This window comes from Pseudomonadales bacterium (assembly GCA_041395945.1).
Taxonomy (GTDB): Bacteria; Pseudomonadota; Gammaproteobacteria; order Pseudomonadales; family Azotimanducaceae; genus SZUA-309.
In genome coordinates this window covers 1-230,686 of sequence record JAWKZN010000003.1, presented here as the reverse complement: position 1 = coordinate 230,686, position 230,686 = coordinate 1, and the positions used below count along the sequence as shown (strand labels likewise).

Sequence of the window (230,686 nt, the reverse complement as noted above, 5' to 3'; positions counted from 1 at the left end):
CGACGCTGCCCACCGCCTTCGGCGAGAAGATGGTGATGCGGATTTTCGATCCGGATGTACTGCTGCGCAGTTTTTCCGAGCTGGGACTGGCCGGTGAGGACTACAAGCGCTGGCATGGCATGATCAATCAGCCCAACGGCATCGTTCTGGTGACCGGACCCACCGGCTCGGGCAAGACCACCACCCTCTATTCCACCCTGAAGCAGCTGGCCACAGACGAGGTGAACGTCTGCACCATCGAAGATCCGATTGAAATGGTGGAGCCCGCCTTCAACCAGATGCAGGTGCAGCAGAACATCGGTGTGACTTTCGCGAAGGGTGTCCGCGCCCTGCTGCGACAGGATCCGGACATCATCATGGTCGGTGAGATCCGTGATCTGGAAACCGCGGAGATGGCGATTCAGGCGGCGCTGACCGGTCACCTGGTGATCTCCACCCTGCACACTAACGATGCGCCCACGGCGATCACCCGACTGCTCGACCTCGGCCTGCCTGCCTATATGATCAAAGCCACCGTGCTCGGTGTCATGGCGCAACGTCTGGTGCGAACCCTGTGCCCGCACTGCAAGGTCGAAGAGAACGTCGACCTCGAAGCCTGGCAGCTGCTCACCCACCCCTTCCGGGCGAAGCCGCCGGCCCGGGTGTATGCACCCCGGGGTTGCCTCGAGTGTCGGGACACCGGCTACCTGGGTCGCATGGGGGTCTATGAACTGCTGCCTTTGAGCACGAAGGTACAGGGGCTGGTGCAGACCGAGACCGATATCGAAGGGCTGCGCAAGGTGGCGATGAAAGAAGGCATGCGCACCCTGCGGCTGTCCGGGGCACAGAAAGTCGGTGCAGGATTGACGACGATCTCCGAAGTGCTGCGCGTCGCTCCTGCGTCACAGAGTTGATTCCGCTCCCTGATTCGCTCCGCGCGGCCGGCCTGCGGGCCGCGGGATACCTGACAGAAATTCAATCCGCCGGTCTGACCGGAGATACCCGGGAAGCCCTGGTGCGGGTTTTTTCTCTGAGTGAATTCGCAGCCAGCACCGCGCAGCGCCACGAAGACTGGCTGGTGGATGCGCTGCGGCGCGGGCGATTCGATAAACCTGCCAGCGCCGCAGATCTGGCAGCCGCACTCACGGAGCAGCTCGATGCGGTCACCGACATGGCCGGTCTGCAGTGCGCGCTGCGATCGGTGCGCCAGCGCCACCAGTTGTGGCTGGTGTGGCGCCACGTGCTGGGCCTGGCACCGCTGGAGGAGACCACCCACGTCTGCTCCAGCATGGCCGATCTGCTCATCGATGCGGCCTTGGAGCGGGTATACGCATGGAACTGCGAGCGGCGCGGTGTGCCCCTGGGTGCCGACAGCGGCAGGCCTCAGCAGCTGGTGGTCCTTGCTCTGGGGAAACTCGGCGCGGAAGAACTCAACCTGTCTTCGGACGTGGATCTGGTGTTCACCTACCCGGAAGCGGGCAGCACCGAATCCGGAGAAACCAATCAGCAGTTCTTCGTACGGGTAGGCCAGCAGCTGATCCAGGCGCTGGATGCGCTGACGGTGGATGGCTTCGTGTTCCGGGTGGATATGCGGCTGCGACCCTATGGCGCCAGCGGCCCCCTCGCGGTGGACTTTGCCAACCTCGAAAACTATTACGCCACCCAGGGTCGGGACTGGGAGCGCTACGCACTCATGAAGGCACGGGCCTGTGCCGGGGATATCGCCGAGGGCACCGGGCTGCTCGCAGATCTGCGCCCCTTCGTGTTTCGCCGTTATCTCGACTTCGGTGCCATCGATGCGCTGCGCGATATGAAGGCGCGTCTGATCGCCGAACGGCACCAGTCCGAGGATGTAAAGCTCGGGCCGGGGGGGATCCGGGATGTGGAATTCTGTGTGCAGATGCATCAGATGATCTGGGGTGGCCGGGAGCATGTCCTGCAATCGCCGCGGTTACTGGAAGTGCTGCCGGCACTCGGCAGCCTTGGATTGCTCGAAGCGCCGAAGGTCGACGCCCTGCTTGCCGGTTACCGGATGCTGCGCGATACCGAACACAGCCTCCAGGCCGAGGCCGACCGTCAGACCCAGCAGCTGCCGGCAGCGCCGGAAAGCCGGCTGCGTCTCGCCGTGTCCCGGGGCTTCGCCGACTACGCAGGCTTTCTCGCGGCGCTCGATCGCCATCGCGTGGAAATCCAGAAGGTGTTCGAAGATCTGCTCGGTGAACAGCCTGAAGGAGAAGATGAAGCAACCGCGCTGTGGCGTGCGCCCACAGACGCGGCGCGTCTGCAGCGCTTCGGCTTCAAGGAAATCGAGGCCAGCAGCGCGCTGCTGCTCGGGCTGGTCAGTGCCCGGGATCGACCCGCGGTCAGTGAAAATGCGCGGACCCGGTTGAATCGGCTCATGCCTCTGCTGCTCCAGCATCTGCGCGAATCCGCCGGAGAGGGTCCGTCGTCCGACCTGATTCTGGAGCGGGTGACACCCATCCTCAGGGCGGTGCTGCGGCGCTCGGCTTATCTGTCGCTGCTCGCCGAAAACCCCAACACACTCCGACATCTGCTGAATCTGGTGGGCACCAGTCTGTGGCTGGCTCAGCAGCTCGCCGAACACCCGATATTCTTCGATGCCCTCCTCGATGGCCGTCAGCTCAGTGTGGTGCCTGATCGTGCCACGCTTTCCGCATCCCTCGCAGAGGACCTCAAGGCGGCAGGCGAAGACGAAGAGCGGGCACTGAATGTGCTGCGCGAATTCAAGAGTCACCATGTGTTCAGTGTTGCCCTGGCGGAAGTACGCGGCACCCTGCCGCTGATGAAGGTGAGCGATGCCCTCAGTTTCCTCGCGGAGGCGGTCCTCGACGCGGCCCTGCGGATGGCCTGGGATGCCAATCTCGAACGTTTTCCGGAATACGCCCAGCCACGGCCCTTCATCATCGTGGGTTACGGCAAACTGGGCGGCATAGAGCTCGGCCCCGGATCGGATCTGGATCTGGTCTTTGTGCACGACCTTCCGGAGGGCGCCGGCCCCTTTCTGCAGCGGCTCGTACGTCGCCTGCTGCATGTGCTCACCGCGCCCACCTACAGCGGCGCGCTCTACGAAATCGATACCCGCCTGCGACCATCAGGTGGCGCGGGCACCATGGTGAGTTCCCTGTCCGCCTTCGCTGACTATCAGGACAAGCGCGCCTGGACCTGGGAGCAGCAGGCGCTGGTGCGGGCCCGGCCGGTGGCGGGAGATGCGGCGCTGGCAAAACGCTTTGCAGCGTTACGGCGTGAAATTCTCGGCCTGGAAAGGGATCGCGACACCCTCCGTGATGAAATTCTGAAGATGCGGGAACGCATCAGCGAGCATCTGCTGGAAGACGAGGACGCGGATCTCAAGCGCGGTGCAGGCGGTATCGTCGATATAGAGTTTATGGTGCAATACCTGGTCCTGGCCTGGGCCCACCAGCATCCGTCACTCACCGAATTTACGGACAATGTCCGCATTCTCGATGCGGTGGAGCGACTCGAGCTGCTGCCGTCGGGTGCCGCTGGAAGGCTCCGGAAGGCCTACATCGCGCTGCGGGCGGAGTGGCATCGCAGCGTGCTGGACATTCCGGACCGGGAACGGGCATCGCTGACCCTGGCGACCTACCGGGATGAGGTACGCACCATCTGGACGCTGGTCTTCGGGGAGCAGACAACGGCCTGAAAAGGAATCGAGGATCCTTATGACGTCGGAAAACTTAGCAGATCGGGACGGCTGGATCTGGCAGAACGGTCAGATGATTCCCTGGCGCGAAGCAAAAGTGCACGTACTCACACACACGCTGCACTATGGCGTGGGGGTGTTTGAAGGGGTACGCGCGTATCTGACCCCGAAAGGGCCCTGCATCTTCAGACTGCATGAACACACACGGCGTCTGTTCAATTCAGCCCACATCCTCGAGCTTGAGATTCCCTTCACGCCCGAGCAGGTGAGTCGCGCCCAGTGTGAAGTATTCGCGGCCAACGAGCTGGAAGAAGGCTATCTGCGCCCCATGGTGTATCTCGGATCCGAAGCCATGGGACTGCGGGCAAAAGGTCTGTCGGTCAATCTGGTGATCGCCGCCTGGCCCTGGCCCAACTACATGGATGCGGAAAGCCGGGACAAAGGTATCCGGGTGCGGACATCGTCTTATACGCGACATCATGTGAACATCACCATGTGCAAGGCGAAGGCCAACGGCAACTACATCAATTCGATTCTGGCGCTGCACGAAGCCATCGACGCAGGTTGCGACGAGGCGCTGATGCTGGACAACGAAGGCTATGTCGCGGAAGGCACCGGCGAGAACGTCTTCATCGTTCGCGACGGAGTGATCCACACCCCGGAACTCACCTCCTGTCTGGATGGCATCACCCGCAATACGGTCATGCACCTGGCCCGGGAGCTCGGTCTCTGCCTTGTGGAACGGCGTATCACACGGGATGAGGTCTACATCTGTGATGAAGCGTTCTTCACCGGGACCGCCGCGGAAGTGCTGCCCATCCGGGAGCTGGATGGCCGGCGTATCGGCAGTGGCGCACGGGGCCCGATCACCGAGCGGCTGCAGAGTCTCTATTTCGAGCAGGTGCGGGGCAAGCGCCAGGCCTTCCCCGAGTGGCTGACACCCGTGCGCACGTGAATGTCCTCATCGTGGCGCCTGCCTGGGTGGGCGACATGGTCATGGCCCATGCGCTGATCCGGCAGCTCTGCGCCCGTTATCAGACCCTGTCCATCGATCTGCTCGCACCGCCGGCGACCGCTGCCCTGGGTGCGCGGATGCCGGGTGTGCGCCAGACCCATCGCCTGGATGTCGGACATGGAGAGCTGGGCTGGTCGGCGCGCCGGGTAATGGCGCGCCGGTTGGCGGGCGAACACTACGATCAGGCCATCGTGCTGCCCAACAGTTTCAAATCCGCGCTGATTCCCTGGTGGGCGGGTATCCCCAGGCGTACCGGCTGGTCGGGTGAGTCCCGCCTGCTGATTCTCAACGACCGGCGCACGCTGGATGAGAGCGCCTGTCCGCTCATGATCCAGCAGTTCGTCGCCCTCGGTCTCGAACCCGGGCAGGGACTGCCGGACCCCCTGCCGTTGCCGAGGCTGGCTGCAGATGCGGACAACGCTGCCCGGTTGTGTACCGATCTCGGCATCCACACCAGCGGGATCACGGCGCTGTGTCCGGGTGCCGAATTTGGTGCGGCCAAGCGCTGGCCGGCCGAGCACTTCGCCGCGGTGGCCCGGGCATCGGTGGCCAGGGGTCGCCAGGTCTGGCTGCTCGGCTCCCCGAATGACGTCCCGGTGTGCCGGGAGATCGAAACCCTGGTACCTACGGGCCTGGTCAATCTTGCCGGGCGGACCAGCCTGACCGATGCGGTGGACCTGCTGTCGATGGCAGACGACGTGGTCTGCAACGACTCGGGCCTGATGCATGTGGCTTGTGCGCTGGAGCGACGGGTCATTGCCCTGTTCGGCTCCACCTCGCCGGATTTCACACCACCCCTGTCCGCTGCTGCCAGGGTGCTGCGACTGGATCTCGAGTGCAGCCCCTGCTTTCAGCGTGAATGTCCCCTGGGCCACCTGCGCTGTCTGAAAGACTTGAGCCCGGAGCGGGTGATCGAAGTGCTTTAATAGCGTCGATGCGATCGATGGCTCCAAGTCTGTAATGCACGTGCTGCTGATCAAGATGTCCTCGCTGGGTGACGTGGTGCACGCGCTGCCGGCTGTCTCTGATGCCGCCGCCCATGGAGTAACCTTCGACTGGGTGGTGGAGGAAGCTTTTGCGGGCATACCCGCGCGACACCCGGCGGTGCGGCGCGTCCTGCCGATCGCCTGGCGGCGCTGGCGGCGCGGCCTCTATGCCAACAGAGCCGACCTTGCGCAGTTCCGGCGGGAGCTGCGGGAGCGCGACTACTCGCTGATCCTCGACGCCCAGGGACTGCTGAAAAGCGCGGCAGTCACCCTGCTTGCCCGGGGCCGCCGTAAATCGGGCTTTGACTGGGCATCGGCCAGGGAGGGTGCGGCCAGCCTCTTCTACGGCAGCCGTCACCCGGTGCGGCGGCAACAGCACGCCGTGGACCGGCTCCGGCAACTTTTTGCGGCGGCGATCGGCTACCGGATGACGGACGCCGAACCGCGCTTCGCTATCGGGGATTCCCGGAATGGGAAAGGCGACCGCGCGCAGCGGGAGTGCGTGCTGCTGCATGGCACCACCTGGACCAGCAAGCACTGGCCTGAGCCGATGTGGACCGAACTCGCACGTCGCCTGAGTGAGCGCGGTTTTGCAGTGCGGCTGCCCTGGGGTAACGGCGAGGAACAGGCGCGTGCCGGACGGATTGCCGCTGGACTCCCGGGTGTCGAGGTGCTCGACGCGATGACCATCGATACGCTGATTGATCGGCTCTCCGCTGCGGCGCTCGCGGTGGGGGTCGATTCCGGCTTGAGCCATCTGGCCGCCGCGCTGGGGGTGCCTACCCTGACCCTCTATGGCAGCACGGATGCAACGCTCACCGGGGCCCGGGGTGCGAGGGCCAGTAATCTGCAGGCTTCTTTCCCCTGCGCACCCTGTCTGCGCCGCGACTGCGGTTATCGGGGCGCTGCCCAGCACTGGCAGGGCCGGACGGTCGTACCCGCCTGCTATGCGCGACTCGCACCCGAAGAGATCTGGCCTGCCATAGAGCGGCTGGTGGACTGAGTCGCCCCATGCAGATCGCCTTCACCCTGTTCAAGTACTTTCCCCACGGCGGCATTCAGCGCGATCTCATGAAGATCGCCAGGGAGTGCCTGCGCCGCGGTCACCGGGTTCGTCTCTATGTCATACGCTGGAACGCACCGCCACCGGAAGAAGATATCGAACTGCATGTCGTGAAAGTGGAGGCGCTGTCGAATCACCGGCTCTATGAACGATTTGCCGCCGAGGTTCACACCCATCTGCAGGATCACCCCGTTGATCTGCTTGTCGGGATGAATAAGATGCCCGGGCTCGACGCCTACTACGCCGGAGATTCCTGCTACGAAGAGAAGGCCCGCAGTCAGCGCGGCGCGCTGTACAGGGCACTGTCGAGATACCGGCATTTCTCCCGCTTCGAACGGGCCGTGTTCGATCCTCATGTGTCGACGGAGATAATGACCATTTCAGAAAGGCAGGCGCCGACCTTCCGGCGTTTCTACGACACTCCGCCCGAGCGCTTTCACAGCCTGCCCCCGGGCATCGAGACAGACCGCATCGCGCCACCGGATACCAGGCCCATCCGCACCGCACTGCGCACGGAATTTCAGCTTACGGAAGACAATCTGCTGCTGCTCTTCATCGGCTCGGGCTTCATCAAGAAGGGCCTCGATCGTGCGCTGCTGGCGATCCACGCGCTGCCTGATTCCCTGTCCGGACGCGTGCGTCTGTTTGTGATCGGGCATGACAACGCGGAACCCTTCCGGCGCATGGCGGTGCGACTGGGCATCATCGAACAGGTCACCTTCTTTGCCGAAGGCCGGGACGACGTGCCCAGGTTTCTGTTCGCAGCGGACGGTCTGCTGCTCCCCGCTTACGACGAGAATGCGGGCATGGTGATTCTCGAAGCGATGTTTGCCGGACTGCCCGCGCTGGTGACAGCCAATTGCGGATATGCCGGATATCTGCGCGATGCGGATGCAGGACTACTGGCGCCGCTGCCCTTCGATCAGCAGCATTTCAACAGGCAGCTGGTTGAACTCATGACTTCCGAGCGTCGCGCGGAGTGGATCAGCAACGGCAAAGCGGCATCGAAGCGATCCGAACTGTTCGAACTTCCGCAGCGCGCCGTCGACTATCTCGAAATCTTTGCCCGGCAGAAACGCAGGCTGATCGCGTTCGCGCTGTACAAGTTCTTTCCCTACGGCGGGCTGCAGAGGGATTTTCTGCGTATCGCAGAAGCCTGTCTCGCCAGGGGATACCGGGTGCGCGTCTATACCCTGTCCTGGGAGGGTCCACTTCCGGAAGGTTTCGATCTGATCAGAGTACCCGTGGATGCCGTGACCAATCCCTCGCGCTATGAACTGTTTGCCAAGTGGGTCCATGCGGATCTTGCCTGGCGCCCTGCGGCCTGCCTTGTCGGCTTCAACAAGATGCCGGGTCTGGACGTCTACTTTGCCGCAGATTCCTGCTATGAGGCGAAAGCACGGCAGCTGCGAACGCCCCTGTATCGGCAGACGCGCCGCTATCGCCATTTCTCCCGTTTCGAACATGCGGTCTTCGATCCGGAAGTGGACACCGATGTGCTTTTGATCACCGCACAGCAGCGCGAACAGTTCCATGAGTACTACGGTACGCCGGATACCCGTATGCACCTCCTGCCCCCGGGGGTGAGTCCGGACCGCCGGCGTGGCGCAGACGCTGCACAACTGCGCTGCGAGTTCCGCCGCGAATTCGAAATCGCCGATGACGAGACACTTCTGCTGCTGATCGGATCCGGCTTCGTCACCAAGGGACTGGATCGAGCGCTGGCCGCGGTCGCCGCATTGCCGGACCGGCTCAGAGCATCTGTTCGGCTGTTTGTTATCGGTCAGGACAATCCCCGCTCTTTTCAGAATCTGGCGGCAGGTCTCGGCGTGGCGGATCGGCTGCGCATCTTCGAAGGGCGCGATGACATTCCCCGCTTTCTCCAGGGTGCGGATCTGATGCTGCATCCCGCGTACATGGAAAGTGGCGGCATCGTACTGATCGAAGCCATCATCGCCGGCCTGCCGGTGATCGCGACCGACGTGTGCGGCTATGCACCCTTAGTCGAACAGGCCGATGCCGGTGTGCTGGTGGAAAGCCCGTTCTCCCAGGAGAATTTGAACTCGATTCTCGCCCGCGCGATCGAAGATCGGACCACACGGGCGCGCTGGTCGGCCAACGGCGTTCGCTTCGGCCAGACCGCCGACCTTTATGGCCAGACAGACCAGGCCGTGGCCGTGATCGAGCGTCGCATGGGCGCAGGTACTGCAGCGGTGTGCGATGCCCACTGACTGTTTTCTGAGAGAAGACCTGCGCGGCCTGCTCCCGGAAGAGGACCTGCTCGATGCCGCCGCAGCACTTGAGGGCACCGTCTATCGGGAAGTGGCAGGACGCAGCACGCGTCGAGTCGAACTCGGCGGACGCTGGTTCTTTCTGAAGTTTCATGAAGGGGTAGGCGTCGCCGAAATGCTCAAGAGCTGGCTGTCGCTGAAGCAGCCCATCGTCGGTGCGCGCAACGAGTACGAGGCCTGCCGGTATCTGGAACGCGTCGGCATCGTCGCACCCCGGGTGGCCGCCTTCGCAGAGTCCACCGGCCCCGCCCATCGGCGTCGTTCCTTTGTATTGTGCGATGAACTTGAAGGTTACGACGATCTCGAGACCCTGACCCTGCCCTGGCTGCAGGTTACACCGGGTGGACTCGAACGGCGCGCACTGGTGCTCCAGGTCGCCCGCTTCGCACGGCGTTTTCACGACGCGGGCCTCGTGCACCGGGATTTTTATCTGTGTCATCTGCTCAGAAATCGGCACCAGCCGGATGGGCCGCTCGGCGTTCTCGATCTGCATCGTGCGCTGCGTTTCGAGCAACTGCCCTGGCGCTGGCGTAAGCGCGATCTGGCGGCGCTGCTGTATTCCGCCCTGGACCTGCCGCTGGGAAAGTGTGCCTGGCTGCGCTTTGTCCGGGTTTACAGCGGGCGCCCGCTGGCCGAGGAGTTCCGGGAAAACGGTCGGCGCTGGGCGGCCGTGTACCGGCGTGCACTGGCCCTTTACCGCAAAGGTGAGCGCAAGGGACTCACCGCCGGAAAATTTCAGCCATGAAGGCGCAACTCGAACCTCCCTTTGCAGCGTCGAGTCTGGTTGATATCGAAGTCCCCTTCGACCTGGAGGTCCGGGAGGAGGGACTGCCGCCCGGGTTGGCGGAGGCACAACAGGTCCTGCACTGTGAACAGATTCTGCGCCACCTGCCGGGTCGTCGGCTGGTCGTTCGCACCCGGTGGGCGGGCCGTCCTGCGGTGTTGAAGCTGTTCATCGGTGCAGGTGCTGTCAGCTACCGGGATCGTGAGAGCGTGGGTCTGGAGGCGCTGCGGGTGGCCGGAGCCCGGGTGCCGGAGCGGCTGGCACTGGTACAGCAGGCAACCGGAGTGGGCATCGTCACCGCGTATCTGGCCGATGCGCAGAACCTGGACGTGGCGAACACCACACAGGTCGATGCGCTGGTACGCCTCTTCGCGCATCTGCATGCCCGGGGTATCTCCCATACGGATCCCCACCTGGGTAATTTCCTGACTGCCGCGGGTGAGCTCCATGTGGTGGATGGTGATGGCATCCGCACCGGCAGCCGCGCGCTGTCGCCCCAGGACAGCCTGGGCAATCTCGGTGAACTGCTCGCCCAGTTCCCGCCGGTGGCGGACGGGTGGATGACGGCCCTCATCCGCACCTATCTCGACGCGCGCGCCTGGTCGGCGACGGAGTACACAGCTCCGGCACAGGTGGCTCTGGCCGCAGCGCGCCGGGACCGTTATCGCCGCTATCTGAAGAAAACCCGGCGTACCTGCTCCGAGTTCGAGGTAGAAAAAGCCCCGGCCTCACTGCGTATCCGGGTTCGCGCCGAGGATGTGCAGATCCCCGGAACCTTTTTCACCGCCCCTGATGATCTGCTGAACCGGGGAGGGCTGCTCAAGGCGGGCAACAGTGCAACGGTCGCCCGCTGTGCGGTGGCGCCGGGGGCGGCGACCGGCCTGGTGATCAAGCGCTACAACGTCAAAAGCTGGGGGCAGGCGCTGCGGCGTTCGCTCAGTCCGCTGCCGCGTTTCCGGCGCGCCTGGAGTTATGGCGCCCTGCTGCGACTGCTGGAAATTCCCACTGCCCGACCGCTGGCACTGCTCGAACAAGGCATGGGTCCCTGGCGCCCCCGGGCCTGGCTGCTGCTCGAGGATCTGGGTGACCGTGACCTGGGTGTGGAACTGCAGGAGGCACTCGGGAGCGGGGCTGAGGATCGCATTGCGGCGCGCGTTGGCGAGGTGGTCGGACTGTTCGCCGCCCTGCGCGCGGCACGCCTGGTGCATGGCGATACCAAGGCCAGCAACTTCCTCATCCATCGGGACCGGGTGCATCTCATCGATCTGGATGCAATGACTCTGGCTGCGGGCGCAATCCGGGGGACGGATCAGGATGCGCACATTGCCGGATCCGCCCGGGACATCGCCCGCTTTCTCGAGAACTGGGAGCCTGGGCTGCGGGCCCGTTTCGAGGCGGCCTTTCGCGCAGCCGGACTGCTATAGTGCGCGCACCTCAACGCCAGTCGGACTGCTAAGTGATCATCCTGGGTCTGTCGGGGGCGCTCAATCACGATGCCTCCGCCGCACTGCTGGTGGACGGCGAAATCGTAGCCGCCGCCGAAGAAGAACGCTTCATCCGCGACAAACATGCGAAGAACCGGATGCCCCTGGAGGCGGCCCGCTACTGTCTGCGGGCGGCCGGTATCAGCCCCCGCAAGGTGGATGTGGTGGCCTTTCCCTATGCACCGATACCGCTGACTACACCGGCGCGCTGGCACTACGCGAAACGCTACTGGTATGCGCCCGATCGCGCGCTGGATGCGATTTTCAATGGCAACCGGCGCTACCGCCGCAACCGCCAGCGGGTCCTCGATGTGGGTGCGGAGCTCGGCATCGACTGGCACGACACCGAGTTCGTGCCGGTGGAGCACCATCTGGCCCACGCCTCGAGCGCCTATCATCTCAGCGGCTTTACCGGGAAGACGGCGATCATGGGGGTGGATGGCAAGGGCGAATACGCCACCACCTTCTTCGGCTATGGTGAAGGCGGTCGCATTCATCGCATCAAGGAATACTACGACCCGGATTCCCTCTCCGGTGTCTACGGCGCGATGACCGAGTACCTGGGCTTCGAGATGCTCGATGGCGAGTACAAGGTGATGGGCATGGCGCCCTACGGCGATCCGAACCGCTTCGATTTCAGCCGACTGATCCGCCCCAGCGGCCGGGGTTTCGAGGTGGATACCACCCTGGTGAACACCGTCGGCCTGCGCCGCCATAAAGAGGACGGTGTGGGTTTTTACTTCAGCGACAAGCTCATCGAATGGCTGGGACCCCGACGTCGCGGCGACATGGCGGATGAGCCCTACATCGACTATGCCGCCGCCATGCAGGCGCTGTTCGAACACTGGTGTCTCAAACTGCTCGAAACCCACCTGGGCGGCATCCTGCGGGAAACCGGGCAGCTGGCCTTCGCCGGCGGCGGTGCGCTCAATGTGAAACTGAACCAGCGCATCGTCGCCCTCGACCATGTGCAGGAGCTGTTTGTGCAGCCGGCTTCCGGCGACTCGGGCACTGCGCTGGGTGCGGCCACCTTCGTTGCTGCCGGGCGTGGCGAGCACTTGAGCCGCATGACCCACGCCTACCTCGGTCCCTGCTTCAGTAACGATGACTGTCTCGACGCCCTCGAAGCCTGCCGGGAAGGTGTGGCCTGGGAAAAGCTGGAAGATGTGCCGGCACAGACGGCACAGCTGCTGGCGGACGGTAATCCGGTCGCCTGGTTTCAGGGCCGCATGGAGTTCGGACCAAGGGCGCTGGGTGCGCGCAGCATTCTCGGCTGTCCCAATGCCCCCGGCATCGCCGATCGCATCAATGAGCAGATTAAATTCCGCGAGCGCTGGCGACCGTTCTGCCCCAGCGTGCTGGACCGGGTCGCCGCGGACATCATCCAGACCGATCATCCGGCGCCTTTCATGACCATCACCTTCGATGTCAACGAAGCCTGGAAGCGGCGCATACCCGAAGTTGTGCACGAAGACGGTACCGCCAGGGTGCAGATTGTCGAGCGCGAACAGAATCCCCGGTATTACGAACTGATCGAAGCCCTTGAGGGACTGACCGGGAATGCGGTAGTGCTCAACACCTCCCTCAACCGCCGGGGTGAACCGGTGGTGTGCACGCCACAGGATGCGCTGAACATGTTCTTCGGCTCGGATCTGGAGTATCTGGTGCTGGAGGACTATCTGGTGACCAAGACTGTGGACGATGACGTCGCCACCTGACCCGGCACCGGCCGTGGCGGCGGGCTCGGCGACAGATGCTATCCGATTCCCGCGCATCCTCCAGGTCTGTCCGAACGATCACCCGCCCTTTCGCGACATCTGCGACGTCTATGCCGCGGCGGGTGCGAGTCTCGGCTGTGCGGTGGACACGGTGTACCTGACGGATCTTGCGGCGCAAGGACGGTCCGCTTCGATTGCCGCCGGTCTGCGCAGCCATATTGCCGCCGGCCCGGAACCGCTGCTGGCCATCTGTCACCGCTATCGCGCCTACCGCACCCTGCGGGCGACGGGCCTGAAGCTGCCCCGGGTGGTGACCATCGCCCATGAATTCGGCTTCTTCGAACGCCTGCAGCGACGACTCGAGCGGCGACTGTTCGCCCGCAACATACTCTTTGCCGGAGTGTCCCCCGCGGTGCAGGCGGAGCTGGCTGCCACGGTGCCGGGTGCGCTCTGTCTGCCGAACGGCATCGATATCGACAGCCTCAACGCCACACTGTTGTCCCGGGAAGCGGCACAGGCCGAGCTGGGGATTGTGCAGGGAAGTTTCACCATCGGCCTGCTCGGCCGGCTGGTCGAGAAGAAACGACCGCTGCTGGCGATCGATGCGCTGGCGGCGTTGCAGACTGACCTGCCCGGGGCACGCCTGCTGGTGATCGGTGACGGGGAACTACGCGCTGTGATGGAGGCGCGGGCGGCCGGTCTGCCCGTGGATTTCTGCGGATTCGTGCCGGATGCGCGACGTCTGCTCAAAGGACTGGATGCGCTGCTGCTGGTCTCCAAAGACATCGAAGCCTTCGGCATGGTCGCCCTGGAGGCCATGGTCGCCGGTGTGCCGGTGGTGGCGGGACCCTCGCCCGGTCCGCGCTCGGTGCTGGGTGAGATCGGCTTCTACTTCGATCGTGCCGAACCGGCGGCGATCGCCCAGGCTCTGCAGGCGGTGCACCAGGCCGCGGGCAGCGCGGACGCAGGCCTCGATGCGCAGCTGCAACAGGGCATCGAACGGGCGCGCCGGGAATTCTCCGTCGCCGCGGTGGCCCGGCGTCTGGACGATCTCTTTTTTCAGGGGGTCCCCCCGGGGCGATAACGGAGTTAACCGGCGGGACTGAACGTCAGCGGGCGGTTCGACAACGGCCGTCGACCGGAAATCAGTAAAGGCCGGGCTCCCCCTCGGGCCGGGTTTTGAAGCGCCGGTGCATCCACAGGTACTGCTCCGGGTGCTGGCGGATGGCGTCTTCGAGAATGCCGTTGATGCGGGTGGCGTCACCGACGTCGTCGCCAGTTGGGAAATTCTCCAGGCGCGGATGAAAGTGCACCGACCAGGTACGCGTCTCCAGGTTCCGGAAATGGCTCATGAACACCACCGGCGACTGGTTGAACCGCGCCAGTCGCGCCGTTGCGTTGATGGTTGCCGCCTGCACACCGAAGAAGGGTGCGAACACCGAGTGTTTGCGGCCGTAGTCCTGATCCGCCGCATACCAGATCGCCCGACCGCTCTTCAGCCTGCGCAGGATCTCCCGGGTGTTCTCGCGCTCGATGACACCGTCGAAGAATCGTCGTCGGCCGCTCACCTGCAACCATTCCCACAGCGGATTCTTGTTCTCCCGGTAGATGACATCGATGTCCAGCGGCTTCAGTGCGGAAGCGATGATGTCCATGGCGGTGAAATGACCACCCAGCAGGACCACCCCCCGGCCCTGAGCCACCGCCTCGCGCAGGTGTTCGACACCGTGGAGGGTCGTCGCCGCGCAGACGTCCCGGCGGGGATTGAGCCACACCATCATGGTCTCCAGGGCGCCGAGTGCGGTGTGATGAAAGGAGGCGCGGCTCAGTGCATCCCGCGTCGCCGTGTCCTGGTCCGGAAAACACAGTGAAAGATTCACATCGGTGATGTGGCGGCGCGAACGGCCGAAACGGTAGACGATGGCTCCGAGCAGGTGACCGAGCCGATAGAGAACGGACAGCGGCAGGCGCACCAGCAGCCAGACCAGACCCAGCAGCAGCCAGGTGGGCCACACTCTCGGATCAAAGATCCGCTTGCGCTTTTTGATGCGTGGCATCGGCTCGTGGCTCCGGGGGTGGTTTCGGCCGGGGAGCGCGGAGTTTAGCAGCCCGACCCTGTGATACCATCCGGCCCCCATGAGATTACCGTCGCTGCAGTCTGTACACGTGCTGGTGGTTGGCGACGTCATGCTCGACCGCTACTGGATTGGTGCTGCCCGTCGCATTTCTCAGGAAGCACCCGTGCCGGTGGTGGACGTGGATGCCATCGAAGACCGACCCGGGGGTGCTGCGAATGTGGCCCTCAATGTCGCCAGTCTCGGCGCCCGCTGCACGCTGATCGGAATCGTTGGCGCGGATGAAGCGGGCGCCACACTGCGCGACCGACTGGCTGCTGCCGGAGTTGAGTGCGATTTCATCGAGCGTACGGACTGGCCGACCATTCTGAAACTGCGGGTGTTGAGTCAGAAGCAGCAGCTGCTGCGTACGGACTTCGAAAAAGCACTGCCCGATGGCGCATCTGCCACCATCGCGCAGCGTGTTGCGCGACACCTGTCCGGGGCTTCGGCGCTGGTGCTGCAGGACTACGACAAGGGCACCCTGGCGGAACCCGCCGCACTCATTGAGCTGGCTCGGGCGCGGAATGTGCCCGTGATCGTGGACCCCAAACACAAACCGCTGCGCGCCTATGCCGGAGCGAGTCTGGTCAAACCGAATGCTGCCGAGTTCGAAGCCGCCGTCGGCCCCTGGAAGAGTGACGACGAAATGCTCGAGAAAGCCCGTCTGCTGGCCACGGAGCATGGCTTCGAGGCGCTGGTCATCACCCGTGGCGCGCGCGGCATGTCGGTGGTGGAGGCGGATGGGGCACACCAGCACATCCCCGCCAGACCGGTGGACGTTTTCGATGTCACCGGTGCTGGGGATACCGCCGCGGCCGCGCTGGCCGTCGCCCGCTCCCTCAACTGGAAACCGGCCGCCTGTGCTCAGCTGGCCAATGTGGCAAGCGGCATCGTCGTCGGCAAGGCGGGCACGGCGACGGTCACCGGCCCGGAACTCGCCCGGGCCCTGGCCGGTGATCCGCGTGCCGATCGCGGTCTGCTCAGCCGCGCGCAGCTTGCCGACTCAGTGCACCAGGCGCGGATCAATGGCGAACGGGTAGTCTTCACCAACGGCTGCTTCGACATCCTGCATGCCGGCCATGTGGCCTATCTCGAGGAAGCCAGAGCACTCGGTGATCGGCTGATCGTGGCGGTCAACGACGATGCGTCCGTGCGCCGGCTGAAGGGCAGTGGCCGCCCGGTCAATCCGCTCGAGCAGCGCCTGCGCGTGCTGGCCGGCCTCGCCGCGGTCGACTGGGTCGTCGGCTTTGCCGAGGACACACCGGAGCCGCTGCTCGAACTGCTCAAGCCCGATGTGCTGGTCAAGGGCGGCGATTATGGAGTCGACCAGGTTGTCGGTGTCGACATCGTGCGCGGCTATGGCGGGGAGGTATCCGTGTTGTCGCTTGTCGAAGACTGTTCCACGACCGCCATCGTAGACAGAATCAAGCAGAAGAACTGACACGCCAGACCGCAGGAGCCGCCGATGGGGCCCGGGGTCGCAGGTCCTCGACCATCCCTGCTCAACCTCCCTCCGAACTCGCTGGCCGAACAACTGGACCTGATGACGGATACTGGCTAGACGGTCAGTCCGTCCAGCTCTGTGACGTTCTCCCGCAGATGCCCGGCACTGAGTGTCCCCACGATCACGGCACTCACTCCGGCCGTTGCCGCCGCAAAGCGCAGGCTGTCGCCGCCGGCATGGCCACTGGCGAGCGCCTTCTTCACCAGTACCCCGCACCCGGCAGTGGCAGCGCGGGCGATGACGGGCAGCTGCCCGGTTTCCAGCAGATTCAGGGTCGCCATGATGACGTCGCAGCCGGCCTTGATTGCGCAGTCACCACCCTCCACCGATTTATGAGAAATACCCACCGCGCGAATCAGTCCTTCGCCTTTGAGTGCGCGAAGGGCATCCAGTGTGCCCAGGGATTCGAGAATCTCGCAATCCGAGCCGTCGGAGTGGATCAGCACAATATCCAGATATTCGGTTCTCAGACGCTGCAGCGAAGCCGTGACGCTGGCGCGGGTCGCCTCAGGGGTAAAGTCCCATCGTGAGCTGCCCTGTTCGAAGTACTCGCCGACCTTGGTACAGAGGATCCAGGACTGGCGGTGCGGGCCGAGCAGTTCGCCGAGCCGGCGTTCGCTTTCCCCGTAAGCAGGTGCGGTGTCCAGCAGATTGATGCCCAGTTCCCGCGCGGTATCGAGCAGGCGCGCGGCCTGCCGATCGTCCGGCAGGTCGAAACCGGCGGGATATTTCACACCCTGGTTGCGGCCGAGCTTCACCGTGCCGAGGCCGAGCACGGACACCTGCAGGCCGGTGCGGCCCAGAGTTCGGTAGATCATCCGGACGGACACCAGGGCGGCTGTCCGAGCCGTGCTGCGGGAAGATGGAGTTCCGTCGGAGGTAATGCCGGGGCAGCCGGAGGATCCAGCAGTGACAGCACCCGCTCGCCCAGATCCGGCGCCAGACTCAGCTTGGTCGGCCAGCAGACGATGCTGGCCCCGCTCGACCAGGCGAAGGCTTCGTCGGGTCGGGTGCCCTGTGTCTGGTAGGGTTCCGCCCGGTCGATTCTGAGCGTATCGAAGGTCGCCTTGCTCCAGTCGAGCCAGGGTACGCAGGTGCGCAGTTCCGCGCGCGCGTGGTCGATGAGGGCATTCTCACCGAGTGAGACACCTTCCGTGGCCAGGCTGCCCCCCAGGTACCACAGCCAGGCATCGCCGTGTGGTTCCCGGTGGCTGGTAATGGTGAGCCGCGGCTCAGGTCTTCTGATGCCCGTAAGGCAGTGGGCGTAGAGGGGTTGCAGGGCCCGGTGTCGCACCAGAACCTGATGCAGAGGGCGCGTCTGCAGGCGTGGTGGCTCCGTGTCGAGTGCACCGAGCAGCGGCCCGCTGCCGGTACCCGCACAGAGAATGAGGCGCCGGGCCCGCACCATTCCCGCTGGGGTGACGATTCCCCAGCCGCTGCCATCCGGCCGCAGGTGCTCAGGTTTGACTTCGTGCTGATAGGTAAGATGTTTTACTGGTGCGAGCAGGCGCCCGAGCAGGGCGGTGGTATCCAGCACGAAATCGTTGAGCCGGTACACCACCCCGTCGAGGGGCTTGAGCGCTGCGGGATAGTCGGCGCGGTCGACTTTCTCGATGCGCCCGCGCAGGGTTTTGCTGGCAAAAAAACCGGTGAGGCGGCCAAGGGTGCTGTCGGCGGCGAACATGAAATAGTCTTCGGACAGTGGCTGCAGCCCGGCCAGGTTCACACTGCCGGTCCCGGCGAGACACTCGCGCCACTGCGCGGGCATGCGTCCGATGGCTTCCGAGGCCCCGGTCAGCTTCCCGCCCAGTGCGTACTTCAGGCCACCATGGATCATGCCCTGGCTGGCGAGGGTCTGACTGCCGCCCAGAGTCCGGCCTTCGAACAGCACGGCGCGGTACCCTTTCGCCTGCAGCAGGTTGAGCAGCCAGATGCCGGCAATTCCGCCGCCGACGATTGCGGCATCGACTTCGACGGGTTGTGCGGGAGCGAGGGGGGTAGTCATGCGCCGCCAGCCTATGGTGATGCGCTTCCAGCCGCAAGCGGGAGCCGCCGATTGGCACGCATGGTGCGTCGCGCGGGCCTGGGCCGTGCGTGTCAGGCAGGGAGGCGCGGTACACTGGCGCCATGAAGTCCACTTTTCCCGCGGCCGCGCGCCGTCCCCCCAGGCTCTGGCTCGCCGTATATCGACTGGCCCTGCTGCTCGCCCGCCCGCTGGTCCTGCTGCGTCTGCGTTTGCGGGCACGCAGGGAACCGGAGTACGGCCGGCGCGTGGCGGAGAGATTCGGCGAGGTACCGGAAGGCATCCCGCGCGGCGTCATCTGGTTTCATACTGTCTCCGCCGGAGAAACCATTGCGGCCGCCCCGCTGATCTCGGCACTCGTGGAGCTGTTTCCCGATCTCCCGTTCCTGGTTACCACCATGACGCCCACCGGCTCGGCGCAGGTGACGGCCCGGCTCGGCGGTCGCGTGCATCACTGTTATGCACCTTATGACTTCCCGGATGCGGTGCGGCGCTTCTATGACCGGGTGGAGCCCCGCATGCTGGTGCTGATGGAGACCGAATTGTGGCCGACCCTGCTCGGTGTGGCGAACGACCGCGGAATACCGGCGATGCTGGTGAATGCCCGGCTGTCAGAGCGCTCGGCACGCGGCTATGCGAGGGTGGGTGGGCTGATCCGGTCGATGGTCGAACAGCTGTCACTCATCGCCTGCCAGTACCCTGCCCATGCGTCACGCTTCATTGCTCTGGGCGCGGCCCCGGAGCGGGTGCAGGTGCTGGGCAGTGTGAAATTCGATGTGGAACTCCCGGCGGATCACCAGGCACGGTGCAGCAGGCTGAATGATCGCTTCGGGCTGGCCGGTCGTGCCGTCTGGATTGCCGGCAGCACCCATGAAGGTGAGGAGGCCATCGTGCTGCGCGCGCACGCGCACCTGCTCGAGCGTTTCCCGGACGCGGTCCTGATTCTCGTGCCCCGGCACCCGGCGCGTGCTGACGCCGTCGCGGAGCTGATCGCTCAGGCAGGCAGGACGTTGCTGCGCACGGGTGAAAGCGCGACGACTCTGCCTGCAGCTATCCCGGGTGACGCAGCAGCGAATCGTGCACCCGTCGAAGTGGTACTCGGTGACCGGATGGGTGAGCTGCTGTATCTGTACGGCCTCGCAGACGTTGCTTTCATCGGTGGCAGTCTGGTACCGGTGGGTGGTCACAACCCCATCGAGGCGGCAGTCTGGGGTCGGCCACTGCTCATGGGACCACATCGTTTCAACTTCACAGATGTGGCAGACGCATTTGCACAGGAGAACTGTCTGAGCACCGTGACAGATGCGCAGACACTCGGCGACGCCGTCGCCCGCTACTTCACAGATCCCCAGAGCTGTCGCTCGGATGGACTGCGGGCGCTCGGCGTGGTGCAGCGCAATCGGGGCACCACGGATCGTCTGCTGACCCTGCTGCGCAACTGGATCCGTCAGGTCTGTATCAGTTGACGCCCCGATCGCGCAGCGATGCCAGCTGCTTCACCCGTTCGTTGGGGTCCATGTAGGTCGCCAGCTCGGCCACGTCTTCGTCGCTGAGTACCCCTGCCCGCTGCTTGAGCAATACCAGACTCAGAACATAGTTGTAGCGCGAATCCGCGTAGTCGAACTGGGAGGCGTAGAGGGCTTCCTGGGCGCGCAGTACATCGACGATGTTGCGGGTACCCACTTCGTACCCGGTGGTTGTGGCTTCCAGCGCGGACTCCGCGGAGGCGATGGCTTTCAGCCGGGCACGCACGCGCACCACGTCGGTCTGCACGCGACGGAACAGGTTGCGGGTATCCCGGCTCACGGTCAGACGGCTGTCCTGGAGCTGCTCACGGGAGCGCTCCGCAAGCGCCTGGGCTTCGGAAACCCGTGAGCTGGTGTAGCCGCCCTGATAGATGGGCAGCCGGGCGGTCACACCGTAGACGGTGGTGTCGATCTTACCGGCGAGAAAATTGGCTCCGTCGGTCACGTAATGGTTGAAGGACACGGTACCGTCGATGGTCGGCAGATGTGCCGAACGCCTGGCCCGCACGGTGCGCTCTGCCGAGGTAAGCTGTGACTCTGCAGCCTTGATCTGGAAGTTGGTCGCGAGAGCAGAGGAGACCCATTCCTCTTCGTTGCTCGGCTCCGGATCCACAATCGGCAGTGTTTCCGACAGACGCAGAATTTCTGTGTAGGGCTGCACGGTCAGAGTACGCAGCACCTCGAAGAAGATGTCGTGGTCACCGGCGGCCTGCACGCGTGCGACCACCACGTTGTCATAGCTGGCCTGTGCTTCGAGCACATCGGTGATTGCGACCAGACCCACGTCGAAGCGCTGCTGCACCTGCTCGAGCTGGCGCTGCACGGCCGCTTCTGCAGCACGTGAGGACTCGAGCCTTGCGTCTGCGCGTAACACGTCCAGATAAGCCTGCACGGTTCGCACAATCACCTGCTGTTCGGTGCCGGCGTAATTGTGTTCGGCAGCGTTCACTGCGGCCCGTGCGCTCGAGTAGGTGTACCAGCGTTCCAGATTGAACAGGGGCTGGCTGAGCTGTGCACCCCAGCCATGATCGTTGAAGTCCTGTTCCACGCCCGTCTGTAGAAAATCCCGCTCATTCCAGCTCGAGGTGCCCTGCATGCCGATACTGGGCAGCAGCTGTGAGCGGGCCTGAGGGCCGATTTCCCGGGAAGCGTCGAGCTGAGCGGCTGCAGCACCGAGCACCGGATCATTGGCTTTCGCAGACTGATAGACCTCCTGGAGGCCGGCTGCCTGGGTGATCGAGGTAATGCTGCACAGGAGCAGCATCGACAACCAGTTTCGGAACCGCAGGAACGGGGTACTGCCGTACACACGAGCTGCACGGTTGAGAGAGGACGTAGGCTGAAGCGGGTATGTCATTTTGGGTCGGCGCTCGAGGGAGGAAACGGCGCAGTTTAACAGGCTGCTGTTGAATTAGGCTCCCTAGGAACGGCGGCGCCTGCCCGGGGCCAATTAGCGGTGGCACTCGCAGGTGTGGCGGGTATATTAGGCCGATGAATCCCATGATCAGCCGACTGGGAACAAGCGCACGGCGGGAAGCCGCCGTTGCAGGGCAGACTCTGTTGTCCCGTGCTCCGGTGTGCAGGCCCGCCCGGACAGTTCATTTCGAAGAGGCCAGAGAAGTAAGGCGGAACAGTGACGAAGCGGCAGAAGTACAGCATCGATCTCCCAGGGCACATGGCCGAGTGCGATGCCAACTATCTGCGTCTGCTGAAACTGTTTCCGCTCCTGCCCTCCCGGGATTCGAATCAGTTCAGCCTGGACATCAACGGCCAGGTCCTCGACATCCGACTTGACGTGCAGGAGCGGTCTCCTTACACGACCCTGCTGAAACTCTCCCAGGCACCGGAAATGCCCTGGAGTCGCACCCCGAGCCTGACGATCCGCATGTACCATGACGCGCGCAGCGCTGAGGTGGTCGAGTATCAGGGCGAACGTCACTTCCTGGCTGTATATCACTACCCCAATGAGACCATGAGGCACCCGGACGAAAAGGCGCAGATCAATCGCTTTCTCGGCGAATTTCTGTCTCTGTGCCTGGCTCGTGGTATCGCGCTCAGCGCTCCCCTGCTGACTCACTGATGCGCTGCTTGCAGCGGGAACTGGTGCATACGGCCTCAGCATGCGGGCTGTCATGCGGCTGAGCGTACTGCAGATCACCGATACGCATCTGCGCGCAACCGCAGGTCAGCGACTGCTCGGTGTGGACACCCAGGCCAGTCTGGAGGCCGTACTCACCGCCGCATTCGCGGTCCGGATACCGGACGCCGTGCTGGTCACCGGTGACATCGCCCATGATCCGGAGCCGGCGACCTATGAGCGATTCGTTGCGCTGTTCGAATCCTACTATAAGGGTCCGCGTCTGCTGCTGGCCGGCAACCATGATCTCTGGGCACCCCTGCTGCCGCATCAGCAGCAGGCCGGCTCCCGCGCACCCACCGCCGAGGTGCTGTCGATCGGCGCCTGGGACCTCATCGGTCTGGACAGCCACCTGGATGACGAACCCGGGGCCTGTCCGCCAGAACGGCTGCTGGAGCGCCTGCAGAGCGCGTGTGCGGATGCGCGGCGCGCGGCGCGACATGTGCTGATTGCGCTGCATCATCCGCTGATTCCGGTGGGCAGTCCCTGGCTTGATAAAGATCGGGTCCACAACAGCGACCTGCTGCTAGAATGGCTGTCCGAGCACTCCACGGCAAAAGCTGTCGTGTTCGGCCATGCCCATCAGATCGTTGAAAGCATATTTCGCGACATCCAGCTGCTCGGCGCGCCTTCTACCTGTTTTCAGTTCGCGCCTCACACTGAGAAGTTCACGATCGATGACCGCATGCCGGGCTGCCGCTGGCTTTTTCTGGAGACGGATGGACGTGTCAGCACCCAGGTACAGCGGCTGGACGACTTCCCGCTCACCCTAGATCTGACCCAGCGCCACTAACGAGCAGACAGTAACCAGATATGGCGGAATCGAAATATTCTGCGGAATCCCTGCAGGTCCTCTCCGGCCTGGAGCCGGTTCGCAGGCGTCCCGGAATGTATACGGACACCACCCGGCCCAACCACCTGGTCCAGGAGGTGGTGGATAACAGCGTGGACGAAGCGCTCGCGGGCTATGCCCGGGAGATATCAGTCACGATTTGCAAAGATGGTTCGGTGGAAGTGATCGACGACGGACGCGGTATGCCGGTCGACATCCATCCGAAATACAAGATCTCCGGTGTGGAACTGATACTGACCCGACTCCACGCGGGGGGTAAGTTCGATAACGAAAACTACAGTTACTCCGGTGGTCTCCATGGTGTCGGGGTTTCTGTGGTGAACGCGCTGTCCGAACATCTGGAGATCGAGGTCAAACGTGATGGTCAGGTCTACCGGCAGACCTACAGGAAGGGGGAGCCCCAGGGCAAACTGAAGGTTGTGGATGCGGTCGGCAAACGCAACACGGGCACCCGGCTGAAGTTTCTTCCGGAAGCTGCTTTTTTCGACTCGCCGAAGATCTCGGTATCCCGTCTCAGGCACCTGCTGCGTGCAAAGGCCGTGCTCTGTTCGGGGTTGCGGCTTTCGCTCACCGTGGAGGGCAGCGAAGAGGATTCGGAAACCTGGTATTTCGAAGAAGGGCTGAAGGGCTACCTGGAGGAGGCGCTGGGCGGTGCCCAGAGTGTGCCCGCCGAACCCTTCATGCACAGCGCGCAGGGTAATCTCGAGGCGGTCGAGTGGGCGGTGAAATGGGTCGTGGATGGCGCAGAACTGGTCACCGAATCCTATGTGAATCTGATTCCCACGACCGCTGGCGGCACCCATGTGAACGGTTTCCGCAGCGGCCTGACGGATGCGCTGAAGGAATTCTGTGAGTTCCGGGATCTCATGCCCCGGGGTGTGAAGCTAACCGGCGATGATTTGTGGTCCCAGTGTGCCTATGTCCTCTCCGCCAGGCTGTCTGATCCCCAGTTTGCCGGCCAGACCAAGGAAAAACTGTCGTCCCGGGATTCGGCGGTGTTCATCAGCGGCGTCGCCAAGGATGCTTTCAGCCTGTGGCTCAACGAGCATCCCCAGGAAGGGGAGCAGCTTGCCGAGCTCGCCATCAGCAATGCCCAGAAACGGGTGCAGGCTGCGAAGAAGGTCGCGCGTAAGAAAGTCACCGCCGGACCGGCCCTGCCCGGCAAGCTGGCGGACTGCTCCGGTCAGGATGCCGATCGCGCCGAGCTGTTTCTGGTGGAAGGCGACTCCGCTGGCGGTTCAGCCAAGCAGGCGCGGGATCGGGAATTCCAGGCGGTCATGCCGCTGCGCGGCAAGATTCTCAACACCTGGGAGGTGGATCAGAGCCAGGTGCTCGGCTCCCAGGAAATACACGACATCACAGTCGCCATCGGCGTCGACCCCGGCTCGAAGGATCTCTCCTCACTGCGCTATGCGAAGGTCTGCATCCTCGCCGATGCGGACTCGGACGGTCTGCACATCGCCACCCTGCTGTGCGCCCTGTTTGTGCGTCACTTCCGTCCGCTGGTCGAGGCAGGCCACGTCTATGTGGCCATGCCGCCCCTTTACCGCATCGATGTCGGCAAGGAAGTTTTCTATGCACTGGATGAAGCGGAAAAGCAGGGTGTACTCGATCGCATCGCCGCGGAAAAGAGGAGCGGCAGGATCATGGTGCAGCGCTTTAAAGGTCTCGGCGAAATGAACCCGCTGCAGCTGCGCGAAACCACCATGGATCCGGACACCCGGCGTCTGGTGCGGCTGACACTGGACTCGGACAGCAAGACCGATGAGATGCTGGATATGCTGCTCGCCAAGAAGCGCTCGCCGGATCGACGCGAGTGGCTGGAGGCGAAGGGTGATCAGGCGCTGATCGATTGACTGCTCGACGCTCGCTCAATAATTTTTGGAAGGTTGCTGGAGGCAGCGGATGTTGCAGACCGGTGTACGGGACACGCCGCGAGTACGTCCCTGTAGGCTCGGCTCCGGCCGTCCCTGGCCGGAGACGGTCCCGTACACCGGTCTGCAACATCCGCTGCTGCATTATCCTCCAAAGTTCATGAGTAAGCGTCGTCGAAAGAATGTTCGCGATCACCGATGCGCTCTGATGGATGGGCATCTGGCCCACAATCTTGGAAACGCATTGAGGGGAGGAGTGCGATAGGGCTTTCGCGAATGCTGTCGGCCATGGACGGCCGACCGCAAGCGCGCAGGGATGCGCCTGTAGCGGTTCGCGAAAGCCCTATCGCACTCCTCCCATCGACACACTTTTACAAATTTGATTTGCCAGATACGCAATGACACAAATGGCTGACTGAATGACCACCGAACAAACCGACACCGAATCCCTCCCCTTAAGAACCTACGCCGAGCGCGCGTACCTCGATTATTCGATGTACGTCATCAACGATCGGGCGCTGCCCCACGTGGCCGACGGCATGAAGCCCGTGCAGCGTCGCATCATCTACGCGATGAGCGAGCTGGGTCTGAACAACCAGGCCAAGTTCATGAAGTCCGCGCGCACGGTCGGCGATGTGCTGGGCAAGTTCCATCCCCATGGCGACAGTGCCTGTTACGAAGCCATGGTGCTCATGGCGCAGCCCTTTTCCTTCCGTTATCCGCTGGTGGAAGGCCAGGGCAACTGGGGAGCACCGGACGATCCGAAATCCTTCGCCGCCATGCGCTATACCGAGTCGAAGCTGTCCCGCTACGCGGAGCTGCTGCTCGCGGAGATCCGCCAGGGCACGGTGGATTTCATGCCGAACTTCGACGGCACGATGGACGAACCGAAGCTGCTGCCGGCGCGGGTACCTTTCGTACTGCTGAACGGTTCCACCGGCATCGCCGTGGGCATGGCGACTGACATTCCGCCGCACAACATCCGGGAAGTGATCAGCGCCTGTATTCACCTGCTTGAGGCGCCGAAGGCGAGTGTCGCTGATCTCATGACCCACATCCGTGGACCGGATTTCCCATCGGAGGCGACCATCATTACCCCGGCGGCGGACATCCGGGAGATGTATGAGACCGGTCGGGGCAGCATCAAAGCGCGTGCCGTTTATCATTCCGAGCAGGGTGAGATTGTGATCACCGCACTGCCACACCAGGCTTCGCCTGCCAAGGTCCTGGAGCAGATTGCGGCTCAGATGCAGGCCAAGAAGCTGCCGATGCTGGCCGACCTGCGGGATGAATCCGATCATGAGAATCCCACTCGACTGGTGCTGGTGCTGCGGTCAAACCGGGTAGACGCGCACCGGCTGATGAGCCACCTGTTTGCGACAACCGATCTGGAGCGCAGCTACCGGATCAATCTGAACGTCATCGGTCTCGATCAGAAACCCCAGGTCAAGAACCTCACGGTGCTGCTCCGGGAATGGCTCGAGTATCGTCGCGAGGTGGTGCGCCGGCGCCTGAATTTCCGCCTCGACAAGATCAACGACCGTCTGCACATTCTCGACGGGCTGCTCATTGCCTACCTGAACCTGGACGAAGTGATCCGCATCATCCGCGAAGAAGATGCGCCCAGGCAGTCCCTCATGGCCACCTTTAGTCTGTCTGAGGTTCAGGCCAATGCCATTCTCGATCTGCGTCTGCGTCAGCTGGCCAGGCTTGAAGAGTTCAAGCTCAAGAGTGAGAAGGACGAACTGGAGATCGAGAAATCAGATATCGAAAAAGTGCTCAAGTCGAAGGCACGGATGACCACACTGATCAGGAATGAACTGCTCGAAGATGCGGAGAAATTCGGCGATCCACGGCGTTCGCCACTCGAGCAGGTGGTCACCGCCGAGGCCTACAGCGAAGAGGATCTGGTCAGCAACGAACCTATCACCGTCGTACTGTCGGAAAAAGGCTGGGTCAAGTCTGCCAAGGGACACGAAGTGAATCCTCTCGAACTCAGCTACCGGAGCGGCGATCGTCATGGCGGGTCGGCGCGCGGACGCAGTAACGACACGCTGATCTTCCTGGATTCCACTGGCCGTTCGTACTCGGTGGCTCCGCACACACTGCCTTCCGCCCGGGGCCAGGGTGAGCCGCTTACCGGACGCCTGAAGCCGCCTGCCGGTTCCCGCTTTGTCGGAGTTGCCATGGGGCCGGGGGCAACACGGGTGCTGCTGGCCAGCGATGCCGGCTATGGTTTTGTCGGCAGACTGGAGGACATGGTCACCAAGAACAAAGCGGGTAAGGCCTGCCTCAGTGTCCCGAAAGGCGGCATCGCCCTGCCGCCTGTAATGGTCCAGGCGGATGGGGTGCAGCAGGTGGTCGCGCTGACCAATCAGGGCCGTATGCTGGTCTTCGGCCTGGACGAGGTACCTGAACTTGTCCGGGGCAAGGGAAACAAGCTGATCAACATTCCCTCTGCAGCGTTCAAGTCCCGGGAGGAGTACATGATCTCCATCATCGTGCTGGGTCCGGGTGATGAGCTGCTCGTGCAGGCAGGACAGCGGCATCTGCGCATGAAAGGAAAGGATCTGGAGCATTACATCGGTGAGCGCGCCCGTCGCGGGCGCAAACTGCCGCGGGGATTTCAGAAAGTGGATTCGCTCGAGCTCGCATCCCGTGAGTGAGTGATTTCCCTGACCTGCTGATCAACGATCGCTCTGGTGGATCCCTGCAGGCTGCGGATCAGCCAGGCCAGAGCCTCGGTGGTCTCCAGTTCATGGAGCAGCGGGTTGGCGAGCGGCTCGAGATCGAATCGTTCAGGTCGCGGAATCCGCGCCTTGAGCGCGGTACTGATCACCAGGGTGGTTTCCTTCGCCAGGGCAGAGAGCATGGCGGTGTCCCTGATCTCCGGCGCCTGCAGGGACAGTTCCGCATCTGCCTCGATCTGCAGCACATGGGCGCCGAGACGGTAGTGTCCCCAGGATTCTCCGTCGCTGAGCAGCTGGGACAGCACGAAAGCAGCATAGATGACGTGCAATGCCCTGTCCGGATCTCCCTGCTCATCAAATGTCAGCAGCAGGCCGGTGCCGGGCAGGGGTTGTATCCCGGCCTGATAGATGTCAGCGATCCGCTCCGCAAGGCGCATTGCGTGGGCGACTTCGAGGTCACGCTGGCGGGGCGAGAGGGTGAGCTGATTGAAGAGGTTGAGCACCAGCAGATAACAGGGCTCGAGGTCTGGTTCCGGAGGAGGCTCTGCGGCCGGGACTGCAGCGGGTTGTGCGGGTTCTTCAACAAACTGGCGGACGGCCCGCTGCCACAGCGCCACCGCGCCCAGGGGCACGATGAGTATGAGCAGCAGACTGAAGGCGAACAGTCCGGGCCCGGTGTTGTGGGTGAAAGCGGACTCATCGAGATGCAGCCTGACGTAGCCGATGATGCTGTGGTCCTGGAGCACGGGATGCGTGAAGACCAGTCCGCGCTGGGTGGCGCCGGACAGCGCGAGCATTTCATTGTCCACCGTGTACACGGCGACACCGGAAACAGGTTCGATCTCCAGCAGCCGGTTAACGAGGACGCCCAGGTGGATGCGATCTTTCTGAGCCAGAGGCTCGCTGCTCAGGCTCGCCAGAGCGGTGGCCAGGCCATTGCCGAACTGGGCGGCCTGGGTCTCCGCATCTTCGTCGGACGCCCACAGGGCGATGAGACTCAGGCCGAGCACAACGCTGACAATGAAAGCGATGGCATGGAAAGCGGAAACCTGTTTAACCTGCACTGGGTGAGAAATCAGCTTCAATTGAGTGGATGCAGAGGTGAGTGGCTGTGAGGGTGTTACTGTGGCTGGCGAGATAGTACTCCTAAATGTCTCCGGACGGGATGAATCCGGACTCATGGCCAGGCTGACGTCGGCGCTGGCGCAGCATCAGGTCCGTGTTCTCGATCTGGGCCAGGCGGTCATACACGACGAGCTCAACCTCGGCATGCTGGTCGAAATTCTCGAGCCGGATCGGACTGAGTCGGTGCTGGAGGATCTGCGTGGGTGTCTGGCCGAACGCGGTGTGGTGCTGCGGGTGGAATTTGTCAGCCCTGCGGACTACCAGGACTGGGTGGGCAGTCAGGGCAAATCGCGTTACATCGTCACCCTCCTCGCCGATGGATTCAGCGGCCGTCAGCTCGCCGCAGTCACCGGCATCATTCACCGCTATGGTCTGAATATCGACAGTATCCGGCGGTTGTCCGGGAGGATTCCACTGAATCGCCCCGAGGGTCAGGTGCGCACCAGCATTGAAATGAGTCTGCGCGGAGATCCCTCCGATCCTGTGGCCTTGAAGGCCGATCTGCTGGCTGCGGCCGATGAGCTGGTCTTCGACTTCAGTGTGCAGCGCGACACCGTATATCGCCGCAACAGGCGTCTGGTGGCATTCGATATGGATTCGACTCTCATCAATGCCGAGGTGATCGATGAGCTCGCCGCCCTCCACGGTGTGCGGGATGCCGTCGCCGCCATCACCGACCAGGCCATGCACGGCAAACTCAACTTCAGGGAAAGTTTCCGGGCCCGGGCCGCGCTGCTGCGTGGACTGCCAGAAAGTGCGCTTGCCGAAGTGGCCGGCAGTGTCAGGCTCAACGACGGTGCCCATCGCCTGATCCGCTCACTGAAGCATTTCGGCTACAAGACGGCCATTCTCTCCGGCGGATTTCAGTATGTCGGTGAACGTCTCAAGGCTGAGCTGGGAATCGACTATGTTTTCGCGAATGAACTGGAGATCGCGGACGGTGTGATCACCGGGCAGGTACGGGGTGACATCGTCGATGCGGACCGGAAAGCGGCGCTGCTGGCCGAGATCGCCCGACGCGAAGGCATTTCCCTGCAGCAGACCATCGCCATCGGCGACGGGGCGAACGATCTGCCGATGCTGAGTTCTGCGGGTCTGGGCGTGGCCTATCACGCCAAGCCCCTCGTCAAGGAGAGTGCCAGTCATTCCATATCGAATTTCGGACTGGACAGTGTGCTTTACCTGATGGGCTTCAGAGACCGGGACATCGAGGAGGCGCTGTCGGAGTGAGGGACTGCTTGTCGGTCCGCGGCGACACGGCAGAGTACCTATGTTCCCAGAGGAGGTTTTGGAGGAGGGGTGATGCTCATGCGGGGGTGGATCGGGGGTTGGCGGACCTCGCTCCGGCGCTCCGCGCTGCCCGCCTCAGCCGACCAGCCCCGAGGCGGGTCTGTTCGGCATCGTTGGCGTCGCTACACGGTCCGCCAACCCCCGATCCACCCCCGCATCCTCAGCGCGCTTCCAGGTCCGCCTCAGGAAGCGTGTTCTTACGAATCGAGCGGTCCGCAGCCAGTCAGTGGTCAGTGAGCTAGGAACATGCAGCATGCGCGCGTTCCTGCGACGGGAGATTTCAGCAGCGCAGTGGCACCCTGGAAGGGCTGCGCGAGGTCTCAGCCATACCCTGCCTCACGACTGCGTTCGACAACCTTTGGGTGTGCGAGTCCCCGTTCCGGGCCCTGAATCGATGACGAGCCCGGCCTAGTCGTCCGAACTGAAATCGTAGTCCATTGAGGTGGTGGGTTCCTGGAGGTAGTGCCCCTGGATGTAGTTGGCGCCCGCCTGCCAGAGTGCGGAGAGCACGTTGGCGCTTTCCACCATGGGCACGATGGTCAGTTTTCCGGCGCTCTGCAGATCCCGGATCATCCTGGAGATGCCTTCCTTGAGATCCGGATTGCGGTTCAGGTCTTCGATGAGGGTGCCGTCGAGTTTCACGAAATCCACCGGAATGTGCTTGAGCAGTTCGAAAGGCTCAGCCTGCACACCGAATCGGGACAGCGAGGCACGGCAGTGCAGTTTCTTCAGACCTTCCACAAACTCCCGGGTCTGGCGCACGTAGGTTGCGGTGTCACGCTCGGTGATCTGGAAGATCACTGCATCGCTGGGCAGCCGGGCGGCTTTGATCGCAACACCCAGCCACTGAATGAATTCCGGATCCGCCACGCTGTTGCTGGTGACATTGATTGTCAGCCGGGTGTTGTGGCCTTTCGCGCGATGCGAAGACAGCATCTTGATGGATTGCAGAATCACCCACCGGTCGATCTTCCCGGCCACGCCGTTGTCGATGGCGGTGCGCAGGAACTCTCCGGGTGTCATCTGTTCGCCGCTGCGGTCGAGCATGCGCAGGAAGACCTCGTAGTGCTCGTCCGAATCGCCCCGCAGGCTGATGATCGGCTGGAACAGCAGCATGAATTTGTGCTGCTCTATAGCCTCGTTGATCAGACACAGGACCCGATTTGCCTCGTCGTCGATGGCGGCTTCGGCGTTGTGAAACTCGGGCAGTTCGACGAAGTTGACATCGCCGGAACTGGAGGCTTTCTGCATTGAGCTGAAAGCGCCATTGAGTGTTTCTTCCAGGGCAGTGGAAAGCGAATCGCAGCCTTCTTCATCGAGGATGGCGCCGCCCAGCGTGATCGTCGGGCGCACCGTCTTTTCCCGGACTTCGAGAATCATCGCCTCGACAACCTTACGGTAGGCGTTCACCTGCTCGAGCGCTGCATCTCGTGTCGGCTCTGCAACCAGCACTGCCCACTGGTAGGGGGACAGCTGCATGAACGGGCTGGTGATTGCCCGGGCCAGTCCTGCTTCGACCTGACCGCAGGCGGCTTCCGCACCGGCCAGACCGTAGTCGGCCTGGAGTTGGGCGTAGTCATCCAGCTGTGCAACGAAAACGCTGATGAATGTGTCGTCGTGCTCTGCGAGATGAGCTTCGCAGGCGTCCAGAAACTGGGAGAGATTGCGCAGGCCGCCACGCAGCTGATTTGCACCATTCACGGCAGCTGGTGTGTTGTCTGCCACTGCGGGTGCATCGTTTTGCGCTGCAGGCGCTGGTTCTTCCTCCGCGGTCTCGTCATTTATCGCCGCGGGCGCTGCCAGCTCAGAGGTTGCGTTGGTGCTTGTCGGGGTTTCCTCGGGTGCGTCCGCAGATGGGTCGGAAGCGGGTTCGGTGTGTGCATCGAGTTTGGTGGCAGGTTCTGCGTCTTCCAGGCTCGCACCGTTACTGTACTCGGGCGTACCGGCAATACCGTTGGTCAGCATGGGCACATCATCGTCTGACTTGTCCGTCGACACGAGTGCCAGCCTGGGAGTTTCAACAGATCGGGCAGGTGTTTCGTCCGGCATTTCGGCCAGCGGGCGCTCAACGAATGCTGCTCCCTCGAACGTGCCCTCCCCCATGAGTGCACCAGTGCGCACGGTGACCTGCAGGCAGTGCTCGCCTTCGTAGTCTGCACCAGCCAGAGTCATGTTGCCGCTGACGGTCTCGCCCGTCGTGCTGGCACCACAGAAATCGAAGTCGACTTCCTGTTCGTTCTGACGGAATGCCTTGAGTTTTGCCTTCAGTTCTTTTGCGCTGTCAGCCGACATGAGGTCGATCAGCGGCAATCCCAGCAGAGAGTCTGCGTCTTTGAAACCGAAGAGCCTCAGATAACCTTCGTTGGCGTAGATGTGCATACCTTCATGCACGTAGGCGATGGCGGCTCGCGAACTCTGCAGCAGCAGAGCGCAGCGCTGTTCGGTTTCTTCCAGTGCGCGACGCATCTGCCTGAAACGCACCTGCTGACACACATGCTCGAGTTCACGCTGCACCACCAGGACCAGGTGCGACTCTGCGGTCTCTTCGACCACATCCGCAGCACCGATGTGCAGTCCTTCGACCGCTGTCAGTGGTGCGTCTTCATTACTGACCAGGATGATCGGGACGTGTGCGGCTTTGGCACGCAACTGTTGCACCAGTGCGGCCAGATTCGGCAGCGCGCTGTTGCACAGCATCATGTCGGTTTCATGGATGCGATCGAGCGCCATCGGCAGATCGACTATTTCCAGTCGAGTGCTGATCCCGGCATCGCGCAGCAGTGAGTCGTACCGGTGTGCGGCGTTCTCAGAACGCTCCGCCACCAGCAGTCTGACTGGTGCGTGTTGGGGTTGTTGTGCTGTCATGTCCTTCTGGAGCCAACCTTCCCTTTAATTCAGGCCAGATGGTTGGTCATCTGGCGGCATTCTCAGGGAATTCATGGTGAGGTCGATCTCGGTGTTTTCCAAGTAACCATCCAGCATTCGAAATGTGAACTGGTTAAAGCTTTCGGTTTTAAGCAGGCACTCACCCAGTTGTGCGGTGGTCTGGATTCCCTGACGGGAAACGTGGACTTTCTGGTTGCTCTGAAATGGTACAGGGGGTGCAAGCAGGGAGGCCGGCTGGTCGATGAGCGCCAGTTCGGGCAACACGAAGGCCCGTGCGTAATCGGATGGGCCGCCGCGCTTGTGAATCACACGCACCGCGACAGGTATGGCCCGGGGCGAGAGCAGTTCGAGGCCCATGGACGCACCATTGGCATCCTGGCGTATCCAGCGGATCACGGCCACACACCAGCGGGGGTCGCTTTCGTCACGCATTGCGACGAGTTCGCCCGTCTGCACACTGGCGGGCAGAGGTTCGTTCCAGCGCACCCGATAACCGCCGGGGCTGGTATCCATGGTGGTGGTGTCGTAGTAGTGATAGCCCCCCCGGTTGTCTTTCCGGGTGTCCTCACCCTGCCTGGCGGCCATCTTGCGCAGCAGAGCCTCCGGATTCCCGATGTTCGGGTTCTGGGGGATTCTTACCCGCAGGTCAAAGGCATCATCCCAGACATCCTTGATTTCCGAGACATTCGGCACAAAGGCCACCTCGTCTGCGCCCTGAAATGGGTTGACCTCGCGGCGCACGGACGCATCTTCCTCGTCGAGCTGATCGAAAAAGTCCACGCCACCGCTTAAGAAGTAATGTGCTGAACGCATGCCGATGCAGACTTTCATGCTGCTCGTGCTCGCCGCCCGGCGATGGGTGCGCTTGCGCATCACACTCCAGGCGTTGGCCAGATGAGCGATGAGTCCGGCCTCGAGACGCTCGGGGACGGGCAGCGAGCCGTCCATGTCCTTGCGATAGGCTTCCAGTTCGTAGACCAGCAGCTCAGTACGCACACAGCGGGGTGCTTCTGCTGCCTCGAGCAGTTTTGTGTAGCTGGGACCCTGTTCGGCGGCGAGATCCACGCAGAACAGCTCGCCTCCCTCGGAAGCCTCGATCGTCACGCTGGGCACCCACAGCTCCAGCGCATTGAAGACGTCGGTAAGCTGGCGATGTCGCAGCTGATTGGGTTTTGCCAGAGCGAGCAGCACGGGCCGCAGATACGCATCGCGGATCGAAATCTGCGGGCGGGTGTGGTTTTCACTGTCGTGAATCTCGGTCAGCGTCAGTCCGAAGTGTTCGGCAAGATGGTAGAGCTGGTTGAGCTCGAGCCAGAGGCGGTCGGCGGGTGCCACATAAAACTGCAGCGTGCGCAACAGGGTGCGGGAGAGATCGGAGAGTACCCGGTGGATGGCGGTTGCCACTGTCTCCTTGTCGGTCCGGGAACCGCTGCCGATGGCTTCGAGGATGACGGCCTTGTATCCCGAGCAGAGGTTGGTCTGCAGGCGCTGGGCGAGACGGGCGATGGCGTCTCCATGATTCTGTGTGCTCATAGCGGCACGATCGAGCCGGGCGCAGAGGTAATGCAGGGGCGGCCGGATGACTTCCAGCAGGGCCATTCGCAGGGCGTAGGGAATCTTCAGCCGCGCGATTTCGAAAGTCGCCTGGCGGATCTGCTCCGAGGTGGTGGAGGTATTCGCCATCGGCAGCCGGCCGATCCAGTCTTCCAGGGCGGCCGCGCTGGATTCGCAGAATGACAGCTGATCGAGTTCCGCGGCGGGTGCGGTCAGTCTCTCAGCCAGTCGAGCGGGAATCGCTTCATCCATAAAGCCGGGTCCGTTTGAACTGCGCTGGCCGATGCTCAGAGTCTCTGCTGTCACAGCGGAAGGTCACAGCGGAAAGCGCGGAATGGCCGCAGTATAGGGAAATGAAAAATCCCGAACAGTGAATTCGCGCAGAACATATCAATCCGGTTACAACTGCCTGATCGAAGCGGTTATGATGCGGCCGCGTCACTCGTCTGAGGGAATTCTGATGGTTCCCGGCTGCAGATGCGTGACCCGGATCACAGTCTTGCAGGACCCGACATCATGGCGTTTTATTCCACCAGCGAATTCAAGTCCGGATTGAAAGTGCTCTTCGAGGGTGACCCCTGTACGATCCTGGAGAACGAGTTCGTGAAGCCCGGCAAGGGCCAGGCCTTCAACCGGGTGCGTTTCCGCAACCTGAAGTCGGGGCGGGTCTGGGAGCGGACATTCAAATCGGGGGAGTCTCTGGAAGGCGCCGACGTGATGGATACAGATATGGAGTATCTGTATAGCGATGGCGAGTTCTGGCACTTCATGAAAACCGACGGCAGTTTCGAGCAGATCGGCGCCAGCCAGGAGGCGGTGCGTGATGTGGTTGACTGGCTGAAGGAGCAGTGCGTGTATCAGGTCACCCTGTGGAATGACGCACCCATTGCGGTAACCGCACCGAACTTCGTTGAGCTCGAAGTGGTGGAGACCGATCCAGGCATCAAGGGCGACACGGCCCAGGGTGGCACGAAGCCGGCGAAGCTCAGCACCGGTGCGGTGATCAAAGTGCCGCTGTTCATCAATATCGGCGACGTGCTGAAAATCGACACGCGCTCGAGTACCTACGTCTCCCGGGCCTGATTCCTTGAATATCGACTGGCGACCGGCCTGCCCGCTGGCCGCACTGGAGGCCCGGGCCCGGCTCATGGCCGAGCTTCGCGCGTTTTTCGCCGAGCGCGACGTGCTCGAAGTGCAGACCTCGATTCTGGCCGCCCACACGGTCACCGAAGTGGCCATCGAGTCCATGGCAGTCGGCGCCCTGGGCTATCTGCAGACGTCCCCTGAATATCAGATGAAACGCCTGCTGGCGGCGGGCGCCCCCTCCATTTATCAGATCACCCCGGTGTTCCGGGCGGGTGAGGCCGGCCGGCTGCACAACCCGGAGTTCACCCTGCTGGAGTGGTATCGCCTGGGCTTCGATGACCGGGCGCTGATGAAAGAGGTGACAGCGCTGGTGGAGCGTGTGCTCGGGCCCGGTAGAACCGAAATTCTGGCTTATGGCGATCTGGTCGGTGATCTCGAGCAGCCCCGGGACGATCTGGACCTGGCAATCAGCGAGGCGATCGACGCCCTGGGAGAAGGTCGCTTCTTCATCACCCGCTATCCGGCGGAACAGGCGGCACTGGCCCGGCTGCATGCAGACGATCCCAGTGTGGCTGCGCGATTCGAGCTGGTAATCGACGGTGTCGAGGTGGCCAACGGCTACTGGGAACTCACGGATGCGGAAGAGCAGCGCCGACGCTTTGCCGCTGATGTGGAGCAGCGCCGCAGGCGTGGTCTGGTGGAGCCGGCGCCGGATGAGCGGCTGCTGGCGAGCCTGGATGCCGGGCTGCCGGACTGCGCCGGCGTGGCGCTGGGCGTGGACCGACTGCTGATGCTGCAGCAGGGTGCCAGCAGTCTTGCCGAGGTGATGCCCTTCCCGATCGACCGGGCCTGATCGCGGTCTGTTAGCGCCGCCGCGGACTTTTTTTCGCCCCGGGCTTTTTTTTTTCGCCGCGGGCTTTTTTTCGCCGCGGGCGCTTCAGCCGCCCGAGCGGAGACTCAGCAGCGGCTGGCCCATTTTCACGCTTACGCCGCTGCGGATACCGAACGCCAGCTTCGCCCGCCCGGGCTGCATGCAGACGATGGCGGTGGAGCCGACGAGAAAGCGGCCGATTTCCGCCCCGCGCGGTAGCGCAGGACCCTCGTGAATCGTCGCCTCTTCACGAGCATAAGGCGACAGCGGCGATCCCCAGACCGTTTCTATGCTGGCGACCACCATCGCACCCACCAGCACCACCAGCAGATCGCCGTGAGCCGTGGCGAACTCGCAGACCAGCCGTTCATTGCGGGCAAACAGACTGGGGATTTCCGCCTCGGTCGCGGCATTCACCGAGAAAAGTGCACCGGGAATGGCCCGGGTTTTCCGCAGCCGGCCGGCAACCGGCAGATGCACCCGGTGATAGTCCTTCGGAGCCAGATAGATGGTGGCGAAGGTGCCCCCATTGAAGCGGTCGGCGGATTCGCCGATCAGGGTGCGCAGTTCGTAGGCGCTGCCTTTGGCCTGGAGCAGTCGACCGGTTTCGATGCGTCCTGCCTGGCTGATCGTGCCGTCTGCGGGACTCACGGCGATCATCTGATCTCCCGGCAGGGGCCTCGCGCCGGGCTTCAGCGCCCGGGTGAAGAAATCGTTGAAGCTCGTGTAATCGTCGAGTTTCTCCCGGACCGCTTCGCTCATGTTGACAGCGTAGAGGCTGGTGAAGGTGCGGATCAGCGCGCGTTTCAGCCAGGGTGTGCGGGACCGGGACAGGGCACCGGCCAGCCGGGACAGACCATGTTGCGGCGCTATGCGCTGGAGGGCCACGGCGATGCGGCTCATGGCGTCACCGACACCGGCGTGTCGTCCCGGTTCCCCCATTCCGACCAGGAGCCGTGATAGGCGCGGATATCGGGAAAGTCGAGCAGGCGGCCGATCATGTAGGAGAGCCCCGAGCGATGGTGGGTGTGGCAGTGGGTGATGATCCGCTTTGCCGGATCGATGCCGTGGGCGTCGAGCAGGGCGCTGACATTCTCGGTCAGCCGCAGCGCGCGCTGCGGATCTTTCAGCAGCACCCAGTCCAGATGCACAGCCCCGGGAACGTGTCCGGCCCGGGCGGCTGTTTTTCGTTGTCCCAGAAACTCCTCCCGGGAACGCACGTCCCAGACGATCTGCTGTGGATCGTCGATGGTGGCCAGTACATCCTCGATCTCCGCGACGGGTGTGCGGTCGAGGTGCAGACTGACTTCGGTTGCGTTCGGATAGTGGCAGGGTCCGGAGGTCAACTCACCCCCTGCTTCGGCCCAGGCGTGAATGCCGCCGTCGAGATACTGCCAGCGTCGCTCGCCGATCACATCGAGGGTCCAGGCGAAACGGCCCGCCCAGCCACCGCCCTCGTCGTCGTAAAGCACATAGTCGAGGTTCGCCTCATGCCCCAGCCGGGAGAACAGCGCCTCCAGTCGCTCGAGGGATGGCAGGCGACCGCTGGCTGGTGGCGTGCCGTCCACGAGTTCCCGTGGCTCCACCAGCAGGGCGCCGGGCAGATGATGCTGCTGATAGGCGGCCGCATCCGTAATATGGATGAGCCTCATGCGGTCGTCGGGTCGCACGATCCGCGACTGCAGTATCGGCAGATCGATCAGCGTTGCATCGGAAATGGGTCTGCTCCTTCACCTGTGGCGGCCGGTATGGTATCTGAGATGTCCTTTACTGACATGAGCGGACCGGCATGAGCGCGCATCTCGTCTGGATGGATCTGGAGATGACCGGACTCGACCCGGAGCGGGATGTGATCATTGAGATCGCCACACTGATCACCGATGGGGATCTGAATCTGATTGCGGAAGGTCCGGCGCTCGCCGTGCATCAGCCTGAGTCGATCCTCGCCGGCATGGATGACTGGAATCAGACCCATCACGCCGCATCCGGTCTGCTCGAGCGGGTGCGCAAATCGCCGGTGTCCACGGTGGAAGCCGAAGCACAGACACTGGCCTTCCTCGAACGCCACGTCGAGAAAAATGCATCCCCCCTGTGCGGCAATACGATCTGGCAGGATCGACGCTTCCTCGTGCGCTACATGCCGGTGCTGGAAGCGCACCTGCACTATCGCAACATCGATGTGAGCACTTTGAAGGAACTCGCGCGGCGCTGGCGGCCCGATCTCATGGGCGGTTTCACCAAGCAGAACGCCCACACTGCGCTTGCCGACATCCGCGAGTCCATTGAGGAGCTGCGCTACTATCGGACCCATTTTCTGAAGACCGAAACGGCGAGCACGAACTGATTTCAGTCATTGCCGCCTTGCGACCCCGCCGATACAACCCGTATTGCCTTCGGATCGCGCCCTGCAGCGACGGCTGCGAGAAGTTCTGAGGCATTGCTGCTTAATCAGGCGCCACACCTAGGACACCCGACTGGGGTCACTCTGGTGGTTGGCTGTGCCGCTGCCTCCGCTCAACCGGGCGATTGCCCAGTCGATGTGCTCCGCCAGCAGCGCGCTGGCATCCACGCGTCGTGCGTGCAGCAGGGCGATGGCCGCTTCGCTGACGGGCCCGTTGCCCAGTGCGATGGCCAGATTGCGCGACCACTGCTCGTAGCTGATGCGGCGGATGGCCGAACCTTCCGTGTGCTGCAGAAATTCACTCTCACTCCAGCGGAACAGGCTCAGCAGATCCGCCCCTGCGAGTGCGCCTGCGCCGACACGCGGGCGGAAATCGGTTTCGGTGGTGTCAGCAGCGAACCGATTCCAGGGGCAGTAAAGCTGGCAGTCGTCGCAGCCGAAGATGCGATTGCCCATCGCAGCGCGCAGCGCTTCGGGAATCACACCACGGTGTTCGATGGTGAGATAGGAAATGCAGCGTCGTGCGTCGAGCTGCCGCGGGGCGATGATGGCGTCGGTCGGACACACGGTCATGCAGGCTTTACAGGCGCCACAGTGATCCTCCGGTTCACCGCCATCACCAGCCGGGGTGTCCACCGGCAACGGCAGATTGGTATAGAGCTCGCCGAGGAAAAACCAGGATCCGGCGCTGCGGTTGAGCAGCAGGGTGTGTTTGCCGATCCAGCCGAGTCCGGCCCGGGCGGCAAGGGCCTTTTCCAGTACCGGGGCGGAATCGGTGAATGCGCGATAGCGGTGATCGATATCCTGTGCCGCGGCGTCGATCCGGCGTCCGAGTTGTGCGAGTCGACGCCGCACCACCTTGTGATAGTCGCGGCCGAGCGTGTAGCGGGACACATAGGCGAGCGAGGCGTCCTCAAGGATGCGCAGTGGCTGACTGTCGCTGTCGAAGTAGTCCATACGGGCGCTGATCACCCGGCAGGTACCGGGTACCAGGGATTCGGGTTGCAGGCGCTTGTCCAGGTTGCGTTCGAGGTAACCCATGTCGCCCTGGAAGCCCCGGGCCAGCCACGCACGCAGACGCGGCGCTTCGGCAGACACATCCATATCGGTGATGCCGAGCTGCTGAAAGCCGAGTTCCTTGCCCCAGCCGAGGATGTCCTGCCTGAGTTGCTGATAATCCATGGCTTCGACTGGAAGAGTGTAGCGGACAGCGCCGCCGTGAAGGCTCAGTATAATCGTCGGTGTCCGGAGTTATTGCAGGAGTTGAGAAAGTGCACAGCAGGCGCGGCGCAAACCGGATGATCCAGCTCTACAGCGCCGAGCAGTGCCGGACGCTCGATCGGCTGGCGCTCGATTCATTGGAGATCTCCGGCTTCGAACTCATGCAGCGGGCGGGTCGTGCCGCATTCAACGAGCTGATCCACCGCTGGCCACAGGCACGCACGCTGACCGTTTACTGTGGTAAAGGCAACAATGCCGGGGACGGCTACATCATCGCCGGCCTCGCCAGAGCCCTGGGGCTCGAGGTAGACGTGCTCGAGACCGGCGCCGGGGCGCTCAAAGGAGATGCGCTGCTCGCCAGAAACTGGGTGCTGGAGCGGGACGTGCACCCCCGGGATGTGTCGCTGATCGGCGAGCTTCCACCCGCAGACGTGGTGGTGGATGCGCTGCTGGGTACCGGTCTGACTGGTGCGCTGCGCCCGCCCTTCGCTGCGCTCGTGGCGCGCATCAATACCAGCGGACGGCCCGTACTGGCGGTGGACATTCCCAGCGGCGTGAATGCGGATACCGGCGCCGTGGTCGATGCGGCAGTCCGGGCGGATGTGACCGTCACCTTCATCGGCCGGAAAATTGGCCTGACCACGGGTGCCGGACTGGAACATGCCGGTGAAGTGGTGTTTGCAGATCTCGGTGTCGATGCGGCATCGCGTCGTCAGCTGCAGGGCGTGAACTGGCTGACCCTGTCTGCGCTGCTCGAATGGCGGCCGCTGCCGGTACGCACCGCGGCCGCCTATAAACAGGCGCTCGGGCATGTGGTTGTGGTCGGCGGGGATCGCTCGATGGGTGGCGCGCCGCTGATGGCGGCGGAGGCGGCACTGCGCAGTGGGGCGGGAATGGTGACGGTGGTGACCCGCGGCGCGCACCGCAACGCCATACTCTCGCGGCGCCCGGAACTCATGGTGGTGGATGCGGACTCGGAAACTGAGCGGGCGGAGGCCTTCTCCCGGGCCAGTCTCTTTGTGCTGGGGCCGGGACTGGGGCGGGATGACTGGGGACATCGACTGCTCCAGGCAGTACTCGATACGGGCAAGCGGGTGGTGATCGATGCGGATGGCCTCAATGGTCTGGTCGAGCTGGGCGCCACACCCGCGGCACCCTGCGTGATCACCCCTCATGTGGGGGAGGCCGCACGGCTGCTGGGTGAGTCGAGCGCCGGGATACAGGCCGATCGACCCGGGGCTGCGTGCAGACTGGCGCGGCGGGTTGGCGGTATCGCCGTGTTGAAAGGCGCGGGCACCGTGGTGGCCGGGTGCCCGGATGCGTCGCCGGAGCAGGCGGGATCGGCGGCTGTGCTCGGGATCTGCGCACACGGTAATCCGGGCATGGCGACGGCCGGCATGGGCGACGTGCTCGCCGGGATTATCGGCGGTCTCTGGGCCCAGGGAGCGGACGAGCAGACGGCTGCACTGACCGGTGTATGCCTGCACAGTCGTGCCGCTGACCTTGCCGTGAAACAGGTGGGCGAACGCAGTCTGCTGGCGACAGATCTGCTGCCACACCTCATGACGCTGCTGCGCTGATATGTCACGCCCACCCTCAACCGCGACTTATCTTGCCGATGAAGCAGCGACACTCGCTTTCGGTGAAGCGCTCGGCGCAACGCTCGGAAAGAGTGCGCTGGTCTGCCTCCGCGGGCAGCTCGGTGCTGGCAAGACCACCCTCGTGCGGGGCATACTTCGAGGGTTCGGTCACAGCGGTGCGGTGAAGAGCCCGACCTACACACTGCTCGAGCCCTATGACCTGGACGGCAGGAGTGTCTATCACTTCGATTTCTATCGCATCGTTGACAGTGAGGAACTGGATTTCATCGGTATCGACGAGTTGCTGGATGCGGATGCGATCAAACTCATCGAGTGGCCGGAGCGCGCGGAAGACAGACTGCCGGCGGCCGATGTCGATGTGTTTCTTCAGGTTGATGGCAATGGACGGCGTATTGAAGTCAGCATTCACACTTAGCATCGCATTGATCGCTCTGGCCGCCCTGCCGGCGCATACACAGACGCGCGAGCTCGAAAGCGTGCGCATGCACGAAGCCCCTGACTACACCCGGGTGGTGTTCGACATTTCAGCGGCAGTTCAGTATGAAATGTTCACCCTGGACAATCCCCGGCGTGTCGTCATCGATCTCAGCGATACGCGCGCGGCCCCGGGCTTTGATGGAAATCTGGCAGGTGAAAGTCAGGACCGGGTGAAACAGCTGCGCGGTTCACCCCGCGGCACCGGTTACCGGGTGGTACTCGATCTGAACATGGCGCTGCAGCCGAAGAGTTTCACCCTGGATCCGGTCGCCCCTTACGGACATCGTCTGGTGCTGGATCTGTACCAGAGCGGTGTTGCCCGGGAAGAGCAGAAAGTGGTGCCGAAGCCGGACGGTCGCCGCGATGTGGTGATCGCCATCGATGCCGGTCACGGCGGTGAGGACCCGGGCGCCATCGGTCCCGATGGTATCCGCGAAAAAGACGTGGTGATGAAGATTGCCGACCGCCTCAAGCGCAAGGTGGATGCCGCAGAAGGTTTTCAGGCAGTGCTGGTGCGCCGCGGCGACTACTACCTGGCACACCGGGAGCGCATGGCCGTCGCACGACGGGCGCGGGCGGATCTGTTCATCTCCATTCATGCGGATGCATTCAAAAGTCGGGACGTCTCGGGCGCTTCGGTGTTCGTGCTGTCGGATCATGGCGCTACCAGTGAATCAGCGCGCTGGCTGGCAGAAAAGGAAAACGCTTCGGATCTGATCGGCGGCGTCGGCAATGTCAGCCTCGACGACAAAGACGACCTGGTTCGCAAGGTCATCATGGATCTCTCCATGGACGCGAACCGGGCATCGAGCATCGAAGTGGGTGAGGCGATCGTAGGCCAGCTCGGCGAAATCGGCCGGCTGCACAAGAAGCGGGTGGAGCAGGCGGGCTTCCTGGTGCTGAAATCACCGGATATCCCGTCGGTTCTGGTGGAGACCGGCTTCATATCGAATCCCCCCGAAGCCCGCAGGCTCAACTCTTCCGCCTACCAGGAGAAAGTCGCACACGCGCTCTTTGTCGGACTGCGCGATTATCTCGCCCTGCGCGCGCCCGAGGGCACCCTCGTAGCCTGGCGCCGGGAGCAGGGTGACCAGCGCCATACCGTGGGCCGCGGAGACACCCTGTCCGGGATTGCCGTGCGCTACGGCACCAGCGCCCGTCGTATCAAGGAAGTGAACGGCATGCACAGCGATGTGATCCGGCTGGGACAGGTCATTACCATTCCGGCCGGCTGAGAGTACGCGCATCCGTGCGCACCTACGCGCATCCGTGCGCACCTACGCGCATCCGTGCGCGCAGTCTGCGAGAATGCCCCGATGTCCAGTCGTATCCATCAGCTCAGTGATCTCGTATCCAATCAGATCGCCGCCGGCGAAGTCGTCGAGCGACCGGCCTCACTCGTCAAGGAGCTGCTCGAAAACAGCCTGGATGCCGGTGCCACCCGGCTTGAGATCAGCGCCGAGCAGGGTGGTGTGAAGCGGGTTTCGGTGCGCGACGATGGCGGCGGCATTCACCCGGATGACCTGCGTCTGGCGGTGAGCCGGCACGCCACCAGCAAGATCTCGAGCGCTGAAGACCTGCAGGGTGTGGCGAGCCTGGGATTCCGCGGCGAAGCGCTGGCCAGCATGGCGTCGGTGGCGCGACTGCGCATTGTCAGTCGCACCGACACTTCCCCGGAAGGCTTCGCCATCGAGATCGAAGGCGGTCGGGAAGTTGCTTTTGAACCCCGCGCCCACCCCCGGGGCACCACGGTGGAAGTGGCGGATCTGTTTTTCAACACGCCTGCCCGGCGCAAATTTCTCAAGGCGGAGCGCACCGAGCAGGCCCACATCGAGCGGGTGGTGCGGACCATGAGTCTGGCCCGGTTCGATGTTGCCTTCGAGCTGCAGCAGGGCGGCGGCCGCGGTACCTTGAGCCTGCCCGCAGGCAACCCGCAGCAGCGGCTGGCCCGGGTCCTGGGGCCGGACTTTCCGGAGCGTTCGGTGCCGATCGAGGAATCGGTTGCCGGCCTGCGGCTGCATGGCTGGGTGGGTCTGCCCACCCTGTCCCGAGGGCAGGCGGATCAGCAGTTTTTCTTCGTGAATGGACGTGCCGTAAAGGACAGGCTGGTTGGGCACGCCATCCGGCAGGCATACCGGGACGTGCTCTTCCACGGCCGCCATCCCCTCTTTGTTCTTTATCTGGAGTTGCCGGCAGCGGATGTGGATGTGAACGTGCATCCGACCAAAGACGAGGTCCGCTTCCGGGACACCCGGGGCGTGCACGATTTCGTGTTCGGAAAATTGAACCGGGCGCTGCGGGATCTGCGTCCCGCTGCCGCACCTGCCCCTGCAGTCGCCTCTGCCGCCCGCCACTCGGCACCGCAGACTTTCTCCCAGCCTGCCCTGGCGCTGCACGCCGCCCGGCAGGGAACGGACAGGTTCGACGCGCACGGTCATCGGGCCCTGCACGGCGCGCCTTCAATCTCGCAGGGCGCGCCGTCGGTTGCGGAACCGCTGCCGCGCTCCAGCGATGAGGTCCCACCGCTGGGCTTCGCCATCGCCCAGCTGCACGGTATCTATATTCTCGCCCAGAACAGCGCCGGTCTGGTGGTGGTGGACATGCACGCCGCCCACGAGCGGATCACCTATGAGCGTTTGAAGGCCCAGCAGCAGGCAGGGGCCATTGCCCGGCAACGACTGCTGGTACCCGACGTGCTCAATGTCAGCGAAGCAGACGCCGACCTGCTCGAGGAGGTCGCCGAGCTGTTGCCGGACATGGGTCTGGTGGTGGAACGCAGTGGTCAGCAGGCTGTCACGGTGCGGGAAGTGCCGGCGCTGCTCAATGGCGCCGACTATCAGGCGCTGATCCGGGATCTGCTGGCGGATTTTGCCGAGCTCGGCACGAGTCCGCGCATCGAGACAGCCCGGGAGAGACTGCTGGCAGGTATGGCCTGTCACGGTTCGGTGCGCGCGAATCGTCAGCTCAGCCTGCCGGAAATGAACGCCCTGCTGCGGGACATGGAGCAGACCGAAAACGCCGGCCAGTGTAATCACGGCCGGCCCACCTATCTGCTGCAGTCACTCGCGGAACTGGACGGGTTGTTCCTGCGCGGGCAGTGAGTCGATGACTGCCCCCCTGCCCCCGGTGATCGCCATCACCGGCGCTACCGCCACGGGCAAGACCGAGGTCGCGATAGCGCTCGCCGACCAGCTGCCCGTCTCGCTGATCAGCATCGATTCGGCGATGGTGTACCGGGGCATGGACATAGGCACCGCCAAGCCTGAACCCAACCTGCTGACCCGTTACCCCCATGCCCTGGTGGACATCCGGGATCCGGCCGACACCTACAGCGCGGCAGAATTTCTCCAGGATGCGGACGCCGCTGTAGAGACTGCCCTGGCCGCAGGCCGGGTGCCGGTGCTGGTGGGCGGTACCATGCTCTACCTGCGCAGCTTCCGGGAGGGCCTGGGTGCCATGCCGGCTGCGGATGCGGGTATCCGCGGTCGGCTCCAGAGGGAGGCGCAGTCCGGGGGATGGGGCCCACTCTATCAGAGGCTCGAGCGCGTCGATCCGCCAGCCGCGGCCCGCATCCACCCCAACAACGGTAACCGTATCCAGCGGGCGCTGGAGGTTTTCGAGCTGACCGGACGGCCCCTGTCGAGCTTCTGGGCGGAAGATACCGGCGCTACCCGGCGGCTGGGGGTGCGCCTGCTGGAGTTCGCCATTCAGCCGGACACACGCTCAGCCCTGCATACCCGGATCGAGCAGCGTCTGGTGCGGATGTTCGAAGCAGGTTTTGTGGAAGAGGTGGCCGCCCTGTACCGGCGCGGCGATCTCAGCGGTGACCTTCCGGCGCTGCGATCTGTGGGGTACCGACAGGTCTGGGAGTATCTCGACGGCCGCTTCGAAGAAGCCGAGATGCAGCGTCGTTGCCTTGCCGCCACCCGTCAGCTCGCCAAGCGTCAGCTCACCTGGTTACGAAGCTGGCCTGAGGTTCAGCCACTGGTCTGGGGAGACAGCCGGCATCTTGCAGGGCAGATCGCGGCGGCGGCCCAGCTTGCCTTTTCCTGATCCGGTCGCCATAGTGATTTGGCAATAAAAAGGACGGCAGTCTCCGGACAGGAAGTCTGAAGCACGGCAAATCCGCAGAACGTTAAATCTGCAGATACAGACAGTCCAAAGAAGCGTCTAATTCAGGGAGATCTAAGGCGACTCAAGCCGACTGAAGGAGAGAACCATGTCAAAAGGGCATTCGCTACAAGACCCTTTTCTCAATACTTTGCGCAAGGAGCGGATTCCAGTCTCGATATACCTGGTAAACGGCATCAAGCTGCAGGGTCAGATCGAATCCTTTGATCAGTTTGTGGTGCTGCTGCGTAATTCAGTCAGTCAGATGGTCTATAAACACGCCATTTCAACGGTGGTGCCGTCCCGCAACGTGCGGATTTCCAACACGGACGACACAGAGGAAAGCACGGAGTCGGAAGAAGCCGCCGAAACAAAGCCCAGGACGTCGAGCCGGGCCGCACGGGAGCCTCAGACGCCCTGAGCGCACGGGAGCCAGAACTCCCTAGGAGCATGATTGTTTTTTGATCGTCCGGAAGCCGGCCGCCTCGCGGCCGTTCTCCAGGTCACCATAAAGTCCGGCAGCAGGCGCACCGTCCAGCGCGGATTGGGTGCGGCTGAAGCGCTCAGCGATGCGGACTCCCTCGCGGAATGTGTCGAACTCGCCCGCACCGCGGGACTGGTGGTTGCGGACCGGATTACCGCCGTGCGCGATACCCCGGATCCCCGCTGGTTCATCGGCAGCGGCAAACTGGGGGAGGTCCGGGAGCGCCTGGCGGCCAGCGAGGCGGACCTGTTGATCGTCAACCACGACCTGTCACCGGGTCAGCAGCGCAATCTCGAGAAGGACCTCGGTTGCCGGGTGATGACCCGCACAGAGCTCATTCTGAACATCTTCGCCGGTCGGGCCCGTACCTATGAAGGCCAGTTGCAGGTCGAACTCGCTCAGCTCAAACACGCCCAGACCCGCCTGATCCGGGGCTGGACGCACCTGGACAGACAGAAGGGCGGCATCGGTCTGCGCGGCGCCGGCGAAACCCAGCTGGAAATGGACCAGCGCATGCTCACCGAGCGGATCCAGGCCGCCGCAAAGAAACTCGCCGAAGTCGCCCAGCGACGCCAGCTCGGCCGGAAGCGCCGGCAGCGGACCAACACCCTCACGGTGTCGATGGTGGGCTACACCAACGCCGGAAAATCGACGCTATTCAATGCCCTGACCACCTCCGACGTCCTTGCGGAGGACAAACTGTTCGCCACCCTTGATCCCACCATGCGGCAACTTCAGGTCGACGGAGTCGGGGAAGTGGTGCTCGCCGACACCGTGGGATTCATCAGTCATCTGCCCCATTCCCTGATCGAAGCCTTCAAGGCGACCCTGGAAGAGGTGGCGGGTGCCGACCTGCTGCTTCAGGTGATCGACGCGGCCGCCGATGATCCGGGCGCTCATATTGCAGAAGTCGAGGCGGTGCTGAAGGAAATCGGGGCGCAGGACATCCCCAGACTGCTGGTGTTCAACAAGATCGACGCCCTGGATGCGGCCCATGCGGCCGAGCTGGTCGGCAGGATGCAGGCGGGTGGCAATGCGCTTGCAGTGAGCGCAATCCAGGGCACAGGGCTGGAAGAACTGCGCGCGGCGATCGCCGGGCAGCTGGGTGTCGGGGCCCCGACAGAGGTGCTGATTCCCGCTGAAGATGGTCGGACCAGAGCCCTGCTCTACCGACTCGGAGCTGTAATGGCCGAGCGGCTGCAGGAAGATGGTACACTCGCCTTGACGCTGCGCGCGGACTCGGCGCTGCTGGAGCGGCTTCGCGCCACGCCGAAGGTTCTGTTGCAGCAGGCGCACCCCGTCCCTACACTTTCTCCCTGATCGAACCACGACCGATCGGTTGTCAGACAGACGGCGACCGCAGGTGATGTATTTTCGTCGAGCGGTAATTGAAGAAGCGCGAACACGAAATCCGACTATGAACTCAACTGGAGCAGCAGATGGCCTGGAATGAACCGGGTGGTGGTAACAAAGACCCCTGGGGTGGCCGCGGGGATCAGGGTCCACCGGACCTGGATGAAGCGTTTAAGAAACTGCAGGCACAACTCGCCGGTATTTTCGGCGGTGGCCGTGGTGGCAGTGGCAGCCCTGGTGGTGCCGCATTCAACAGCGGCATGTTTGGACTGATTCTGGCTGTGGCGGCCATCGGCTATGGCGCCTTCGGTCTCTATCAGATCGATGAACAGGAACGCGGTGTCGTGTTCCGCTTCGGCAAAGTGCTGGATGACATCGTCATGCCCGGGTTGCACTGGAACCCGCCTGTTGTCGACCGGGTCGAGAAGGTCAATGTCACCCGGATCGAATCCCTGCGGCATCAGTCGCTGATGCTCACTGAAGATGAAAACATCGTGGATGTCAGCGTGACGGTGCAGTCGGTGGTGAACGACCCCGTGGACTACCTTGTGAAAGTACGCAATCCGCGCAGCAGCCTTGAGAACGCTACTGAGAGTGCCCTGCGCCATGTGGTCGGCAGCTCGATCATGGACCGGGTCATCACCGATGGCCGGGCGGCGGTGGCGGCCGAGGTACAGGAACGTCTGCAGACCTACCTGGACAACTACGGCACCGGCATTCTGGTGAGTAAGGTCACCATTGACGAAAGCGCGCCGCCCAGTCAGGTACGCGATGCGTTCAATGATGTGCAGAAAGCCAAGGAAGACGAACAGCGCACCATCAACGAAGCCACCGCCTATGCAGAAAGCATCATCCCGGAAGCGCGCGGTGAAGCACAGAAAGCCATCGAACAGGCAAACGCGTACAGGGATCGTGTGATTGCCCAGGCCGAAGGTGAAGCGATACGGTTCAACAAGCTGCTGCAGGAGTATCGGCTTGCCGAAAAAGTGACCAGAGACCGACTCTATATCGATGCGATGGAGTCGATCCTGTCGCGAAGCAGCAAGGTGATGGTGGATGTGCAGGGTGGCAACAACATCATGTATCTGCCGCTTGACCGGATGGCCCAGGGCAGCGCGAACGTGAACGTCAATCCGGAATCGGCACGTTCGATCGCAGATGCGCTGCTGAATGAAGTCAACACACGGACCGCACCAACGCGGCCGCGCGAAAGCCGGTAGGTTAAATTATGAGCTTGCGCAATCTGATACTCATTTTCATAGCGGTGGCGGCCATCTTCCTGGCCATGGACAGTGTGTATACCGTTCACCAGGCGGAGCGGGCGATTCTGCTGCGTTTTGGTGCAGTGGTGGAAGCTGATGTACCACCCGGCCTGCACTTCAAACTGCCGATCGCAGAAGAAGTGAAGAAGGCCGATGGTCGGGTACTGACTCTGGATGCCACCCCCCAGACATATCTCACCCTGGAGAAAAAACCGCTCATCGTGGATTCCTTCGCGAAGTTCCGGATCGCCAGCGTGAGCACCTTCTACACGGCCACGAACTTCGACGAACAGCGCGGTGAGCGGATTCTCATGGAGCGGGTCACGGAAGGTCTGCGCAACCAGATCAGCCGGCGCAACATGCATGAAGTGGTATCCGGTGAGCGCGATCAGCTCATGATGGAACTCACAGCGGAACTCAATGAAGTGATGCAGACCACGGCAGGAATGGAAGTCATCGACGTGCGGGTGAAGCGCATTGATCTGCCACCGGACGTGTCGTCTTCCGTTTACGAACGGATGAACTCAGAGCGTCACATCGAAGCCCGTCAGTACCGGGCTCAGGGGCGCGAACTGGCGCTGGGTATCCGCGCCGACGCGGAGCGTCAGACGGTGGTTATCGAGGCTAACGCTTACAAACGTGCCGAAGAACTGCGCGGTGATGGTGACGCGAAATCCGCCGCTGAGTATGCGGCCGCTTTCGGTCAGGATCCGGAGTTCTACTCCTTCTACCGGAGCATCAACGCCTACATGAACATCTTCCAGGATAAGAGTGACCTGCTGGTGCTCGATCCGAGCGGCCAGTTCTTCAAGCATCTGAAGTCCGACAACCAGCGCTGACCACAGGCACGCTGCTGCTCTTTCCGATCCGGCTGGATTGATCATGAATCGAAACTGGCGTCTGCCTGCGGGCATGGACGAACTGCTTCCGCCTGCCGCCTGGTCGCTCGAGCTGCTGCGGCGCCAGGTGCTGGACGTTTTCCAGACCTGGGGTTACGAATACATCGAGCCCCCCATGGTCGACTATCTCGATGCGCTGCTGGTCGGCGCGGATGCGGACATGGATCTGCAGACTCTGAAGGTGGTCGATCAGCGCAGTGGCCGCCTGCTCGGCGTGCGCGCAGATCTGACCGCTCAGGCGGTTCGGGTGGATGCGCACAGCCTGCCGGTCGACGGCGTGCAGCGGCTCTGCTATGCAGGGAACGTGATTCTGGCCAACCCTCTGTCCCCGCTGGAAAGCCGTGTACCGGTGAAGGCGGGTGCAGAACTGTTCGGAGCGCCGACGCTGAATGCAGATGCGGAAGTCATCGCGCTGATGCTGGAAGTGCTGTCCAGGGTCGGGGTGTCAGATCCGATACTGGTGGTGGGGCACATGGGCATTTATCACGCTCTCATCGCCAGGCTGGCGCTGGCACCCGGGCCCGAAGCAGAACTTTTCACCGCTGTGCAGGGTAAGGCTGAAACGGATATTGCAGCGCTGGTCGAGGATCCCGAAGCCCGTCGCATGCTCTGCGAGCTCCCGGATCTGATGGGCGAGGGCGAGGTGCTCGAGAGAGCGAGAGTCAGCCTGGCTGCGGTGCCGGCCGCGCTGACCGCGATCGATGAGCTCAGCCGGCTGGCTGATCTGCTGAAGACGCAGACTCCCGGACTGCGCCTGCGCTTCGATCTGGCGGAACTGGTGGGCTACGGCTATCACAACGGCCCCGTGTTCTCGGCCTATCAGGCGGACCAGGGCAGGGCGCTCGCCAGGGGTGGCAGGTATGACGGAATCGGTGCAGGCTTTGGTCGCTCCCGTCCGGCCACCGGTTTCGATATCGGCCTGAAAGAACTGGTGATCAATGGGCAGGGGTCCCCTGCCATCTGGGTGCCCTGGTCGGAAGGGCTGACTGCGGAGGCCGCCACCCGGCGATCGGCTGCTGTAGCCGCATTGCGCGAGGCCGGTGAGGTTGTGGTGATGGCGCTCAGCGGAGATGATGCTCCGCCGCCGCGCTGTGACAGGTCGCTGGTGGCGCAGAAAGCAGACTGGGTCGTTGAGAATCTGCGCGCAATGAAGTCCTGAGAGACAGACCCGTCTGAAAGACTGACCTGTCTGAAAGACTGACCTGTCTGAAAGACAGACGTGTACCGAAGAATCAGTGCCTGGTCCGTGAGAGGACCGGCAGCAACGGACGGAATGAATGGGACGGAATGTAGTAGTCATCGGCACCCAGTGGGGCGACGAAGGCAAAGGTAAAATCGTCGATCTGCTGACGGATCGGGTGGATGCGGTTGTGCGCTTTCAGGGCGGCCACAATGCGGGCCACACCCTGGTGATCGAGGGCAGAAAAACGGTCCTGCACCTGATTCCGTCCGGCATTCTGCGCCCCAACGTGCAGTGTTTCATCGGTAACGGCGTGGTGCTCGAGCCCAATGCCCTGATGCAGGAGGTGGAGCGCCTTGAAGCCGGCGGCGTGCCCGTGCGGGAGCGGCTGTTCATCTCCCCCGCCTGTCCGCTGATTCTGCCCTATCACGTGGAACTGGATCTGGCCCGGGAAAAAGCCCGGGGTGCGCTGAAGATCGGCACCACCGGTCGCGGCATCGGCCCGGCCTACGAAGACAAGGCTGCCCGCCGCGGTGTGCGGCTGGGCGACCTCTATTACTGGCAGGGTTTCGCGGCAAAGCTCGCCGAGGTGATGGAGTACCACAACTTCATGCTGGTGAATTACTACCGCACCAGCCCCGTGGATTTTGCCGAGACACTGGAAAGCTGCGCTCAGGTGGCAGAACAGATCAAGCCCATGGTGGCGGACGTGGTGCCGATGCTGCACGCGCTGCGGGAACGCAACGCCTCACTGCTTTTCGAAGGCGCCCAGGGAGCGCTGCTCGATGTCGATCTGGGCACCTATCCCTACGTGACCTCTTCAAACACCACCGCCGGTGGCACAGCCATTGGCAGCGGCTTCGGACCCACCTACCTGGATTACGTGCTGGGTATCACCAAGGCCTATTCCACCCGGGTGGGCTCCGGCCCCTTTCCCACCGAGCTTTTCGACGACACGGGGAAACGACTGGCCGAGCGTGGTCACGAATTCGGTTCCACTACCGGCCGTCCGCGCCGCTGCGGCTGGTTCGATGCGGTCGCTCTGCGCCATGCGGTGCAGATCAACAGCATTTCCGGACTGTGCCTGACCAAGCTCGATGTGCTGGACGGGCTGGAGCAGATCCGCATCTGCACCGGCTACGAACTGCCGGACGGGGTCGTCGGCAGCGCCCGGTTTGCCAGCGAGTACTACGCGGACATCAAACCCGTCTACGAAACCGTGGAAGGCTGGCAGGACAGCACCCTGGGCATCCGGCGCTACGACGATCTGCCAAGGAACGCGAAAGCCTATCTGACCCGGATTTCGGAAACCGTCGGAGCGCCCATCGACATCATCTCCACCGGCCCCGATCGGGAAGAGACCATCGTGCTGAAAGACCCCTTCGTGGAGGCCTGATCATGGCACTGGATTCAAAACTGCTCGAACTGCTGGTCTGTCCGGTCAGCAAGACGTCGCTGGTCTACAAACGGGAACTTGAAGAGCTCTGGTGCCGGGGCAGCGGGCTTGCCTATCCTATCCGGGATGGCATTCCGGTCATGCTCGAAGAAGAAGCCCGGCAGCTCACCGCCGAGGAGCGGGAAAGCCTGCGGGACTGACACCCGCTGCACGCCGGCTCCCCCCTGTGACAGCCCCGAAACCGCAAACCCCGGGTGCTGGTGTTCCCTTCCGGACGATTGGTTACAATGCCAGGCCCGATGCTGTGCGAACGTGGTCATCCCGTGCACGGAATCGACAGACATGAAGTACCGTCAGATATGAACAAGGCCGAACTGATTACTCTCAACAGCATGCCCGATGTGGCGCGCGACCAGCTCCAGGCCCCCCAGGGCACGCTGGACTGGGTGGGTATGGCGGACATCCGCCAGCCACTGCTGATAAGAGATGGAGGCGCAACACGCCAGGTGCAGGCCCGGGTGCAGATTTATGTGGATCTGGGTGACGAACTCGCCAAGGGCATCCACATGTCGCGCCTTTACCTGATTCTCGATGAACACGCCGAGACCCGGCCACTGTCCACTGCGGGGCTGAAGCTCCTGCTGCGCAGCCTTATCGAATCCCATCGGGATCTTTCCACCCGCGCCTTTGTGCAGTTCGAATTCGACTACTACCTGCGTCGTCCCGCACTGGTCAGCGACAATTCCGGCTGGAATTCCTACCCGGTGATCCTCAAAGGCACCCTCGATGCAGACGGCATCGTGCTGGAGCTGGAGCTCGGTGTGCAGTATTCGTCCACCTGCCCGTGCTCGGCGGCATTGGCGCGGCAGCTTATTCAACATCAGTTCGAAACGGACTTCGGCACCATGGGGCAGGTTTCGATCAGCGACGTGACCGCCTGGCTGGGCTCTGAGCAGGGCGTGGTGGCCACGCCCCACAGTCAGCGCAGCGATGCGAAGCTGAAGGTGCGGCTCGCAGAAGGACTGGAGGAATTCCCAATCACCGATCTGGTGGATGCGGTGGAAGATGCGCTGAAGACACCGGTGCAGACAGCGGTGAAGCGGGAAGACGAGCAGGAGTTCGCCCTGCTCAATGGCCAGAACCTGATGTTTGTGGAAGACGCCGGTCGCAAACTGAAAGCGCGACTGGGTGCCGATACCCGACTGGCGGACTTCTGGGTGCGAGTCGAACACCATGAATCTCTGCATGCCCATGATGCGGTCGGTGTGTTCAGCAAAGGCATCGAAGCGGGCTATCGCCCGGTGCCCGAATAACCTCAGCCTTCATGGTATGCGCTGAGACTCACTTCCGATCCTGACCACAGTAGACGAGGCGCGCCATGCATCAGGTTGTCATCAGTGGAGCCGCCGTCTGGCGCCCCGAACACACGATCACCAATGAAGAGCTGGTGAACAGTTACAACGCCTATGCCAGCGCCTTCAACGCCAGCCACCAGGGAGAGATCGAAAGAGGCGCAGTTGCTTCGATGCCGCTGTCCAGTGTGGAGTTCATCGAGAAAGCATCCGGTATCCGCCAGCGTTACGCCTATGTGAAAGACGGTGTGCTCGATATTGATCGCATGCGTCCGCGCATCGAACGCCGCGCCGAGAACGAACTTTCCCATCAGGCCGAAATGGCTCTCAATGCCGCGCGACCCGCCCTCGCAGCTGCGAAGAAAACGGGTGCCGATATCGACATGGTGATCGTCTCCTGTGCCTACACGGAGCGCTCCTATCCGGCGCTGGCCATCGAAGTACAGCATGAGCTCGGGATCAGCGGTTCTGGATTCGACATGCTGGTCGCCTGTTCAGCGGCAACTTTTGCGCTGCAGCGCGCGCACGATGCGATTGCCGCGGGATCTGCATGTGCTGTGCTGGTGATTAATCCTGAACTCACCTCTCCCCAGGTGAACTATCGGGACCGGGACAGTCATTTCATTTTCGGCGATGTGGCGACTGCCATGGTTCTGGAACGTGCGGAGACCTGTCGGTCCACGCACAGCTACGAGATTCTCGGAACGAAGGCCCAGACGGTCTTCTCCAACAACATCCGCTCGAATTTCGGTTACCTGGCCAATGCGGAAGACGTGGATCCCTTCGGTGCAGACAACCTCTTTCACCAGAACGGCCGCAGTGTTTTCAAGGATGTCTGCCCGATGGCGGCCGAACACCTGAAGTCGCAGATAGAAGCGGTGGATCTGGAGGTCGGGCAGATCAACCGCTGGTGGCTGCATCAGGCCAACATCAACATGAATACGCTGATCACCCGGAAACTGATCGGGCGGGACACCACCCAGGCCGAAGCGCCCATTGTGCTCGACGAATTTGCCAACACCGCTTCTGCCGGCTCGATCATCGCCTTCTGTCTGCACCATGAAGATCTCAGCGCCGGTGACTGCGGGGTCATCTGTTCCTTTGGCGCCGGTTACTCTATCGGGTCTCTGGTGTTGCGGAAGCGCTGAACAGGATGCTGAGACTGCCCAGACTCTGACGCTCACACTTCTTCCGGGAGAGCCCACGTCCGTGACCACCAGAACCGAAGCGCTGCGCCAGCTCACCGCACCCGGTGAACCTCACGAGCTTATTCAGACAGACGTTCATGGTCACAGGTACCGTGTTTTCAGGAATGCACCGGCGACATTGCGGGCGCTTTACGAAGAGGCCCGCAGTGATCTGACCTTTCTCGTCTATGCGGATGAGCGGCTGAGTTTCGACGAGACCTGGCAGAAGGCCGCCCGCATCGCCACGCTGCTGGTAAACGAATACGGCATCGTCGAAGGCGACCGGGTCGCCATTTCCATGCGCAACTTTCCCGAGTGGGTGCTCGCCTTCTGTGCGGTGACTTCCGTCGGCGGTGTGGCGGTGGCCATGAACGCTCTGTGGCAGCCGGATGAAATGGCTTACGGTCTGCAGGACAGCGGTGCGAAGGTGCTGTTCGCGGATCAGGAGCGTCTCGATCGTCTGTCTCAGTGCGAGCATCTGCCTGAGGGTCTCGCCGTGCTGGCGGTGCGCACAACGAAGCCGCTCGCGCAGGGTGCGATCGCGCTGGAAGACGCCCTGGCGAAGATCGGCGCTGTGGACATGCCGGCTGCGGCGATCGGGCCGGATTCGGATGCCACCATCATTTACACCTCGGGCTCCACCGGGCACCCGAAGGGCGCGCTGTCGAGTCACCGCAACATCCTCACCGCTCTGCTGTCCTGGGAACTGGATGCTAAAGCTGGCGCGCTGGAGCTTGGTCTGGAAGTGCCGGTACCGGACAGTCAGCCCGGAACGCTGCTCGCCGTGCCCCTGTTCCATGCCACCGGTTCCCACGCCGTGTTTCTCGCCTCCTTTCGCGCTCAGCGACGGCTGGTGTGCATGTACAAATGGGACGTCGAGCGCGCGGCCGAACTGATCGAGCAGGAGCGCATCACCAGCTTTGTCGCACCCGCCGCGATGACGGGCGATCTGGTGCAGGCTGCCATGCGCACCAACCGCGATCTAAGTTCGCTTGCCACCGTCGGCGGTGGTGGTGCGCCGCGGGCGCCGGAACAGGTGCGCCGGATTGGTGCGACCTTCGCGAAGGCCATGCCCAATACCGGCTGGGGCATGACGGAAACCAATGCCATCGGCACGGGCATCGGTGGTCAGGACTACCTCGAACACCCGGCCAGCGCCGGGCGTGCCTCGGCGGTGGTTGACCTGCGCATCGTCGATGAAAGCGGTCGCGAGCTGCCAGCCGGCGAACGCGGTGAGCTGCAGATCCGCGGCGCTTCGGTGATCCGCGGTTACTGGCAGCGACCGGACGGCAACGCGGAAACCTTCGTTGATGGCTGGTTGCGCACGGGTGATGTGGCCTACATCGATGCCGAGGGCTATCTGTACATCGTCGACCGGATCAAGGATCTGGTGATTCGCGGCGGTGAGAACATCGGCTGCGGCGCGGTGGAATCCGCGCTGCTCGAGCATCCGGATGTGCTCGAAGCGAGCGTTTACGGTGTACCCGATGAGCGTCTCGGCGAAGAAGTGGGTGCAACCGTGCATGTACGGGGTGATCTGGATGAGGCGGCGCTGCGGGACTTTCTGGTGCCGCGTCTGGCCCGCTTCGAGATTCCGCGCTATTTCCATTTTGCACCGGAGCCGCTGCCGCGGACCGCATCGGGGAAGATTCTCAAGCGCCGGTTGCGGGACGAAGCGGCGGCGCGGCTGGGGTGAGTCGTACGGCCATCAAACTTCCGGAAAGAGGTTGATCAGGGCGTGGGCGAGGACGGGTACTCCCGGACCTCGCTCGGCAGCTCCGCTGTGCCCTCGTTTGGCGTTTTGCCTCGCGTGAGGAACACGCGAGTCAACCCACCGAGTGGGCGCAGTTGTGTCCCGGGTCTCGCAAAATCCAGGGGAACTGGTCAATACTGATAGAAATCGGAGACCGGCAGCAGACCGTGAGACGGAAGACCGACAGCAGATCACCGGCACCCTGGGCGCGTCATGCGCTCACGCTGCTGGCTGTGGTGTGGCTGAACGTCGCCGTGCAGCCCTGTGTCATGGCGCTGACACCCGATGTCGGTGCCCCCGCGACGAAGCTGCTCGGCACAGCGCCGGATTCCGGTGCCCCGGACAGGCACCATTGCCCCCATTGTCCACCAGCCCAGGCGCGCACCGTTTCGGAGCACAGCGCCGGCCCGGCTCAGCCCGAGCCGGGCGGCCATCAGGGTCATGGTGGCGGGGCGACCGGGATCAGTGACGCCGCTGACGCTCAGGCGACCCCGGGCAGTTGTGTCGATACCGGGTCTGACTGCGGGGCTTTCGACGCTACCCCACCAGAACGCCAGGGTGTTGACCTCAAGGTCAAGCCCGGCGCCGGGCTTGCATACCTGGCGCCGGCCTGGCCGGCGGTCGTGATCCGCCGGTACAGCGGGCTGCCCCCCCGCTGACGAACCCTCTCCTATCTGCCGGGACCCCCACCCGCCCTCAACTGCCTGCACTGTGTTTATCTGAAATAGCCACTCTCCAGCGTTCTGCCCGTTTACGGTCATCGACGATGGAGAAAGGTCATGTGGAGTTTTTTTCGCGGCGGGGTTGAGTCCCGCCATTCGGCTGCATCAGCCAGATCAGCCAGATCAGATCAATCTCGGGACTGGCTGCGGTGGGGCCTGTCCGCCCTGCTGGTGCTGGGCGCTCCCGCCCCTGCTGCCGAACCGGAGTCCTTACGAGCGTCTGCTTCGACGCAACTGCGGACCCTTACCCTGGCAGAGGCGGAGAATCTCGCCTTGCAGTCCGAACCCGGCCAGTTGGCCTGGCTGGCCCGGGCGGCTGCCTTTGAGTCCCGGTCGGTGGCGGCGGGCGAACTGCCTGATCCGTCGCTGCGGATCGGGCTTGCCAATCTGCCTGTCGATTCCGGCAGTTTCAGCGCAGAGCCCATGACCCAGGCCCAGATCGGTCTGCGCCAGGCCTTCCCGCCGGGCCGGTCCAGATCTCTGAGCACCCGGGAGATGCACTATCAGGCGCTGGAGATGTCCCGCAGTGCTGAGGCGCGTGCCCGGGATGTGCTGAGTTCGCTGCGACTGAGCTGGATCGACGCCGTCTACCAGTATCGGGCGCACAACCTCATCGCCTCTTCCCGGCCACTGTTTGCAGACCTGGTGCAGATCACCCGATCCCTGTACGGGGTCGGGCGGCGGGATCAGCAGGATGTGCTGCAGGCGGAGCTCGAGCTGTCCCGGCTCGAAGACCGTTTACTGGAAATCGACCGGCAGCGGGCCCGCGCCCGGGCAGATCTCGGTCAGTGGGTGGGGGCCGCAGCCGGGCGGCCTCTGCCGGAGTCCCTCCCGGAATGGGCCGACCCGCCGCCGATCGCGACGCTGCGTGAACGGCTCGTCGGCCATCCCATACTGGATGCGACCAATGCCCGCATCGCGGCCCGGGAGACCGCTGTGGATCTGGCACGCCAGAGCTACCGCCCGGGCTGGGCGGTGGAGGTGGGTTACGGCTACCGCGACGGCCGGGATGCAGACGGTGACCCCCGGTCGGACTTTTTCAGCGTGGCAGTCAGCGTTGATCTGCCCCTGTTCACCGGTAACCGCCAGGATCAGCGGGTATCCGCCGCGATCAGTGAGTCCGCCGCGGCACAGGCCGGTCGGGATGAGCAGCTGCGGCGTCTCGATCGCGCGCTGGCGGTGGAGTATGCCCGCTGGCAGGACACCTCGCGGCGCATCGCCCTCTACGAGACCCGCATCCTCGAGCAGGCCGAAGACCAGTCCCGGGCTGCGTTACTGGCTTATCAGAGTGATGCGGGAGATTTTGCAGACGTGATGCGCAGCGCCATCGCGCTGCTCGATCTGCGCATCGATCATCTGCGCCTCCTCACCGAGCGCGCCTACAGCCACGTGCAGCTGGCCAATCTTGGGGGATTGTCGATATGAACGTTGAGAAAACCGGAACCGGGCTGCGTGGCGGTCGCATCGCCACCTTTGCAGTGGTGCTGATCATGGGTGTCGTCATCGGGTATCTGGCCGGGCCGGGTGAGGTATCGGATCCGGCCACGGGGCCGGACACCGGCGTGCAACCTGCTCCAGCCGCGCAGGCGCAAAGGGAGATTCTCTACTGGAAAGCGCCGATGGATCCGAATTATCGGCGGGACAGACCGGGCAAGTCCCCGATGGGCATGGATCTGGTCCCGGTCTATGCAGACGAAGCCAACAAAGCAGGCGGTGCGGACAACCTGGTGCGGATCGATCCGGCGGTAACCGCCAGTCTTGGTATCCGCACCGGGGTGGCACAGTTCGGCCCGCTGCAGCGCCAGCTGCACAGTGTCGGCTATATCGGCTTTGATGAGGATACCCTGCACCACATTCACGTCCGGGTTGAGGGCTGGATCGAAGCCCTCACCGTGCATTCGATCGGTGACGCCGTGCGCCGCGGGCAGACCCTGTTCGAAATCTATTCGCCGACCCTGGTCAACGCTCAGGAAGAATTCCTCGCCGCACAGCGCAGCAGCAATGCGGCGCTGCGCGAAGCCTCGGGTGCACGGCTGCGCGCCTTCGGTGTCAGCGAAGCGGAGATTGCGCGCCTGGGCCGCGATCGTAATGTTAGACAGCGGGTGCCCGTGATTGCCCCCGCGGATGGGGTGGTCACCGCGCTTGGCGCCCGCCACGGCATGTACATCACACCCATGACCGAGGTGATATCGATCGCCGGTATCGACCAGGTGTGGCTGCTTGCGGAGATCTTCGAGCGCCAGTCGAGCTGGGTGCAGGCAGGCGCGCCGGTGGTTGTCGAAATCGAATCGATTCCGGATCGGCAATGGCGCGGCCGGGTCGACTACGTGTATCCGGAACTCGATGCGAAAACCCGCACGCTGCGGGCGCGAGTGGGACTGGACAATTCCGACGGTGTGCTGCGACCGAACCTGTTTGCCCGTGTGGCGATCGACACACCGGCTACCGCGCCGGTGGTGCATGTGCCGGCCGAGGCCGTCATCCGCGGAGAGCGTGTCAGCCGGGTGGTGGTGGATCTCGGTGGCGGCCGTTATCAGGTCCGCAGCGTGGAACTCGGCATCGAATCCGCAGATCGGGTCGCCATTCTCAAGGGCATCAGCGCCGATGAGTCGGTCGTAGTGTCCGGGCAGTTTCTTATCGATTCGGAATCGAACGCGGGCTCTGCGTTGGGCCGCATGTCAGATCACGCTCATCAGGGCTCCAGCATCAGTGATCACTCGAGGCATCAGCCATGATCGCCGAACTCATCCACTGGTCCATCAGGAACCGTTTCCTGGTCCTGATCGCCACCGGTTTTCTGCTGGCAGGCGGACTCTACTCGCTTCGGCAGACGCCGGTAGACGCACTGCCGGATCTCTCCGATGTGCAGGTGATCATCAAGACTTCTTATCCGGGGCAGGCACCCCAGGTGGTGGAAGATCAGATCACCTACCCGTTGACCACGGCTATGCTGGCCGTGCCCAAGGCGGTCACGGTGCGGGGTTATTCGTTTTTCGGCGACTCATATGTCTACGTGCTCTTCGAAGACGATACCGACCTCTACTGGGCGCGCTCCCGGGTGCTCGAATACCTCAGTCAGGTAGCGCCGCGGCTGCCCGAAGGCGCGCGGCCGGCGCTGGGACCGGATGCCACCGGTGTCGGCTGGATCTACGAGTACGCACTCGTTGACCGCAGCGGCCAGCACGATCTCGCGCAGCTGCGCAGTCTCCAGGACTGGTTCCTGAAATTCGAACTGCAGACGGTGCCGGGTGTGGCCGAAGTCGCCACGATCGGCGGTATGGTCAGGCAGTACCAGGTGGTGGTGGATCCATACCGGTTGCGCGCCTATGGCCTGCCGCTGGGCAGGGTGATCGATGCGGTGCGTGCTGCCAACGGCGAAGCCGGGGGTTCGGTGATCGAAATGGCGGAAGCGGAGTACATGGTGCGCAGCACCGGCTACCTCAAGGGTCTCGAAGATCTGGCACTGGTTCCGGTGAGTGTTGATGACAAGGGTGTGCCCGTGCTGCTGAAGGATGTGGCCCAGTTGCGCATCGGTCCGCAGATGCGGCGCGGTATTGCGGAACTCGATGGCGAAGGTGAAGTGGTGGGTGGTGTGATCGTGATGCGCATGCAGGGCAATGCATCGAGCACGATCGAAGCGGTGCGCAAACGTCTGGAAATGCTGCAGGCGAGCCTCCCCGACGGGGTGGAAATCGTCACCACTTACGATCGTGCCGCGCTGATCGAGCGGGCTGTAGACAATCTGCAGGAGAAGCTCGTCGAGGAACTGCTCACCGTCGGGCTGGTCTGTGCACTGTTTCTGTTTCACCTGCGTTCGGCTGCGGTGGTGATCGTGAGTCTGCCGATCGGCATACTGGCTGCCTTCGTAGTCATGCATCTGCAGGGCATCAACGCCAACATCATGTCCCTTGGCGGCATCGCCATCGCGATCGGCACCATGGTGGATGGGGCAATCGTGATGATCGAAAACCTGCACAAGCACATCGAGCGGGAACCGCTGACGCCGGAAAACCGCTGGCGCATCGTTGCTGAAGCCGCCGTCGAGGTGGGGCCGCCGCTGTTCTTTTCCCTGCTGGTGATCACCCTGAGCTTCCTGCCGGTTTTCACCCTGGAAGCACAGGAAGGGAGACTGTTCTCTCCGCTGGCCTATACAAAGACCTATGCGATGGCCGCTGCCGCCGCACTGTCGGTCACGCTTGTGCCGGTGCTGATGGGTTACTTCATTCGCGGACGCATCCGTTCCGAACACAGCAATCCGCTCAATCGGCTGATGATGACCGCCTACCGGCCGGTCATCAGTGCTGTCATCCGACACCCACGGACGACGCTCGCTGTTGCGTTGCTGATTCTGCTGGTGGGTGTGTGGCCTCTGCCGAGACTCGGTTCGGAATTCATGCCCTCCCTCGATGAAGGTGATCTGATGTACATGCCTACAACGCGGCCAGGCATTTCCATCGACAAGGCGCGGGAGATCCTCCAGCAGACCGACAGGCTCATCCGTCAGGTGCCGGAGGTGAAAACCGTGTTCGGCAAGATCGGTCGTGCGGAGACGGCCACCGATCCGGCACCCCTGACCATGATTGAAACCCTCATTCAGTTCAAACCAAGGGAGCAGTGGCGGGAGGGCATGACGCCGGAGCGCCTGCGTGCCGAGCTCGATCGGAGTGTGCAGATTCCAGGTCTGACCAATGCCTGGGTCATGCCGATCAAGACCCGCATCGACATGCTGGCCACCGGCATCAAGACTCCGCTGGGTATCAAGGTTGCCGGCCCGGATCTCGCCGTGATCGAAGAAATCGGTCGTGCCCTGGAGAAGGCGCTGGCGGATGTGCCGGGTCTGGCATCGGTTTATTCGGAGCGGGTCACCGGTGGTCGCTATGTGGAGGTCGACATAGATCGTGCACGCGCCGCCCGCTACGGAATGAACATCGCGGACGTGCAGATGATCGTGCGCTCCGCCGTCGGTGGTATGAATGTCACGGAAACCGTGGAAGGGCTGGAGCGTTATCCGGTGAACGTCCGCTATCCCCAGGGAGAGCGGGATTCGCTGGAGCGGCTCGAGCTGCTGCCCATCGTCACACCGGGCGGCGCGCACATCACGCTCGCGGATGTCGCCGACATCCGCATCACCGATGGGGCTCCCATGTTGAAAAGCGAGAACGCGCGTCTCAACGGCTGGACCTATGTGGATGTGATCGACCGGGATCTCGGCTCCTTCGTGGCGGAAGCGCAGCGTGTGGTGGCCGAGCGGGTTGATCTGCCGACCGGTTACTCGCTGGGCTGGTCGGGACAGTACGAATACATGGTCCGCGCCCAGGAGCGTCTTTCCGTGGTGGGGCCTGTTACGCTCGCGATCATCGTGTTTCTTCTGTATCTGAATTTCCGTCGGGTGCCCGAAGTGGTGATGATTCTCGGTACCCTGCCACTGGCCCTGGTCGGCGGTATCTGGCTGCTCTATCTGCTCGACTACAATCTCTCTGTCGCTGTGGGAGTGGGCTTCATTGCCCTGGCCGGTGTCGCGGTCGAAACCGGCGTGGTTATGCTGGTGTATCTGAATCAGGCACTGCATCGGCAGGAGACCGAGGCGCAGCTGCAACGGCGCGGACTGAGTCTGCAGGATGTGCGCAAAGCGGTGCTGGACGGCTCGGTGTTGCGCGTGCGCCCGGTGCTGATGACTGTAGCGGCCACAATTGCCGGCCTCGTACCCGTGATGCTGGGCAGCGGCACAGGCTCGGAGGTCATGCGGCGCATCGCCGCCCCCATGGTGGGCGGTATGATCAGCGCAACCCTGCTGACCCTGATTGTGATCCCTGCGCTGTTTCTGATCTGGAAGGGACGTGGTAAAAACCGTGTGGTTGCTGATGCGGAAGTCTGACGCCCGCATCGCTGCAGGCAGCATTTGCTGAGGAGAAACAGATGGCCACCAACCGCTCGATGGAAAAGCAAGCCTGGGTAGAACTGCTGGACGAGGCCGAGTATCGGGCTGCAGTGCCGCCCGGAGGGCCCTACGATTTCGGCTTCCTGCCCGCCATGGGTCGACTCATCGCCGCCCATCCGCGGATCGGACCTGCGTTCAGCGCCCTGTTCGGCCAGATCATGTTCGCACCCGGCGCGCTGTCGCGCAGCGAGCGGGAGATGGTGGCGGCGGTCGCGGCATCCACCCAGGACTGCTTCTACTGAACCCAGTCTCACGCAGAGTTTCTGCGTGTCGAAGGGGGCTCGGCGGCGCTGGTAGAGGCGGTGAAGACCGGCGACTGGCGTGAAGTCGAGGGACTGAGCGAGCGTGAGCGGGCGCTCTGCGCGCTGGCGGAGAAACTCAGCGGCGCCGCGACCCGCATGGTCGAGTCGGACTGGCAGCCTCTGCGGGATCTGGGATTCGACGATGCGGCCTGCCTGGAGGTCGCGCACATCGTCGGCATATTCAACCACCTGGTGCGGCTGGCAGACGGGCTGGGATTGCAGCTCGATCCAGCAACCCTGGCAGCGTCCGAGTCCGGCGTTGGGCTGAAGCGGGCGTAGCCTGGGGCGGCACTAAAGGCGTAGGATGCGCGGTTGCACCAGCGTACCGGGCGGCAAGGTCGCGCCGGTAAGGGGGCTCAGGCAGGTTGATCAGTAACTCTGATCAGGATTGCGAGCGTAAGCCGGGATAGTGGTGCCGAGGAAAGGACTTGAACCTTCACGGGGTTTCCCCCACTAGCACCTGAAGCTAGCGTGTCTACCAATTTCACCACCTCGGCATGAAGCGGTCTGGCCACGGTCGAGCGCGCAAGAATGCCGCATGCGCCGAACACAGGGCGCGCAATGTAATAGAAGAACTCCGAGGCTGTCAAACCGCCTCCATCATGAAATCACCCGAGGCGGTGAAGCTGCCTCCACCAGGAAAATTATTTGAAACCCATCAACGCGAAAGCGCTGACACAACACCTTGAAGCGCTTGGCGGACCAGCCGCCTGGCGCGACCTTGTGGTTGCCTTCGATGTCACGAATTCCGCCGAACGGCGCGACCTGCGCCAGCTGCTGGCGGGCATGGTCCGCAGTGGCGAACTGGGGCGCGATCACGCGGGCGCCTATCACCTGATTGCCGCTGGCAGCTCCCAGTCCGGACTGATCGAGCGGGCCGGCAAGGGCCTGACTTTTGCGGGACTGCCGCTGGAGCGCGACCGTCGCACCTGGCTGCGACCCGGAGACGAGGTCGAAGCCCGCATCCTCGACGGCGAAGTCCATGTCCTCAAAGTGCTCAACCGCTCGACCGCGCTGCTGGTCGGCGTGGTCCGTGGCCGGGGCCGGTATGCCTATGTCGAGTCCTTAAGCGCCGATTATCGGGGTCGGATCGACCTGGTAGACGCCGAGTCCGCACCGGCGGAAGGCACGACGGTGCGGGTGGAGGTCCTCGGTGAAGAACAGCGCAGCCTGCGCGGCCGGGTGATCGACACCCTCGGTGCCGGTGGCGGGGTAGAGCAGGCGGTGGAAACCTGGCTGTCCAGCGAAGGGGTGCCCACACTGTGGCCCGGGGGTGTGGATGCCCAGGTGGCGAAGCTGCCCCACAAGGTCGACGCCGGGCGCTTCCCCCAGCGCCGCTCCCTGATGGATCTGCCGCTGGTGACGATCGATGGCGCGACCGCGCGGGACTTCGATGACGCGGTCTATACCGAACCGCGGCGGGGCGGGTGGCGGCTGATCGTGGCGATTGCCGATGTCGCGCATTATGTGAAGGCCGGCAGTGCACTGGACCTCAGCGCGCTGGAGCGGGGCAACAGCGTCTACCTGCCTGATCGGGTCGTGCCGATGCTGCCGGAAGCACTGTCGAACGAGCTCTGCTCACTCAAGCCCCAGGTGCCCCGGCTGTCCATGGTCTGCGAGATGCAGATCAGCAATCGCGGCAGGATCACCAGGTTCGAGTTTTATGAGGCCGTCATCCGCAGCTGGCAGCGCCTCACCTACGAGCGGGTCCAGGAATTTCTGGACGAAGGCGTGCTCGATGTCGAGCCGGAGGTGACTCGCTCGCTGACGGCGCTGAAGGACGTCTACCACGCCCTGCGCGCCGCCCGGGAAGAGCGGGGCGCGCTGGACTTCGAGACCCACGAATGCCGTCTGGAACTGCGCGAAGGGCGGGTGGTGGCCGTGCATCCCGTGCACCGCCTCGAAGCCCATCTGCTGATCGAAGAGGCCATGATCTCGGCCAACATTTCCGCGGCTTCGTTCCTCGAGCAGGCTGGCAGGCACGGACTCTATCGGGTCCACGAACGGCCCGATGCGGAACGCATGGAGCGTATGCGCCAGACCCTGGCCTCCGCCGGGCTGCGTCAGGCGAGTGGCAACCTGACTCCGCTGATGGTGCAGCAGGCCCTCACCCAGCTGAACGCCCGCAGCGACGGCTGGGTGTTCGAGATGATCGTCCTGCGCTGTCTGACCCAGGCGGTGTATTCGCCGGAAAACGCCGGCCATTTCGGTCTGGCCCTGGAACGCTACATGCACTTCACCTCGCCCATCCGCCGCTATGCCGATCTGGTGGTGCACCGGGCGATCAAGGCCGTGCTCCATGGTGAAGCGCCGCCCCTGGCAATGGATCAGCTGGTGACGGTTGGCGAGCACATCTCCCTGACCGAGCGCCGCGCCGAGGCCGTCGGCTGGGGTGTGGATGCCTGGCTCAAGTGCGAGTACGTCGCCGGCCGCATCGGCGAGACCTTCGATGGCATGATCATGGGTGTCACCGAATTCGGGCTGTTTGTGGAGCTGAAAGGCTATTTCGTGCAGGGACTGGTGCACATTTCCGAGCTGGGCTCTGATTATTTTCAGTTTCACTCGGATTCCATGAGCCTGGTGGGGGAACGCAACGGTCGGCGGTTCCGTCTGGGTGACTCCATCTCGGTGCGACTTGAAGAAGCGCTGCCCGAACAGGGCAAGCTGACCCTGGTGCTGGCCGAGACGGTCGCAGGTGGCGGAACTGCCCGGGGCCGTAAAGGCCGGGGCGGTAAAGGCGCCAGATCCGGCAAATCGGACAGCAGCACTGGCAGCGCCAAGGCGGGCAAGGATAAAACAGCCAGTGGTGGCAAGCGGTCCGGTGGCGCTGGCCGGAAAAACCGTCGGCGATGACGGACGTCCACGGCTTTCATGCCGTCTCGGCCCTGCTCGAGCAGTCTCCTGGCCGGATCAGGACCCTGTTTCTGCTGCGCGGACGGCGTGACGAGCGGGCCGAACGGATCATTGAGCTGGCGCGCAACGCCCAGGTCCGGGTGGAATTTGTGGACCGGCGCTGGTTCGACAGGAACGCAGGCGATGCGCACCAGGGCATTGCGGCGAACTGCCATGAACTCGCCCCGGCAGGGGAAGGCGATCTCGAATCCATCTGGGAGTCGCTGCCGTCGCCGAAGCTGCTGCTCGTCCTCGATGGGGTCCAGGACCCCAGAAACCTGGGTGCCTGTCTGCGTTCGGCCGCCGCCGCCGGTGTGCAGGCCGTGCTGCTGCCGAGGCGCCGCAGCGCGCCGCTGTCTGCGGTGGCACTCAAGACCGCGGCGGGCGCTGCCGAACGTCTGCGGATTTTCGAGGTCACCAACCTGGCCCGCAGGCTCGAGTGGCTGCAGGCTCAGGGCGTGTGGCTGGTGGGCGCCATGGGCAGTGCCGAAGCGGACTGGTCGAGCGTCGATCTCACCCGGGACATTGCCTTCATCCTCGGTGGTGAAGAGAAAGGTCTACGGCCGCTGACCGTCAAACACTGTGACTACCTGGTCCGGATTCCCATGGCCGGGGGTATGGAAAGTCTCAATGTGTCCGTTGCCACCGGCGTGCTGCTGTTCGAGGCGGTGCGGCAGCGGGGGCTCGGCGGCGCCTCCTAGCCCAATCTCACCGATGTAATGGAAATAGGCCTCTGTCTGGTGCATAAAGTGAGTGCTGGCAAGCACTTATCACACCAAAACGAGAGGCCTATGGCGACAGAGTGTAATCCCGAGCAACTGAAATTTCACGCACTGGATCGCCGTCAGGTGATCGGTCGATTCGATGGTGGCCGGATCACGTCCGACGGTGGCGGACTGCTGCTGCGAGAGGTGGATCAGCGGCTGGGCATGCTCAGTCGACTCGCCGGCTGCTTCACCGATTACCGTAATCCGAACAGTATCGAACACAGTGTCCACGCGCTGGTGGCGCAACGCGTCTACGGTCTGGGGCTGGGTTATGCAGATCTCAACGATCACGATGGGCTGCGCTCGGACAGCGTGCTGGCGCTGTTGGTTGGTAAACGGGATCTCACGGGTGAAGACCGCGAGCGAGACCGTGACAGAGGGGTATCCGCTGGCCGGATCGAGCACGCTGAATCGACTGGAGTTGACCACACCGGCCTCGGCGGCCAGTGATCGCTACAAGAAGATCGCTGCGGATCCGCAGGCGCTTGACCGGTTGCTGGTGGACCTGTTCATTGAGGCCCACGATGTGCCACCGCGGGAGATCTGGCTGGATCTGGATGCAACCGATGATCCGCTGCACGGCCATCAGGAAGGCCGCTTCTTCCACGGTTACTACCGCTGTTACTGTTATCTGCCGCTGTACATCTTCTGTGGCGAGCACCTGTTGTGTGCGCGGCTGCGGCCATCGAACGCAGACGGTGCGGCCGGGAGTGTGGAAGAGCTTGAGCGGATCGTTGGCCAGATCCGGGCGCACTGGCCGAAGACGCGCATCGTGATCCGTGGCGACTCGGGGTTCTGTCGGGATGCGATCATGCGCTGGTGCGAGGAAAATCGTGTCCGCTATGTGCTGGGCCTGGCCCGCAATAAGCGGCTGCATCGAGCGTTGGGCCGGGAGATGGCGGAGGCCCAGGTGGAGTACGAGCAAACCGGCAAAGCGGCCCGGCGGTTCCGTGACTTCCGCTATCGGACCCGCAAGTCCTGGTCGTGCGAGCGGCGCGTTATCGGCAAAGCCGAGTACCTGCCGGGTAAAGCCAACCCACGGTTCGTGGTGACCAACTTACCTGTCAGCCGTGCCGGTGCCAGGCGGCTTTACGAAAAACTCTACTGTGTGCGCGGCGAAATGGAGAACCGCATCAAGGAGCAGCAACTGGGGCTCTTTGCCGACCGCACCAGCACGGCGACGCTGCGCGCCAATCAGCTACGGCTGTACTTCTCCTCGTTCGCTTACGTGTTGATGCACGGGCTGCGTCGTCTTGGCCTCATGGGCACACAACACGCCAGAGCCCAGTGCACGACCATCCGCCTGAAGCTGTTGAAGATCGGTGCACGGATCCGTATCTCGGTACGCAAGGTCTGGTTGTCGTTCTCCGAGGCTTATCCTGCCAGTGACTTTGCACAGATCCTCGCCAACCTACGCCGCCATCCAGCCTGGGCACCACCCGGATAAAGTTCGAATACTGGTCAGGAATGTTCAGCCGGCAGTCGCCGGAGGAGGCGTTCGCCTCAATCGCACAAAACACCCCCGCTGAAGAGAAAACAACACGGCAATCGGCCAATACGCTGCAGCCTGCCCAACCAATCGTTACCATCGCCGATCAGCAGCTGACTCGCAGCTCAAAATATCCCGTAAACTGCCTCAACTACCCAATCGGTGAGCGATGCGGGCTAGCCGGCGGGTCTCTATTCGGAGCTGCTTGAGATGCTGGGGTGGAGCGGGGGGTGTGGCGGACCTACGCTCGGGCCCTCCGGGCTGCCCTCGATTGGCGGAGTTGCCTCGCGCAGGAACACGAGTCAATCCGCCGCACTCGGCCTCGCTCCACGGTCCGCCACACCCCCCGCTCCACCCCAGCTTCGCGATCGATCCAAGATCCGGCGGTCGCAGGAGCGCAGCAACGCCATCCGCGATTCGGACGCGACGCAGGATCTACAGACGCGCGAGCGCTCCGAGTACGAGCCAGGCCCGGGGCAGCAGGTCCTCGACCGCGCACTGATCAACCTCCTTCCGAACCCCCTTCGCCTCTTGCCGTTTGCATCCCCACGTGCCCCTCCGTACAATGCGCGACCCCGAATCCACCCCCCGTGGCCGGCTTCGGGTCCTTGCTTCACGCCAGCGGGCAGCCCCCTGAGCGGAGGCGGTTACACCGAAAGGAGTCCCAAGACGCATGCGACACTATGAAATCGTATTCCTCGTGCATCCCGATCAGAGTGATCAGGTGCCGGGAATGATCGAGCGCTACCAGAGCCTCATCGAGCGCGGCAATGGCAAGGTCCACCGCACCGAGGACTGGGGCCGACGGCAGATGACGTTCCCCATCGCCAAGATCCACAAAGCCCACTACATCATGATGAACGTCGAGATCGACGGCGAGACACTGAAGGAGCTGGAAAGCGCCTTCCGTTTCAACGACGCCGTGATCCGCAATCTCATCATCAAGCGCAAGGAAGCCATCACCGGTCATTCGAAGATCTTCGAAGAGGAGTTGCGTGACCAGGAGAAGGAGCGCGAGCGGGAAGCCCGTCGTGAACAGGAATATGCCGAGCGTCGTGCCCAGCGGGAAGATGGCGACGATTCAAACGATGACGACGAAGATCAGACCGACGACAACGACGATGAGGATGGCGACGACGACGAGGAGGACAACCGATGAGAAGAGGATTCGGACGCAAGAAATTCAGTCGTCTGGGCGGTGAAGGCCAGGAAGTCGACTACAAGAACCTGGAACTGCTGCGCCAGTACATCACCGAAACCGGCAAGATCGTGCCGAGCCGCATCACGGGTGCCACCGCGCGCCAGCAGCGTGAACTTGCCACGGAGATCAAGCGCGCACGTTACCTGGCGCTGCTCCCCTATACCGATCAGCACAGATAGGCCTGACAGACATGAACGTAATTCTTCTGGAAAGACTTCGTAACCTCGGCGATCTCGGCGAGGAAGTGAATGTGCGGCCCGGTTATGCACGCAACTATCTGATTCCCAAAGGTAAGGCGGTGCGTGCTTCCGATGAGGCGCGATCCCACTTCGAAACCCGTCGCGCCGAGCTCGAAAGCGCTGCCAACGAACTGCTTGGCGCGGCGCAGGCGCGCGCCGACAGACTCAAGGACCTGGCGATCACCATCGTGGTGAAAGCAGGCGAAGAAGGTAAGCTCTACGGCTCCGTCGGCACCCAGGACATCGCGGAAGCGGTCACCCGGGAAAGCATCGAGGTTGAGAAGAGCGAGGTCCGACTGCCTGATGGCGTGATACGCACAATCGGTGAGTACGAGATCGACGTGCAGCTGCACTCTGATGTGACAGCTACCATCAAACTCTCGGTCGTCGCTGAGTAAACGGACCGGCGGCGCACCGCGCCGCTGCAGACGCCGCATGGCGGCCGCCGTGCACGCCGTTGTACCCACTCGCTGCATGCAAGGAGAATTTCTTCTTGCAATGCGCAGCACAACATCCGACGCTGTCTCCCCGTAACGAAACTCAATCTGCGCGATGTCTGATAGCGCTCCCGGCGATAGTCAAGAAGGTGTCTCCCACAGCTCCGATGAGGGTCGCATGGTGCCGGCCGACCCTGCCGACCAGCCGGCACCCCCGCCAATGAATCGCGCAACCCGCGCGTTGAAAGTGCCCCCGCACTCGATCGAGGCCGAGCAGTCGACGCTGGGTGGGTTGATGCTCGATAACGACGCCTGGTTCAACGTGGCTGAAGTGCTCGGCACCAGCGACTTCTACCGATCTCAGCATCAGATCATCTTCGATGCCATGACAGCTCTGTCCGCCGACGATCAGCCGCTGGATGCCATCACATTGTCCGAGCGGCTGCAGTCGAAGGGTCAGCTCGAGAAAGCCGGCGGGCTCGCTTATCTGGCCGAACTTGCTGAGTCGACGCCGGGTGCCAGCAATGTGGTCGCTTACGCCCAGATTGTGCGCGAACTCTCCACCCTGCGTCAGCTCATCGGCGCAGCCCAGAGGATCGCCGAGTCTGCCTTTTCCCGGGATGGTCGCCCGAGCGCAGAGCTGCTGGATCTGGCCGAACAGGAAGTGTTCCAGATTTCCGAAGGGCGCATGAAGGGCGGTGGTCCGGAAAGCGTGATGCCCCTGCTCAATCGTGCCGTGGACCGGATAGAGAAACTCTATGCCTCCCGCAGTCCGATCACCGGACTCGCCACCGGTTTCGACGACCTGGACAAGAAGACGGCCGGCCTGCAGCCGGCGGATCTGGTGATCGTTGCGGGTCGACCCTCCATGGGAAAGACCGCGCTGGCTCTGAACATTGCTGAACATGCAGCGATGGTCGGAGAGGGGGCGGTGCTCGTATTCAGTATGGAGATGCCTTCGGACCAGCTCGTGGTGCGCATGCTTTCCTCCCTCGGCCGCATCGATCAGACAAGGATGCGCACGGGCGACATGCACGAAGATGACTGGCCGCGCTTCACTTCGGCGGTGAGTCAGCTCAAAGACAAGAAACTCTATATCGACGACACCCCCGCGCTCACCCCCAACGACCTGCGCACCCGTGCGCGCAGAGTAGCCCGGGAAGCCGGCGGGCTCGGCCTCATCGTGGTCGACTATCTGCAGCTCATGCGGGTGGCGGGGACCTCGGAGAACCGCACCAACGAGATCTCCGAAATTTCCCGCTCCCTGAAAGCGATTGCAAAGGAAATGCGCTGCCCGCTGCTGGCTCTGTCACAGCTCAACCGGGGGCTCGAAAGCCGTACGGATAAGCGACCGCTGATGGCCGATCTGCGGGAGTGTGTCGTTGGCGACACGCTGGTGAATCTTGCAGATGGCCGCCGAGTGCCGATCCGTGCGCTCGTCGGCACTGAACCCGAAGTTCTGGCGATGGATGGTGCTGGCAGAATCGTCAGAGCCCGCAGCGACAAAGTCTGGTCGGTTGGTCGGCGTGCTGTACGGCGACTGCGTCTTGCCAGCGGCAGAGAGCTGATCGCGACCCCCCGTCACCGTCTCTACACAGGACGAGGCTGGGTGCGATTGGACGAAGTGAAGCCGCAGGAGCGGATTGCACTGGCTCGAAAGCTGCCGGTGGTCACCGCAGTGCAGCCCTGGTCACAGGCACGACTCGGTCTGCTTGGCCAGCTTATCGGCGATGGCAGCTATCTGAGCGGCCAGCCGATTCGCTATACCACTGGCTCGGAAGCGAACAGTGAGTTTGTCGCACGGGCTGCACGCGAAGAATTCGACAGCACCGTCAGCAGACACCCGGGCAGGGGTAACTGGCATCAGCTGGTCTTCAGTGGCAACGGCAACCGCTGGCATCCGCAGGGGCTGAATCTGTGGTTGCGGGAACTCGGCATTTTTAATCAGAGATCCCGCGACAAGCGAATTCCCGAGCAGGTATTCGAACTGCCGGACGAAAATCTGGCGGTCCTGCTCCGGCACCTGTGGGCGACGGATGGCTGTATTCATGTCCGCAGTCAATGTGGGGCTCCGCGGGTCTATTTCAGTACCTGTAGCGTGGGACTTGCGTGCGATGTGGCTGCGTTGCTGCAGCGACTGGGCATCGTTGCGAGACAGCGAAGCATCCAGCAGAAAAGCAGCATTCTGTATAACGTCGATGTCCCGGGCAGTGCGGATCAGCTTCGCTTTCTCGAGGTCGTGGGCGCGTTCGGCGAAAAGCAGCTCGCGGCCCGGAAGCTCGAAAATCTTCTCCTTGAAACCCGGCGCAATACCAATGTCGATACCTTCCCCCAAGAGGCTTTTGCAGATGTGCGGGCCGTCATGCGCGCTCAGGGGATATCCCAGCGCGGGATGGCCAGCCTGCGCGCTACCTCCTGCGGCGGGTCGAGTCATTTTGCATTCTCACCGTCACGGCTGACCATCACCGACTACGCACAGATTCCCGATGACGAGAGTGTTCGCAGAGGGGTGGATACGGATCTCTTCTGGGATCGGGTAGTTGCCGTCGAGGCTGCGGGAGAGCAGGAAGTTTTCGATCTGACTGTGCCCGGGCCGGCGAGCTGGCTCGCGGATGGGGTGGTCAGTCATAACTCGGGCGCGATAGAACAGGATGCAGACCTGATCCTGTTCATCTATCGCGACGAGGTTTATCACCCGGATACCGCTGAGAAAGGCGTTGCCGAGATCATTATCGGTAAGCAGCGCAACGGCCCCATCGGTCGAGTATTGCTGTCCTTCATCGGCAATCTGACCAAGTTCGAAAATCTGGCGCCGGATCGCTACAAGGATTTCGGACCCTTCGAATAGCAGCGGCGGTAACTTGGCGAAAGCGAAAAACAGGACAGCCTACGTCTGCGGCGACTGCGGTGCCGAGCACCGGCAGTGGCAGGGCCAATGCGGTACCTGCGAGGCCTGGAACACGCTCACCCGCCTTTCTGTCGGGCCGATTGCCGAAGCGACCGTGGGATACGGCGGTGTGCAGGCCGATGTGCGGCGGCTCGAAGATGTCGCGGCGGAGGATGTGCCGCGGATCGCCACCGGTTTCGATGAACTGGATCGGGTACTCGGTGGCGGGCTCGTACCAGGCTCGGTGGTGCTGATGGGCGGCGAACCGGGTGCGGGCAAGTCCACGCTGCTGCTGCAGGTCTGCTGTGCGCTGGCCGCACAGTATGAAACGCTCTATGTCAGCGGCGAAGAGTCTCTGCAGCAGCTTGCAATGCGCGCACGGCGTCTCGGATTGCCCCTCGATCGTCTGCAGGTGGCGGCGGAAACCCGCGCGTCGGCCATTGCCTCCCTGGTTGAAACGCAACGTCCCCGGATTGTGATTCTGGATTCGATCCAGGTGATGGCGCTCGAATCTGTGGAGAGCATGCCAGGCAGCGTCACCCAGGTGCGCGAAACCGCAGCATTTTTCACCCGCCTCGCCAAACAGACCGGCACCGTGTTCATCCTTGTCGGTCATGTCACCAAGGAAGGCGGGCTGGCCGGTCCGAAGGTGCTCGAACACATGATCGACTGTTTTGTCATGCTCGATGCGCCCGCCGGCAGCCGTTATCGGACCTTGCGTGGTCAGAAGAACCGGTTTGGTGCGGTGAACGAACTCGGCGTGTTTGCAATGACCGATACCGGCATGAAGGAGGTCGCAAACCCTTCCGCCATTTTTCTGCAGCGGGGTGAGATCAACGCGCCCGGCAGTCTGGTCACCGTGACCTGGGAAGGGACCCGGCCGCTGCTGGTGGAACTGCAGGCGCTGGTGGACGAAGTACAGGGTGGTCACCCGAAGCGGGTGGCGGTGGGGCTCGATCAGCAGCGGCTGGCCATGCATCTGGCCGTGCTGCACCGACACTGTGGTGTGACCCTGTCGGATCAGGATGTGTTCGCCAACGTGGTAGGCGGGGTGCGCATCAGCGAAACCGGCGCGGACCTCGCGCTGCTGCTCGCGGTGTTGTCGTCGTTCCGCAATCGGGCGCTGCCGAGGGATCTCATCGTATTCGGCGAGCTCGGTCTCACCGGTGAAGTACGGCCGGTAGCCAATGGCGAACAGCGTCTGCGCGAAGCGAAGAAACACGGTTTCAAGACCGCCATCCTGCCCTATGCCAATCGGCCACGGCAGGTACTGGACGGCATGAAAGTACACGGGGTGAAGAGCCTGGCCGCAGCGCTCGAGGTGCTGGAGACGTTGTAGGAGTCCAGCTTCGCCGCGCCGTCACCCGGGCAGATCTCAAAAAAAATGAATGCGGACTTCAGGAGAGAAAAATGGGTGTGACGGTGAACGACGAGGTGATACGGCAGTCAGCCAGGTGGATGATCCGGGGGGCGGCACTGGTCACCTGTGTGTTTTATTCCGGGTGGGCGTTCACTGCGCAATCACTCCTCGGTTTCCAGTCTGCCGATACGCAACTGCAGCTCGAAGCGGATTTCCGCGCCAGCCTCAGCGCGGAAGATCAGATGAACTGGGCGCGCACTCTCAGCGCCCGACCCCACCATGCCGGTTCGGAACAGGGTCGCCGCAACGTTCAGCTCATGGCTGATCTGTTCCGGGAGTGGGGCTATCAGGTCGAAGTCGAAACCTTCGACATCCTGTTGCCGGTGCCGAAGTCGCGGCATCTGGAGATGCTCGAACCGACCCCGTTCGTCGCTGGCCTGATCGAAGACATCGTCGAAGGCGACGACAGCAGCGCCCAGCGCGCCGAAGTGCTGCCGCCCTACAACGCCTTTTCCACGGACGGTGATGTCACCGCCGAACTGGTGTTTGTGAACTACGGCATCCCGGAAGACTACGAACTGCTCGAACGCTATGGGGTGTCAGTGGCGGGTAAAATCGTGATCGCCAGGTACGGTAAGTCCTGGCGCGGCATCAAACCCAAGCTGGCCGCGGAGAAGGGCGCGATTGGCGCGCTCATCTACTCCGACCCGGCCGACGATGGCTACGGTGCCGGCGACGTCTATCCGGACGGTCCCTTCAAGAATGACAGTGGCGTGCAGCGCGGCAGCGTGATGGATATGCCGACCTATCCCGGCGATGTGCTCACCCCGGGCAAACCGGCCATCAAGGGTGCCCGCCGACTCGCCATCAAGGATGCGCCCACCATCACCGCGGTGCCCGTGTTACCGATCTCCTATCGGGACGCCGAGCCTTTACTGGCCGCCCTCGGCGGCGCGGCGGTTCCCCGGGAATGGCAGGGCGGTCTGCCCCACACCTATCACATCGGCCCGGGACCGGCCCGGGTGCGTCTCGCCCTGGCCTTCGACTGGCAGCGCATCAATATCGAGAATGTGATCGCGCGGCTGCCCGGCAGCGACCGGCCGGACGAATGGATCCTGCGCGGCAATCACCACGACGGCTGGAACCATGGAGCGGCGGACCCCATCTCCGGCATGGTCGCACTGCTGGACGAAGCCCGGGCCGTGGGCGCGCTGGCCCGCGCCGGCCGGGGGCCGAAACGCACCATTGTCTATGCCGCCTGGGATGCAGAGGAGCCGGGGCTGATCGGTTCCACCGAGTGGGTCGAAAAACATCGCCAGACCCTCATCGACAAGGCCGCCGTCTACATCAACACCGACGGCAACAGCCGCGGCTTCATCGGCGTTGGCGGCAGCCACACTCTGGAACCTTTCTTCAATGAAGTCATCGGCGCCGTCACCGATCCCCAGACCGGAGCGACGGTGGCCGAGCGACTGCGGGCGAAAATCCGGGTGGACGGCACCCCCGAGCGGCGCGAAGAGCTCACCGCCCGGGCCGATCTGCGGATCAGCCCGCTGGGCTCAGGGTCCGACTACACCCCCTTCCTGCAGCATGCGGGTATCGCGTCGGCCAACCTTGGCTTCGGGGGAGAGGGAGACGATGGCAGCTATCACACCCTCTACGACACCTTCGAGCACTTCTCCACCTTCGTGGACCCGGGCTTCCGCTACGGCGTGGCGCTTGCGGATGTTGCCGGTACCGCCACCCTGCGTCTGGCCAACGCCGACCTGCTGCCTTTCCGTTTCAGCGGCTTCGCGGACAATGTGGCGCACTACCTGACCGAGATCGAAAAGCTGGCAGATGACGAACGTGCCAAAGCCGAGCGGATCAACGGCCTGCTGAACGACGATGCCTACCGGCTCGCACTCGATCCGTCAAAGACACTGGGACCGCCGACCGAACTGGCCGGCGTGCCCCATTTCAATTTCGCGCCGATGCGCAATGCGACAGCGCGACTCACCGAGGCGGCCAGGGCGCTGGACGCGCGCCTGGCGGGTGCCGCGCCCTCTGCGGATCTCGACCGTCGACTGATGCGGAGTGAGCGAGCGCTTACTTCTCCTGAAGGCCTTCCTGGCAGAGAGTGGTACCGTCACCAGATCTATGCACCGGGCTTCTATACCGGCTACGGGGTGAAGACCCTGCCGCGCATGCGGGAGGCGATCGAGGCAAAGCAGTACAGCGAGGTGGATGCCCAGATCGCCTCTACCGCAGGTGTGATCGAAGCCTTCGCGGACTATCTCGAGACCGCGGCGACCTCGGTGTCGGCCCAGGTACCGACACCGGCAGAAGCTGGCTCTGGATCGGCCGCCGCGACCGCCAGATGATCGGAACCGCAGCAGGAGGAGCGCGCTTGCGGCCCTCACCCTCGCGCCCGCAGCGCAATATAGCCACCCGCCAGAATTGCACTACCTCCGACCAGGGCGGCGTTGTTGGGCACTTCACCGAACAGCAGATAGGCGGCCAGCGGCGCCCCGGGGCCCAGCATCAGCAGCACACCGCTCACCGCCACATCCACACAGGCAGCCATGAACATGGCCAGGCACATGAAGCCGGCCCCCAGGCGGAGACTGTCGGTGGACTGCATAGGTGTTGTTAAGTGGTGACCACTTTCTTCCAGTCAAACAGCCAGGTGGCCAGCAGGAAGCTCACGGCAATCCAGATCAGCACTCCGAGAAGGCTGGGCAGAATGTCCCCCAGCGCCAGACCGTTGCTGGCGATCTCCCGCAGGCTGGTCGACACGTAGCTCAAGGGGAGCAGCCTGGCGAAGGGCTGGATGAGGCCGGGCATCGCTTCGATCGGGAAGAACACGCCCGACAGAAAAAGCTGGGGAAAGATCACCAGGTTGCCCACCGCGCCCACGGCCTGCTGGGTCTTCGCCACACTGCCGACACAGAAACCCAGACACAGAAAAATCACTGTGCCCAGCACGATCACCAGGTAAAGCGCGGCATAGCTGCCGAGAATCTGCACCTCCAGCGCCCAGGTGGCGAACAGCAGCAGCATGGTCAGCTGCACCAGACACCAGACCAGACGTGCGATGCACAGGGAGGCGATGAACTCCGCGGGCCGGATCGGGGTGACGAAGAGGCGTTTGAGAATGCCTTTGCGCCGGTATTCGACCAGATTGAAGCCACTGCCGGCGATGCTGATCTGCATCAGTGTGAAAGCGAGAATACCGGGCAGCAGAAAGTCGATATAGCGCTGGGTACGCGCCTGCACGTCTTCGATGCGCAGCGAAAACATCGGCTCGGTGCCGCGCAGCTGGTGTTCCACATCGAGCAGCGCCTGGCGCAGGGTCGGCAGAATCAGATCGAGCAGGCGCGCCTGTGCCGCATCCACCAGCACCAGAAGTTCGGTTGCGCTGGCGGTGTCATTGAACGACTCCGGGATGATCAGCACCAGGGTGGACTCACCTGCTTCGAGTCTGCTGCGCAGGACCGCTTCGGAATCCACCGACACCCGGAACAGGGAATTGTCCTCGAGGATGCTCTGCAGCGAGGCGGCAGTTGCGCTGCTGGCGTGATTGACGATGCCGATCTCGATGCCCTCGGGCGGACGGTCGCGCAGAAAGCCGAGTGCCGACAGAAAGATGATGGGAAACAGCAGCCCGATGAAGATCGCCTGGCGGTCTTTCATGAACATGCGCAGAAAGGCGATGGCAAGGTGGAGTACGGGGCCTGAGGTCTTCAATCCCGCAGCCCATGACCGGTGAGGGCGAGAAAGACGTCCTCGATGTTGCCGTGCAGAGGGGCCGTTGGCGGCTCCGCTGCGTGGGTGAGAATCAGCTGCTGCGGCGTATCCTCGGCGACGATGCGCCCGTGGTCCATGATCGCGATACGCCGGCAGAGGGTTTCCGCCTCCTCCATGTTGTGTGTCGTCAGGACGATGGTGGTGCCTTCCCCGTTCAGCCGCCGCACCAGATCCCAGAGATTCCTTTTCGCCTGGGGATCGAGGCCCGTCGTCGGCTCGTCGAGAAACAGCACCCGGGGTTCGTTGACCAGCGCGCAGGCAATCGAGAAACGCTGCAGTTGACCGCCCGAGAGGCTTGCCGGTTGCGCCTTCGCCTTGTCTTTCAGGTTCACGAGACCGAGCAGTTCGGTCGGGTTGCTTCGGCGCGGCCGGTAGAGGCCGGCGAACAGGTTGAGCAGGTCGATGAGCGAGAGGTGGTCGAAGTACTCGTTTGCCTGCAGCTGCACGCCGATCACGGCCTTCACCCCATAAGGGTCGCGACGTACATCGATGCCCGCCACCTCGGCCTGTCCTTCGTCGATATCACAGAGGCCTTCGAGCATCTCGAGCGTGGTGGTCTTGCCGGCGCCATTCGGCCCGAGAATGCCGTAGATCTCGCCGGCTTCTATCTCCAGCGAGACATCATCCACGGCAGCGAACGTTGCGCGAGGCTTGTCGGGCAGTGGATAGCGTTTGACCAGATGACTGGCCTTGATGATCGGCATTCGAGGAGCAATCCGCCGGCGCGTGCCCGCATCTTAGCAGGGGCGCGTGCGCCCATCCTGGCGATGAGCTTCAGCGCACCAGCGGCTTGTATCTCATCCGGTGCGGGGTCGAGTCGCCGCCGGATTCGGCCAGACGCTTCCTGTGATCCGCCTCGTAGTCACTGAAGTTACCGGCGAACCACTCCACATGAGAATCCCCTTCGAAGGCGAGAATGTGGGTGGCGATCCGATCCAGGAACCAGCGGTCGTGGGAGATCACCAGCACTGTGCCCGGGAAGTTCAGCAGCGCTTCTTCCAGCGCCCGGAGGGTTTCCACGTCGAGATCATTGGTGGGTTCGTCCAGCAGCAGAACGTTGGCCCCGCGCCGCAGCAGTTTGGCCAGATGCACCCGGTTGCGCTCGCCACCGGACAGGTCGCCCACCCGCTTCTGCTGGTCGGCGCCTTTGAAGTTGAAGCGGGAGACATAGCCCCGGGAGGCGATCTCGTATTTGCCGATGCGGATGATGTCCTGGCCATCCGAGATCTCTTCCCAGACGGTTTTCGAGCCGTCCAGCGAGTCGCGGCTCTGGTCAACGTAGGCCAGATCCACGGTTTCTCCGAGATCGATGCTGCCGCTGTCCGGTTTTTCCTGACCGGTGACCATGCGAAAGAAGGTCGATTTGCCCGCGCCGTTGCCGCCGATGATGCCCACGATGGCTCCCTGGGGCAGGCTGCAGGTCATGTCGTCGATCAGCAGCCGGTCGCCAAAGCCTTTGCTGACATGATTGGCATCGATCACCTTTTCACCCAGGCGCTCACCGGGCGGGATGTACAGTTCGGCGGTCTCGTTGCGGGACTGGGTCTCTTTCGACATCAGTTCCTCGAAGCGCTGCATGCGCGACTTGCTCTTGGCCTGACGCGCTTTCGGATTCGAGCGCACCCACTCGAGTTCAGACTTGATCGCCCGCTGTCGGGCTTTCTCCGAGGACTGCTCGTGCTCGAGCCGCTTTTCCTTGGATTCCAGCCAGGCACTGTAATTGCCTTCGAAGGGAATGCCGCGGCCGCGGTCGAGCTCCAGAATCCAGCCGGCCACGTTATCCAGAAAGTAACGGTCGTGGGTGACCGCCACCACGGTGCCCGGATACTCCGCCAGGAAGCGCTCCAGCCAGGCGACGGATTCCGCGTCCAGGTGGTTGGTGGGCTCGTCCAGCAGCAGCATGTCCGGGTTCGACAGTAGCAGCTGACACAGAGCCACCCGGCGTTTCTCCCCGCCGGAGAGCTTGCTGACTTCCGCTTCCCAGGGCGGCAGCCGCAGCGCGTCGGCGGCGATCTCCAGGGTCCTGTCGATCTCCCAGCCGTTCACGCCGTCGATTTTTGTCTGCAGATCCCCCTGCCGCTCGAGCAGGGCGTTCATCTCCTCCTCTTCCATCGGCTCGGCGAATTTCTCGGCGATGGCGTTGTACTCGTTGAGCAGATCCATGGTGTCGCTGACACCCAGCTCGACATTGCCCCGCACGGTCAGCGTCTCGTCCAGCTGGGGCTCCTGGGCCAGATAGCCGACCCGGATGCCTTTCTGAGGGCGGGCCTCGCCTTCGAATTCGGTATCCACCCCGGCCATGATCCGCAGCAGACTGGACTTTCCCGACCCGTTGAGCCCCAGCACGCCGATCTTGGCGCCGGGGAAAAAGGAAAGGGAGATGTTCTCGAGAATCACCCGCTTCGGCGGGACGATCTTGGAAACACCCTGCATGGTGTAGACGTATTGGGCCACGGTGTACTTCGGTTGATTGGGAGGAGGGCACGCACGCTACCGAAATGTGGGGCGGCGTTCAATGCGGGAACCCGGGATTGGTGGTTTTCAGGCGTCTGGTGTGAGGGGGGTGGTGGCAGGGGACGCTACGAGCACGTCCCTGTGCGCTCGGCTGCCGCCGTCCCTGGCGGCAGACGTCCCTTCCACCCCCCCCCTCACGCCAGTCGCTTGACCTCCAATCCAAGGTTCCGGATGAACGTCGCCCGTACTTCCAGGTGTCAGTTGCAGAGAGCGTCAGGCGAAGTTGGCCGCAGAAGCCGCGCGTCGAGGGGTTGCCAGCGGAAAAAAGGCAGCGATATGGAGTTGTCGGATGCAAGCATCTCCACCGACCACCGACCACCGACCACCGACCACCGACCACCAGCAACGGTGTGGAGTGGGTGCGTATCAGTGCCGGGAAGCTTGAGAACGACGTTGCCGCGACCCCTTGAATTGAACCTTGGTTGGCGAGTGCAGGTTGGAGGAGCCGGGGTGCTTTCGGGAGCGTCTGCCGCCAGGGATGGCGGCAATACGCCTTCGGCGTATTGCTTAGCTGTTCGCACAGCGAACAGCCGGCAGCCGAGCGCACAGGGATGTGCTTGTAGCGTCTCCCGAAAGGGCCCCGGCTCCTCCAACCTACGAATATCCATAACAGGTACCAAAGTCTTAGAATGCGGGGGGCGTTGGGGTGCTGGTCCACCGACTATTGATCCCACTCAGCCACCAGTTGAACTGAAATCCGTTCGGCCCCACCCCAGGTAGGCTAAAATGCCCCGCTTCCCGGATACCACGAGATACCCATGTTCACAGACGCCGACACCATCGCGGGCTTCGACGATGACATTGCCGCCGCAATCCGCGAGGAGCGACGCCGCCAGGAAGAGCACATCGAGCTGATCGCTTCGGAAAACTACGCAAGCCCCCGGATTCTCGAGGCCCAGGGCACGGTGCTGACCAACAAATATGCCGAAGGCTATCCGCACAAGCGCTATTACGGCGGTTGTGAATACGTCGATCAGGTGGAGGTGCTGGCCATCGAACGGGTTAAAGCCCTGTTTGGCGCCGATTATGCCAATGTGCAGCCCCATTCCGGTTCCCAGGCGAACGCCGCCGTCTATCTGGCACTGCTCGAACCGGGCGACACCATACTCGGCATGAGTCTGGACGCCGGCGGCCACCTCACCCACGGCGCGGCCCCGAATTTTTCCGGCAAGACCTACAACGCGGTGCAGTACGGGCTCGATAACGATACCGGTCAGATCGATTACGACGAGATGGCGCGGCTGGCCGTGAAGCACAAGCCGAAGATGCTGATCGGCGGTTTCTCCGCCTATTCCCGCAAGCTGGACTGGCAGAAGTTCCGTGATATCGCGGACTCGGTTGGCGCCTATCTGGTGGTCGACATGGCCCATGTGGCCGGCCTGGTGGCCGCGGGCCTGTATCCGAATCCGGTGCAGATTGCCGATGTGACCACCTCGACCACCCATAAGACCCTGCGCGGTCCGCGGGGTGGCGTGATCCTGGCCAAGGCCAATCCGGAGATCGAAAAGAAACTCAACTCCGCGCTGTTCCCCGGCTCCCAGGGCGGGCCGCTGATGCATGTGATCGCAGCGAAGGCCGTCTGCTTCAAGGAAGCAGCCACACCCGAATTCAAAACCTATCAGCAGCAGGTGCTGCGCAACGCCCGGACCATGGCCGAAGTGTTTCAGGCGCGGGGCTATAAGGTGGTCTCGGGTGGCACAGACAATCACCTGTTCCTGCTTGATCTGATCAACAAGGACATTACCGGCAAAGATGCGGACGCGGCTCTCGGTCGGGCCAACATCACCGTAAACAAGAACGCTGTGCCCAATGATCCCCGCTCACCTTTCGTGACCAGCGGGCTGCGCATCGGTACCCCCGCTGCCACCACACGGGGCTTCAGGGAAGCCGAGTGCGAGACCCTCACCGGCTGGATGTGCGATGTGCTGGATGACATCAGCAACGACAACATGATCGGCACGGTGCGCAAGCGTGTGCAGGAGCTGTGCGCGCGCTTCCCCGTCTATGCCTCCAGCACAGCCTGAGGCTGGCCAAAGTGCACTGTCCTTTCTGCGGCGCTGATGACACCAAGGTGATCGATTCCCGGCTGGTCGCCGAAGGCGACTCGGTGCGCCGGCGGCGGGAATGCCTGACCTGTGGCGAACGCTTCACTACCTTCGAGCTTGCCGAGCTGGTGATGCCGCGCATCGTCAAGAGCGACGGCACCCGGGAGCCCTTCGACGAAGACAAGCTGCGCCGCGGTCTGCAGCGGGCACTGGAGAAGCGGCCGGTCAGTATCGAGCAGATCGAGTCTGCCCTGAATCACATCAAGCACCGGCTGCGCTCCAGCGGCGAGCGGGAACTGGCGTCCCGGGTGGTGGGTGAAACGGTCATGGAAGAACTGCGCAAGATCGACGGTGTGGCCTACGTGCGCTTTGCCTCCGTGTACCGGGACTTCCAGGATGTGAGCGAATTCCAGGATGAGATCCGCAAGCTGACCAAAGCGGCCGGCGGCGATGCTGACTGAATCCGACCATCTCTTCCTCGCTGCCGCCATCGAGCTGGCGCAGCGTGGGATCAACTCTGTTTCGCCGAATCCCGCTGTGGGTTGTCTGCTGGTGCGTGACGGTGTTGTGCTCGGTCGCGGCTGGCATGTGCGCGCTGGCGAAGGCCACGCGGAAGTCAACGCACTGGCGGACGCCCGCGCCAGTGCTCTGACTCGAGGTGGCGCTGCCGCGCCGGATCAGGTGGCCCGCGGCGCCACCGCCTTTGTCAGCCTCGAACCCTGCGCCTTCGAAGGCCGTACACCGCCCTGCAGCCGTGCGCTCATTCATGCGGGTGTGGCTCGGGTAGTGGCGGCGATGACCGATCCCCATCCGAAGGTGGCAGGTGCTGGTTTTGCCGAACTGCGCACCGCCGGTATCCGTGTCGATGTGGCTGAGTTGCCCGCAGCGCAGGAACTCATCGCAGGCTATGTGAGCCGGATCACCCGGCAGCGACCCTTCGTGCGTCTGAAGGTGGCGGCGTCGCTGGACGGGCGCACAGCCATGGCAAGTGGTGAGAGTCAGTGGATCACTGGCGCACAGGCCCGCGCCGACGTGCAGCGCTGGCGCGCCCGCAGCTGCGCGGTGATCACAGGATCCGGCACCGTGCTGGTGGATGATCCCCGGCTTACCGTCCGGGATTCCGCACTCGCAGTTGCAGGCCGCATCCGTCAGCCGTTGCGGGTGGTGTGTGACGGCCGCGGTCAGATCAAGGCAGACCGGGCCCTCACCAGCGGTGCAGCAGATGCCGGACTTACCGGCACTGCACCCGCGCTCCTGGTGCGCGCGGTGCCGGTCACTGTGGTGGGTTCTGCGGAAGTCATTCAATTGCCGGCGGGCGACGACGGCACCGGGGTAAGTCTGCCCGCGCTGCTCGAACTGCTCGCACAGCGCCAGTGCAATGAAGTGCTGGTTGAAGCCGGACCGAAGCTGATCGGCGCATTTCTGGCGTCCGGACTCTGGGACGAACTGCTGCTCTATCAGGCGCCCCGGCTGCTCGGCAGCGACGCCCGATCCCTTGCCGCACTCCCCTTCACGCGCATGGCAGAGGCGATTGGGGCTACAATCGCCGACTGCACTCAGATCGGCGCTGACCTGCGTCTGCGGCTTCGGCCAGCCGGGCACGACTGAGCCACCTTTAACAACTGAAAAGAGAACAACCTTGGGCACCCGACAGTGAGCTCGAACAGATGGGCGCGCCGGCGCGCACGCCGGGCGCTGGTGCAGGCCGTGTATCAGTGGCAGATGTCGGAAGCGGAAACAGCCGACCTCGAGGCAGAGTTCGCTGCGGGTGAAGCGCTGAATAAGGCTGACAAGGAGTTCTTCAAGGATGTGCTGCGCGGTGTAGTGTTGCGTACTGCCGAACTCGACGAGCTGCTGGCACCGATTCTGGATCGATCCATTCAACAGCTCGACTGTGTGGAGCGCGCCATTCTGCGGCTTGGTACCTTTGAAATGAAATCCCGTCCGGATGTGCCTTATCGCGCGGTGATCGACGAATACGTTGAGCTGGCGAAGATCTTCGGCGCCGAAGACGGCCACAAGTTCGTCAACGGAGTGCTGGACCGGATCGCACGCTCCCAGCGGGCGGCGGAGGTGACGGCGGGTGGACGAGTTTGAGCTGATCGATCAGATCGTCGCCGAACTGGGCGCGGTGAGCAGCGGTGACGATGTGATTCTCGGTCCCGGAGACGATGCCTCTGTGTTGCGTCCTCCACCGGGTGAAGTGCTGGTTTCATCAATCGATGCCCTGGTCGCCGGCGTGCATTTCCCGGCGGCAGCGGATCCGGAACTGGTTGGATACCGCGCGCTGATGGTCAGTCTCTCAGACCTTGCCGCAATGGGCGCCAGCCCGGCGCAGGTTCTGGTCGCGCTGACGCTGTCTGATGGGGATGTCGACTGGGTGCGCGGTCTCGCCCGGGGTATGCGACGCGCTGCGGAAAGCGCAGGCGTCAAACTGCCGGGCGGTAATATCGCGCGAGGGCCGCTGAACATCACGGTCAGTGTCAATGGCTTCTGCCCGGAGGCGATGCTGCTCAGGCGCGCTGGTGCCCGGGCCGGTGACCACATCTATGTCTCCGGCGAACTCGGTGGCGCTGCAGCTGCGCTTGGCCGGGGTGGTCTTGAGAAATACAACGGCTCAGCTTCGCTGGATAAACTTGCGTCGCGCTACTTCCAGCCCGAGGCGAGACTGGGCGCTGGTATGGCACTGCGAGGTGTCGCGCACAGCGCCATAGATGTGTCCGATGGCCTGTTGCAGGATCTCGGTCACTTGTGCCGTGCGAGCGCTGTTGGCGCAGAGCTGGACAGCACTCTGGTGCCGGTCTGTGCGGGGGCGACCCTGGAGCAGGCACTCACCGGTGGTGACGATTACGAACTGCTGTTCACCGCCCCTGCTACGATTCCCGCACTTGGTTTCTCTGTACACCGCATCGGAACCATTGTTCCGGGCGCTGGTGTGCGTGTGGATGGCAAGGAAACAGGTCAGCGCGGATACCGCCATTTTGGATAGCTCGGCGTGAATCAACCATCCGGACTCAACTGGCGTCTCGCCGGAGATCCCGCGGTGCTGCTCGCCTGTGGACTGGGCAGTGGATTTCTGCCGCGTGCCCCCGGCACCTGGGGCAGTCTGCTGGCAGTGCTGCTGTGGTGGTTGTTTTTCCTGGGCAGCCCGCTGCCGGTGCAGCTTGCCGCTGTCGCGGTCGTGTTCGTCGCAGGCACACTGCTGATTGCCCGCGTGCAGCGGATCCACAAGGTGATCGATGATGGCGCGCTGGTGATCGACGAAGTCGCCGGGCAGTGGATTGTGCTGATCGGAATCGGAATGGCCGCTCCTGAAGCTGCCGGTACCCGGTTGCTGCTGTACCTGGCGGGCGGATTCGGCCTGTTCCGTCTTTTCGATATCTGGAAACCCTGGCCGATCCGCACCGTGGAAAGGACAGTCTCAGGGGCTCTGGGCGTGATGCTGGACGACGTGGTGGCCGGCCTCATGGGTCTTTCTGTGCTGCTGATCACACTCTGGCTGATCGCAAACTTCTGAATCGATCCGCTTTCGTTACACTGACCACGGTATTGACCTTCGACACCAGCGCAGGAACGCCATGCGGTCATCACAGCAGACAGCCACCGTCTCCCCCTTTGTGTTACTGATTGCCGCCTGCCTGCTCGCCTGTATCGGTGAATTTGCAGTGGCATCGCCGAGTATCGAAGTCACCGGCCTGTTCCGGAACCAGGCGGTTCTGAAAGTCTCAGGCGCCGACCGCATTCTCAAGGTCGGCCAGACATCACCGGAAGGGGTGAAGCTGATCTCTGCGGACGCGCACAAGGCGGTGGTGTCCTACGAGGGTAAGCGGCAGACCCTGACCCTCAGTACCCGGGTTGCCGGTTCGTTCACCGCCGCTGAAAAACAGCGCGTGTCGATACCACCGGACGAACTCGGTCAGTATCGGGTACGCGGAACCATCAACGGTCAGTATGTGAATCTGCTGGTGGATACCGGAGCCTCGGTCGTTGCACTCAGTTCGGATGAGGCTGTGCGCCTGGGTATCGACTATCGACGGGGAAAGAAAGGTGAAATACAGACCGCTCAGGGTACCGCCGAATCCCACATGGTGATTCTCGATGAAGTCTCTGTGGCCGGCATCACAGCCCACAATGTACAGGCTGCCGTGATCACGGGTATGTACCCCGTCGACATTCTGCTGGGTATGACGTTTCTGCGTCAGGTCTCGATTGAAGAAAATGCAGGGCTCATGACCCTGATCCAGAAGTACTGATCAATCCCCGGTTCAGTTCGAGGTGTCAGTAGGTTCGCGACACGATCAGCTCGGCGAGTTCCTGAAGAAGATCGTTTTTCAGATGAGCGCGCTTGAGCAGCTTCCTGGCTTCATCGAGCAGATCTTTTGCCTGACTGCGCGCCTGATCGACCCCCAGCAGCGAGGTGTAGGTACTCTTTTTCGCCTTCTGGTCTGATCCTGCGGGTTTTCCCAGGGTCTCGGTGGATTCGGTGACATCGAGCACGTCATCCACGATCTGAAATGCCAGCCCGATGCGTTTTGAAAATTCGGTGAGCAGCACATAGGTTTCCGGATCGAGCCTGGCGTTGCCGAAGAGCGCGCCGATCTGCACTGAAGCCTGAATCAGCGCGCCGGTTTTTGCGGCGTGCAGGGCCTGCAGTTCAGTGAGACCGAGTTTCTTCCGCTCGGACTGAAGGTCGAATACCTGACCGCCTACCATCCCCTGCCAGCCGGAAGCCTCCGAGAGAATCTGAATAGCGGTGAGACGCACATCGGTGCGCGAACTGGGTGCATTGGCCAGGGTCTGGAAAGCCAGGGTGTGCAGGGCGTCTCCGGCGAGGATGGCATTGGCCTCACCGTACTTGATGTGTCCGCTGGGCAGGCCGTGGCGCAGATCGTCGTCGTCCATGGCGGGCAGATCGTCGTGCAGCAGGGAGTAAGCGTGCACGAATTCGACCGCGCAGGCGGGGGCCAGGGCATCTTCGAGGCGACCGCCGAGTCCGGTGCAGGTGGCGCAGACCAGCAGCGGCCGGATGCGTTTACCGCCGGAAAGGCTCGCGTAGCGCATGGCATCCACCAGCACCTGGGCAATACTCGAGTGCACGGGCAGGTGGTGAGTGAGGGCGTCTTCTATAGTGTCCTTGAAGGACTTGAGCTCAGGCGTCATCGAGCGTGTCGACGTCCAGGTCTTCGAGTGTGTTCGCTTCGGTGAGGACTTTGACTTTCAGCTCGGCGTTTTTCAGCGCGCTCTGGCAGTGCCGGGTGAGTGCCACGCCCCGCTCGAAGGCCTTCAGAGAAGCCTCCAGGCCGAGTTCGCCACTCTCCATGCTGGTGACCAGGGTTTCGAGCTCGGCCAGGGCTGCTTCGAAATCCAGATCGGCGAATTCCGCGGGCGTTGCCGCAGGCTGCGGGTCTGTCGAAGTGGTGGATTTACGTGGCATGGCCGGAACGGTAACCGGCCGCCTCCCCGCTGGCAAGCCAGGTGAAGATTGCCGGGGTCCGGGGAATCCTGCGCCCCGCCGCCAGGGGATACCGGCAATTGGAGAAATCCTGACTAGACTTGAGGTGATAACCAGGCCTTAAGGAAGCGGTAGATGGATCTGGCGACCCTGGTGGGACTGATCGGCGCTTTTGCGGTGGTGATCGGATCCATGGTGTTAGGTGGCGGGGCGATGATGTTCATCAACGTACCGTCGCTGTTGATCGTTTTTGTCGGCACCCTGTTTGTGGTGCTGATGAAATTCAGCCTGGGTCAATTTCTTGGCGCTGTGAAGGTGGCGGTCAAGGCCTTCAGCTTCAAGTTGCCAAAGCCCGAGCAGATCATCGAAGAAGTGGTCGGCCTGGCGGACTCCGCGCGTAAAGGCGGACTGCTGTCTCTGGAAGGCAAGGAAGTATCAAGTAACTTTCTTTCGAAGGGCATCCAGCTGCTGGTGGACGGGCACGACGGCGAGGTGGTGCGTACCCTCATGAAGAAGGATCTGCATCAGACTCTGCAGCGCCATGAAGTGGGCGCGAAGATCTTCACGGCTATGGGCGATGTGGGGCCGGCCATGGGCATGATCGGTACCCTGGTGGGCCTCGTGGCGATGCTGGCGAACATGGATGACCCCAAGTCCATCGGCCCTGCCATGTCCGTGGCGCTGCTGACGACGCTTTATGGTGCGATGTTCGCCAACATGTTTGCCCTGCCCATCGCCGACAAGCTCGGCCTGCGACGGGAGGAAGAGGGGCGCGTGAAATCCATGATCATTGATGCCCTCATGGCGATCCAGGGTGGCCAGAATCCCCGGGTGATCGATTCCATGCTTAAAGCCTACCTGCCGGAGTCGCAGCGGGCCGAGGACGACTAGTGGCCACCAGCCAGGCGTCAGACGACGACGACGAATTCAGTTCCGGCGAAGCCAAGGGTGGCGGCGGCGGGTGGATCATGACCTTTGCCGACCTCATGTCGCTGCTCATGTGTTTCTTCGTGCTGCTGCTGTCTTTCTCGGAGATGGACGTGCTGAAATTCAAGCGCCTGGCCGGCTCGATGAAGCAGGCCTTCGGTGTGCAGGCGCAGATGCGCGCGGATGACATTCCGAAAGGCACCAGCATCATTGCCCAGGAGTTTTCTCCGGGTAAACCCGATCCCACACCGCTCAACGAAATCTGGCAGAAGACCACCGATCAGTCGAAAAACAGCCTGGATGTCGCCTGTCAGGATCTGGGGGCCAGCAATACCGGCGAAAGCGGCGATGCCCAGAAGATGATCGTGGTGGACAAGGTCAAGGACCTGGTGGGTGAGACCGAGCAGGATGCCATTGATCTCGCCACGGCTCTGGCAAAGGAAATCGCCGCTGGGGTGCTCGAGGTCGAGACCCGCGGCCGCAATATCATCGTGCGGGTGAAGGAACACGGCAGCTTCGAGTCCGGCTCGGCTTCGCTCACCGCGGATTTCAAACCGGTATTGCGCATCATTCAGGATGTGCTGAAGGAAACGGACGGGCTGATCGTGGTGGAGGGTCATACCGACAGTCAGCCGATCGCCACCTCCCGCTTCCGTTCGAACTGGGAACTCTCAAGTGGGCGGGCAGTGAGTGTCGCTCATGGCCTGTTTTCCGATGGCAGACTGGCAGAGAGCCGTTTCTCGATTGCCGGTTATGCAGACACCCGCCCGCTGGTTTCCAATGAAACCCCCGCCGGTCGTGCACGCAATCGACGGGTGGAGATCGTGATCAAGCAGGGGCTTGGCGATGAAGTGAAAGAGGAACTCGAAGTGCTGCGCGCCGAGGATCCCCACATGTATGAGCGGGTGCGGCGGGAACTGATCGATCGCTTCGAGTTGAGTCCGGAGGAGGTGTTCTAGGCCGCTGCAGTATCCCGGAAAGCTGGCGCGACTCGGCCTGAATGCTCGAAAACAAAGGCTGCGGGCACCTGCTCAAGCGGACCCTCGCGTGCGGCGAGTGCGTCAAAGGCTGATCGGAGTATGTAATCAGTCTCTGAACAGACGCCAGAGCGTTGTCTGATCGGGAAATCCGGTAGTTTCGAATTCGATGTCTGACTGAAATGCGATGATCGCCGAGCGGGTGGCATCTGTGAATCGCCCATCTGCTGCCTCCTTGAAGAGTCCCCGTGCGGCGAGTTTCTCCTGCATGCGGCGGATGGTTTCCCGGTACAACTGGGTTTTCCGGTCACCCTCCGCGATTTCCACCTTCGGAGAGTCCAGAACAATTCGGTCTGGCTGCAGCTTGAGCAGGATGGAATTGAACACGGTGTAGAGACGGTCGTTGGGGTTCGACTGACAGTGATTCAGGATCACGCCCAGCAGCAGTTCAAGCGTTTCAAAAGAGGTTACATCGTACGTCTGATCCATGTACTGATTGTGCGCAGACAGAAAACCTTCCAGCCATCCGCCGATCATGTAGTAGATGGTTGACTGTTTCTCCCGTTCCAGCACAAAAACCTGACAGGGCAGAAAACCCGCGCCTTTCAGCGCAAATTCACCATTTCTGTCGGAGGCCTGGGCAGGTAGCGTCGCGAAGATCCACAACACCAGCGTGGCGGTCAGAGCTTTCATGATGTATCGATTCCGTCGTCTGATTGAATCAGGCCTGCGTAGAGGTGATCGGACTGAACCCGATAAGTCAGCAGGCCGAGTGTCGGCTGACGACAACGTCAGCCGACCAGTTTTGCCGAAAGCCCGAATCATCGCGTCGGGCTTTCGAGCACCACCGCATCATGCCACCGGTAGAAAGGCCCCTCCAGCACGCCCGCTCTCCTGCCGTCGGCGATGCGCCAGCAACAGTCCAAGCAGACCGGAAAGGAGCAGCACCCAGGTCCCGGGCTCAGGAACAGAGGCCGTGTCCGGAAGATCCAGGATCGGATTGATCGCACTCATCGCGATCGAGGAGGATGGCAGAGTTGCGCCGGTCAGGAAGTCGATAATGAAGCTTTCTCCGATCTGCAGATTGAATCCGCCAAGATCGAACAGACTCGAAATGAAAGCAGGTGACGCGAACAGGTCCACCGCCTGATCGAGAATATTTCCGATACCGAAGCTGTCGGAGCCCAGGAGACCCGCGTCGTAATTCACCTGGAGAAGATCGACGATAAACTGCAGATCGAAATCCAGGAACGTCTGATTCAGCAGTGTTGACTGGAGGAAGAACGTCGGTGTGACAGTCGTAGCATCCGAAACGAAAGTGATGTCCGGCAGGAGATCCCAGGCAGAGGTGACATTCGTGACCAGCTCGCCGGCAACCATTACCGCCTCATCAAAAAACATCGACACGAACAGCGTCGGATCCAGCTCAAAGTCCTGGGCAAGATCAATAGTCGGGCCCATTGCCACGTTGATGATGTCGAAACCGAGGGAGACAGGTCCGAAGCTGGCGCTGCTGCCGAACAGGCCGGGAACACCCGCGGAGGTCGCCACGATGTTGTCGATATCGAGGATGAGGTCGATGAGGTCGTCCTGGCCGGACGCCTGCAGTGTCTGAGTAGCGGTGTTCAAACCACCGGTCGCATTTGGAGCGGGGAGATGCAGGGTGACTTCGGCCAGCCCCGCGACATCCAGTGAAAAGGGGAAGCCGTCCGCTTCCGCCGCCAGGCCGAAATCCGAAGGAGATTGTCCGAGCAGCAGGATGCCGCCTTCACCATCCTCGTTGAACGAGACGATGGGTGCCCGCTCGGCGATGTTGAATGAGGTACCACCTGATGTGCAGCCAGGGCCAATGAGGCAGGCTTCACCGGTCACACTGCCAGACAGCTCCATGATTGCGTCCACCGACAGAGCCATGGTCGGAAAGACGGTATCCAGGGTGTTGACGCCGGCCAGCGCGCTGTTGGTATTGAAGCTGATGGCCTGGGTTCTATCGAGAACAGTCAGATCATCCGGGATGTCGAGAGTGGCTGCGTAGGAGACTGTGGCATCGACTGAACCGCTGTCGATCTCCACGCCGAGTTCGAGCCCAACACGCCCGTCGGAGGTAGCAACGATTTCCGCACCGGTACGGGTGTCGATGTCCAGGGTCGATGGCGGCGCGGTACCGAGCGCGACAAAAGGCACCTGCGCCGATTGCCCGTTACGGCAGACACTTGCAGGAAACGCCGCGTCACAGGCAGCGAAAGCCACGTCGTAGGCCGCACGTCGACTCAGATCTCCCAATCTGGCAGCCTGACAGCCGACCGCGAAAGTCCCGCAGGATCGTACCGACGGCCTGCTGCCCAGGGCAGGGACCGGGGCGCGCGCGGACTGCCCGTTGATACAGGCATTAGAGGAAAAACCAGCCGCCCGGCAACCGGCGAATGCCACATCGTATGCGGCCCGCAACGGATTGGGCACGGTAGTATCGTTGTCGCCGACGATTACCCCGGCTCTGTTGGTTGCATCTTCCCAGGACGCACCGAGAAAGGTTGTCTGATTGATCCGGGTCGATTCGCCATTCGCCCACATGCTCTGACCAGTGGTCTGAAACGACAGGTCGTATTGCACCACCACGGCATTGGCCATGAGCGGCAAAGTAAGAAGCGATAGAACCGCCACCAGGCGCGAACTGGCAACGAGTGCATTGCACCCGGTAAATCTGATCTGCATGAACCCTCCCCAGGGATGTTGTCGTTGTTTTTACCCCGGTCTCCACGGGGTGCATGCCGAATGGTCTGCAAACAGGCTCATCTCGATACGTTTCCTGTAACGGACCAGTGTGCCAGCTTGGGCACCAGCCGAGTTAAGCAGGGATCGGGCCAGTAATATTTTCTAGCGTTAAATCAGAGTATTAGAGTGGTTTTCGGAGGTAGCGCCGAATGTGTTGTAAAAAAATCCGACAGGGTATACCGCAGAAATTCGTCTAGCGGCCTCAAATTCCTCTTATTTCCAGCTATATCGGAGATTCGGCGGAGACGGTTTCTGTAAGAAAAACCGACACTGACGTGTCGATTCCGGCCGCAGCGTCATCGGATAATAGAGCCCAGCACTGCTGCGTGACGCACCGCTCAGCACGACCGGCGCGGTTCCAGGAGAGACATGGATTTCGTGCGGGTGTTTAAAGTCCTTCAGCTGCTCAGACTCATCGACCGGCGAAAAAGAGCAAGGCTCGCGCCGAAAAAGGCAGCCCCCAGTCCCGCCATCAGCAGCAGTTCGATCCACACAGAACCTGTTCCGGCACCGCGAAAGGCGACCGCCTTGGCAAAACTGAGGAAGTGGCGCGACGGTAGTGCCAGAGTCAGGCGCTGAACGCTCTCGGGTTGGCTCTCCACCGCGCCCATACCACCGGACAACATGATCACCGGAATGATCACCATGATCACCAGTAACGCGAACTGCGCCATGCTGCGAGCCAGCGTACCCAGGAACATCCCGATGGCCGCGGCCGCCCAGAGGTACACCGCCGCACCCGCCACGAGCAGTGGCACTGATCCTGCCAGCGGTATCTGCAGGATCCCTTGCACAACGAAGAGCAGCGAACCGATGAAGGCCACCAGCACCACGGTCATCGTCGCCAGAACCTTGGACAGCGCTATTTCTACTGGGGTCAGCGGCATCACCATCAGATGCTCGATGGTGCCGTGTTCCCGTTCGCGCAGCATCGCCGCGCCGGTCAACGCGATGGTCAGCAGCGACAGCTGGTTGAGCAACGAGGATACCGCTTTGAACCAGACCGGATTGCCATTCGGATTGAAGGCGCGGCGCAGTTCCAGCCGCACCCGTGGATCGGGTGCGGCTGGGCTGCCGGACAGAAATGCACGAGCTTCAGTCTGCACGATATTGCTGATGTAGTCTGTGCCGAGCTGCGCCTGTGACACAGCCGTGGCATCAACCTGAAGCTGGACTGTGGGTGATTTCCCTGCGATCGCGTCGGCTGCGAGATCGGGCGGGAAGGACAACGCGAACATGATCTGCCCCCGGTCCATGGCGGCGCCCGCCTGCTCGGGGGCCATGGCGATGGGCTCCTGAAACCAGGGTGGTACCAGCGCCGAGGAAATCTGCCGGGTCAGGGCGGACTGGTCCTCATCGACCAGAGCGATCGCGGCATTGCGTACCGTATCCCCCGCACCACTTGCCTCCAGGATTACGGCAACAACGAACGACCAGAGGATCAGAACCACCATCACCGGATCGCCCAGTACGCTTTTCAGCTCCTTGCCGAAGAGCCAGAAAATATTGGCCAGGCGCTGCACGATCAGCGCTCCTGCTTCCGCAATACGAGTATGGCAAGCCCGGTGAATACCGGGCCGAAGACAGCCAGTCGAATCAGCGCTCCACTCAGATCCGCCAGCCCCAGCCCCTTGGTGTAACTGCCGACGCTGATGGCCATATACCAGGTCGTGGGCCAGAAGGTGCCCATCAGCCGGGCCGGGCCCTGGAGCGAAGAGACGGGTTCCATCATGCCGGAGAACTGCAGCGTCGGCATCACAGAGAGAATGGTGCTGGCGAACACTGCTGTGACCTGGGTCGCGGTAAGCATTGACACCATCAGCCCGAAGCCCGTCGCCGCTACCGCATACACCAGCGATGCCAGTATCAGCAGCAGCGGGTCGCCGCGCATTGGCACCCCCAGCACCAGCACCACCAGCGCGGTGAGAATCACGAAATTCAACAGCGTAATACCGACGTATACCAGCTGTTTGCCGATCAGAAACTCTGCTCGACCCGTGGGGGTGACGTAAAAATTCGTGATGGTTCCGATTTCCTTCTCGCGCGCCACACTGACAGCCATCAGGATCGCCGGAAACAGCAGCAGGAGCAGCGGCGGTATGGAGGGGCCGATTGCCGGCAGACTGGCCATCGCCGGGTTGTAGCGAAAGCGAGGTTCAAGTACGACAGGTTGTGCCGTCGGTCCTGCGAGCATATCGAGCGCAGGTACCGCACCAGCGGTACCGGCCAGTGCCTGCGCGTGAGCGCCCCAGACATAGCTTTCGATGGTACCGGCGCGTCCGGTATCTGCCCCATCGATGGTCGCCGCCACTTCTGTCACACCACCGCGCCGCAGTTCGGCACCAAAGCCGGTAGGGACCTGCAGTGCCAGGGCCAGTTCGCCGCTGGCCAGTCGCTGCTCGAGCTCGTCTATCCCCAGGAGCGGTGCATGCCCCCGAAACCAGACAGAGTCTTCGAATGTCGAAAGATAAGCGCGGCTTTCGGGACTGCTGTCCTGATCGAGTGCGGCAAAAGGAATATTGCGCACCTCCTGGGAAATACCGAACGACATGATCAGCAGCAGCAGCGCGCTCCCCAGAAAGGCAAATGCCAGCCGTATCGGATCACGGCGAACCTGCATCGCCTCCCGGGCGGTAAATGCGAGTAAACGGCGCAGGCTGAAGCCGGAAGTGCGCTGCGCCGGGCGGGTGTCTGCAGGTGCGATGGCCAGCCCGGTGCTGATGGTCGTTTCGGCGGGGATCTCGGCGGAGATATAGTCGACAAAGGCCTCTTCCAGCGTTTCGGTGTGACGTGAACGAACGATCCCCGCTGGTGTGTCGGTAACCAGTACGCGGCCGGCGTGCATCAGGGAAATGCGATCACATCGCAGAGCCTCGTCCATGAAATGGGTCGAAATGAAGATCGTCACGCGATCTTTGCGGGAAAGATTCAGCAGAAGGCGCCAGAACTCATCACGGGCCTGGGGGTCGACGCCTGATGTCGGCTCGTCCAGGATCAGGATCTCCGGGGCGTGAATCACCGCCACTGCGAGTGACAGACGCTGGCGCAGGCCCAGTGGCAGTGCCTCGGCGCGCTGGTCCAGATAGGGTTCAAGACCGAAGCGCGGCACCAGATCATTCATTCGCTGATTGGTCAGTGCTTTGCCAAGGTGAAACAGCCGGGCGTGCAGCAGCAGGTTTTCGCGGACGCTCAGTTCGCCATACAGCGAAAAGCTCTGCGACATGAATCCCACACGGCGGCGGGCGTTCGGGTCCTGTGCATCCACTGGCTGACCGAAGATCCAGGCTTCACCCTCGGAGGCGGGCAGCAGCCCGGTCAGCATTTTCATGGTGGTGGTCTTGCCGCAGCCATTGGAGCCGAGAAAGCCGAAGATCTCGCCCCGGGCAATGTCGAAACTGACCGACTCCACGGCCGTGAAATCGCCGAAGCGCCGGGTCAGTGCGCGTGCGCGGATTGCTGGTTCGCCGGTGTCGGCGGGCAACGCGGCATTCGACGGGTGGTCCGTGGCAACAGCGGTACTGTCAGTGCCGGACTGCAGTAGGGTGACAAAAGCCTCGCCGACCGAGCCGGTGCCGGTCTGACGCATCAGCGTCTGCGGACTGGCCTCGGCCAGTACCCGGCCTGCATTCATCGCCACCAGATGATCGAAGCGCGCCGCTTCTTCCATGTAGGCCGTGGATACCAGCACACTCATGCCCGGCCGGTCGGAGCGAATTGCATCGATCAGATCCCAGAACTGGCGGCGCGACAGTGGGTCGACTCCGGTCGTGGGCTCGTCCAGGAGCAGAAAATCCGGGTCATGAATCAGTGCCGAACACAGTCCCAGCTTCTGCTTCATCCCACCTGATAATTTGCCTGCGAGACGGTCGAGGAAAGGATGCAGGCCGGTGGCCTGCGTCAATCGCTCGATACGCGCAGCACGCTCAGTCCGTCCCTGGCCGAACAGCTTGCCAAAGAACTCGAGATTCTCGCGCAGGCTGAGATCGTGATAGAGATTGCGTCCGAGCCCCTGGGGCATGTAGGCGATGCGGCCGCCCGTGACAGCACGGTGGCGGGCATCCGCCATGTCGCCGTCCAGGGTAAATACCTGACCCTGCTGCAGGCGTTTGGCGCCGGCGATCAGGCCCATCAGGGTTGATTTGCCTACACCATCTGGCCCGATCAGGCCCACCATCCGTCCCGCCGGCAGTGCCAGCGTCACTTCGTTGAGCGCAGCGACCTTGCCATAGCGGTGGCGGACGCCTTCGAGACGGGCGACGCTGGTGGGTCTGGTCATGACTACTCGATCGCAGCGGGAGTGGGTGTAGCAACCAGTGGCGGCACCAGTCCCTCCGGCCAGTCCGGCAGACTGCCGTCGTCCCCGGCGAGACGAACCCAGGCGACACCACGCACGCCCGTTTTGACCTGATCCATCCGCGCCGTGATCAGTTCTGCCGGAATCCGCACACGGATACGAAACATCAGGCTCTCGCGCTCGGTTGCAGTTTCGACCTGCTTGGGTGTGAACTGAGCCTGTGGCGAGACGAAAGAGACGAACGCCGGTACGGATGTGTTCGGCATGATGTCCGGGATGATCCGTGCCTCGTCCCCTATCCTCACGCGGGGCGCCTCGGAAGCCGGTAGAAAAAACTCCATATAAACTTCTTCGAGGCTGACCAGCGTCAGCAGTTTGCTGCCGCTGCCGAGAACCTCCCCCGGCTGCGCGAGTCGGTAAAGTACCCGTCCCTCGCTCTGCGCAGACAGTGTGCTGTCGGCAATACGCGCCGCGATCTCGGCATGCGCGGCCGCTTCGGCGTCGACGCTGCGCTCCCGGGCTCGCAGGTTTGCCTTTGCAGCGACCAGAGCAGCCTCTGCCACCTGTGTCTCGGTGCGTCGTATATCGAGATCCTGGCGTGAGAGCAGGTCGCGCGTACTGAGCGTTTCGGCGCGGGCCTGCTCATTGCGTGCCAGTGCCAGTTTTGCTTCCGCCTCAGTCACCTGTGCCGCAGCCACACCAACTGCGGACTCGGCGCTCGCGATTGCCGCCTCGGCGCGCATCAGTTGTGATTTCAGTTCGGTTGTGTCCATGACTGCCAGCACATCACCTGGCCGTACGCGATCGCCCTCACGAACCGTGATCTCAGCCACCCGTCCGGCCAGGCGCGGAGAAATGTCGATGAGGTCTGCCTCGATTCGGCCATTACCACGGGCAAATCCTTCGGGCGGCAGGCCCGTCGGTTTGAACAACACAGTCCATAAACCAGTACCTGCTACAGCAACGAGGGCGATGAGAACGATGGCAACGGAAATCTTACGAGGCATATGTCCCTCCTGCCCGTCCCCCTGGTGGGCGCCGGTCCGGGGTTCCGGCCGCGAGCCGGTCCAGCAGGTCGTGCAGGACGCGATTGATGTTGGCGAACCGGTGTGGGTCTTCGAGCATTTCCTGCGCCGTCTGGATGTAACGACCCTCAACGATCTCCTCTGCGCAGTGGGCGATGAGTTGTTGTGCGCTGGCCGGAGTGGCCTCCAGATGAAACTGCAGGCCAACGACCCGCTCGTCGTAGACATAGGCCTGGTTTACGCAACCCTCGCTGCGTGCGACGTGCAGAGCGCCGGCTGGAATGTCGAAGGTGTCGCCATGCCAGTGAAACACTTCGATCCGCTCGGGGAATAGAGAGAACAAACCGCTCGTGGATGCTGCCCCCATCCGTTCGATCGGAAACCAGCCGATTTCCTTATTGCTGTTGGCGTACACCTTCGCGCCGAGAACATCGGCGACGAGTTGCGATCCCAGACAGACGCCCAGCACACTGCAACCTGCGGCGATCGCCCGCTCAATGAACCGTTTTTCCTCGGTTAGCCAGGGATAACTGCGTTCCTCGTGGATGGCCATAGGGCCTCCCATCACCACGAGCATGTCAATATCTTCAATCGTCGGCAGCTGTTCGCCACGATAGAGCCGAGTTGCGTCGAGCTGGTGCTGGCCGCGTCCGACCCACTCGTCGATATATCCTGGTCCTTCGAAGGGCACATGCTGCAGGCACCGGATGTTCACGGCTGGTCGATCCCATCAGGGGCGTCAGCATCGGCGCCGGCTGGCTCGTGTTGAAGCAGCTGATGCCACGCTATCCCCGCTATCGCCGCCCAGATCAGTGTCCGCAGGCTCATGGCAATCAGGGTCCGTTGTTCATACGCTCCGTCGAGCAACACATGCACCCCGAAAGCCACGAACGCGAGCGCTGTCGATGTAACAATGGCGACGGCCAGCCACGCGGCCCAGCGACGCTGTATCCATAGACCGGCACCGGCGATGACATAGACAAATCCCGCGATGAAATTGAACCAGAGGACGAAGGGGACGAAATTACCAGCTGCGGCGCGCGCTGCTTCGCTGCCGAACAGGACCATACCGCCTTCCCTGATGGTCAGAAGACCGAAGCCGAGCGCGATCACGGAGATCGCTGAAATCCAGATGGTGCGCTGCTTGTGTATGGTCATGATTGCTTCTCTCCGGCGGCTGATAGCTGGTGATTCCCCTCTCGGGATTTCATGGTGTGTTCCCGATACCGCGGCGGTAAATGGCAAACACTCGAGGCGCGTCGATGAGCATGCGCTGCACTTCGCCTGCAATCAGTGACTGCATGACGAGCCCCTGAATTGTGCCGATGAACAGCATTGCTGCGGCCTGGGTGTCCAGTGCGGTCGATACCTCGCCGTGGTCTTTGCCCCTCTCGATCAGGCGCTGCAGGCGTTCTCCGTAGTGCTGAATCAGCGTCTGGACCATGCGCTTGGTGGGTGTCGATCCAGGACGCTGCAGTTCGCTGAACATCATTCTGGGCACGCCGGGATGAGCGACCACGAACTCGACGTGACTCATGAACATCGCTTCCAGGGCTGCCAGGGGTGAATCGACCTGCTCAGCCGCCTGATCAATGCGGCTCAGGAGTCGCCCCGCGACCCATTCCATGGCGGCCTGCCAGATGGCGTCTTTATTGGGAAAATGCCGGAACAGGGCGCCCTGAGTCAGCTGCATGTGCTTCGCGATGGCGGCCGTGGTGATTTCGCTGGGGTTTCGCGATCCCGCCAGCTCCACCACAGCCTTCACAGTTACTGCGCGCCGCTCATCGGCCGGAAGATGTTTCCGGTCAGAACTCATGTCGCTTTCTCGTTGGCTTCGGCATGCGGCGCGCTGGCTGGACTTTCGCCATCCCGACTGAGCGCTAACCATTCCAGCTGAGGTACGACGACCATGAACGAAACCATTAAGATAGTAACTGGTTACTATCTTATCTGCGGGATCAGCTGCCTGCAACCCATGACTGGAAATCTGCTGCCGTCTGCCAGCTCCGGCGCACGTGGCAGACAACGGGAGGGCTGCGGGTAGCGGGCGAAACGGGGATGACGCTGTTCGGCGTGATAAAAATGCCTGTTGCGAGGCGCCTGCGCAGACCGGCCCCGCTGCTCAGAGATCCAGCACGAGCTCGGAACTCAGGGATCCTGAACAGCAGACGATAATCGAGCGGTTGCCGGCCTTTTCCGCCTCGGTCAGTACCGAGTCGCGGTGATCGGGCGTTCCCCGGACGACGCGAACTTCGCATACACCACACTTCCCGTCCCCGCAGTTGAATGGGACTTTGATCCCGGCCCTCAGGAGTACATCCAGAATACTGCAGCCGGGCGGTACGAACACGGAGCGTCCCGAACTGGCCACTGTGACCCTGAAACCGCTGAGGTTCGCAGGATTGCTGAAAAGCGAATAGCGCTTCATTGCAGATTCATGTTGCCTGGTCCGGTTCCGGAACCGGCGTTCTGGTGCCGCCGAGGTCCGCGACGATACGGTCGGCCACTCGGAAGGAATTCGCGTAGATCGTCCATGTCGGCGTCACACTGCCTCCGGTGGGCATGAAGCTGCCATCGGTTACGAAAAGGTTGTCGGTACCATGGACCCGACAATCGCGATCGAGGGCGGAGGTTTCAGGATCTCTGCCGAAACGCAGTCCACCGGCTATCAGATTCGTCGTCGGGGCGGTGAACGCGTTGCCGAAGTATCGATGTGCGCCCATCTGTCTCATGACTTGAACCCCTTTGTCGACGAGGTAGCCGGCCACCTTCAGATCATGAGGATGGTTGTGGATCTGCACACGCGCGACAGGGGAGCCCCATTTGTCGGTCGTCGCGCCATCGAGGCTGACATTGCAGTCATCGGTGGGCAACCAGTCGCAGAACACTTCGAATTTGAAGTCGCTGGATTCGGTGAAATGTGATTTCAGCCGCTGTTTGAATGCGCTGCCCCATATCAGGCGATGGTCCTGATCCCATTTAAGCGTGTTGGCATCCGCGGTGGGAGTGGGTGAGTCGAAGACGAAATCGATCGTGCCGCCCTTCATGCGCTGTCTGAAAGCGGTTTCATCATCTATGAAGTACCAGTCCTGAAGTGCACGATTGAAAAACGGACCCCTCTGCTTCAGCCCGGCTGCCTGCTGACGTGTGAGCTGAGTCAGATCGAAGATGCCGTGTCCGGTCCCTCCGGCACAGCAGTGCAGATTTCTACCGAGCTGACCATAGCGGTTGCCGATCCCATGGGGGTGTTTCTCACCCACAGAGGCAAGTAACAGTCGACTCGATTCGATCGAATAGCAGGCAACAACAATGACAGCGGCGTGCACCCGTATGCTGTTTCCGTGGCCGTTGTAGTAGTCGACGGATACGGCGTTGCCACGGCTGTCCGTGTTGATGTGATAAGCCTTGGCGTGGGTGACGACGTCACACCGTCCTGTCACAACAGCTTCATTCAGCAGTGCAGCCCTCGCGCTGCCTTTCGCGCCTGAGCGACATCCATAGCCGCCGCAGTATCCGGAGTATTCACATGCATCGCGGCCGTTGAAGGGCCGACTCAGTATTGCGCGTGCCAGCGGCAACGGGTGCAGACCGAGTTCGCGTGCACTTCTGTCGAACCAGCCCGCAATCGGGTGTTCCGCAGTTGGCGGGAAAGGAAAATCCGGTGTTGATCGAGGCTCGAGGCTGGGATGGTCAACGACTGCTCCCGAAACCCCGATCAGCCCTTCGACTTTGGTGTAGTACGGCTCCAGGTCGTCGTACTCGATCGGCCAGTCGGCGATATTCGCGCCGTCTATCGGTCCGAACTCAGAGAGCAGACGGAAATCCTGCGGCTTGAGACGATGAAAATATCCGCTCATGAAGTTGCTGGCGCCGCCAACAATACTGCCGCCCCAGAATCGGGCGGTTTTCTGATCAGCCCAGCGGCCTGCGCCATCCCGTTGTACGAGCACTTGTGGTTCTTCGCCGAGCTTCGAACGGAAGATCCTTCTTCGCGAGAGTTTTTCGTCCTTTTTGAAGTCGCCTTCATCGTACCATCCGCCTTTTTCGAGGACGGCCGTTCGATATCCCGCTCTGCTCAACTCGTAGGCGATGGGCGCTCCCCCCGCACCGCTTCCGATGACACACACGTCGTATTGAGTGGCCGGGGTCTTCACGCTGGTCATCTGATGGGCTGTGCCGGGATGTTATTCAAAGTCACGATAGGACTTGCCGGCTACCGGCCTGGGAAAGCCGGGCCGGTGCTCCAGCCACAGCCAGCCGACCATGTCAGGATTTCCGCCGTAGTATGGATCGAGCGCAAGCGCTTCTGTCAGATAAAACATCAGGAGTGACAGCCAGTTCTCACCGGTCTTCGACCCGGCAAGCTGGTGCAGGAGTTCGTTCTGCGCATCTTCCTGCAATTCGGCGAACCCGGAACCCCGAACCGCGTATGAAAGCCTGTTGAGCAATTCAGCGCCGTTTGCGAGAAACGACGGGTCGCCATCACCCAGATTGACCGGATCGATCATTGCCCACTCGAGGTAAGGCAGTGCGTTGAGGTCGCGGGCACTGGGCCCGTTGCCGTCGTCCGGGAACAGCTGCATCTGAACAGCGTCGATGGTTTTCCGGTGCGAGTCTGAAAAGAAATTGCCGGTCAGGGGTATGGGCTGGAGGAACACACCATCCTCTTCAGAATCGGCTGCTGTGGCTGTTACTGGCAGGCTGGCGCGGATTTCCAGTAGCGAACGCTCATTGAAATACTCAGGGTGTTTCATATCTGAAGCCAACAGAAACGGGATTACCAGGTTCATGCGATAAACAGGCATTCACGTCCACGCCGAGTACCGTCAGCGGAGAGTTATCGCAACCGCCTTCGCACAGAAACACAGTTGAGATCCGGTGTCTGAGGCTGACGTGGCGGTCGGTTAGTGTCTGGCTGTCGTCATCAGACGCCCCAGAGCGGTTTCTCCGGCGGATCCTCAGATCACTCTGAGCTTGTCGCGGTCATTGAATTTGCAGTCTTCAAATGCACCGGGCGATCCATATCGAACGTGAGCCTGACACAGGCTGTCCTGGAGAAGCCACTCACCGTCTTCATCAGCGTACGATTCTTTCGGCATTGCGACTCTGCTGCCCGCATAGCACTCGTAGATCGTGACATTGGCCGGCTGCACACCGATTTTCCGAAGATGATTGCAGACAGCGCAGAAGGTAGTACCGACCCAGTCACTGGTCAATTCGTCGGAATTGTCGAAGATCCGGTAGCTGGCGTGATACGAATAGGGAATATCTTTGTTGTATCTGGACCCAAACAGGCGTTCGAGTAGCTTCATCGGTCCCTCCGTGGCTGGCTGTTGTACAAGTGGCTTACACCCTCGACCAGCCTGGAATCATACGCCGGGATTGCATGCGTAAACACGATACTCCACAGCATTCGGCCTGATTCTGCCTTCCGCTACGGCAACAATACGGTTGAGCCAGCCGTAGCGTGCATCACCGGTTTCGAATCGAGGTTGTGTCGCGAAGTAGTGCTCGCCATATTCCGTACTCCCGCCTTCGCTGACTGCTTTTGCAGACTGGTCGTTGAGTTCGATTATGCCGAAGTACTGCATATAGATGTGGGCGCCATCGTGTGTACGGAATGTCGCACGTACATCGAGCCTGCCAACCCCGGTATCATCAGTTAACAGCCAGTCACCGCCGCAGGTCAGTACTTCGCCGCGCAGCCTGGGTCCTGCGAACGTACCCCCGATTACTTCATGTATGCTCCGCGTTCCCAGAGGGCCCTTTCCGATCGGCTGAGCCGGTGCGAGATCCGCGTGATAATCCATCAGGAATTCGAGATTCACACCAGCTCCTTTCCTTCCAGGATCCGTAATCTTCCGCCGTTTACCCGGTACAGGAGTTGACCCAGGTCAAATCACAGTACGGGACTGAAGGCATAAACTGAAATGTACGGCAGCGGGGGGTGATGGTCAGTGTCTCCAGGATCGCGAATGCTGTGGATCTGCAGCACCCTTTCTCTTGCCGGTTTCGCTCTGGAGCTGAGCGGCGGCGCCGCAGAGCCGTATGAGCTTGACACTGCCTGTCCACCCGGGTTCGAGCTGGTAGACGATGGCTGCAGCCTGCGAACGCTCTACCTTCTTTACGACTCTCTGCAGGGCGCCGGTGTCGGCGGCCTGAGAACGGGACTGCCTCCCCCCAGAGACGGCTTCAGGCCACAGCAGATCGATCTCGGTCGGTATCTCTTCTTTGATCCGTTGCTGTCTGCAGACCACACCCTGTCCTGTGCGAGTTGCCATCACCCGGACTATGGCTTCAGCGATGGACGTGATCGAAGCATCGGCATCACCGGTGAAAAAGTCCGCCGTTCAGCGCCTTCATTGTGGAACGTAGCGTTTCTGCGCCGGCTGTTCTGGGACGGCAGGTCATCCACACTTGAAGATCAGGTACGCGGTCCTCTGTTTGCAGCTGATGAGATGGGTAATTCGGAGGCAGAACTCATCCGCGAACTGAATGCCAGCCCGGACTATCGGCGTCTGTTTGAAATCGCCTTTGGTGAGCCGGAGATCACCCCGGCGCAGGTATACAGGGCGCTTGCAGCCTTCGAATCAACCCTGATCTCTTTGAACAGCCGCTACGACCACTATGCACACGGGTATCCCGCCGCACTCACGGACGAGGAAATCGAGGGATTGAACATTTTCCGATCATTTGTCGCCCGCTGTTCGGAGTGTCACACACCGCCTCTGTTCACCAATCAGGAGATCGCCGTAATCGGTACACCGGAACCGCCGGGCGTCCCGTTCGATGCGGGTGAAGGAGCTTTCACGGGAGAACGATCACAGCGAGGCGGATTCAGAGTGCCGTCCCTGCGCAACATCGCACTCACCGCACCATACATGCACTCCGGTCGTTTTAGTGACCTGCGTGAAGCAGTCAGGTTCTATACCGACGGGCGTGGGCATGCCGTGCCTGCAAACGAAGACCTTCATCTTCACTGGCACATCTGGGAGCCTCGATTGAGCGACTCGGAACTGGATCTTCTGGTGTCTTTTCTGCGGACACTGTCAGACCAGTCATTCACACCGGTCGTGCCGCTCCGGGTGCCATCGGGATTGGTGCCGACCGGCAGACGGCCGGATGATCCTATTTCAACTCCATAATAGTCAGGAACAGTTTGATGAAAGCAATTCTGAGTACAGCCGTTGGTTTTAGTCTGCTGGTATTGGGCTCGTATGCTCCCGGTGCGGAGATCGAAGTTCGGGATGGTGACAGTATTCAGAAAGCTGTTACGGGTGCAGAACCCGGAGACAGCATTCTTGTTCATCCCGGTACCTATGCTGAGACCGTTTACATCGACAAAGACAACATTACATTACGCGGCATCGTGACAGCGGGGCAATGGCCTGTACTCGAAGGTGGAAAAGTTCTCAACGACGCTGTGCTTTACTCAGGCAATGGCATAACCATTGAGAGCCTGAGGATCCAGAATTATAAAGGCAACGGCATTATGGGTCAGGCCGGAAACAACTTTGCGATTCGCAACAACTGGATTGTCGATGCTGGTGTGTACGCGATATTTCCCGAATTCGGCAGGAACGGGATTATCGAACACAATGTGATGTCAGGCATCGAGGACGCCGCCATTTACGTCGGAATGAGTGACAACGTCGATGTACTCCACAACGAGGTCTTCGACAGCGTTGCCGGGATTGAAATCGAAAACACCCGTCATGCGCTCGTGGAGGGTAACTATGTACATGACAACACCGGCGGCATTCTTGCCTTTATCACGCCAGGGCTGCCGATAAAGACGGCTTTTGACGTAATCATCCGGAAGAATTTCGTAATCAACAACAATCACGAGAATTTCGGTGTTCCGGGTTCGATCGTCTCCTACGTACCGCAAGGTACCGGCATTATCGTAATGGCAGCCGATGATGTGGTGATCGAAGACAACATCATCACTGGAAACGACTTTATCGGGATCGGCATCGTGGGTCTGGAGTTCATTTCGGGTGTTCGCAGCGATCCGGAATCTGAGCCGAATCCCGATCGTATGGCAATTCTCGGCAATATGATGTGGGGAAACGGCTCGAAAGCACCGCCGGATATCATGGCAGCCATACAGGCCGTTCGGCCGGACGCCAGGTGGGTCGATATTGCGGATCTCAGTAAAGGCACGGGCAGTTGTATCACCGATAAATACCGTTATCCGGCGGTCGGTCTCGATCGCTACACCCGCTGTTCGATAGTGACGACGGCAGATACACTCACCTACACTCTGCCGCAGCCTGTAGAAGGCCGTGTCATCGCGGCGGAGGAAAAGGGCAAAGCGGCCTACTACGGTATCTGCGCAGGCTGTCATGCGTACAGCGTGCAGGCGGTCGGGCCACCGGCAATCGCCCTGCAGGCCATCTACCAGGGACGCCCCCAGGCACTGGCTGATTACATTGCCCGGCCTGTGAAGAAACGCAGCGACATGCCCGAGATGCCGCCGCAGGCCTATCTCTCGGAAGAAGTCCGGCTTGCAGTGGCTGAGTTCATGCTGGCAATTGACAGATAGAGCAGGTCGTGCAACTGGTGTTACCAGACTGCGGATTACAGTCTCGAGCTTTCAGGTCGTAAGTTGATCCCGGTCAAGTCGCTGTTGCACACACTCATCTAGCCTCCGCTGCGATTTACAGAAGAAAGCCGCCGGTTTGCGTTCGCTCAGATACGCTGCAGGACATTTCCAGAAAACTCAAACACGGATGTCCTCGATCGGTTTATGGAGTTAAGGGTCAACACGGAATATCTCAAGGGGATTCTATGCGTATTATCAGTAAGGCGGGCGTGTTCAGCGCCGCGTTGTCTATTGTTCTGTTCACACCACAGGCAGTTGCCGAGTCCGGACCAATCGAAGAGATAGTGGTCACGGCGCAGAAGCGCGAATCCTCTCTGCAGGACACGGCGCTGGCGATATCGGCTTTCGATCAGGCGGCGCTCGAGCGCGAAAACATCGACGGCGCCATGGACATACAGTTCAGTGTGCCCAACCTTCATTTCACGAAAACCAATTACTCCGAGTCGGATCTTTCCATTCGCGGTATCGGTCGAAGCGTGGTCGCGACCTCGGGCGATTCCGGTGTGGGTATTCACTTTAACGGAGCCTATCTGCAGCAGACGTCAATCTTCGAATCCGAATTCTTCGATGTCGAGCGCATCGAGGTGCTGCGCGGCCCTCAGGGCACGCTGTACGGCCGAAATACGACCGGCGGTGTCATGAACATCATTCCAGCGAAGGCAGGGGATGAATTCGATGTTGCGGTAGATGGCTCGTTCGGCAACTACGACAACGTGAAACTCGGTGGAATGATCAACATTCCGGTAGCCGACTGGCTGCAGGTGCGTTTTTCCGGAATGATGCGCGATCGGGACGGATTCACGAAGAACGAATACAATGGCAGCCGGATCGATGACCGTGATCTCTGGGCCACGCGCCTCGGCATACGGGTGATCCCGAGCGACACGATGGAGCTGAACGTTTTCTGGCAGCACTTTGACGAAAACGACGGCCGCATGCGCACGTCCAACCAGACCTGCAAGAAGGATCCGCGACCCTGGCCTTATGGTCTCGGATGCCTTCCGGGATCAGACATCGAGACAGCCGAGCTACTCAACGGCAACGGTCAGCTCGGAGGTGTTCTCAGTTTCTTCACACCGGGTCTTTATCCGCTGGGCACCGACGCCTTCGCGAATTCTGTGAAATCAGACAATCTGCGCAAGGTCTATTCGGACTTCGATCCCATCTATGAGATGGAGGAGGACATCTACAACGCCGAGTTCACCTGGGACATCACAGACAACTATACCTTTACCGTCAACGCCTCCTATCAGGAATCAGATTACTATACCCAGACTGACTACGACTGGGCGGTTCCGAGTGAGACCTTCACCGGGGGGGTGCTCACCACGCCATCCGACCCGACAGTTTCCGGCTACACATACCAGTATGCGTACGACACCTCCGCCTACGACGGCAGTACCTATACCCTCGAAACCCGCCTGCAGTCCGACTTCATTGACTCGAAGTGGAATTTTCTCGCGGGTGCCTTCTATATGGACCACAACACCGACAGCGGCATTTACGATGTGCGTTTCAACACCGGCGCAGCACTCACGCCGATAGAGGGCCTTGTGGTCGATGGAGAATTTGCGCCGGTATCCTATTACAGGAGCGACACAAAGGACTATGAACTGGAGACGTGGGCACTGTTCGGTGAGCTGTATTTCGACCTGAACGATCGGACCCGGATCACCGCCGGTATCCGTTATTCGGATGAGTCCAAGGATCTGAAGGATCGTCAGACACTGCTGAACAACCCGCTACTGGCTTACCATCCGGGTGTGTCCAATCGCAGCTTCTTAAACGGCACTATTGCGCCGTTTGCGATGGCCGTAGGCATCAACGACCCCCTGTTCCACGGCTTCGGGACGACCGGCAACAGCCCGATTCCACCCTATCGGGACTTCGGCGATTCCTGGACTGAGACTACCGGGAAACTCGGTATCGAGTATGACGCCGACATAAGCTTTCTGGACGAGGCGATGCTCTTTGCTACCCTCGCGCGCAGTTACAAGTCGGGAGGTATCAATCCGCCATCTTTCACGGGTGCGTTCGATGAGACGTTCGATCCGGAATACATCAACTCGCTGGAGCTCGGCGCAAAAACCCGCTTCAGTGACAACCGCGTTCAGCTGAATGGAACCTTCTTCTACTACGACTATGAAGGCCTGCAGACCACGAAGATCATCGATCGTACGTCCGTCAACGAGAATATCGACGCCTCGATACTCGGATTCGAAGCGGAGATGATCTGGATGCCCACAGACAGCCTGCGCTTCGATATGTTCTTTTCCTGGCTCGATACCGAGATCGACAAATCGACAAGCGTGAATCCGGCGGATCCGACCAACGGAGATCCGAACTGGATCACACTGAAGAATTCCGGAGCCGACGTCTTCATCGCGCCGGTGTCCGGTGTCTGGGATTCGAGTCAGTGTGGCGGCTACCTGGATTGCGGCAGTGTCTACGCCAGCCCACCCGTTGACGGTGCGGGCAATCTGCTTCCCGTCCAGCCTGCCCTGGTTCAGGTTCCGATCGGCATTCCGGTGGAGCTGGACGGTAACCAGCTGGGCAATGCGCCGGAATTTTCAGTGAAAATCGGCATCGAGTACAGCTTCCACCTGGGCGGTGGATACGAACTGGTGCCGCGCTTCGACTACTACTGGCAGGACAGCTTCTACTTCCGCATCTACAACACCGATCAGGACAAGATCGACTCCTGGGATGTGATGAATGCGTCGGTCACGCTCTTCGCCAATGATGGACAGTGGCATGTGGAAGGCTTCGTCAAGAACATCAAGGGGGATGACTACATCACTGGTGGTTACCTCACCGATGCCAGCTCGGCCAACTTCACCAACGTGTTCATCCTCGAGCCACGTACTTATGGTGTGACTGCCGGGTACCGGTTCTGATAACAGCTGCGTGAGGAAATCCGCTGAAGAGCGGATAACCTCCCTGAAATCCGGATACCGCCGCTTCTGCGGCGGTTCCAGGCCATTGCGCAACCCGCTGCCGATAGCGGCGGGTATGCTCTTCGTGACCGGCTGATGCCCTGCAGGAATGGGGCAACCGGCAAAGCACTGCCACTTCGATTGTTTTCTTCCGAATGCAGCCTCAAACGGAAAGTCAAGCGAAGGGCGATATCACATGGCGTCTGAAGAGTACTTCCATCGGGGTGAACTGCGTGCACAGGATACCTGGGGCACTCGAAAAACCTGGGATGCGGGCCGTCGGCAGCAACTCCTGTGGGATCGGATTCCGGAACCTTTTCTGCAGCGCTTCGAAAGTGCGCCGTACTTTTTCCTTGCCACCAGCGATGATCAGGGGCGCTGTGACTGTTCCTTCAAAGGTGGCGGCAATGGGCTGATCAGATTGCTCGATCCCCGTTCGTTCGCGTTTCCCGATTTTGATGGTAACGGCGCCTTCATGAGTATCGGTAATATTCTCGTCAATCCCCATGTAGGGTGCCTCTTCCTGGATTTTCAGGACGGCGCACGCCTTCGGGTCAATGGCAGGGCGGAGGTTCTGCATGGGCGGGATCAGAATCTGTTCGAGCGGGCCGATCGGGTCATCCTGGTACAGATAGATCAGGTCATTCCCTACTGCGCTCAGCATATCCCTCTCATGCGGCCTGCAGTTGACGGTGCCGGCCGATGAACATGCGCTCACCCTACCGGGTCGCGATCAATCTGGAATGGACCAGCAAGTGTAATGCGCTGTGTGCGATGTGCCCGCGCCAGAACATACCCAGGCCGCGATTGATGACCCGGGATCTGTTTGATCAGGCGTTAGCGAGAATCAGGAGCGACGACGTATTCCGATGCGTTGTTGCAGGTTACGGCGAGCCGACGACCCACCCTCTGTTCGAAGATTTTGTCGAAGCCGTCGGGGAACACCCGGTGAACTTCGACATGGTCACCAATGGTCAGTTGCTGGACGCCAGGCGCCTGCGAAGTCTGGATGGTCGGATCGGGCACGTGATGGTCTCCTTCTCCAGTATCGATCCCGGAGTCTATGAGAAGGTTCACGTAAATCTCGATCACGATCGGGTGAAATCAAACATCCTGCAGGCTAAGAAAATTCTCAGGAAAACCCGGATGAGCATCAGCCTGACACCTCTGCCTGAGTGTCTCGACAAACTGCCTCAAACCGTTAAATGGTTTCGTGACAACGGTATCGATGCGCTGAGCATGTCGCCGACGCTGTACAATCGGGCAGGTGGAAACATGGATCTGAATGTAGACAGTGTTCGTCTCCGGCAACTGATCAGAAAATACCGGTTGCATTCCCAGGAAATGGATTTTATCGAAGGACCTGCAAATTTTCTGAAGCAGTTCAGTAGAAATGAATTCAAATGCGCTCCCAGAAACTCCGACCTGTTGATTTCATCGACCGGCAAGTACCTCTATTGTTTCAACGACATTTCCCACTCTCAACCGATTGGCGATATCGGGACAATGAGCATCCGTGATGCGCTGGAAACAAGACAACGGATGGCTCCCATTGCATCTCTGTGTAATCAGTGCAACATGAATGACAGATATCGAACGGGTGAGATTGCGGGCGTAGCCGCACGCTACGCGATCGGCGCACTTCGATCCAGACTGGCCCGAAAAGGAGCCCGGACGACGCCGCACGAGCCGCGTGGCAGCTCGTGCTGACGTGCATGGTGTGGGCGTCCGCGTATGGAAGCAGTCGGATCCGATCCAGGAACCGGCTCCGTGCGGGGCGTTACAGCACGCCGGGTTCCCGGATTTTCAGTGCATCTCTCAGGAACAGCAGTTCGTCTTCGCGCTCCGGCAGCGGCGCAGGTCTGGTGAACAGGCCTGCATCCGTCAGCTCCTGCACGACTTCCTCGCTTCTCGGATAGGGCTGATCGTAGCTGTGGATACTGAACAGTTCATCGAACGGCAGTCGAGGCCGCTGGCCACCGGCTTCCCAATGCTCCAGGGGGTACCCCACGGTCTGCACCAGCAGCAGCCGGCAGTGGTCCGGCACGCCGAGCGCTTTCATCAGCTCGGGTCCTCTCGGGCCGGCACCGATGCAGCAGGTGCCGAGTCCCATGTTGTAAGCAGCGAGGGTCGCCTGGGCGATACCCTGACCGCAGTCGACTTCGCTGATGCCGGGGCCCTTGAGCACTTCGCCCATGCCCTGAAATATGGGCAGCAGCTTTTCACGCACTCCGCTCTCCCTGGTTTGCCGGTTGCCAACACCGAGCGCACCGACTTCCGCCAGAGTCATGAGCCGGTCGGATTGTCCGTCTACAGCCGCCGGGTCGAGGTACCAGACGATGACTGCGGGCGCGACCCTGAACTGCCAGCCGATAATCGCGCCCTGCATGATGTTGATCTTGTCGTCGTCTTCACCCTTGAACAGCGCAATGCCGCGCAGGCTCTGCACGTTGCCCCAGTGGGAGGCGATACGTGCGGCTTCGAACATGATCTGGATCTTCTCTTTCTCCACCGGTTTGTAAGGCTTGAGAAAACGGATGGATCGACGACGACCGATAACTTCCAAGAGTTCCATGGGGGTCTCCCTGTGTCAGGTATAGTTTCTGATTCCTGCTGCCACTACTGCGCTGCGATCTCTTCGTCTGCCAGGTAAGCACCACCTTTGATGGCCAGTACTTCATTGCAGCCGTCTTCGATCATGGAAGCACGCGCGTCACGCAGGAGCTTTTCAACGGGGTGTTCGCGGGTCAGGCCGTTGCCGCCGAAGATCTGCAGCGCATCGCTGGCCACTTCGAATGCGGTCTGGGTGGCAGTGACCTTCGCCATCATACCGGCCTGCAGCGCCGGAGTACTCGCCGTATTGTTGAACAGTACGACTCTCCGGGTAAGCGCCCGGGCGGCCTCTACCTTGCGTGCCATGTGAAACAGCCGGTAGGCGACATTCTGGTGGCGGATAATGGGCACACCGCCCTGTTTGCGCTCATGTGCATAGTCCAGCGCGAGGTCGTATGCCGCCTGCGCCACCCCGGTAAAGATCGCGCCCATCAGTCCGTTGGCTTCGCAGTGAATGGCATATACGGCGCGCTTATAGTCTTCGGGGCCGGCGAGCACCTGATCGCGGCTCACGCGCACATTGTCGAAGAAGATCTCACCCTGGTTCAGCGCCCGCTGACCCAGCTTGTTGAGCGGCTTGCCGCGCGAAACCCCGGGCTCATCGAGCCCCAGGATGACCACACAGCCATTGACCGGATCGGGTCCGTCGCCGACATCCGCCGCGGCATAGAGGATACAGGTCTCGGCGATGGTACCGTTCGACACCCAGGCCGACTTCTGGCCGTTGATGACCACCTGATCCCCTTCAAAAGTCACGATGCAGTTCGGCCTACCATAGTCGCCCTGGGCGTGAAATATCTGCCGGTCTGGATCGAGGCTGTCCGATCCGTGATCGGGTTCCGTGATGCCCCAGCTGCCGAGCTTGGTGTCGGGAAAGCGGGCCAGCAGGGCCTGGTTGCCGAACATCCAAGCAAGGTACGGCGGCAGAAGTCCAGCGGCACAGGATATGGCGAGCCCTGAATCTCCCCAGCCGAGAATCTCCAGCGCCATGGGGAACAGCCTGGATCGCGCTTCAACGTCCAGACTGCCGAGTGTCTCCAGATTGAATCCGAGCTGCAGATACTGTTCGCGAAAAGACCAGAATGGTGAATCGGACGCCGCAACCTCCTCCGGCGTCATGCGATCGAGTGCGACACCGGTAGGCCGCATCACATCCCGGGCGAATTTCCGCAGAGTGCCCAGGAATTCCTCTTCAAGATCCGAAAAAGGGGTCTCGGCACCCATCGGTCCCAGCTTCACTCTGGGCCTGGCGGACCAGTCGGAAATAGCCATGCACCGCTCCTCGGACACCTGCGCGTTCCGCATTAGGCCTGCTCCGGAGAACACTGAAAACACGGGAAAACGCGTAGGTGTCGCACCCGTGTGAAACCGGCTCGAACGCGCTACGATTCGCGGCTGCATTTAGAATGTTCTGACGACCAGAGGAGGCTCCGGCATGACCCGGACACGTTCGGAAATGGTTCTCGCCGATATTGTCGCAACCCGTGCGGAGCGCAATCCGGATTTCGAGGTGCTCACTTTCGAGTGTGCAGGACGTCCGGACGAAACGCGCACCTTCGCACAGCTGTTCGAGCGCGCCAACGCACTGGCGGCCGCGCTTGTCGAGCGTGGACTCGAACGTGGAGACCGGTTTGGTCTGTTCATGCGCAATCACCCGGAATTTGTCGAAGCCATGATTGCGGCGTCGATTACAGGTACGGTGTTCGTACCGATCGATGCGCGCACCCGCGGCGCAAAGCTGGCATACACGCTGCATAACTCGAATGCGAAGTGCCTTGTCTGCGCGGACTATGCGCTTGCGCAGTTCGAGGAGGTTCGTGGTGATCTGCCACAGATCAGATCGATACTGGCGCTGGAAAGTACAGAGGACGACGCGCCACCAATGGACCTCTTTTCAGGCGTGGAGTCGCTGGGTGAGCTGCAGGAGCGGACTGTGCCCACCGTCGATGTGCGCATCGAGTCACCCCGGGATCCGCTGCAGATTATTTATACCTCCGGTACGACAGGCGATCCCAAGGGTGTCGTGATGGAGAACGGACGCTACGGCGGGATGGCCGCTCTCGGTGCGGGGGTGTTCGGTTTTCAGAAGGATGAGAGACTTTATACAGGTCTGTCTCTCACACACGGCAATGCCCAGGCGGTCACGCTTGCAGCAGCGCTGTGTCTCGAACTGCCGGCTGTGATCAGCCGGAAATTCACGAAGTCGAGGCTGTGGGATATCTGCAGAAAACATGGCAGCACCACATTCTCGCTGCTCGGCGGCATGGCGACCGCCATCTACAGTGAGCCTGCAAAGGCCGATGACGGCGACAATCCGGTGCGCATGGTCACCAGCGCTGGAATGCCACGTGCGATATGGGAATCGTTCGAAAAGCGCTTCAACCTGAAGGTGCTGGAGTGGTATGGCGCCGTGGAAGGCGGCCTGGCATTCAAACCGATCGGCGAAGGCCCCATCGGCTCGTTTGGAAAACCCGGGCCAGGCCTCGATATGCGGATACTCGATGAACAGGACAGAGATTGCCCTCCGGGTGTGCAGGGTGAGATCTGCTCGCGTCCGCTCAGCGGGGATGCGCCGAGTGTGGAATACCATGGCAATCCAGAAGCCTCTCAGGCAAAAACACGCGGCGGCTGGCTGCGCAGCGGTGACATCGGGCACAGGGATGCTGACGGCTGGCTGTTCTTCGACTACCGGAAGGGCGGCGGCATTCGCCGTTCGGGAGATTTCATCAATCCGGGCTTCGTCGAAAAGGTTATAGCAGAGCATCCTGCAGTGTCGGACGTGTTCGTCTACGGTGTGGAAGCCCGCTCAGGGGCTCCCGGGGAAAAAGATGTCGTGGCCGCTGTCGTTGCCGTGGCGGGAGAGACGATCGAACCGCGCGCACTGCTCGCTCACTGCCGCGCCGGTCTCGAGGCAAATTTCGTGCCCTCCTACCTGCAGATTGTGGACGAAATCCCGAAGACCGCGTCGGAGAAGCCCCAGGAACGTTTTCTGCGCGAACGATTCGACACTGTGAAGGCAGAGGTTCACGATCTCGAGGCACTCGGCGTTCCCCGATGACAGTCGAACCGACTGGGTCTATGGTGGCAGAGAATCAGCAGATGGCGCTGGCTGGGGTCCCTATTCAACCGGCGCAAAGACATCGGGGAATCGGAACTGAGGAATCGGAAATGAGGAAGCAGACATGAAAGCGACGATGATCGGCGGTGGCATGACCGCCTTTGGCAGACACACCCAGCGAAATCTGAAATCTCTGGTGGAAGAGGCGGTGAATCTCGCCCTCGAGGACGCCGGGCTGGATAAATCAGAGATCCAGGCGGCCTACGTGGGCAATGCCTCACAGGGCGTGCTGCAGGGCCAGGAGAGCATCCGGGGGCAGGTGGTTCTTCATGCGATGGGGATTGGCGGCATACCCATCATCAACGTTGAGAATGCCTGTGCTTCGTCTGCGACTGCGCTGAACGGGGCGATGGCGATGGTTGCACTGGGTGAGATCGACTGCGCCCTCGTGGTCGGTATGGAGAAGATGTACTTCGAGGATCGTGCCAGGGTGCAGCCGGCGTTTACCGGCTGCATGGATGTCGAAGTGCTGCAGGAGTCCATGGCCCGGATGAAGGCCTCGGAAGAGGCGGCAAAGGCAAAGGTGCAGCTGGGTCAGAATGAGCCGAAGAAGGCGCAGTCAGGTCAGCGCACGGTGTTCATGGATGTCTATGCTCAGGCGGCCCGTTTCCATATGGAGAAATACGGCACCACTCAGCGACAGCTGGCGGCGGTAGCGGCGAAGAATCACTGGCACTCGTCGATGAACCCGCTGGCCCAGTATCAGCAGGACTACAGCATCGAGGAAGTGCTGGCTTCGCCGGATGTGGCCTTTCCACTGACACGTCTGATGTGTTCACCCATCGGTGACGGGGTCGCAGCGGCAGTAATCTGCAGCCCGGCATTCGCGAAAAAGCGCGGCGCATCCCATCGGGTGGAGATTTCGTCCTGTGTGCTGGGAAGCGCCCGGGTGGGTGGGGATCGATCCGAAAGCAATCTGACGGTGCTGGCGAAGAAAGCCTATGAGCAGGCCGGGCTGGGTCCTGAGGATGTGGACCTCGCGGAAGTGCACGATGCCACTGCCATGGGCGAGATCAGTTCAAGCGAAAGTCTGCTGTTCTGTGCGCCCGGTGAGGGCGGCCCCTTTGCGGAGGCAGGACACAGCAGGCTCGGAGGCAGACTTCCCATCAATGTTTCAGGCGGCCTGGAATGCCAGGGCCATCCGATCGGGGCGACGGGTATCCGGCAGGTGGTCGAACTCTACTGGCACCTGTCGGATCGGGCGGGGAAACGACAGGTCGAAGGGGCGAAAGTTGGACTGGCGCAGAACGCAGGCGGTACCACCCCGGCGGGCGAAGGCGCGATATCCGTCACGATCATGAAGCGCTAGTCACTGCCACTGTAGACACCGACAACAGAGTCAGCGCTCAGAGATCAGCCCGAAAAATGGCAGGACCTCGACCACGGTTCCGGCATCGAGGTCCGCGCGTTCTCCGGGAATGCGAATCAGGCAGTCTGCATTCGAGAACGAGGCCAGGCGATTCGAGGACTGATCGTCACGGCTGCTCACGAGCAGACGCCCTGCGCTGAAGTCGAGACACCCCCTGCGGAATTCGTCCCGACCCGGGCTGTGCGGGATCGGGTGATCCAGTGTCGCGGGGTAATAGATCCGCCGGCGTGGCAGACCCCCTGCCAGTTTGCGGATCAGGGGTTGTCCGAACAGCAGAAACGTCACCACGGCGGATGCCGGATTGCCGGGCAGGCCGAGGAACGCGGCAGGCCCGATGTGTCCGAACGCGAGGGGTTTGCCGGGCTTGATCCGGATCCGCCAGAAATCGATTCTGCCGAGTTCTTCAACCACGTCCCGCACCAGGTCGGCGTCACCGACGGAAACGCCTCCCGAAGTGAGCAGGAGATCGCTCTCTGCCGCGGCGCCGGTGAGCGCCGTACGCAGCGCATCCATATCGTCCGGCAGGATACCGAGGTCGTGAATGACTACCGGCTGGGCGCGCAGCAGCTGAGTGAGCAGTATCCTGTTGGCATCGTAGATACATCCCTCGGTGAGTGGTTCACCGGCCTCCACGAGCTCATCGCCGGTGGAGAACAGCGCAACCCTCACGGGCTTTCGGACGGTTATTTCTGCCACACCGCAGGCGGACAGCCAGCCGATATCGAAGGCGTTCAGTCGCTTGCCGGATGACACCAGAACCGATCCCGCGCGAATGTCGTTACCGGTCGGGCGGATATTGTTGTGCGTCGGGACGTGCACGTGGATCGTCAATGCATCACCGTCCCGGGTGCAGTTTTCCTGAATGACCACCGCATCCGCGTCGGCGGGTACGGGTGCCCCTGTGGTGATGCGCACGCATTGTCCGGGCAGGATGGTGCCGCGATAGGCGTGGCCCGCAAGGCTCTCCCCGACCACATTGAGCCGGTAGGGAGGATCACCCGACAGCTGGCGGGAGTCGAGCGCGTAGCCGTCCATGGCGGACGCGGGAAACGGAGGCAGATTGATCGGGGTGGCGATATCCTGAGCGGCGAAACAGCCGAGCGCTTCAGAAATTCTTACATGCTGCGTCTGTGCAGCTGTTTTTGTTTGCTTCTCGATCGCCGCAATTGCTTCCTGCACATCAAGCGCTTTGATTGCAGGCGCAACTGGTGGATCTGATTGGGTTCCGGGCACCTGTCGATCTCCGCCTGTTCTGTCTTTTGAGTTCAGCCAGCAGGTTGCCTTCAACCACCGAATCGCTTGCGCAGGGCCTTCTTGTCGGGCTTTCCAACCGCCGTCTGCGGAATCGAGTCGACAAACTCGACCCGCTTGGGTGACTGGACCGGTCCCTTGTGCTCGCGAACCAGGGCAGCGATCTCGGCTGCATCGGTGTGCTGACCCGGTCGCAGCACGATGGCGGCGGTAACCGCCTCACCCCACTTTTCGTCCGGCGTCCCGAATACGCAGACCTGAGCAACCGCAGGGTGCTGCGCAATGACATTCTCGACTTCGCTTGGAAAAACGTTGAAGCCACCGGTGACAATCATGTCCTTTTTCCGGTCCACGATCCGCAGGAAGCCGTCCGGATCCCGGACGGCCACGTCGCCTGTGTGCAGCCAGCCGCCCGCAAAGGTCTCCCGGTTGAGCTCATCCCGATTCAGGTATCCATCCATCACCAGGGGTCCACGCACACAGATCTCGCCCGGCTCACCCTCCGGCACGGGGGTATTCGCGTCGTCGAGCAGCTGCACGTCGACCCAGGGCACCGGCCGGCCGCAGGAGGCAAGACGCGCAGGATTCGTCGGATCGTGTTCGGAGCGGCGCATCACGCAAACCGTCATCGGAGCTTCCGCCTGGCCGTAGAACTGGAAGAACACCTGACCGATCCGCTCTATTGCTTCCTTCAGTCGGACCGGTGACATGAGCGATGCACCATAGAATACCGTTTCGAGACTGGACAGGTCGTACTGGTCGAAATCCGGATGATCCAGCAGCGCGTAGATCATCGTAGGCACCAGCATCGTGCAGTTGATCCGATAGGTCTCGATTGCTTCGAGCACCGCCTTGGCATCGAACCCGGGCATCACCACCATCGTTCCGTGTTTGAGCAGCATCGGCCCGAACAGACTGCCCCCTGCATGACTCAAGGGGACAACGGCGAGGATGCGGGGTTCCACCGGCCATTCCCAGTCCGTGAGCATGATCTGCAGCGCCTGGGCGCCGACCCGGGGCGAGCCGGGAATAGCCTTGGGCTTACCCGTGGTGCCACCGGAATAGGAAAGTCGTGTGATTGTCGAGGGTGCGAGCCGCGGCATTGTCAGCGGACCCGGCTCGAAACTCTCCGCCGCTGCCAGCAGATCCCGACCGACCTGCGCGGGGCCGAGCGAAAGGACTTCCTTCAGCCGCTGTGACCGGTCCTGTAACTCCAGCGCTCTCGGTGTGAATCTGCCTGGATCGAAGATCAGCACGTCGATCTCCCCGTCTTCGATTGCGAAGAGGTGATCGTCTGCCGAGCCCATCGGGTGCATGGCGACCAGGCAGCCACCGGCGAACCCGATCGCGTTGTGCAGCAGCAGTACCTCCACCGAGTTGCCGGCCAGCAGTGCAACCCGCGCACCGTTGGAGATGCCATGCTGCATCAGCGCCTGGGAAAGCTGGCTGACCTTGCGCAGGATGTCTCCTCCGGTCCAGGGTTCTGCCCCGATCATCTCTACGATCGGACGCTCTCTGTCGCGCATCAGTGCGTTGATGATCGGCGAGACCGGATGTGCAGATGGATGCTGAAGCGTCGTATCGGTCGTCATGAGATGGTCTCCCCCGAAATATTCAGGTTAAGTGTCAGGGCTGCGGAAACCGGTCCAGGCCCAGGGTGGTGGAGATGATGGAGTGGTGCATTTCGGTGGCGCCCTCAGCGATCATCTTGGCACGTGCGTCGCGCATGTAACGGTTCACACCCGTGCTGTTCATGATGCCGCTGCCTCCCCACATCTGCAGCAGTTCCGATGTGCATTCGAAGGCAGTGTCGCAGATGTAGGCCTTGCACACACTGCCCTGGGGCATGGTCATCGTCCCCTCTTCGTACTGACGGGTGCTCGCATAGAGCAGCGCCCGGGAGGCATCTATCCTGGTGTATATCCGCGCGATCCGGTCGCTGATCGGAGACAGCCGGTACATGGGTTCCCCGTACAGGTGGCGCTGCTTCAGATAGTCCAGTGTGAGATCGAACAGGCCTTGCACGCAACCGAGCGACGTCGCCGCGTGGCCCATGAAACTCGCCTGGTTTATCGGCGCGATGTCGGCATTTGCCGTCAGCAGATCGCCCAGCACGTCGTCACCGGACAGGGAGATATCCGAGAACGCGATGGGCCCGGTGTTGGTGCCGCGCCATCCGAGCTTCTCCTCATAGCCGTGCACTTCGAAGCCCGGGGCGCTGCGCTCCACGATCACGCAGCCGTAGCCGTCCTGACCTTCCCTGCGGGTTCTGCACATCACCAGATAGACGTCCGCGGTCCCCTGCGTGCAGAAAAGCTTGTGACCATTGAGCCGGAAACCATTGCCGTCTTCGGTGAGCCTGGTCTGATGGAAGGCGACATTGCCGGCGCCCGCCGGTTCCGTCTGCGAGTAGGCCATCACCTTCTCACCTGTGACCGACGGCGGCAGCAGCCTCTGCTTCTGGGCTTCGGAACCGATCAGGTTGACCACGCCGGGACAGAGAATCATCTCCACGGACAGCAGCCCGGCGAAGGCCGGACTGGCTTTTGCCAGTTCCTCGAGTACCACACAGGCGGTCGTGAGTCCTGCATCGGTGCCCCCGTAAGCCTCGGGGATGAACATGCCGAGAAATCCCAGCTCGGCGCAGCGCCGGATCACCCAGTCGGGTGTGGACTCGTCCCGATCAATGTCGTTGGCGACCGGCATGAGTTCCGTGCGGGCGAACTTCTCCGCCACGTCACGCATCATGCGCTGCTCTTCATTCAAATTGACGTACATAGCTTCTCCGATCTGCTGTTGAATTCATGCGGGCTGATCCTGCAACCGGGCATGCAGTCCGGCCAGGATCTGTGGATAGGGGTTGTTTCCGGTGGCGCGTCCGATACCGACCGCCTGTGCGATCGCCTGCGATCCTTCATCCGTGAACGCCGGCAGGACATACAGCTTCCCGGCAGAGACAGCGTCCAGCACCATTGCCGCCAGATCTTCCGCTGGCAATCCCTCCTTCACGCCGCTGCGCATCATCTCTTCGATGGCGCGCAGATTCCGATTCTGCAGTCTGGCATCGAGCGCTTCCCGGAGGGCAGCCGGACCCGTTTTTTCCGGATTCATGATGTCCGAGCGGGACATTCCAGGCATGACGATGGTCACGCCGATGTTGTCGATCCCTTCCGTCGCGAGATCGAGATAGAGCGCTTCGGTCAGCGCCACGACCGCATGCTTGGTCATCGAATAGGTGCAGAACCCGGGATTCACCGTGATTCCCGCGCCTGAGGCGATCGTGACCACGTGGCAGGGATCCCGTTGCGCAATCATGTGCGGCACGAAAGAGCGGATGCCGTGAATGACCGAGCGCTGATTCACGCCGATCACCCAGTCGTATTCCGCCTCGCTGGTCTCCCAGGTGAGCCCGGATGCGAAAACACCGGCGTTGTTGAACAGAAGGTTCACTTTCCCGAACCGCTGGAAAGTTTCCTGGGCGAGACGCTCGACATCCGTGGCGCTGGCCACGTCCACCTGCACACCGAGCACTTCTCCCCGCGTGGCAAGCCGTTCGACTGCCTGTTCGAGCGCCTCAGCGCGGAGATCGGCGATCACGACCTTCGCTCCTTTTGCCTGTGCGGCGCACGCCAGAGCGAAGCCGATACCGCCCGCTCCTCCTGTAACTACGGCAACGGTACCTTCGAGTGTATCCATGATTCAGATTTTCTCGAGGATGTGGATCGCGCAGGCGGTGCCCATTCCCGGCCCACCGCCCACCACATGGGTCAGGCCCAGACGGGCCCCTTCGACCTGGCGCTGACCGGCAGCGCCGCGCAGATGGGTTGTCACTTCGTAGATATTGGCGATTCCAGTCGCGCCCAGCGGGTGCCCCTTCGACAGCAACCCACCCGATACATTGACCGGGATTCTGCCGCCGAGCTGTGTTGCGCCTGTGTCGATCAGCCGTCCCGCCTCGCCGTCGCGGCAGATGCCGAGGTTCTCGTAGTGAACGAGCTCGGCGGTGGCGAAGCAGTCGTGCAGTTCGATCAGGTCCAGATCCTCCGGACCGATACCTGCGGCTTCGTAAGCGCGCTGTGCGGCGATGCGCGTCGCTCCGCTGAAATCGGGCATCGCGAGTTGTCGATCCTGGAACGGATTGCTGCTCATTTCCGAAGCTCGGACACGGACCGCGCGATCCGCAAGTCCCAGTTCACGCAGCTTGGCTTCTGATACCAGCACAGCTGCCGCGGCGCCATCCACATTGACCGAGCACATGAGTTTGGTATTCGGCCAGGCGATCATCTCGGCTGCCATTACCTCCTCGAGCGGAGTTTCGCGTCGGTACATCGACTTGGGATTCATCGTGGAGTGAAAGTGATTCTTCACAGAGACCCGCGCGAACTGTTCGAAGGTGGTACCGTACCGGCGGCTGTGCTCCATCCCGACATGTGAAAACATGGCCGGCATCGTCCCGGATCCGATCAGCCCTTCGGTGGAAACACCGGCTCCGCCGCCCAGCAGGCCCTTGCCCATCTGTTCCACACCCACTGCGAGCACGATGTCGTAGACACCGGCTTTCACCGCCATCCAGGCATCCCGGAAGGCGGTGGCACCTGTGGCACAGGCATTGGCGACGTTGGTCACCGGTATGCCCGTCTGACCGATTTCCGCGAGCAGGCGTTGTCCCACCATGCCGCTCGCCTGACCCAGGTTGCCGCAGTACAGGGCCTGCATGTCCCGGATCGACAGCCCTGAATCGTCCAGCGCCATCAGCGCAACCTCGGCGGCGAGTCCCGGGACCGTTCGATCCGGGAACCGTCCGAACCGGATCATGTCGATACCGGCAACATAGACATCGCTCATCTTTGATCTCCTTCGCTGTGCAGGTCGGGCTCGAATACATAGGTCAGATACTTCTCACCTGGCCGGTTCGGCGGGCTCGCCTCGCGATAAACGATCCTGACCGGCAGATCGACCGGGAGCTTTGCCGGGTCCGGTTCGACGCCGACCAGTGTGCCCTTGAGGTGTGCCCCGTCTTCCAGATCGACGATCACGTCCACAAACGGCGTATCGACCCCGGGAAAACTCCGATACACGATCGTGGCGACATAGACACGTCCCTTTTCCGCGAGACGGACCGGTGTCATTCGATCGCGAACGCTGCATCTGGCACAGACTGTCCGTTCACCCACGAACGTGTGGCCGCATGCTTCGCACCTCGAACCGGACAGATAGGGCCGCTCCCCGTCGCGCTTGAGATAGGCCACGATAGGGGGGGTGATCGCCTGCGCTTCACTCATTGTTTTCTCAACTCCTTCGTTTACGCCATCCGTCCTGGCGCGTTACCGTCGAACGCCCTTCGACTACAGGTGCCGCACAAGGTATGCCGCTTCATGGATTGCATTCGCATAGGACCGGGGCGATCGGGCATCTCCGATCACCTGAATTGTGGCGCCGCGGCCGATCAAAGCCTTTGCCAGTGAATTCTCCGGAATCCGCCCCTGACAGAAGATCAGCGTATCGGCATCCATCTGCTCTTCCTGGCCGTCGACGTCCGCGAAAACGGGTTTTCCCGCCTCGAAGCGCCGGAGGGTGCGCCCGGTCTCCACAGATACCCCGGAGTGTGCCATCAGCCCCATGACCACCATCGCCCGGGAACCGAGATAGTTTGCAGGTCGATACTGAGCCGCACTGTCCAGCAGGCGCACGTCGCAGCCCCCGAACTTGAGGTTGAGGGCGAGCTCCGCACCTTCACCGGCGCCCCAGATGATCACCGACCTGCCGAGTACCGGTGGAGAATCCCGCGACATTGCTTCGTCGATCGTCAGCGCCCTGCCGGCCTGTCGGGCCTCTGTCAGTCCTTCGATGTCCGGCAGTGCCGCGCTCGCACCGGTGGCGATGACTACCACGTCCGGCTGTTCCGCGAGGATCATGTCCACCGTGGCTTCGACACCGAGCCGGACGGGAACCTGCCATTTCTCCATCATCCGGCGGTGGTAGTTCGGCTGATTGCGCAGCATCTCCATGTTCGGCAGATGCGGATAATTTCCCGCCCAGTCCATCGTGCCACCGAGCGCGCTCTTCCTTTCAAAAACCACCACATCGTGACCGATCTCGCTTGCGGTGATGGCGTATTCCATACCGCCGGAACCACCCCCGACGACGACAATCTTCTGCGGTCGGTTCGTGGGCACGATCCGGTACTCGTCGTCCCGACCGAACACGGGATTCTGGGCGGAACCCGCCCAGCCCTTGCCGAAGATATTGCCCTGCAGCAGGGAAGCGCCGGTGTGAGTGGAAAGACGAATTTCGTCCTCCCGTCCTTCCAGCATCTTTTTCGGGAAATCCGGGTCGTCCATCGACAAACGGCACACCCCGGCGAAATCCGCTCCGGCATCGTCCACCATCGTTCGCAGATCGTCCGGCGTGATGAGGTTGGCAGACCCGATCAGGGGCATGTCGATGTCACGGGCGACGAGCAGGCTGCGCAGTCTTTCGATGTTTTCCCGGTTGACGGCTCTTGGTGTGTAGAACTGCGGGCCGATGAACTCCGTCGAATGACGGTCGGGGCGGCGACTCGGTGCACCCAGCATCGAGCCGAATGTGCAGTCCAGCACGGCAATGCCGAGCGCATGAAGCCGCGGCGCATAGTTATCGGCGAAGTATTCGATATCGAATCCTCCCTCGAGATTCTCATCCACGCAGACACGGGGAATGATCGGAAAGTCCTTTCCGCACAACGCCTGAGTGCGCTGGAGGATCTCCTCACAGAAGAGAAAGCGATCTGCGTACTTGTCGGTTCTTCCCTGATTCGAGAGCAGCGAAAGGTTCGTGTGGGGCAGCGAACCGTGGCAGAAGTGAAAAGATACGAAGTCGAACCCCGCTTCGCGGGCCCTTCTGGCCGCCTGACCGAAGCACTCGACGATATCTTCGTATTCCTCGGTGGGCACGATGTTGCTTTGCGGATTGCCGATCACATACCGATTGCTCGGTCCCCAGGTGACTGTGCCTGGTATCCATCCCTTGCCGGGTTTCAGTGGTACGGTGGTGCCGAGCCCCGGAATGAGGCCGCCATAGAAGAGCTGGATGCCCGCGAGACTGTCGTTGTTCTTGATTTCCGCAACCGTATCCCGGAACTCGATGACGTAATCTTCGTCGTAGAGCCCCAGCATCCGTTCGTTGATCAGACCATCGCGCCGCACACAGGTAGCGCCCACGATGGTGGCCGAATAACCGCCTCTGGCGATTGCGCCATACGCGGCCGCCAGCCTGCGGGTGGCGTATCCCTGCGGGTCTGACATGTTGAGCGTTGTTGGTGCATGAATGATGCGGTTCTTGAAGTGCAGATTCCGCACGTTGAACGGCTCGAACAGTTTGCTCATTTACCCCCCGGCAGAGACATATCACTTCGATAAGTTGACCGATTCTTCTACAGTTGATAAATTAAGTCAATTGACTTAGATCAAATCCCGGTGCCATGTCTCAGCCGCCACCCGCCTGTGCCGAAGCAGGCGTAAAGCCACACATCAAGCGAGTCGCCAGGTATCTCTTCGCGGAACGTGGAGTCCACGATGTGAGCGTGCGGGAAATTGCCCAGGCAGCCGGTCAGCGGAATCTCGGCGTGGTCGCCTACTACTTCGGCACCAAGGAACAGCTCATCCGGGAGATTCTGATCGACGGTGCAGAGCGCATCGAGGCACGCCGCGAGGAGCATCTGCGAGGACTCGAAGAGAACGGAGGTCCGCATTCTGTCCGCTGTGTGGTGGAAGCGATCGTGTTGCCGAGCGCCAGGTTCGCGGAACAGGACGAAGTCTACGGCAGCTGCTTCAACCGCTTTCTGGCACAGCTGTCTTTCACCAGCGCCGACCTGATCGACAGAACGCTCGAGGGTCGCTGGAACCGTGGTTACCAGCGCTGCCTGGGGCATCTGCGCAGGCTGCTGCCGGACCTCACCCGGGCTGAACAGAATCGCCGTTTCCTTTTTCTCGGCAGCTATATCAGCACGCTGCTTGCTCAACGCGAATTCATGCTGGCGGACCCGGATCGGGATCACCCCACCTGGCGCTCGAAAACGACCCTCGACGACATCGTCCGTACAGCCACTGCTCTGCTGACCGCGCCAGGCGCGGATCGTTAGCCTGCCTGGGAGCCGGTGTCGGGGGCGGAAAGCCTTCGATGATCCGGAAACAGCGAAACAATCCCTGTGCCAGTTGATCTTGGTCAAGTCACCAGTCGTAGAGAGTCTCTAGTGTCGGTCCTCTTTATCCAAGTACTAGGAATAGTTGGAGGCGGTAATGAGTTCTGTCAGAAAACAGGAACAAAGCGACGAGTCTAAGCAGAATCAGATAGACAGCTATAAAGCGGTGATGGAGACGAGTTGGAATTTTGATTATGAGTCAAACATTCCCAAGATCCACGACCTCTACACCAGAGCCAAGAAGAATCAATGGGATTCAGACGATCTGGCATGGGATACCCCGATAGATCCTTCTCATCCCATTATGGGCCGGGACAAGACCCAGTATGCGGCCATGCCGTTTTTCAAACGTCTGTCACAGAGTCAGCAGGAAACCTTCACAGCACATTCTACGGCACAGATGCTGTCTCAGTTTCTCCATGGAGAGCAGGGCGCCACCCTCACAGCCGCGACCGTGACTCTGGGTGTGCCTGATATCAAGGCGAAGTTCTACGCCGCTACCCAGACGATGGATGAGGCCAGGCATGTCGAGGTCTACGACCGCTACGTCAACAAGATCGCGATTCATTATCCCATGATTCCATGGCTGAAAACGCTGATCGATGTGACTCTGCAGACCCAGAACTACATGAAAGTCATGATTGGCATGAACATGATCGTTGAAGGGCTCGCCCTTGGTGCCTTCAACAACATGTATCGGCAGACGGACGAGCCGCTGCTCAAGTCCATCACCTTCAATGTGATGCGGGATGAGTCACGTCACGTATCGTTCGGACATGCTTTCCTGACCCCGATCGTTGCGAAAATGCACAAGGATGATGTCGAGGAGCTGGCGCAATTCGCATTTGATGGTGTGAATATCCTGGTTGAAGGTCAGGTGGGAATAGACAAGGGTTTCCTGAAGGTGCTCGAGGTCAGCGGAATCGACCCGGCAGACTTCGAAGCAGGCATGAAGGAAGCCGTCGAAATGGGGCTGGGTCCTGACCGGAAACTGCCACCGGGCCAGGTGCATTCCATAAACGATCTGATGATTCCCGCGCTGGTCAGAGCCGGCCTGATCACTCAGCGAACCAAAGCGCTGTTTGAAGGCATTGGTGTGCCGGTGAACGAGGACCTGACGGTACTCAATGCGATGGAAGATGCGAAGTCAGATCAGAATGTACTCAATGAAATGGGCGCATCCTACTGACAGTGAGTGAATGAGCGGGCTCTTGATGCTATCGGAAAGTGCAGTTCCGGTAGTTCAAGGCCCGCACAGAATCTCTCCTGTGCCTGCTTTTCCTGAACCCCAATGATCGGCCGGCTGCTCGAAGACATCTTCGGGCAGCTGGCCTGCTTCACGCGACTACTGGCCCGGCTTTAAAAGCATCATGCTGTAGGCGACGATCAACAGCAGAAGATGCCCGATCTGAAGGACCACCTGCATACCCACCTTTACTTCACTTCCGCCCCTGGCAACCGCCAGTCGGGCCGGCTTTGTGAAACGCTTCAATGCGGTGCTGTAGAACACCATGATCAGCAGGCTCATCCACAGCCAGAATTGAGTCAGCGACCAGGAACCGATGTACACGAGAATCAGCCCGGTCAGCGTGACGACACCCGCTGTGCTGACTTCCACGAAACCAACTCTGTTTGCCGCACTCAGCAGTCTGGCATTGGCGGGATCCGAAGCGGGTTTCACCGCGATCAGAACGGAGAGCGCGACCGACAACAGTGCGAGAGCGAAAAGCAACAGGGCAGTTCCGCTATGAACGGCCCCCAGCAGTTGGTATGTATCCACGATTTCGGTGCCTTCCGTTGCAGTGTCAGTTGATACGGAGTTGGACAGAATCCACGAGCTGACTCGTGTCATACGGTTCCAGTCACACCCTATATGGTCTACGCAATGGGCCTGAACACCACCTTTTTTTCTTTCTTCGATTTGATGCGCATCAGAAAAATCGTTATGCGGGCTGCTAGCCTGTGTGGTTGTCCCTCAGACCTGGTCCAATGATATGACGTCCATTACAGAATTCATGCAGGGCGACCATCGCGCCTGTGACGAGACCTTCTCGAAGACCGAAGAATCAGTCGCATCCGGAGACTGGGTGAGCGCAAAGGAGAGCTGGGATAGCTTCCGAAATGAGCTCTATTCTCATATCGACGAAAAAGAGGAAAAAATTCTGTTTCCGGCGTTCGAGGAGGTTAACGGCCCGGCGGGTCCCACAGTGATCATGCGTGGTGAGCATCAGCAGATGCGCGCGCTCGTCTCGGAGATCGACAAGGCGCTCGAAAACCGTGACACTGCGCGCTTTCTCGGGCTCGGCGAACAGCTCATGATCACGATCCAGCAGCACAACATGAAGGAAGAACAGATCCTTTATCCGTTGATGGACAGGCGAATCGCCAATGTGAGTGAGTTGGTGGGACAGCTGTCCTGAGAGGCCGGTGTCTGGCTGATCTGAATCCGCCATGCCATTGTTGCTCAAACACACGCTCGATGCCCGTCTTATGGAGCCTCCTGAGCCGTTTCGTCAGGTTGTGGCAAAGTTGAGTCGCATGCGACCGGGTGAATACCTGATCATGCAGCATCGTCGAATACCCTATCCGCTGTTTGAATTCTGCACCAGGCAGTCGCTGCGCTGGCGGGTCGTTCCAGTCGAAGGACGCGAGGAGTATCTGATCACGGTCTACTTTCCCGCTGATGAAGACGAACTGCGGGTTACCGGCGCCCTGTGACGTCACCGGGACTGTCCTTCGACAATATTCCTCCCGTACATGTGCCGTTACGATTTTTCAACACGGCTCCGTGGATGGGTGTCCTGGCCGGTTTTGCGCTGCTCGTCGGCGGAGCGGATGCCCTGCAATCCCAGTGGAGCAGTGTGCTTATCGGCACCACCCACTTCCTGACCCTTGGTGTGGTGACGACGACCATGCTGGGCGCCCTGTTTCAACTGATGCCGGTGCTTGGTGGTGTGGGATTTCCCGCAACCCGGAAAATCGCGACCGCCGTACATCTCTGCCTCGGTTCCGGAACACTCCTGCTGGCTGCCGGGTTTGTGGTTCAACTGCCGGTACTGTTCAATTTCGCACTGCCTCTCCTGTTGACGGCCTTCTGCGTTTTTCTTTCTGGTATCGGCTATCTGCTGTTGCATCGGCTGGGAAGTGGAACATCGATGTTCTGCATTCGCCTGGCGTCAATTGCTCTGCTGGTCACGATCGTCATCGGTCTGATCCGTGCTGCAAGCTATATCCCGGGCGTATCCGTGCCAGACTGGTCGGTTCTGACAGTCTCTGTTCACTTCGCCTGGGGACTTGCGGGCTGGGTGCTGATACTGATCATGGGCGTCAGCTATCAGGTGATTCCGATGTTTCATGTGACACCCGGCTATCCGGTCATACTTGCCCGATCCGTTCCATCCGCGCTGCTGATTGCGCTGGTTGTGCTGACATCCGTACCCGGTCCGGTCGGACGCAGCCTGGCAGGCGGCCTGATCTGTACCGCTATGGTTGTGTACGCCGTCTGCACCCTCGGACTGCTGAACAAACGCAAGCGAAAGCTGATCGATGTTACCGTCAATTTCTGGCGCCTGACCATGATTGGACTGCTGACAGTTGCTGGTCTGTTCATCGGGGCCCGGTTGTGGGACGACCCCACGTCCCTGATTGGACAGCGCTTGAACATGGGTATCGGCATCGTTGCGATTTACGGGGTTGCCTGTTCGGTAATCATGGGGATGATGCAGAAAATCATCCCCTTTCTGCTCTATCTCCATCTGCAAAGGCAGGCCATGTCGGCCCCCGGGCTTCTGAGCGAGCTGCCACATGGCAAGCTGATTGTCCCTGACTGGTGCTCGATGGGACAGTGGTGGCTGCATCTGGCAGCCCTGGTGCTGTTGCTGGCAGCCAGCTGGTTCGAGGTTCTTGCTGCGCCAGCTGCGCTTATGGTGATCTGTGACTTCGCCTTTCTCGGCTATTGGATTGCAGCGGCGACCCGTCTCTATATCAGGACCCAGGGCAGAGTGCGATCTGCCCTCGGCATGTAGCGGCTGTCTGCTGTCTGCGACGCCTGATCGGTAGCGACTCAGCCGATGTAGAAGGTTTCGGCGATTTTACCTGAGTAATACATCGCTTTCTCCGGAGTCATTCCGTAGGCAGGAGGCACGATGCACACCGAATCCGCCACACCTTCCAGGCGGGAAATGCGCTCCCTGACCTTGTCGGGTTCGCCCACTGCTACAAAAGTGCGGACCATTTCGTCAGGCACAAGCCGTGCGACCCCCAGGTAGTCGCCACGCTGCACACCCTCCTGAAGTTTTTTTGCGACGTCCTCAAAACCATGTGCGGCGAAAAACGATTCGTACTGCTTCACACCGCCATAGAATGCCATCGTTGGACGTGAATCCTCGATGGCCTGCTTTTCATCCGGATTGATGGCCGCCCACGGCCAGATGTTCACTTCGATGTCGCTCCGCTGTCGCCCTGCCTTTTTCAAGGAAGCCAGGAATTCCGGATACATCTCATTCAATGTCCATTCGATGGACCACATCGGATGACCGATCACTCCATCCGCAACCTCAGCCGCCATACGAACCAGCGGTGCCCGCAGTGCTGCGACCCACACTGGTATCTGCTCCCGGACCGGAGGCTCGGTAGGCTGCAGTTCCCTGAAGTCAGCCTTGAAATAGTGACCTTCAAAGGGTTCGAGTCCGCAATGCGCCCCGGCGATCACATGTCTTACCGCGGCAATGGTTTCACGCAGGAACTGCACTGGACGATGCTCGGGGGCACCGAACAGCCCCTGGGACCAGGCGCTCACGCTGGTACCTAACCCCAGGGTGAATCGGCCGCCCGAGATCCGGTCCATGTCAATGGCGGCCATAGCGGTCTCGAACGGGCTCCGCGCCGCGGCTATCGCGATTCCGCTGGCCAGCTGCAGTTTTTCAGTGGCTCCCGCGGCTACCGCCAGTGGAATAAAGGGTGGACCATAGACCTGAGGTGCAAAGACCCCCACGACCCCCTGTCGTTCCGCCTGCTGTGCCAGGTGCGCGATAACCGGTGCCGGTAACGGTTGTATCATTGCCCACTGGGGGAGTCCTTTCGTTGAGCTGCTCATCGCTGTTGTGACCTTTTTGTTACTGGTGACTGTGCAGGATCGGTTTCATGGTATCGGACTGGTGGTGCAAATGCGCCTGGTCGATCAGGGTTTTGCCGTCTGCCGGCATCCGGGTGGTTCACACTCGATGCTGCCAGGCGCTGTTGAAGACCGCGTAAGCACCACATCGTGAGCAATCCACGTCGTTGCCGTAACAACAGAAAGTACGCTCGAACTGTCCACCATCTCCAACGTACAAGGGCAGCATTCGACGCAGACGGCAATGTTCGCCCTTGTGCCCCGTTGTGTTCAGGCACCGGTCGGAGAGCATCAGCTCCAGAGCACCGATGTTGCACTTGATGATCGGGTAACGTTTTTTCAGGGCGATGAGACGGTGTACGACGGCATCGCGTTCCCTCAGATCGTCCCAGGCTTGACCACCATGTTCGTTCACCGCCGGAACATAGAATGTAAAAGCGATGCCATTGACAGGCCAGTCCTTGACTTCTTCCACGAACGTTTCGATGGTTGATGAATTCTGCCGCGTGACGGCCATCTGTACTATTACCTGGGTGCCGTCTGATGGATCGCGACTGAAAATGGATCGCTTTACGCTTTCGTACACACCATCGCCGCGGATGGCGTCGTTCGCCTCCCGGGGACCGTCAAGGGAAACTGTAACCAGGTGCCCGGGAACTGAAGGGATGCCATATGTTCCGTTTGTTACCACCGCACTGCTCTCGAACAGATTCATCGCTTCGATCAGCAGGTGTCTGCGGATCATCGGCTCTCCGCCCATGAACAGCATTGATCGTATCTGGTGCTTGTCGCGCAGTATCCGCAACTGCCGGAGCATCTCCGCATTGCTCATCTTGTCGCGGGGATCGTTTGGCGTGTGTTCCCGGTACACGAAGCAGTGCGCGCAACGCAGGTTGCAGGCATTGGTCAGCAGCACCAGTGCCGACGGATAGAGCGTGTCACCAAAATCTGTCGGTTCAGGCGGAAGTCTGACACGCGAGTTCTCATTCATGATCTGGCTCTGTCCATCCGCGCGAGAGTTCTTCTGGCCGTCATGAAACCCGGATTGCCTCTCATCCTGTCTTTCATCACTTAACTATCACCACTCAGCTGATATTCCCGGCGGGCAGACTGCTCATTTCAGAACTGGCGCACCGGGGGACCGAAGCGGCTCATAGACAGGCTGGGGACCGATGCGCAGCCGATCCCGCAACTCGTTCAGCGGCTGTTCCAGTAATACTTCCCAGTTCTTGTCAACCAGCCAGCTGCTCCTGCGGCCGCGCCGGAAAGCCTGCCGTATCAACACACCCATTTCAGAATTCCAGCCGTTGTTGCGCATGGCCCGCAGTACCACATACCCCACACCGGTGTTCCAGGTCTGCGCAAAGGTGAAAGCCAGACACGCGATCTCACCGCGCATATCTCGTCCGTAGCCTGTCAGCACGTGGAACACATCGTGGAGGTCACGCAATCTGCGACCGAGCCAGTCGATTTCGCTGATTCTGGTGTTTCCGGAATTCGGACTGGAAATACGGTTGACCTCACCAGCTGCCTCGCTCGCGGCTTTGAGCCCCTGCGCGCTCAGCTCCTCAGTGGTGTAGAAATGCCATATTTCCTTGCCGAGAGTTCCTTCCGGCAGCGAACCCAGATAGTCCATGTTACTCAATCTGTCGTACAGTTCCGGTCTGCTTCGCAGCAGTTGAGCCCCGGTGGGCAGTCCTTTCAGACGACGCAGGCAGCGGTTCTGGGAACCACCTGACATGGCTGTAATAGCGCGGATTGCCTGCTCAGTATCGTCCGGATTCGCGCCGAGTGCCGCCATCGCGCGCTGTGCTTCGAGAAGTTTGAAAACCATGACTATCTTCCTCCATCATCAATGGGCCACTTTGCCGGGCCCCGCTAAGCAGCTGCCTGATGTGATGCGAAGATGCGGTTCTCAACAGTTCATGAGTACATCATGAAGGAGGTGGAGACGATGAGAACCACAGCCGCCAGAACCAGGGTGATAGCGGTATAGCGCCAGCCAGATGACATCACCATCTCCTCTCTGTTTGCGGGTCTGTTTGCGGAATCGAACCTGTCGATCCGACGAACGGCATGTGTTCCGCTTTGCAATCAGTATCATTCATATCATAGTCCCCAGGGAATCAGACGGCCCCAGTAGACAACGCCCACCCAGAGAAAGAGCGAGGCGGCACCCGCGAACTTGGCCATGGCTGGCGCGTCATCTCCGACACCGAGTCCGTTTATGACTTTCGACAGACCGCTGTAGTGCAGCATCAGAAGATTGAATCCTGCCAGAGCAATGAAAATGAGCTTCAATTGCAGATAGTAGTCGTAGGCTATCGCTTCGAGCGGGTGGGTTTTGACATTTGCCCAGAGGCCGGTGACGAATACAAGGCCGCTGAGAACGCACAGAAAAAATCCGAGTACTGCCCAGGGCAGCAGCTTCTGCAGTGGCTCGAGTGGCATCCGCTTGGCTACACCCAGCAGCCGCAGATCGACGATGGTGACGATACCGACCAGGAGGATGAGACCGACGAAATGCAGTATCTCGTTCAGAGACCAGAACCAGCGATATGTGCCGATGAGTTCCTCGACAAATGCCAGCTGTAGAAAGGTTTCAGGCAGTCCCCACATGACGTCATCCCCTTGCGGATGGAAATGTTTGTGATCTCTCAACCATAGCGATCAGCGGGCCTGATCCAGCCCAGACTGCGGCCTACGAAGTATCCGATAAGCAGAGCCGCGCCCAGAACTATGATGAAAGCTGCCACGGTCTGCAGTCTGGTCGCAAGATCGTATGCTGTCACCCGCCCGCAGATCGTCGCGACGAGCCAGGCGAGCAGCATCGAGGCGGCCAGCCGCTTTGCTCTGGGTGTATCTGCAGCCTGTTCCGGATTCGACCCTGTACCGAACAAGTGAGATTTGAGTTTTCGCAGCAGAACCATGGCCGCCACGATGGCGGTCAATTTGATGTAGATGATCGGGTCGACAACATACTGAGTCGGATAAAGGGTAAGCAGCACCGCGCCGGTGAATACGTTTATCCACAGGCCAACGAACATCAGTGGAAAGAAATCCTCCATGGGGGCGAGTGGCATGGAACGCGCTGCACCCAGGACACGAAGCGCTGTGGCGCCGCTGATTCCAACGAGAAAGGACAGCCCGATCGTGTGAAAGGCGAGTACGACTACATAGGCCGTCGATGACTCCTTGACCCACATCGCATAGCCGCTGTGTTCGAGTGCGTTCAGAAGTTCCATCATCGGTGCTTCCCCTTGCTTCCCCTTGCTTCCCCTCAGTCCGTTGCCATCTTCACCTGTCGCGATCTAACGTGTCGTCAACAGGATCCGGCATCCTCGTCTTACCGGCAGACAACACCATGCTGATATGGACGCTACAGTAATGGCCAGTAACCTGTTTGATTGTGATCAAAGAAAATCCTGTCTGCCAGCCTGAGCCTTGAAAGAACCGGCCCTGGTGACCTGTTGAAAGCATTCACTGGCAGGGCCGACATTCGCGTATCCACATCTTTCCGGAGCGCTTGATTCAATTATTACTCCGTATTGCGGCGGAATGCAGCACCTCGTCACAAATGTTATGTATCCTGACTAAGCGCAGAATTCGAAAAGTTACGATTGACGAGTAGATACCAGACCGGGGAGCATGAAAATGCTCAGATTGACCAGCTGCCCCGGCGTCGATAGCGGGAAAGACCTGGTAGCCAGGGGCGATGCTCATTCAGCAGCGAAACTGATCGAAATCAACTGAACAGGTGTGCGCTCTAGTACAGTTCGGTCAAACAGCCATCTAAACTGATGGTGTTTATCTATATGGGCGAATACAGATGGGGACAAGGGTAGACGACTACCGGCTGCAGCTCGGAGCGACGCAATACGTCCCGATCATGATCGGCGGGATGGGCGTGGATATCTCTACAGCCGATCTCGCGCTGGAGGCGGCACGCCTCGGAGGCATCGGGCACCTGTCCGATGCAATGGCGTTGCACGTGAGTGATCAGCATCTGAGCACCCGATTCACTCAGCGCAAAGCGAAAGCACATTCCGCCAGCCGGGACAGCCTTGATAAAGCAGACGTCAAATTCGATCTTGACGACCTTTACGTCGCTCAGCGGCGCTCCGTCGAATCCGCTATGTCGCGCAAGCGTGGTTCGGGAGGCGTGTTCATAAATGTGATGGAAAAGCTCACCATGGGTGCGCCGCGTGACACTCTGAAAGCGCGGCTCGACGGCGCATTGGATGGTGGCATAGACGGCATCACGCTGTCTGCCGGGCTGCATCTGCATTCACTGGCACTGATCGAAGAGCATCCTCGTTTTCGGGACGCGAAGATCGGTGTCATCGTTTCCAGTGCACGTGCACTGAAGATCTTTCTGCGCAGCGCGGCGCGATTGCAGCGCCTGCCGGATTATGTGGTGGTAGAAGGTCCGCTGGCTGGCGGACATCTGGGCTTTGGAGACGACTGGCGGGAAATACGCCTCGAAGACATAGTTGCGGATGTGCTCGAACTGCTTCGCAGCCAGAGTCTCGATATTCCCGTTATACCGGCTGGCGGTATCTTCACTGGCGCTGATGCGGTGAGTTTCCTCGAATCGGGTGCGGGTGCCGTTCAGGTCGCAACCCGCTTCGTGGTGAGTCGCGAGGCCGGACTGTCCGCGGCGACCAAACAGGTCTACTTCAATGCAGCTGAAGACGACGTAGTGGTGACATCTGTTTCACCCACCGGCTACCCGCTGCGGATGTTGAAAAACAGTCCCTGTCTGGGATCCAACGTTGCACCCCAGTGTGAGCCTTTCGGCTATGCGCTGGATGGCGAAGGCAGGTGTTCTTATCTGGATGCTTACGCAGCCGCGCCTACCGATCACAGGGGTCGCAAAAGTGAAGTGAAGGACAAGATCTGTTTGTGCTATCACTTCAGTAAGCAGAACTGCTACACCTGCGGGCACTATGTCTACCGGTTGAAGGATACCGTGGTCAGACAACCGGACGGACGTTACGACCTGCCAACCGCGCAGGAGGTGTTCGAGGACTATCAGTTTTCCAGTGGCGAACGTGTTTCGCTACCCAAGTCCAGCTGGTCTCGCGCAGTGGGCCGTTAGTTAAGGCCTAAAAAACGAGTAGAGCGGCGGAAGGGAAAAGCGGACGAGGGAAAAGCAGACAAGCAAAGTCGGGAAGATAAGGACTGAAAAGAGAAGCTGAGAAGCACACTCCTTAGTCAGTCTCGAATTCATGTCTCCGGTTGCTCCGAATCGACAGGGACGGCCTGGACAGAAATGGCGGCCTGGGGAAAAACAAAGGTAACAGGCCTCCAGAAGTGTCCTTCTCAGTCAGCATGCTGCGGATCGCTCGTTTCACCGGTGGAAAGTTGTTAGATAGCCGCAATGCGATCTGTCTGGCAACTTTGAGGGGGCCCCGGTCGTCGGTGAAGAATCGGACCATTTCGTTAGTGCCACGATACATTGGAATGGTTTTCCGCATGTGTTTTGATTCATAGCGCGAAAGCAGAGGCGCTGCTCCAATATCCTCGCCACGCTCTGCGGATCTGGTGATTTCCGATGCCAGAATCTCTGCACCGCCGAGGCCAAGATTGTAGCCGTGTGCCGTCACCGGATGCATTCCGACGGCGGCGTCACCAATCAGTGCGAAACGTGTCGCGACAAAGTGATTTGAGTGGACGCCAACAAGTGGATAGGCGAAGCGTTCACTCGTAAGCTGCATGCGCCCGAGACGACCACCGAATCGGCTTTCCAGATCCCGGCTGAACGGCTCGCTTTCCATCTCAAGGATTGCGGCACGCTCATCCATCGGAGCGGTGATGACCACCGAAGAACAGTTTCCGCTCAATGGAAGGACAGCCAGCGTCCGGCCATAGTGAAAACATTCGTATGCGACACCGTGGTGTGGTCTTTCGTTCTGTACACGACAGACAACGCAGACACGACCGAAATCATACATGGAAGCTGCGATCCCCATCATGCGGCGCGTTTCAGAAAATCTGCTGTCTGCGGCGACGATCAAACGGGACCGCAGATTGCGCCCATCACTGAGAACGACGGTGGCTCCGTGATCTGCGTCGGTCTTAAGATCGGAAACGGCCGTATCGCAAAAGAAGCTGACGTTATCGAGGTTCCGTACTTCTTCGAACAGCGCTTCACGAATCAGATGATTGGAAACAATGAAGCCGAGGACATCCGGTTCGTCGGCAGCCGGGTCGAACTCCAGGGAATAAGGCGAGGTTCCATCCTCGACACGAGCCGCCGCGATGGGTGAAACGCTTCTGGCGTCGAAACGGGGCCAGACACCGATGGATTGCAGAATTCTCCGGGACTGATGTGTGAGTGCGATATCTCTACCGTCAAATTCCGGACTGGCAAGACCCGAGAGTGTCTGCCGATCGATCAGTGCTATCGCAAGACCCGAATCTGCCAGCAACCGGGCGAAACTGAGACCCGCGGGACCTGCCCCTACAATGACTACATCGAAGTCCACTCGTTTATCTCCTGTCAGACGCAATCGGTGGTCGGTTCCAGCCACAGCACGAGTTTTTCAGATCTCCATTCCGCGATTTCTGCCCGGTAGATAATGTCGCGGTAACCGAGGGGCGTGGGATCCGCCGTTCGCGGAATCTTCCCTGCGCAACCACCACCGGGACGGAGCCCGGCGCTCCAGTCTCAGGCGATATCCCGGTCCGACCCCGCAATTGACTGCTATGAGAATACAGCCGGCTGATACTGGATCCAGTGAATCCTGCGCGAAGGAATCAGCCCGGACGATTATAGTGACAAGGCATCATGAGTCAAATGTATTGACTATCCTTTTCGGATCAGTTTCGGGTTTGTGCGTCCCCGATTCACGCAAGTTGAGCTCCCGGTCTCCGCCCAGGGCATGAAGGCTGACGGTCGATACCCGGAAAGACATTCCCGCAGGTCCGGCTTTGTTTCCCTCAAGGCGCTTGATTTGATCCAGATCAGAAGTGGCTTTCCATCCTTCTGATAGGAATAGCTGAGGTGATCGGGCTGTTCTGAAAGTGGCAGGCCGGTCTGACGAGGCTGATGCTTCGGCACTCTGCCGGATTGAGTTCGTATGAACACCGGAGAGAGGTCCGCCTGTGGGGATTACAAAGAGGAGTCAACAGATGGCTGCGTATTCAGAAAAAGTGCAGGAAGGCCTCGATGTCATGCGTGACATGGCACGAGGGAAATTTGATCTCGGATGGATGGATTCGAATCCCGATGGGTGGGGCCAGAGTATTTCCCCCAGCGCAGACGGTGTTCGGTTGACCGATATTGAAAAGGGTTTCTACGCCAGGATTCCCGAACACGGTTCAACCCATGGCAGCATGGCTCCGAGAGGCTGTTATGTACCGCCGGAGACACCGGGACTCGATCAGTACGTGCTGAACGAGATGTCTGAAGTCTGGTCGGAAAACGCGGCAGCGCTCTATGACGAAGCCGTGATGCGCCAGTGGAACTCGGTGACGGACATTCCCTGGGATCGACTCGAAGAACTGCCCGAAGATATCGAGAAGTCGGTGTGTCAGATGTGTACTGGACTCACCGAGGTCGAGTTCGTGGCAGGGGATATGCCGGCGAAGTGGCTTTGTCAGATAAACCACGATTTTCACGAGGTCAAAATGTTCCTCGCCACACAGATCATGGACGAGGCACGCCACCTGGATGTATTCCGCAAACGGGCCCTTGCCAACGGGGGTGGCCTGCTCAGTGCATCCCCCGCCAATCAGGAGCTTCTGGGTGCCATTCTGCACGCCAAGGACTACACGACGGCGAGTGCGCTCATGCACATATTCGGAGAGGGATTCGTGTTAACCCTGTTTCGTCAGGGGGAGTTTCTCGCACCAACAGAAGTTGAAAAGAAGATCTTCAGAATGTGCATGCAGGATGAAGCGCGCCACGTCGGTTACGGTGTCAAGCACCTGCAGTTTCTGCTGGAGCGTCATCCTGAGCGTGAAGAGGAAATCCACAAGATTCTGGATCTTGGTGAGCAGGCCATTTTTGCTCTGACACTCGAACCGCAAACCTCTGAGCCTCGTGCGATCCTGGCTGGAGGAGGTATAGCGAACATTGAACTTGGTATGGCTCGTATGGCTTTTATCTATGCAAAGCAGGTGAAGGAATACATGAGCCGCTTGAAGGTAGCCGGGCTGGACCGCAGTTCCCGAATCACGATTCCCCTTGAGATTCCGGATCTCGGACTTGCCGCGTAACCGGGAGGCGATCGATGAATCAGTCAGTCATGTTTCCATCAGAACAGTGGTTCCGCGAACTGGCCCGGCAGATGCAGACGGAGAAGTACAAAGACCAGTACAGGGGTCTGGGAGCGATTGACTGCACAATGGTCGTGCAGGTCGATGATCCGCAGGGCCCCGATCTCATAGAAGTCCAGTTCAAGTCGTATGAAGTCAGATCAATACGACAGCTGAACAGTCTTGATGAGGCAGATCCCGAACATTTCAGGATTGAAGGGCCATACGAGGCCTGGCAGGAAATGATCGAAAACATCATGGAAAACGGCGAGCCCGATCTTGAGCACACCCTGAATTTCCTGACGTTTCCCGATGATCCGATGGTGGTCGACGGACCGGACCAGCTCCAGACGGATACTTTCTATCGATACAATCAGAGTCTGCAGCTGTTCTTCAACGGAGCTGCCGAGGTGGCAACGCGCTTTGCCTGAAGGATTTACCGGCGGGATGCTGTTTTCGGACACCATTGTCGGCGATGATCCATCCTGAAGCAGGAAGCCGACGGAGAGTGCGATGACTCGTATGGAAGGAATGGTGGCTCTGGTTACCGGTGGAGGCCGCGGGATCGGCCGTGCGATTGCGCTCGCGCTCGCTGACGCGGGCTGCGACGTGGCTGTCAGCTCCCGAACCCAGCAGGAGCTGGATGAAGTTGTGGAAGAAGTCCGCGCAAAAGGCAGGCGCGGTCTCGCCGTGGTGTGCGATGCGATGGTCCAGGAGTCGATCAGTGCCTGCGTCGCAAAGGTCATCGGCGCCTTCCTGAGAATCGACATACTGGTAAACAATGCTGGTGGCGTATTGCCAGGTAAGACGCCCCTGGGCCTCCTCTCGAGCACCCACGAGGACCAGGCTTTTCTGGACAATCTCAACCTGAATCTGGTGTCCGCACAGCGGGCATCGAGAGAGGTGCTGCCGAAGATGCTGGAACAGGGCTACGGACGCATCATCAACATCGGCTCAGGTTACGCCAAACACTCCGGCGGTCTGCTTGCCTACACTGCGGCAAAGCATGGTCTGGTCGGCTTAACCCGTGCCATGGCCGCTGAAGTCGCCCGGCAGGGGGTCACAGTCAATTGTCTGTGTCCCGGCTGGACCAACACCAAGCTGGTGGATTGGGATGCGCTGGCGATACAGTGGGGCACCGACGGCGAAGGCGCCCGCCGCAGAGCGAGCGCTGAGAACCTGCAGAATCGGGTGCTGGAACCCGAAGAACTCGGTCCGATGGCAACGCTGCTCGCATCACCCGAAGCAGCAGGTATCACGGGGCAGGTGATCAGTGTGGACGGAGGCTACAGAGTCTGAAGCACAGACCGGGAACCTGATCTGGATCAACCCGGCCGATCTGTCCAGTCTGTAGTTTCCCTTTGCAGACTGGAGTCCGCCAACTCAATACGTGAGGAGAATCCGCATGTCTTCGACTGACTTTGAAGTGGATCTGTCCTACGAAGAGCGCGAAATACAATCCACCGTGCACCGGTTTGCCGAATCTGTCATGCGGCCTGCGGGGCTTGAGCTCGACCGGCTGCACGATCCGCAACAGGTAATCGACCAGGGTTCGGTACTCTGGAAGACGTTCGAGCAGTACGACGCACTCGGGATCGACGGCCTCAATTTTCAGGATCCTGATGTCTCCCCGGCCACCCAGGCTCGCATTCAGGCCATTGTCCTGGAGGAACTGGCATGGGGAGACGCGGGGCTGGCGTTGAGTCTCGCCTGTCGGGGCATGATGGGAAACTGGGCGACGATGTCCGGCCAGAAGGATCTCATTGATCGATTCGCTTCGCCTGGAAACAGAGAGATCGGCTGCTGGGCCATTACCGAACCGGATCACGGCAGCGATACTCTGGCTATGAATCAGCCGCACTTCAATGACCCCGGCATCAGGGCCAACTGTATTGCCCGGCGTGATGGTGACGACTATGTGATCAAGGGCCAGAAATCGAGCTGGGTGTCCAATGGCCCCATTGCCACGGTAGCGGCGCTGTTCTGCACGATTGAAGGTGACAGAGGATTTGAAGGGGGTGGCGTTGCGGTGGTCCCTCTCGATCTGCCCGGTATCTCAAAAGGAAAGCCGCTGGACAAAATCGGCCAGCGCGCTCTGCCCCAGGGGGAGATCTTCTTCGACGACGTTCGGATCCCGAGCGGGTACATGCTGGCGGGCCAGGATTCCTACAAAGACATTCTGAACATGCAGTTGACCCAGGCCAACTCCTTCATGGGCGTGTCATTCTCCGGCGTGGCCCGGGCGGCGTTTGACCTGGCTAATCAATACGCCTGCGAACGTGTGCAGGGCGGCAAGACCATCAACCGTCACCAGAGCGTCCAGCTCAGGCTGTTCGATATGTTCCGCAAGGTGGAGACCGCAAGCGCCTTCGCTCGCAAGATACACATCTACAACGCCGCATCCGGCACCCCGAAACTGCATTACTCCATCGCTTCTAAGACTTACTGCACGCGGGTCGCCTGGGAAGTGGCCAGTGAGGCGATACAGATCTTCGGTGGTAACGGGCTGAGCCGGGAATACCCGGTAGAAAAAATCATGCGGGACGCGCGTGCATCGATGATTGAAGACGGCTGCAACGAAGTACTGAGCATCGTAGGCGCCGCCTATCTCTGATTGCCGAGCCGGATCTCGAGTCCGGATGAAGCGCTGCAGCATTGCCCTTTTCGCACGGCTGCTGTCTTAGCTGCCGAAACCGCCTGAGTTCTTGACCCGGATCAATTTGATGAAGGATGCGGCATCGCTGCCGCTTTTTCTTTTGACGTAAGCTCAGCCACCCGGCGATTCAGTGAGTAGGGTGCGTGCAGGATCATACGATCGTCATCGGTGGCTCCATAAGCGGTCTCGTAACAGCTCTGGCGCTGGCACGTAACGGACGCAACGTCACGGTACTGGAAAAGGAATCCATGCCATTGCCGCCTGCACCTGAAGCCGCCTTCGACGGCTGGCAGCGTAGAGGCGCGCCACAGGTGCTGCAATCACATGCGTTCCTGGGGCGAATGCACAATCTGATCCGGGATCGGGAGCCTGCCCTGCTTAGTGCTCTGCTCGCTGCCGGTGCGGAGCAGCTGACCTTTCGTGAGCAGGCCAGACAGTATTTCGACGCCCCGATCTTTGAGCCAGCAGACGATGACATCGTACTGCTTGCCTGCCGGCGCGTAACCTTCGAATGGGTGCTGCGCAAACACGTGCTCGAAACAGGTCTTGTCGAAATTCGCAACGGCACCCAGGTGACCGGACTGGTCGCTGAACCGACCGGCGCGTCCGGTATCCCCAGAATCACCGGCGTTGAAATCAGCGCCGACTCCGGCCGAACCACGATACTGGCCGCAGACCGTGTCATCGATGCCAGTGGGCGACGATCCAGGCTGTCTGACTGGCTCGAGCGCCTCGGCATTGCGCGTATGCGGCAGGAAGTCCAACCTTGCGGCATCTTTTACGCTTCGCGCTTCTACCGACTCAGAGACGGCGTCGAACGCCCGAACAATGATGGGATCATCGGAGGCGACCTTGGATATGTGAAATTCGGGGTATTTCCAGGCGATGGGAGGACCTTTTCGGTCACACTGGCGGCAGCGCCGGATGACGATCCCTTCAGAGCGATACTGCGTATTGAAGGATTTGAAAAAGTGAGCCGCGCGTTACCCTCAGTCTGGGAATGGGTACGTCCGGATATTGCCATGCCGATCAGCGAGGTGAACGGTATGGCAGATCTCTGGAACACGCGACGTCACTTCGTTGAGCACGGCAGGCCGCTGGCGTTGGGCCTGATACCGCTCGGAGATGCCCTGGTACACGCAAATCCGCTCACCGGTCGCGGCTGCAGCCTTGCGTGGATTGCCGCGTACGCGTTGGCCGAACTGCTGGAACAGCATGCTGCAGAGCCGGAAAGACTCGTGCTCGAATTCGAAGAGACCATAGAGCGGGAAATGGCGCCCTGGCTGGCTATGCAGATGCGGCAGGACGAAGACGCAATAGATATCAATCTGGCCCTGCGAAACGGAGAGGATCCTTACCGTCCCGAGCGTAAAGATGGATCCATAGACCCCAAGGCATACGCTCGCGACGTACTGCGTCAGGGACTCGCTCCGGCTATCCGTGAAGATCTCGGTCTGATGCGAACTTTTTCCCGAATAGTACACATGCTCGACGCGCCACGTGACATTACGCGGGAAGGAGATGTGATGATGAAAATCATGTCGTACTACAACTCGAGAAGCGAGCGAGAGCCTGTGGTCCGCGGACCATCGCGCGAGGAAATGCTGGCACTGCTGAATTCCGCCTGATTCGTCATCGAACGAGGTCACGGTATGACTACTCTTCCGGTACCGAAATCCATCAAACTCATGTTTGGACTGGGGCAGGCAGCTGAGTCGATCAAGAATTTCGGTTTCGGAACACTGCTGCTGCTCTACTACAACCAGGTACTCGGGTTATCGGGCACGTACGCGGGTTTGGCTGTTTTTATCGCGATACTCGCGGATGCGATCTCCGATCCGGCGGTAGGTTCATGGTCCGATGGCTTTCAATCACGCTCGGGGCGCCGGCATCCGTTCATGCTAGCCTCGATACTGCCGCTGGGTATTACGTTCTACTTTCTCTTCATGCCTCCCGCTGGACTGTCGGAATTTCAGCTTTTTCTATGGTTCACGGTCTTCAGCGTTCTGGTCAGGACTGCGCTGACGTTCTTCCATGTACCTTACCTCTCCCTCGGTGCGGAATTGAGTCAGGACTATGAAGAACGCACACGCATAGTTGTCGTTCGAACGGCATTCGGTCTTTGCGCATCGCTGCTGGTGGTCGCTATTGCCTGGAACTTCTTCTTTGTACAGACACCAGATGATCCGACCCCACAGCTGTCCAGGGAGCCGTACTTCAAATACGCTCTGCTCAGCTCTTTCATCATGATGGTGATGATGCTGGGGTGCTGGTGGGGCACCAGGTCCTGGGTGAAAAACCTCGCAGGTTCGAATCAGCAACCGCAACCATTCAGCCTGAAACGTGTGTACACGGATCTCTACCAGGCGCTGCAGAATCCGTCATTCAGCACGCTGTTCATCAGTACGCTGCTGTTCTTCGTCTACGCCGGAACCCACAGCGCGCTGTCGATGCACCTTAAGACCTTCTTCTGGCAACTTGATACCGAGGGTATTCAGTACTGGCAATACGGAGCGATTGTCGGCGGTGTGCTGGGATTGCCATTTACACCCCTCCTCAATCGTCTGCTCGACAAGAAGTGGACCGTAATTCTCGGATGCCTTGGCTCTGCCGCGTGCAATGTACTCCCCGTAGTACTGGAGATGGCTGGTCTGATGCCCCACGATCCCGACATACTGGTGCCCATTCTGGTTGTTCTCTCCACCCTGTCCACCATGGCAGTGATTCAATCGAGCGTTACTGTCGCATCGATGATGGGTGACATTGCGGACGAACACGAACTGAATCACGGTACACGACAGGAGGGCGTTTACTTCGGGTCCTTCAACTTCTCACTGAAATGTACGTCGGCGCTGGGCAACCTGGTCGCTGGGCTGTGTCTGGATCTCATAAGCTTTCCAGTGAATTCCAAACCGGAACTTCTATCCGAAGATATCCAGTTCGATTTTGGAATCATGTACAGCTCCGTAGCTCTCATACTGATCTGGTCAACCTGGGCGTTCTGGGCATACGGGCTGGACAAAGCGAAGCACGCGCGCATCGTAGAACAGCTGATCGCACGACGTACGGCGAATAAGCCGACGCTTCGGCCGCATACCGATTCAGACCTGGCCGACAGCACGGTACCGGTCAGCGCAGGCTAGCAGCCTGCCGCAAAAGTCTCCTTTGCTGATGGATCGGTCTGCGGTCGGGGATTCGCCGAAATGAAAGGACCTTCCAGGCGCGGGTGCATGGTGGCAGCAGGTCACAGGCTGTTGGTGGAGTCGAGGAGGATCGAACTCCCGACCTTCGCATTGCGAACGCGACGCTCTCCCAGCTGAGCTACGACCCCGAAAAGAACTGCGCTTTCCGAACAGCAGCAGGTACGTGAGCATAAAATAGAAAGCCTGCAGACGACAATCCCATTCAAAGGTTGCACCTGTCACATCGCTGGTTGAAGGGGCTGAAACCTGGCGGCACCCATCAGAAGTGATACTTTCCTTTGATCCTGATCAAAGGTATCGCCGACTGCCTACTGCTTAATGCCCATGATTCTGTAGTTTCTATCCAAACCAAGTGCCGGAGTATCCTATGAAACTAGTAGTTGAAAATACCTGCCCGACTCAGTGGCGCTTCGAATACGAGTCCAACGACCCGGAACTCGAAAATCTGTATGAACTCGCGAAAACAAATCAGTGGAACGTGTCCAAGGACATCAACTGGGACCGCGAGATAAAGGACGACAGTGACATTCTTGCGAGAAGTGAAAACCCACTCGGTCGATCCAAATTCTTCACGCGTCTCAGCAAGAATACTCAACGCGAGGTCATGGCGAATCAGGCGGCATTCACCCTGTCTCAGTTCCTGCATGGCGAGCAGGGCGCCTTACTGTGTTGTGGGGAGCTCGTGGACAATGTCCCTGACATAGAAGGGAAACTGTATGCCGCCACGCAGGTGATGGACGAGGCTCGACATGTGGAGGTTTTCCATAAATACCTGAAAAAGCTGAATAAGCACTATGGCATTACCGACGGACTGAAAAACGTACTCGATGCCATTCTTGAAGCAAAAACATGGCAGCAGAAATGCGTTGGCATGCAGATCATGGTCGAATCTCTGGCAATGGGCTCTTTCAAGAACATGCTGGTTACCGCGGATGATCCTCTCCTGAAGGACATCGTGACGCTGACTGCCCGGGACGAGGCCCGTCACGTGTCATTCGGCATCATTTCTCTGCAACACGAAATTCCGAACATGCCGGAAGAAGAACGGGCTGCTCTCGAGGATTTCGCACTCGCCGCTTTGAACATTCTGGTTGGCAACCGTGGCGATGCACGCCTGCCCGGGCAGGCGATCAGCTTCGATCAGCCGCTGGTTGACGCCGGTCTTGATCCAAAAGAAGTAATGACCGCGCTGCAGGAAGAGTTCAAGGTGGCTCCGCCACCCAAGACTGAACAACAGCCGTTGTTCCAGAGCTATGTGATACCTAACCTGCAGAGAGTCGGGCTGATTACCGAGCGAATGAAGCCCAAATACATCGAGGCAGGTTTCATGGGGCCGGCGAAAGCTGCCTGATCTATGAGTTGAACGTTTTCCAACTTTCCACGCTACCTTCGGGTAGCGTGGCTTTTTCCTGCCTTATCCTCCTCATCTTGCGACTGCGTGGGACCACCACGTATCCTCAGCAACTCGCTCAGCAAGCTGGTACTTGGCAATGCCGACTCTGCGATCCCTGTTCCGCAATTCGTGGATCCCACAGTTCAGAAGCCGCTGGATGTTCTAAGCAATTGATCAGAATCAACCTGATCAGCCTGCTTCCATCATAGCTTCAACCCATGTCCGCAGTTGGTGTCGTAGCGACGTGGCTCAGACACAGACACGCGTGACGATGGATCAGAACCATCGTAAAGAATGACAAGACATATCGGAGAAGCCGGTGAACCAGAATAAAAGAAAATTCCATTACAGCGTGGCTAAGGTCCTGCACTGGATCGCAGTCTTCCTGATCGGATTTAATCTTCTATCCGCATGGAAACTCGGTAGCTTTTCTCAGGACATCAAGGAAGTTCTGGTCATGATTCATTCGGGAGTGGGAGTGACCGTATTCTTCCTGATGCTGTTTCGCTGGTGGTGGCGCAGAAGCAGGAACCTGTACACCCCGCCTGGGTGGTACAAGAGACCTTCCATGCTGCTCCAGTGGATATTTTATCCTCTGGTTCTTGTGCAGGTTTTAGTTGGCGTTCTGCAGGCAGTCTATATTGATTACCCGGTGCTGGCGTTTGGATTCATCGATTTTTCGACCCTGGCTTCCGCGGATTCGGTGAAGCGGGAATTGCTGCTTAATATTCATATCGCTATTGCTGTAGTGCTGATAGTCATGATCATTGCCCACGGTATGGAGCGCTATAAGAAAATTTTCACATAACCCGGACAGCAACTGAGGAAATCGGCAATGGCTAAATATTACGTTGGTCTGGTGCTAGTCTTCGGTCTGGTTCTTCTTTACATTTTTCTCAACGATCCTTGCAGCAACAGGCTTCGCGTTGATTTTCTCGAAAAGCACCCGGACTATGAAATTCTGTTTTCCGGAGCTGGAGCGGATACTCCCGAGAATTCGCTGAACCATGTGAACTGTCACATCCGTTACCGTACGTCTGAAGGTATCGGCACCTATGAAGATATCTGGGTGTATGAGAATTCAGGCGATGGCTGGAAATTTGCCGGAATCCGGGAATCCCGGAGATTGATCGAGTAAGCGGAGTCACCTGGTGGAAGTACCAGGATGATCACGGACGTTGAGCTCTGTTGAGAACGAAAATGGCATTTGTTGTTACTGAAAACTGTATTAACTGTAAACATGCGCATTGCGCGGAAGTCTGCCCGGCCAACTGCTTTCACGAAGGGCCAAACTTCCTGGTGATAGATCCCGATCGCTGTATCGATTGCGCGATCTGTCCCCCGAACTGTCCGGTAGATGCCATCCGCGAAGACCGCAACGTGCCACCCGATCAGCGCGCGTTCATCAGATTGAATGCGCAGCTGTCTGCAATCTGGCCGCTAATCACGAAAAGACGCCCACCTGCCCCGGACAGCGAGGAGTGGGACGGCGTTCCGGATAAACTGAAACTGCTGGAGAAGCCTTGAGGTTTTCTGAACACCAGCCCGGCGGCTGGTGGATTTTTGCGGGAAAATCCGGGTCTCAGAAGATGTGAGGTTTTGTCCGCTGACCCTGCTCGTCGTAGTATTCCCAGGCACCAACCTGAGTACCATCCCGATAGCAGCCTGATTTGCCGATCTGGCCGTTTTCGTAGTAGAAAATCCACTCACCGTTTCTGTGGCCATCGCTGTAGTTACCGGCTCTCATCAACTGACCGTTTGAATAGTAAGCTCGGAACGGGCCACTGAGTTTGAGATCCCGATAGAATCCCTGCTCCTGCACTCGACCATTCTCGTAGTAGGTTTCGAAGGGCCCTTCCAGTTCTCCCTGTCGATACATCAGCTTTTCGTTCAGCTGACCGTTGTAGTAGTACCTCTTGAAAAGTCCGTGGGGGACACCGTTTATGGAGGTCCCTTTGACTTTCAGCTGACCGTTTGTGTAGAACGTCTCCCAGCTGCCATGACGTTTACCGTCCTTGTAAGTCCCGCTGAATTCGAGTTGACCGTTGGCGTAATAGATTTCCCAGGGTCCGTCCTTTCTTCCGTTCTTAAGGTTGCCATTGCTGTATTTCTGACCGATCTGCTGGCCCCATTCCCAGGAAGGTCCTTCAGGCAGCAGGCTCAGACGACGCAGCAGCGCGTCCAGTTTGTCTCTCACGTTACTGAAGAAAGGTCTCATCGATCGCTTTCCACCATCTATCCCGCCGTAGTCTGTTCCTATCGCTTCACACCGGCTTTGTAGGCCCCGGACTCAAGCAGCGTTCCTTCTTCGTCGTACAGCGCATAGGGGCCATTGAGGGCGCCGTTTTTGAAAGTACCTTTCATTTTCAACTGGCCGTTCTCGTGAAAGGACTCGTAGGGACCAGTCTTGATGCCTTCTTCGTAGTGTTCCTTCGCAGCCAGAATTCCATTCGGCAGGTACACTTCCAGCAATCCCTCCCGCCGGTCGTTGACATATTCACCGCAGGTTTTTAACTGACCGTTTTCGTGGTAGTAGCGCTGACTGCCGTTGAGCTGTCCGTTTCGATAGGTGCCTTCAAAAGCCAGTTGGCCGTTTTCCTGGTATTCGATCCATGATCCTTCCCTCATACCGGCAAGGAATGTTCCCCTGGATTGCAGCTGGCCGTCTTCGAAATAGGATTCATACGGTCCGTCACGCAGATCGTTTTTGTGACGACCCCGGGAGCGAAGCTGACCATTCAGATAGTAGACTTCAAACGGTCCGTCGCGTCGGTCATTGCAGGTGCTTCCTCTGAATCTGAGCTGACCGTTCAGGTGGTAAAGTTCCCAGGGGCCGGTTCTGCAACCCTCTACCCAGGTTTGCCGTTCCCGAATCCCGCCGTTTTCGAATCGCCACTCCTGCGGCCCATCCATCACACCCTCGGTATACCGGCCGCTGAAGGTAACCTGGCCGGATTCCGAGTAATGTAGCCACTCACCGTTCATCAGCCCGTTCTTCAACTCGCCAGCCGATTGCAGGGCTCCGTTGTCGAAGTGCGTTTCGCAGTGGCCATCGCGCTGATGCCCGGTTTCATCCTGCTGAGACTGTTTTGCGCCGTTGTCGGGGGCACTCTGAACTTCCTGAGAAGTCTGCTCTTCCCCCTGTCTGCGAAACCGTCTGAACCATGATCGTGTAACACTGCTCATTCTTTCTTTATGCGCTGCACTTTTGTGCGCCATACCTTTGTGCGCTGTACCTTTAAATGCGCTTTACCTCCGTGCAGTTTACGCGGGAAGCCGGATACTCATGGTGGATAGCTTACCTTTCGAGACGGATCGGGAAAATACGATTCTGGAAAAACTGGTTCGGTAGTGTTACGTAGGCCGCATGCACTACGTACTAACACGTATTTACCTGGGCTGGGCTCCTGTCTAGTTTCTGTCCGACAAGGGTTCCTCGGGGCCGGTTATGCGTAGTTCCTACTCAGAAGAGATGTTCGAAAAGTCGATCTGTGTGGTCGTGGCGGGTGAAGATGGCCGGGTAATTGCCCAGAACCGGCCCGCCCGGGCGCTACTCGGTTCGGGCACCGGAAAATTCTGCTGGGACGTCGTCGGAAACCTGCCTGATGCGGAACAGCTGCCCTGCGAGAAGGGCTGTGTGATGGAGCTTCTGGCGAGGGGCATGGACACAGCCCAGCACACCGAGTTCAAGGTGTGCGGAGTTCGACATGAACTCACCTGCGTTGCCGTTGATGGTGCTGCGATCTGTCTGCTGGGGCAGATGGGCAGAGACGCCAAGGCCCTGTGGAGAACCCTCAGCCCCAGGGAACAGGAAATCCTTCTGATGCTGGCCAATGGCGAGACGAACCCTGTCATGGCGGAGCGTCTGGGCCTGAGTCAGTCAACCGTTCGTACCCATGTGGAACGAATGCGCAGTAAACTTTGCGTTAACACCCGTGCCGCCATGGTGGCCGAAGGCTTCCGTCTCGGCTACCTCTCCTGATCTATTTGCTCTAAATCAAATTTCGGCCTGAATCCAGATCTGTGTCGGTCATATGACGGACGCAGTGATCACTTGCATGCATTCAGACTGGCTTGCATCAACAGTTTGGTTGAGTAGCGAGGAGAGTTTCACATGGCGACAGCAACAAACGGCACGAACATTGCCCTTGTTCTTCTGAACAAGCGGTACTGGTTCGCGCATTTTCTGATAGTTTCTGCAATCTGCATCGCTGGCCTGATCTATCTGGGCGGAGCGACATACATGGGGGCCCCACCGCTGGTGGATTACGTGTCTCCATCGGGACAGACCGTCATTTCCCAGGAACAGATCCAGCGTGGGCAGAAAATCTTTCATACCCGCGGTCTGATGAGCTACGGCTCGTTCTGGGGCGACGGGGCTGAACGTGGACCGGACTTCACCGCAGATGCCCTGCATCGCACCGTGGTGTCCATGCGTTCGCATTACAAGGACGAGCTGGAATCCGAGGCTGGGCCCGGGTCGCTCAGCGAGTACCACCAGGACGCGATCGCGGCCAGGGTGATGCGCGAAGTCCACAACAACACCTACGACGAACAGGAAGGTGTTATCGAGCTCAACGAAGCTCAGGTCGTGGCGTTCAAAGATCTCACTGAACATTACACCAGTATGTTCACCGACTCGACCTACCACGAGTCATTCGAGCCGTCCGGCCTGATCTCCGATCCCCAGGAACTCAGGGATCTGTCTGCGTTCTTCTTCTGGGGTGGCTGGGTGTCTGCTGCGAACCGTCCGGGGGAGACCTACAGCTACACCCACAACTGGCCCGGAGATAAGGACGCCGGTAACACACCAACAGAAGCCACCTTCTTCTGGAGCGTGTTTTCGATATTCGCGCTGTTTGTCGGTATCGGGGCGGTGCTCTACGTCTATGGCCAGATGAGGGAGCAGCCCGTCGACGTCTTCGAAGGTACCAGCGGCAACGGCAACGGCATGTCGCTGACAACCTACGACCTGGAAAACGAACACGTCCGGCCGACTCAGAAAGCGACATACAAGTTCTTTGCTCTGGCGATGGTGGTGTTCGGAATTCAGATAATCGGCGGTATCCTCGGTGCGTTCGACTTTGTGCGTCCGTTCGGCATATCGATGAATGACATCATTCCCTTCACGGTCGCCCGCAGCTACCACACGCTGCTGCAGATCTACTGGTTCTTCATGTGCTGGGTCGGTTACACGATCTTCTTCCTGCCCAGGATCTCGAAAGTACCAAGTGGTCAGCTGTTCCTGATCAACCTGCTATTTGCTCTCTGCATCGTTACCGGTGTAGGCGCCGTTGTCGGCATCTACCTCAGCATGACCGGAAGGATCTCGGGCGACATGGCTTACTGGTTCGGCGCTCAGGGCTGGGAGTTCCTGGAACTGGGAAGAGCATTCCAGTTCACACTGCTGACTTCGTTCGGCCTGTGGATCCTGATCATCTACCGCGCTGTGAAGCCCTGGCTTACCAGGAAAAACATCTGGTCGGTACCTTCCTGGCTGCTTTATGGCAGCGGCATCATGGTCATGTTCCTGTTCTTCGGCCTGATGATTCAGCCGGAAATGAACTTCGCGATCTCCGACTACTGGCGCTGGATGGTGGTGCACATGTGGGTCGAGGTCACCTTCGAGGTGTTCACGACTGTCATCATCGGCTACATGCTGGTGCAGATGGGCCTCATCACCCGCCTGATGGCAGAACGGGTGATCTTCCTGGCTGTCATGTTGTTCCTGATTACCGCCACTATCGGTATCTCGCACAACTTCTACTGGATCGCCAAGCCGACGGGCATCATCGCCCTGGGTAGTGTGTTCTCGACACTGCAGGTGCTTCCCCTGCTCCTGCTGACGCTGGATGCATGGCAGATGCGCCAGGAAGGCTTCACGGCCGGCCGCAATGTGAGTGAGGGCCGACAGACCTTCATCATGGAAGGCGTCTGGCTGTATATCCTCGGCGTGAACTTCTGGAACATCTTCGGTGCAGGTGTGTTCGGCTCGGTGATCAACCTGCCGATCGTCAACTACTACGAGCATGCTACCTACCTCACCGGTAACCATGCCCACGCGGCCATGTTCGGTGTGAAGGGCAACATCGCCATCGGCGGAATGCTGTTCTGTCTGATGCACATGTTCCATAAAGAGGCCTGGAATCCGAAGCTGATCCGGGTGTCCTTCTGGTCACTCAACATCGGTCTTGCGCTGATGATGTTCCTGGATCTGTTCCCGGTAGGCCTGTACCAGACCTGGGTAGCCTTCACCGACGGCACCTGGTACGCCCGGTCGCGTGAAGTCATCGGTGGGCCGGTGTTCGTCACCCTTACCACGTTCCGGACCCTGGGTGGTGCAGTCTTCGTACTCGGCGGCCTGTTGCCCCTCATCTGGTTTGTCCTGTCCAGAGGCACCAAAATGCGCCTCAAGGAAGAAGAGGTCGAACAGGGGGAATGGACTGTCTACGAAAACGACTGGGCTGAACAGAATGATCCGGCACTGGGAGGCTGATCGGACGAAGTGACATCCGTCAGGACCGGCCAGCACCGCTTACGTAACAGTGAGCGGAGCTGGCCGGGCCACTCCAGACCCCCCTCTCTCCGGATAAAGCCTGTGAAATTGACCTGTCCAGAACAGCGGGTCTGAACGAAGACAAGCTATGGGAGATCATGTAATGAAGGACACACGAAATTCGCTCAAGCAGTCCATCCTCTACATCATTGCGCTGCTGCTGTGTTCGCTGGCGATCGTGTCGGTCGAAGCAAATACAATGGAAATCCGGCCGGACACAACACCCGAGAAATCGGGCAAACTCAGCATATCTGTGAGTGGTGCGTCCGCGGGAATCACGACTGACTATTTCGAGCAGGCACTCTCGGAGTCCATTGTCAGCAGTGGCATCTTTCCCAGTGTCTCCAGTCCCAGGGAAGAAGACATCGTTATGCCGATGATCGGTGCAAAAGGAACTTTCTCGAGTGTCGTGGAGGAAAGTGACGCTCCCTACGAACTGGAAGTCCGCATAGTTAAAATTGATGCACCCTCATTCAGCATCCGGATGGATGTAGGAATGGATGTCGTGTGGGAACTCCGTGACAGGACAAACAACACGACAGTGCTGCAGGAAAACATCCATTCAAGCTACAGAGGCGGCGCCTTCGAAGGCGGTTTTAACGGAGCCAGCAGGGTCCGCGCGGCCGTTGAAGGTGCGACCCGGGAAAACATCCGCATCGGAATAGAGAAGCTCGCCTCTCTGGAACTCGCGACGAACGACTGAACCCGCCCCGATCCGCACTGCGCCTGTCTCCGCAAGACCCGGCGGCAGTGGCTCAATCAACGCGTATTCGAATTCGACATCTCGCTCTGTCCGCCAGCTGCGGCGGCATTCGATCAGCGAATGGAGCTGCAGGTTAGCCGGCGATCAGCGAATGGAGCTGCAGGTTAACCGGGTTTTACGATCGCAAGAAACCAGAGTACCGGAATGGTTATTCGCACGATCGGAGATACGATCTTAAAAAAACGCACCTGATCCGCACGCATCTTCTTATAGCCCTCAGGATCCTCTTCCTTACGCGCTTCCGCGTGGGCGCTGTAGTAGTGGCTGAACCAGATGTCGTAGGCTTCGAGCGGCACATAGATAATGATGATGATCGACAGCTTGAGAATGATCCACGTATGTCCAAGAGTCCATCCGCTGGCAAGGAACAGCAACGGGCCCGTAATCAGCAGCACCGGCCAGGCGATGTGTTCCAGTACGATCAGCTTGTCGATCTGATCCCAGGACCACCACATGCGTCTCTCAAGCTCAGCATTAGCGGGATCCGCCGCATGGTCCCGCATGGCCCTCTTAACGTAGACCGTGAACGCCGGCGGTACTGCCAGCCCCCACAGAAAAGCGAAAAACACGTGGACAAACTTGATATAGAGGAAGTTACTCGAAATGAACGCAGTAAGCCCTTCCATCGCCGCTCCTCAGACTCGGTTTCGACAGAGGGCTGAACAACCCGCACTCCATCCATTCAGCCTAATAAAAATTCAGCACTACCACCCGATGTAGACAAATGATTCAATTAGCCTTTCACCCTCACCGGGAAGACCTCATGCTGAAAGTGCATCAGAGAATTGTGGTCCTGAATATCATCTGCTTCGCCATCTTTCTGGTGCTCGCTGCTGCCATACTGATGCGATAGCTGAAGAAGCTCAGTTCAAGGCGCGCAATGTCTCTTGCCAGCCGGAGAGCGGCAGCCTCAGCGGCAGCCGCTGCCGGCACGATCCTCAGTCAGAGTGGTTTTCCGTTTGCTTTGATGCCCTGTGCATTCACCGGCGGCTCTACATAGGAGTTGCCAGCGCGCACATTGGCGCAGAATTCCAGCATGGCACCATCGGGATCGAAGAAGTAAAACGACCGTATCCAGGTGTCATCATCGACGTCTTCCGTAACACGATCGACCCCGGGCTTGGTCTCAACGTCGGCGTGGTTCACGATCTCTGTGCAGTCAACGCCCTTCGACACGAGCGCGTCGCGATAGGCTTCTATCTTGTCAAGCGGGCAGTGGAATGCCACGTGGTTCATCGATCCGTGTGCCGATGAAATACTTTCACCCTGCCGTACAAGCCCACCGGCCGATGCAATGCCGGGTGCCGCCTTCGGTGCGTCGCGGAACCAGAAAAACGCCAGCAGATTTCCGCCACCCATATCAAAGAAAAAGTGTTGACCGTAGCTGCCGCCAAGATCAAACCCCTTGACGAGTTTCATATTCATGATGTTGGTGTAGAAATCCACAGTCTTTTCCATATCCCGGCTTACCAGCGCCAGGTGGTGTACTCCGCTGTACTCAATCTCAGTAGCTGCCTTGTTCATTATCCTGCCTCCGCAGATTCATCCGAATTAGGGACTTGAGACATCTCACAAACCCGAGAGTCAATATGGTTGACTCTCGGGTTTTTTGTCAAGTCGAGTGTTGCAGCGGGAACTGTTTCTGCAGCCAGCCTGCAGATCGCGGAATGCGTCGTTTCGCAGCTGTTTGGGTGCCTGTCTGCCAGGCGCCAGAGGGATTGCAGGGTAAGGTGCAGTCAGGCGCCGGGTGGCAGCCGATTGAACCAGGGTGCAGCCAGCTCCAGTTGCCTGGCCAGCTTCAACAGGGTCAGCTCCTCTCCACAGCGCGCCACGAATTGAACACCCACCGGCAGGCCCTCTCTGGTCCAGTGCAGCGGCAGCGATATGGCCGGCTGGCCGGTGGCGTTCTGGAGATTGGTGTATCCCCAGAAATTTGCAAAGCGCTCGTTGAAGCGCTCCGGGTTGTAGTTGACCGTGTCGAGCCAGCCCACGGCAACTGGCGGAGATATCAGTACCGGCGTGAGCATCAGATCCCAGTGCTGATGAAACTTCGCGGTCGACCGGCCAGTCTGATGGATGATCTGAACAGCCTTCGCATAGTCCTCCGCACTGAGCGACATGCCATACGCACGCATTCTGCGCGTGTGCGGCTCGATGTCCGTGTCTTTCAGGTTCCGGGCCAGCGCTTCCAGGCGGGTGTTCACGTTGAGAGCAATGTTGCTCGCAACCAGGGTGGAAATGGCTCTGCCCAGACGCTCCCGGTCGAACTCCGGTGATGCTTCGCTCAGCTGGTGACCGAGGTCTTCGCAGAGACTGGCCGCGACTTTCACTGCCTTAATGCATTCCGGATGGGTTTCCTGACCGGTGAGCGCGTGCAGATCCACCGCGATCCTGAGCTGTGCGGGCGCTTCAAGGTGATCGTTCAGATAAGAGCCGGAAAATGCCGGAGCTGCATACGGATCCCCAGGCTCCGGACCGTGTACGGCATCAAGAAATGCGGCGCTGTCACGTACCGTGCGGGAAACCACGTGACCGGTGGACATGCCGTTCCAGCCTTCCCCCAGGTCAGGCCCCTGCGGGTTACGCGCTCGGGTTGGTTTCAGCCCGACCAGACCACAGCAGGAAGCGGGAATCCGAATGGAGCCACCGCCGTCCGTGGCATGAGCCGCGGGCAGCCAGCCATCGGCGACCGCGGCAGCGGCACCACCGGAAGAACCGCCGGGAGTGCGGCTGGTTTTCCAGGGGTTACGGGCAGGGCCGAAAAGTGCGGGCTCTGTGGCGACGTTCAGGCCGAATTCGGGGGTGTTTGTCTTGCCGAATATCACCAGGCCGGCGTTTCTGAAACGGCGGACGATCGTGGCGTCGTGGTCCGGGATGTGATCCGCATACAGGCGGCTGCCGTATGTGCATGGCACATCCTGAATGTAGACCAGGTCTTTCACCAGAAAAGGCACGCCGCTGATCGGCGACCCGGGAAGCGGGCTGCTGGCAGTCTTACGGGCTGCATCCTCGAAAAACTGTGTTACAGCGTTGAGGTCTCCGTTTCTGAGGCGGGCTCTGTCGAGCGCGGATTCCAGCAGTTCCAGGGCAGTGGTTTCCCCGTTGCGGACGAGTTCAGCCAGCCCGACGGCGTCGTAATCCCGGTATTCGTTCTGCATGCGTATTATTCCTGCCTGGACCTCAGTCTAGGATTAATCTCCAGCCGTGGAAACTCCGGTGTGTGCAATCGCGAATGCGACGCATACCTGCAGAAAAAAAAGCCGAGCGCCGCTCAACCGCGGATGGATAAAGTCAACCCATCGCCTCGGACTCACCCCGTCCATCAGCCTGCAATCTGATCTGAATCAATTTCCCCTTCCGCAAAGAGCGGAAGTGCGGTCAACAGGTCAGCTCAAAGCGGCGGGCGCATGGGCTGGTTGACGGAGAGGTGCTGTTCAATAAAAACGCTCGCCGCGGGTGTTCAGCAGTATTTGCTCCCATTGCATGCGCCCGCACCTGTCACCGGACCGTGCCGCTCGCTCCAGCGCAGCTACCTCGTTATCCTTGCTGTCTGCTCGACAACACCGGGTTCGATTCGTGTCGGCCGATTTGTCTCGAATTTCCTGTAACTCAAGGATCTGTATATGAAAACACGCGCAGCCGTCGCTCATGCACCCGGCGAGCCCCTGGTCGTTGAAACCGTCGAACTGCAGGGCCCGAAAGCCGGCGAAGTTCTGGTCGAGGTCAAGGCTACCGGTATTTGTCATACCGATGCCTTCACCCTGTCCGGGGAGGACCCGGAAGGTATCTTTCCATCCATCCTTGGTCATGAAGGAGCCGGCGTGGCGGTGGATGTGGGGCCAGGGGTAACCAGCCTGAAAAAAGGCGATCACGTGATTCCGTTGTACACGCCTGAATGCCGCGAGTGCGAGTACTGTCTCAACCCGAAAACCAACCTGTGCCAGGCGATCCGCAGTACCCAGGGGCAGGGCCTGATGCCGGATGGCAGCAGCCGATTTTCAATCGGCGGAGAAACCCTCTACCACTACATGGGCTGCTCGACTTTTTCGAACTACACCGTGTTACCGGAAATCGCGCTGGCGAAGATCCGCGAGGACGCACCGTTCGACAAGGTCTGCTACATCGGCTGTGGCATCACCACCGGTATCGGTGCAGTGATCTACACCGCCAAGGTGGAAGTCGGCGCGAGGGTGGTGGTGTTCGGCCTTGGCGGCATCGGCCTGAATGTGGTCCAGGGCGCGCGACTGGCTGGTGCCGACATGATCATCGGGGTTGATCTCAATCCGGCACGCGAAGGACTGGCACGCAAATTCGGCATGACCCATTTTGTCAACCCGCAAGAGGTTGACGGCGATCTGGTGCCGTATCTGGTCAGCCTGACCAGAGGCGGCGCCGACTACAGTTTCGAGTGTATCGGCAATGTGGACGTGATGCGGCAGGCGCTTGAATGCTGCCACAAGGGCTGGGGAACATCAGTGATCATTGGTGTGGCGCCGGCCGGCGCCGAAATTGCCACCCGCCCGTTCCAGCTGGTCACCGGCCGCAACTGGCGCGGCAGTGCCTTTGGCGGCGCACGCGGGCGCAGTGATGTGCCACGCATCGTCGACTGGTACATGGAAGGCAAGATCATCATTGATGACCTGATCACCCATACCATGCCGCTGGAACGCATCAACGAAGGATTCGATCTGATGCACAGTGGAGAATCGATCCGCAGCGTGGTGGTTTACTGATGACCCCGGGACGTGATCGAACCGGCTATCGCGCCGGGGACACGATGGCAAGCTGTTTGCGGCGCCCGGCTATGAACAGCCCAGGAATCAGAGTAATCATGGTGACTGCAGTGACGAACACGAAGGCGTCCCGATAGGTCAGCACACTGCTCTGAAACTGCACCGCGTTCACGACGAAACCGAAAGACGCCTCGAATCCCTGGTAGCCGTCGATGCCCAGAGCGCGCAGATCCTGCATTCCGAGCCGCATCAATTCCATCGTCGTTGAGTTATCCCAGCTCTGGGTGCTGTTCAGTTCGTTGAGATGTGCCGCGCTCTGCGACTGCATGGTCAGCGAAATGAAGCTGATGCCAAACGCCCCGCCGAGCTGGCGCAGGAAGTTGATCGCGCCGGATCCATGGGGAATCAGCTCCAGCGGCAGCGGATTGATTGCGGCGGCGTTCAGGCTCGGAAAGATGCAGGCGAGCCCCACTCTGCCGAGCGAATACCACAGCAGCATGGTGACCGCCGGTGTGTAGTTGTCCGCGGACATCATCGGCAGATTAGACACCGCGAAGAGCACGAGTCCGATGAGGATCATGGCCCGATGTGAAAACGCATCCGCCAGTCGGCCTGCCAGCGGGAACAGCGCAGCCATTACCAGGCCGGCGGGCGCCATCAGCACGCCAGCATCGGTGGCAATGAGCTGGGAGACCTGCTGCAGAAACAGCGGCAGTACATAGGTGGAACCGTACAGTCCGATACCGACGGTGAAGGTAACAAGTGCGGCAGCCACGAATCGCGCATTGAGGAACAGCCGCAGTTCCACCAGGGGCTCTGCTGTACGGGCTTCCCAGAGGATCCACGCTGCGAGGCTGGAGAATCCCAGCGCGAAGCTCGAAAGCGCAAATCGATCGTACCAGCCTTCTTTCTGAACCTCGGTGAGGCCGATGAGGAATGCGGGAATGAACACGGCGCACAGCAGTGCGCCGAGCCAGTCGAAGTCCGGGCGAGCACCTGTTGTTTCGCGGGCAGGAAAAAACATGCGCGCCAGGGGCAGGCTTAAGACCACGAACGGTACTGCGGCCAGAAACACCCAGCGCCAGGAGAGGTGATCAACCAGGTAGCCACCGAGCGTCGGACCGAGCGCCGGCGCAAGGATTGTGCCCACCCCCATGATCCCCATGGCAAAACCGCGCTGCTGGATCGGAAACACCTGTGCGGTTACCACCATCGATATCGGCATGGAAAGCCCGGCTGCTGCACCCTGGATGACGCGCGCGATCAGAAGGATTTCCATGCTTTCCGCAATCGCGCCCATGGCGGAGGCGGCAAGGAAGACCACCATCGCACCAACGTAGGTGGCAGCAATGCCGTAGGCACGTATGAACCACGCGGTCATGAGCATCGTCACAGTACCGGCGGCGAGAAACGAGGTCGCCAGCCATTGCGCTTCTTCGAGGGTCATACCCAGCGCGCCCATGATGTCCGGAATGGCGATGTTCACGATGGTAGAAGTGAGCAGAGTAGCGAAGGAGCCGATCATGCCGACCAGCGAAGCCCACCAGCGGTAGTTGCTGCCATACTGCCTGTAGAGAGTCACGAATCCGGGACTGGCCTGCACGCCGTCCGGTAGACGTACAGGTCGCTGATGGTCGCTCATGCTGCCCGCGGGATCTTCACTTCCACCATCAGACCGGGTTTCAGCTTTGGATCGGACTCTTTCAGATCAATCTGAATCTCGACTCTCTGGGTGCTCTTGGTGAAGTTTCCGCTCGGATTCGGATTCGGCATCAGCGCAAACTGGCTCGTTGCGGCACCGCCAATTCTGCTCACCACACCGTGGTGTGTTTCATCAGGGTAGGCGTCCACAACGATCCTGACCTCGCTGCCAAGTTCGATGTAGCGCAGATCGGTCTCTTTGACATTGGCCTTTACCCAGATCCGGCTCGGATCGTGCATCATCAGTACGCGCTGACCCTGTGCCACATACTCGCCGGGATCAACGAACAGTTCGTCGATCACACCCTTCGAAGGGCTCGAAATCACGTGATAGTCGAGTTCGGCCTGTGCCTGTTCGAGCTTGCGCAGGGCCTGCTCGCGCTCGTTGAGCAGACGTGCGAGATCGGCGTTGAGCACATTGATCTCTTCGCGCCCGGACTTCGCCTCGGCCAGCTGCGCTGCTGCGTTCGCAACCTGTGCATCATATCTGCGTGCCTGCTGTTCGGCATTTCGAAACGCATTGCGATCCGCTTCGAATTCCTGCTGAGAAATCAGATTCCGTTCGCGCAGCGGTCCTGCGCGCTGCCACTCGGCAGACGCGATCTCGAGGTCACCCCTTGCCGCCATTTGTTCCGACAGTGCCGCCTCATACCTTGCAGACGCCGCGTCGATGCTGCTGTCGCTGCGGAGACCGACGAGTACGATTCGCGCGCGTATCGCATCGATCGATGCATCCAGCACCGCAACCCCGCTTTCGAGTTCCCGCAGATGGGCACTGGCGCTGCGGTCATCGATACGAAGCAGGAGCCCACCCCGTTCCACCTGGTCGGCCTCGCTGACCGGTATCTCGACGACCCAGCCGGGTACACGACTGGAGAGCAGCAGCATGTCCGAGGAAATGCGTGCATCGAGAATGTAGACGTTGTGGATGCGGTCGTAGAACCACCAGGCGCCCCAGATGACCGCAGCACCCGTGATCACCGCGACGAACAGGTTGGATGCACTGATCCGGCGTCTGTGTACGGGGTCGGTGCCCGTGGTCGGATCTGAGGTATTCGTTGGCCGGGCGCGCTCACCCTTGGGATCGACGAGATTCTCGGCCGGCGACATACACTACCTCCGTTCAGGATAATACGCGCAGTCACGGGCACGAGGTAGGCCGGAACGCAGACTCTCAAATTCCTGCGTGCTCATCCGCATTTGTGTCAGAGACCCGGGATTCCTGCCATGCCGGCCACTGTCGGTTCCGCCATGGAAATTCTGCAGACGATCTCTGATATCCATTCGCAATGGCGAAGCGGCCTGGCGAATCTCCCGTATTAGCGTTGAACTGACTGCCAGCTTGACAGCCCCGAGCCACCGTGAACAATCGACCCATGGAGTGGGTTGCGACGGCCAGGTCAACTGCGGCTCTTCTCGTTGCCGTGCTGATGGGGTCGATGAATGCTCCAGCGGCGTCTGCGGCCAGCCCGGCTGCCTTTCCCGTCTATCAGTTCCCGGAGTTCAGCCTGAGCATGTCGGCGGCCGACGCGCGTGCATGGGCCCGCGAGCATGATTTCGTCGAGATCGCGGGCACCGAACCCGAGCAGGAAGCCTGGGAGCGCGTCCATGCCAACAGCTACCGTCAGCTGATCCAGTTCATTCCGGCGGCCCGGGGGCTGAGCCAGTTGCTGCTTACGCAGGACAACGTGGTCGGCACCAGCCGCACCCTGGCACGCCAGATCGTCACCCGCTACGGCGAGCCATCCCAGACCGAAGATCTGGGCAACACCACACGGCTGACCTACGCCTATCCCCATTCGGTACCCGCCCGGCGGGTATTCATCACTGGTCCCAACCGGCTGATAATGGGCCTGATCACCGAAGAGCAGCTTGCCCTGGCCCACAGCGCGGCGGTGGCCGCGCAGGCCTCGCTGGCCACGGATGCTGGAACAGACGCTGCGCCTGGAAGCGGTTCCCTGCTTCCGGTATGGGCCTGGTTCAGCGGTGTCGTTATGGCCTGCTTTGTTGCGCTGATCGCTCTGGTGACGCTGCTGCCTGCGCATCCTGGTGGAAAGTTGCGGAGCTGGTTGCGCCGTCTGGGGGAGGCCCTGCTCGGTTTCCTCAGCTATACCACCCTGTCGCTCTTCACCATGGCCATGGGCATTCTCATTTATCCCCTGTTCATCGTCTCGGGTTGCGGTGCGGGCGTGTTCGCCCTGGAGCAGGGGACAAGCTGGTTCTGGGTCGTGCCCTGGCTGATCGGAGTGGCCTGTACAGTGCGCTCTGATGAGGAAAGCGGCATCCTCAATCTCGTCGTGGCGAATGGTTTTTTCCTGCTTGCGCTGTTCGGTCCGATGCTGGAACTGGCCTGGTCCGCTAACCTGGCACCGTCATGACCGGGTTCCCTGAGGGAAGTTACGCTGCAGCGCCGGGCTTCATACTGCGCTGTGCGCCAGCTCGGCGCGGACAACGTAGTCGCCGAAACCTTCGCCAGCCTGGCGGTGTTGGGCGAAGCGGCTGAACATCCCGTCCAGCACGTCCAGAATCCGGGTCTCGCTGAGATTCTCGCGGTACAGCACGTTGAGCCGATCGCCCACCCGGTTGCCGCCGAGCATCAGGTTGTAGCGGCCGGGCGCTTTCCCCACCAGGGCAATTTCAGCCACGTAGGGGCGGGCACAGCCGTTCGGGCAGCCGGTGATGCGTATGTTCAGCGGTTCGTCCGCCAGGCCGTAACGTTCCAGCAGTTCGCCGACCCGGCTCAGAAAGTCGGGCAGGTAGCGTTCAGCTTCTGCCATGGCCAGCCCGCAGGTGGGCAGGGCCACGCAAGCCATGGCGTCGCGCTGGAACTGTCGCAGATCTGCGCCGGCGTCCAGGCCATGGCGTTGCGCAAGCGCTTCGATGGCGGCCCTGTCCGCTTCGGCGACACCGGCAATGATCAGATTCTGGTTCGGCGTGAAACGGAATTCGCCGCGGTGCACCCGGGCCAGCTCACGCATGCCGGTGAGCAGTTGTCGATCAGGGTGATCGATGATGCGTCCGCTGGGAATGAACAGAGTCAGGTGCCAGCGGCCTTCCGGGTCCTGCTGCCAGCCGAAGCGGTCGCCGTTGTGGTGGAACTTGTACGGCAGCACCGGGCCGAGCGTGAAATCCAGGCGCGATTGCAGCTCCGCCTTGAACCAGTCCAGGCCATGATCGTCGATGGTGTACTTCAGGCGTGCGTGTTTGCGGTCACGGCGATCGCCGTAGTCGCGCTGCACACACATGATCTGCTCGGCCACGGTAACGGCCTGCTCGACGGTGCATGAACCCAGCAGCGTCGCCAGCCGGGGGTAGGTGGCAGGTTCGCCGTGGCTGGCACCCATGCCGCCGCCGGCGGCGACGTTGAAGCCGGTCAGCCGACCAGCGTGTTCGATTGCGATGAAGCCGACATCATGGGCGAACACATCGACGTCGTTCCACGGTGGAATGGCCACGGCGATCTTGAATTTGCGTGGCAGATAGGCGGGCCCGTAGACCGGCTCCTCGTCTACGGCAGGGCTCACGCGTCTGCCGTCCAGCCAGATCTCGTGGTAGGCGCCGGTCTGCGGCAGCAGGTGCTTCGACAGCCTCTCGGCGGTATTCAGGGCGGCGGCATGCACAGGGCTCGCTTCCGCCAGGGGCGTGCACATGACATTGCGATTGACGTCGCCGCAGGCGGCGAGGGTGGTCAACATCATTGCGTCGATGCGTTGCATGGTTGCCTTCATGTCGCGCTTCAGCACGCCATGAAACTGAAACGTCTGCCGGGTGGTTGCGCGGATCGCGCCATTGGCATGGTCGCGGGCCAGGGCGTCGAGCTGCAGCCATTGCCCGGTGCTCAGCACGCCGCCGGGAATGCGCGCGCGCACCATGAAGCCATAGGCGGGCTCCAGCTTCTGTCGGGTACGCTCCGCGCGTACGTCGCGATCATCCTGCAGATAGGTGCCGTGGAACTTGGTCAGCGTGGCGTCGTCCTCCGGAATCGACCCGGTGAGGGGGTCCGCCAGACTTTCGGCGATGGTGCCGCGCAGGTAGTTGCTGTTGCGCTTCACCACCTCCACGTGGGAGACGTCGGTGGACTGCGGGCCGCTGCTCACTTCAGTAGACGTCGCGCTGGTAGCGGTGGTCGTCCTTAAGTTTGCGCAGGTATTCCTCGGCGGCCTCGCGGTCGCGGCCGAGGCCCTGCCCGATCACATCCAGCAGCGCTTCGTGCACGTCGGGTGCCATGTGGTTGGCGTCGCCGCACAGGTACAGATGGGCGCCGCGCTCCAGCCAGTCGAACAGATCGGCGCCGCGCTCGCGGATACGATCCTGCACATAGACTTTGGCCTGCTGGTCGCGGGAAAACGCCACGTCGTGGCGCGTGAGCACACCCTCTCTGCGGAATCGAGCCCACTCGAGCTGATAGAGGAAGTCGCAGTTGAAATTGCGGTCGCCGAAGAACAGCCAGTTGTCGCCATCGGCGCCAGTGGCTTCGCGCTCCTCCAGAAAGGCCCGGAACGGGGCCACACCGGTGCCGGCGCCGATCATCACCACCGGTGCGGCGGCGTCTTCCGGTAACCGGAAGCGTGGATTGGCTGCGATGTAGACCGGTACCGTTTCGCCAGGCTCGGCCAGATAGTTGGAGGTACTGCCCAGATGCTCGCGTTCGAACGCCGTGTAGCGAACCACGCCAATGGTCACATGCACTTCGTCCGGATTGGCTTCGAGGCTCGAAGAAATGGAATACAGTCGCGGGGTCAGACGCTTGAGGGTATCCGTGAGTTCCTGGGCCGACATGGCCTGCGGATGATCGGTGAGTACGTCGATGATCTGGCGATCCGCCAGGTAGTCGTTGAACGCGGTGCGATCCTCGGCGCTGAGCAGGTTTTTCAGCGGCGCGATGTCGAACCTGTCCGCATAGCCCTGCACGAAGCTGCGACCCAGCAGGGTCAGCTCCAGTCGATGGGCCAGGGCACTTTCCAGGGTGGTTGCTTCGTCATCGATGCGCACCTCGGTGTCGCCGTGCAGATTCAGCAGATCGAGGAACTGGCTGACGAGTTGCGGCGGGTTGGTGGGCCACACCCCGAGGGCGTCGCCGGGCAGGTAGCTCAGACCGCTGCCTTCCAGGCTCAGCACCAGGTGGCGTACGTCCTTGCTGGAGCCACGGCCGGTAATTGGCTGGTTCTCCAGCACCGGGGCGTGAAACGGATCCTTGCGGCTGTGCTGGCGCCGATTGATGGGCACCAGACGCGGGGCGACTGTGCCGATGGCTTCCTCGGGGGCAGCGACTCCGGCGCGCTGCGTCTCCAGCTGCGTCTCTATATGGGCGAGCATCTGCCGCTGCCAGGCTTCGCTCAGTGACTCGAAATCGACGTCGCATTCGACCCGCGGCGCCAGCCGGCTTGCCCCCAGGGCCTGCAGACGGTCGTCGAGCTGACGGCCGGCCGTGCAGAAATCCTCGTAGCTGCTGTCACCCAGAGCCAGCACCGAATAGGACAGATGCTCCAGCCGCGGCGCGCGATCGCCGAGCACGAATTCGAAAAACGCTTCGGTGCCCTCCGGTGGTTCGCCGAGGCCGTGGGTGGCCACCACGAACAGCGCATGGGATTCCTTCTTCAACTGGGCGGGGCGAAAGTCAGCCAGATCCACCGCCCGGGCTTCTACGCCCAGCGCCTGAATCTGGCCCAGCAGTTCGCCGGCAATGCTGCGGCTGTTGCCCGTTTCCGTGGCGTAGAACAGGGTCCAGACGGGGGCAGGACTCGCCTGGGAAGCAGCCGCGACCTGACCGGCCGCCACGGGCGCCGCCGCCGCAACACCAGCCAGATAGCCACTGGCCCACCACAGCTGCTGCTGGTCGAGCTTACCGGCCAGACCGTTGAGATCGGCCACCAGGCGCTCGTCGAGCCCCTGCGGCGCGCCGCCGGGCAATGGAGATTTCTTCAGAACGGCTATGGACACTGTGGGTGCGAGCCCCGGTTTTACAGTGTGGCCAAGGTAACCATTGCCCGGGAATGACGGAAAGGCTGATTGGCTACAAGCAAATAACCCCGGGGCATAGGCAAACGCAACGGGTCAGCCGGCTATGGCGATGCAACATCCGCCGTGATGTGATCGAGCGCCTGGGCAAAGCGTCGCGGCAATTCGACCAGACCGTTCCCCGCGGTATCGAGCCGCTCCACGGCGACCTGGCACCAGGGGAGCAGATAACGCTCCGCGAGCCCGGAGCAGATCAGATCCTCCGAGCGCTCTACCGCTACCGACATCACCTCGCAGGCCACGGCCAGATGATCCGGTGGCAGCCGGACGTCACCGTATTGCAGGCCGAGCCAGGCCATGACCCGCATCCATTCTTCCCGGGTGCCGTCACCAGCCAGGTTCAGGCTGTGGTGGAGCAGCAGCGATACCGTCGGTGTGGGCGCGCCATGGTGGAAGGCGCTGTTGAAGGCCGGCTCCAGCACATCGGGCTCGCCAGGCAGCGCCAGCTTTCGCCAGGCATCGTGGGTGAGCTCGGTGGGAATCACCGGGCTCCACACCCGTGCCCACAGACGCAGTGTCACGGAATCGGTATCCAGGCTGGCGACACGGATTTCAAGCCGGCACGCTCTGCCGAAGCCCCCTGCCATACCGCGAAGCCGATCTGTCTCCGCTGACTTAAGGAGGCCCAGTCCGGCAGCTCGAATTTCACACCCCAGCGCTGATCGATCCAGGCCGCACTCACCCGGACATCGGGTGGCGGCGGAGTCCGCTCCACCGTGCCGAGTCCCATGGCCTGAATACGCAGACAGCCCTCGCGATCCGCCGCCCACAGCCAGCCGTCCACACCGGCTGCGTCACTGCCCATGGTCATCAGCGGTGCGTCGACCGTTGCAGGTGCCAGCAGCGCTGCGGCATCGCAGAACAGATTGACGTCGCTGGCCGTTTTGCTCACGGCTTCCACGCAGGACCAGGACAGAAATATCTCCCAGCCCGCGCCGCGGGATTCGACGCTCACATCCAGCAGCCGGGTTTGTGGCTGGATGTGATCCGCGTAGGCCTGGCGGATGTAGCCACCCGGCTGGATGGCGGGGGGGGCCGCAATCAGATTGATACGCTGCTTCATGCTGCCGGCACTCCCAGCCTGAAGTTCTCATGCCAGTCGTAGGCGATCAGCAGGTCCATCAGTTCACTCGACTCGCCGCTCCGGCGCCGGGTGCGCTCACTTACCAGGGTTTCGAGCGCAGCCTGTGTTCCGCTGCCGAACAGGCTGACCAGATAGTCCAGGGGTATGCGCGGCTCGTCTGTGGGACGGCCTTCGTCGTCGAGGCGCGGAGGGCTCATTGGCGGTACATAGAAAACGTTGGGCTCGAGTCCGAACTCGGGATGCAACGGCAGCGCCACCTTCCATTTGTGGACGAGTTTCCAGATCGGTCCCTCCGGGTCGTCGAGGTAGCCGACGAATCGCAGCCGTCCCGGACACTGGCGGGCACAGGCCGGCGCCACACCTTTTTCGATGCGCGGAAAGCAGAAGATGCACTTGGTGGAAACGCTGCGCAGCGGATCGAAGAAAACCTTCTTGTAGGGACAGGCTTCCACGCAGAAACGGTAGCCGTGGCAGCGGTCCTGATTCACCAGGACGATACCGTCTTCGTCGCGCTTGTAGATGGCACCGCGCGGGCAGGCGTCGAGGCAGGCCGGATGCGTGCAGTGATTGCACAGACGCGGCAGGTAGAAATAGTGATTGTCTTCGGGGTAGGCGCCGGTACCTTCGTCCTCGTCCCAGTTCGGCCCCCAGTTCGGGTCTCCCTCGGGTTTTATCCAGCCGGGGTTGTTCTTGCCGTCGGTCGCGATGACATCGTCGTGATTGAAAGACCAGGCGCGCCCGTAGCCCTCGTCGAGTCCATCCAGCGTGCCCCGGCGCACTTCGCCGCCGGCAGTTCGGCCGCCGTGTTCGGGCCAGTGCTTCGGATACCCCTTGCCGGGCAGGGATTCGACGTTGTTCCAGTAGGCGTAGTCGGTGCCGCTGTCCCGGTTCCACATCTTCTTGCAGGCGATGGTGCAGGTGTGACAACCGAGACACTTGTTCAGGTCCAGCACCATGGCAAGCTGACGTTGTGGTGGTGGCTGGCGGGTCGAGGTATTCATGACGGTATCTCCCGGCCGAGTGCGGTGACTTTGACCCGGGTGTCCTGCACGTGGGTGCCGGGCTCGAAGTGGCCGAACATCCAGCCGACCTGACCTTCACCACCGGCGAAGTGCAGCGGCTTCATGAGGCCCGGAATCAGGAATTTGTAGCTCTTGTGATCCGGGAACTGGTGTGGTTCCCAGGCGTGGAAATAGTAGGCGACCCTGGGCCGGACCATGGTCGACACTTTGGCGCGCATGCGCATGGCGCCGTAGTCGTTTTCAAGCTGCACCCACTCACCATCCTGCGCACCGAGATCGCGCATATCGCCAGGGTTCAGATAGATCACCGGCTCGCCGCGCTGCAGGCGCAGCATCATGGGTGTGTCGCGCCAGACACTGTGGATGCTCCAGCGCGCATGGCAGGAGACGAGCTGGAAGGGATGATCGCCGCCCGCTGTTGGACTGGGGAAATGGGTCGGCAGAGTTTCGCCGGCTTCGATGAACCAGGGGTGATCGATGTAGAACTGCTGGCGCCCGGTGAGTGTGGGCCAGCTCCACTTGCGTTCGGTGAAGTCTGTCAGCGCGGTGAGCACGCCTTCACCCTGCCACTCGGAATTGAACAGGTTCTCCTGTATGCCCATGTTGCCGACATTGGCGTACTTGACGATGCCATCGCGCTTCAACTGCTCGATTGAAACGCCGCCGGCGGAAGGCGAGCGCTCCAGAATCAGGGTGTTGACCTTCTCCACATCCTCCGGTCCGTACTCGCCATCGAAGGAAAAGCGATCGGCAATGGTGGTGAGATCGACCTGGCGACTGCCGCAGCCAGGCAGGGGACCCAGTTTGCGGGCCCGGGCAATCTCCTGCACCTTGCGTGACAGCAGCGAGAAAATCTCCCATTCGTCCTTGGATTCACCCACCGGCTTCACCGCCTGGTCGCAGTAGTGCAGGTAGGGCACGTAGGCCACCGAGTACTTGATACCGGGTTTTTCGTAGTACCCGGCCGCCGGCAGCAGATAGTCGGCATGCAGGCCGGTGAAGGTGAATTTCTGGTTGATGTCCACCACCAGTTCGAGACCGGGCCAGAGATGTTCGAGCATCCGCTGGGGCAGGTTGGAGCGGCGCAGTACGTTGCTGCCGCCGGTGATCCAGGCGCGCGGCCGGTTCTCCGGCGCAGGTCGCACCGGCATCCAGTCTTTCTGCAGAGACTCGCTGGTGTAGGCGGCCATGGTCCGCGGATAGAGAGGATCCGTTTCCCGCGCCAGGTCATCGGCGATGCCCTGATGAAAGTAGTTCTGGCTGGCGGAGTTGGTCAGGCAGCTGTCCGGCCCGCTGGTGACGTGCCTGGCGAGCGCATGCTGTACCTGACCCTCGGATTTCCGGCCGACGATCCGATCCACGATCATGCCGAATACGTAGCTGTCGCCGAACAGACTTGCCATCGATTTGAATTTTGCCCAGGCGCCCTGGCCCGAGTCTCCCGCGACCTCGCCGAACCCGTCGATGCCGATCCAGCCGGTCGAGTGGTAGCCCGCGCCACGCCGACCGATTGCGCCCTTCAGCGTCAGGCAGAGAATCTTGCTGCGGTTCATGTGGTCCGAATGGAAATAGCGGTTCGATCCCCAGCTCGACAGCACCATCGGCCGCTTCGCGTTCGCGAAACCCTCGGCAAAGCGTTCGATCATGTCGACATGCAGCCCGGTGACCCTGGCGGCCTGCTCGAAGGTCCAGGGCTCCAGGTGTTCTTTGATCAGCGATCCAACGGTCACCACCGTGACTTCGCTGCCATCCTTCAGGCGCACCGGAAAACGTCCTTCGATGGGTGGTACCAGCCCTTCCGGCAGCGTCAGTTTCGAAGTGGAATCCGCTTCGCAGCCCGGCACCGGCACCGGCTTTTCGACCCGGGGATCCCAGTAGTAGAGCAGGCCTTCGTCCCCGCCTTTTTTCAGATCCGAGTCCCGCAGAAAGCGTCCTGTATCCATGCGCACGAGCACGGGAAAATCGGTCTGTTCCCGCACGTATTCGACATCCATGCGTCCCGAACGCCAGATGTGCCGTGCAGTGGCGAGTCCGAGCGCGGCATCCGTGCCCGGGGCCAGGGGCACCCAGAGATCGGCATGGATCGACGTGGCGCTGTAGACCGGGTCTATCACCACCAGCTGACTGCCGTTGTACTGGGCTTCGAAGAGGAAGTGGGCGTCCGGAATCTGGGTGACCGACGGGTTCATCATCCAGACCACGAGATAGTCCGAGAGGAACCACTCATCGCTCGAGCCGCCGATGTGCGGCATGCCGAAGGTCAGTGTGGCCCCCATGTTCAGATCACCGATCTCGGCCCAGTCGTCGGGCAGGGCGGCGCCCATCATGCCGAAGAACCGGTTACGGGAGGCGTTAGTGGCACCGAGATCGAAGTGCGGCCCGAGGTCGTGGATGATGGTCTCGCCACCATACTGCTCGGAGACATCGACCAGTTTTTCAGCGATCTCGGACAGTGCCTGATCCCAGCTGATGCGCTGCCACTGGCCGGCACCCCGTTCTGCGACCCGCTTCAGCGGCACGGTCAGACGGGTCGGTCCATACATCACTTCGGTGTAGCAGGCGCCCTTCTGACAGCCCCGGGGATTGAAATCGGGCACACCGGGTTCAGACGCCTCGTAATTGGCTGTCTGTTCCTCGCGGACGACAACACCGTCTTTTACATACAGATCCCAGTTGCAGGCGCTGCGGCAGTTGACCCAGCCATGGGTACCCTTGGCGACGCTGTCCCAGGTCCAGCGCTGTTCGTAGAGTTCCTGCCAGGCCCCGAGACGCCTGGTCGGCGCATCGGCCTGCGCGGGGCGGTATTGCAGATGAAACAGGGGAAGCGTGCTGCCAGCTGCAGCAATACCGGATGCCCGAAGAAAATGACGCCGGGTCAGTGTTGCATCGGCCACCTGCTCGAATTCACCGCGCTCATGACTTCTGGACACAGCTCAGCCCTCCCTCGCAAACCTGGGAACATTTGGTCGGTGACATCAGCGGATGTACATACGTGGATTCCGACACGGCTGTTGAGTGCTGCATGGCACGCTCAGGTCCGGGCCCGATGTATGAGTACGCGAGGCCGGCCACGCAGACAGGGCCGCGAATGCTGGGCTCGATGATCATCGGTGTCGGCATCGCAGCATGATAAGTCGGCCGCAGATACGCCGATATCCTGGCCATGAGGAGATTGATGGGAAGTTGATATCCATCAAGCAGAGCGCAGACATTTTCCGGGTTGCCGGCGTAAACCGGGTCGGTTCAGAGCCGGGTCCGGTCAGCGGGCTCGATCGTCTGCAGCAGAACGGCGATCGCCGCTGCATCGGTGATCCCCCCATATGCCAGGGTGGTGGGTTGCAGGCGGGATGTGACGAATGCAGCGCTGACAGCTTCGTTCGTATGGCGCAACAGCAGTGCCGCCTGCAGAAGGATCGCCATGCGTTCCACGACGATCCGGGCCATAGACTCATCGCCCGCTGCAGCCGTTATCTGTGCTCTGAGCCCCTGCACGGCCTGATCAAAGACCCGGTGTGCTCCCGTCGAGCCTTCGATTTCCTGCAGCAGAACGTCGACGGATTCCGGTGAACGCTGCAGTGCCCGCAGCACATCCAGGCACTGCACGTTGCCGCTGCCTTCCCAGATCGAGTTTACCGGTGCTTCACGGTACAGACGCGGTAGCACATACTCTTCGACATAACCCAGACCGCCGAGACATTCCTGGGCTTCGTTGATGTGTTGTGGTGCGCGTTTGCAGATCCAGTACTTGCCCAGTGCGGTCACCAGGCGGACAAACAGATCCTCTGCGGGATCCGACTCACGATGATCGAGGGCGCGCGCCACCCGGAAAGTCAACCAGAGTGCGGCTTCGGTTTCGAGGACCAGATCGGCGGCGACGTTGCGCATGAGCGGCTGGTCGATGAGCTTTTTTCCACTCACCGAGCGATGCCGGATGTGATTGATCACCTGCTGCACGGCCTGCCGCATGATCGCTGTGGACCCCACCATGCAGTTGAACCGGGTCAGCGCCACCATCGGAATGATTGCGGCAACCCCGCGTCCCGGTTCTCCGATCAGCCAGGCAAAAGCGTCACGGAACTCGAGTTCACTGGAGGCATTGGAGCGATTACCCAGCTTGTCTTTCAGGCGCTGCAGGTAGAGGTTGTTGCGGCTGCCATCAGGCCGCCAGCGCGGCATCAGGAAGCAGCTCAACTGGCCATTGAGTTTTGCGAGGGTGAGAAACCCGTCTGACATGGGCGCCGAGCAGAACCATTTGTGGCCGGTGAGCTCGGCGCACTCACCACCCGCGATGTGCTCATTGAGAAGCGTCGCGCGGCTGGTGTTTGCCCGGACATCGGTGCCGCCCTGCTTTTCGGTCATGCCCATGCCCAGTGTCAGGCCGCGCTTTTCGGTGTAGGGCAGGTTCCGGCCATCGTAGTGATGCGACAGGATGCCGGGTTCCCAGAGCGCGGCCAGCTCCGGATTACCGCGCAGCGCCGGGATAGACGCGAAGGTCATGGTGAGCGGGCAATCGGTGCCGGAATCCGCCTGGTTGTGCAGCAGTTCCAGTGCGGCGCGGACGACATGCGCGCCCGGGCGGGGTGTAGACCAGGGCAGCGCATGCACACCCCCGGCAATCGCCGTGCGCATCAGGTGGTGGTAGGCGGGGTGGAATTCGACGACGTCGATCCGCCGCCCGTAGCGATCGTGGGTGCGCAGTTCCGGGGTATGCCGATTCGCAAGATGGCCCTGCTCTGCCAGTTCGCCGCCAGCCAGCCTGCCGTAATCGGTGAGCGCGTCGTTTCCCCAGGCTCCGTCGTAGTGTGCAACGATCCTCTGCAGCGTGTGATCGGTGCTGAACAGGTTGGTGCCTGCCAGATCGGGCGCCTGGTTGAATATTTCGTGTGTCTGCTGGTCTGTGCCCATCGTCATCCGCTCCTTGTCTGGCCGGTCCTGCCCGTCAGCGGACAGCCACGATCAGCGACCGGGGGAGTAGACGCCTGCCGCATCGACCGCAAAGCGTTCCAGCAGGAAGCGTTCCTGCGGTTTCTCCGACGCGGTCTTCGGGATCTCTTCGACCACCTGGAGATAGGATGGCACAAAGTTCGCCTCCAGCTCGGTCCGGCAGCGTGCAAACACTTTCTGCGGGTCGAACCGGGCCGGATCCACCGCAACCACCGCGGCGACCACATCCCGCTCACCCGGTGATCCGGAAGCTGCGGGGACACCGTAGACGAATACATCCGTGATCTGGGGATCCTCAGCCAGTACCTTTTCCACGAAGCCGGGATTGATGAAGTCACCGTTATGGCGGATGCCGCCGCCTTTCCGGAAATCGAAATAGAGCCAGCCTTCCTCGTCCTGATGACAGATATCACCGGAGTGCAGCCAGCCGCCCTCGGTTTTCTGCTTAGATGCCTGAGGATTCCTGAAGTATTCGACGCGCACACCGCTGCCATCCGCCGGGCGGCTGACCAGTTCACCGAGTTCCCCCGGCGCACAGGTCCTGCCCTGTTCATCGACGATGCGGATCTCGAGATTGGGTGGCGCTTTGCCAAAACTGCCAACCGGCCCGACGCCCGGTGGGTTCAGTGCCATGCCGCCTTCGATGGCGCCGTACATTTCGAATATGCGGACATTGAAGCGCTTCTCGAAGTTCCGCCAGATGGCCTGCGGCATGCCCGCGGAGAGCACCAGCCGCACCGGATTGTCGCCATCGTCCGGACGCTCAGGTTCGCTGTACACGGCGGTCGCCATGCCGCCGAGCAGATTGAAGATGGTGCAGTTGTATTTCCGGGTGATGTCCCAGAGGCGGGATTTGGTGAATTTGCGGGAAATCACCACGGGAAGGTCCATGCCCATCGCCGGTGCCAGGGTGAGCAGCTGGGCATTACCGTGGGTCAGTGACAGACCGGTATAAGGGCTGTCACCGGGCTGCCACTGAAACATGGCTCCACCCATCATTGCACCGCCGAAGCGGACGTTGGCGAAGACGACGCCTTTCGGATCACCCGTGGTGCCGGAGGTATAGATGATCTGCAATGGGTCCTCCGCCGATTGCAGGCGGACGTCGACGACTCTGGCCGGCCTTGAATAGACCGAATCGAAGGACTCGGCGATCGGCAGGTCCTGGAGGCTGGCGTGGCCGCCACCCTCGGCATCTTCCAGCACCAGCACCCACTCCAGGGTCGGTACCGAAGGGGCGACATCGATCACCTGTGGCAGGCTGTACAGGGCGCACACCACACCGCGGGCTTCCGAGTTGTTCAGGGTGTATGCGAGCTTGTCACCCCGGGTACGGGGATCGATGGGAACCGCTACACAGCCGCTGATTGATGCCCCCAGCAGACACTCGATGAACTCCGGATGGTTCTGCATCAGCGTCGCGAAGCGGTCGCCACGAGCCATGCCCCGCTCGATGAAAGCGGCAGCTACCCGGTTGCCGTTGTCGAACAGCTGCTGGTAGGTGCGGGTTTCGTCCTCGCGCACACCGGCGCCTTCGAAGGTAACCACCAGGTGATCCGGTTTTTTTTCCGCCTTGCCGGCAACGTAGTCGGCCAGGATGAGAGGGTTTCGTTCCCGCATCTCGCCTCCCTACCGGCGCAGTATGGTGACGCACTGCGCCGCCGCGTCGTTGCCGATCGAGCCGCCACCATTGTGCGCGAGCCCCACCCGGGCACCATCGACCTGGCGCCTGCCGCTGCGGCCGAGCAGCTGTTCGGTGAGTTCGACGATCTGGGCGATGCCCGTGGCACCGATCGGGTGACCTTTGCGCAGCAGTCCGCCGGAGGTATTCACCGGCAGGCGACCACCGAGCCGCGTCGTTCCCTCGTCGATGAGACGACCCCCTTCGCCTTTCCCACAGAGCTGCAGAGACTCGTAGGTCATGATCTCGGCGGGTGCGGAAGCATCGTGCAGTTCGATCACATTGAGATCGTCGGGTCCGATTCCAGCTTCGTCATACGCTTCCTGGATGCAGTAGTCGGCGAGTCCAGGCGAATCCGGGCTGCGATCCCAGCCCGAGTGCAGAGACGAGGCGACAATCCGTACTGCCTGACTGCCAAGACCGAGTTCCTTCACCTTTTTTTCGCTCATCACGATCACGGCGGCCCCACCGTCGCCAATGGGCGAACACATCGGCCGGGTCAGGGGCTCGGCGATCATCGGCTCCGCCAGCACCTCGGCAACCGAGAGCGCCTGACGGAACTGGGCGCGTTCGTTCAGGCTGCCATGCAGGGAATTTTTCGCCGAGACACCAGCGAACTGTTCCACCGTGGTGCCGTAGGCTTTCATGTGAGCCCGTGCGGCGGAAGCATAGATGTCCATGAACATCGAGCGGGTCTCTCCGGCACCGGTGCTCGCCGCTGAGGCACCGCCGGCCTGGGCGCTCTTTTTCAGGTTTTCCATCACTTCGGCCAGCGCTTCCACATCCACAGCGCCGCTGAAAGCGCTGAAGGTCCGGCGCTTGTCTTCGGAGTACATCTTTTCCACACCCACGGCGAGCACAATGTCATACAGCCCTGCGCTGACCATGGCGGCAGCCTGATTGAGTGCGGTGGATGCGCTCGCACAGGCGTTTTCGACGTTGATCACCGGAATCCTGCCGATTCCAGCGCCGCGGAGCACGACCTGACCACGGATGCACTCCTGACCGGTGATCAGACCGGCCGCTGCATTGCCGACGTAAGCGGCCTCAATGGCGTCGTCCGATATGCCGGCGTCCGCTATTGCCCGACGGATGGCATCTCCGCCGATGGCCTTCAGACCGAGGTCCATGTGTCTGCCGAAGTGCGTCATGCCGACGCCGGTGATGTAGGCGTTGAGTTTCATGTCAGCCTCCTTACAGCAGTCCGGGTGCTTTGAGGTTGAGCGCTTTCTGCAGGAAGTCCAGCTCGGCTTCCCGCTCCGGCAGCGGTGCGGGTCGAGTGAACATGCCATCACGGGTGAGTTCGGCGACGGCTGCTTCGTCCCGGGGAAAAGGCTGGGAGAAGTGGTTCATTTTGAAGAGGTCCCCGAAGGGTCGACGCGGTCTCTGGCCGCCAGCCTCCCAGTGCTCGAGCGGATAGCCCACTGTCTGTAGAAGCAGTACCCGGCAGTGCTCGGGCACACCGAGAATCTTCAGGATTTGTGGCCCGTTCGGCGTGCCGAGACAGCAGGTGCCGAGGCCCTGCTCATACGCCATCAGCGTGGCCTGGGCGATGCCCTGTCCGCAGTCCACTTCGCTCATACCCGGGTTCTTCATCGGCTCGATGAGATTCCTGAACAGCGGGATCAGCTGTTTTTCCAGACCGTTGACCTTCGTCTCCCGGTCGCCGAAACCGAGAGCACCTATGTCCAGGAGTTCCCGCAGCCGATCACTCTGTTCATCCAGCATGTTCGGATCGATGTACCAGACGATCACCACGGGTGCGATCTTCACCTGCCAGCCGACGACGGTTGCGGTGATGGCATCGAGGACTTCCGGAGACGCTGTGTCACGGAATACGGCCACTGCTTTGAGCGTCTGCACGTTTCCCCAGTGCGAGGCGATGCGCGCTGCTTCGAACATGCGCTGGATCTTCTCCGGCTCGACCGGCTTGTAGGTTTTGACGAAACGGATCGAACGCCGACGACCGATGGCTTCTCTGAGTTCCATGAATTTCTCCTTATGTATTCTTCTTAAAAGCGGGTGGCGGCAACCTGACCGAGTACATAGTTGCAGCCGTCTTCGATCATCGAGGCGCGTGCATCCCGGAAGATCTTTTCGATGGGGTATTCACGGCTCGTGCCGTTGCCGCCGAAAATCTGCAGCGCTTCGCTGGCGACGTCGAAGGCTGTCTGGGTGGAGGTAACCTTCGATGCGATGGCGTATTCGAGTCTGGGTCCGTTGAGCGCGTTCGAGCAGACGACGCTGCGGTTCAGTGCCCTGGCTGCCTCCACCTGCCTGAACATTTCGAACAGGCGTCCGCGCACGCTCTGGTGATTGATGATCGGCACCCCGCCCTGCTTTCGTTCCTTAGCGTAATCGACGGCGAGTTCCAGCGCGGCCCGGGCGAGACCGGCGAACAGGGTTCCCATCCCGGTATTTGCGTTGGTCAGGACCATATCCGCTGTCGCCGAGTAGGCTTCCGGAGGCACAGCCATATAGGAACGGGGGACACGGACGCCATCGAAGAAAATTTCTCCCTGATTGAGCGCGCGCTGGCCGATCTTGTCGAGGGCCTTGCCGCGCGATACGCCAGGCAGGTCGAGAGGTACCACAAATACGGCGTGATCCAGTCCTGGCCCGCCGTTGTCGACTGCAGTGAACAGCGCAGCCGCCTGGGCGATGGTGCCGCAGGAAACCCAGGAGGACTTCTGACCACTGATCAGATAGTCGTCGCCCTGCTTCTTCGCGACGATGTTCGGCCGTCCGTGTTCCGCCCCGGGCGCCTTGATCTGCTCGTTGAAATCGAGCATGTCAGAACCATGATCGGGTTCGGTAATGGCCCAGCAGCCGGTGGTGTTGTCCTTCACCAGATCGACGAGTTCCGGGTTGCCCGAAAGCTGCGCCATCATCATGGGGAATCCCCGGACGCCAAGGGCGATTGCGAGACCGGCGTCTCCCCAGCCGAGTTCTTCGCTGGTGATATAGCGGATGCGTGCCTGTTCCAGTGGGGTCAGTCCGCCGTCGCCGTTGCCGAGCACGTCCAGACCGAGGTCGCCGTACTGCCTGAATGCATCCCAGAGCGCCGAATCTTCCGCAATCACTGCTTCCGGTGTGAGTTTGTCGAGCTTCTGCCCCAGCGGGCGCATCACATCCTGCGCGAACCGGTGTGTGGTTTCACGTACCGCGCGCTCGGTATCGGTGACGTTGATATCGAGATCCATGAACATCGGCCGACCTCTTCAGGGTTGCAAAGGGACGGAGTATTCGCCGCATGGAAAGCGCTTGGGATACGGAAATCCCCGCGGTTGCGTTCAGATTTGACAGTGTCTAGATTAAACGGAACCTGTGCCTGGCTCAGCGCCGAATTGCTCGACGGCGCCGCGACAGGCGATCAGCCGGCTTTGCGGCTCCCCTGGTGCTTCGCGGGTACCAGCCGATACGTGCCGGTGGTGGCATCTACTGCGATCAGCCCTTCCTGTGCCAGCTTTGCAAACTCCCCGCGGATTTCGTAAGTCAGCATCGGTGAGGTCGTCTGGCGCAGGGCGTCTGCCACATGGCCGGGCCGGAAGCTGGTGCAGCCATCGGCGACAAGCTTCTGGATCGTCTCGAAGATGAGCCGGGTTTTTCTGGCTTCTTTACTCATGAGCGGATGCGCGGTTCCAGGTTGGCTTGCGGGCGGCAGTTTTGTATCAGAAAGCGGTTACTCCCGCCAGGGTTGCTGTGCCTGGTAAGCGGCGAGATGTTCGGCCAGGGCGCGGGCTTCCTCTGAGGTCTGATCGGTGATCAGGCCGATTGCGCGCTGCTGTGTGGCAATGGCCTCCGGAAATCGACCGAGCTCGGCGTAGGCGGCGGCCAGCGTGTCGAGATAGGCGGGCGAACTCTGGCGATTCACAGCAAGTTGCGCATAGGTGAGGGCCCGCTGACCATCGCGCATGTGGTCCTGCCGGCTGGTGGAAAGCAGCCAGGCGTAGTCGTTGTGTGCCTGGGGCAGATCGTGGCGGGCGGCTCTGGCCAGCCAGTTTGCCGCCGCTTCGGCTTCACCCCGGCGCAGCAGCAGATAAAAGGCGCGCAACTGGGCCTGGGGGTTGTCAGCCGCGGCGCCCATCTCATACCAGTGCAGGGCAGTGTCCGGATTCTTCTCCACACCCAGCCCCACTTCGAACATATGGCCCAGATTCACCGCACCGCCATAGTTGCCCTGGGCGATGGCGGCCTCGAACAGCTCCCGCGCCCGGCCGGGATCCGGCACGGTACCTTCGCCCACCAGGTACATATGACCAAGGCTCAGCTTGGCCGCGCTCGAACCCTCGCCGGCAGCCTGGCTGAACAGCTCGAAGGCGCGATCGATATCAGCACTGCCCAGTTCCCCGTCCCGATACATGAAGGCCTGGGCCACCAGGCCGTCTACTTCGCCTGCCTCATAAGCGCGCTGGTACCAGGACTGGGCAAGTGCCGGATCCGGGCTGTCGGTCACCGGCTCCCGGTAGCTGCGGCCGAGGAAGATCATGGCTTCGGAACTGCCGTTATCGGCAGCCTTCTGCAGACGGGAGCGGGCCTGTGCGAGATCCTGCTCGACACCGCGGCCTTCGAGGTAGGCATAGCCCATATAAAGGAGGGCCTCGGGATGATCCTGCGCTGCGGCCTGCTCAAAGAAGCCGAAGGCGAGCCGGGGATCCGGATCGACACCCTCGCCCCGGTAATAGAGCCCGCCCAGCGCAACCTGTGCCGCCGCGTTGCCCGGGTTGAATTCCAGGGCGCGCACGTAGTCCTTGCGGGCCGACACATAGCGCTGCTGAGCGTAGAGACTGTAGCCGTGCAGATAGTAGGCGCGGGAGCGCTCGAGCGGATTGAGGCGATGATCGATCAGGGTCGGCGCCAGATAGGTGCGGGCGAGGTCGTAGTGCCCTTCCTGAATCAGGTTCACGGAGCGCTCGATATAAGTGCGGGCTTCGTAACCCCGGGCCGCGGGTGGAGCGGATGATTCTGCAGCCCGGGCGATGCCGCAGGGCAGGTGCGCCAGCGCCAGGCTGGCCAGGAGGGCGATCCGGGCTGAGCGGAGGTCAATCATGGGTGATTTTGAACCAAATTCTGCGGAAGAGTTCTAATCCGGCGAGTGCAGTTTGCCAGACTCCCGCCACATTGACGTGACAGGCTTCATGCTAGACTGCGCACACACCACCACCTACGGGGGCGACTTGGCTTCGACGTGGGTAACAGAGCTGGAGGTGCATGCCGAGAGGGTAGTGACTCTCGTTAAACAATCGCTGTAACTTTTATAGTTGCCAACGACGAAAACTACGCACTAGCGGCCTAAAACCCGCTTACGCCGATGATTCAGGCCTGCATGATGAAATCGGCGGCGCAAGCTGCAGGATCGTGTGGATGTCTCGCCCGGGGCTGAAGCACTAAAAACAATCGGGATCGCTGACGACACCCTGACCGTTGGGTCGTCTGAAGCTAAATCAATAAACGGAAGCTAAGCATGTAGAGCCAATAGCCGAGTGCCAACGGACGCGGGTTCAACTCCCGCCGCCTCCACCATTACAGAGTTTTCAAGCCCCTGAAAACTCAAGGAAAAGCGCCCTCAGTGGCGCTTTTTTCTTATCTAAATCAAGCAAATACGTTTAGCAAAAGCATCTCTCGGGATATCTCGTCATATCCCGCCTTCACACCCTTTTCGGGGGTATATCTGGGGGTATAAAATACCCCCAGCAAGAAAATACCCCCAGATGCTGACGATCCAGGAAATCAAGAACGCGAAACCGACCGACAAGCAGCGCAAGCTGTTTGATCGCGATGGCCTGTACCTGGTTGTCACGCCGGCCGGCGGCAAGCTTTGGCGCGGCAAGTACCGCGTCAACGGCAAGGAGAAGACGCTCAGCCTGGGCCCGTACCCGAAGATCGGGTTGGCCGAGGCTCGGGAACGATGGGCCGATGCCCGAAAGCTCGACGATCCCTCTGCCGCCAAGCGTGCCGAGAAGGAACAGCAGGCTGGCGCGTCGACGATGCCCACCTTCCTCGAGGTGGCGAACGAGTGGCACCGGCGCCAGTCGCCTGGTTGGACCAAGAAGCACGCCTCGCAGGTCTGGCGGTCGCTCGACATCGACATCCTGCCAAAGCTCGGCCCCCGCCCCGTCGACCAGATCCAGCCCATGGAGATCATGGCGCTGATCGAAGGCATCGAGGATCGCGGCGCCGGCGAGATCGCGACGAGGGTGCTGCAGCGAGTGCGCGCCGTCTTCTCCCGGGCCGTGGCGCTCGGCTACCGAGACGTGAACCCGGCCGGCGAGCTCCACAATCACCTGAAGCCGCGAAAGAAGGGACAACAGACCGCACTTGCCGCCGAGGAGCTGCCGGCGTTCCTGCACGCACTCGATGCCTACAACGGCGACGCGGCGACACGCCTGGGTCTGCGCCTGCTGATCCTCACCCTCGCCCGCACCAGCGAGGTCCGCGAAGCAAAGTGGACCGAGTTCGACCGTGAGCAAGGGATGTGGGCGGTTCCGGCGGAGCGTATGAAAAACCGCCGCGAACACCGCGTGCCCCTATCGCAGCAGGCGCTCGCCACGCTCGAGGAGCTGCACAAGGTTACCGGCCATTCACAGTGGCTGATGCCAGGCCGGCTCGAGGACAAGCCGGCCAGCCAGAACACCATGATCTTCGCCGTCTACCGGATGGGCTTCCACAAGCGCACTACCGTCCACGGCTTTCGCGCCCTGGCTTCGACGATCCTGAACGAGGCCGTCACGGAGGTCGACGGGAAGAAACATCGCATGTGGTCGGTCGATGCCGTGGAGCGTGCCCTGGCTCACACCGAGCAGAACAAGGTCAAGGGTGCCTACGACAGGGGCGACCGGTTCGAGGAGCGGACGCGCCTGATGCAATGGTGGGCCGACTATCTCGACGCAGTCACGAAGGCGCCGAATAAGAAGCGGTGACCCCTCGTTCGGGCTCGAAATCATCGGAACATCACGAGCAAACTCAGGACCTAAAAAAACCACGACGCAGGTTGAATCGATTTTCGGCGGCGATGCCCCGCTATGTGGACAACAATCCTAACCGTCCATATCACGTTATAACGAGAGACGGTTCATGAAGCGACTCATCACCGACAAGCACCTGAAGGAGAAACTTGGCGGCTGCTCTGACATGACGATCTGGCGTTTGCGTCGGGATGGCAAACTTCCAAAGCCGAAGAAGTTGGGCAATCGAAATGTCACTCCAGAGGACGAGGCGGACAAAGCGATTCAGCGCCTCATTGGCGGGTGAAGTGGGCGCCACCTGCCTAATCGATTCGAGAGATTCGAACCTTCGGCGTTTCTCTGTATTTTCGTAGCTTACAAAGGCACCGTGTCCACATCGTGTCTAATTAGAACGCCTTCATCTTTCCCGACCAGCGGTCAGCATTAAATGTTCCGACGCCGGAAACTTCTCTATCGCCAGCCAAACGTCGCCGTCGCGGTGATCCGGAAGCGATATTACAGCTAGCTGTCGCCAGTTCCGCTATTGCTAACCCCTCCAGCAATTTGCACTTGCGCAGCACGCCCCACTTCATGGAACCAAAGATCCCGAATCTTTGCGTCATCGCTCTTCGGCAGTGGGCTCGCATCACGAACGCGGAATGTCGTCGGTAAGTTGACCGAAGTCCCGAACACAAGTGCATGTTGCTTCGGTAGAGACGGCAAACGTTTTAATACGGATTCAGAAATGAAAGGCGTCATCTGTCGGATCTGGAAAAGGTCATCCGGATTCTGAATGCGGTGAATGACGAAGTTCGAGCACTGCGACAGCACCGTTTTCGAAAGTTCACTCGGTCGTTGGGAGGCGACGAGCAGGAAAAGCCCATATTTACGGCCCTCCTTCGCAATACGTTCATAAATTTGGCTGGCGTCGATGGCATAACGAGACGGAGACTCTGCTATATACCTATGCGCCTCCTCCAAAAGCAAATGGACAGGAAAGCGATTTCTTGGCTCGGCTTCCCGGAGCAGACGAAAAGCCATCCGTGCGAGAACGGAGGCGACCAGCTCAACCACCTCGTCTTCGACCGCATTCATGTCGACAATTATGATCTGGCTACGCTTGACTAGCTGGCCGCCGATTGACGTCAAGCCGAGAAGTTCTTCCAAAAAAGCTCTCAGCGACGGCGCTTCGTCGCACGGCTGCAGGTCGTATCGAAGGAATGCGTATTCCGCCCGCTCCTTCAGCGACTTGAAGCGGGTCATCATCTGTGAGCAATAATCCCTAATCTGTCTGTTGCCGTGCGCCTCCTCGTAGAGGATTGCAAAGTCGAGGCATTCCTCGAGATCGTCAAATGTGAACGGTGTACGGTGATATGAAGGAAGCTCGACGTCCTCGCGAAGCTTTTCTCGAACCTCGTTCAGGAAATTCTCCAAATTACCACCGGGTACAAAATTTCCGTACTGGTAGTTGGCGCCATATTTTTGGAGCAAGTCCCTATTCAACTCGTCGGTCGGGTATCTCTGCAACAGCGACACGACGCGCTGAAATTTGGCGACTGGGGAATCCCCGTCAGCCCCACGAAAGCACTCGATGATGCATGTCGCGATGAAGTGTTCCCTGATCCGCAGTGCTTCCGGAGAGTTCTGACGAAATAAGCCTGTAAGTCCCAAGGCCGTTCGTAGCACCGGTAATTGCGTCCGCTCGCTTGCCTGAAGCAGAAGTTCCCATTCTGATTGCTCCAGGAACCAATGAGGCAGTCGGAACCGTCCTTCGGCTGCCGTTCCGTCGAGGATTAGGCGGGACACCTTGATATCACTGCTATTGGCTAAGGACGAGAGAGCCTGCTCATACTCGCCGTTAACATCAAAGACGACGAACGTTGCGCCCCGCGCGTGGTGCTCATCCGCCTTTTCGAACAACGACTGCAGGATAGAGGCGACGGTGCAGGACTTGCCGCTACCGGTATTACCAAGCACAGCCGTGTGGCCGCTGAAGAAATCGTCGATCCGAACCTTGACGTCATAGCCTTCGAATACAACCGATTTACCAATTGTCAACGCGCGGAAGCGCGTCGCATCATGCGGGATAGGTGGAACTCCGTTCACGGCAGGCGTCGGTTCGACAGGAAAATCCGTTTCGAAGATCCGGTCGAGTTCCGCGTCAAGAGCATAGAGTGCATCCGCGTAGAGCGACGGAAAGACGGACACGCCGAAACGAAACTTCTCACTTCGGTCCTGTGGCAGCATTCCAACGGGAACGACATCGAGGTATTTCGCCGAAGTTGCCTTATCCAAGTCGCCGTCACTCTGGCTGTAGCCGCCGACGTCACGCTCGCGTAAGCCGACGACCTCGACCACGACATATTCGGCATGCACTGGCACCATCAAGAAGGATCCGAGCCGGGCCACGTAATGAACGTCGTCGAACCCCACCACTGTGAAATTATCCGTACCCGCATGCATTTCGACGACGAGCCTGTCGGCAGCGACAGACACGATCTTGCCGATCGCGCGCTTTCGATCGTCACGGCTCATCCGTCGCCCCCGCATTCGGCGACATTGCTTCCAGGACCTTCTTCACGGCGTCGTCGATTCGTTCGCTCGGTCGTTGCGGCATGAACTCTTCTACGACCGTATCGAAATAGTGCGCTCTGCGGCCCTCGTCTGGCCCTTCCCCTCCGATGATCCAAATCCGAGGATCGTCAAGATCACGAAGTTTAGTGATCTCACCCTGAAGCATAGGGTCTGCAAATATCACGAGCCTGAAGGTTGGGATTGTCAACGCCTGATAGATAATATTGTTTATGTGCTCGTCGCCGAATGCGTAGCCCATCGTGAAGAGCACGCTTTGCTCACGTACGATGCGCGACTGAAATTCACGGAATAGGTCAGCATAGGGCGATCCCAGTGCAGAGTTCTGCTTTGCAGGAGTCGGATAGATCATCACCTTCCCGGGGTCTTGGGACGTCACCGTCTCTCGAATCGGAAAAAGTCCATGATCGTCCTCGATCCAACTGATAGACCCGTGAAGCTTGCAAAGATATACGAACCCGTCGACTGCGGACCATTTTCGGCTTGTCACATCGAGCTGCTCAGCTAGAGCGTAGCGAAACGTCGCAGGATTGAAGCGGCGTTCCACAACGCCGGAAAAGCCATTTGCATACGGCAAGCCAAGCCGGTCCATGGCCGTCTCATTGAATAGATCATAATTCGTCGTGAACACCCAAGGCCGTGGGAGAGACCGATCCCGGAGGACAAGCTTGCGGTAGAACGACTCATACAGACGCATGACAGTGCCGTCGCCGGTTGCGAATGCCCCTGCCGTGCACTTTGTCCAGAGGAACTTGTGGACCTTGTGAATGATTGAGTTGATGACCAAAAGCCAATTACTGGCCCCCTCAAGCGCGCTGCGTATGAGGATGAAGCGTAGGCTGAACAGGACTTCCATCAGTCGCTCCAGATTACGCGCAAAATCGTCGGCGCTGATATCGATTCCGAACTCATTCAGGAGCAGTTCGCGTTCAGCAGCTGTCGGGAATGACGGGTCGTCAGCATCCCTCTTCTTCGTGAATTCCTCAGCAAGGGGTGCCATAGTCGGAACACCGACTTCCTGGCCGTCGACCCATGACGACGAGCAACCAGCTCCTAACAGAAATGCTACATTTCTCGCGTTCAGCGATTCACCGAGCGCGTGTCGAACCTTGTCAGCACCATCTGGCCATTCGTATTCCACGACGCCACTCTCGGCGCCACGGATGAAACTAAAGGTCCGACCTCGAGTGTCTTGCTCTTCTAGGTCAGCCATCTCCTCTTCCCCACTCTTCTTCGACGCCCTTCCTAGGCTGCCCGATGATCGGAATATCGTCAGCAGTGGCTTCAAGCTGCGCCTTATCCGTTCTGACCTGCAGCATGATCAATCGATAAATACGCTTAACACCGGTCATGATGCTTCCTGATAGGTCACGCCGAAGATGGTGTCGCCTAGCCATTTCTTGAATGACGGGTTGTCGCTGAACTGCTTGAACAGCTCCGTGTGGTCGGACAAGAGGTCGATCATCACGCGTTGCAGCGCGGCGTCGTGCTCGATCCGGGCGGTCTTTTTGTCGTTGTTCTTCATGGCGTTCTGATAGGCGGCATCCGCCGCTACCTTGGCCGGGATCTCCTCAGCGATGACCTTGCGGATCTTGTCAGCATCCTTCCAATCGATATTGCCGAACTGGTCGTTGAACGCCTTGATGATGTTGCTAAGTTGGTCCAGCTCCGGTTCCGGCTTGCGTCCGCCGCCACTGGTGGGCACGGGACCGACTTCGGCATCCTGATCCGGAAGGCCGATCTTCAGGCTGGTTTTGACCTCGACACGGTAGCTGTCCATGTCGATGGCCTCTAGGATGCCTCGTGAGAGATCCTCCTCCTTGGGCGCGGGGAGCTTTGGAATCAGGAAGTTCAGGAAGATCGACAGCTTTTCCCAGTCGGCATTCGAGTACGCCAGGATCGAGGCCAGAAATCCGTAGGTGCGCGCAAAAGCCTTGGCCTTGCCCTTGAAATCCACCTGGCCGTCTTCATCGAGATCGGCGTTGTAGGTGGCCACGCAGGCGTCCAGGATCGGGTCGAGCTTGTCGCGATCCGCGCCGTTCAGATAGAGCTCTACCATATCGTCGATTTGTGCCTGCGAATAAATCTGATAGCCGTCCAGATCCGACTTCAGATCGTGCAGCTTGTTGGGGTCGGTCTCGTCACTGAGGATGGTGGTGCGGTAATAGGGCTCGAATGACTTCTGGATGGTCTCCGAGTCGTTGTAGAAATCGAGCACAAAAGTGTCGTGCTTCTGCGGGTGCGCGCGATTGAGGCGCGAGAGCGTCTGAACCGCCTTGATGCCGGAAAGCGCCTTGTCCACGTACATGGTGTGCAGCAGCGGTTCGTCATAGCCGGTCTGGTACTTGTCCGCGACGATCAGGAAGCGGTACGGGTCCTGCTGCACCTTGTCCGGAATCTGGCTACTGGGAAAACCGTTCAGTGTCGCTTCGGTTACTTTCTTACCGCCGTACTCGTGCTCCCCGGAAAAGGCCACGATGGGTTCGTAAGGGCTCTTGCGCTCCTTGAGGTAATCCTTGAAGGCGTGGAAATACTGGATGGCCCGCTTGATGCCGTTGGTGATGACCATCGCCCGGGCCTGGCCGCCGATCTTGCGATGGCCGATCACCTGGGCGTGGAAGTGGTCCACCATGATCTCCGCCTTCTCGCGGATGGCGTGCTCGTGGGACTCCACGTAGCGGCGCAGCTTTTTCTGGGCCTTGTTGGCGTCGAAGAGCGGGTCGTCCTCCACCGTCTTGGCGAGACGGTAGTAGCTCTCCACCGGGGTGTAGTTCTTCAGCACATCGAGGATGAAGCCCTCCTGGATGGCCTGCTTCATGGTGTAACTGTGGAACGGGTGGTGCTTGACGGTACCGTCGGGCTGCGGGTCCGGCTCGCCGAAGATCTCCAGGGTCTTATTCTTGGGAGTCGCGGTGAAGGCGAAGTAGCTGGCGTTAGCCACCATCTTCCGGCCTTCTATGATCTTATTGATCTTGTCCTCGAGCGTTTCCTCTTCATCATCGTACTCGGGATGCTCCTCCAGTACGCGGTTCATGGCGGCGGTTGTCTTGCCGCCTTGGCTGGAGTGGGCCTCGTCGATGATGATGGCGAACTTGCTCTGGCGGTGTTCATCACCAATCTCATCGAGGATGAACGGGAATTTCTGCACCGTGGTGATGATGATCTTCTTCCCGCCCCTGAGGAATTTCCTCAAATCGCCCGAGTGTTCAGCATGGCCGACGGTGGCGGAGACCTGGGCGAACTGCTTGATGGTGTCGCGGATCTGCTTGTCGAGTTCCCGCCGGTCGGTGACCACGATCACCGAGTCGAACAACGCCTCGCTCTCGTGCTCCAGCCCCACAAGCTGGTGCGCCAGCCAGGCGATGGAGTTGCTCTTGCCGCTGCCCGCCGAGTGCTGGATCAGGTAGCGCCTGCCGACGCCGCCCTCAGCGGCATTGGCCAGCAGCATGCGCACCACCTTCAACTGGTGGTAGCGGGGGAAGATCTGCTTGTACCTCTTTTTGCCGGTCTTCTCGTCCTTTTCCTCCACCACCTGGGCGTAGTTTTCCAGGATATCGGTCAACCCCTCCTTGGAGAGGGTCTCCTTCCACAGGTAGTCGGTGGCAAGCCCATGAGGGTTCGGCGGATTGCCCGCGCCGTCGTTGTAGCCCTTGTTGAAGGGCAGAAACCACGAGCCCTTGCCCTTGAGGTGGGTACAGAAACGCACCTCGTGATCGTCCACGGCAAAGTGGACGGCGCAGCGGCCGAACTGGAACAGCAGCTCCTTCGGGTCGCGGTCGCGCTGGTACTGTTGAACGGCATCGAGAACCGTCTGTTTGGTGAGCTTGTTCTTGAGTTCGAAGGTGGCGATGGGCAGGCCGTTGATGAACACAGCCATGTCGAGGGAGAGCGCGGTCTCGTTGCGGCTGTAGCGGAGCTGGCGGGTGACGCTGAAGAAGTTGGCCGCGAATCGTTCCGCCGCCTTCACGTTGCCCGGCGTCGGCGTGCCGTAGAAAAGGTCCACATGGGCGGGGCCGTGCTTGATGCCGCCGCGCAGCACGTCGACCACGCCGCGCTTGGCGATCTCGCCCTGCAGGCGGTGCAGAAACTGGGTACGCTTGGGGCCTTCTTCGTCGATGCCGAGAGCCTTATAGCCATCGGGCTCGGTGGCGACGAGAAATTGCAACAGCTTGGCCAGGTCGACGGCGTGTTCCCGGTCGTAGTCCTGCGGGTCGCCCTGAACATATCCGGCATTCTCCACGAGGGACGCGACGATGATCGATTCCAGTCCCTCTTCGCTGGTGTCAGTCGGCTTCATCCACGTCCCCCTCGTCATCGAGTACGTCATCCAATTCGGCGGTGTCCTCTTCCAACGCCAGCAGCTCTTCCTCGGCGACCTCCGGCACCTCGATGCCGCGTACATCTACCTGACCGGTGACGACATCGGAAATCAGCCGGATGCGGTATTCGCGCATCAGCTCGATCTCACGCTCGGCCCTTGAAATCGCCTGGCTGATCTCGGCGCACTTCTCATTGATGTGAGCGATAATCGCCCGCTGTTCCTCCAACGGCGGGAGCGGGAAGAACGCCCCCTTGATTGCACCTTGCGCCAAGCCAAAGCGAGTCACGCCGGTGGCGGCAATCCGGAACTGGTCTGCCACCGGGTCGGATGAGAATGCCCTAAACAGAAACTCGCCTTCGATTTCACCTGAGAACGGTCTGATCAAGGCCAAGTGATAGGCGCAAACGACGCCCGGAAGTGCCTCGGGAACGAAGGTAGGAATGGCGATGTCGTCCCAACTTTCGGAATCCTTGGTGATGATCACGTCACCCGCTTTAAGCTCAAAAGCGCGAATTTCTTCAGGCGTGGCCGTGGCTTTCATGAAATCGATGGCAGCGGTGATGCGGTCGTTCTTGTAAACATCCACGTAGTTGCAGAGCATGACCGGGACTTCGTCCTCGTTCGTGTTCTTGTCGACGCCACTTGCCCTGACCGCCGCCAGCGTGCGGAGCCGTCTTGCGTCCCAATGCTCCGGAATATCTCCGATCCATTCCACGCCGCTGGGCTTGAACTTGACCTTGGGATCAAGCCCCCGGGTCACGGCCTGGTTGATGACGTTCTGCTTCTGTTCCTTGAGCAGTTCAATGAACCGCCGCTTGTTGCGGATAAATTTTCGGAACAAGCGGTCTTGCGCCTTCAGGAATCGTGCGATGGTTTGCTGCTCTTCCTGCGGAGGGCAGACCACCGGCATGCTCAGAAATTTATCGGGATAGAGCCTGAGCCGGGAAGAGCGGATGCCCGTTGACCGGCAAATGTATTCCGACCGATATCCTTCAATCCGCAACAGGCTGTCGAGATAGTAGTAATCGTAATCCTGGTTGCTTCTTGGTCGGTAAACGCCATAGGCGGGACTCACAATTCCGGCATGGTTCGAGACGCCCAATGCAGACATCCAGGCCCACATCGTATTGATGATCAGATCGCCGGGTTGGCAACGTTTCTGACCGACATTCGACTCGGCCTTGAACATGGTCACGTTCTTCTGGCTGCGGGGAGTCACTCCCGTGATGTGCGACACAGAGAGCATTTCTTCATCACCTGCCTGGGAGCGATCATCAATCTCTTTGAAGTAATACTTTGCCCGCTTCTCAGGCCAATGTGCGGGAATGCTCCCGACCCAGCTCACTCCAGCGTCCTTATATTCTGGATAGGAGGCCAGCTTCATTACCCAGCCTCCCCGACAATCTGTTCCAGAAGGCCTTCGGTCTCCTGCTCCAAGGCGTAGATATCGGCCTTGATCTCATCGAGGGTGCGCATGGGCGCGGGCCGGTAGAAATGACGGGTGAAGGAGATCTCGTAGCCCACCAGCGTCTTGCCTGGATCGATCCAGGCATCCGGGGTGTAGGGCAGCACCTCACGCCGGAAGAACGCTTCGATGCCGCCTTCTTCCAGCAGCGGCACCTGCTCGCTGTCGCGCAGGGCGGTATCCGGCTCGTATTCAACCACGCAGTGTTTGCCGCCCACCTCGGCGTCGAACAAGCCATGGATGGGATCGGGCATGGCCTTGCCCGGCTTGTGAACCTTCTTCAGCACCGGAGCGGCGTCCTCGCTGGTGTCGCAAAGTTCGCCCTGCAGCAGTTTCTTGCGCTTGGCGGTGAACTTGACACCGTGCTTGTCGGCATCGGTATCGCAGGCGTCCATGAAGGCGTTGAAATCCAGGTGTGGACCGGCTCCTAGGGTCTCGGCCACGCGGTGGGCCAGGTTGGCCAGCGGCTCTTCCTTGGCCTTGGCACAGGCCCGCTCGAACCGTTCCAGCCGGGCCGGGCTCAGGTCAACGGCGAGGCGCATTGGTCGGTCCACCGTCACCTTCCAGTAGCCGAAGGCCTCGTTGGGGAAAATCTTGGATTTCTCGGTTTCGACCGGATTGACCACCAGGTCACTGATGGCGCGGATATGTTCCTCGGAGAACTCGCAGTTCTTCTTGCCGAGGTTGCGGCGCAGCGGCACGAACCATTCGGTGGCATCGATGAGCTGGACCTTGCCTTGACGCTCTTCGCTCTTGCGGTTGGCCAGTACCCAGATGTAGGTAGCAATGCCAGTGTTGTAGAACGTGTTTTCCGGCAGAGCGATGATGGCCTCCAGCCAGTCGTTATCGATGATCCAGCGGCGGATATTGCTCTCGCCCTGGCCGGCGTCGCCAGTGAAGAGTGACGAGCCGTTGTGGACTTCGGCGATGCGGCTGCCAAGTTTGGTGGTGTGCTTCATCTTGGAGAGCTTGTTGACCAGGAACATGAGCTGACCGTCACTGGAACGGGTGATCATTTTGTATTCCGGGTCGCCGCCGTGCTGGGTGACAAAACGAGGGTCCTTGATGTCTCCCTTACCGCCCAGGCGCTCAAGATCGGTCTTCCAGCTCTTGCCATAGGGCGGATTTGAGAGCATGAAATCGAATTCCTGCGACGGGAAGGCATCGCTGGAGAGCGTGGAGCCGTACTTCATGTTCTCGGCCTCGGCCCCTTCGCCTTTGAGGAGCAGGTCGGCCTTGGAGATGGCGTAGGTTTCCGGCTGCACCTCCTGGCCGAAGAGATGGATGGAGACATCCTTGCCGTGGCTCTGGGCCAGCTCGGCCAGGCGCTCGTCAGCCACGGTCAGCATGCCGCCGGTGCCGCAGGCCCCGTCGTAAACAAGGTAGGTGCCCGATTCGATGTCGTCGGCCACCGGCAGGAAGATCAGGTCGGCCATGAGCTTGACCACATCGCGGGGCGTGAAGTGCTCTCCGGCCTCTTCGTTGTTCTCCTCGTTGAAGCGACGGATCAGCTCCTCGAAGATGGTGCCCATCGAATGGTTGTCGAGCGCCGGGAGCAGTTCGTTGCCGTCCACATCCTGAACAGGCTTGGGGCTCAGATTGACGCGGCCGTCGAGAAACTTCTCAATCAGGTGGCCGAGGATGTCGGCCTCGATCAACGTGGGGATCTGGTTGCGGAACTTGAACTTGTCGAGGATCTCCTGGACGTTGGGCGAAAAACCGTCCAGATAGGCTTCGAAATCGGCCTTGAGCTGCTGTTGCTTGGCGCGGTTCTTCAGGTCGCGCAGGGTAAAGGGCGAGACGTTGTAAAATGCCTCGCCGGAGGCCTGGCAGAGCGCGGCGTGCTGGTTGGCGATCCCTGCTCCGTCGAGCTGCTTTTTCATGCCGAGCACCTTTTCCTTGCTCGGCTCCAACAGCGCGTCGAGACGGCGGATGACCGTCATGGGCAATATCACGTCGCGGTACTTGCCGCGAACGTACACATCGCGTAACGCGTCATCCGCGATGCCCCAGATGAAGTTGACGATGCTGTTGTGGGTTACCTGATTCATTGTTATGCCCGGTTTGTTTTCATCCTTCAGATTCACCGTTCCCCATCTGTTTCTCGAACGCCTGCCGCACCAGACCCAGAATGTAGGGCAGCTCGTCCGCCTTGCTAAGGCTTACTTCCACGTCACCGTTGCCCCAACGACCCAGATTGGTGACATCCTTGGCCAGACCTTTCGGATCATGTAGCTCGTGAAACTGCATATTGAGCGATAGGCGGAGGCGACTTTTCTGGGGCACTATGTCTACGAAGTTAGTCTCAGCCTTGTAGGCGACATAGAGCTTCAGAAACTCCTCCGAGACGCAGGGGTCGAGCGCCAGAACTTCCTTACGAAAGATCTCGAATAGCTCGCGCATGGGCGAACCGATCGCGAGCTGCGGATGGTCATCGATCGTGTAGCCCGCTGCTTTCTCGCCGCGCGGACGGTACAACTCGAGCACTTCGGCTTGCAAAGAAGGCACCGCCCATACGCCCGTGGCCACCGCGGCAAGGCGTTCAGCGCGGTTCTTGATAGCCGCTTCATCCCACTTGTCGAGGCCGCTCAGGCCCTCGTTGAGTTTTAGTGGGCTCTCCCGGAATCCCCCTTTCATGTCACGCTTTTCCGAAAAGGGTCGGTCGCTGTATTCGGCGTTGTAGCCAGTGAGCGTAAGATTGCCGGGCGTGTGTAACCAGCTCTCCTGAACACGTTGCCAGTCGGGTCCGATTTCGTCCCGCCACCTCGCAGACAGATTCTCGTTTTGCGGAAGAATATGCTCGATGGTGTATTCGTCGACTGGAACACGCTCCTTGCGGCCATGGTTTTCGAGTCGCCGCAGCCAGTAGCTTCGACGAGGAAAGTTGTAGAGGTCACGCACGACGAACTCGCGCTTGAACTCCTCGTCGCCCGGGAACCGACGATAGGAGGGGAGCGTCAGCAAATGAGCCTGGACGCTCTCAAGGTACCGGTCTTTCTGCAGCGCACGCCCGAAAGTGGCGAAGGTCTTATTCAGGGAGTTTGTGGGGATTGCGCACACCGCGCGGCGGAATACGTATGCCTCGACCAACCGGACGGCAGCCTCGAAGTCGGTGCTCTCGAGTCTTCCGTAGGCAAAATCGTCGTAGAGCTCAAGCAAGAACGGATAGGCGACGTCCACCTTCAGCTCTCTCAGGTCACGAAAGGCCTCGGCGAGCTTCTTATCGGTTTCTTTGCCCAATGCCATCGCGCAGTAATAGCCCGCGAAGGCGTGAATATCCGCGACTAGCGAATCCAGGCCTGCAACGGCTATGTCCGGCGTTCGCGCATGAGATTTGAACGCTTCGTATACCGCTCGAACGTTTGGTATTTCTCCCGTCTTAAGCGTCAAGTAGTGCCGCATGAAGCTGTCGAAATGGGAGCCGTACCCCTCCTGACCGAAACCCACTTCCATCGGCCGCCAGTGATCCTCGTACAGCCGAGTCTGGTGAGCAGGCTCCAGCCCCATCAGGATGAAATTGCGGATCAGGTCGGCCTGGCTCAGCTCGCGTCCGGTCGAGTTCATGCTCTCAAAGATGAGCTGAGGATTGTCCTGGTCTCGACTGAGCGCGATGTCGACCACGACCAGCTTCGCGAGGCCGTGGCACAGGGCGGGAACGTCGGCGCCAAGGTTCTTCACCTGCTCTTCGAAAAAGGTGAAGTTCTCAGTGACTCGCAGGGATTGGTCGGTGGGTTGTGGCTTCTGCTGAACCAAGGCCAGCAGACTCGCCTTGTCGGTCTGTGTGAGCAGCAGCTTGAATCCGCGTTCTCCATCCTCCAACGGATTCAGCAGGTAGTAACTGCGCAATTTCTTGGCCGAGAAGCCGTCAACGGGCTCGCTGTCCCCCAGCTGGCGCGCCAAGGCTTCGAGAATCAATGTGACCGTGGTCAGTCTCTGCTGGCCATCAATCACGAGGAGAGGTGACTGACTAGATACCTGGTACAGGCCCTTCTCGATGTAGACGATGGAACCAACGAAATGGGCCGAGATGGCATCGTTGCTGCCGGTGCGGACGATGTCGTCCCACAGCTGACGGCATTCACGCTCGGTCCATGAGTACGTGCGCTGATAGATCGGAATGACGAACTGCGGTGACTTCTTGAGGAAGTCCAGAAACTTGGCTTCGGTGGCCTTCATGGCTCCAGACTCCGTCCAGTGCCACGACCTTGCATCGCCCGCAGCTCGGAACCGATGGCTTTCCGCTCCGAATTGCTGGATCGGCAAATGCTAGCGACGGCAGCGTCGACGTTGCTTCCGAGTCCTAGCAGACAGGTGGTTACCTGAAGCCCCAGGTTCATCCACGCCGCCCCTTGCCGTCTTGCCCTGGCTCATCGCCTGAAGCTCCGCCGTCCCGCACCCAGTCATCTACCTCCGATAGCTTGAACTTCCACAGTCGTCCAATCTTGTGAGCCGGCAACCCCTTGTGGTCAATCCATCGATAGACGGAGTCCTTGGCTACGCCGAGGTGTTTGGCCAGGTCATCAACCGAGACCCAGGGTTCATTCGTCATCAAGCTTCCCTCGTGGCGGCGCGCGCGCACCGAATCCCAGGATTTGGGCGGTCCACAGCGACTAGAGCGTACGCGCCCAGCGCGAACCATAGCATTGCAGCTTTAATCAGACAATACCGGGTTAAAATGACTCAAAGTCGTCTCAGAGCGCTCCAACGTTGGGGCTGCGATAACCAGCCGCCTGAACGATATGTTCGCCGTGGAGCGCCACGATGGTCTTGAATGTCGTGATAACGAGCATCAGCCCGAGGTACATCCTGAGTCCGATAGGGGACTAAAATCAGAATACTTGGATGAGGCGTCTTCAGACGGAGGATCACTGATCGCGATGAACGGGACTGTGACTACGCTAGTACGAGCTGCCAGTGAGCTAGCGCGAAGCGTGCTCTCGATCTTCGGTGCGGCGCTGGCGGCGGAAACTCGCGACGATGAACGTCAACTCCATGACACGGACCTGGTCGGCGAGTACAACCACCGCACCGGCCGCCTCGACGCCGGTAACGATCCCTACGGCTGGTACGACGAGGATTAGCCGAGCCGTCGCTAGCGGCGGAGGCCTCTGCTCGCGGCGGCCTTCCCAATCGCCCCGCCCTGGCGGCCCGCATCGTCCGCGGGCCGAGCCAATGGCGCGGTTGCGTTGTTGATTGCACGTCCCACATTGACGCCTGCCCAAGCCATCATCCCACTCCACAAGAGTGGTAGCCCCAGATAGAGGCTGGTCGTGATCATATTGAGCAGCATGCGCTTGGCGTCGTGCTCGCCTGGGTTGGCGAAGATCTGCAAGAAGACGTTGACGTCCGGGTACATGGACTGGATGAGATTCTGATCCACCCACATGGCCAGGTACCAGAGCACGCTCCAGAACTTGATCGTGAAGATCGCCATCGCACCGACCACCATCATCGAGAGCGAGTACCGAGACAAAACGACGATCATCGGCAATAACGCGTAGACACCCAACAGCATCAGGGCCTGCACCATAGGCAACGCCTGCAGCACCGCGGTCATCGTCACCGAGAAGAGCGCCGAAGCGGTGATGACTCCGCCAGTGGCCAGTCCACCTTTCACGACGTTCTCGGCGGTGGCGAGCCAACCAGTGCTGGCCGTGTTGCCGGCGACCAGTTCATTGCTCGACCAGGATGGCGGCGCGTTGTTGAGCACGGTGCGGACCACGGCGTCTTCCTGCTGTTCGCTCGCCAGGATCGGCGCCACGGCAACGACGAGCCCGGAGAATCCGGCCGACGTCGTATCCGCTTCGTCGATGAGCTTCTCGCGTAGGCCCACGGCGCCGTCTTCCCACCATTCCTTGCAGGTCGGTTTGCCCCAGGTTGGCGGCGAGGCCGGGTCGTACTCGGTATCGCGTGCCGCGTTGTACGCCCATCCGGGGATCTGTCTTGTCGGGCGCAGGCTGTCGTAGAAGCCGGCCGTGTCGCGATAGACGTGCGAGCCCATCCAATCCGGATCATCGTCACCGTAGGTTGTCAGGATGCCGGCAACGGCCGCTGTCGCGGGTCGTTCAGCCTGGTACTTGGACCGCGCCGGCACGTAGCACTCGCTGAAGAAATCGCTCGCCTCCTGCCGCAAGCGCGGATCGGCAATGGTCGCGAGTCGTGCCTGTTGCTCGTAGGTGCGCAGATCGCTCGCTGCGGGCAGACCCTCGACCACGGCATGATTGAATCCGGAGGTCATCGCGAGCACGGCATACCACCACACCGGAATGTTCACGGTCGCCGGTGAGCCGGTGAAGCCCACGGCGCCATACGTGCTCTGCGGCGCCGCCACGGTGGCGGCCGCCGGCGTGGGGTCGGTCAGCGTCGGTTGCGGCGCGTAGCTCAACGTCCCGGCGTTCAGCGGGGTCAGCGCTGCGGGTTGGCCGGCCAGCACCACCACCAGGAGCGCAATGAAAAGCTCGATCTCCATGCGCCGCAGCGACAGCCCCGTGACGGTCCCGAACTCGCCGCCTTCAGCCGGTTCCCGCCAGTTGTCGATGAGGATGCCGAGAAAGGGCAGATAGACGATGCCGGTGCTGACCAGCACGTCCCACAGCACGCCGTAGAACGCCCAGCCGAACAGGGTCGTGAAGAGCTCGAGGTAGCTGTCGACGCTCACGTCGAGTGCACCGCCGCGCCGAAGAAGCGGCCGAGCAGGTTCTGGCCGATGATGAGCTCGATGACGAGCAACCAGCCGACGACACGCCAGCGCAGCGCCATCCAGCGCGCCCGCGCGGCCTCGTCGTCCGCGCGCGACCGAAGCGATGAAAGCCAAGGCCAGACCACCGCCAGCGCACCGATGAGTGCGAGTCGCAACCCGCCCAAGAGCGGCCTCAAACGGTCCACGCGTTCCGACACGATCGCCAGGGAGCTGAGCTCAACTGCCTGCCACAGGACGACCCCCACAACGATCACGGCGGCGGCTGCGACCAGCGACAGCGTCAGGAACCAGCGTCGGCGCAATCCGGTGCCGTTACTGCACGCGGCCATTGCTGAGTGGCCGCGGGTCGATGGGTTCGGCTTGCGGGACGTTGAGCGCCGCCTGGCGTCGAGCGGCGGCGCGCTGCAGCAGCACCGTCACCGTGTCGGAAACCACCTCGCGCCGTACGCGCGTCTCGAATAAGAGGCTCTCGATTTCCTTGTCGAGTTCGGCGAGCGCCGTATCCGCATGCTCACGCGCGACCTCGGTGGCGTACACCTCGGGTACCTGGCGGCCGGAGAGCAGTAGGCGCCGCGCATAGAGCGCCTTCTCCACCGTTCGGGCCGTGCTGATTTCCGAAACCAATCGACCGATGATGAGTCCCTGCTCGGTCGCCGGCATTTCCCGCATCGCTTCGACCACCTGGCGGGTCACGGCTACGCCCGGTGCGGTGACGAGCTCGAGATTGGCGAGCGTCGGCGCGGTCGCACCGCTCACCAGGTTCTGCAACTCGACGGTGACCGCGGTGGACTCGGTATAGAGCTTTGGCAGCAGGCCCGTCCCCGGGATGCTGTCCTTGCGGCAGGTGTCGCAGGTAGTGACGATGTTCTCACCGACCACGTCGACCACCCAGTTCCGCGCCGCGACCGGCGTCGGCCAGACTTCGGACAGGCGCGTGGCCGAGGCAGCGGGCACCGGGCCCGTCGCCGTGATAGGGCGGTTCATGTTGATGTTGTAGCCCGCCTGCACGATGTCCCCGGTGAACTGCAGCACGGGTTGGCCGGCGCCACCGGCCGGGCCTCCGATCCAGGGCACGCCGTTGTCGCCGTTCGAGGCTTCCACCGAATCCTTGGCGGTCACGGCATCGTTGCCGCCGATGCCCATCTGCATCTTCCAGTCGTTGCCCTTGGACAGAGTGATGAGATCCGCGTAGGGGTTTTTGCCCTGGGCCATCTCGGTCTCCATCTGCTCGCAGGATTTGGTGGCGAGCTGCATCGTCTCCTCGGCCTTGAGCAGCGCATTCTGGAACAGGTCGTAGAGCCCGGGATTGGCGCGCTGGAGGATCAGTGCCGGCAGCGCCGCGATCGCGGACGACGCGGCCGCCGTCATCGCATTCATCATGTCGTCCACACCGGACTTGATGTTGTTCAGGCTGTTGGTCACCGCGAGCACCGGATCGAACTTACCGCAGCTGTAGCCGAGCCCGAGCTGCGCCGAGCCGCCGAGAGTCACCGACACCACCGAGGGATTCGCTGGCGCGGAAACCGGCTCCGCCCCGCCGATCTCGTAGTACCAGAGGCCGTCCTCGGTCGGGCCTTCGGCAGCGTGGGACGCGCTGATGCTCAGGGTTGCGAGCAGGACGACGAGAGCGGCGCGGTGCAGAATTAGGGTGGCAGGTTTGCTCATGGCGGGTACGCAATCCAGTTGATGTCGAACAGGAACCACTGACCGCGCCGGCTGCAGCACTGGTAGGGCCGCCAGAGGTTCCAGGCATAGTCACCGGCCGAATCGACGCGGCCGCCACCCCATCCGGCGAGGCCGACCAGGTCGTTGGTGCCGAACCCGCCACAGCTCGCCTCGGGGCGAGGCGCCAGCATCTGCCAGGTGCCGGTGCGGGCATCCTTCTCAACGAGCGGACCAGGCGGCCAGACACGCTGGCTGCCCGAGCTGGGACCGCTGAGCGGTATATAGATGTGTGGTTGCCCCGTCCGCGTAACAATGTCGCCGGCGCGCTGAGCGGTGACGGCCCCAGCCTTGGGCTCTTCCGCCTGGGTTGTCCAACCGGTGCGAGGATGCACGCTGCCCCAGGTCTGCAGCGGCCAGGTACCTACCTCGCGCAGCCCCGGAATCCAGCTCGCCGGATAGAAAATCTCCGGGATCTCCTGCCGCCAAGACAGCGCATCGAGGCCAGACTGAAAGTACGGAACGAAGCTCATCGTCTGCGATTCACACAGGAGTCCGACGCCGGCGACGACGCCGGACAGCGAACTCAACGGATGTCCGATGGCATCGGTCTCCCGGAACACCAGGTTCCTGTGGTCCCGCCGATCGCCAGTCCCCTCGGTGCGGTTGCCGGCACTATCAATGGGCACGGGGAGGAGCGCGCCGAGCAATCCGGTGGCCGCAGCGCGTTGGGCCAGACCGAGCGTCGCGCGGATCTCGGCCCAGGGATTGCCGCCGAGTTCGTTGTAGACGCTCACCACCAGGTCGGGGTTGTAGTGGCCCACCTTGAGCGATGTGCGTACGCGGCAGCCGGTCCACGAGCAGCGCAGCCAAAAGCAGACGCCCACCGGCATCCAGCGCATGCAGGCGAAAGTCGCGGCCGAGGTCTGGGCGACAATTCCGGGCGTGGTGATGGTCGCCGCATGAGTCGTCGGCGGGGCCTGAAGTATCAGGGCGAGAACGAATAGTGTAAGACCACGCCACTTCATTGCGATCGAGCCCCGCGCCAGACTTCGTAGCGTGCGACTGCGTCGACCAGATCGGTGACGCCGTAGACCACGGCGGTACCGTTGACGACGATGGCGGGATAGCGATCGACGCCATACTGCACGGCCTTGGCCAGCCCGATCGCGGCGTCCTTCGCGGGGGCAATACGGGCGTCGTCCAACTCGCCGATACGTCGCAGTGCTTCAGCCTTTGCCGCGTCTGCGTCCGTCGGCAGGTTCTGTGAAAGCGTCGCTTCGAACTGCTCGAGACCGTCTACGGCATAGACGGTGACGGTCGCTTCTTGCAGCCCGCGATCATCCTGGCCGCTGACCGGGAACTCTGCCGCGGTGAACACTTCGAGGGTCAGCGGCTCGCCGGCTTGCAGGGCAGCGGTGAAGAGCAACGGTCCGAAGAGCGTCAGTGCGACCAGCGCGTGGGATATGGCAAGCATTTCTCTGTCATGGGTCGAGGAACGATGGTTGCCATCGTCCGTTCGGACAGAGAACGGGGGAAGGGAAAACCGGTGCAGTCTCGGGCGCCGTTTCTACCGCGCTTGCAGTTCAGCCGCCGCGTTTAGCAGCAATTCGCCCCGCCACTATGTGCACCGCCTCGAGCTCGCTACAGCCACGTTCACGCATAATCTCGGCGCGCTCGGCCTTCTCGTGCTTCTCGGTCATCGCGAGTGCGAGCGACAACGGCGGCGGCACGTTGCGGAACAGTGCTTCCAGGTTGTCGGCCAGAACGACACCCTCGACATACTTGCCCGGCTCTTTTCGCGCTGATAGCAAGAGGCTTCGCTGCTCTTCGTTCAAGTCCTTGAATCGGGCGATCTGCTCGACCTCCTCCTTGGGCATGACCAGGCACAGCCACCACTCCATCATGTTGAGCATCTTGCGGCTCGCGTCGGGAAAGTCCTCGAGGTTCTGCGTCGCGATCCAGAACCAGGCGCCGAGCTTGCGCCACATCTTTGTGATCTTGACGACGTAACGTGCAAGCAGCGGGTTCGTGGTGATGATGTGCCCCTCGTCGGTGACGACGAGAGTCGGCCGCGCATCGCTCTGGTGGCGTTCCACCAAATCGTTGATGTGGCTCATCATGGAGATGTAGGCGACGGTGAGCTGATCTTCGTAGCCTTCGCGGGCGAGCATGCCCATCTCGAGGATCGTGACGTCCGCCGCGGGCCACGGCTTGCCGGGGCGGTCGAAGAATTGTCCTGCCAGTCCCGAGCAGAAGAGCGCCATGCCGTCGCCCATCTCGAGCGCCCGGTTGCGCCGGTGCTCGGGTAAGCCCGTATCGCGGCCGATACTGGTCAGCGCCGCGACCACATCGCGGGTCAGCACTTGTTGACGTCCTTCCTCGGCCACTGTCTTTGCCGCGAGAAGTATGGCATTGCGGATCAGCAGGCGATCGGCCCGGGTCATTCGCGCGTCTTCGCATTCGTCACCCCCGGTAATCATGATGCGCGCAGCGATCTCCATCTCGCCGAGGATGTCTCGCCCAGGTCCTTCGGCATCGTCTTCATCGTCGTCGTCATCGCTGTCGGCGAGCGCGTCGGGATCGGTGATGAGTTTGGCCCGCCGGTCCTTGTCGAGCAGGCGCAGCGCATCGGCAAACGGCGGCAGGCTGACGTCCGTGCCGGGGTTGAGGGTGACCTGGTTGACGTCGAGGCCATGGCTCGCAAAATGCTGACCCAGTAACGAGAACGAACCGCCGGCTTCGATGATGAAGATTCTGGGGCGGTGCACCGCCGCCATTTGCTGGAGCAGATAGACCAGCAACGCGGACTTGCCGGCGCCGGTGGGCCCAAGGATCAGCATGTGCGCATTCTTCTTCCGGTCGGATCGATGCAGCGGATCGAAGACCAGGGGCTCGGCGCCGCGGTTGAAGAACACGAGCCCAGGATGGCCGGTGCCGCGCGAGCGGCCATAGAGCGGCAGCAGGTTGGCGATGTGACGCGAGAACACCAGGCGAGAACGTCGACTCAAACGGTCCAGCCGCACGTCGTACGCCATCGGAAGATTGCGGAGGTAGCTGTCGAGTGCCAGCAGATCTGCTTCCCGGGTGATCGGCTGTAGCGCATTCGGCAGCAGCAGCGCATTCAGTTGATTGACGTTGGCGCGCAGCGACACCAGATCCTGGCCTCTCACGTAGAAGGCCATGCTGAACGGATAGAGTTTGTTCCCGGTCGCCATCTCCCGCTCGACCGCCGCCGCGTCTTCCCGTGTCAACGCAGCCTCGGCGGAGTCGCCGACCGCCGAGCGCTTCACCAGGCCGATGTGATTGCGAGTGAGATCCTGCGGCTTCACCGTGACGGTCAGCACCATCACGGTGTGTTCGGGCAGACGATCGAACAGCGAGAACACGTGGTCCCCCGAAGGGCGTTCCGCGGTCATGTGGCCGATGTCCGGGGCACGCCGCAGTCCTTGAACGGTCACCACAGTGTGCGGCAGCTCGTCGAACCACCAGGTCGACGAAGCCTCGTCCGAGCGCGGCATGGATAGTGTCAGGGTTTGTGCGAAGTCGGCGCCAAAGGGCAGATCGTCATCCCCTGGATAAGGCGCAGCTGTCCGGAGGCCATCCGGATCATCACCGACGAATGCGGCGCGCGGGTTGAACCAGGGCAGCAACCACCGATGCAGATCCTCTCCGGAGCCGCGCCGCGCGCGGATCCCGGCCGCGGCGAGGGCCGCGACCCACTTGGTGGCAACGTCATTGAGCTCCGCCTCCACTTCGACCGCGCTCGCCAGGCGACCGCGCGGATTCAAACGACGATAGAGCACGGCCCGCACGCGTCGCTCCTGGCCGCGCCAGACCGTGCCCGTCAGGGCCGAGTCTTCAAACAGCCCGCCGGGACGACTGATCCTGGCGCAGTGTTCCTTCAGTAACGAAAGGTAGTAGCGGGAATAGCCGCGCTCGGCCGCCCCGTCGGGCAGGTACGCCGCCACGTCGCGCATGAGGTCCGACAGACTCGGCTCGTCTTGCACGTAGAGCTGCAGGATCCACGGCGTATCGTCAAGCTCCGGGATCGCTTCGGTGATGGCGGTCTGGATGGCGTCGCGCAGCTCGGTCATGAAGGCCGGCGTCCGCGCCTCGGTGCCGGCCGGCGTCAGCTCGAACAACGCGCCGACGCTGACCCCGTCCTCGAGCAGGAAGCAGCGGCTCTCCGGCAAGTATTCGACCCAGGGCAGGAAGTCGGTGAACGACGGTGGACGCGCGTAGAGCGCCTTCACATCCGACGTGGTGAGCGGTCGTGTGTCGGATGCGTGCGGCGTCGATACAGCGTGGGCCGAAGGATCCTGCGCGCTCAGCGAAAACCAGGCCATGGTCAGTGCTGTCCACTCTGAACTTGCCTTTGCACTCCGCTCGGAACTTCGCCCGGCAACGCGTACTCGATGCGCTCATACAGCGGGAATGTCGTTGCGTAGCCCGGCACGGGCACCCGCTCGGCGCCCGCCAGGTGCGGGAACACGTACATCACCAACGTCGGATTGGGCAGCCGCGGGAAGATCGTCTCGAGCTCGGTGTGCGCGGTTCGTGAGTAGCCCGCCAGATCCTCGCCATCGTTGCCGAGCGGTCGGCGGCCCAATTCGTGTCGCACGGACAATGGGTCGTCGGCGCCCATCGTCTCGAAGTGGGCATCGTAGATCGCCTTCATGGACAGCCCGTCCTGCGGCAACACGGACTCCTTGGTACTGGCACAGCCGGCGAGCGCCACGCTAATCCAGACGATGATGGCGATCGGTCGTAGTCGAGAGCGCATGATTCAGTTTCCTGCCTTGGGGTTCGAAGTCGATGGCGAGCTCGCGGTCGACGTGGATGGCAACCGCCGTGCCGGCCGGCACGAACACGGCATCGAAACTCTGGGACTGGCGTTCGAGCAGCCACTTGGCGACCTCGTCGCTACCGCCCGAGACGGTCTTGCCGAGCACATAGGTGCCGACGTCGCCGGTCACGCTGTCGGTTACGCTGCCGAGGTTGCTCACGACCGAGGTCGTCTCGGCGGCGGCTGCCGCGTCGGCGGCGGCCTGGATCGCCTGCACGCCAATTCGCTGGGACAGGAACGACACCGCATTGCTCTTGCGATCGCCGCTGATGCAGGGGATCCCCTGGGCATCTGAGATCCAGCCGAGCGACTTGTCTCGCCCACCTTGGTTGCCCGCTTGCGCGTTGCGATCGTCGCTCGAGATCGTCCGGATCGTGCCGTCGTCGAAGACGAAGGTGACTGATTCGAGGCGGCCGGTGACACAGGAGAGGGTCCAGTCGCCGACCGCCGTGCCGCTCCAGACCATGCCCTGGACACCCGGCACCATCAGTCCATTGGCAGCGAGGTTGTCCGCACCGGTGATCACCTTGAACGGCATCGGGTCGCGTACCTGCCCCTGGATCGGGATCCGGCCGACCAGCGCAGTCATGGAAGTGGAGCCGATGAGCGTTGCGTTGCGCGGAACCGTGTAGGCCGGCCGATCCTGCATGGCCTCGACCCGCCCCTGCGCGCTGGTCACTACCTGACCCGTCCTGCTTCGCGCGCCATCGAGATAACCGCCGGCGGTCTGCCCCGCGCGGTCGAGTAGCCCGGTTTCGGGCTGGGTGGGGTCCGACGCATCGAGGGGCTCGACCCAAATGAGGTTCGGCGCAGTGCCCGAAGGACTTCCGACCCCGTCCAGGCCTAGGCCAACGGGAATGTCACTCCCGATGCCGCCGGATTGAGTCCGCTTCATCGACTCGGCCAGGCTGTCGACACGGTTGGTGAGCGAGGCCAACACCCCGGAGTCGATCCGGGCTTGATTCTCGTCGTCGTGCTGCTGTGCCTGGAGTTCCCGGCGCAGCCGTGTCGCGACGTTCTCCTCGATCTGGGTGCGACTCGCGACGAGTGCCTGGTTGTCCTTGCGCAACGTCGCGTTGTCACGGCGCAGCGCCTCGACTTCGGAGGTCATGGCCGCGACGTTCGCGGTCAGCGTTTTGATGGTGTCCGCGGGCGTATCGGCATCCGGCGCCGGCGATACGGGCACGCTGTCCAGCACCACTTCGTTGCCGTCTTCGCCCGTGCACGACTTGAGCGTCACGAAGGCGAGCATCAGCACGACAACGCCACCGAGGATGGGTAACAGACGATTGGAGGTTGCAGCGGGCATGACCGGCTACCTGAGCGACGGCGCGAAGGCCCGGGCAGAGACCAGGTAGACGACCGTCCGATCGGCCTCACTGCCTGCCGCATGCAATCGGTTGTGCTGGAACGCGGCCGTGAGCCAGCTGCCGCGCAGGGTTCTCGGGTCCAGTGTCTGAGGCCGGTCGGTCTTGTTGGTGAGCTTGACTGCCGTCAAATACAGATCGCCCGCCCGCCAGGCGATGAGCGGCACGGCTTCGACGGCACCACCGCGTACCAGCGCCACCGGCTCGCGTCTGACGGGCTCACGCACCACGCCGGGCAGTTCTATCAGTAAGCGCGCCGGCGCGTAGAGTTGCTGCGCGGCGAACCGGGTCAGGGTCACGTAGCCGTATTGCGGGGGCGCGGATTCGGTCTCCTGGCGATCGGCGGTCGGCTGGTCCGGGAGGAAGATCTCGATCGGCGCGTTGCCCGCACTTTCCGCGCTGGCAGACAGGTCCAGCAGGTAGACCTGACCATCGTCGAGACCACGCACGATTACGCGAGTGCTGGCGAATGGTTGATGTGCCAGCAGGTAGGCCGTGCCGGCGATGCTCTGAATGCGGAGCACGCCCTGCAATTGCGGCGGCACCCCGACCTTGACGGCGCCCGGGAAGTGCACGAGACGTTCGGTCCCGACCGGGAGCTCGATGGCGATCGGCGTCTTGCGCCAGGCGACACGCTCGGCCACTTCGGGTGCCGCCTGTGCGATGCCGGCGGACAACATCAGCAAAGCAAACAGCCACGAAGCGATGGCGGTTTCGAATCTCTGATCGCGCACTTCCGCAGGACTAAGCACCACCATCGGCGTCTCCTCCATCGCTCAGTTCCGCGTCGGTGAGTCGTCGAGGGCCTTCCGCCCCGTACCCGTCCAGGGCCAGTCCCCAGGGATTCGTTTCCAGGTCGACCGCGTAGCGAACGACGCGCAGTGGGTAGCGGATCGCGGTGCGCTTGACGGTCATGCCCTTCACCGACTCCAGCAGGTCGACGTCCAGCCACACGATCCAAGCCTGCGCGCTCAGCACATCGACCCGGCGTTCCTCGTAGCCGTGGCCCGGGATCTCCTGCATGCCGCGAACGCGATAGGCGAGCTCGCCTTGGCGTCCTTTCTGCTCGAGCTCAGCGATCAGATCGGCGCGGTAACGGGGCGTCAGGTACGGCGACACCTGAAAGATGGCCCGGCCGTAGTCACTGGCACCATCCTCCGGCCAGCGGTTGAGCTGCTGGAAGATGTAGAACGCGAACGCGTAGACGTTGGGTGGCGGCACCTCGTCGACAGCGAGCACAGCGCCCGAACGCAAATCCGGCGGGATGTGCACGGTGAGTCGTTCGGGTGCCTGACTCCAGCCGAACCACAGCCCGGCGATCACCACCGCCTGGATGGCGATCACGGCCCATAGGGACCGCAGATGCGCGCGGACATTATCGATCTCGTATCGGTAACGTCGCATGCGCGCTCCTGCCGATATCCCACGCGCCGCTGCGGCGGACGAAGGGCGAACGTTTCAGGCCCCGGTCATCGAGCCAGAGCACGATCTGCTGCTGGTAGTAGCCGTCCGGCCGGTTCCGCTTCAGACGCTGAAACAGACTCGCCATCAGCAGCACGGTCGCCACGATGCCGACGCCGGCGATGCCGAAGCCCATCGTGACCGCACCCGCGAGCCACGCCAGAATCAGACTGACGGGCAACCACACGAGTGCGGCCACGCCGACGATGACGCCAAGCTCGCTCGAGGAGCATCCCTTGAAGATGGCGGGCTCCGCGTTGAGCCGGTCGGCCAGGATGTCGTGCCGGTCGCTCATGTCGGATCAGATGACGCCAGCGGCTTCGGTCAGCAGGTAGCTCGCGAAAATCAGCACCACCGCACCGACAATGCCGAGCACGCCGACCTCCGCCCACTCCGCCTTGCCCTGCCGCGCCTCGTTGAACTTCGCGAACGCGAGATACGCCACCCACAGGAAACCCAGCACCGCGATCGCCAGTCCCAGCACGAGACCGCCATCCTTGATGTAGCCCTGGATCAGGGCGATCCAGTCGCCGGCCGCCGGCGCCGTACTCGGCGCAACCGGGGTCGGAAGCGCCGCCCACACGGGCGGATTGGCCGCGAGACCGAGGAGGCCCGCCAGGGCCACTGTCCTTTTCTTGAGTCGCTCGAACATCATCATTTCTCCGAAGTTGCGGGGCACCCCCCTGATCACGACATGCCGGGGCTTGCTCCCGGCCCAACACGGTTCCGGTCACCCCGTCACCGCAAATAGAACCCGAGCACGAGCAGCACGATGCTGGCCCGTAGCGCCGCCCACACGAGGTCGAACAGCGCGACCTGCCCGTCCTGCCACGCACGAAACGATCCGACAGTCACCCACATCACCCAGACGAACGTGAGCACCAGGACAACACTCGCGATGGTCGTGAGCAGCGTTCCCGGAGTGACTCCGGAACCCGCCTGAAACGCGGCACTTTGCGCAGGGGTCATCGGCGTGCCTCACTGCCGATAGTCGCCGCGCAGCGGCGGAAACGTCCGCGGCTCGGTGCGCGGCGCGTCGATGTGTTCCTGGATACCGGCGCGAATGCGCTCGAGGTCCTGGCGGAGCCAGTCGTAGCGAAAGCGGATACGGGTATCGGGGCTGGCTTGCGACTCAGCGGTCTCGATCAGCGGGGCGAGGGCTTCGATCTCGTGGATGAGGCGTGCGAGGGCTTCGCGTTCGGCGTCGGGGTCGGCCCAAACAGCGGAAGACGACAAAAGGGCGCCAAGTATCCCGAGGCCAGCCAGCCAGCAGATTCGCATAATGGTATCTTCGAGACCGTGCATGTGCGCATGGTCTGGAACTTGCGAAGCGCCGTCGATGCGGAACTCGCTCGGCTAGTGGCGTGCTTTTCTTTTAAGCCCGTTGCGGTCTGACCTGACAGGCAGTGACGGATAGGGGCGAATCACCGAAATCGGACTCTCGTGACCAAGGGGCGTGGCTGATCGAGGATTTGACCGCGGTATTGCTCGATCGCACACTTTGGTTGTCAACGGGAGCAAGTCATGGCGTTTAGTTGGCGCAAGATGCTTGGCTTTAAGCGAACGGATGAGCCGCCATCCGACCGCGCACCCCGTGCGCCTGCAATGAGGCCACGCAGCTATAGGGTAGGCGATTCAATCGGCGGCGAGTATGAGGTTCTCGAGATCTTTTCTGGTGGCATGGGCCTTGTCTACGTTGTCAGCCACCATGACGAAGACGCTCCGATTGTGCTAAAGACTCTGCAGCGCCCCGAGAGTGAATCGGAGCGCGAGCAGTTCCTCCGCGAGGCCGAGATTTGGGTGGGACTGGGCCGGCACCCTAACATCGTTCGCGCGCGCTTCGTGGCGATGCTCGACGGGCAGCACTATGTTGCCGCAGACTACGTTCCGAACACGCCCGACCGAGGCAACACCCTGGACGCTTATGTCGGGTACCGCGGCCTGCCAGCCGGTCTGGTGCTGACCTGGGTCGCCCAATTTTGTCATGGCATGACCCATGCTCAATCTCACGGCGTGGTGGCACATCGGGATATCAAGCCGGGCAACCTGATGCTCACGCCTGATAACGAGCTATGTATTACGGATTTCGGCTTGGCGCGGAGCTTCGCGCTCCCGTCGGGGACCATTGAAGGGGTGACGGAGCGCCAATCCATCTCTGGAACACTTCCTTACATGGCACCGGAGCAGTTCTTGGCACCAGCTGCGCTGGATCACCGTGTCGACATATACGCATTCGGTATCACCTTGTATGAGCTGATTGTCGGTGCTCGACCGTTCGTTGAGAGTAACCAGCAAGCGATCGTTCAGCAAATCCTCTATGAAACGCCGAAACCCATGCAAAGTCCGTTGTGGCCAATCTGCGAACGGTGCCTTCGCAAGGCTCCCTCAGCGCGGTACCAAGGCTTCGGGGAGCTCTTGATCGACGCTAGGGATATCGCCCGCCAAATCGGAGTTGGCCTCCCGAGCCCGTCTGCCTCCAGGACAGACGAAGAAGAGCTGGTCTATGCGAGGGCGATGTCCTACGGCGCGATGGGACGCCCAGATTTGGCCCTAAAGTACTCGCTCGAATACTGCCGGATGGTTCCCGAGGACGATAGGGCATGGACTGAGTTGGGGAAACAATACCTCATGCAGAACCAGTTGAAGGAATCCGTCCAGGCATCACTTCGTTCGATCGAATTGGCGCCATTCAAGGCCGTCGCCAGGAACAACCTAGGAATAGCCCTTCATCGACTTGGTAGGCACGATGAGGCTTTAGACGAGCTTAGGGTCGCCGCTTCCCACGATCCACTGAACACTGGAGCGTTGCTTAATCAGTCGGGCCCGCTGACAAGTCTTCGGCGACCGCTCGAGGCGATTCAAGTCATGCAGCAGGCGATCAGGATCGCACCGGACAAGGCTTCAATCTGGGCAAACCTAGGTGCGCTCCAGATGGAGGTGGGACAGGAAGTAGAGGCCGAGCAATGCTTGAGAAAGGCCCTTGAGCTTCATCCTGGACTGCACGAGGCGAAGGAAAACCTCAGCACGCTGATCGCGAAGCGCACTAGTGCGCCATCGGGACACCGGCGGCCCGATCCGGGCCAGTTGTTGGCAGCGGGTCGCTTTGATGAAGCGGAGACGGAGCTTCTTGAGCGAGTCGCGGAGAACGCGAGCGATGTTGATGCGTGGCACAACCTTGGCATCATCGCGGTTCACATGCACCGCGAGCAGGAGGCCATCGAACGCTTCGGACGAGTCGTCGCGCTTCAGCCTAGCGAAAGTTTCGCTCGAAAACAGTTGGTCAATCTCAGAGCCAACGCTGGGGATATCGTCGGTGCATTGCGCGAGTGTGAGGAGTTGGCGCGAATTCCCAAGGAGAGGCTGCACGCCACGCTGCTGCGCGCTCAGTTGCTTCAGGGGCTCGGTAAGATCTCACTGGCGATTCAGGAACTGCAGCAGGTGGTCCGCGCGAACCCAGAGATCGATCAGGTGTGGTTCATCCTTTCTGAAATATACGAACGAGAGGGCCGGCTCAAGGAGTCGCTCGAAGCAGCAACGAAGGCGCATGCCATACTACGGAAGGCCGGCGGCCACGCTGACAACATCGCTATGGTCGAGGAACGTATTGCCCGCCTCAAAGTCGCACTGGCGTGACGAGACGTTTTCCGGTCCAAGCGAGTTTCCTATGCCACGCACAACGCGTTCGAAGATACGCTTCGTTTAACCTACTGTAACGGTGCTACGATTTTCTGCGTGACGCCGACGACTGGCAGGTCATGAGCGTTCGCCCAAGAGTCGTCCCTCTTCGTTCAATACATAGGTAGTGACGCCGAAATTGAAACGCGGTCCGCTATCATCGTGGATAATCTTCAGCTTCCCGCCGCAGTCGTGTCGGAAGTTATGTGTGAGATTATCGCTGCCGTCAAAAGTCATCGGTACCGTTTTGTCGGACCAACAATTGAGACATCTTGGCCGCGCAGTACGGCTGGCCGCGATTTCCAGCAATCCTCGTAGCTTCTCTATCTCTTCGTCAAAACGTTTAATCGAATAGAACAAACCACGTCGCTCTGATCGATTCCGGATACGTGCGAGAAACGCTTTCGAGAGTTGATCGGCTCGAGAGCGGGATTCGCGCCTTTCGCGTTCCTTCTCGACCAATTCTATCTGCAGGCTTTCAAGATCCATGTTCTCGATGTCTGAGTAGTTTTCGCATTCGTAGCACCACCCTTTTTTACGTCCGGTCTCGACTTCCTTTCCGCTATTCAGCCGGTAAACTACCCGTATAGGCCGGTAGACTTCCCGCGTTTCGAAGCCACATCCCGTGCAACAGATTCTCGCTGAATCAATCGACATTCCTCACGATCCCCATTTCGTGCTCTGCTCAAGCTTCATCGCGGCAAATACATCATCCTATAGGTACTTCTTAAACGTACTCGCAGTCACCGCCTCGCTCAGCGCAAACAGCGTCGAGAAGAGGAGAACCACAGAGCTCGGATCTGGACTCAGCGGCTGAATCGCTAGAGCACTGGCAAAGTCCCTAGTCCAATAGGATAGCCCCCACTACTCAGAGATGTCGCTTTCCGGCCAGAACAGCGTCAGATCGCTCACCAGTGGCTTAAGGAACGGCAGTCGCAACTGTTCGACGTTTCGGGCAGCGTACTCGCGAGCCCCCTCCAGCCAGACCGACATCTCGTCACCCGGAATCGATCGCACCGCGCCGGACACCTCGGCTTGCCCAGGCTTGCGTACATTGAGCAGCTCCAGAATCTGCTCGTCCCGCAGCAGGACCAAGGCACCTGCATCGTTTGCGGTAACACCCACGGCCACCTGTCGCAGGTGGCCGGTTCGGCTGGTCACTGCATCCTGGACCTGAAACACCGCTAGTGGGTGCGTCGTCTCGCGTAACAGTGCCAGCGCCGCTTCCTCGTCCGCGGCCTGGGACAGCGCTTGGTCGAAGACCTGATGACCAACGCCCACGATCCGCTTGGATTCCTCCGCATCATGGGGATGCCGGTGAAAGATCAGATCCTCGTAACGTGCCCGCACGCCCGGTGAGCCCAACCATGCGTCCGGCGTCTTGAAACTGAAGGAGCCTCCTTCTCGGTCGGGTCGGCGCCGATTCTTGACCAACGCGCCGTAGAAGAAGGGGACCAAGTCCGGAAGGTCCTTTCGAGGAACGTCTTCTAACTGGGATAAGTCGAAACTCTGACAGTGCCCCACTAGGTCTGTCACGGTCATAAGAGCGGATTTTCCGCCTAGGCTCCTCGTTTTCGCGTCGAACCATTCATCCAGACGATCCGCTCGAACCGACTGGCCCTCGGCAAACAACTCGTTGAAGAAACTCGGACCGGCCATGCCAAGAACCATCTGCATCAAATCTTCTGGCTCATCCATGGCATGTCCGAGGGCCTCCATGATGTGACCGAGTTTCGTTTCGAGCTTGCCCCAGATCCTGGACTCCACAGTACTGGGGTTGCGAATTGTCACGACATCAACGGGGTGCTTCTGGCCATACCGGTTCAATCGACCGACCCTCTGATGAAGCCGCATGGGATTCCAAGGAAGATCTACGTGAATAAGCGTGTGACTGCGCTCCTGTAGGTCGATTCCCTCGCCGCCTGCCTCGGTCGAAACAAGAAATCGGATCCGGCCCTGATTAAACGAATCAGCAGTCGTCTCCCGGTTGGCCGAGATGACCGTCTCCTCGCCTGAAGGTCGCCGAACTCCCTCTAATCGATTGTCGCCGTTGATAAACCCCACGCTGTGCTCGCCGAAACGGGCCATCAAAGTCGACACCACCAGCGCTTGGGTCGCTTTGTATTCCGTAAACAGCAAGATTGAACGGTCACCGTATTGGTTGACGATGATCTCGCCTATGCGAGCAATCTTGCTCTCTTCTTTGATCTGCTCGGCGGCTCGAAGCAGCGACTCGAGATGGGGCAACTCGTCCTCGAGCAATCGGAACCGCTCTTGATTCATCCACCGGGTAAAGGCGTCCAAGACTTCGGGGTCTTCCTCCTCGCTTGCGGGAAAGTCGGGCCCATAGCGCTCGCGAAGCTCGGTTACCTCCTTCCTCAGCTTCTCCAGCCGCCTTCTCAGCGCGGCCCGAATGGCCGCCACCGAGCTGGATGCAATCTTCTGCATAGCAATTAGGACCAGCGTTACCTGCCGGCGCTCACTCTGCTGCAATCCGGATGCATAAGCGTTACCGGCGAGAATGAAGTTCGTCAGGAGCTGATAAAAATCTCGCTCTTCGTCCGTGTAGTCGTAGGTCTCGGGGTGGTTACTTACCGGCTGAAACAGTCGGTTTCCTGCCATGTCGGTGACTTTTTGCTTGAAGTTCCGAATAAGCACCTGCCTCAGCAGTGGCATTTGCTCCTGCTCCGGGCGGTTTGGACCGAAGAGATCGGGCCGTAGCAGCCCCATGAGCGACCAGAAGCCGTAAGGCTTACCACGGTGGGGCGTCCCCGTGAAAAAGAGGCATGACTGGACGCGATCCTCTTCGACAAGACGTTCGATGAACTGATAGCCCAGCGTTTTTCCTGTCTGTTCGTCAGCGTTGAGATGGTGCGCCTCATCCACGATGAGCATGTCCCAGGCGGGCGCGTCCAATAGTCGCTCGTGGCGCCCCGCGCGATCCATGCGCATAGTTGGCAGGGACGCGACAACTTGGTTATGGGTACTCCAGAAGTCGGCCCTCGGGCGATCTACCTCAGGGCGATACATCGACATGCGGATGTCAAAGAGCGTCCGTAGCCGGTATTGCCATTGCTCTACAAGGGAGGCGGGCGTGAGAATCAAAAGCCTTCTTACCTTTCCGCTGGAAAGCAAAGGCCACAGAATGAGGCCGGCCTCTATCGTCTTTCCCAACCCAACATCGTCAGCGATTAACAATCGGATTGGCCACTGCTGTAGAGCTCGGTGGCACACCCACAGCTGGTGCGGAAGAAGGTCGATTCGTGACCGCGAGAAAACTCCCCACGCGTCGTTCAATGAGCGTATGGCTGCAGATTGGGCCTTTAGAGTCACATCCAGCGTCGGCGACCACCGCCCCAGCTTGACCGCGTCGACGACTCCGAGACGAGGCGTCAAACTGCTCGCTTCGCAGGACTCGATTCGATCTTCGAAACGCACGATGACAGTGTCCCCTTGGTCCAGGATCACGCTTCCTGTCCCGAAACCCGGATGGTGAACTTGCTGTCCCGCTTCAAGCACTATTCCGCCCTCAGTATGTAGTCCTGTCCGTCAAACCGGATGTCAATTGCACGTGGCATTCTCTCGACTATTCCCAACAACTATTCAAGCAATTTGTGACGTAACGATTCATCGGAGGAGATTATCCGCAACGGGATGTCATAGTCTCCGCTGAAGTCAGCCGCGTCTTCGCCCAAGTGTTCCACCAGGATTTGGTAGATGTCCTCGCCGGTGTAGACCCAGGCACCGAATGCGTCGAAAAAAGTCTGGACGCGATCTATCGGCGCGTAGGCATGGGGAGCTGCGAACCGGCTTTTGATCACACCGTGATGCAGAAGCTCCCGAACGACAAGATGGGATCCGACTCGCAAAGTCCTAGTCAGCGGCGGCGCGTCGATCCCACCCCCCTGAAACTTCGGGTTCGCTCTCGGCGCAAGAATCGTGTCGAGGGCGAAACTTTCATCGAAGCGATCAATCGAGAGGAATAGATCTGCGTAATCGTCCAGCCAGCGGCGTAACCGATAGAGCTTCGGGAACTGAGCCAACCACTGCGTCCATTCCTCATCGTCATGCTGCGCTTCCGCATACTCCTCGATGATGTTCATCCATTTTTCCGGTTCCTTTTTAGGATCGCTTTCCGTGAAGACATTCCACCAGCCGCGGTCCTGACAGTACCGGATAAAGCCACGATGCTGTTCATCTCGGGTACGTCCCATACCCTGAAAGCTCCCGATTGCGAGGAGCATGAGCCATGACGATCGGTCGATTCGACCGCTGTGCGGGTCCGGCTCAAGATTCAGTCCCTGAGGATACAAACGATTCCGATATTCTCCTGCTCTTTGTTTCCGCTCCTTCGACCACCATTCGTGAAGCCTAACCAAGGCCGTCGTCAGATCGACGTGCGCGGATATCGGTTCGCGATCCTCCGGCAGTTCGTCGGTATCAACGGCCCACTCAAGCCGGGCAACCGAAACCAGGCGTCGACGGAGCCGGTCAACCTGTTCCTCACTCAGCCCTCGCATGAGCTCAGGGTCCTGCAGTGCGGAACGCAACCACTCGGCACCGCGCACCCGCTCCGCGACGCGTTCCCCAAGGTCGCCGTCAGCGAGGTATTTCAGAGAAGCGCGTCGCACCTCAACCGAACCCGCGTCCAGAACCCATTGCGCTATTCGCTCTGCCGGGGCCTCCATGCGTTGCCGGGCGATCAGAAAAAAGGTCGCGGCCGAATGTTGGCCGTCCGTTTCGACGTAGTAACCGGCGTGCAATCGATACTCGGGTGGCGCCAATGCATGCCTTCTCGGTTCGTCCGAGTCGAGGCCTGGACCATGAAGAGCCAGCAGCTTACGGGCCTCGACCCACTCTCCCGCTTCGGACCGAAACTGCAACTGACTCAACCGTTCCTGAAGATCGACGGACTCCCAGTCTGAACTGTCCTCGGTCAGAACGTGCACCCATCCAAGGACTTCGGCATCGGCCGGCTCAACCCTGGAGCGCTCCAACAGACCCACTAGCGCAGAAAGGCCCAGGGGCTGTGGGTTGGCCAGCTTGGCCTCTCTGACGATGTCGCCAATCTCCGTGGAGACGCAGAGGTGGCCAGGGTAGCGGCTTGCGAATCTTGTCCAGGCTCCCAACTTTGCGCCAACGTCCTCTTGCAAAAGCGCCCCGCTCAGTTCGTACCGGATATCGCTCGCATCCGAGAATCCACGTAGAGCTCCCGCCAACCCGTTGGGCACGGCCATTGGGCGCTCGCTCAACCGTGTGAGCGCGCCGAGCACCACCGATCGGGCCAGCTCCGCCCCATCGCTGCGGCGACGCCGCAACCATCCTTTCGTCAATCCAAACCACATGCTCTCCCAGAACCCTAGAGCGTCGGCATCCGCCGCCAATCCCAGCGCGGCCCGGACGGACGGCCAATCCTCAAAGGAGCGTTCGAGCAGCGCGTCCAAGACGCCGCCGGCCGCGCTGCCTATGCGTGATGCTTTCTCCAGGTTTTCAGTCGTGCTTCCAGCCAGCCTGGCGCGCCCGGCATCCAAGTCAAAATTTCCGTTGATGGCGAAACCGACGGTCGACGTTTCTCGAGTGGGCGCTGTGACCCAGAGTGCGGGAACCCCGTCAGGCAGCGGACGAAAACCCTGGGGCCCCACTGCCATGAGCACGCTGCCGATTTCTGTGCGGATACAGAGCGCCGTCGTGTGGGCGCCCCAATCACCCATTAGATCCAGCTGGCCGACCTCTACGCCCGGGCAAATTTCGCTCGGTCGCCAATGCCAGGTCGACTCTGACGCCGCGACATGGGTAATGGTCCGGAGGGCGCGCCCAAAAACGCATAGGATCCCCGCGAGCTGTCGGAACCGTTCCAGAACTTGATCCCTAAGTTCGCCGTGAACACCAGGAAGCTCTATGAGCGTCCCCGGCAGCTTGGAGTTTGCGCCTAGTCGGGTCAGCCGAACCCGCGCCTCCTGGGAGTCCTTCCAAGGCTGGGGCAGGATCCCGGACACCACGCGTATGGCCAACCGGCCACTAATGATTCGTGGATGTTCGCACGCCAGCAATACGCTCTTGAACCCCAATCCGAACTTACCGGTTACGCCTTCGTCGCCACGCTTGTCGGAGGCTGAAAGAATGAGCATCTTCTCTAGGTCTCGGTCGTAGCCGCGTCGTTCGCCGTCGAAGCCGACGGGACCGCGAGCGTTGACAGGACGCCCCCAGTGGAGAAACGCGAGTCCATCGCTCTGCTCGTCCACCACGAATCGCCGTGCCGCCGGCGGCACCTCGGAGCCTTGCAAAGGAAAAGCGTGAAAATGACCCAGCTCGACGGCGGCGTCGTCGGCATTCTGGAACAGTTCCAGTGGAATACTCGCGAGCTCATATTGGTACTGCTTAAGCTTACTCTTGACGGCCTGGACGACCGCACCCTGTTCGTCTGTGTTCAGGTCGATGCAACCGGCCAATTTCTCGAGTGACTGGCGCAACTCTCTTCTGCTTGATTCCGCTGATTCCCCCTCCGCTTCTGCTTCGGCGATCCGGCGCCGCCATGAGTCGCAGATCGCTAGTTGCTTTTCGATCCGGTCGCTCTTCACGGAGAGCTGTCTGAGGTAGAAGGGAATGTGATCCAGGATCAGCCGACGAGCGATTCCGATTTCCAGCTGATCGCTCCGGTCTAGCTCCTGCCACAAGAATCCGAAATCCACCTTCGCCTGGTTGTACAACTCGAAGTAGAGTCGCTCGGCGGTGGCACGGAGCAGGTCGAAGAGTTGCTCCGCGTCGAATCGACCAAGCTCGACGCGACGAAACGGAATCATCACCCCGTAGCCGCCTTGCCAACTTAGCGCGCCCGCGAGCAGGGTTCGGACTTCCTGCTCAAGCGCGACCCGTATCGATTGGCCCAGAAGGCTAAGCACTTCCACTTCTTCGCCGGTCTCGACTCGGACTGTTGCTTCAATGAGCTCCAGCGCTTCGTCTACAGTTTTGTCTCCCATCCATTCCCGCCGCTCGCGCGTCCTTCCCGGGTCTCGCCAAGGCAAGCGTCCAACAAGCCATTCAAAACTATGTGGGTAAAGATACTCATTGGCGAGGCCTCTCATGGCCGAGCCAAGCAACCCGAGCACCACACCAATCATCGGTGAAGGAACGAGACTCCCGTGCCAATCGCGGAAATACTCACGTAGGAGTTCAGGCGCTGCGTCACGGGCTAGTCGAAACGTCGCGTCAGGCATGCCGACCGTACTTTCGTGAGCATGCGATGCACCCGCCTGGTAAACCAGGTCGCCTAGAATTGCCGCCTGTTGCGCGTCTAGAACCCTCGAATCCACCACGCCATGGGCGCCGGCGCAAAGTGACGCAGAATCACTCCAATTCTTGTCGCGGGTAGCGAGCCGTAAGCCCGGGATAAAACGCTGTGCGTTTTCCCCGTACCGGGCCAGTTGTCTCAAATAGACGTCGTAGACGGACTTGCGAACGTGCCATTGGGAAGTGTCCTTACTGAGCCAGTCCAGCACCCCTGCCAATTGCTCAGCATCAATCGATCCTGAAAGGGCTTCCCCAAGTCGGCTCCACGCCGCCTCCCGCTCGAACGGCTCACCCGAGGCCATCTCCAACAACCGCCAACCCGGGAGTTTTTCGCAATCAGCCAACAGTTCTATCTCGTCGGCGGTAGGCTCTGCTTGCCATTCCCCGACGTGATATTCGGGTAAATCCTCAAGTAGCAATCCAAGGCGCTCTAGACCCTCTTCTCTGGATGCGAATCCCAGCTCCCGAAGCATCTCCCAAGCCGGGTTACTTCGTAATGCGCCTTCGATCTCTTCGGGTACTGCAAAGCAGGGGCCGTGCGCGACTCGATGCTCCGCGACGAGTCTGTGGGCTTCGTCCCCCAAGGCCGCATCGAGATCGATTACGTCTTCGGGTTTCGCCGACGTACCGTAAATAGTCGGCAGCCAGCTTTTACTCCGAATCAGCCTTCGCAAATTCTCTTCGACAACGGCTGGGAGGGAATCCAGGGCCGCCATGACGCTTCGCCAATGGAGAGTGGGTTGCTCGGTACTCAGCGCGATCTCGATGATGGCTCGGTCGTCGAAAGGTCTCAGCCAGCGTTTCTGCTTCTCTGCGACCCGCGCGTTTTTGCTTGGGGCTATCAGCGTCGCCAGGAGAGCCAATCGATCATCGTGCGATTTGCGCGTGGGCGCCAGATAAACATTTTCGCCAGTCGCCGATACCGGCTCGCCAGCCAGGGTCGTGTGAAAAGGAAGTCGCCGCCAGAGGTCTTCGTGCTCAATGCGGGCTAGGATCTCGCCACGCTCTTCGATCGAGAATTCCTCAGGCGCGGCGATATCGATGAGAGCGGAACTGCGCAACTCTTGAATTAACGTGTGCGAGTCGATCTCCGCAACGTTGGCCTGGCCCCAACGCGCGCGGGGAACGGAGTTTGCAAGTTCCTCGGGAACCAAGCTCCATTGTTCACCCCTGTGAGTAGAAGCCCATAGTTTGTTCCAGGCTGGAGGTTGATCATGGCGTCCGATCCACAAGACCGCGGAATCGTCGACGCGATGTTCGACCGCGCCATGTAGGAGCACACGCAGACCGCGAAGTGCATTGGGGTCTGTGCCTGGATCATTAGCATGTTCGAGCATTCTTTGGCGGTCTGCGACGCCTCCCAGTCGTCCTGTAGTCTGGTGCCCAATCGCTGCAAGGCAGGCTCGACCATCACTTGCGGAAGGGATGCGTCTGCTTCCGCTCGCGGTTCCATTGTCCGGGAAAAGCTCGCGATAAATCTGTGCCCGAACGAGGCAGATTTCCGCGTCCGGAATCGCTCGGGACAGCAGCGGCGTGACACCCATCGCCGCTTCTCCAAGTCCTTCCGAAAAACCAAACAAAGTGCCGGCCGTTCTAATGCGCTCGATAAACTCGAAAGACACCGCCCTCTCGGTGCCGGTCGCGGCGTCGCGAACTCCAATAACACGCAGCTTGCGATTTACTCGAAGGAATCGTCCCCGCGCATCGGCTGGCAGCGTACGTAATAGCCCGTGAACCGCCACGAGTATCTGACGCTGACCTGGTATTTCGCTTTCACCGCCAAGGGCGCGGTCTAGCACACCGAGCCAAAGGACTAGCACGCTCTCGTCCGGCGAACCTGCGCTCGATGCAGCCTGGTCCATTCCCCTGGGAACCAGCAATACGGGAGCATCGATTCTCCACAGTTCCCTAAGGATCGCCTCCGGCAACTCCGCCGAAAGCTCCAACCGGTTTTGCGGCCGGAGAAAGCCAAGGACTCTGTTCCCCTTTGCTGCCACCTGGCGTCGGGCTTGGAGGCCAGCGGCGCGTAGGCCATCTCGTAGGACTGAAACTAGTTGGCTCTGTATCCGATCCGTCGATAGGTAAGGACCCGCCCAGGACTCCAAGAACTCAGCCAAGTAATCCATGGACGGTCCGTCGGTGAATAAACCACCGATGCGCGACAGCAAAAGCTCGAGCTCAGCTTCCAGCCATTGACGTGGCTGATCCCACAGGCATGGTGCTTCCGCGTCGTAGGGTACAACGTTGCTTGTGGACAGTTCCGGGAAGACTAACCACGGCCGTTCCGGGACTGAATTCGGCGGCTTGGGAACAGGGCGAAGGCGAAGGCGAGCATCGCCATCGACCAAACTCCATCGAGGTTCGGTCCCACGCTGCAGCGTTCGCGCCCAGACGCTGTCCCGGCAGATATGTTTGCGAAAGGTGCGGAACCATTCCGTCGTTGAAATGGCTTCTGTCAAAAAACCGCACTCGTCCGTTGAGAGCTCCAGCTTGTCGGTATACCGATCTAGAGCCGGCAGCACCATCGGCAACAACACGTCCTGCGCCAGTTTCTGATTCCAGGCAGTCCGCAATGCGCTTTCGTCCATTCGCGCGTCGCGATCTGAAGCAGGGTCAAGATGAAGGTTTTCCAACCCGTGAATGTTCTTTCGACCGGCGTCTAGAAAGAACTGACCATGGAGGACGATCGAGTGTTCCAGCCTACAGCCTTCCGCTTGAATTCGTTGACCACCGTCCTCGACTGGCAAGAAAACTGCCCAATGTAGCCGAGAAATCGGAACGGAATTGAAGCCTGCGCAGAACAAGACAGCCGCCTCCGGCGACGCCTTATCGATTGCCAAGTGCTCCCGTCCCAAATCATCGCGATACCAAGTACGGGGCCACTCCTCTCGCGCCTTTGCGGTTGCGAACCATCCATCCGCGCTTTCTGATCTCAGCCCAGAGAAACCAATTAGCCGCTGCTTACCTTCATATAGAATTTGGCCATCCGCCTGCGAGCAGGGCGGGTCGCCTATCAGCCGGGCTCCGGACGAGAGTTCCAAAGCAAAGCTATTGATATTCCCTTTGTGTTCGACGCGCTCCAGGTGTCGCAGCAAGGGCAGCATTTCAGCCACGTGGCCTGCCAGTTTTGGATCGCTAAGAAACGCAAGCTCACTGGACGGATCGTCTCCGGGAAATCGACTGATGATGGCCCCCGTCTCTTCGCCCGAGGTGGTTTGCAAATGTCGCTTCATTCGCAGTGGAAGCCACAACAAGAACCAGCTGTGCTCGGCCATTTCGACGAGTTCTGAGCCGAGGCTTGTCAGTGCGTCCCAATCAGCGGCACTCGTCTCATCCCACTCGGGATGAGGACTGTGATCATCGTGCTTCCATGGAGTGAGTCCTTCACAGTGGAAGTCCACTCCATCCCAGGCGACGTAGAAAAGGGCCTCGCACAAATGGAAGACGCTCTTCATTCCGAGGCCAAACTTGCCTATTACACCGGCATCACCAGCTTTGCTGTTGATGCCGAAAGAACGAAGAGCATCCGAATCGCTCTTCTTGAACTCGCCATCGTTGAAGAACCAAAGACCCGGTCCACGCAGCAGCGGATGGGGCGCATCGGGAAACCCTGGGTGGGTCCCAAAGATCAACGTACGAGCTTTTGCGTCGTCAGCGTTCTGAATCAGTTCCTTCAGAATGGGGAACCCACTCTCGTAGCGGTCTCGAAGGTTGTCCGCGATCAGGTTGACGTAGTTGGTCTGGTAACCTCTCATCAGTCGCCCCAATCGATCATCGGAAGCGACTGGGGAGCCGAAAGCCGAAAGGTCATCGGCCTGTCGCTCAGAGCGGGGCTCAAATGACGACGGAATCGTCTACTTGCCGCGCAGGGCTTCATTAATCGCCTCCAGCATTTCATCCTGAGAATGATGCTGGTTACGCCGCTTCGTGCCCTCGACGGTCAATTGGAAAAGGCGCGCCTGTACCGCCTCTTCGACGAACTGAGAGATGTCGCCCTTTTTCATACCATGCCGGCCCAGGTAGGTCCGTAGCGCCCTGTCCACGTCATCGCGTACTACGATGGACCATCGCACGTTACTCATCGACATCCTCCCGAAAGACGAACAGTGATCTTATACGCTTATGCGCATAAACGTACAACGAGCCGCCCAGGAAGAGTCGGAACCTCGGTTCCTTTTTAGAGGTACTTCTTGAACGTACTCGCAGTCACCGCCACGCTCAGCGCAAACAGGGTTGCGAAGGGGAGTACCACCAAGCTTGGGTGAAGACTGAAAGGCAACGCCAGATAGACCACCCACGTCAGCACGAGCAGCGGCAAGGCGGAGCGCTTGGCCCAGTGGTACACGAACGAGCTCTCGCGCCCCCCGCCCCATCGACGCAGGTCGCGTTTCACTAAACCGTCGACGATCGCCACCACGCTAAACAGTCCAAAGACCGGCAGCGCGAGTACGAGGATGGCGAGGCGCACCGAGAACACCTGCGTCACCTGCATGGCTGCCAGGACGTACTCGGCGATGGGTTGAAACATCGCGTGCATTCGCGCTCGCAGACCGGTCTCGCTCGGCCTCGGCGGTGCGCCAGTCCACCGCACGAAATCGGCGAATCGGGTTGCCTCGAACAGGACGTAATACGTCTTGTCGGCCACCTTCTTGGTGAACCGGGCCGGGTCCGAGCTGACCAGGCTTCGGCCGAAGTCTTGCTGGAGATAACTGATTTCGGCGGCGAGCATGTTCCGACTGTGGTCGAGCCCCTGATCCGGCCACCAAATCGCCATGCCGACCCACTCGGTGAGGATTGAGAACACCAGGGACAACAGCAGCCATTTGATGCCCTGCGCGAGCGTCGTCAGGAAGTTGGAGATCAGCCCCTGGCGGACGTCCCTGCGCCGGGGATCCGCAGTGGCCTCAGCCATCGTCCGCGACGTTTGTTAGTGGCACGTCCACGTCGGCGGCGGCGTGCCACCAGGTCTCGGTCGCGCGGTACCAGTGCTCGTTGGTGATGTAGGTTCGCTCCATCTCGTTGGCGATGGCCGCGAGACTCGTGGGCATTGCCGGATCGCCCCGGTCGTCCGGCAAGGGCATGCGGATCTTCCACAGCCGCCCACCCTCGAGCAGCGCAAAGGCCTGCCCCTTGGGCAGACGGACCAGTTCCGCCGGCGTCAGCATCGGCACCTCGGAGACGCTGATACGGTCCTCGTTGCGGGACTTGAAGTCGATGCCCGAGGTCGGGTCCGACGAGTCATCGACGCCGGACACGCTCATCAGCGTGAACACCTCCACGCGCGGCAGCTGGTCCGTCAGCATCTCGGCGGTGGCGAGCTCCTTCACACGCAACATGATCATCGTGTTGAAGTTGCCAGCCACTTGGCCAGCCTTGGCGCGGCTACCGATCTTGGCCTCCACGTCTGACCAGGTCTGCGTGTAGGCGGTCACCTGAAAACCGGCGCCGCCGGCCTTGTTCAACAGCGGGACAAACTCGTCACCGATGAGCTCATTGAATTCATCCGCGTGCATCGAGATCGTCGGTAGACGAGCTGCCTCCACAGGGACCGCATCACTGCGCGGGTCCTGCACGCCGTGCTTGTAGATGTGCCCGGCGACCGAGACCAGGTCGGCGAACATGGAGTTTCCGACGGCGCTCGCGACCGTCGTATCGGTCAAGGCGTCGAGGCCGACGTAGACGATGCCCTTGCGGCGGATCACCTCCAGCCACTCGAAGATCGGGCGACTGTCGTCTTCGTTCAGGTAGTTCGGGGAGATCAACTCCGCGAGCTTGCCGGTGGTGAGCTTTTCCATCAGCGGTCCCACCGAGCTCACAATCTTGTCGAAATAGGTCTTGTCGTACTTGAATGCTGAGACCAGACCATCGAGCACCGGATCGTAAAGATCCTGCGTCTGCAGGTAGCGCATCATCGCGATCGCATCTCGGTCCCGGCCGCGCAGCGCCGAGGAGAGATTGCGCTCGCTGATCTTCGATGCGATCTCCTCCACCTCCGTTGCCCAGTTTTCGAGACCGTTGCGGCGCAGATGCTCGCGCGCGTACTCGACGAACAGCGGCTCGATGTCGTTGATGTAACGACGGATCTGCTGGTAGTCCGGCCGACGGCCGAGTGCCACCAGCGCGCGAGCGATGATGTTGACGAAGCGCCAGGCGAACTCCTTGAACGCGGCCGAGTTGCCTTCGCTCGGCAGCTGGTTCGCGATACGGGTCGCGACCTCGGTGATGCGGGAGAAACTGCCGATCGCGTTGTAGCGCGCCGACACCTCCGGAAAGCCGAGATGGAACAGGTAGAAATCCTGGGCGCGGCCGGCGCGTTTGGCTTCTGCGTACACGCGCCGGAGCAGGTCGGCATCGCCCTTGGGATCGAAGACGATGACCACGTCACCGCGGCGAATGTCCTGGGTGATCAGGAGCTCTGCCAGCCGCGTCTTGCCGACCCGCGTGGTACCGAGCACGAGGGTGTGTCCGACTCGCTCACCGAGATCCATCCAGACATCTTCCTCATGGGGTTCCACCGCATGCAGCGCCGGCGTGCCGCCTACCGCCGGTAGCGGCTTGAATGGATTCCACCAGGCCGGCTGCCGCAACGCCCAGGCGGCGACGCCGAGCACCGGCACGGACTCCCAGGCGACCTCCTTCTGCCGTGCCCATCGGTAGAGCGCCCCGGGCTGCACGTAGCGCTGTACTTCCGGGCGGATCGTGTCGCGCAGGCGCTGCGAGTGTCGTTGCGTCCAGCGGAATCCTCGACCGAGAAAGAGCTTGTGGCGGCTGAGCGGAATGCCTGCCGCGCGCAGACGGTAGGTCGGCAGGCATCGCATATTTCGCTGGTAGCGCAGGACCCGCCAGGCTTGGCGCAAGCGGACGAACGCCAGCACGAACAGCGCAGTGGCCGCCGCGTACGCGATCCCGGGCGGCATCATCAGTGCCCAGGGCGCCATGAGTGCCATCACGGCGGTCGCGACCGCGACCAACGCCGACCAGAGTTCTACCGGCGGGCGCAACAGCGCCTCGACGGGATGCGGCGTCACTGCTCGATGCCGTGCCGGGAGACAAGCGCGGGGATGTGCTCGAGACCCAGGGCGCGCGCAATGTCGGTGGCCGGCGCGGGCAGAATCGGGATGCCGTCCGCAATCTGTGCGATCGCAGCGAGGTCGGCTTCGCTGTGGGCCTGGACCAGCATCCCGACCGCCCCGATCGCCAGCAGGCGATCACGGTGCGTCGCGAACCACTCGCGCGACCGAGCGTCCGCGCCGACGAGGAAGAAGGGTCGCGAGAGTGTGCCGTTGTTCGGCAGCCTCAGCGGCCGCGGCGTCACTGGCCCGGGCGTCAAACCCGGTGTGCGGATCGGCAGTAGATTCGGCACAGCGGCGGCGCCGAGATTCTCGTTCGAATTATCGATCCGAGCGGGTGGATCCATGCGCGGCGTTTCGCCAAACACTTCCAGATAGGGCGCCAGCGGCCGGGTGGCGCCGGTGTCATGGATGACCGTCAGCTCGGCGCCGGCGATGCTCGCCCAGAGCGACATCCCGATCAGCACAACGCTGGCAGTTTGTGCGCGAGACATACCGGCGTTATCCCGTCGCCGTGAGATTGGTCCAGATACCGCGCACTCGCTGTCGGTAGCGCATCGCGCGATCTGGATTGTTCGGCGCGTGGTAGCAGCCGACCGCCGCCCACCAGTCATTCCGGGATTGGTAACAGGCCGCCAGGATGGTCGCGGCAACGTTCAGATTACGGTACGGCTCGAGCGCGTCTTCGATGCGGCCGAGCGCGGCACCGTGGTAGCGCCAGTTCACCTGCATCAAGCCGATATCCACCGAGCGGTACCCGCTGGCGAGCGCTTTCTGCAGTGCGACCATTGCAGCCCGCCGGGACGGATAGAAACGGCCGTCGCCGTGGACGTTGAGTGTCCACGGCCAGGGCCGCAGCGTCCGCAGGCCATCGATGCGCTTGCCGCTCTCAGCGAGCGCAACGGCATAGAAAAGCGTGCTCGGGATACCATGGATCTCCGCAACCTGCCGGTACCCTTCCGGCACGCCACCTGCCGCGGATACCGCTGGTGCCAGCACGACCAAGGCTATGATTGGCAGCACCATCGCGGTCATTCGGGTCACAGTGCCGCCCACGGTAGCGGCGTGACCGACTCGCCACGGCGGCGCATCAGGTACGGCAGTTCGCTTTGCCCGGGCGCGAGTCGCTGGAGCGCGCCGGCCTCGAAGTTGAGCGTCACCCTGCGTGTCCTCACCCACTCCGGCTGGATCCCGCGCGCCGTGGCCCAATCGCGGATCGCGCCCTCGTCACCGGCCGCGACGCCTACGAGGTAGACGTCCACACCCGCCACGCGGTCGAGCCTCGCCAGCAGTCGCGAGAGGATCGCATCGCAGGCCGCACAGTCTGGAAGCGCGAACAAGAGCACACGGTCCGTCGCGAGAAGCGCCTGCTCGCCCTCCGCACGGTCGGGGAGCCGGGCCACGTCGATCAGTGATTCACTGGGATAGAGCAACCGGCCGGCCTGGTCGTAGGCGCGCTGGAAAGCGAGGATACGTTCGGCATCCTCGCGCATCATGACCGCCCATTGCTCCGCATAGCGACGGCGTTCGGCATCGTCTCGGGCGTGAATGCCCAACACCTCGATGGGAGAGATCGTTCCCGGACTGATGCTGCCGCGAATGCCTTCCATCAGAGATCGGTAGCGGCCCCATTCAGTCGCCGACAGGCCCCACACCTCGGCTCGAGTGCGTTCGTTGGCAGTGAGGTCGCTCCACTCGAGCGCGGATTGATTCACCTTGGTTGCTGTCGATTGCCCGTCGCTCGATTCCGCGGCCACGGCTGGCCACGCGCAGGCCGCCAGTAGTGTCATGGCGAGGACACCCGTTGTCCGCTTACTCATCGCAGGCCTCGGCATCCATAGACGCTGGTGTCGTCCGACTGGTGTAGCGAACGGTGAGATCGCGCTGGCGCGGACCCTGGTTGTCACAAGCCTGACGGTCTTGTGCTTCGCGATCTGCGAGCGTCGCCGTCGCAGCGGATTCGCTGCCTGAGCGTGTGGCTTCCTTGTCGAGCGCATTGCCGCCGACGATCAACGCGCCGATGACAATGAGAACGGCAACGATCGGTTCCATCGGGACTATCGACCTCCCGGTGCCGACGTGCACCGCTCGAACGAAACAAGTCGGTGAACGGGGTCTTCTACCAGGACGAACGCCGGCCCAGCCAGCGTGGCAAGGGCCAGGCGCAGCGGCATGGGACCCAGATCCCGATGCGATTCGGGCAGCGGCAGCGCGAGCAGCGTCTCACGGTCGGGTCCTGCCGCTTGCGAATCGGCCAGCCGGTAACCTGACGGCGCCAACAAGCCGGTGATGGCCTCGCCGACGCGGACAACCGATGGCGGCAGTGTCGTGCGCACCGAGGCCGCGAGCGGGTCCTGCTGCGCGATTGTCGGTACCGCGCGAACCGTCGAGTAACGTGCGACCGCAAGTTCGTCGGCCCGTACCGAAGAGGTTGCGGCGAGCAGTACGGTCACCGACACCACCAGGCGGAACGATGGCTTGCGATGGAGAGCTGAGACGGGTCTGGTCATGTCGGGTCGGTCAGTGGCTCGCTGCAGGACCCGATAGTCGACAACTCCCGTACCTGGCGGAACCGGAAACTCCGGCGACCTGCGAAGCGCTTTGGCTACCGGCCGAGGTAGACCGCCGTGATCTGCTCTCGCTCGTGCCCGAGCTCCCGACTGATCGCAAGCCGCACCTCGCGATCGACGGCGCGCTCGCCACCGGACAGACTCTTCGATGATCGTCCGCCGGCCGCCGGCGATTTCCAGCCCGTGAGCTCTTCGTAGCGGGCCTGCGCGTAGGCGTGGCGCAGCCCGTGCAACTTGGACAGGCCGGCATTCGCGGTGTGCCGCTCGTAAACCCGCAACTGCTGACGGTAGTTGCGTTCGCCCGGGATCAGGGAGCCGCGTCCCGCCAGTCGGTGCGCTCGGTCCAGCAGTGCTCGCTGTGCCGGAGTGCGCACCGGGATCTCGCGCGCCTTGCCGCCCTTGGTCCAGCTGTCTTTCAGCACCAGCCGATCGCCACGGTCCGCGTAGCTCGGTTGGAACTTAATGGCTTCCTCACGTCGCAGCCCGAACGCTTGCTGCAGCTCGAGACTCATCCGCACGTGAATGTCGCCAACGCGATCGAGAGCCTGCCCCTCCACGCGGACGGCCCTGGACTCGCGACTCACGAAGCTTCGCTCGGGGATCCCGTAGTGGTCGTTCTGCCGCGCGATCACGTTCTGCCGATCGACCTTCTGGGCCCACCAGCGCAACACGGTCATCCGGTTCTTGATCGTGCCGACGGACAGCGATTCCCCTTGCCAGCGGTTCACCAGGCCTTCGACGTGTTTCGGCTTCAGCGATTGGGCGTTCATGTTTCGGAAGCCCAGCGCGTGGAGCTGATCTGCGATCAGCGACAACAGCCGCTCCCGGTTTCGCTGGGTCGCATACCCACCATCCCGGTTCCGGCGGCACAATTGTTTGAGTTGGTAGTTCAGGTCTCTCACAGTGTTCGATGCTCTGGTAAGTGTTTCTGACCACCTGGCAGGCCTTGGCCGACCAAGTCCGGAATCCGGCTGGGGTCACGGGACACCACTCCCGTTCAACCTGAAGACGCCTGGTTGCAGGCAACACCGGTTCTCCCCTGTTGGGGAGTGGTCCGGTGCAGACCAACTGGCCCGTTGCGGGCCGCTCTTCGATAACGCATCACCTCCTTCGTGTTGCTGAGTGGAATGAATGGTCTTGTTGTTACACATCACCTCCGTTGAGTTGGGCGAAAGGGACTTTCGCGACGTTGAAAAAAACACTCGTCGATCTACCTGGCGGCAGCGGCATCGAGTGGATCGTGGAATGGCGAGCGGGGAGCTCACCGGATGAGTCGACGAATAAGTCGACGGCTTGGACGATGGACCGACGACCCTGAGGTCGGCGCGTCGGGTTCGGTCCTGGACGCGCATGCCCGGTTTGACCCTAAGGTCGAGGACGGGCGCCCTCTTTGCCACTGAGCCGCAGTGGCCACGGATGAATCGGTCGTGGGCGGCAGTTTAGGAACGCGTCATTCGCGCGTCATCGGGTAATTCGGCGCCAGCACCGCGTCGATTACGGCAACGCCGCCCGCGTCACTACCCCGCTTGCGCTCGCTAGTGACACGGGCGGCTTCGCGGCGTCGCAGCCCCGGCGCCAGGCTTTCGCCTGTCACAGGGGCTGCAGATGAGTTTCCCGCGCGCCTGCGGAACGGCCTCACCTGCCCACAGGGGCCCACAGGCACCGCGCACAGCGCGGTCCCGCCCTTGGCGACGCGAGTTCGATGGCTCGCTTTGCCGTGGCGGGCAGGGCCTGTGGACTCTGTGGACAGCTGATTCGGAGTCAGGGACGGCTTCGAGCGGCCGGCGGGCGATTATTACAGTGTAATAATCTGCGGTGGCGCCATTTCAGCGTGCGTCTTCGTCCGGCACGTCGAGCAGGCGCTCGCTGCGCCAGACTCGAACGACACGCACGTGCTTCGGATCGCGCCGATAGACGATGCGAAACGGCGGCCGGATCAGCTCGCGCAGAAAGGGCTGATCGAACTCGGGGACGATGCGGCCCATCTCGGGATGATCGGCGAGCGCCTCGATGCTCGCGACGATTTCGCCGATCAGGCGTTCGCCGACATCGGGTACACCCTGTTCGGCGTACCAGGTCCGTATCGATTCCAGATCGGCAAGTGCGGATTCGGCGAACCGGATGGCAACCTTCGCCATGCGCCTACTTCAAGCCCAGCCGAGCCTTGGCGTCTGCGAGGGACAATTCTCGGCCGGCCTCGAGGTCGGCAAGACCGCCGACGACAGCCCGCATGAACGACCGCTCCTCCTCGGCGGCCTCGTAGTCGGTCAC

189 protein-coding genes, 2 tRNA genes, 1 other RNA gene and 2 pseudogenes (1 of these 194 cut by a window edge) are annotated in these 230,686 nt (G+C 61.0%); 94 read left to right on the top strand and 100 right to left on the bottom strand.

All coding sequences use genetic code 11. The features are described from left to right. The 11 genes and pseudogenes from R3E82_22230 to R3E82_22180 form a co-directional block, all read left to right on the top strand. On the top strand, positions 1–893 hold the final stretch of the coding sequence (locus R3E82_22230; protein MEZ5553613.1) for a GspE/PulE family protein. The gene continues 1,060 nt to the left of window position 1, outside the view; 893 of the gene's 1,953 nt are visible here — the last part of the coding sequence; its start codon lies off the left edge, out of view; its stop codon occupies positions 891–893. Beyond that, complete coding sequence (glnE, locus tag R3E82_22225; GenBank protein ID MEZ5553612.1) at positions 890–3,664, top strand: bifunctional [glutamate--ammonia ligase]-adenylyl-L-tyrosine phosphorylase/[glutamate--ammonia-ligase] adenylyltransferase; 2,775 nt, start codon at positions 890–892, stop codon at positions 3,662–3,664. Before R3E82_22230 ends, glnE begins: the two co-directional genes overlap by 4 nt. Positions 3,665–3,683: 19 nt before the next feature. Continuing rightward, positions 3,684–4,619, top strand: a complete 936-nt coding sequence (locus R3E82_22220) for a branched-chain amino acid transaminase (protein ID MEZ5553611.1) — start codon at positions 3,684–3,686, stop codon at positions 4,617–4,619. Then, positions 4,616–5,605: a lipopolysaccharide heptosyltransferase II gene (waaF, locus tag R3E82_22215; protein ID MEZ5553610.1), complete on the top strand. Its 990-nt coding sequence runs from the start codon at positions 4,616–4,618 to the stop codon at positions 5,603–5,605. Before R3E82_22220 ends, waaF begins: the two co-directional genes overlap by 4 nt. Positions 5,606–5,639: 34 nt before the next feature. Further along, the gene (gene waaC, locus R3E82_22210; GenBank protein ID MEZ5553609.1) at positions 5,640–6,668 is read left to right on the top strand and encodes a lipopolysaccharide heptosyltransferase I; all 1,029 of its coding nucleotides are present in this window, start codon (positions 5,640–5,642) and stop codon (positions 6,666–6,668) included. Positions 6,669–6,676: 8 nt separating this feature from the next. Then, positions 6,677–7,783, top strand: a pseudogene (locus tag R3E82_22205) (glycosyltransferase family 4 protein). Between the two features lie 27 nt (positions 7,784–7,810). Then, positions 7,811–8,959: a glycosyltransferase family 4 protein gene (locus R3E82_22200; protein ID MEZ5553608.1), complete on the top strand. Its 1,149-nt coding sequence runs from the start codon at positions 7,811–7,813 to the stop codon at positions 8,957–8,959. Next, the gene (gene rfaP / locus R3E82_22195; GenBank protein MEZ5553607.1) at positions 8,949–9,764 is read left to right on the top strand and encodes a lipopolysaccharide core heptose(I) kinase RfaP; all 816 of its coding nucleotides are present in this window, start codon (positions 8,949–8,951) and stop codon (positions 9,762–9,764) included. The genes R3E82_22200 and rfaP overlap by 11 nt, the downstream gene beginning before the upstream one ends. Further along, on the top strand, positions 9,761–11,227 hold the full coding sequence (locus R3E82_22190; protein ID MEZ5553606.1) for a lipopolysaccharide kinase InaA family protein: 1,467 nt from the start codon (positions 9,761–9,763) through the stop codon (positions 11,225–11,227). Before rfaP ends, R3E82_22190 begins: the two co-directional genes overlap by 4 nt. Before the next feature lie 32 nt (positions 11,228–11,259). Beyond that, positions 11,260–13,005 carry a carbamoyltransferase C-terminal domain-containing protein gene (locus R3E82_22185; GenBank protein MEZ5553605.1) on the top strand — a complete coding sequence of 582 codons (1,746 nt, stop codon included), beginning with the start codon at positions 11,260–11,262 and terminating at the stop codon, positions 13,003–13,005. Beyond that, a complete protein-coding gene (locus tag R3E82_22180; protein MEZ5553604.1) occupies positions 12,989–14,089 on the top strand; it encodes a glycosyltransferase family 4 protein in 1,101 nt (366 codons plus the stop codon). Before R3E82_22185 ends, R3E82_22180 begins: the two co-directional genes overlap by 17 nt. Positions 14,090–14,150: 61 nt before the next feature. Here R3E82_22180 and lpxL read toward each other — a convergent pair whose 3' ends face one another. Continuing rightward, the gene (gene lpxL, locus R3E82_22175) at positions 14,151–15,062 is read right to left on the bottom strand and encodes an LpxL/LpxP family Kdo(2)-lipid IV(A) lauroyl/palmitoleoyl acyltransferase (protein ID MEZ5553603.1); all 912 of its coding nucleotides are present in this window, start codon (positions 15,060–15,062) and stop codon (positions 14,151–14,153) included. A gap of 79 nt (positions 15,063–15,141) precedes the next feature. Here lpxL and hldE point away from each other — a divergent pair, with 79 nt between their 5' ends. Further along, complete coding sequence (hldE, locus tag R3E82_22170) at positions 15,142–16,563, top strand: bifunctional D-glycero-beta-D-manno-heptose-7-phosphate kinase/D-glycero-beta-D-manno-heptose 1-phosphate adenylyltransferase HldE (GenBank protein MEZ5553602.1); 1,422 nt, start codon at positions 15,142–15,144, stop codon at positions 16,561–16,563. 116 nt (positions 16,564–16,679) lie between these two features. Here hldE and R3E82_22165 read toward each other — a convergent pair whose 3' ends face one another. Together R3E82_22165 and R3E82_22160 are read right to left on the bottom strand one after the other, a co-directional pair. Beyond that, entirely contained in the window at positions 16,680–17,444 is a 765-nt protein-coding gene (locus R3E82_22165; protein MEZ5553601.1) for an aldo/keto reductase, read from the bottom strand. Continuing rightward, positions 17,441–18,631, bottom strand: coding sequence for an FAD-dependent oxidoreductase (locus tag R3E82_22160; protein MEZ5553600.1), 1,191 nt, complete (start codon positions 18,629–18,631; stop codon positions 17,441–17,443). The genes R3E82_22165 and R3E82_22160 overlap by 4 nt, the downstream gene beginning before the upstream one ends. Before the next feature lie 122 nt (positions 18,632–18,753). Here R3E82_22160 and waaA point away from each other — a divergent pair, with 122 nt between their 5' ends. Next, positions 18,754–20,115 carry a lipid IV(A) 3-deoxy-D-manno-octulosonic acid transferase gene (gene waaA, locus R3E82_22155; protein ID MEZ5553599.1) on the top strand — a complete coding sequence of 454 codons (1,362 nt, stop codon included), beginning with the start codon at positions 18,754–18,756 and terminating at the stop codon, positions 20,113–20,115. Here waaA and R3E82_22150 read toward each other — a convergent pair. After that, positions 20,108–21,439: a TolC family outer membrane protein gene (locus R3E82_22150; GenBank protein ID MEZ5553598.1), complete on the bottom strand. Its 1,332-nt coding sequence runs from the start codon at positions 21,437–21,439 to the stop codon at positions 20,108–20,110. The genes waaA and R3E82_22150 overlap by 8 nt on opposite strands. 369 nt (positions 21,440–21,808) lie before the next feature. On the opposite strand from R3E82_22150, the gene R3E82_22145 reads away from it, so the two are divergent. The 4 genes from R3E82_22145 (at position 21,809) to parC (ending at position 27,705) form a co-directional block, all read left to right on the top strand. Next, entirely contained in the window at positions 21,809–22,255 is a 447-nt protein-coding gene (locus tag R3E82_22145) for a DUF1249 domain-containing protein (GenBank protein ID MEZ5553597.1), read from the top strand. 52 nt (positions 22,256–22,307) lie between these two features. Then, entirely contained in the window at positions 22,308–23,105 is a 798-nt protein-coding gene (locus tag R3E82_22140; protein ID MEZ5553596.1) for a metallophosphoesterase, read from the top strand. Between the two features lie 20 nt (positions 23,106–23,125). Continuing rightward, on the top strand, positions 23,126–25,021 hold the full coding sequence (parE, locus tag R3E82_22135; protein ID MEZ5553595.1) for a DNA topoisomerase IV subunit B: 1,896 nt from the start codon (positions 23,126–23,128) through the stop codon (positions 25,019–25,021). Between the two features lie 437 nt (positions 25,022–25,458). Then, on the top strand, positions 25,459–27,705 hold the full coding sequence (gene parC, locus R3E82_22130) for a DNA topoisomerase IV subunit A (GenBank protein ID MEZ5553594.1): 2,247 nt from the start codon (positions 25,459–25,461) through the stop codon (positions 27,703–27,705). Here the strand turns inward: parC and R3E82_22125 are convergent. Beyond that, positions 27,666–28,793, bottom strand: a complete 1,128-nt coding sequence (locus R3E82_22125) for a hypothetical protein (GenBank protein MEZ5553593.1) — start codon at positions 28,791–28,793, stop codon at positions 27,666–27,668. The genes parC and R3E82_22125 overlap by 40 nt on opposite strands. Before the next feature lie 61 nt (positions 28,794–28,854). Here R3E82_22125 and serB point away from each other — a divergent pair, with 61 nt between their 5' ends. Next, complete coding sequence (gene serB, locus R3E82_22120) at positions 28,855–30,084, top strand: phosphoserine phosphatase SerB (GenBank protein MEZ5553592.1); 1,230 nt, start codon at positions 28,855–28,857, stop codon at positions 30,082–30,084. Between the two features lie 468 nt (positions 30,085–30,552). Here the strand turns inward: serB and R3E82_22115 are convergent, their stop codons facing one another. Both R3E82_22115 and R3E82_22110 read right to left on the bottom strand, forming a co-directional pair. Continuing rightward, on the bottom strand, positions 30,553–33,009 hold the full coding sequence (locus R3E82_22115; protein ID MEZ5553591.1) for an EAL domain-containing protein: 2,457 nt from the start codon (positions 33,007–33,009) through the stop codon (positions 30,553–30,555). Between the two features lie 24 nt (positions 33,010–33,033). Further along, positions 33,034–34,836 (bottom strand): hypothetical protein, encoded by a 1,803-nt coding sequence (locus R3E82_22110; protein MEZ5553590.1) that lies wholly within the window; start codon positions 34,834–34,836, stop codon positions 33,034–33,036. Positions 34,837–35,100: 264 nt separating this feature from the next. Between R3E82_22110 and efp the strand changes: the two genes are divergently transcribed. Together efp and R3E82_22100 are read left to right on the top strand one after the other, a co-directional pair. Next, positions 35,101–35,667 (top strand): elongation factor P, encoded by a 567-nt coding sequence (gene efp / locus R3E82_22105; protein ID MEZ5553589.1) that lies wholly within the window; start codon positions 35,101–35,103, stop codon positions 35,665–35,667. Between the two features lie 4 nt (positions 35,668–35,671). Further along, on the top strand, positions 35,672–36,523 hold the full coding sequence (locus tag R3E82_22100) for an amino acid--tRNA ligase-related protein (protein MEZ5553588.1): 852 nt from the start codon (positions 35,672–35,674) through the stop codon (positions 36,521–36,523). Positions 36,524–36,607: 84 nt separating this feature from the next. Here R3E82_22100 and asd read toward each other — a convergent pair whose 3' ends face one another. Both asd and R3E82_22090 read right to left on the bottom strand, forming a co-directional pair. Further along, on the bottom strand, positions 36,608–37,444 hold the full coding sequence (gene asd, locus R3E82_22095) for an archaetidylserine decarboxylase (protein ID MEZ5553587.1): 837 nt from the start codon (positions 37,442–37,444) through the stop codon (positions 36,608–36,610). Then, positions 37,441–38,211 (bottom strand): rhodanese-like domain-containing protein, encoded by a 771-nt coding sequence (locus tag R3E82_22090; GenBank protein ID MEZ5553586.1) that lies wholly within the window; start codon positions 38,209–38,211, stop codon positions 37,441–37,443. The genes asd and R3E82_22090 overlap by 4 nt, the downstream gene beginning before the upstream one ends. Before the next feature lie 119 nt (positions 38,212–38,330). Between R3E82_22090 and orn the strand changes: the two genes are divergently transcribed. Further along, the gene (gene orn / locus R3E82_22085; GenBank protein MEZ5553585.1) at positions 38,331–38,885 is read left to right on the top strand and encodes an oligoribonuclease; all 555 of its coding nucleotides are present in this window, start codon (positions 38,331–38,333) and stop codon (positions 38,883–38,885) included. Between the two features lie 117 nt (positions 38,886–39,002). On the opposite strand, the gene queG is transcribed toward orn, so the two are convergent. Beyond that, on the bottom strand, positions 39,003–40,124 hold the full coding sequence (queG, locus tag R3E82_22080; GenBank protein MEZ5553584.1) for a tRNA epoxyqueuosine(34) reductase QueG: 1,122 nt from the start codon (positions 40,122–40,124) through the stop codon (positions 39,003–39,005). An 89-nt stretch (positions 40,125–40,213) separates the two neighbouring features. Between queG and R3E82_22075 the strand changes: the two genes are divergently transcribed. The 21 genes from R3E82_22075 (at position 40,214) to R3E82_21975 (ending at position 64,458) form a co-directional block, all read left to right on the top strand. Further along, positions 40,214–41,743 (top strand): NAD(P)H-hydrate dehydratase, encoded by a 1,530-nt coding sequence (locus R3E82_22075; protein ID MEZ5553583.1) that lies wholly within the window; start codon positions 40,214–40,216, stop codon positions 41,741–41,743. 1 nt (position 41,744) lies between these two features. Then, positions 41,745–42,179 (top strand): tRNA (adenosine(37)-N6)-threonylcarbamoyltransferase complex ATPase subunit type 1 TsaE, encoded by a 435-nt coding sequence (gene tsaE, locus R3E82_22070; protein MEZ5553582.1) that lies wholly within the window; start codon positions 41,745–41,747, stop codon positions 42,177–42,179. Then, the gene (locus R3E82_22065; protein ID MEZ5553581.1) at positions 42,121–43,476 is read left to right on the top strand and encodes an N-acetylmuramoyl-L-alanine amidase; all 1,356 of its coding nucleotides are present in this window, start codon (positions 42,121–42,123) and stop codon (positions 43,474–43,476) included. The genes tsaE and R3E82_22065 overlap by 59 nt, the downstream gene beginning before the upstream one ends. Before the next feature lie 81 nt (positions 43,477–43,557). Then, positions 43,558–45,342, top strand: coding sequence for a DNA mismatch repair endonuclease MutL (gene mutL / locus R3E82_22060; GenBank protein MEZ5553580.1), 1,785 nt, complete (start codon positions 43,558–43,560; stop codon positions 45,340–45,342). A gap of 4 nt (positions 45,343–45,346) precedes the next feature. Then, positions 45,347–46,294 (top strand): tRNA (adenosine(37)-N6)-dimethylallyltransferase MiaA, encoded by a 948-nt coding sequence (miaA, locus tag R3E82_22055; GenBank protein MEZ5553579.1) that lies wholly within the window; start codon positions 45,347–45,349, stop codon positions 46,292–46,294. A gap of 166 nt (positions 46,295–46,460) precedes the next feature. Beyond that, entirely contained in the window at positions 46,461–46,772 is a 312-nt protein-coding gene (gene hfq / locus R3E82_22050; GenBank protein MEZ5553578.1) for an RNA chaperone Hfq, read from the top strand. A 33-nt stretch (positions 46,773–46,805) separates the two neighbouring features. After that, positions 46,806–48,155 (top strand): GTPase HflX, encoded by a 1,350-nt coding sequence (hflX, locus tag R3E82_22045; GenBank protein ID MEZ5553577.1) that lies wholly within the window; start codon positions 46,806–46,808, stop codon positions 48,153–48,155. Between the two features lie 119 nt (positions 48,156–48,274). After that, a complete protein-coding gene (gene hflK, locus R3E82_22040) occupies positions 48,275–49,408 on the top strand; it encodes an FtsH protease activity modulator HflK (GenBank protein MEZ5553576.1) in 1,134 nt (377 codons plus the stop codon). 8 nt (positions 49,409–49,416) lie between these two features. Continuing rightward, positions 49,417–50,289 carry a protease modulator HflC gene (locus R3E82_22035; GenBank protein ID MEZ5553575.1) on the top strand — a complete coding sequence of 291 codons (873 nt, stop codon included), beginning with the start codon at positions 49,417–49,419 and terminating at the stop codon, positions 50,287–50,289. A 43-nt stretch (positions 50,290–50,332) separates the two neighbouring features. Further along, positions 50,333–51,508: an ATP phosphoribosyltransferase regulatory subunit gene (locus R3E82_22030; GenBank protein MEZ5553574.1), complete on the top strand. Its 1,176-nt coding sequence runs from the start codon at positions 50,333–50,335 to the stop codon at positions 51,506–51,508. A 118-nt stretch (positions 51,509–51,626) separates the two neighbouring features. Continuing rightward, a complete protein-coding gene (locus tag R3E82_22025; protein ID MEZ5553573.1) occupies positions 51,627–52,925 on the top strand; it encodes an adenylosuccinate synthase in 1,299 nt (432 codons plus the stop codon). Between the two features lie 8 nt (positions 52,926–52,933). Then, on the top strand, positions 52,934–53,125 hold the full coding sequence (locus R3E82_22020) for a Trm112 family protein (protein ID MEZ5553572.1): 192 nt from the start codon (positions 52,934–52,936) through the stop codon (positions 53,123–53,125). A gap of 87 nt (positions 53,126–53,212) precedes the next feature. Beyond that, positions 53,213–54,238, top strand: a complete 1,026-nt coding sequence (folE2, locus tag R3E82_22015; protein MEZ5553571.1) for a GTP cyclohydrolase FolE2 — start codon at positions 53,213–53,215, stop codon at positions 54,236–54,238. A gap of 65 nt (positions 54,239–54,303) precedes the next feature. Next, positions 54,304–55,425, top strand: coding sequence for a beta-ketoacyl-ACP synthase III (locus R3E82_22010; GenBank protein MEZ5553570.1), 1,122 nt, complete (start codon positions 54,304–54,306; stop codon positions 55,423–55,425). 61 nt (positions 55,426–55,486) lie between these two features. Further along, a complete protein-coding gene (locus R3E82_22005) occupies positions 55,487–57,160 on the top strand; it encodes a class I adenylate-forming enzyme family protein (GenBank protein MEZ5553569.1) in 1,674 nt (557 codons plus the stop codon). A gap of 224 nt (positions 57,161–57,384) precedes the next feature. Beyond that, the gene (locus R3E82_22000; GenBank protein MEZ5553568.1) at positions 57,385–57,876 is read left to right on the top strand and encodes a hypothetical protein; all 492 of its coding nucleotides are present in this window, start codon (positions 57,385–57,387) and stop codon (positions 57,874–57,876) included. A 120-nt stretch (positions 57,877–57,996) separates the two neighbouring features. After that, positions 57,997–59,364 carry a TolC family protein gene (locus R3E82_21995; protein MEZ5553567.1) on the top strand — a complete coding sequence of 456 codons (1,368 nt, stop codon included), beginning with the start codon at positions 57,997–57,999 and terminating at the stop codon, positions 59,362–59,364. Then, a complete protein-coding gene (locus R3E82_21990; protein ID MEZ5553566.1) occupies positions 59,361–60,674 on the top strand; it encodes an efflux RND transporter periplasmic adaptor subunit in 1,314 nt (437 codons plus the stop codon). Before R3E82_21995 ends, R3E82_21990 begins: the two co-directional genes overlap by 4 nt. Next, positions 60,671–63,814 carry an efflux RND transporter permease subunit gene (locus R3E82_21985; GenBank protein MEZ5553565.1) on the top strand — a complete coding sequence of 1,048 codons (3,144 nt, stop codon included), beginning with the start codon at positions 60,671–60,673 and terminating at the stop codon, positions 63,812–63,814. Before R3E82_21990 ends, R3E82_21985 begins: the two co-directional genes overlap by 4 nt. 41 nt (positions 63,815–63,855) lie before the next feature. Continuing rightward, entirely contained in the window at positions 63,856–64,119 is a 264-nt protein-coding gene (locus R3E82_21980; protein MEZ5553564.1) for a hypothetical protein, read from the top strand. A gap of 60 nt (positions 64,120–64,179) precedes the next feature. After that, positions 64,180–64,458 (top strand): hypothetical protein, encoded by a 279-nt coding sequence (locus tag R3E82_21975; protein MEZ5553563.1) that lies wholly within the window; start codon positions 64,180–64,182, stop codon positions 64,456–64,458. A 131-nt stretch (positions 64,459–64,589) separates the two neighbouring features. Here the strand turns inward: R3E82_21975 and R3E82_21970 are convergent. Beyond that, positions 64,590–64,676, bottom strand: a tRNA-Leu gene (locus R3E82_21970). Between the two features lie 151 nt (positions 64,677–64,827). On the opposite strand from R3E82_21970, the gene rnr reads away from it, so the two are divergent. The 9 genes and pseudogenes from rnr (at position 64,828) to R3E82_21925 (ending at position 77,814) form a co-directional block, all read left to right on the top strand. After that, positions 64,828–67,032: a ribonuclease R gene (rnr, locus tag R3E82_21965; GenBank protein ID MEZ5553562.1), complete on the top strand. Its 2,205-nt coding sequence runs from the start codon at positions 64,828–64,830 to the stop codon at positions 67,030–67,032. Next, entirely contained in the window at positions 67,029–67,772 is a 744-nt protein-coding gene (gene rlmB, locus R3E82_21960) for a 23S rRNA (guanosine(2251)-2'-O)-methyltransferase RlmB (protein ID MEZ5553561.1), read from the top strand. Before rnr ends, rlmB begins: the two co-directional genes overlap by 4 nt. Before the next feature lie 90 nt (positions 67,773–67,862). Continuing rightward, positions 67,863–69,285, top strand: a pseudogene (locus tag R3E82_21955) (IS1380 family transposase). A 715-nt stretch (positions 69,286–70,000) separates the two neighbouring features. Next, positions 70,001–70,486: a 30S ribosomal protein S6 gene (rpsF, locus tag R3E82_21950; protein MEZ5553560.1), complete on the top strand. Its 486-nt coding sequence runs from the start codon at positions 70,001–70,003 to the stop codon at positions 70,484–70,486. Next, on the top strand, positions 70,483–70,707 hold the full coding sequence (gene rpsR / locus R3E82_21945) for a 30S ribosomal protein S18 (GenBank protein ID MEZ5553559.1): 225 nt from the start codon (positions 70,483–70,485) through the stop codon (positions 70,705–70,707). Before rpsF ends, rpsR begins: the two co-directional genes overlap by 4 nt. A gap of 11 nt (positions 70,708–70,718) precedes the next feature. After that, positions 70,719–71,165 (top strand): 50S ribosomal protein L9, encoded by a 447-nt coding sequence (gene rplI, locus R3E82_21940; GenBank protein ID MEZ5553558.1) that lies wholly within the window; start codon positions 70,719–70,721, stop codon positions 71,163–71,165. Between the two features lie 154 nt (positions 71,166–71,319). After that, positions 71,320–74,052, top strand: a complete 2,733-nt coding sequence (locus R3E82_21935) for a replicative DNA helicase (GenBank protein ID MEZ5553557.1) — start codon at positions 71,320–71,322, stop codon at positions 74,050–74,052. A gap of 13 nt (positions 74,053–74,065) precedes the next feature. Further along, on the top strand, positions 74,066–75,430 hold the full coding sequence (gene radA / locus R3E82_21930) for a DNA repair protein RadA (protein MEZ5553556.1): 1,365 nt from the start codon (positions 74,066–74,068) through the stop codon (positions 75,428–75,430). Positions 75,431–75,501: 71 nt separating this feature from the next. Then, a complete protein-coding gene (locus R3E82_21925; protein MEZ5553555.1) occupies positions 75,502–77,814 on the top strand; it encodes a transferrin receptor-like dimerization domain-containing protein in 2,313 nt (770 codons plus the stop codon). A gap of 35 nt (positions 77,815–77,849) precedes the next feature. Here R3E82_21925 and R3E82_21920 read toward each other — a convergent pair whose 3' ends face one another. The 4 genes from R3E82_21920 to ettA all read right to left on the bottom strand — a co-directional run bounded on the left by R3E82_21920 (position 77,850) and on the right by ettA (position 81,694). Next, complete coding sequence (locus R3E82_21920) at positions 77,850–78,074, bottom strand: hypothetical protein (GenBank protein MEZ5553554.1); 225 nt, start codon at positions 78,072–78,074, stop codon at positions 77,850–77,852. 8 nt (positions 78,075–78,082) lie between these two features. Beyond that, positions 78,083–79,180 (bottom strand): ABC transporter permease, encoded by a 1,098-nt coding sequence (locus R3E82_21915; GenBank protein ID MEZ5553553.1) that lies wholly within the window; start codon positions 79,178–79,180, stop codon positions 78,083–78,085. Then, positions 79,177–79,944, bottom strand: coding sequence for an ABC transporter ATP-binding protein (locus tag R3E82_21910; protein ID MEZ5553552.1), 768 nt, complete (start codon positions 79,942–79,944; stop codon positions 79,177–79,179). Before R3E82_21910 ends, R3E82_21915 begins: the two co-directional genes overlap by 4 nt. A gap of 70 nt (positions 79,945–80,014) precedes the next feature. Continuing rightward, positions 80,015–81,694 carry an energy-dependent translational throttle protein EttA gene (gene ettA / locus R3E82_21905; GenBank protein MEZ5553551.1) on the bottom strand — a complete coding sequence of 560 codons (1,680 nt, stop codon included), beginning with the start codon at positions 81,692–81,694 and terminating at the stop codon, positions 80,015–80,017. Between the two features lie 818 nt (positions 81,695–82,512). Here ettA and glyA point away from each other — a divergent pair. The 7 genes from glyA to R3E82_21870 all read left to right on the top strand — a co-directional run bounded on the left by glyA (position 82,513) and on the right by R3E82_21870 (position 88,052). After that, positions 82,513–83,778 carry a serine hydroxymethyltransferase gene (gene glyA / locus R3E82_21900; GenBank protein ID MEZ5553550.1) on the top strand — a complete coding sequence of 422 codons (1,266 nt, stop codon included), beginning with the start codon at positions 82,513–82,515 and terminating at the stop codon, positions 83,776–83,778. Positions 83,779–83,789: 11 nt separating this feature from the next. Next, positions 83,790–84,260, top strand: a complete 471-nt coding sequence (gene nrdR, locus R3E82_21895; GenBank protein MEZ5553549.1) for a transcriptional regulator NrdR — start codon at positions 83,790–83,792, stop codon at positions 84,258–84,260. Next, entirely contained in the window at positions 84,250–85,407 is a 1,158-nt protein-coding gene (ribD, locus tag R3E82_21890; protein MEZ5553548.1) for a bifunctional diaminohydroxyphosphoribosylaminopyrimidine deaminase/5-amino-6-(5-phosphoribosylamino)uracil reductase RibD, read from the top strand. The genes nrdR and ribD overlap by 11 nt, the downstream gene beginning before the upstream one ends. 45 nt (positions 85,408–85,452) lie before the next feature. Continuing rightward, the gene (nusB, locus tag R3E82_21885) at positions 85,453–85,896 is read left to right on the top strand and encodes a transcription antitermination factor NusB (protein MEZ5553547.1); all 444 of its coding nucleotides are present in this window, start codon (positions 85,453–85,455) and stop codon (positions 85,894–85,896) included. Further along, the gene (gene thiL, locus R3E82_21880; protein MEZ5553546.1) at positions 85,883–86,788 is read left to right on the top strand and encodes a thiamine-phosphate kinase; all 906 of its coding nucleotides are present in this window, start codon (positions 85,883–85,885) and stop codon (positions 86,786–86,788) included. Before nusB ends, thiL begins: the two co-directional genes overlap by 14 nt. A 6-nt stretch (positions 86,789–86,794) precedes the next feature. Next, a complete protein-coding gene (locus tag R3E82_21875; protein MEZ5553545.1) occupies positions 86,795–87,316 on the top strand; it encodes a phosphatidylglycerophosphatase A in 522 nt (173 codons plus the stop codon). A 61-nt stretch (positions 87,317–87,377) separates the two neighbouring features. Continuing rightward, positions 87,378–88,052 carry a TIGR02281 family clan AA aspartic protease gene (locus tag R3E82_21870; GenBank protein ID MEZ5553544.1) on the top strand — a complete coding sequence of 225 codons (675 nt, stop codon included), beginning with the start codon at positions 87,378–87,380 and terminating at the stop codon, positions 88,050–88,052. A gap of 25 nt (positions 88,053–88,077) precedes the next feature. Here the strand turns inward: R3E82_21870 and R3E82_21865 are convergent, their stop codons facing one another. Continuing rightward, positions 88,078–88,959, bottom strand: a complete 882-nt coding sequence (locus R3E82_21865) for a polyprenyl synthetase family protein (GenBank protein MEZ5553543.1) — start codon at positions 88,957–88,959, stop codon at positions 88,078–88,080. Beyond that, on the bottom strand, positions 88,949–89,233 hold the full coding sequence (locus tag R3E82_21860) for an exodeoxyribonuclease VII small subunit (GenBank protein MEZ5553542.1): 285 nt from the start codon (positions 89,231–89,233) through the stop codon (positions 88,949–88,951). Before R3E82_21860 ends, R3E82_21865 begins: the two co-directional genes overlap by 11 nt. Before the next feature lie 153 nt (positions 89,234–89,386). Between R3E82_21860 and pomA the strand changes: the two genes are divergently transcribed. Beyond that, positions 89,387–90,142 (top strand): flagellar motor protein PomA, encoded by a 756-nt coding sequence (gene pomA, locus R3E82_21855; GenBank protein MEZ5553541.1) that lies wholly within the window; start codon positions 89,387–89,389, stop codon positions 90,140–90,142. Continuing rightward, positions 90,142–91,137, top strand: a complete 996-nt coding sequence (locus tag R3E82_21850; GenBank protein MEZ5553540.1) for a flagellar motor protein MotB — start codon at positions 90,142–90,144, stop codon at positions 91,135–91,137. The genes pomA and R3E82_21850 overlap by 1 nt, the downstream gene beginning before the upstream one ends. A gap of 126 nt (positions 91,138–91,263) precedes the next feature. On the opposite strand, the gene R3E82_21845 is transcribed toward R3E82_21850, so the two are convergent. The 12 genes from R3E82_21845 to R3E82_21790 form a co-directional block, all read right to left on the bottom strand. Beyond that, entirely contained in the window at positions 91,264–91,848 is a 585-nt protein-coding gene (locus R3E82_21845) for a peptidoglycan-binding domain-containing protein (GenBank protein MEZ5553539.1), read from the bottom strand. 159 nt (positions 91,849–92,007) lie between these two features. Continuing rightward, a complete protein-coding gene (locus tag R3E82_21840) occupies positions 92,008–93,867 on the bottom strand; it encodes a PEP-CTERM sorting domain-containing protein (protein ID MEZ5553538.1) in 1,860 nt (619 codons plus the stop codon). 458 nt (positions 93,868–94,325) lie between these two features. Beyond that, on the bottom strand, positions 94,326–95,450 hold the full coding sequence (locus R3E82_21835; GenBank protein ID MEZ5553537.1) for an ABC transporter permease: 1,125 nt from the start codon (positions 95,448–95,450) through the stop codon (positions 94,326–94,328). Between the two features lie 2 nt (positions 95,451–95,452). Further along, positions 95,453–98,203 (bottom strand): ribosome-associated ATPase/putative transporter RbbA, encoded by a 2,751-nt coding sequence (rbbA, locus tag R3E82_21830; protein MEZ5553536.1) that lies wholly within the window; start codon positions 98,201–98,203, stop codon positions 95,453–95,455. Positions 98,204–98,205: 2 nt separating this feature from the next. Further along, entirely contained in the window at positions 98,206–99,228 is a 1,023-nt protein-coding gene (locus R3E82_21825) for an efflux RND transporter periplasmic adaptor subunit (protein ID MEZ5553535.1), read from the bottom strand. Continuing rightward, positions 99,218–99,961, bottom strand: a complete 744-nt coding sequence (locus R3E82_21820) for a type 1 glutamine amidotransferase (GenBank protein MEZ5553534.1) — start codon at positions 99,959–99,961, stop codon at positions 99,218–99,220. Before R3E82_21820 ends, R3E82_21825 begins: the two co-directional genes overlap by 11 nt. Next, entirely contained in the window at positions 99,958–100,404 is a 447-nt protein-coding gene (locus tag R3E82_21815; GenBank protein MEZ5553533.1) for a hypothetical protein, read from the bottom strand. The genes R3E82_21820 and R3E82_21815 overlap by 4 nt, the downstream gene beginning before the upstream one ends. 49 nt (positions 100,405–100,453) lie before the next feature. Continuing rightward, positions 100,454–101,062, bottom strand: coding sequence for a TetR/AcrR family transcriptional regulator (locus R3E82_21810; protein ID MEZ5553532.1), 609 nt, complete (start codon positions 101,060–101,062; stop codon positions 100,454–100,456). Between the two features lie 619 nt (positions 101,063–101,681). Further along, positions 101,682–103,409, bottom strand: a complete 1,728-nt coding sequence (locus R3E82_21805) for a GMC family oxidoreductase (protein ID MEZ5553531.1) — start codon at positions 103,407–103,409, stop codon at positions 101,682–101,684. A 21-nt stretch (positions 103,410–103,430) separates the two neighbouring features. Next, positions 103,431–104,000 (bottom strand): hypothetical protein, encoded by a 570-nt coding sequence (locus R3E82_21800; GenBank protein MEZ5553530.1) that lies wholly within the window; start codon positions 103,998–104,000, stop codon positions 103,431–103,433. A gap of 204 nt (positions 104,001–104,204) precedes the next feature. Next, positions 104,205–104,558 carry a hypothetical protein gene (locus tag R3E82_21795; protein ID MEZ5553529.1) on the bottom strand — a complete coding sequence of 118 codons (354 nt, stop codon included), beginning with the start codon at positions 104,556–104,558 and terminating at the stop codon, positions 104,205–104,207. A gap of 57 nt (positions 104,559–104,615) precedes the next feature. Further along, positions 104,616–105,074: a DUF3237 domain-containing protein gene (locus R3E82_21790; protein ID MEZ5553528.1), complete on the bottom strand. Its 459-nt coding sequence runs from the start codon at positions 105,072–105,074 to the stop codon at positions 104,616–104,618. 147 nt (positions 105,075–105,221) lie between these two features. Between R3E82_21790 and R3E82_21785 the strand changes: the two genes are divergently transcribed. The 5 genes from R3E82_21785 (at position 105,222) to R3E82_21765 (ending at position 112,500) form a co-directional block, all read left to right on the top strand. Further along, on the top strand, positions 105,222–106,391 hold the full coding sequence (locus R3E82_21785; GenBank protein ID MEZ5553527.1) for a cytochrome c peroxidase: 1,170 nt from the start codon (positions 105,222–105,224) through the stop codon (positions 106,389–106,391). A 17-nt stretch (positions 106,392–106,408) separates the two neighbouring features. Continuing rightward, positions 106,409–107,794, top strand: a complete 1,386-nt coding sequence (locus R3E82_21780) for a parallel beta-helix domain-containing protein (GenBank protein MEZ5553526.1) — start codon at positions 106,409–106,411, stop codon at positions 107,792–107,794. Positions 107,795–108,039: 245 nt separating this feature from the next. Further along, positions 108,040–110,751, top strand: a complete 2,712-nt coding sequence (locus R3E82_21775; GenBank protein ID MEZ5553525.1) for a TonB-dependent receptor — start codon at positions 108,040–108,042, stop codon at positions 110,749–110,751. Between the two features lie 235 nt (positions 110,752–110,986). Next, on the top strand, positions 110,987–111,496 hold the full coding sequence (locus tag R3E82_21770; GenBank protein ID MEZ5553524.1) for a pyridoxamine 5'-phosphate oxidase family protein: 510 nt from the start codon (positions 110,987–110,989) through the stop codon (positions 111,494–111,496). Then, on the top strand, positions 111,493–112,500 hold the full coding sequence (locus tag R3E82_21765) for a radical SAM protein (protein ID MEZ5553523.1): 1,008 nt from the start codon (positions 111,493–111,495) through the stop codon (positions 112,498–112,500). Before R3E82_21770 ends, R3E82_21765 begins: the two co-directional genes overlap by 4 nt. Before the next feature lie 70 nt (positions 112,501–112,570). Here the strand turns inward: R3E82_21765 and R3E82_21760 are convergent, their stop codons facing one another. Together R3E82_21760 and R3E82_21755 are read right to left on the bottom strand one after the other, a co-directional pair. Then, positions 112,571–113,365, bottom strand: coding sequence for a nitroreductase family protein (locus R3E82_21760; protein MEZ5553522.1), 795 nt, complete (start codon positions 113,363–113,365; stop codon positions 112,571–112,573). Positions 113,366–113,409: 44 nt separating this feature from the next. Continuing rightward, positions 113,410–114,675 carry an acyl-CoA dehydrogenase gene (locus tag R3E82_21755; GenBank protein MEZ5553521.1) on the bottom strand — a complete coding sequence of 422 codons (1,266 nt, stop codon included), beginning with the start codon at positions 114,673–114,675 and terminating at the stop codon, positions 113,410–113,412. A 163-nt stretch (positions 114,676–114,838) separates the two neighbouring features. Between R3E82_21755 and R3E82_21750 the strand changes: the two genes are divergently transcribed. Then, positions 114,839–116,461 carry an AMP-binding protein gene (locus R3E82_21750; protein ID MEZ5553520.1) on the top strand — a complete coding sequence of 541 codons (1,623 nt, stop codon included), beginning with the start codon at positions 114,839–114,841 and terminating at the stop codon, positions 116,459–116,461. A 124-nt stretch (positions 116,462–116,585) separates the two neighbouring features. Next, positions 116,586–117,830, top strand: a complete 1,245-nt coding sequence (locus tag R3E82_21745) for a thiolase family protein (GenBank protein ID MEZ5553519.1) — start codon at positions 116,586–116,588, stop codon at positions 117,828–117,830. A gap of 30 nt (positions 117,831–117,860) precedes the next feature. On the opposite strand, the gene R3E82_21740 is transcribed toward R3E82_21745, so the two are convergent. The 7 genes from R3E82_21740 to R3E82_21710 form a co-directional block, all read right to left on the bottom strand. Next, positions 117,861–119,123 (bottom strand): molybdopterin molybdotransferase MoeA, encoded by a 1,263-nt coding sequence (locus R3E82_21740; GenBank protein ID MEZ5553518.1) that lies wholly within the window; start codon positions 119,121–119,123, stop codon positions 117,861–117,863. A 50-nt stretch (positions 119,124–119,173) separates the two neighbouring features. Then, a complete protein-coding gene (locus tag R3E82_21735; GenBank protein MEZ5553517.1) occupies positions 119,174–120,733 on the bottom strand; it encodes an AMP-binding protein in 1,560 nt (519 codons plus the stop codon). A gap of 34 nt (positions 120,734–120,767) precedes the next feature. Then, the gene (locus tag R3E82_21730) at positions 120,768–121,919 is read right to left on the bottom strand and encodes an acyl-CoA dehydrogenase family protein (protein ID MEZ5553516.1); all 1,152 of its coding nucleotides are present in this window, start codon (positions 121,917–121,919) and stop codon (positions 120,768–120,770) included. Between the two features lie 24 nt (positions 121,920–121,943). Then, complete coding sequence (locus tag R3E82_21725) at positions 121,944–122,837, bottom strand: SDR family NAD(P)-dependent oxidoreductase (GenBank protein MEZ5553515.1); 894 nt, start codon at positions 122,835–122,837, stop codon at positions 121,944–121,946. A 3-nt stretch (positions 122,838–122,840) separates the two neighbouring features. Then, entirely contained in the window at positions 122,841–123,986 is a 1,146-nt protein-coding gene (locus tag R3E82_21720; protein MEZ5553514.1) for a thiolase family protein, read from the bottom strand. After that, positions 123,983–124,423, bottom strand: a complete 441-nt coding sequence (locus tag R3E82_21715) for an OB-fold domain-containing protein (GenBank protein MEZ5553513.1) — start codon at positions 124,421–124,423, stop codon at positions 123,983–123,985. Before R3E82_21715 ends, R3E82_21720 begins: the two co-directional genes overlap by 4 nt. Positions 124,424–124,486: 63 nt before the next feature. Next, positions 124,487–126,505 (bottom strand): FAD-dependent oxidoreductase, encoded by a 2,019-nt coding sequence (locus R3E82_21710; GenBank protein MEZ5553512.1) that lies wholly within the window; start codon positions 126,503–126,505, stop codon positions 124,487–124,489. 95 nt (positions 126,506–126,600) lie between these two features. Between R3E82_21710 and R3E82_21705 the strand changes: the two genes are divergently transcribed. Both R3E82_21705 and R3E82_21700 read left to right on the top strand, forming a co-directional pair. Continuing rightward, the gene (locus R3E82_21705; protein MEZ5553511.1) at positions 126,601–127,260 is read left to right on the top strand and encodes a TetR/AcrR family transcriptional regulator; all 660 of its coding nucleotides are present in this window, start codon (positions 126,601–126,603) and stop codon (positions 127,258–127,260) included. Positions 127,261–127,417: 157 nt separating this feature from the next. After that, positions 127,418–128,509 carry a ferritin-like domain-containing protein gene (locus tag R3E82_21700; protein ID MEZ5553510.1) on the top strand — a complete coding sequence of 364 codons (1,092 nt, stop codon included), beginning with the start codon at positions 127,418–127,420 and terminating at the stop codon, positions 128,507–128,509. Between the two features lie 156 nt (positions 128,510–128,665). On the opposite strand, the gene R3E82_21695 is transcribed toward R3E82_21700, so the two are convergent. Continuing rightward, positions 128,666–129,100: a hypothetical protein gene (locus R3E82_21695; GenBank protein MEZ5553509.1), complete on the bottom strand. Its 435-nt coding sequence runs from the start codon at positions 129,098–129,100 to the stop codon at positions 128,666–128,668. Positions 129,101–129,314: 214 nt separating this feature from the next. On the opposite strand from R3E82_21695, the gene R3E82_21690 reads away from it, so the two are divergent. From R3E82_21690 to R3E82_21680, 3 genes are all read left to right on the top strand, one after another. Then, positions 129,315–129,740 carry a hemerythrin domain-containing protein gene (locus R3E82_21690; protein ID MEZ5553508.1) on the top strand — a complete coding sequence of 142 codons (426 nt, stop codon included), beginning with the start codon at positions 129,315–129,317 and terminating at the stop codon, positions 129,738–129,740. Positions 129,741–129,771: 31 nt separating this feature from the next. Then, the gene (locus R3E82_21685; GenBank protein MEZ5553507.1) at positions 129,772–130,038 is read left to right on the top strand and encodes a DUF2249 domain-containing protein; all 267 of its coding nucleotides are present in this window, start codon (positions 129,772–129,774) and stop codon (positions 130,036–130,038) included. Positions 130,039–130,112: 74 nt separating this feature from the next. After that, a complete protein-coding gene (locus R3E82_21680; GenBank protein ID MEZ5553506.1) occupies positions 130,113–131,345 on the top strand; it encodes a hypothetical protein in 1,233 nt (410 codons plus the stop codon). A gap of 38 nt (positions 131,346–131,383) precedes the next feature. Here R3E82_21680 and R3E82_21675 read toward each other — a convergent pair whose 3' ends face one another. From R3E82_21675 to R3E82_21655, 5 genes are all read right to left on the bottom strand, one after another. Beyond that, the gene (locus R3E82_21675) at positions 131,384–132,415 is read right to left on the bottom strand and encodes an LLM class flavin-dependent oxidoreductase (protein ID MEZ5553505.1); all 1,032 of its coding nucleotides are present in this window, start codon (positions 132,413–132,415) and stop codon (positions 131,384–131,386) included. 118 nt (positions 132,416–132,533) lie between these two features. Then, positions 132,534–133,349 (bottom strand): radical SAM protein, encoded by an 816-nt coding sequence (locus R3E82_21670; protein ID MEZ5553504.1) that lies wholly within the window; start codon positions 133,347–133,349, stop codon positions 132,534–132,536. Between the two features lie 198 nt (positions 133,350–133,547). Then, positions 133,548–134,267 (bottom strand): Coq4 family protein, encoded by a 720-nt coding sequence (locus R3E82_21665; protein ID MEZ5553503.1) that lies wholly within the window; start codon positions 134,265–134,267, stop codon positions 133,548–133,550. Between the two features lie 275 nt (positions 134,268–134,542). After that, positions 134,543–135,052, bottom strand: a complete 510-nt coding sequence (locus tag R3E82_21660; GenBank protein MEZ5553502.1) for a hypothetical protein — start codon at positions 135,050–135,052, stop codon at positions 134,543–134,545. A gap of 38 nt (positions 135,053–135,090) precedes the next feature. Beyond that, complete coding sequence (locus R3E82_21655; protein ID MEZ5553501.1) at positions 135,091–135,681, bottom strand: hypothetical protein; 591 nt, start codon at positions 135,679–135,681, stop codon at positions 135,091–135,093. 581 nt (positions 135,682–136,262) lie between these two features. On the opposite strand from R3E82_21655, the gene R3E82_21650 reads away from it, so the two are divergent. From R3E82_21650 to R3E82_21615, 8 genes are all read left to right on the top strand, one after another. Then, positions 136,263–137,534: a nitronate monooxygenase gene (locus tag R3E82_21650; GenBank protein MEZ5553500.1), complete on the top strand. Its 1,272-nt coding sequence runs from the start codon at positions 136,263–136,265 to the stop codon at positions 137,532–137,534. A gap of 571 nt (positions 137,535–138,105) precedes the next feature. Continuing rightward, entirely contained in the window at positions 138,106–138,705 is a 600-nt protein-coding gene (locus tag R3E82_21645) for a hypothetical protein (protein ID MEZ5553499.1), read from the top strand. A gap of 865 nt (positions 138,706–139,570) precedes the next feature. Beyond that, a complete protein-coding gene (locus tag R3E82_21640) occupies positions 139,571–140,659 on the top strand; it encodes a ferritin-like domain-containing protein (GenBank protein MEZ5553498.1) in 1,089 nt (362 codons plus the stop codon). Between the two features lie 14 nt (positions 140,660–140,673). Continuing rightward, complete coding sequence (locus R3E82_21635; protein MEZ5553497.1) at positions 140,674–141,129, top strand: hypothetical protein; 456 nt, start codon at positions 140,674–140,676, stop codon at positions 141,127–141,129. 82 nt (positions 141,130–141,211) lie between these two features. Next, entirely contained in the window at positions 141,212–141,997 is a 786-nt protein-coding gene (locus tag R3E82_21630) for an SDR family oxidoreductase (protein ID MEZ5553496.1), read from the top strand. 106 nt (positions 141,998–142,103) lie between these two features. Beyond that, positions 142,104–143,312 (top strand): acyl-CoA dehydrogenase family protein, encoded by a 1,209-nt coding sequence (locus R3E82_21625; GenBank protein ID MEZ5553495.1) that lies wholly within the window; start codon positions 142,104–142,106, stop codon positions 143,310–143,312. A 185-nt stretch (positions 143,313–143,497) separates the two neighbouring features. Beyond that, positions 143,498–144,982, top strand: coding sequence for an NAD(P)-binding protein (locus R3E82_21620; GenBank protein MEZ5553494.1), 1,485 nt, complete (start codon positions 143,498–143,500; stop codon positions 144,980–144,982). 24 nt (positions 144,983–145,006) lie between these two features. Further along, a complete protein-coding gene (locus tag R3E82_21615) occupies positions 145,007–146,497 on the top strand; it encodes an MFS transporter (protein MEZ5553493.1) in 1,491 nt (496 codons plus the stop codon). A 112-nt stretch (positions 146,498–146,609) separates the two neighbouring features. On the opposite strand, the gene R3E82_21610 is transcribed toward R3E82_21615, so the two are convergent. Then, positions 146,610–146,685: transfer RNA gene (locus tag R3E82_21610), tRNA-Ala, on the bottom strand. Positions 146,686–146,924: 239 nt separating this feature from the next. Between R3E82_21610 and R3E82_21605 the strand changes: the two genes are divergently transcribed. The 4 genes from R3E82_21605 to R3E82_21590 all read left to right on the top strand — a co-directional run bounded on the left by R3E82_21605 (position 146,925) and on the right by R3E82_21590 (position 149,477). Beyond that, the gene (locus R3E82_21605; GenBank protein ID MEZ5553492.1) at positions 146,925–147,908 is read left to right on the top strand and encodes a ferritin-like domain-containing protein; all 984 of its coding nucleotides are present in this window, start codon (positions 146,925–146,927) and stop codon (positions 147,906–147,908) included. A 361-nt stretch (positions 147,909–148,269) separates the two neighbouring features. Then, on the top strand, positions 148,270–148,758 hold the full coding sequence (locus R3E82_21600) for a cytochrome b/b6 domain-containing protein (GenBank protein ID MEZ5553491.1): 489 nt from the start codon (positions 148,270–148,272) through the stop codon (positions 148,756–148,758). Between the two features lie 27 nt (positions 148,759–148,785). Continuing rightward, the gene (locus R3E82_21595) at positions 148,786–149,088 is read left to right on the top strand and encodes a hypothetical protein (GenBank protein MEZ5553490.1); all 303 of its coding nucleotides are present in this window, start codon (positions 148,786–148,788) and stop codon (positions 149,086–149,088) included. Positions 149,089–149,150: 62 nt separating this feature from the next. Further along, positions 149,151–149,477 (top strand): ferredoxin family protein, encoded by a 327-nt coding sequence (locus R3E82_21590; protein MEZ5553489.1) that lies wholly within the window; start codon positions 149,151–149,153, stop codon positions 149,475–149,477. Between the two features lie 55 nt (positions 149,478–149,532). On the opposite strand, the gene R3E82_21585 is transcribed toward R3E82_21590, so the two are convergent. Together R3E82_21585 and R3E82_21580 are read right to left on the bottom strand one after the other, a co-directional pair. Then, entirely contained in the window at positions 149,533–150,168 is a 636-nt protein-coding gene (locus tag R3E82_21585; protein MEZ5553488.1) for a toxin-antitoxin system YwqK family antitoxin, read from the bottom strand. A 38-nt stretch (positions 150,169–150,206) separates the two neighbouring features. Further along, entirely contained in the window at positions 150,207–151,136 is a 930-nt protein-coding gene (locus tag R3E82_21580; GenBank protein MEZ5553487.1) for a toxin-antitoxin system YwqK family antitoxin, read from the bottom strand. A gap of 262 nt (positions 151,137–151,398) precedes the next feature. Here R3E82_21580 and R3E82_21575 point away from each other — a divergent pair, with 262 nt between their 5' ends. The 3 genes from R3E82_21575 to R3E82_21565 all read left to right on the top strand — a co-directional run bounded on the left by R3E82_21575 (position 151,399) and on the right by R3E82_21565 (position 155,209). After that, positions 151,399–151,932 (top strand): LuxR C-terminal-related transcriptional regulator, encoded by a 534-nt coding sequence (locus R3E82_21575; protein MEZ5553486.1) that lies wholly within the window; start codon positions 151,399–151,401, stop codon positions 151,930–151,932. Between the two features lie 132 nt (positions 151,933–152,064). Continuing rightward, positions 152,065–154,446, top strand: a complete 2,382-nt coding sequence (locus R3E82_21570) for a cbb3-type cytochrome c oxidase subunit I (GenBank protein ID MEZ5553485.1) — start codon at positions 152,065–152,067, stop codon at positions 154,444–154,446. A 163-nt stretch (positions 154,447–154,609) separates the two neighbouring features. After that, positions 154,610–155,209: a hypothetical protein gene (locus tag R3E82_21565; protein MEZ5553484.1), complete on the top strand. Its 600-nt coding sequence runs from the start codon at positions 154,610–154,612 to the stop codon at positions 155,207–155,209. Between the two features lie 164 nt (positions 155,210–155,373). Here R3E82_21565 and R3E82_21560 read toward each other — a convergent pair whose 3' ends face one another. The 3 genes from R3E82_21560 to R3E82_21550 form a co-directional block, all read right to left on the bottom strand. Next, positions 155,374–155,895 carry a hypothetical protein gene (locus R3E82_21560; protein ID MEZ5553483.1) on the bottom strand — a complete coding sequence of 174 codons (522 nt, stop codon included), beginning with the start codon at positions 155,893–155,895 and terminating at the stop codon, positions 155,374–155,376. Positions 155,896–156,211: 316 nt separating this feature from the next. After that, a complete protein-coding gene (locus R3E82_21555; protein MEZ5553482.1) occupies positions 156,212–156,793 on the bottom strand; it encodes a VOC family protein in 582 nt (193 codons plus the stop codon). Positions 156,794–157,005: 212 nt separating this feature from the next. Further along, a complete protein-coding gene (locus R3E82_21550) occupies positions 157,006–158,427 on the bottom strand; it encodes an amidase (GenBank protein MEZ5553481.1) in 1,422 nt (473 codons plus the stop codon). Positions 158,428–158,892: 465 nt separating this feature from the next. On the opposite strand from R3E82_21550, the gene R3E82_21545 reads away from it, so the two are divergent. Further along, positions 158,893–160,002, top strand: coding sequence for an S-(hydroxymethyl)glutathione dehydrogenase/class III alcohol dehydrogenase (locus R3E82_21545; GenBank protein MEZ5553480.1), 1,110 nt, complete (start codon positions 158,893–158,895; stop codon positions 160,000–160,002). Positions 160,003–160,027: 25 nt separating this feature from the next. Here the strand turns inward: R3E82_21545 and R3E82_21540 are convergent, their stop codons facing one another. Together R3E82_21540 and R3E82_21535 are read right to left on the bottom strand one after the other, a co-directional pair. Then, the gene (locus R3E82_21540) at positions 160,028–161,644 is read right to left on the bottom strand and encodes a DHA2 family efflux MFS transporter permease subunit (GenBank protein ID MEZ5553479.1); all 1,617 of its coding nucleotides are present in this window, start codon (positions 161,642–161,644) and stop codon (positions 160,028–160,030) included. Then, a complete protein-coding gene (locus R3E82_21535) occupies positions 161,641–162,813 on the bottom strand; it encodes an HlyD family secretion protein (GenBank protein ID MEZ5553478.1) in 1,173 nt (390 codons plus the stop codon). Before R3E82_21535 ends, R3E82_21540 begins: the two co-directional genes overlap by 4 nt. Positions 162,814–163,142: 329 nt before the next feature. Between R3E82_21535 and R3E82_21530 the strand changes: the two genes are divergently transcribed. After that, a complete protein-coding gene (locus R3E82_21530; GenBank protein ID MEZ5553477.1) occupies positions 163,143–164,081 on the top strand; it encodes a hypothetical protein in 939 nt (312 codons plus the stop codon). A gap of 39 nt (positions 164,082–164,120) precedes the next feature. Here R3E82_21530 and cysI read toward each other — a convergent pair whose 3' ends face one another. The 13 genes from cysI to R3E82_21465 form a co-directional block, all read right to left on the bottom strand. Continuing rightward, positions 164,121–165,800 (bottom strand): assimilatory sulfite reductase (NADPH) hemoprotein subunit, encoded by a 1,680-nt coding sequence (gene cysI / locus R3E82_21525; protein ID MEZ5553476.1) that lies wholly within the window; start codon positions 165,798–165,800, stop codon positions 164,121–164,123. A 1-nt stretch (position 165,801) separates the two neighbouring features. Continuing rightward, positions 165,802–167,643, bottom strand: a complete 1,842-nt coding sequence (locus R3E82_21520) for an assimilatory sulfite reductase (NADPH) flavoprotein subunit (GenBank protein MEZ5553475.1) — start codon at positions 167,641–167,643, stop codon at positions 165,802–165,804. Positions 167,644–167,765: 122 nt separating this feature from the next. Further along, complete coding sequence (locus R3E82_21515; GenBank protein MEZ5553474.1) at positions 167,766–168,242, bottom strand: hypothetical protein; 477 nt, start codon at positions 168,240–168,242, stop codon at positions 167,766–167,768. Further along, a complete protein-coding gene (locus tag R3E82_21510; GenBank protein MEZ5553473.1) occupies positions 168,239–168,784 on the bottom strand; it encodes a hypothetical protein in 546 nt (181 codons plus the stop codon). Before R3E82_21510 ends, R3E82_21515 begins: the two co-directional genes overlap by 4 nt. After that, positions 168,781–169,806: a 4Fe-4S dicluster domain-containing protein gene (locus R3E82_21505; protein ID MEZ5553472.1), complete on the bottom strand. Its 1,026-nt coding sequence runs from the start codon at positions 169,804–169,806 to the stop codon at positions 168,781–168,783. The genes R3E82_21510 and R3E82_21505 overlap by 4 nt, the downstream gene beginning before the upstream one ends. Then, positions 169,803–172,757 carry a molybdopterin-dependent oxidoreductase gene (locus R3E82_21500; protein MEZ5553471.1) on the bottom strand — a complete coding sequence of 985 codons (2,955 nt, stop codon included), beginning with the start codon at positions 172,755–172,757 and terminating at the stop codon, positions 169,803–169,805. The genes R3E82_21505 and R3E82_21500 overlap by 4 nt, the downstream gene beginning before the upstream one ends. Before the next feature lie 313 nt (positions 172,758–173,070). Beyond that, entirely contained in the window at positions 173,071–174,732 is a 1,662-nt protein-coding gene (locus R3E82_21495; GenBank protein ID MEZ5553470.1) for an acyl-CoA dehydrogenase family protein, read from the bottom strand. A gap of 51 nt (positions 174,733–174,783) precedes the next feature. After that, positions 174,784–176,391, bottom strand: coding sequence for an AMP-binding protein (locus tag R3E82_21490; protein MEZ5553469.1), 1,608 nt, complete (start codon positions 176,389–176,391; stop codon positions 174,784–174,786). A 9-nt stretch (positions 176,392–176,400) separates the two neighbouring features. Further along, positions 176,401–177,636, bottom strand: coding sequence for a thiolase family protein (locus R3E82_21485; protein MEZ5553468.1), 1,236 nt, complete (start codon positions 177,634–177,636; stop codon positions 176,401–176,403). A gap of 10 nt (positions 177,637–177,646) precedes the next feature. Further along, positions 177,647–178,441, bottom strand: coding sequence for a nitroreductase family protein (locus R3E82_21480; protein ID MEZ5553467.1), 795 nt, complete (start codon positions 178,439–178,441; stop codon positions 177,647–177,649). A gap of 23 nt (positions 178,442–178,464) precedes the next feature. Then, complete coding sequence (locus tag R3E82_21475) at positions 178,465–179,661, bottom strand: acyl-CoA dehydrogenase family protein (GenBank protein MEZ5553466.1); 1,197 nt, start codon at positions 179,659–179,661, stop codon at positions 178,465–178,467. A 164-nt stretch (positions 179,662–179,825) separates the two neighbouring features. Continuing rightward, a complete protein-coding gene (locus tag R3E82_21470; GenBank protein ID MEZ5553465.1) occupies positions 179,826–180,077 on the bottom strand; it encodes a hypothetical protein in 252 nt (83 codons plus the stop codon). Between the two features lie 57 nt (positions 180,078–180,134). Next, the gene (locus R3E82_21465; GenBank protein MEZ5553464.1) at positions 180,135–181,502 is read right to left on the bottom strand and encodes a tetratricopeptide repeat protein; all 1,368 of its coding nucleotides are present in this window, start codon (positions 181,500–181,502) and stop codon (positions 180,135–180,137) included. Positions 181,503–181,620: 118 nt separating this feature from the next. Here R3E82_21465 and ssrA point away from each other — a divergent pair. The 3 genes from ssrA (at position 181,621) to R3E82_21450 (ending at position 183,703) form a co-directional block, all read left to right on the top strand. After that, positions 181,621–181,975: a transfer-messenger RNA gene (gene ssrA, locus R3E82_21460) on the top strand. Between the two features lie 188 nt (positions 181,976–182,163). Next, the gene (locus R3E82_21455) at positions 182,164–183,372 is read left to right on the top strand and encodes a tyrosine-type recombinase/integrase (protein MEZ5553463.1); all 1,209 of its coding nucleotides are present in this window, start codon (positions 182,164–182,166) and stop codon (positions 183,370–183,372) included. A 154-nt stretch (positions 183,373–183,526) separates the two neighbouring features. Continuing rightward, complete coding sequence (locus R3E82_21450; GenBank protein MEZ5553462.1) at positions 183,527–183,703, top strand: hypothetical protein; 177 nt, start codon at positions 183,527–183,529, stop codon at positions 183,701–183,703. 215 nt (positions 183,704–183,918) lie between these two features. Here R3E82_21450 and R3E82_21445 read toward each other — a convergent pair whose 3' ends face one another. The 8 genes from R3E82_21445 to R3E82_21410 all read right to left on the bottom strand — a co-directional run bounded on the left by R3E82_21445 (position 183,919) and on the right by R3E82_21410 (position 196,323). Continuing rightward, positions 183,919–185,931 carry an ATP-binding protein gene (locus R3E82_21445; GenBank protein MEZ5553461.1) on the bottom strand — a complete coding sequence of 671 codons (2,013 nt, stop codon included), beginning with the start codon at positions 185,929–185,931 and terminating at the stop codon, positions 183,919–183,921. Continuing rightward, positions 185,921–187,201, bottom strand: a complete 1,281-nt coding sequence (locus R3E82_21440; protein MEZ5553460.1) for an SIR2 family protein — start codon at positions 187,199–187,201, stop codon at positions 185,921–185,923. Before R3E82_21440 ends, R3E82_21445 begins: the two co-directional genes overlap by 11 nt. After that, positions 187,194–187,340, bottom strand: a complete 147-nt coding sequence (locus R3E82_21435) for a hypothetical protein (protein MEZ5553459.1) — start codon at positions 187,338–187,340, stop codon at positions 187,194–187,196. The genes R3E82_21440 and R3E82_21435 overlap by 8 nt, the downstream gene beginning before the upstream one ends. Beyond that, a complete protein-coding gene (locus tag R3E82_21430; protein ID MEZ5553458.1) occupies positions 187,337–190,285 on the bottom strand; it encodes a type I restriction endonuclease subunit R in 2,949 nt (982 codons plus the stop codon). The genes R3E82_21435 and R3E82_21430 overlap by 4 nt, the downstream gene beginning before the upstream one ends. After that, positions 190,272–191,693, bottom strand: coding sequence for a restriction endonuclease subunit S (locus tag R3E82_21425; GenBank protein ID MEZ5553457.1), 1,422 nt, complete (start codon positions 191,691–191,693; stop codon positions 190,272–190,274). Before R3E82_21425 ends, R3E82_21430 begins: the two co-directional genes overlap by 14 nt. After that, positions 191,693–193,825 (bottom strand): class I SAM-dependent DNA methyltransferase, encoded by a 2,133-nt coding sequence (locus R3E82_21420; protein ID MEZ5553456.1) that lies wholly within the window; start codon positions 193,823–193,825, stop codon positions 191,693–191,695. The genes R3E82_21425 and R3E82_21420 overlap by 1 nt, the downstream gene beginning before the upstream one ends. Positions 193,826–193,844: 19 nt before the next feature. Then, positions 193,845–195,950: a DUF262 domain-containing protein gene (locus R3E82_21415; GenBank protein MEZ5553455.1), complete on the bottom strand. Its 2,106-nt coding sequence runs from the start codon at positions 195,948–195,950 to the stop codon at positions 193,845–193,847. Positions 195,951–196,107: 157 nt separating this feature from the next. Next, positions 196,108–196,323, bottom strand: coding sequence for a helix-turn-helix domain-containing protein (locus R3E82_21410; GenBank protein MEZ5553454.1), 216 nt, complete (start codon positions 196,321–196,323; stop codon positions 196,108–196,110). Positions 196,324–196,663: 340 nt separating this feature from the next. Here R3E82_21410 and R3E82_21405 point away from each other — a divergent pair, with 340 nt between their 5' ends. Then, positions 196,664–196,855 (top strand): hypothetical protein, encoded by a 192-nt coding sequence (locus R3E82_21405; protein MEZ5553453.1) that lies wholly within the window; start codon positions 196,664–196,666, stop codon positions 196,853–196,855. Positions 196,856–196,866: 11 nt separating this feature from the next. Here the strand turns inward: R3E82_21405 and R3E82_21400 are convergent, their stop codons facing one another. The 14 genes from R3E82_21400 to R3E82_21335 all read right to left on the bottom strand — a co-directional run bounded on the left by R3E82_21400 (position 196,867) and on the right by R3E82_21335 (position 209,118). Beyond that, entirely contained in the window at positions 196,867–198,432 is a 1,566-nt protein-coding gene (locus R3E82_21400) for a conjugal transfer protein TraG N-terminal domain-containing protein (protein MEZ5553452.1), read from the bottom strand. Then, a complete protein-coding gene (locus R3E82_21395; protein MEZ5553451.1) occupies positions 198,429–198,803 on the bottom strand; it encodes a hypothetical protein in 375 nt (124 codons plus the stop codon). Before R3E82_21395 ends, R3E82_21400 begins: the two co-directional genes overlap by 4 nt. After that, positions 198,787–200,139, bottom strand: a complete 1,353-nt coding sequence (locus R3E82_21390; GenBank protein ID MEZ5553450.1) for an integrating conjugative element protein — start codon at positions 200,137–200,139, stop codon at positions 198,787–198,789. The genes R3E82_21395 and R3E82_21390 overlap by 17 nt, the downstream gene beginning before the upstream one ends. Beyond that, positions 200,136–201,164, bottom strand: a complete 1,029-nt coding sequence (locus tag R3E82_21385; GenBank protein MEZ5553449.1) for a TIGR03756 family integrating conjugative element protein — start codon at positions 201,162–201,164, stop codon at positions 200,136–200,138. Before R3E82_21385 ends, R3E82_21390 begins: the two co-directional genes overlap by 4 nt. Further along, the gene (locus tag R3E82_21380; protein ID MEZ5553448.1) at positions 201,161–201,613 is read right to left on the bottom strand and encodes a TIGR03757 family integrating conjugative element protein; all 453 of its coding nucleotides are present in this window, start codon (positions 201,611–201,613) and stop codon (positions 201,161–201,163) included. Before R3E82_21380 ends, R3E82_21385 begins: the two co-directional genes overlap by 4 nt. 109 nt (positions 201,614–201,722) lie before the next feature. Then, positions 201,723–204,485 carry a conjugative transfer ATPase gene (locus R3E82_21375; GenBank protein ID MEZ5553447.1) on the bottom strand — a complete coding sequence of 921 codons (2,763 nt, stop codon included), beginning with the start codon at positions 204,483–204,485 and terminating at the stop codon, positions 201,723–201,725. A 2-nt stretch (positions 204,486–204,487) separates the two neighbouring features. Further along, complete coding sequence (locus tag R3E82_21370) at positions 204,488–204,922, bottom strand: TIGR03751 family conjugal transfer lipoprotein (protein ID MEZ5553446.1); 435 nt, start codon at positions 204,920–204,922, stop codon at positions 204,488–204,490. Next, positions 204,879–206,294 carry a TIGR03752 family integrating conjugative element protein gene (locus R3E82_21365; protein MEZ5553445.1) on the bottom strand — a complete coding sequence of 472 codons (1,416 nt, stop codon included), beginning with the start codon at positions 206,292–206,294 and terminating at the stop codon, positions 204,879–204,881. Before R3E82_21365 ends, R3E82_21370 begins: the two co-directional genes overlap by 44 nt. 6 nt (positions 206,295–206,300) lie before the next feature. Next, complete coding sequence (locus R3E82_21360; protein MEZ5553444.1) at positions 206,301–207,125, bottom strand: TIGR03749 family integrating conjugative element protein; 825 nt, start codon at positions 207,123–207,125, stop codon at positions 206,301–206,303. Then, positions 207,097–207,756, bottom strand: coding sequence for a TIGR03746 family integrating conjugative element protein (locus tag R3E82_21355; GenBank protein MEZ5553443.1), 660 nt, complete (start codon positions 207,754–207,756; stop codon positions 207,097–207,099). The genes R3E82_21360 and R3E82_21355 overlap by 29 nt, the downstream gene beginning before the upstream one ends. Next, a complete protein-coding gene (locus R3E82_21350; protein MEZ5553442.1) occupies positions 207,728–208,108 on the bottom strand; it encodes a TIGR03750 family conjugal transfer protein in 381 nt (126 codons plus the stop codon). Before R3E82_21350 ends, R3E82_21355 begins: the two co-directional genes overlap by 29 nt. 6 nt (positions 208,109–208,114) lie before the next feature. After that, positions 208,115–208,471 carry a TIGR03745 family integrating conjugative element membrane protein gene (locus tag R3E82_21345; GenBank protein ID MEZ5553441.1) on the bottom strand — a complete coding sequence of 119 codons (357 nt, stop codon included), beginning with the start codon at positions 208,469–208,471 and terminating at the stop codon, positions 208,115–208,117. Positions 208,472–208,551: 80 nt separating this feature from the next. After that, the gene (locus tag R3E82_21340) at positions 208,552–208,782 is read right to left on the bottom strand and encodes a TIGR03758 family integrating conjugative element protein (GenBank protein MEZ5553440.1); all 231 of its coding nucleotides are present in this window, start codon (positions 208,780–208,782) and stop codon (positions 208,552–208,554) included. A gap of 9 nt (positions 208,783–208,791) precedes the next feature. Continuing rightward, positions 208,792–209,118: an RAQPRD family integrative conjugative element protein gene (locus R3E82_21335; GenBank protein MEZ5553439.1), complete on the bottom strand. Its 327-nt coding sequence runs from the start codon at positions 209,116–209,118 to the stop codon at positions 208,792–208,794. 219 nt (positions 209,119–209,337) lie between these two features. Between R3E82_21335 and R3E82_21330 the strand changes: the two genes are divergently transcribed. Continuing rightward, positions 209,338–211,446, top strand: a complete 2,109-nt coding sequence (locus R3E82_21330; protein ID MEZ5553438.1) for a protein kinase — start codon at positions 209,338–209,340, stop codon at positions 211,444–211,446. A 120-nt stretch (positions 211,447–211,566) separates the two neighbouring features. On the opposite strand, the gene R3E82_21325 is transcribed toward R3E82_21330, so the two are convergent. The 13 genes from R3E82_21325 to R3E82_21265 form a co-directional block, all read right to left on the bottom strand. Then, on the bottom strand, positions 211,567–211,977 hold the full coding sequence (locus R3E82_21325) for a hypothetical protein (protein MEZ5553437.1): 411 nt from the start codon (positions 211,975–211,977) through the stop codon (positions 211,567–211,569). A gap of 375 nt (positions 211,978–212,352) precedes the next feature. Next, entirely contained in the window at positions 212,353–214,956 is a 2,604-nt protein-coding gene (locus R3E82_21320) for a DEAD/DEAH box helicase (protein ID MEZ5553436.1), read from the bottom strand. Between the two features lie 131 nt (positions 214,957–215,087). Then, complete coding sequence (locus tag R3E82_21315) at positions 215,088–222,530, bottom strand: hypothetical protein (GenBank protein MEZ5553435.1); 7,443 nt, start codon at positions 222,528–222,530, stop codon at positions 215,088–215,090. 99 nt (positions 222,531–222,629) lie between these two features. Continuing rightward, entirely contained in the window at positions 222,630–222,857 is a 228-nt protein-coding gene (locus tag R3E82_21310) for a ribbon-helix-helix domain-containing protein (protein MEZ5553434.1), read from the bottom strand. A 95-nt stretch (positions 222,858–222,952) separates the two neighbouring features. Then, positions 222,953–223,687, bottom strand: coding sequence for a TIGR03747 family integrating conjugative element membrane protein (locus R3E82_21305; protein MEZ5553433.1), 735 nt, complete (start codon positions 223,685–223,687; stop codon positions 222,953–222,955). Next, positions 223,680–225,803, bottom strand: coding sequence for a type IV conjugative transfer system coupling protein TraD (gene traD / locus R3E82_21300; protein MEZ5553432.1), 2,124 nt, complete (start codon positions 225,801–225,803; stop codon positions 223,680–223,682). The genes R3E82_21305 and traD overlap by 8 nt, the downstream gene beginning before the upstream one ends. Further along, positions 225,800–226,339: an integrating conjugative element protein gene (locus R3E82_21295; protein MEZ5553431.1), complete on the bottom strand. Its 540-nt coding sequence runs from the start codon at positions 226,337–226,339 to the stop codon at positions 225,800–225,802. The genes traD and R3E82_21295 overlap by 4 nt, the downstream gene beginning before the upstream one ends. Positions 226,340–226,346: 7 nt before the next feature. Then, the gene (locus R3E82_21290; protein MEZ5553430.1) at positions 226,347–226,880 is read right to left on the bottom strand and encodes a transglycosylase SLT domain-containing protein; all 534 of its coding nucleotides are present in this window, start codon (positions 226,878–226,880) and stop codon (positions 226,347–226,349) included. Between the two features lie 5 nt (positions 226,881–226,885). Beyond that, on the bottom strand, positions 226,886–227,635 hold the full coding sequence (locus tag R3E82_21285; protein MEZ5553429.1) for a TIGR03759 family integrating conjugative element protein: 750 nt from the start codon (positions 227,633–227,635) through the stop codon (positions 226,886–226,888). A gap of 22 nt (positions 227,636–227,657) precedes the next feature. Then, positions 227,658–227,897, bottom strand: coding sequence for a hypothetical protein (locus tag R3E82_21280; protein MEZ5553428.1), 240 nt, complete (start codon positions 227,895–227,897; stop codon positions 227,658–227,660). A gap of 5 nt (positions 227,898–227,902) precedes the next feature. After that, positions 227,903–228,355, bottom strand: coding sequence for a pili assembly chaperone (locus tag R3E82_21275; GenBank protein ID MEZ5553427.1), 453 nt, complete (start codon positions 228,353–228,355; stop codon positions 227,903–227,905). A gap of 95 nt (positions 228,356–228,450) precedes the next feature. Continuing rightward, entirely contained in the window at positions 228,451–229,317 is an 867-nt protein-coding gene (locus R3E82_21270) for a phage integrase N-terminal domain-containing protein (GenBank protein ID MEZ5553426.1), read from the bottom strand. 924 nt (positions 229,318–230,241) lie between these two features. Continuing rightward, complete coding sequence (locus R3E82_21265) at positions 230,242–230,553, bottom strand: type II toxin-antitoxin system RelE/ParE family toxin (protein ID MEZ5553425.1); 312 nt, start codon at positions 230,551–230,553, stop codon at positions 230,242–230,244. Between the last annotated feature and the right edge of the window lie 133 nt (positions 230,554–230,686).

Excerpts from the sequence above, each read along its gene's own strand:
- R3E82_21360 (MEZ5553444.1), bottom strand. The coding sequence starts at position 207,125 with ATGGAGGAGACGCCGATGGTGGTGCTTAGTCCTGCGGAAGTGCGCGAT.
- R3E82_22025 (MEZ5553573.1), top strand. The coding sequence starts at position 51,627 with ATGGGACGGAATGTAGTAGTCATCGGCACCCAGTGGGGCGACGAAGGC.
- R3E82_21845 (MEZ5553539.1), bottom strand. The coding sequence starts at position 91,848 with ATGAAAGCTCTGACCGCCACGCTGGTGTTGTGGATCTTCGCGACGCTA.
- R3E82_21785 (MEZ5553527.1), top strand. The coding sequence starts at position 105,222 with ATGCTGTGGATCTGCAGCACCCTTTCTCTTGCCGGTTTCGCTCTGGAG.
- R3E82_22010 (MEZ5553570.1), top strand. The coding sequence starts at position 54,304 with ATGCATCAGGTTGTCATCAGTGGAGCCGCCGTCTGGCGCCCCGAACAC.
- R3E82_21425 (MEZ5553457.1), bottom strand. The coding sequence starts at position 191,693 with ATGAAGCTGGCCTCCTATCCAGAATATAAGGACGCTGGAGTGAGCTGG.
- R3E82_21315 (MEZ5553435.1), bottom strand. The coding sequence starts at position 222,530 with ATGAGAGGTTACCAGACCAACTACGTCAACCTGATCGCGGACAACCTT.
- R3E82_22165 (MEZ5553601.1), bottom strand. The coding sequence starts at position 17,444 with ATGATCTACCGAACTCTGGGCCGCACCGGCCTGCAGGTGTCCGTGCTC.
- R3E82_21355 (MEZ5553443.1), bottom strand. The coding sequence starts at position 207,756 with ATGCGACGTTACCGATACGAGATCGATAATGTCCGCGCGCATCTGCGG.
- R3E82_21510 (MEZ5553473.1), bottom strand. The coding sequence starts at position 168,784 with ATGAAGCAGCGTATCAATCTGATTGCGGCCCCCCCCGCCATCCAGCCG.
- R3E82_21475 (MEZ5553466.1), bottom strand. The coding sequence starts at position 179,661 with ATGTTCATGGATCTCGATATCAACGTCACCGATACCGAGCGCGCGGTA.
- lpxL (MEZ5553603.1), bottom strand. The coding sequence starts at position 15,062 with ATGCCACGCATCAAAAAGCGCAAGCGGATCTTTGATCCGAGAGTGTGG.
- R3E82_21730 (MEZ5553516.1), bottom strand. The coding sequence starts at position 121,919 with ATGTACGTCAATTTGAATGAAGAGCAGCGCATGATGCGTGACGTGGCG.
- R3E82_21585 (MEZ5553488.1), bottom strand. The coding sequence starts at position 150,168 with ATGAGACCTTTCTTCAGTAACGTGAGAGACAAACTGGACGCGCTGCTG.
- rlmB (MEZ5553561.1), top strand. The coding sequence starts at position 67,029 with ATGACGGACGTCCACGGCTTTCATGCCGTCTCGGCCCTGCTCGAGCAG.
- R3E82_21700 (MEZ5553510.1), top strand. The coding sequence starts at position 127,418 with ATGAGTTCTGTCAGAAAACAGGAACAAAGCGACGAGTCTAAGCAGAAT.
- R3E82_21490 (MEZ5553469.1), bottom strand. The coding sequence starts at position 176,391 with ATGCGGGAACGAAACCCTCTCATCCTGGCCGACTACGTTGCCGGCAAG.
- orn (MEZ5553585.1), top strand. The coding sequence starts at position 38,331 with ATGAGCGCGCATCTCGTCTGGATGGATCTGGAGATGACCGGACTCGAC.
- R3E82_21305 (MEZ5553433.1), bottom strand. The coding sequence starts at position 223,687 with ATGGCTGAGGCCACTGCGGATCCCCGGCGCAGGGACGTCCGCCAGGGG.
- R3E82_21920 (MEZ5553554.1), bottom strand. The coding sequence starts at position 78,074 with ATGCAGTCCACCGACAGTCTCCGCCTGGGGGCCGGCTTCATGTGCCTG.
- R3E82_21280 (MEZ5553428.1), bottom strand. The coding sequence starts at position 227,897 with ATGGAACCGATCGTTGCCGTTCTCATTGTCATCGGCGCGTTGATCGTC.
- R3E82_21605 (MEZ5553492.1), top strand. The coding sequence starts at position 146,925 with ATGAAACTAGTAGTTGAAAATACCTGCCCGACTCAGTGGCGCTTCGAA.
- R3E82_21665 (MEZ5553503.1), bottom strand. The coding sequence starts at position 134,267 with ATGGTTTTCAAACTTCTCGAAGCACAGCGCGCGATGGCGGCACTCGGC.
- R3E82_21935 (MEZ5553557.1), top strand. The coding sequence starts at position 71,320 with ATGTCTGATAGCGCTCCCGGCGATAGTCAAGAAGGTGTCTCCCACAGC.
- R3E82_21750 (MEZ5553520.1), top strand. The coding sequence starts at position 114,839 with ATGACCCGGACACGTTCGGAAATGGTTCTCGCCGATATTGTCGCAACC.
- R3E82_22065 (MEZ5553581.1), top strand. The coding sequence starts at position 42,121 with ATGTGTTTCTTCAGGTTGATGGCAATGGACGGCGTATTGAAGTCAGCA.
- R3E82_22110 (MEZ5553590.1), bottom strand. The coding sequence starts at position 34,836 with ATGGATGAAGCGATTCCCGCTCGACTGGCTGAGAGACTGACCGCACCC.
- R3E82_22190 (MEZ5553606.1), top strand. The coding sequence starts at position 9,761 with ATGAAGGCGCAACTCGAACCTCCCTTTGCAGCGTCGAGTCTGGTTGAT.
- R3E82_21505 (MEZ5553472.1), bottom strand. The coding sequence starts at position 169,806 with ATGAATACCTCGACCCGCCAGCCACCACCACAACGTCAGCTTGCCATG.
- R3E82_21770 (MEZ5553524.1), top strand. The coding sequence starts at position 110,987 with ATGGCGTCTGAAGAGTACTTCCATCGGGGTGAACTGCGTGCACAGGAT.
- R3E82_21910 (MEZ5553552.1), bottom strand. The coding sequence starts at position 79,944 with ATGCCGATCATCAAGGCCAGTCATCTGGTCAAACGCTATCCACTGCCC.
- parE (MEZ5553595.1), top strand. The coding sequence starts at position 23,126 with ATGGCGGAATCGAAATATTCTGCGGAATCCCTGCAGGTCCTCTCCGGC.
- R3E82_21480 (MEZ5553467.1), bottom strand. The coding sequence starts at position 178,441 with ATGGAACTCAGAGAAGCCATCGGTCGTCGGCGTTCGATCCGTTTCGTC.
- R3E82_22035 (MEZ5553575.1), top strand. The coding sequence starts at position 49,417 with ATGAGCTTGCGCAATCTGATACTCATTTTCATAGCGGTGGCGGCCATC.
- R3E82_21365 (MEZ5553445.1), bottom strand. The coding sequence starts at position 206,294 with ATGCCCGCTGCAACCTCCAATCGTCTGTTACCCATCCTCGGTGGCGTT.
- R3E82_21295 (MEZ5553431.1), bottom strand. The coding sequence starts at position 226,339 with ATGTCTCGCGCACAAACTGCCAGCGTTGTGCTGATCGGGATGTCGCTC.
- R3E82_21545 (MEZ5553480.1), top strand. The coding sequence starts at position 158,893 with ATGAAAACACGCGCAGCCGTCGCTCATGCACCCGGCGAGCCCCTGGTC.
- R3E82_21860 (MEZ5553542.1), bottom strand. The coding sequence starts at position 89,233 with ATGCCACGTAAATCCACCACTTCGACAGACCCGCAGCCTGCGGCAACG.
- R3E82_21540 (MEZ5553479.1), bottom strand. The coding sequence starts at position 161,644 with ATGAGCGACCATCAGCGACCTGTACGTCTACCGGACGGCGTGCAGGCC.
- pomA (MEZ5553541.1), top strand. The coding sequence starts at position 89,387 with ATGGATCTGGCGACCCTGGTGGGACTGATCGGCGCTTTTGCGGTGGTG.
- R3E82_21310 (MEZ5553434.1), bottom strand. The coding sequence starts at position 222,857 with ATGAGTAACGTGCGATGGTCCATCGTAGTACGCGATGACGTGGACAGG.
- R3E82_21685 (MEZ5553507.1), top strand. The coding sequence starts at position 129,772 with ATGCCATTGTTGCTCAAACACACGCTCGATGCCCGTCTTATGGAGCCT.
- R3E82_21390 (MEZ5553450.1), bottom strand. The coding sequence starts at position 200,139 with ATGAGCAAACCTGCCACCCTAATTCTGCACCGCGCCGCTCTCGTCGTC.
- R3E82_22140 (MEZ5553596.1), top strand. The coding sequence starts at position 22,308 with ATGCGGCTGAGCGTACTGCAGATCACCGATACGCATCTGCGCGCAACC.
- R3E82_21485 (MEZ5553468.1), bottom strand. The coding sequence starts at position 177,636 with ATGAAACTCAACGCCTACATCACCGGCGTCGGCATGACGCACTTCGGC.
- R3E82_21980 (MEZ5553564.1), top strand. The coding sequence starts at position 63,856 with ATGGCCACCAACCGCTCGATGGAAAAGCAAGCCTGGGTAGAACTGCTG.
- R3E82_21990 (MEZ5553566.1), top strand. The coding sequence starts at position 59,361 with ATGAACGTTGAGAAAACCGGAACCGGGCTGCGTGGCGGTCGCATCGCC.
- R3E82_21925 (MEZ5553555.1), top strand. The coding sequence starts at position 75,502 with ATGGGTGTGACGGTGAACGACGAGGTGATACGGCAGTCAGCCAGGTGG.
- waaC (MEZ5553609.1), top strand. The coding sequence starts at position 5,640 with ATGCACGTGCTGCTGATCAAGATGTCCTCGCTGGGTGACGTGGTGCAC.
- efp (MEZ5553589.1), top strand. The coding sequence starts at position 35,101 with ATGGCGTTTTATTCCACCAGCGAATTCAAGTCCGGATTGAAAGTGCTC.
- R3E82_22180 (MEZ5553604.1), top strand. The coding sequence starts at position 12,989 with ATGACGTCGCCACCTGACCCGGCACCGGCCGTGGCGGCGGGCTCGGCG.
- R3E82_21445 (MEZ5553461.1), bottom strand. The coding sequence starts at position 185,931 with ATGAGCCGTGACGATCGAAAGCGCGCGATCGGCAAGATCGTGTCTGTC.
- R3E82_21725 (MEZ5553515.1), bottom strand. The coding sequence starts at position 122,837 with ATGGATACACTCGAAGGTACCGTTGCCGTAGTTACAGGAGGAGCGGGC.
- R3E82_21455 (MEZ5553463.1), top strand. The coding sequence starts at position 182,164 with ATGCTGACGATCCAGGAAATCAAGAACGCGAAACCGACCGACAAGCAG.
- R3E82_21745 (MEZ5553519.1), top strand. The coding sequence starts at position 116,586 with ATGAAAGCGACGATGATCGGCGGTGGCATGACCGCCTTTGGCAGACAC.
- R3E82_21530 (MEZ5553477.1), top strand. The coding sequence starts at position 163,143 with ATGAATGCTCCAGCGGCGTCTGCGGCCAGCCCGGCTGCCTTTCCCGTC.
- R3E82_21815 (MEZ5553533.1), bottom strand. The coding sequence starts at position 100,404 with ATGACCATACACAAGCAGCGCACCATCTGGATTTCAGCGATCTCCGTG.
- R3E82_21825 (MEZ5553535.1), bottom strand. The coding sequence starts at position 99,228 with ATGCCTCGTAAGATTTCCGTTGCCATCGTTCTCATCGCCCTCGTTGCT.
- R3E82_21795 (MEZ5553529.1), bottom strand. The coding sequence starts at position 104,558 with ATGAAGCTACTCGAACGCCTGTTTGGGTCCAGATACAACAAAGATATT.
- R3E82_21580 (MEZ5553487.1), bottom strand. The coding sequence starts at position 151,136 with ATGAGCAGTGTTACACGATCATGGTTCAGACGGTTTCGCAGACAGGGG.
- R3E82_22030 (MEZ5553574.1), top strand. The coding sequence starts at position 50,333 with ATGAATCGAAACTGGCGTCTGCCTGCGGGCATGGACGAACTGCTTCCG.
- R3E82_21865 (MEZ5553543.1), bottom strand. The coding sequence starts at position 88,959 with ATGACGCCTGAGCTCAAGTCCTTCAAGGACACTATAGAAGACGCCCTC.
- R3E82_21985 (MEZ5553565.1), top strand. The coding sequence starts at position 60,671 with ATGATCGCCGAACTCATCCACTGGTCCATCAGGAACCGTTTCCTGGTC.
- R3E82_22150 (MEZ5553598.1), bottom strand. The coding sequence starts at position 21,439 with ATGCTGCTCCTGTGCAGCATTACCTCGATCACCCAGGCAGCCGGCCTC.
- R3E82_22115 (MEZ5553591.1), bottom strand. The coding sequence starts at position 33,009 with ATGACAGCACAACAACCCCAACACGCACCAGTCAGACTGCTGGTGGCG.
- R3E82_21810 (MEZ5553532.1), bottom strand. The coding sequence starts at position 101,062 with ATGAGTTCTGACCGGAAACATCTTCCGGCCGATGAGCGGCGCGCAGTA.
- R3E82_21350 (MEZ5553442.1), bottom strand. The coding sequence starts at position 208,108 with ATGAGCGACCGGCACGACATCCTGGCCGACCGGCTCAACGCGGAGCCC.
- mutL (MEZ5553580.1), top strand. The coding sequence starts at position 43,558 with ATGTCCAGTCGTATCCATCAGCTCAGTGATCTCGTATCCAATCAGATC.
- R3E82_21705 (MEZ5553511.1), top strand. The coding sequence starts at position 126,601 with ATGTCTCAGCCGCCACCCGCCTGTGCCGAAGCAGGCGTAAAGCCACAC.
- R3E82_21345 (MEZ5553441.1), bottom strand. The coding sequence starts at position 208,471 with ATGATGATGTTCGAGCGACTCAAGAAAAGGACAGTGGCCCTGGCGGGC.
- R3E82_21765 (MEZ5553523.1), top strand. The coding sequence starts at position 111,493 with ATGAACATGCGCTCACCCTACCGGGTCGCGATCAATCTGGAATGGACC.
- R3E82_21325 (MEZ5553437.1), bottom strand. The coding sequence starts at position 211,977 with ATGGATCTTGAAAGCCTGCAGATAGAATTGGTCGAGAAGGAACGCGAA.
- R3E82_21680 (MEZ5553506.1), top strand. The coding sequence starts at position 130,113 with ATGGGTGTCCTGGCCGGTTTTGCGCTGCTCGTCGGCGGAGCGGATGCC.
- R3E82_21495 (MEZ5553470.1), bottom strand. The coding sequence starts at position 174,732 with ATGGGCACAGACCAGCAGACACACGAAATATTCAACCAGGCGCCCGAT.
- hflK (MEZ5553576.1), top strand. The coding sequence starts at position 48,275 with ATGGCCTGGAATGAACCGGGTGGTGGTAACAAAGACCCCTGGGGTGGC.
- R3E82_21285 (MEZ5553429.1), bottom strand. The coding sequence starts at position 227,635 with ATGACACTACTGGCGGCCTGCGCGTGGCCAGCCGTGGCCGCGGAATCG.
- R3E82_21440 (MEZ5553460.1), bottom strand. The coding sequence starts at position 187,201 with ATGGCTGACCTAGAAGAGCAAGACACTCGAGGTCGGACCTTTAGTTTC.
- waaA (MEZ5553599.1), top strand. The coding sequence starts at position 18,754 with ATGAAGTCCACTTTTCCCGCGGCCGCGCGCCGTCCCCCCAGGCTCTGG.
- R3E82_21415 (MEZ5553455.1), bottom strand. The coding sequence starts at position 195,950 with ATGAAGGCCACCGAAGCCAAGTTTCTGGACTTCCTCAAGAAGTCACCG.
- R3E82_21760 (MEZ5553522.1), bottom strand. The coding sequence starts at position 113,365 with ATGGAACTCTTGGAAGTTATCGGTCGTCGTCGATCCATCCGTTTTCTC.
- R3E82_21330 (MEZ5553438.1), top strand. The coding sequence starts at position 209,338 with ATGGCGTTTAGTTGGCGCAAGATGCTTGGCTTTAAGCGAACGGATGAG.
- R3E82_21780 (MEZ5553526.1), top strand. The coding sequence starts at position 106,409 with ATGAAAGCAATTCTGAGTACAGCCGTTGGTTTTAGTCTGCTGGTATTG.
- R3E82_21560 (MEZ5553483.1), bottom strand. The coding sequence starts at position 155,895 with ATGGAAGGGCTTACTGCGTTCATTTCGAGTAACTTCCTCTATATCAAG.
- R3E82_21625 (MEZ5553495.1), top strand. The coding sequence starts at position 142,104 with ATGTCTTCGACTGACTTTGAAGTGGATCTGTCCTACGAAGAGCGCGAA.
- R3E82_21570 (MEZ5553485.1), top strand. The coding sequence starts at position 152,065 with ATGGCGACAGCAACAAACGGCACGAACATTGCCCTTGTTCTTCTGAAC.
- glyA (MEZ5553550.1), top strand. The coding sequence starts at position 82,513 with ATGTTCACAGACGCCGACACCATCGCGGGCTTCGACGATGACATTGCC.
- R3E82_21650 (MEZ5553500.1), top strand. The coding sequence starts at position 136,263 with ATGGGGACAAGGGTAGACGACTACCGGCTGCAGCTCGGAGCGACGCAA.
- R3E82_21870 (MEZ5553544.1), top strand. The coding sequence starts at position 87,378 with ATGCGGTCATCACAGCAGACAGCCACCGTCTCCCCCTTTGTGTTACTG.
- R3E82_21335 (MEZ5553439.1), bottom strand. The coding sequence starts at position 209,118 with ATGCACGGTCTCGAAGATACCATTATGCGAATCTGCTGGCTGGCTGGC.
- rpsR (MEZ5553559.1), top strand. The coding sequence starts at position 70,483 with ATGAGAAGAGGATTCGGACGCAAGAAATTCAGTCGTCTGGGCGGTGAA.
- R3E82_21550 (MEZ5553481.1), bottom strand. The coding sequence starts at position 158,427 with ATGCAGAACGAATACCGGGATTACGACGCCGTCGGGCTGGCTGAACTC.
- R3E82_21420 (MEZ5553456.1), bottom strand. The coding sequence starts at position 193,825 with ATGAATCAGGTAACCCACAACAGCATCGTCAACTTCATCTGGGGCATC.
- R3E82_21590 (MEZ5553489.1), top strand. The coding sequence starts at position 149,151 with ATGGCATTTGTTGTTACTGAAAACTGTATTAACTGTAAACATGCGCAT.
- R3E82_21595 (MEZ5553490.1), top strand. The coding sequence starts at position 148,786 with ATGGCTAAATATTACGTTGGTCTGGTGCTAGTCTTCGGTCTGGTTCTT.
- R3E82_21690 (MEZ5553508.1), top strand. The coding sequence starts at position 129,315 with ATGACGTCCATTACAGAATTCATGCAGGGCGACCATCGCGCCTGTGAC.
- R3E82_21470 (MEZ5553465.1), bottom strand. The coding sequence starts at position 180,077 with ATGAGTAAAGAAGCCAGAAAAACCCGGCTCATCTTCGAGACGATCCAG.
- R3E82_21675 (MEZ5553505.1), bottom strand. The coding sequence starts at position 132,415 with ATGAGCAGCTCAACGAAAGGACTCCCCCAGTGGGCAATGATACAACCG.
- ribD (MEZ5553548.1), top strand. The coding sequence starts at position 84,250 with ATGCTGACTGAATCCGACCATCTCTTCCTCGCTGCCGCCATCGAGCTG.
- R3E82_21435 (MEZ5553459.1), bottom strand. The coding sequence starts at position 187,340 with ATGACCGGTGTTAAGCGTATTTATCGATTGATCATGCTGCAGGTCAGA.
- R3E82_21450 (MEZ5553462.1), top strand. The coding sequence starts at position 183,527 with ATGAAGCGACTCATCACCGACAAGCACCTGAAGGAGAAACTTGGCGGC.
- parC (MEZ5553594.1), top strand. The coding sequence starts at position 25,459 with ATGACCACCGAACAAACCGACACCGAATCCCTCCCCTTAAGAACCTAC.
- miaA (MEZ5553579.1), top strand. The coding sequence starts at position 45,347 with ATGACTGCCCCCCTGCCCCCGGTGATCGCCATCACCGGCGCTACCGCC.
- folE2 (MEZ5553571.1), top strand. The coding sequence starts at position 53,213 with ATGCCAGGCCCGATGCTGTGCGAACGTGGTCATCCCGTGCACGGAATC.
- queG (MEZ5553584.1), bottom strand. The coding sequence starts at position 40,124 with ATGGATTATCAGCAACTCAGGCAGGACATCCTCGGCTGGGGCAAGGAA.
- R3E82_21995 (MEZ5553567.1), top strand. The coding sequence starts at position 57,997 with ATGTGGAGTTTTTTTCGCGGCGGGGTTGAGTCCCGCCATTCGGCTGCA.
- R3E82_21710 (MEZ5553512.1), bottom strand. The coding sequence starts at position 126,505 with ATGAGCAAACTGTTCGAGCCGTTCAACGTGCGGAATCTGCACTTCAAG.
- asd (MEZ5553587.1), bottom strand. The coding sequence starts at position 37,444 with ATGAGCCGCATCGCCGTGGCCCTCCAGCGCATAGCGCCGCAACATGGT.
- R3E82_21375 (MEZ5553447.1), bottom strand. The coding sequence starts at position 204,485 with ATGGCCTGGTTTTCGCTGAGCGCGCAGGATCCTTCGGCCCACGCTGTA.
- R3E82_21575 (MEZ5553486.1), top strand. The coding sequence starts at position 151,399 with ATGCGTAGTTCCTACTCAGAAGAGATGTTCGAAAAGTCGATCTGTGTG.
- R3E82_21555 (MEZ5553482.1), bottom strand. The coding sequence starts at position 156,793 with ATGAACAAGGCAGCTACTGAGATTGAGTACAGCGGAGTACACCACCTG.
- R3E82_21660 (MEZ5553502.1), bottom strand. The coding sequence starts at position 135,052 with ATGTGGGGACTGCCTGAAACCTTTCTACAGCTGGCATTTGTCGAGGAA.
- R3E82_21410 (MEZ5553454.1), bottom strand. The coding sequence starts at position 196,323 with ATGACGAATGAACCCTGGGTCTCGGTTGATGACCTGGCCAAACACCTC.
- R3E82_21720 (MEZ5553514.1), bottom strand. The coding sequence starts at position 123,986 with ATGAGCGATGTCTATGTTGCCGGTATCGACATGATCCGGTTCGGACGG.
- tsaE (MEZ5553582.1), top strand. The coding sequence starts at position 41,745 with ATGTCACGCCCACCCTCAACCGCGACTTATCTTGCCGATGAAGCAGCG.
- rbbA (MEZ5553536.1), bottom strand. The coding sequence starts at position 98,203 with ATGACCAGACCCACCAGCGTCGCCCGTCTCGAAGGCGTCCGCCACCGC.
- R3E82_21735 (MEZ5553517.1), bottom strand. The coding sequence starts at position 120,733 with ATGACGACCGATACGACGCTTCAGCATCCATCTGCACATCCGGTCTCG.
- R3E82_21655 (MEZ5553501.1), bottom strand. The coding sequence starts at position 135,681 with ATGATGGAACTTCTGAACGCACTCGAACACAGCGGCTATGCGATGTGG.
- R3E82_21380 (MEZ5553448.1), bottom strand. The coding sequence starts at position 201,613 with ATGCTTGCCATATCCCACGCGCTGGTCGCACTGACGCTCTTCGGACCG.
- R3E82_21430 (MEZ5553458.1), bottom strand. The coding sequence starts at position 190,285 with ATGAAGCCGACTGACACCAGCGAAGAGGGACTGGAATCGATCATCGTC.
- R3E82_21565 (MEZ5553484.1), top strand. The coding sequence starts at position 154,610 with ATGAAGGACACACGAAATTCGCTCAAGCAGTCCATCCTCTACATCATT.
- R3E82_21385 (MEZ5553449.1), bottom strand. The coding sequence starts at position 201,164 with ATGAAGTGGCGTGGTCTTACACTATTCGTTCTCGCCCTGATACTTCAG.
- R3E82_21615 (MEZ5553493.1), top strand. The coding sequence starts at position 145,007 with ATGACTACTCTTCCGGTACCGAAATCCATCAAACTCATGTTTGGACTG.
- R3E82_21775 (MEZ5553525.1), top strand. The coding sequence starts at position 108,040 with ATGCGTATTATCAGTAAGGCGGGCGTGTTCAGCGCCGCGTTGTCTATT.
- R3E82_21800 (MEZ5553530.1), bottom strand. The coding sequence starts at position 104,000 with ATGAAACACCCTGAGTATTTCAATGAGCGTTCGCTACTGGAAATCCGC.
- R3E82_21805 (MEZ5553531.1), bottom strand. The coding sequence starts at position 103,409 with ATGACCAGCGTGAAGACCCCGGCCACTCAATACGACGTGTGTGTCATC.
- R3E82_21535 (MEZ5553478.1), bottom strand. The coding sequence starts at position 162,813 with ATGTCGCCGGCCGAGAATCTCGTCGATCCCAAGGGTGAGCGCGCCCGG.
- R3E82_21755 (MEZ5553521.1), bottom strand. The coding sequence starts at position 114,675 with ATGGCTATTTCCGACTGGTCCGCCAGGCCCAGAGTGAAGCTGGGACCG.
- R3E82_21265 (MEZ5553425.1), bottom strand. The coding sequence starts at position 230,553 with ATGGCGAAGGTTGCCATCCGGTTCGCCGAATCCGCACTTGCCGATCTG.
- rpsF (MEZ5553560.1), top strand. The coding sequence starts at position 70,001 with ATGCGACACTATGAAATCGTATTCCTCGTGCATCCCGATCAGAGTGAT.
- hldE (MEZ5553602.1), top strand. The coding sequence starts at position 15,142 with ATGAGATTACCGTCGCTGCAGTCTGTACACGTGCTGGTGGTTGGCGAC.
- R3E82_22220 (MEZ5553611.1), top strand. The coding sequence starts at position 3,684 with ATGACGTCGGAAAACTTAGCAGATCGGGACGGCTGGATCTGGCAGAAC.
- R3E82_21275 (MEZ5553427.1), bottom strand. The coding sequence starts at position 228,355 with ATGACCAGACCCGTCTCAGCTCTCCATCGCAAGCCATCGTTCCGCCTG.
- R3E82_21465 (MEZ5553464.1), bottom strand. The coding sequence starts at position 181,502 with ATGATTGACCTCCGCTCAGCCCGGATCGCCCTCCTGGCCAGCCTGGCG.
- rfaP (MEZ5553607.1), top strand. The coding sequence starts at position 8,949 with ATGCCCACTGACTGTTTTCTGAGAGAAGACCTGCGCGGCCTGCTCCCG.
- R3E82_22160 (MEZ5553600.1), bottom strand. The coding sequence starts at position 18,631 with ATGACTACCCCCCTCGCTCCCGCACAACCCGTCGAAGTCGATGCCGCA.
- hfq (MEZ5553578.1), top strand. The coding sequence starts at position 46,461 with ATGTCAAAAGGGCATTCGCTACAAGACCCTTTTCTCAATACTTTGCGC.
- R3E82_21635 (MEZ5553497.1), top strand. The coding sequence starts at position 140,674 with ATGAATCAGTCAGTCATGTTTCCATCAGAACAGTGGTTCCGCGAACTG.
- R3E82_21840 (MEZ5553538.1), bottom strand. The coding sequence starts at position 93,867 with ATGCAGATCAGATTTACCGGGTGCAATGCACTCGTTGCCAGTTCGCGC.
- rplI (MEZ5553558.1), top strand. The coding sequence starts at position 70,719 with ATGAACGTAATTCTTCTGGAAAGACTTCGTAACCTCGGCGATCTCGGC.
- R3E82_21340 (MEZ5553440.1), bottom strand. The coding sequence starts at position 208,782 with ATGACCCCTGCGCAAAGTGCCGCGTTTCAGGCGGGTTCCGGAGTCACT.
- R3E82_21370 (MEZ5553446.1), bottom strand. The coding sequence starts at position 204,922 with ATGCGCTCTCGACTACGACCGATCGCCATCATCGTCTGGATTAGCGTG.
- R3E82_21715 (MEZ5553513.1), bottom strand. The coding sequence starts at position 124,423 with ATGAGTGAAGCGCAGGCGATCACCCCCCCTATCGTGGCCTATCTCAAG.
- R3E82_21640 (MEZ5553498.1), top strand. The coding sequence starts at position 139,571 with ATGGCTGCGTATTCAGAAAAAGTGCAGGAAGGCCTCGATGTCATGCGT.
- R3E82_21290 (MEZ5553430.1), bottom strand. The coding sequence starts at position 226,880 with ATGACCGCGATGGTGCTGCCAATCATAGCCTTGGTCGTGCTGGCACCA.
- R3E82_21630 (MEZ5553496.1), top strand. The coding sequence starts at position 141,212 with ATGACTCGTATGGAAGGAATGGTGGCTCTGGTTACCGGTGGAGGCCGC.
- R3E82_21395 (MEZ5553451.1), bottom strand. The coding sequence starts at position 198,803 with ATGGCCGCGTGCAGTAACGGCACCGGATTGCGCCGACGCTGGTTCCTG.